The organism is Rhodobacter aestuarii, assembly GCF_900156655.1.
Lineage (GTDB): Bacteria > Pseudomonadota > Alphaproteobacteria > Rhodobacterales > Rhodobacteraceae > Rhodobacter > Rhodobacter aestuarii.
Genome location: NZ_FTOG01000006.1, coordinates 57,107 through 277,398 on the forward strand (window position 1 = coordinate 57,107; position 220,292 = coordinate 277,398).

The following is a 220,292-nucleotide window of genomic DNA, read 5'->3' on the forward strand; positions in this document are numbered from 1 at the left end:
TTACCGCGTTCCCCACCCCCGAAATTCGGCTTGAGGCGCTGCGCAGCGGCGCGGATGACTTCATCACCAAACCCTTCGAAGAACTGACCCTGCTCGCCCGGTTGCGCTCGCTGATGCGGATGCGCGAAACCGATGAAGAACTGCGGATGCGCGAAAACACCTGCCACGAGTTGGGCTTTGCCGAAGCCCCACCGGCAGAGTTCGAGCAGCCCGCGCGGATCGGCCTTGTCGCCCGCGACCGCGAAACCTGCGTGGCTTGGAAAAACGCGATGCTGCGGTATCTGCCGAATGATCTGTTGCGGGTGCTTGATTATCAAACCGCGCTCTCCGCCGCCGCCGAAAGCCCGCCGCCCGATGCCTATGTGATTGCCGCCGATCTGGCCCGCCCCGGCGAGGGATTGCGGCTGATGTCGGAACTGCGCTCGCGTGCGGGCTCGCGCCATTCGGTGATTTGCGTGGCGGTGCGCGATGCGGCGCGCGAAACCTCTGCCGTGGCGCTGGACCTTGGCGCTTCTGACCTGACGCCTGCCGGGCTGGCCGAGCCGGCCTTCGCTGAAGAGGCGGCCCTACGGCTTACCGCCCATATCGCGCGCAAACGCCGCCATGACCGGCAGCGCGAGCGCGTGGCCGATGGGCTGCGGCTTGCGCTCGTGGACCCGCTCACCGGGCTTTACAACCGCCGCTATGCAATGCCGCATGTGACCCGGCTTGCGGAACGCTCGCGGCTTTCGGGGCGCAATTTCGCAGTGATGGTGCTCGATCTGGACCGCTTCAAATCGGTCAATGACACCTATGGCCATGCTGCGGGTGATGCGGTGCTGATCGAGGTCGCGCGCAGGCTCAGTGCGAACCTGCGGCAGGTTGATCTTGTTGCCCGTGTAGGCGGCGAAGAATTCTTGGTCGCCATGCCTGAATGCACCCTCGAAGGGGCGCGGATCGTGGCAGAGCGGCTGTGCCGTGTGATGGAAGAGCGGCCATTTGATCTGCCGGGCGGCGTTACGCTTGATCTCACCGTCTCGATCGGCCTCGCCCTTGGCGGCGGTGGATCGGAAAACACCAGCATCGACCAGGTGATCCATGAGGCCGATTACGCGCTGATGGGATCCAAGGCCGAAGGGCGCAATCAAGTGACTATCTTTCAACGCGGCGCGGCCTGAACACAGCCCAAAACCGAATGGCAAAACCCGGCACAAGGCCGGGTTTTCTTTTGCATGAAGCGATGTGCTTAATCCGCCGGGCGGCGGCGCTCGCGCCAATCCTCGCGGCGTTCGTCCAAACGGCGCTGGAACCGCTCAACACCGCGCTGCATGCGATCTGCAAAAGCGGCGCGCTCCTCATCGCTCATCGCCGCAATGCGTGACAGCATCACTTGTTCGCCCATTTCGATCCGTTCGAGCGTGCGGGCGCGCATCTCCGTCAGCACCCCATGCAACGCCGCTTCGTCATAGGGCTGGGCGCGCAGGGCGGCATCCAACCGCTCAAAATCTGACCGCATCTGCCCCTGCATCGCCCCAAAATCGCGGCCTTGGCCCTCTGCTGCCCGGCGCATCTCGATCCGGTCTTCGCGGGTGAAGGCGCCGCCCAACGGGCCAAAGCTCAGCTGATCGGGGCCATCGCGATCCAGCACGCGCGGCGGCGGTTCGCCCCGCATATGGCCAATCACCCCGCCCGCGACGACGCCAATGACCAAAAAGTTCAGCACCAGCGACAGGATGAAAACCACCTTCGTGCCGCCGCGCAGCCGCCCTTGCGTCCCTGCGGGCGTCGGGGTTTGTTCTGTTTCGTTTGTCATACCAACCCCTTAGTCCATCAGCGCCAAAGCCAGAATATCGGCGTCATTGAGATAGTTTTCTTCGGCGCTGGCCGAAGCGACCACCGTGCTTTGCAGCCCCATCGACTGCATCAGGCTGGGTGCTTGGGCCAAGCCGATCCAAAGCCCGGCCACGGTGGCCGTGGCCATGCCCCCTGCCATACCGCCAAGCGCCCCCCAGCCGCCGAACGCAGCGGCAAGCGTCGCGACAAGGCCGCGCTTTTGCGATGTCTGACGCCGGGCAACAAGGGCAGCCAATGCGGCAGCCTCGGCCTCTCGCCGTTCTGTGGCGATCACTTCGGCTTGCAGCGCCATTTGTGTCAAAAACGCGGGCTCGGGCTCGGGCGCCGCGTCACGCGCAGCGGTGAAAAAGGCCTCAAGCCCCTCAAAATCCCGGTCATTGTCGTCGTGCATTTTAGTCATGCCCATAACCCAATTCCTCCCGCCGTTCCGCCAAAAGTGCGGCAAGCGCCCGCTTGCCGCGCGCGGTCAGGCTTTCCACCGCCTCCACCCCGATCTCCATCGCCTCGGCGATTTCGGGGTTCGACAGCCCTTCTAAGTGGCGCAACACCACTGCCTGCCGCTGCCGGGCAGGCAATTGCGCGAGCGCCATTTCAAGCGCCGCCGCGCGGTCATGCGCAATCAGCCCCTCAAGGGCCGAAGCCGCGCCATCGGCGACCTCGGGCGCTTCATCGAGCCCCACACCACGCCGCCGCCGTAAACGGTCGGTCGCAAGGTTGGTGGTGACCCGATAGATCCAAGTGGACACTTTGGCCTCGCCGGTGCGCCATTCAGGGGCGATTTTCCACAGCCGCAGCATCGCTTCTTGCGCCAAATCCTCGGCCTCGGTGCGATCACCGAGCATCCGAAACGCGACCCGAAACGCCACCGGGCCAAGCCGCGCCACCAGCGCACGCGCGGCGGCCCCATCGCCGTTGCCGTAAAGCACCAGCAGGGCCTCGTCGCTCAATTCGCTTTGCGCATCGAATGCCATATCCATCGTTCCATTGGCCTAGCGCGGATCGTGCTTTGCCGCAATGCGTGGGCGCGGCCCCAAACGCGGGGCCGCGCCCAATGAGGCGTTACTGCCCAAAATTGAACCAACGACGGTCATCACGGTCGCGGTCCCCGCGCCAGTCGTGCCGATCCCGACGGTCATCCCCGCCCCGGTCAAAACGGTCTTTCATCCGGGCTTCGGCCATCCGTAACTCTTCGGTGCTAACCGCGCCATCATTGTCCCGGTCCAGCCGGTCAAAGATGCGCGTGGGCAGCGGCGGGCTGGCCAACTCGGCAGCGGAAAGTTTGCCATCGCCATCGCTGTCTTGCGCGGCGATGCGGTCTTTCACCCGCGCCGCAACCCGGTCTTCGATCTGCACCATCTCGGCGGCAACCAATTCCTCGGCGCTCAACAGCCCGTCGCCATCGGTGTCCATTGCTTTCGCTGTGGCGGCACGCTTCGCTTCAATCTCGGCCAAGGTCACTTTACCATCCCCGTCGGCATCGAAGCTTTTCAGATCAAAGCGCGGGAACGGGCCCGAGACCATATCCATCGGGCCGGGCCCCGGCGCCGGCGGCGCGGGCGGCGCAGCTTGCACCATGCCAGCCTCGGGCGCAGGCGGCGGCGCGTCTTGCGCAAACACCGGCAAAGCCCCCAAGGCCACGCTTGTCGCGAGGGCGGCAATCATCGTCTTGGTCAAAGCAGATTTCATCTTCATTCTCCTGTTCGCGCACGGCTTTTGGCCGTTTGATGCAAGAGAAACGGGCGAGCCTTGCGCTTCCGTCGCCCCTTCACGCGCCCGTGACGTGACACAGGCTCTTTTTTCGCGCGCCGCACCCGGCTAGGCTATCCCATCCAAGGGAGTAAGGCTTGATGAGCATAGATAAATCTGCCCTGCGCGACGCCGCCACTTTGGTGGTTTTGCGCCGCGATCTGCCCGATGGCCCCGCCGTTTTGATGGGGATGCGCGGCGCAGGCGCGGCCTTCATGCCGTCGAAATACGTCTTTCCGGGCGGGGCGCGCGATGCGGGAGACAGTAATATTGCGCTTGCCGCCCCCTTGCCCGAGACCTGCGCCAAACGGCTGGCACAAGAGACCGAGGCCGATCTTGGCCCCGCACTTGCCGTCACCGCAATCCGTGAGTTGTGGGAGGAAACCGGGCTCATCTTGGGTACGCCCGGTACGTGGCAGGGCGATATCCCCACAGATTGGGCGGGTTTTGCCGCCACCGGCCATCGCCCTTCGGCAGCGGGGCTGCGGTTTTTCTTTCGCGCCATTACTCCGCCGGGTCGCCCGCGCCGCTTTGATGCGCGGTTCTTTTTGGTCGAGGCGTCCGAACTCGCCTCCGACCCCGATGATTTCAGCCGCGCTTGTGATGAGCTGAGCCATTTGCATTGGGTGTCGCTACCGCAAGCGCGCGCGCTCAACCTGCCCTTCATCACCGAGGTGGTGCTCGCCGAGGTTGAGGCGCAATTGACGAGCGGCCCGCCTGCAACGATCCCGTTTTTTGACAATCGTGGGCCAAGAGCCACCTTCGCGCGGCTGGGGTAGTGTGAGGCTGGGGTAGGATCAGCGCCCGATACGGCTCAGATCATAGCCGTTGAAATCCAGCACCTCGCGCGCGGCGGCAATCAGATCGCCCCGCGCCATGCCGGGGCGGGTGAGCACCATCCCCCAATTGCCCGCAGGCGTCCCAAGCGCAGCCACGCGATAATCTTGATCGACCCAGAGCACAAAAATCGGCTCTTTCGCGAAGCCCTGCGTTGGGCTGAGCCGTGCGCCCGGCCCGGTCAGCACCGCGCGCCCTTCGAGCACCGCAGGCACGGGGCCGGTGCAATCAATCCCCGAAAGCGCGTAGGCGCCCGCGCCATGCAATTTCCAGCTTTGCTGCGCACCGGCACAGCCCCGCGTGGCGGATTGCGCCACGACCCAATCGCCCGCGAACCGCGCCGGGTCAAAAAGCGCCGCCGAAGAAATCATCTTGTCCGGATCGCGCAGGCTTGGCTGGGGGGCGGCCATGCAGCCACCCAAGAGGGCGATGATGCTTAGGCCCACCGCTATTCGATGCATTCGGTCCCCCGCAGGCCCGTGCTGGACAGCACTTCATTGCACCCCAAAAGCGGTTTGGCGGGCGCACAGGTCATGGAGCGCGCCAGACAAGCGCCTTCACAATCCGTGCTTGCCCGACAAGACCGCCCGGCATCCTTGGTACGGGTCACGCAATATTGCGCACCGCCAAGGCTTGCCCATTGGCCGCCACCCGCTTCGCATAGCCCCTTGTCACGCGCGACGGCGGCGGCCCCCACTGGTGGCAAGGGGGGCGGGTCGTCCGCCCCCGGTTTGCAGGCAGCCAAAAGAACCGCTAGCCCCAAAAGGGCGATTTTAGAACGGCATCGGATGGGCATGATGCACCCGGTCAATCTCTGCCAGCAGCGCTTTATCGAGCGCCATCCCCGCCGCATCGAGCGACTTTTCAAGCTGCGCAATCGAGGTGGCGCCGATGATCGGCACAATCGGGAAGGGGCGGCCCAGCGTCCAAGCAATCGCCATCGTCACAGGGTCCAGCCCAGCGTCACGCGCAAGCGCCACGTAAAGATCGGCCACTTCAAAGGCGCGCGGGTTCGACCGCCCACCGAGTTCGCGCACGATCGCGCGGCGCGAGCCCTCGGGCACGGCTCCGCCGGAATACTTCCCGCTCAACATGCCCGTCGCGAGCGGCGAATAGGCCAATAGCGTCACGCCTTCATGCACGCCCAGTTCGGCCAGATCGGTATCGTAGAGCCGATACATCAACGAATATTCGTTCTGAATGGCAGAGACGCGCGGCCCATGCCCGGCTTCGGCTAACCGAATGAACTCCATCGTGCCCCAAGCGCTGTCATTCGACAGACCGAAATGGCCAATCTTGCCCTCGCCGCGCAGGCTGGCGAGCGCCTCAAGGCAGGCGGTCATATTGTCTTCGATTTCGGCTTTGCCGGGCTGCTTGGAGGGATCAAACTTCCAGTTTTGCCGGAAGTGATACCCGCCCCGGTTCGGCCAGTGGAATTGGTAAAGGTCGATATGGTCCGTTTGCAGCCGCTTGAGCGAGCCTTCCACCGCCACCCGGATCGATGCAGGCGTGATCGGGCCGCCATCGCGCACCGCTTTCATGCCATCGCCCGCAATTTTCGTGGCCAGTACCACATCTTTGCGCCGCCCGGTTTTGGCAAACCACGTGCCAATGATCTCTTCGGTGCGGCCCACGGTTTCTGCGCTGATCGGGTTGACCGGATAAACCTCGGCGGTGTCGATGAAATTCACCCCCCGGTCAAGCGCGCAATCAATCTGCGCATGGCCCTCGGCTTCGGTGTTTTGCGTGCCCCAAGTCATTGAGCCAAGGCAGATTTCGCTCACCATCACGCCGGTCCGGCCCAGTTCCACTTTCCGCATGTCTTCCCTTTCCGTTAGCGCGCACAAAGTGCCACAGCCGGGCGCGCTTTAAAACCTCAGATCACCACCGCAGGCACCAAACCGCGCAGCGCATTGCCTAGATAAACGCGCCCATCCATGATGTCGGACCAGCCAAGCCGCGCCTCGCGCGCGCGCCCGGTGCGGATCAACTCGGCCCGCAACACCCCCGGCAATGCCCCCGCACTCACCGGCGGCGTCAACAGCGCATTATCGCGCCACAGGAAGATATTGGTGATCGTGCCTTCGACCAGATCATCGTGCTCATTTAAGAACACCAGCTCATCAAGCCCCTCGGGTAAAGCGGCGCGCGCGCGATCATAGATCCCCCGCTCGGTCGATTTTATGCGCCGGAAATCATCGCCGGAATCGACACGCTCTTTCGCCAGCCCCACACGCCACATTGCCTTCGGCGCGGGCAGCGGCGCTTTCATCAATTCGGGTGTGCCATCAAGCGCCACGGTCAAACGCAACCGCAGCGGTTCATCGCCCTTCACCGCGTCAATCATCTGCTCAACGCGCCACATATCGCAGGGAATATCGAGCGCTTCGCAACCCTCGCCCAAGCGCGCCATGTGCCCCAAAAGCAATTCAACGCCAAACCGCGGCGCCCAGCGCATTGTTTCGATCAGGTGCAATCCGGAAGGGGCGCGCGCACGAAGGCTGCCTTGCTCAGTGCTTCCGCCCATTCAGATGCCCCTTCACTGTCATGCACCAGACCGCCGCCCACATTGAGCGTGGCCACCCCGTCGCGCAGCTCGATCGTGCGGATCGCGACGTTGAATTCCATCGCCCCGTCGGGCGCGATCCAGCCGATGGCGCCACAATAGGCACCTCTCGGCGCGGTTTCCAGTTCATGGATGATCTGCATCGCGCGGATCTTTGGGGCTCCGGTGACAGAGCCACAGGGGAAAAGGGCGGCGCAAATCTGCTGAAAATCAACACCCTCAAGCAGTTGCGCGGTGACGGTGGAGGTCATCTGATGCACCGTCGTATAGCTTTCAATATCATAAAGCGCGGGCACCCTGACCGAACCGACCTTGGAAATCCGGCTCAGATCGTTGCGCAACAGATCAACGATCATCAGATTCTCGGCCCGGTTCTTTTCCGACCCCTGTAGCCAAGCGGCGGCAGCTTGGTCCGCCTGCGGGTTTGCACCGCGCGCGACCGTGCCTTTCATCGGGCGCACCGTGGCTTGCCTTGCCGCGTCAATGGCAAAAAACAATTCGGGCGAGCGGGACAAAAGCGCAAAGTCCCCCGCCTCAACCAGCACCCCATGCCCCACCGGCTGCACCGCCTTCAGCCGCGCATAAAGCGCGCGCGGATCGCCCGCATAGGGCGCGGTTTGCGGGAAGGTGAGGTTGATCTGATAGGTATCGCCCGCCGCAATATAGGCCTGCACGCGGTCAAAGGCTTGCTGGTAGGCATGTTGGGAGATCACCGGGGTAAACTGCGGTGCCTCGGCGCTCGGTTCTGTCTCGGGCACGGCCAATTCGGGGGCGTCATAAACACCAAACAGCATCAACGGCAGGGTGCGGTTTGGCGGCAAAAGCGGTTCGAGCTTGGGCGAGAACAAATAACCCAGCTCATAGCTCAGCATCCCCGCAAGCCATTTGCCCGCCGCCCGCGCAGCCGCGATTTCGGCAAAAGCCTGCGCCATCTCCTGCGGATGATCCGCCCGAATAACCGAAACAGGCCGCGTCAGGTGCAGCCCGGTGCCCTCCGGCCCCCGGTCAAACTCGAATCTCGGCGTCTGTTGCACTGGTCCCCCGCGCGTCTTGCGCCCAGATATTCGGCGCGGGGTCGCAATGGCAACGCCTCAACCGACCGAAAAATGCCATTCCCCGTCACCCAGCGCGGGGCTCGCCTTCTCAAGCGCCAAATCAGAGCGGGAAAAGGCAATCGGCGTGCGCAGCCCGGCAATACCCTCGGGGGAAATGCGCATCCCGCGCGCCACTACTTGCGGCTCGGCCAAGGCTTCGGCCACATCATTGATCGGGCCACCAGGCACGCCGGCGGCCTCGAGCGCGGCGATCAGATCGGCTTTCGGACGTTTCGCCGTGGTCTTGGCGATTTGTGCGCAAAGCGCTTCGCGCTGCGCCACACGGCCCGCATTGGAGGCATAATCGGGGTTGAGGGCAAGTTCGGGAAGCGAGAGCAGATCGCAAAGCGCCAAAAACTGCCGATCATTGCCGCAAGCGATGATCAAATGCCCATCTGACGCCGGAAACACCTGATAAGGCACAATATTAGGGTGCGCATTGCCCAAGCGATGCGGCACCTGCCCGCCCAAGAGATGGTTCATCGCTTGGTTCGCGAGCACCCCCACCCCACAATCCAGCAAGCTCATATCCACCTGTTGCCCAAGGCCAGAGCGTGCACGCTCGGCCAAGGCCGCTTGCACGCCAATCACCCCATAAAGCCCGGTGAACACATCAATCCAAGCGACACCCACCTTTTGCGGCTCACCACCCTTCTGGCCGGTCAAATCCATGATCCCGCACATGCCTTGGATCAGAAAATCATAACCCGGCTGCGCTGCGCGCGGGCCGGTTTGGCCAAATCCGGTAACGGAAACATAGATCAAACCGGGGTTGGTGGCCGAAAGGCTTTCATAGTCGAGACCATACTTTTTCAACCCACCGAGTTTAAAATTCTCAATCACCACATCGGCCTCGGCAATCAGCCGTTTAAGCCGGTTCAGATCATTATTGTTGGAAAAGTCACAGGTTACCGAAGTTTTTCCCCTGTTTGCGGCATGAAAATAAGCGGCCACAGTTTCAAAACTGCCATCGGGTCGGATGCGTTCAATGAAAGGCGGGCCCCAGCGGCGGGTATCATCGCCCTCGGGCGACTCCACTTTTACAACCTCTGCCCCCAAATCGGCCAAGGTCTGGCCGATCCATGGCCCGGCCAAAATCCGGGCCAGTTCAACCACTTTTAGCCCCGTTAGAGGTGCTTCAGACATTCGACCGCTCCCTTGGCGCGCTTTTGCGCCATGGCCTTGGTAGCGCGTGGGGCCGCGCAAATCGACCGTCGATTGTGCGGCCCCTCATGCGTTTTAGGCATGGATCAACTGCCCAAAAGCGCCGCATTGCCGCCAGCAGCGGTGGTATCAACGCATAGATGGCGTTCATGCATCACATGCGCGCGGTCGGGGAGGCTGGTGATCAGCGGCACCAAAGGCCCCTCACGCAACGCGATCGCCTGCGCATAGGCCCGCCCTTTCGCCGCATCGCCCCACCACAAAACCGCCGAAATATCTTTGATTTCCATGATTTTCTCTGGCGTAGGCACCTGATCCAAGCGCTTCGCCACCCCGCCCAGCGCCCGAACCGCCCCCATCTGGGCGACAATTTCTGCTTCACTCGGACCAAGGCACAAAACGGGCGCGCGCGGATGCAGACTCAACCGGTTCAACTCCCCCGTCGGGCCGGGCAAGAGTTGCTCTGCCGGGAACGGCGCGGACGGAATAGCTTCCTCGCGCGGCGCGGGCGCGAAAAACCGCCCCAAATAAAGCGGCCCGCCCGCTTTTGGCCCAGTGCCCGAAAGCCCCTCTCCGCCAAAAGGCTGGCTGCCCACCACCGCGCCGATTTGGTTGCGGTTGACGTAGATATTGCCTGCCTGCACCTGCCCCGCCACCTCGGCCACGCGGGTATCAATCCGCGTATGCAGCCCAAAGGTCAGGCCAAAGCCGCGCGCGTTGATATCATCAATCACCTGCGGCAGGTCTTCGGCGGCGAAAGTTGCAAGATGCAACACCGGACCAAAGATCTCACGTTCGATTTGGGCAATTCCACCCACCTTGATCAGCGTCGGGCCAACGAAATGCCCCGTTTCAGGCGCGCGGACCTGATGCAGGATTTGACCTTGATGGGCCGCGATCCAGTTCATGATCCCGTCCTTAGCATTCGCATCAATCACCGGACCGATGTCGGTCGAAATCCCCCAAGGGTTACCGATAGATAGCGCCTCCATCGCGCCTTTGAGCATCTCAATCAGCCGCGGCGCGATATCTTCTTGCACATAAAGACAGCGCAGCGCAGAGCATCGCTGCCCCGCCGAGCGGAAAGCTGAATTTACGATGTCGCGCACCGCTTGCTCGGGCAGCGCGGTGCTATCCACCACCATCGCATTCAGCCCGCCGGTTTCGGCAATCAGCGGTGTGCCAGGGGCCATATGAGTAGCCATCGAGCGCGCAATAACGCGCGCCGTTTCGGTTGAGCCAGTGAAGACCACCCCCGCCACGCGCGGGTCGCGCGTGAGCGCCGCGCCGACCGTTGCCCCCTCGCCCGGCAGCAGTTGTAGCGCAGCGCGCGGCACCCCCGCCTGATGCAACAACCGCACCGCCATCGCGGCCATCAGCGGAGTTTGCTCTGCGGGTTTGGCGAGCACGGCATTGCCCGCCATCAGCGCCGCCGCGATTTGCCCAGTAAAGATCGCGAGCGGGAAGTTCCACGGGCTGATCGCCACGATCCGGCCACGCGGCGCGCGCGAATCTGCGGCCCCTTGCGCCGCATAGTAGCGCAGGAAATCAACGGCTTCGCGCAGTTCCGCCACCGCATCTGGCAAGGTCTTGCCCGCCTCGCGCGCCAGTGCGGCGAAAATCGCGCCGTGGTGTTCTTCGTAGAGGTCGGCAGCGCGGCGCAACACCTCTGCGCGCGCATGGGCGGGCGCGTCCCAAACCTGCGCCCCGTCTAAAGCGGTAGCGACGGTAGCAGCATCGGCCTCCGTCACCTGCGCGACGATGGCCCCGGTGGCGGGGTTACACACCGGGCGCGTGGGTCCGCTGGCCGCCCCCACAATGATTGGCGTGGCATCGGGCGTTTCGCCAACCCGCACCGCGTCAAGGCTGGCCAGAACGGCAGGATCGCTAAGATCAAAGCCACGCGAATTGATGCGATCAGCAAAAAGCGCCTCAGGCGCGACAAGCCCGCCCGGCGGCGTGGCAGAGGGCAACCGCTCAAACGGGCAAGCCGCGATCACGGACGGGGGCACCGTGGCATCGGTGATCTGATGCACGAAAGAGGCGTTCGCCCCATTTTCCAACAGCCGCCGCACCAGATAGGCGAGCAGGTCACGATGCGCGCCCACAGGTGCATAAATCCGGCATCGCCCCCCCGTTTCGGCCAGCACGCTGTCATGGAGTTGCGCCCCCATGCCATGCAGACGCTGAAATTCAAAAGGTCGGCCTTGTGCAAGTTCGAGCACCGCCGCGACGGTGTGGGCGTTATGCGTTGCAAATTGCGGATAGAGCCTGTCTGACAGCGCAAAAAGCTTGGTCGCAAGGCAAATATAGGCCACATCGGTCGCCACTTTGCTGGTGAAAAGCGGAAAGCCCGGATGCCCCTCCACTTGGGCGCGCTTCATCTCGCTGTCCCAGTAGGCACCTTTGACAAGCCGGATATTCAGCCGCCGATCATGGCGCCGGGCCGCGTCGTAAAGCGTCTCAATCGCCGCGCCTGCGCGTTTGCCATAGGCTTGCACCACCGCGCCAAAGCCCTCCCACCCGGCGGTGGCGGGGTCGGCCATCACCGCCTCCATCACCTTGAGCGAGAGCGCAAGCCGGTCTTGTTCTTCGGCATCGACATGAAGTGCAATACCCGCCGCAGCCGCTTGGCGGGCAAGGGCCTGCACCACCGGCACAAGTTCGGCCATCACGCGGGCCTCTTGCGCCACCTCATAGCGAGGGTGGAGCGCCGAAAGCTTGATCGAAATACCGGGGTTGTCGTGTACCGAACCACCCTTGGCCACTTTGCCAATCGCGGTGATCGCTTGCGCATAGGCATCGCGGTAGCGGGCGGCATCGGCGGCGGTAAGCGCAGCTTCGCCCAGCATATCATAGCTGAGCGTATAGCCTTGCGCCTCGCGCGATTGCGCGCGTTTGAGCGCCTTTTCAATGGTTTCGCCCAAAACGAACTGCCGCCCCATCTCGCGCATGGCTTGGCCCACGGCAGCGCGGATCACCGGCTCTCCCAGCCGCCGCACCATCGCACGCAGCGTGCCCGCAACACCCTCGCCATCTTCGAGCACTTTGCCCGTGAGCATCAGCGCCCAAGTGGAGGCGTTGACCAAGGGCGAGGCCGCCGTGCCTAAATGGCGCGACCAATCCGAAGGCGCGATCTTGTCTTCGATCAGCGCATCAATCGTGGCGGCATCGGGCACACGCAACAGCGCTTCGGCCAAACACATCAGCGCCACGCCCTCTGCGCTCGACAGCGCATATTGCGCCATCACCTGTTCCATCAGCCCCAGACGCCCAGCACTGCGCAGCCGCGTCACAAGCTCGGTCGCGCGCGCCACGGCACGAGCAAGCTGACCCTCAGACGGCCCCCAATCGGCGATTAAGCGGGCGAGAACCTGATCTTCAGGGGCGAATTTGGCCTCGGGGCCAAGGGGGGAGAGAACGGGGTGGATCATCGGCGCGCACTCCTTGGGCGTTTTCCAAAGTATACGCCGCACCCCGTGGACGTTTTGCCCAATCATTGGCAAAATGATAGACGATCAGAACATTCCTGAGGCACAAAACAGCCATGTCTGACTTACTTGATTCGACCGACCGCAAGATTCTGAACGCGCTGGTGGAAAACGCACGCATTGCGATCACCGAATTGGGGCGCAAGGTGGGGCTTTCGAAAACCCCGGTTGCGGCACGGATCAAGGCGATGGAAGAGATGGGGGTGATCACCGGCTACCGGGCGGTGCTGTCGCCGCGCAAACTGGGGCTGACCCACGTCACCTTTGTGGAAGTGCGCATGACCGACACGCGCGAAAAGGCATTGGCCCAGTTCAACGCTGCAGTGCGCGCGATTCCCGAGGTGGAGGAATGCTATATGATCGCGGGCGGGTTTGATTATTTGCTGAAAGTCCGCGCCCATGACATGACCGAATATCGCCGGATCATGGGCGAAGCGATCTCGACCCTGCCGCATGTGGCTGCGACATCGAGTTACGTTGCGATGGAGGCGGTGGTCGAACAGAACGCGCCTATTCTGTGAACCAACGCCCTGAAGATAGGGATTTGCTTCTGACCTAACCAACTGGTCAGAGAATCGGCAAAAATTAACACGAAGTTCACGTTAGCGACCAACTTAGCATTTGACGCCCCTCTCCCAATCGTGAAGTCTCCCCCCGTTCCCATACTAAATGGGCCGAGGCGACTCTGGGAGGAGAACTCATGAAGTTGAAACTGTTTGGTGCCGTTTCTGCTGCGGCGCTGGTCATCGCGGGCGCGGCTTTCGCCGAATATCCGGAAAAAGAAATCCAAGGCATCATCCAATGGGGTGCTGGTGGGTCGACCGACGCCGTGATGCGCGCCGTAACGCCCCATGCCGAAGAGGTTCTGGGTGGCAAGGTCGTGATGCAAAACATGACCGGCGGCGTGGGCGCGATTGCGGCCAAATTCACCATGACGCAGAAAGCCGATGGCTACACGCTGCTGATGGGTGCCGAAAACCCGATGCTTTACAAGGTCATGGGCCTTGGCAATTTCGACTATAACAGCGATTTTGAGCCGGTTGCGCTGCTTGCGCGTGGTGTGCCGATTCTGGTGGCCCGCCCCGATGCGCCCTACAACACCTTCAAGGAACTGGTCGACTATATGGCCGCCAATCCCGAAGAGGTGAAATTCGGCTCGACCGGTCCGGGCGGCCTTCCCTCGGTGGTCACCGCGATGCTGGATGCCGAAGTTGATATCTCGGCGACCTTCGTGCCCTACGATGGTGACGGCCCGGCGCTGACGGCGCTGCAAGGGGGCGCCATTGACGTGATGCCCGCCGTTCTGGGCGCCGCGCTTGAGGCGATCAAAGCGGAGCGGATCAAGGTCATCGCGCTGGTGGACAGCACGCCGAACGAGGCCCTGCCGGGCATCCCGCCGATCACCGAAGACTTCCCGGGCTACGGCAAATACCTGCCGTGGGGTCCGTTCTTCGGCGTCTTCGTGAAAGCGGGCACGCCGGATGACGTGGTGGCCAAGCTTTCGGCAGCCTATCTGGAAGGCGCGCAAGCGACCGACTTTGTTGAACTGCTGCACAACCGCGCCTATCTGCCGATCAACCTGAGCGGCGCAGAGGCCAAAGACTATATGGCGAAATGGCAGTCTGTGACTTCGTGGCTGGTCTATGATGCGGGCATCGCCAAGAAATCCCCGGAAGATTTCGACATTCCGCGCCCCTGATAGTGCGATAAACCAAATGCACCGCCCTCCGAAAAGGGGGCGGTGTTCTCTTGCGAGGAGGCCCCGATGCACGACCCCAATCGCAGACTGCCCGGCGAGCGGATCTTTTCCGTTCTGATGGTGGCGGTCAGCCTGTTCCTATTCTACACCGCAACGCAAATCTCGGGCCTTTCGGGGCTGGCAGAACCGGGCAGCTTCCCGATGTTCGCCACCGGCATGATGGTGATCACCTCGACGATCATCACGTTCAAAACGCTGCGGTTGCCCCATAGTGATGTGCATGGTTGGAAGTCGGTGTTTCCGGGGCTGGTGATTTTGACCATCATCTTGATGGGCTTTTATGCGCTGGCATTGCAGCCGGTGGGCTTCCTGCCGACCTCTTTCGTGTTCTTGACGATTGCCAATTGGGTGATGGCGCGCGGCAACCCTTTGCGTGCAGCGCTGACCTCTGCGCTTTCGCTCGTGCTCGTTTATGTCGTGTTCCGCCTCGTCTTCTCGGTGCTGATGCCCGAGGGCATCGTGCCAGAGCGTGAAATCCTCGCCTATATCGGCTCCATTCTTAACGGGGGGGTGAAGTGATGGATTTCACCCATTTCTTTATGACATGGATCGACCTGCGCCTTTTGGCGCTGGTGGGGGCTGGCACCTTTGCGGGCATCTATATTGGCGCGATCCCCGGCCTTTCGGTTACGATGGCGGTGTCGATCCTGATCTCTTTCACCTTCGGCTGGGAGATGTATGACGCGCTCGCGCTGATGATCGGCATCTACATGGGCGGCGTTTATGGCGGCTCGCGCACGGCGATCTTGCTCAACATTCCCGGTGCGCCCTCGGCGATTGCCACCGCGCTCGATGGCTACCCCTTGGCGAAGAAAGGCCTTGCGGGCGAGGCGATCGGCCTTTCCACCACCATGTCGGCCTTGGGCGGGCTGATCGGTATCGCGGTTTTGGGCTTTGCCGCCCCGGCGGTATCGGAATTTGCGATCCGCTTCCAGCCGCGCGACTACATGCTGCTTGCGATCCTTGGCATTTTGCTGGTGGGGTCGCTTTCTGGCGAAAGCCTGATCAAGGGCGTTTTCGCGGGTGCTTTGGGGCTGACCATTGGCTGCGTGGGGCTTGACCCGCTCACCGCACAAGAACGCTTCACCTTCGGCTATATCGAGCTTTGGGGGGGTATTTCCTTTGTGGCGGTGATGATCGGCCTTTTCGGTGTCTCTGAGGCGCTGATGCAGCTCAAACACATCAACACACCTGCGTTGAAACAAAAGATCACCCGCGTGATCCCCTCATGGAAATCGGTTCTGAAGTTCCTGCCACTTTCGGTGCAGACCTCGCTTATCGGGGTGATCATCGGTGCGCTGCCGGGCACGGGGGGCGATATTGCGGCGCTGATGTCTTATGACCACGCCAAGCGCGTCACCAAAAACCCCGAAGTGCCCTTTGGCCAAGGCGCGCGCGCGGGGCTTGTGGCACCCGAAACCGCGAACAACGCAGCGGTCGGCGGTGCCTTCATCCCCATGCTGACGCTCGGCATTCCGGGGGACTCGGTCACTGCGATCATCATTGGCGCCATGTTCATTCATGGCCTGAACCCCGGCCCGATGCTGATGATCGAACGGCCCGAGATGTTCTGGTTCATTCTAGGCGCGCTTGTGCTCGCCACGGTGTTCATGCTGATCTTCGGCCTCACCGGGATCCGGATCTTCGTGAAGGTGGTTGAACTTCCACGCGCGATGCTGTTCCCGCTGATCCTTCTGCTCTCGATCATCGGCGCTTTTGCCGTGAACAACGCGCTGACCGATGTCTATTGGATGCTTGGCTTTGGCGTGCTGGGCTATTTCATGAAGCTTTACGGCTATCAGCTTGGCCCGGTAATCTTGGGCGTGATCCTGTCGCGGCTGATTGACGACAACTGGCGCCGCGCGATCATTTCAGAGCGCGAAGACCTCGGGCGGCTGTTCCACGGCATCTTCACCTCGCCGCTGTCGCTGGTGCTGTTCATGGCGGTGGTGGCGATCTTCTTCACCTCGACGCCGCTCTGGCCGATGTTAAAGAACAAGCTGCGCAAAGCTGCCGCGAAGAAAGACGCCTAAGCGACACGCGCCATTCTAGGAAAAGCCACACGGGCCCACCGCATGGTTGGGCCCGTTTTCTTTTGCGTCGTCCCCTCGCCGCCAACACAGGCAACGAAAAAGGCCGCCCAGACGGGCGGCCTTTCGATTGGAGGGCGAAGAACAGGATCAGTTCTTCGCGTAGAATTCGACCACCAGGTTCGGTTCCATTTGCACCGGGTAGGGCACATCGCTGAGGCCCGGGGTGCGCACGAAGGTGGCGGTCATTTTGTTGTGGTCGACTTCGAGGTAATCCGGCACGTCGCGCTCGGCCGATTGCACGGCTTCCAGCACGAGGGCGAGTTGCTTCGAACGGTCACGAACGGCGATCACGTCGCCTTCTTTGACGCGGTACGACGCGATGTTGACGCGTTTGCCGTTCACGGTCACGTGGCCGTGGTTCACGAATTGACGGGCGGCGAAGACGGTCGGCACGAATTTGGCGCGGTACACGATCGCGTCGAGACGGCGCTCGAGCAGACCGATCAGGTTTTCACCGGTGTCGCCCTTCACACGCTCGGCTTCGGCGTAGATGCGGCGGAATTGTTTTTCGGTCAGATCGCCGTAGTAACCTTTGAGCTTTTGCTTGGCGCGGAGCTGGGTACCGAAGTCGGACAGTTTGCCCTTACGGCGTTGGCCGTGTTGACCCGGGCCGTATTCGCGTTTGTTGAGCGGCGACTTGGCGCGGCCCCAGATGTTTTCGCCCATGCGGCGGTCGATTTTGTACTTGGCAGCGGTGCGTTTGGTCATCGCTGATCTCCTTCTTATGTTACGAAGGGCGTTGTCCTTTCCCGCAGCCTTATCCGCAAAGCTTTGGGCGACAGGCTTCCCCTTGCGGGGTCCACCAACACCAATGAAAGGCCCGGCAGCTTTCGCCACCGGGATGGGCGGCTTATACAGGGCGCTGGCAGGGAGTCAACGGCTGGGGCGGGGAAACTTACCCGCCTAGGGCAGAATCTCCGCCAAATGGGTCTGACGGCTCAGTTCCGCACCATCGCGGGTCAAGATCACCTCGGCTTTGTATACCCCCGGCGTGAACCCGCCCGCCGGGGCGCGCTTGCCGCCATAGCGCATGAAGAGCGCCTTCGGTTTCTCGAACACCGTCTGATGGTCAAAGGCAAAGCCCGCGGGCCCAGTGATCCGCAAGGTCAGGCTGTCCCCCTCGCGGCTGTCAAAGCCATAAGCCCAAACCACCAGCGCGGGTGCGTCGTGGGGGAAAGTCGCGGGGCTTTCGCCACCATCTTTCACCGCCTCATAATCGGGCGGCGCAGAGGTCAGCCCCGCACGCAAAAGCCCTCCGCCCACATAAGGAACGGGGCTTTGCCATAGGCTATCGCTAGGGGCTGTGGTGCAACTGTCCGCGACAGAAGGGAGGAACGGGTCCAGTTCTTCCCCGTCATGGCGCACCGAGAGATGCAGATGTGGGAACTCCGCCAAGCCCGACAGGCCGACCAACCCCAACGGCGCGCCCGCCGCAACCTCTTGACCCACGGCGACCGAGACCGAGCCTTGCCGCAGGTGGCAATATTGCGTCTGCCAGCCATCGGCATGGTCGATCACCACCCCATTGCCGCATTCTTTATTGGCGACGCTTTGCCCCGAAAGATACGCGCCATCCGCTTCGCCATCGCGCAAGCCCCGCACCCGGCCCGGCGCAGCCGCCAGCACCGCAACGCCTACCCGCATCGCCGCACGCGAGGGTAGCGCGAAATCGGTGCCATCGTGGCCATCATAGCTTGCAGTACCGCAACCAAAGTCGCGCACACCCGGCCCCGGATCGCGGTCGACATAATGCTGGATGTAGCAGGTCTCGCCCAAGGTGCAGTCCACGGGCAATTGCAGGCCAAAAGCCCGTGCCCCACCGGGCAAAAGTGCCAACCCCAAGACAGCAAAAAGCCCCCGGCCCGGCATACCGGAACGGGGGCGCATTGGGGGGCAAAGGCCCCCGAGAACCGGGAGCCCAAGCATCCTTTAGTCAGCCGGCAGAAGCCGCGGCTTGGAGCCAGAAATGCGCGGCTTGCCGGGTTCTTCGACGTTGAGAACGATGGCATCGTCCTTCACGCCCACCTTGACCACGCCGCCTTTCATCAAGCGACCAAACAGCAGTTCTTCGGCGAGCGGCTTTTTGATGTGCTCTTGGATCACGCGGCCCAGCGGACGCGCGCCCATCTTGTCATCATAGCCCTTCTCGGCCAGCCAATGCGCGGCTTCCGGCGTCAGCTCGATATGCACATTGCGGTCAATCAGCTGCGCTTCGAGTTGCAGCACGAATTTATCGACCACTTGCAAGATCGTGTCACGCGGCAGCGGCGCGAAGCTGACCACCGCATCGAGACGGTTGCGGAACTCCGGCGTGAAGGTGCGCTCGATCGCGGCGGTATCCTCGCCCTCGCGGCGCTCGCGGCCAAACCCGATCGCGGCTTTCGCCATATCGGAGGCCCCGGCGTTCGAGGTCATGATCAAGATCACATTGCGGAAATCCACCTGACGGCCGTTGTGATCGGTCAGCTTGCCGTGGTCCATCACCTGCAGCAGGATATTGAACACATCGGGGTGGGCTTTCTCGATCTCGTCCAGCAGCAGCACGCAATGCGGATGCTGATCGACGCCATCGGTCAAAAGCCCGCCTTGGTCAAAGCCGACATAGCCCGGAGGCGCGCCGATCAAACGGGAAACCGCGTGTTTCTCCATGTATTCCGACATGTCGAAGCGCAGCAGTTCCACGCCAAGCGTATTGGCGAGCTGATTGGCCACCTCGGTTTTGCCGACGCCGGTGGGGCCCGCAAAGAGGTAGTTGCCAATCGGCTTTTCAGGCTCGCGCAGACCAGCGCGGGAAAGCTTGATCGCCGAGGCCAGCGCATCGATCGCCTTGTCTTGACCAAAGACCACGCGTTTGAGCGTTTTCTCCAGATCGCGCAGCACTTGGGCATCGTCTTTCGAGACGTTTTTCGGCGGGATGCGGGCGATCTTGGCAACCACGGCCTCAATCTCTTTCGCACCAAGCGTTTTGCGCCGTTTGCTGTCGGGCAGCAGGTGCTGCGCCGCGCCCGCCTCGTCGATCACGTCGATCGCTTTATCGGGCAGCTTGCGGTCGTGGATGTAGCGCGCCGAAAGCTCCACCGCCGCCTTGATGGCGTCATTGGTGTAGCGCACCTCGTGGTGCTCCTCGAAATAGGGTTTGAGCCCCATGAGGATTTTGATGCTATCGGGCACCGAGGGTTCATTCACGTCGATCTTTTGGAACCGGCGCGACAGCGCGCGGTCTTTTTCAAAGTGCTGACGGAACTCTTTGTAAGTGGTGGACCCCATCGTGCGCAGCTTGCCGCCTTGCAGGGCAGGCTTGAGCAGGTTGGAGGCATCCATCGCCCCGCCCGAGGTCGCACCCGCACCGATCACGGTATGGATCTCGTCGATGAACAAGATCGCATCGGGGTGATCTTCAAGCTCTTTCACCACGGCTTTGAGACGTTCCTCAAAGTCACCACGGTAGCGGGTGCCCGCAAGCAGCGCGCCCATATCAAGCGAGTAGATCGTGGCATGCGACAAGATCTCGGGCGTTTCGCCACGGGTAATCTTGAGCGCCAAACCTTCGGCGATGGCGGTTTTGCCCACGCCCGGATCACCGACCAGAAGCGGGTTGTTTTTGCGGCGGCGGCACAGCACCTGAATGCAGCGCTCTACCTCTTCGGCGCGACCGATCAGCGGGTCGATATCGCCTTTTTGCGATTTCTGGTTGAGGTTCACGCAGTATTTGCCAAGCGCGGATTCCTTCGCCTCACCCGGTTGGGCGGCTTCGGATTTCACCTCTTCCTCAGCGCCAATCACCGGGCGCGGCTCGCCGAATTCCGGGTCTTTGGCGACACCATGGGCGATGAAATTCACCGCATCATAGCGCGTCATATCCTGCTCTTGCAGGAAGAAGGCGGCATTCGATTCCCGCTCGGCGAAGATCGCGACAAGGACATTGGCCCCCGTCACTTCGGTGCGGCCAGAGCTTTGCACATGGATCGCGGCGCGCTGGATCACCCGCTGGAACGCGGCGGTCGGAACGGCTTCAGAGCCTTCGACCTCGGTGATCAGCGTCGAGAGATCATCATCGATGAATTCCGTCAAAGTCTGACGCAGCTCATCCAAATCGACACCGCAAGCGCGCATTACACGGCTGGCATCGGGTTCATCAAGCAGCGCCAGAAGCAAGTGTTCGAGCGTCGCCAGTTCGTGTTTGCGGGTGTTGGCAAGGGCCAAAGCCGCGTGAATTGCTTGTTCGAGCGTGGTCGAGAACGAGGGCATCCGGCGCTCCTTTCGTGGGGTATACCGATCCTGGCGTTACAAGGTTAAGTTTCGGTGGATTTTGTCGCGCTTCAAGCCCTGAACGCTCTTTTTTCTTCTCCGGTCACAAAGCTGTTGCAATTGTGAACAAACGCACCACATTCCGCCCGCCTTTGTGGCGGCGCTGTGTATCAGGCGTTTTTTTCCTGCGTGCTTTGGGCAAAACCCGGTGCCCGACTGGTCAATGCGGCCACAAGATCAGCGCGCCCCACCATGCCAACGAGTCGCCCGCCATCCAGCACCGGAACAGGCGGCGCGCCGGGCCGCGCAAAACGCGCGAGCAGGGCCGCGAGCGGCAAATCAGCAGAAACGGGATTGGGCTGCGGGTCCATAAGCTCGACCGCTTGCGGCTCCATCGCCCGCAAACTGCGCGCCGGCATACCAAAACCGGCCTCCAGCGCATCAATCAAGCGAGACTGATCGACAAGGCCAAGCAGGCTGCCCTCACTATCCGCCACGGCCAGCACCCGCAGATGCGCCGCACGCATCCGGGCGATCACCTCGCGCAGCGGCATTTCAGGCCCCACAGTGACAGCCGGATGCATGATCGCCCGCGCAGGGGTCGTGGCCAAAAGCGCTTGCGCCGAACGCGCGGCCACCGCCTCTGTCAACCGTTCCAGATCGGCGGGCGCGATATTGGCCGATTGGCGAAATTCCAACAGCACGGCTTCTAGGTCATCTTCATCCAAACCGGTCACCGGGTTTGGTGCATCCGGAACGCGCGGCAACCGGTTTGGATAGCTTTGCTTGAAGAGCCGGTGCCAGACGAGCGCGATCAGAATCAGCGCCGCCATCAAAGCGCCCACGGGAAACACCGGAAAGAGCGGATGCACCGGATGCCCGGCCTCCGCCTCCAACACCACAAAAAGCGCAACGCCCGCAGCGGGGGGATGCAACGCGCGCAGCGCCATCATGCCAAGCACCGCTCCGGCAAGCGCTGCTCCTGCCGCGAAGGGATAGGGCAAGAAGGTGGTGGCCGCCACCGCAGCCTCTGCCGAGATCACCATCCCCATAAACGCCGACCACGGCTGCGCGAGCGGCGAATTCGGAATCGCAAAGATCAACACCGAAGAGGAGGCAATGCCCGAAACCAGAAAAATCCCGTTCGCGCGGTCTCCATTCAGCGCGGTGATGGCAATATCGGCAAGCGCCATCGCCAAACCAACACCAATGGCGGGGCGCAGAATCTCAACCAGAGGTCGGCGCCCCATCGCCGGGCCAAAAGCACCAAGCGCGCGCAATAAGCGCCGGAGGGGGAAGGATTTGCTCACCCCTCAGAACCGGTCTTTGCGGGAACGCGCCTCAGTAAAGACGGCCAGCGGGTCCGCGCTCTCGGGCAAGCCAAGCGCCGCACGCAACGCCGGGTCGGCCCCGCGCAGGAATGGGTTGGTCAGCAGTTCTTCGGACAAAAGCACCGGAAGCGTGGGCAGGTCATCTTTGCGCAGCGCCTCGCACCGCGCCATACGCTCCAATAGCGCCGGATGATCGGGCTCAAGGCTCAGTGCGAAACGGCCATTTGAAAGCGTGTATTCATGGCCAGAACAAATCTGCGTTTCGGGCGGCAGCGCCGCCATGCGGGTCAGCGTATCGTGCATCTGCGCGGGGCTACCTTCAAACAGCCGCCCACAGCCCCAACTCATCAGACCGTCGCCCGAGAACAAAAGACCCGCGCCCGGCAGGTAATAAGCGATATGGCCAAGCGTATGGCCATCGGCCCCGATCACCTGCACATCTTCCACCCCAAGGGGCAACACCTCGCCCGGGCGCACAGCGTGATCAAGCGGCGGCAAACGATGCGCATCGGCGGCAGCGCCGATGATCTTCGCCCCCGTCGCCTGCGCCAAAGCTTCGGCCCCGGCGATGTGATCGTCGTGGTGATGGGTGAGCAAGATGTGATGCAATTGCCAATCTCGCTCCGTCAGTACCCGCATCAGCGGCACGGCATCGGGCACATCAACCGCGACCACAGTATCGGTCGCGGTATCGTGCCAAAGATAGGCATAATTGTCGGTCAGGCAGGGAATGGTCAGAAGTTCGAGGGTCATGGCGTTTTGCGTCTGTTGCGCTATGGTTCCCAAGCTACGCCCAAGAAAGGCAAAACTGCAATGCATCTCGACGTGCTCGACCTGCGGGATTTTTATTATCGCACCCAGTTGGGCCGTGCCGCCCAAAAATCGGTGCGCGATAAAGTGGTGGAGCTATGGCCCGCGACCCATAGCGGGATGGCCGGGCAGACGGTGGCAGGCTTTGGCTTTGCTGTGCCGCTTTTGCGCCCCTACCTACCCAGTGCCCGCCGGGTGATTGGACTGATGCCCGCTCCGCAGGGGGTGATGCCTTGGCCGCCAGGCGAGCCCAATGTCTCTGTCTTGTGCGACGAGACCCGCTGGCCACTGGAAACCGGCATGGTGGATCGGCTGGTCGTTTTGCATGGGCTGGAAGTGTCTGACCACCCCGATGCCCTTTTAGAGGAATGCTGGCGGGTGCTTGGTCCCGGCGGGCGGGCGCTTTTTATTGTGCCCAACCGCGCCGGGCTTTGGGCGCCGCAAGAAACCACGCCATTTGGCTTTGGCCGCCCTTATACGCCGGGGCAATTGGATGCGCAGGCGCGCCGCGCGGGATTTGTGCCCGAACGGCAAACGGCGGCACTTTATATCCCGCCGTCGCAACGGCGGTTCTGGCTGCGCTCATCAGAAATGTGGGAAAAGGTCGGCGGGCGCGCGGCGGGCTTTCTGGCGGCAGGCGTGCTGATCCTAGAGGTCTCCAAACAGGTGCATGCGCCCCGCCGTTCTGGCCTTGGCGCAGCCGTGCGCAAGCCGCTCTCGATCCTTGAAGGCAGCCCCAAGCCCGTCGCCGGGCGGGTCTAAGCTCCCCTCAAGGGAAGTAAGAGAGAATCGCCTTTTTCAACTTTTGCCCGAAATTCATGCGCAGAGACCACAACTTGCACATGAGCCGAGGGGTCGCACGGCGCCCCGTCGCAACGCATCGCCCAAGGCATGGCGCTAACAGTTACGACCTTGGCCTGAAATGTGCCCGGTACATTCACATTCTGTATGCCAAGATGGTTGCGAGGGTCACATTGCTCTGCTAATGCCAAGCCCGAATGCGGCGCGCGCATGGGAGACTTGCGCGTTCCAGGGGGGCCTCTGCCCCGGTGGCACCACTGCCAACCGGGGTGCGGAGGCAAAGCATCGGAAGGGTGGACGTGTCCGAACCAGCTTCGATTTCTGCATCCATTGCCGGGCGCTATGCCACGGCCATTTTTGATCTTGCGCAGGAGGCGGGTGGGCTTGACGCTTTGTCGAGCGACGTTGACGCGCTGCGTGACGCACTGAACGGCTCCGCCGATCTGCGCGACCTGATTAGCTCGCCGGTCTATACCCGGTCGCAACAGGAAGCCGCGATTGCCGCGCTGGGTGCCAAGATGGCCCTGTCGGCGCCGCTGGCCAACGGCCTGAAGCTGATGGCGCAGAAACGTCGCCTGTTCGCGCTGCCGCAGCTCCTTAAAGGGCTGGCCGACGCGATTGCCGAAGCCAAAGGCGAAATGACGGCCGATGTCACCTCGGCCAGTGAATTGAGCGCCGCGCAAGCTGACAAGCTGGCCGCAACGCTCGCCAAACAAACGGGTAAAACCGTCAAACTGAACGTCGCCGTCGATGAAAGCCTCATCGGTGGCATGATCGTCAAGCTGGGTTCGCGCATGATCGATAGCTCGGTCAAAGCCAAACTCGCTTCCCTCCAGAACGCCATGAAAGAGGTCGGATAAATGGGCATCCAGGCAGCTGAAATCTCTGCAATCCTCAAGGAGCAGATCAAGAACTTCGGGCAGGATGCCCAAGTCGCTGAAGTGGGCCGCGTGCTCTCCGTTGGTGACGGTATCGCGCGTGTGCACGGTCTCGACAACGTGCAAGCGGGTGAGATGGTCGAATTCCCCGGTGGTATCCGCGGGATGGCTCTGAACCTTGAAGTTGATAACGTCGGTATCGTTATCTTCGGTTCGGACCGCGACATTAAAGAAGGCGACACCGTCAAGCGCACCAACGCGATCGTGGACGTGCCCGCCGGTGAAGGCCTGCTGGGCCGCGTCGTTGACGCGCTTGGCAACCCGATCGACGGCAAAGGCCCGATCGAAGGCAAAGAGCGTCGCATCGCCGACGTGAAAGCCCCGGGCATCATTCCGCGTAAATCGGTGCACGAACCGATGGCGACCGGCCTCAAGTCGGTGGACGCGATGATCCCGATCGGCCGTGGCCAGCGCGAGCTGATCATTGGTGACCGTCAAACCGGTAAAACCGCGATCGCGCTCGACACGATCCTGAACCAAAAGTCGTACAACGACGCCAACCCCGGCAACAAGCTGCACTGCTTCTACGTTGCCGTCGGCCAAAAGCGTTCGACCGTTGCGCAGCTGGTGAAGAAACTCGAAGAAGCCGGCGCGATGGAATACACCACCGTTGTGGCCGCGACCGCTTCGGACCCGGCGCCGATGCAGTTCCTCGCCCCCTACTCGGCGACCGCGATGGCGGAATACTTCCGCGACAACGGCATGCACGCGCTGATCATCTATGATGACCTGTCGAAACAAGCCGTTGCTTACCGTCAGATGTCGCTGCTTCTGCGCCGTCCGCCGGGGCGTGAAGCCTATCCGGGCGACGTGTTCTACCTCCATAGCCGCCTGCTCGAGCGCTCGGCGAAACTGAACGAAGACTTCGGTTCGGGCTCGCTCACCGCGCTTCCGGTTATCGAAACCCAAGGCGGCGACGTTTCGGCGTTTATTCCGACCAACGTGATCTCGATCACCGACGGTCAGATCTTCCTCGAAACCGAACTCTTCTACCAAGGCATCCGCCCGGCTGTGAACACCGGTCTGTCGGTGTCTCGTGTGGGTTCGTCGGCGCAAACCAACTCGATGAAATCGGTGGCTGGCCCGGTGAAACTGGAACTGGCGCAATACCGCGAAATGGCGGCCTTCGCGCAGTTCGGGTCTGACCTCGACGCCGCGACGCAAAAACTGCTCAACCGCGGTGCGCGTCTGACCGAGCTGATGAAGCAAGCGCAATATTCGCCGCTCACCAACGCCGAAATCGTGGCGGTGATCTTTGCGGGCACCAACGGCTTCCTCGATGCCGTGCCGGTGAAAGAAGTCGGCCGCTTCGAGCAAGGCCTGCTGGCCTATCTGCGGTCGTCGCGCAAAGACATCCTCGACTGGCTCACCAACGAGGATCCGAAGATCAAGGGCGATGCCGAAACCAAGCTGAAGTCCGCGATCGAAGAATTCGCCAAGACGTTCGCTTGATTGGCCTGAAAGGACAGGGACATGCCCAGCCTTAAGGACCTAAAAAACCGGATCACGAGTGTGAAGAACACTCGCAAGATCACGAAAGCCATGCAGATGGTCGCGGCGGCGAAACTTCGCCGCGCCCAGGAAAACGCTGAAGCGGCTCGGCCCTATGCCGAGAAGATGTCGGCCGTTCTGACGAGCCTTGCCACTGCGGTGGGCTCGTCCGAAGGGGCGCCGCGCCTGTTGGCCGGCACCGGCTCCGACAAGGTCCAGCTCCTGGTCGTCATGACCGGCGAGCGCGGCCTGTGCGGCGGTTTCAACGCCAATATCGCGAAGCTCGCTCGCACGCGGGCCAATGAACTTCTGGCCGAAGGCAAGACGGTGAAAATTCTCACCGTCGGCAAAAAAGGCCGCGATGCGCTGCGTCGTGACCTTGGTCAGTATTTCGTCGGCCACGTCGATCTGAGCGAAGTGAAAAAGCTCAGCTACGCCAACGCGCAGGATATCGCTGACGACATTCTCGGCCGCTTCGATGCGGGCGAATTCGATGTCGCCACGATCTTCTACTCGATCTTTGAAAGCGTGATCTCGCAAAAGCCGACGGCTCAGCAGATCGTGCCCGCCCAGATCGAGACGGATGCCTCCGCGGCCTCGACGGTCTATGACTACGAGCCCGGCGATCAGGAAATCCTCGCGGCGCTTCTGCCGCGTGGGGTGGCCACGGCGATTTTCGCTGCCCTTCTGGAAAACAACGCCTCGTTCAACGGGGCCCAGATGTCGGCAATGGATAACGCCACCCGTAACGCTGGCGACATGATCGACAAGCTGACGGTTGAGTATAACCGCTCGCGTCAGGCTGCGATCACCAAAGAGCTTATTGAAATCATCTCGGGCGCCGAGGCGCTCTGACGGAACCGGAGATAGAAACAAATGGCAAGCAAAGGCAAAGTGACTCAGGTCATCGGCGCCGTCGTGGACGTGCAGTTCGAAGACGGCCTCCCGGCGATTCTGAACGCCCTTGAAACCACCAACAACGGCAAGCGCCTCGTTCTCGAAGTGGCGCAGCACCTCGGTGAAAACACCGTCCGCACCATCGCCATGGACGCCTCGGAAGGCCTCGTGCGCGGTGCGGTCGTGACCGACACCGGCAGCCCGATCACCGTTCCGGTGGGCAACGCGACGCTCGGCCGTATCCTCAACGTCATCGGCGAGCCGGTGGACGAAAAAGGCGACGTGGCGAAAACCGAAGCCCGTGCGATCCACCAACCCGCCCCGGACTTTGCGGCGCAGTCGACCGAAAGCCAGATCCTCGTGACCGGCATCAAGGTTATCGACCTGCTCGCCCCCTACTCCAAAGGCGGTAAAATTGGTCTCTTCGGCGGCGCCGGCGTGGGCAAAACCGTTCTGATCATGGAACTGATCAACAACATCGCCAAAGTGCACTCGGGCTTCTCGGTGTTCGCGGGCGTTGGTGAACGGACCCGTGAAGGCAACGACCTCTACCACGAGATGATCGAATCGGGCGTTATCAACCTCGATAACCTCGAAGAGTCGAAAGTGGCGCTGGTCTACGGTCAGATGAACGAGCCTCCGGGGGCCCGTGCCCGCGTCGCGCTCACTGGTCTGACCCTCGCGGAACAGTTCCGTGACCAGTCGGGTACCGACGTGCTGTTCTTCGTCGACAACATCTTCCGCTTCACCCAAGCGGGATCGGAAGTGTCGGCGCTTCTTGGCCGTATTCCTTCGGCCGTGGGCTATCAGCCGACGCTGGCGACCGACATGGGCGCGCTGCAAGAACGCATCACCTCGACCAAAGCCGGTTCGATCACCTCGGTGCAGGCCATCTACGTGCCGGCCGATGACCTTACCGACCCGGCTCCGGCCACCTCGTTTGCCCACCTTGACGCCACGACCGTGTTGTCGCGTGCGATCTCGGAACTCGGCATCTACCCGGCTGTGGACCCGCTTGACTCGACCTCGCGTATCCTCGACCCGCAAATCGTGGGTGAAGAGCACTACCAAGTGGCGCGTGACGTCCAAGGGATGCTGCAACGCTACAAATCGCTGCAAGACATCATCGCCATTCTCGGCATGGACGAACTGAGCGAAGAAGACAAACTGACGGTGGCCCGCGCCCGGAAGATCCAACGCTTCCTGTCGCAGCCCTTCGACGTTGCGAAAGTGTTCACCGGCTCGGACGGTGTGCAGGTTCCGCTCGAAGACACCATCAAGTCGTTCAAAGCTGTTGTGGCTGGTGAATACGACCACCTGCCGGAAGCGGCCTTCTACATGGTCGGCGGCATTGATGAAGTGATCGCGAAAGCCCAGCGCCTCGCCGCTGCGGCGTAAGGGGGGCGATAATGGCCGATACGATGCAGTTTGATCTCGTCTCGCCGGAGCGGAAGCTTGCTTCCGTTCAGGCCCGCGAGGTCCGTCTTCCCGGCGTGGAAGGCGATCTGACGGCGATGCCGGGCCACGCGCCCGTCATCCTCTCGCTGCGGCCGGGCATCCTGACCGTGGTCAGCGCCGAGGGCTCTTCGGAATTCGCCGTCACCGGCGGTTTTGCCGAAGTCTCGGGCGAGACGGTGACCGTTCTGGCCGAACGCGGTGTGACCAAAGCGGAACTGACCGCTGCGATCCACGCCGACATGGTGGCCGAAGCGAAGAAAGTGCTGGATGCGGCGCATCCGTCGGTGGCCGATGCCGCCGCCAAGATGCTCGCCGACATGGAAGCGCTTGGCACGCATATCAACCTCTAAGGCGCAAGCCAGAGGATGAGATCAAAAGCCCCGGCCTTGCGTCGGGGCTTTTTCATTTAGTCTTTTTTCTTTCTTCGTAACCTATTAGCGTGACGAGACACGCAAGCGGACGAGTGCCCTGATCATGCAAAAACTTTCCTCTACGCGGGTTGGCATCACCCAAGGCTCGATTGTGCTATTCTCCGACTATCAAGATGGGGGCGCAATGTGGACGGGCGAAGGCCCGCGCGAATTGCGCCGTGCCGTAGTGTTTAGCGAAGCCTTTCGAGAAGTTCCCGCAGTGCAAGTATCGCTGTCGATGTGGGACATTGACCAAAAGCACAATCCGCGCGTGGATATTTCCGCCGACATGATCACCACCGAAGGGTTTGTGATTGTGTTCCGTACTTGGGGCGATACGCGGGTTGCGCGTGTCCGGGCCGATTGGCTCGCGATTGGCGGCTGTGCGCATGAAGACGATTGGGAGATTTCCTAGGTATTTGCCGCAAGGCGCATGAAAAAGCCTCCCCAAATGGGGAGGCTTTTCAGTTTCAGACGCAACTTAGCGACGTCGCCTGACCGCACCGCCTTAGGCGGCGACCGGCGTCCCCGCTTTTTTCGCGGCTTTGGCTTGTTCTTTCGCCTTGGCACGCGCACGCGCACGCGACCGGTTCAGCGCCACAAACACATTCATCACCAGCGCGGCGCTCACCGCCTCGGCCAGCGTCGCCGGCACGATCAGGGTGAGGAAATCTTGCGTCATCAGGTTGATGTTGCCCAGCGCCACGAACATGAGACCGAACACCATGAACCAAGAGATGAGGCCCGCAAACAGACCGCCAAAGCGCACCAGCAGCATCCGCAAGCACAGGGCATAAAGAAGCGCCCAACCGGCCCAAACCAGAAGCTGCATCGGTTCACCGGGATAATCGACGCCCAGCGCGCCAAAGTAATCTTCCCACTCGCCCTGCAGCCAGTAGGAGTTGATGCCAAATTCGCAGGCGGAGATCCACACCCAACCGGCGACGATCGGCGTCAGACTCGATTTCAGACTCATGCCTTCCCCCTCAAATTAAAAAAATCCCGCGAACGATAGCACCGCAATGCCCTGCGACAAACAGTGTGCTTTGACGCAGAGCAAAGAAAGATTTACCGGCGTCTCGTCGCTCCCTAGTCCGCGTATATGACCATGACGCCATCTTGAAAGATTTGTCGCCGCGTGGAACGGTGCGCCACTTTCTACATTCGGTCCCCAATATGCCCGCAACCATCATTTCTTTGACCACGATCCCGCCACGCTTTTCGCAGATCGGTGCGACCCTGCGCGACTTGCTCCGCCAAGACGTAAAAATCGACGAAATCCGCCTGAATATCGCGCGTAGCTATCGCCGCTTCCCCGGTATCGTGCCAAGCCTGCCGACCTTGCCCGAGGGCATTACCGTTCATATCAGTGAACAAGATTATGGGCCCGGCACCAAGCTACTTCCCACGCTGCGAGATCATCTCGGCAAAGATACCGAGATTCTCTTTTGCGATGACGATCAGGAGTATGCCCCCGATTGGGCCCGCCATTTTCTAGAGACTCGGCGCGAAAAGCCCAACTGTTGCATCGTCGGCAAAGGATATGATTTCGACAGTCGGCCGAAAGGCAGCCGCTATTTTATCGAAGACACATTATTTCCGCGCGCCTATCGGCAACAAAAGGGCCTCGGCTACCGTCTGCAGCGCCTGGTGCATTTGGCACAGCGCCGCCCGAAACCCTTTTTAGCAACTTTGCCGGGCTATGTGCATGTGCTGGAGGCGTATCGCGGCGCGCTGGTGCGCCCGGAGTTTTTCCCGGAGGAGGTTTTTGACATTCCCGACCTGCTTTGGACCGTCGATGACCCTTGGTTTTCGGGCCATATGGCTCGCAAGAACGTTCCGATCTGGATGATGCTAAGGGATCGACCGCACCGCGATGGCTATGAAGCCCATCATACCGAGCGGCTCTTGGAGTTTGAATATCAAGGTGTTGGACGGCTTGACGCCGATACGGCCTGCATTGATTATTTCCGCGAGCATTACGGTATTTGGCCCGGCCGTAAAGAAGTGCCCAAAGAGGTTGCGGCATAGAAAACGCCGGGCGAGCTGCCCGGCGTCCCATGGCGTCTTCGGTGCGTGTTAGGCACGCATCCGGGCGATCAGATTATCTTTGAGCCAGAACTGGTGATAAAGCGCCGCGCCGATATGGGCGAAGGTCAGGAAGAAGGCGAGCGACATCATCGGTCCATGCAATTCTCCCAAACTGCGCATTCCAAAGAACCAAGAGGCCGCCCCCGCCATGGGCCCAAGGATCAACAGCGCATAAAACGCCCAATGCAGCGCTTCAGCGAGTTTGGCAAAGCGCGGGTCGCCCCCTTGTGCTGGCGCGGGCACGCCATCGCGCAGCCGCAAGAACAAACGCAAGATCATCAGACCCAAAAGCGCCAACCCCACCGGAATATGCCATTCCGCCACCGAGCCCGTCACCGGCTGGCCGCTGTTATGCTGGTAATTGGCGCGCCCCATGCCCTCAGACACGAAGTAATTAAAGTAGAACAGCAGCACGATCACCCAATGCAATGCGATCTGGGTTGGGGCGTATTTTGTTTTCGATGACATCTCGGCCTCCTTGTTAGGGGTTCACAAACCCAACCCAGGAGCCATCAAAAAGTTCGCGCCCGCAGCAAGCTGCGGGCGGCACATTTTCGTGAGACTTTGAAATCAGGCGGACCGTTTAGTGAACGCTAAAGGCCAAGGCCTCGTTTTCGCGCGCAAGATGGAAGGCCATCCAGCGGTCTTTCACCAGTGCAAGGCGCTCGCCATTCGCATCGTGCAGGGCATAAAGCTGGGTCAACCCGCCAGCCTGCTTTTGAATATCAGCCGGAAGGTCGGACACCGCGACCGGACGCACATAAACAATACGCTCATCACCGGAACCGCCCATTGCGGGGCCAAAATCGAATTTATGATCCATAACTTCCCCTTACCTTCTGTTGATCGGAATCGTCTGCACCACTGGCTCGGGCTGTGCCCTTGTCAGATCGATGTGCAAAAGACCGTTTTCCAGCCCTGCTCCCGCGACCTCAACGCCGTCTGCTAATACAAAGCTACGTTGAAACGCGCGCGCGGCAATCCCACGGTGCAAAAAAATCCGCTCGGCCCCGTCTTCAGCCTGACGGCCCCGAATCACTAAGGCGCGGTCTTCCATGGTGATGGCGAGATCGGCCTCGGCAAAGCCCGCAACGGCAAGCGTGATGCGAAACTCATCCGCGCCGTGTTGTTCGATATTGTAAGGTGGATAGGCGTCGGAGCCCGACTTGGCGGTGCGTTCGACGAGGCGCTCGAGTTGATCGAACCCTAAAAGATAAGGATGTGCGCCGAAGCTCAGTTTTGACATCTGGCAAGCCCTTTGGAAAGCGACGTTGCAAAAGAAGGCCCCGCGATCCGGCAGCCCTCGCCTTCAAGATATGGGGTGTGCCGCGCCGGGCGCAAGAGGGGCAAAGCTCTCGTCAACCGTGAAAAAACTGCGCAAATGTCAGAAATCGCTTATAATCGTCAAATGGTCGGCGACTCGCCCGGCCCCTGTCAGTGCTCTTTTGCCGGAACCCCGCCATGAACGCCCATAGCGATACGCCCTTGGAAATGAATTCAGACGAGGTTTTGCGCGTGAAGCTTGAGGTGCTACGCCGCGAACACCGCGACCTCGATGAAGCGATCACCGCGCTCATTGACGCTGTGCACCCAGACCAGTTGCGCCTTGTGCGGTTGAAAAAGCAAAAGCTCGCGCTGAAAGACCAAATCGCCCGGATCGAAGATCGGCTGACCCCCGATATCATTGCCTAAACGCATCAGGCCTTGCCCTCCGGGGCCTTGCTCCCACAGATCACCTGCCTATAGTGCCGTTTCCATAATTTGGGGGGCCGGATGGGCGTGAAAGTTGGAATCATCATGGGCAGCCAGTCGGATTGGGCGACCATGCGCGAGGCGGCGACGATCCTTGATGAGCTGGGCATCGCCTATGAGAAGAAGATCGTCTCGGCACATCGCACCCCGGACCGGCTTTGGAGCTATGGCAAAACGGCGGCAGAGCGCGGCCTGCAAGTCATTATTGCAGGCGCTGGTGGCGCGGCGCATTTGCCCGGTATGATGGCCTCCAAAACCCGTGTGCCCGTGGTGGGCGTGCCGGTGCAGACCCGCGCGCTTTCGGGGGTGGATAGCCTTTATTCGATCGTGCAAATGCCCAAGGGCTTTCCCGTCGCGACAATGGCGATCGGCGCTGCAGGCGCAGCCAATGCCGGGCTGATGGCCGCCGGCATTTTGGCGCTGCAAGACCCCGACCTCGCCACCCGCCTTGATGCGTGGCGTGAGGCACTTTCCGCCTCGATCCCCGATGAACCGCAGGATGACTAAGATGCTAAAACCGGGCGCCACGATTGGCATTTTGGGCGGTGGCCAATTGGGCCGGATGCTTTCGGTTGCGGCCTCACGGATGGGGCTGAAATGCCATATCTATGAGCCGGGTGCCGGGGCGCCTGCGGGCCATGTGGCCGAGCGGGTCTTTACCGCGCCTTATGAGGATGAAGCCTGCCTGCGCGCCTTTGCGGCGGGGGTGGATGTCATCACCTATGAGTTTGAGAACATCCCGACCTCGGCGCTGGATCTTTTGGAAAGCCTGCGCCCGATCCGTCCTGGGCGGCGCGCGCTTGCGATCAGCCAAGACCGGATCTTGGAAAAGAGCTTCCTCAATGAAATCGGCCTGACCACCGCGCCTTGGGCGCAGGTGGATGACGCCGCCACGCTTGAAGCCGCGCTGGCCCAAATCGGCGCGCCCTCGATCCTGAAAACCACGCGCCTTGGCTATGATGGCAAAGGCCAAGCCCGGATCATGTCGGAGGCCGATGCTCCCGAAGCTTTGGCTGCGATGGGCGGTGCCGCGGCCGTGCTTGAAGGGTTCGTGAACTTCTCGGCCGAGATTTCGGTGATTGCCGCACGCGGCCTTGATGGCGCGGTTGCCTGCTATGACCCCGGCGAGAACGTGCATAAGTCTGGCATCTTGCATACCACGACAGTGCCCGCCCGTATTTCGCCCAATCTGCGCTCGGATGCGGTACTGATTGCGGCGCGCATTCTCAACGCGCTTGATTATGTGGGCGTGTTGGGGGTGGAGTTGTTCGTGACGCCCGAGGGGCTGATCGTCAATGAAATCGCGCCGCGCGTGCACAATTCGGGTCACTGGACGCAAGCGGGCTGCGCGGTTGACCAGTTTGAGCAACATATCCGCGCCATTGCGGGCTGGCCCTTGGGCGACGGCGGGCGCTATGCCGATGTCGAAATGCTCAACCTGATTGGCGATGATGTGGACCGCGTGCCCGAGTTTGCCAAAGCGAAGAACACGCAAATCCACCTTTACGGCAAAGCCGACGCCAAGCCGGGCCGCAAAATGGGACATGTGAACCGCGTGCTCTAACGGCGGAGCGGGGCTTTGCCCCGCCCCTAGCTGCGCTCTAGGTTCATCGCCAACAGGTCGGAGACCTGCGGCGCATGGGTGACCGGCAGCATATGCCCGCCGCCCGGAATGCAAGCGGTGCCCACATCCGCCAAACGCTCGGCAATGGCGGTGCAGACTTTGGCAACAATCGGCGGGCTTTGATCGCCGTGGATCAGCATCACCGGCGCGTCGATCCCCTCAATCCCATCGGCGCGCCAAATCTGCCCCGGATCTTCAAAGTTTGCGCTTGAGATGTTGCGCACCATCGGCATTTGCGCGCAAAAGCGCGCGCGCTGATGCTCCGGTAACGCCTCCCACGGCACACCCGCCCCCCAATCGCGCATGAAGCCCTTGGCGGCGGTTTCATAATCGCCCCCATCAATCATCGCTTCAAAATTGTCCTGACTGGCACGCAGGTCGCGCCACTCGGCGCTGCCCTCAACCGATTTAAAGAGAACCGGCTCAATCAGCGTCAGCGAGCGCACCGCCTCGGGCGCGCCCACCGCAATGCGCAAAGCGACCGAAGCGCCGAAACTATGGCCGATCAGATCGACGGGCCGGGTGATGAACCCCGCCGCCAGTTGCGTCACCAGCCGTTGATAGGCTCCGGGTTCCGCCCCCGCCGCCTCCCAAGGACCGGAGTGCCCGTGGCCGGGTTGGTCAAACACCGTCGTCGTCAGCACATCGGCCAGCGGATCAAGTACCGGCCCCCAAAGGCTCGCCGCCCCCAAAGTGCAGTGGATGGCAAGCGCCGGACGCTCCCCCTGCCCGATTTCTTGCCAACTGATCTCGTGGCCAAGCCGCGTTGCGCGCGCCATCAAAGCGTGCCCAGATGCGCGTCAAGAAAATCGAGCCGATCTTGCCCCCAAAAGCGCTGATCGGTTTCGGCCACAATGTAGAAGGGCGAGCCAAAGACCCCGCGCTCCACCGCCTCTTCCAGATTGCGCTCATAGGCCATTGCGCCCGTAAAAAGCCCGGTGGTGACAAGGTTCGGGTCAAACCCGGCCTCTTCCAGCTTTTCGCGCAACACATCATCTTCGCCGATGTTGCGATCTTCGACCCAGACCGCGCGGGCAATACCCCGCACCAAAGCGCCCAAATCGCCACCGCCCGCGGCTTGGGCGGCAATCACCGCATAAGAGCCCGGCGCCCCGTTGGGCGGATAGCCCACCGGCTTGAAGTTCATTTCCATATTCAGATGCTTTGACCAGCGTTCAAGTTCCTGCATCCGATAGTCCATCCGGCTTGGGTGGCGCGCCGCTGGCCGCACGCCGCCCGTGCGATCAAAGAGGGTGAGCAGATCAAGCGGTTTATAGGTGATCGTCGCCCCGTGTTTGGCGGCGATCTGCTCCAAACGGTCCCCGGCAAGGTAGGTCCAAGGGCTGAACACCGAGAAAAAGTAATCAATCTGCGCCATAGTATCGCTCCTCGGTCGTGCAAGGTTTGCGGGCAGGCTAGCCCGGTGATAAGGCAGGCGCAATCCGGCGAATCCGTGCCCTCCTCTCCGCCGGCGCCCCAGAAAGGACTATAGATGCCCGCGATGACCGAACCGAAGCTCATTTCCGGCAATGCCAACCGCCCGCTCGCCCAAGCCATTGCCCGGCGGATGTCCATGCATCGCGGCATGTCTGTCGGCTTGGTCGATGCCCGCGTCGAACGGTTCAATGACCAAGAAATCTTCGTTGAGGTCTATGAGAACGTCCGCGGCGAAGACATGTATATCATTCAGCCGACCTCGAACCCGGCGAACGACAACCTGATGGAACTGCTGATCATGACCGATGCGCTCAAGCGTTCCTCGGCCGATCGCATCACCGCCGTCATTCCCTATTTCGGCTATGCCCGCCAAGACCGCCGCGCCAAGGCCCGCACGCCGATTTCGGCGAAGCTGGTGGCAAACCTGCTGACCGAAGCGGGCGTGGACCGGGTGCTGACGCTTGATCTGCACGCGACGCAGATCCAAGGCTTCTTCGATATTCCGGTGGATAACCTTTATGCCGCCCCGGTCTTTGCGCTCGACATCTTGCACCATTTCAAAGGCCAGCTGGACGATGTGATGGTGATCTCCCCCGACGTGGGCGGCGTGGCGCGGGCGCGCGAACTGGCCAAGCGCATCGGCGCGCCGCTCGCCATCGTCGACAAACGCCGCGAAAAGGCGGGCGAAGTCGCCGGCATGACGGTGATCGGCGAAGTAACCGGCAAGAAATGTATCATCGTTGATGACCTTTGTGACACTGCAGGCACCTTGTGCAAAGCCGCCGAAGTGCTGATTGAAGCGGGCGCGACCGAGGTGCATTCCTACATCACCCACGGCGTGATGTCGGGCCCGGCGGTTGAGCGCGTCACCAACTCGGTGATGAAATCGCTGGTGATCACCGATTCCATCGAGCCCACCGAGGCGGTGAAAAACGCTCCCAATATTCGCATCGTGCCGACCGCGCCGATGTTTGCCCAAGCGATCTTGAACACGTGGTCGGGCACCTCGGTCAGTTCGCTCTTCGAGACGGACACTTTGGTGCCGATCTACGAGGGGCTCTACTCCACCGTCTAAGGCTGGACAGGCAGCGCCAAATCGCTCAAGGCTCGGGTCATGATGATCCGAGCCTTTTTCATGGTGCCAAGCCGAGGTTCGGCGGCCAAGCGGCTCGCCCTGCCCTAAGCCCTATTTCAGATGCGATAGAAAGGTGGCGATCTCTTCTTCCGTCGTGGCCCAGCTTGTCACCATGCGCGCCGAAAGCGGCTCGGACGCCTCGCCTTCCAAAGACTGATCAAAGGGCCACAGGTAATAGGCTGCCCCCGCCGCATGAAGTTGGCGGTGCGCCGAGCGCGGGAAGGCCGCAAAAACCTCATTCGCTTGCGTCGGGTGCAACAGATGCGCGCCGGGAACTGCGGAGATACCAGCCGAGAGCTTTGCCGCCATCGCATTGGCGTGGCGCGCCAGATCCAGCCACAGATCGCCCTCCAGATAGCCCGCCATTTGCGCGGCCAAGAAGCGATGCTTGGAAAACAGATGCCCGCCCCGTTTGCGACGCAGTTCAAACTCCCACGCGCGCTTGGGGTCGAACAAGATCACCGCTTCCACGCCCATGCAGCCGTTTTTGGTGCCCCCAAAACTCAGCGCCTCGATGCCCGCTTTCCACGTCATCTCGGCGGGCGTGCAGCCCGCACTGACCAAAGCATTGGCAAAACGCGCGCCATCCATGTGCACGGGCAGCTTGAACTCTTGCGCGACCGCGCAAAGCGCGGCGACCTCTTCAGGCGTGTAAATCGCGCCCGCCTCGGTCGCATTGGTGATCGAGACCATGCCGCGCTGAACATTGTGAATGCCCCCGCGCCCGGTGTGGGCGATGGTGCGGCGCAGCGCTTGCGGGTCCATTTTCGCATCGGCCCCATCGACCAACACGAGCTTGGAGCCGCCGGTGTAAAACTCGGGCGCGCCGCATTCGTCTTCTTCGATATGGGCGTTGCGATGGCAAAAAATCGCGCCCCACGGCTGGGTGAGCGCCGCACAAGAAAGCGCATTCGCCGCCGTGCCGGTGGGCACCAGATACACCGCCGCCTCTGGCGCTTCAAAAATCTCGCGTAGGCGCGTGACCACCGCTTTGCTTTGTGCATCCGCCCCGTAAGAGGCCACATGGCCCGCATTGGCCGCCGAAAGCGCAGCCATGATCGCAGGCGCAACGCCTGCGGTATTGTCGGAAGCGAAATGCATCACAGATCCTCGATCACGTAGTCTTGCCAGTCATCCTCGGGCACTTCGGCCTCGGACACCGTCCAGCCGCGCACCGAATGCCCCGTTTCATGCACCGTCTCGGTCGAACCAGAGATCAGATAGTGCCACTCCGGCAGGGGCTTGCCCTCCCACCGCAGCCGATAGGCACAGGTGACGGGCATCCAATAGACGCTTTTCTTGAGCGATTTTGGCGTCAGCCGCACACATTCGGGCACGTAATCGTGGCGGTTGGGGTAGCTCATGCAACGGCAGGTGTCGCCATCGAGCAGCTTACACGCCACACGGGTGAACTCCAATTCGCCCGTGTCTTCATATTCGAGCTTGTTGAGACAGCATTTGCCACAGCCATCACAAAGCGCTTCCCATTCAGCGGGGCGCAAGGCGGTGAGCGGCAAGGTCCAGAATTTGGGGCGCAGAGTGGTCATTGCGCGCAACCTGACAAAACCGAAGCAGATTGGAAAGGGGGCTCAGACGTTGGCGAGGATTTTCCGCGCCTGATCGCAATCTTGTGCCATCTGTTTCATCAAGCCCTCGAGCCCGTCGAACTTCATTTCCGGGCGCAAATAGGCCACCAGCGCCACAGAAAGGTGCTGATCGTAAAGATCGCCATCGAAATCGAAGATGAAAGTCTCCAGATTCGGGGTGTTTTCGCCAAACATCGGGCGCACCCCAAGGCTCGCGGCCCCGTGGTAACTGCCCGCCTGCGGGCCGGTCAGCACATCCACTTTGACGGCATAGACCCCAAGCTTGGGCAGATGCAGGCCAGAGACAGACATATTGGCGGTGGGGAAGCCCAGCCCCTTGCCACGTTTGTCGCCATGCAGCACCGCGCCCTCGATCCGGTGCAGGTGGCCCAGCATTTTCGCGGCATCTTCGGGGCGGCCTTCGCTGAGCGCACGGCGGATATTGGTGGAAGACACTTCCACCCCATCGATGTGCAAAAGCGGCGCGACCGTCACCTCATATCCGTAGCGGTGGCCCAGTTCGATCAGTTCCGCCGTGCCCGCCGCACGGCGCTTGCCAAAGCGGAAATCGCCCCCCACGGTCACATGGGACACGCCCAAACCCTCGGCCAGCACTTCGCGGGCAAAGGCTTCGGGCTCCATCCCCGCCAGTTCTTTGTTGAACGGCAGTTCAAACAGCCGCTCGACGCCCAGCTTTTCCAACCGGTGGCTGCGGGCCTCGGCGTTCATAAGGCGAAAGGCAGGTGCATCGGGGGCAAAGACCTCGCGCGGATGCGGCTCAAAGGTGATGATCCCCAAAGGGGCCTCGGTGCGCGCCAGATCGATCACCGACTGGTGGCCCAGATGCACCCCGTCGAAATTGCCCATCGCCACCGAGGCGCCGCGCGCCTCGGCCCCTAGGCCCGTCCAGTGGGTATAACTCTGCATCCGTCCCCGCCTCCGGCGAGGCCGCCGGCCGTGTCGTTAGCTCTTGGCAGCGGGCGCCAGAACCTGCGCCTCACCATCGATGACCACCGTATCGCCCACGCGGCAGCGGGTTTCAAGGGTCACGCGGCGCTTGACCGGGTCAATCGCGGCCACTGTGACTTCGGCAGTCACCACATCGCCCGGGCGCACCGGAGCGCGGAACTTCAGCGATTGGCCCATATAGATCGTGCCATGGCCGGGCAGTTGCTCGCCAATCACCGCCGAGATGAGACCTGCCGACAGCATGCCATGCGCGATACGGCCTTTGAACATGGTGCCCTTGGCGAAGTCTTCGTCCAAATGCACCGGGTTATGATCGGTCGAAACCTCGGCAAACAGTTCGATGTCGCGGTCGGTGATTTCTTTGGTCAGCGAACGGCTCATGCCGACTTCAAGTTGGTCGATGCTGATCGTGCCACGTTGGATCGTGTCGGTCATGGGGCGCTCCGGGCCTGAGTTCATGTTGCACTGCGGCATAACACGGCGGCGGCCACCATGCAAGCGCAGCGCAATTTAAGAACGCAAGAAAAAGCCTTGACGCAATATAGTTTCCCGAAGGATCTCAGCGCAGCTTGCCGACCGTATATTGCGGGTCTTGCTGACGCGCCCCAAGCCACCCCGCCAACAGATCCGGATCGGGGTTTTCCTGATCGGGACCAAACTGCTCTGCCGCTAGCCCGCCGGTGATGAAGAGAACGTCGATCCCCTCCCCCATCGCGCCAGCCACATCGGTGTTGATACCATCGCCAATCGCCAAAATGCGGCTGTCATCCACCTCGCGCAGTTCCGTCAGGCGGCGGCGCGCCAGATCATAGATCGGCGGATGCGGTTTGCCGAAGTAAAGCGTCTTGCCGCCCATCTCCTCATAAAGCGCGGCCAAGGCCCCGGCGCAGTAAATCCGTTTATCGCCCATATCGACGACAACATCGGGGTTGGCACAGAGCATCGGCAGACCGCGCGTTTTCGCCGCCAAGAACCGGGCGCGATAATCTTCGGGCACCTCGTTCACTTCATCGAAGGGACCGGTGCAAACGATCCCTTCGGCCTCGTCAAAATCGACTCGCTCGATCATGGCGCGGCCCGCCCAAGCGGCAGGAACTTCTTCAAAGAAACCATCATCCTTCGACGGCCCCAGGTGCCAGACCTTTTGGCCAATCGCGCCCGCAAACATCGCATCTTGCGCGGCGTCGCCCGAAGATACGATCCCATCATATACAGCGCGCGGCACGCCCATCCGATCCAGCTGCTCCCCCACAAATTTCGCCGGACGCGGTGCGTTGGTCAGCAGCATCACCGCACCACCACGCGCGCGGAACGTGGTCAGCGCCTCAACCGCCGCCGGAAACGGGCGCACGCCGTTGTGAAGACAGCCCCACAAATCGCAAAAAACGGCGTCATAACGATCAGAAATTTCGTCGAGCGAGCGGATAATACGGGTCATGGGTGGCCTTTCGGAAGTATGGCGCAGCGCTTAAGCCCCAGCGCGCAGGCAGCTTATGGCATTGATACGACAGAATGGCAAAGGTTGTGCCGGGGCCTGCACCACCACCTGTGCTTGCCCCGCCCCCCCAAGCTGCGGTATCTGTTTTGTTCACCACCACCAAAGAAAGCGAGCAGCATGGCCGGCGATCTTCTCTCTTCGTCCCCGACCGAAACCTATGACGCCTCCTCGATTGAGGTGCTCGAAGGGCTCGAACCGGTGCGCAAACGCCCCGGCATGTATATCGGCGGCACCGATGAACGCGCGCTGCATCACATGGTGGCGGAAATCCTCGATAACGCGATGGATGAGGCCGTGGCGGGCCATGCCAACCGCATCGAGCTAGAGATGAACGAAGATGGCTCGGTGACGGTGCGCGACAATGGCCGGGGGATTCCGGTCGACCCGCACCCCAAATTCCCCGGCAAATCCGCGCTTGAGGTGATTTTGTGTACGCTGCACGCGGGCGGCAAATTCTCCAACAAAGCCTATTCGACCTCGGGCGGGTTGAACGGGGTGGGCTCATCGGTGGTGAACGCGCTCTCTGACATTATGGTGGTGCAGGTCGCGCGCAACCGCGAGCTTTTTGAACAGCGCTTCTCACGTGGTGTGCCGCAAGGCCCGGTGGAAAAGCTGGGCGCGGCCCCGAACCGGCGCGGCACCACCGTGACCTTCCACCCCGATGAGCAGATTTTCGGCTCGCTGACACTGAAGCCCGCACGGCTTTTCAAGATGGCGCGCTCCAAGGCCTATCTGTTTTCGGGCGTTGAAATCCGTTGGAAAACCGCAATCCCCGATGGCGACACTCCGCTGGAGGCGACCTTCCACTTCCCCAATGGCTTGGCAGACTTTTTGGGCGAAACGCTCACCGGGGCCTCCACCTATTCTGACAAACCTTTTGCGGGGCGGGTGAGCTTTGAGGAAAAGTTTGGCGTGCCCGGCTCCGTCGAATGGGCGATCAACTGGACCCCGGTGCGCGACGGGTTCATCCATTCCTATTGTAACACCGTGCCGACGCCCGAGGGCGGCACCCATGAATCGGGCTTCTGGGCCGCGATTTTGAAAGGCATCCGCGCTTACGGCGAGCTTTCCAACAACAAAAAAGCCGCGCAAATCACCCGCGAAGATATGCTGACGGGCGGCTGCGCGCTGATCTCAATCTTCATCCGTGAACCCTCGTTCGTCGGGCAAACCAAAGATCGGCTTTCGACCGAAGAGGCCGCGAAATGGGTCGAAAGCGCGGTGCGCGACCACTTTGACAACTGGCTGGCGGCGGACCCGAAATCGGCTGGCGCGATCTTGGATTTTCTGGTGCTGCGCGCCGAGGAACGGCTGCGGCGGCGCGCGGAAAAGGAAACCTCGCGCAAATCCGCCACCAAAAAGCTGCGCCTGCCCGGCAAGCTGGTGGATTGCTCGGCCACGAACCGTTCGGGCACCGAGCTTTTCATCGTCGAAGGCGACTCGGCCGGCGGCTCGGCCAAAATGGCGCGCGACCGGACCAATCAGGCGCTCTTGCCGCTGCGGGGTAAAATCCTCAACGTGCTCGGCGCGGCGAGTTCAAAACTCGGCCAAAACCAAGAGATCAACGATCTTGCGCAAGCGCTTGGCGTGGGGCTCGGCACAAAATTCCGCGTCGATGATCTGCGCTATGACAAGGTCATCATCATGACCGATGCGGACGTGGATGGCGCGCACATCGCCAGCCTGTTGATGACCTTTTTCTTCACCCAGATGCGCCCGCTGATCGACAAAGGGCACCTCTACCTCGCCTGCCCGCCGCTCTATCGCCTGACCCAAGGCGCGAAGCGGATTTATGTGGCCGACGAGGCCGAAAAAGAGAAATGGCTCAAGAAAGGCCTTGGCGGCAAAGGCAAAATCGACGTGCAACGCTTCAAAGGTCTGGGCGAAATGGACGCCAAAGACCTGAAAGACACGACGATGAACCCTGCCACCCGCAAGCTGATCCGCGTAACGATTGACGACGAATTCGCGGGCGAAACCGATGATCTGGTGGAACGGCTGATGGGCAAAAAACCGGAACTGCGGTTCCAGTATATTACCGAAAACGCCCGGTTCGTTGAAGAGTTGGATGTGTGAGGGGGCAACCCAACACAGCCAACTTACAGCCGATGGCATAGTCTTGCCCCCGTACCCCCAACTCTCTTGGAACTGACGTTTGCGCCTTGGGATCATTTCGGGCGCTTGTGGCGTTGTGAGCGCCTCTTAAACGTAAAGCCTCACCCTCAAGCGCTTCAAATACCTCAAAAATACAAAGCATTTACCCTTTTGACTTCACCAAGTTTTGGAGATTTTGAGCGATCCTGAAACGTACGGGGCATGCACTTCACAGGGGTCTTGGGTGACGACCTATACGTTCACGGGCTATAATTTCACCGATTACGTGCCGGTGAGTGGCGCGCCCAATGTGGGCGCGACGTTCCGCATTAGCCCGGATTTTGATGCCGCAACCGATGCGATCACCTTCACCGTCACCGATGATGACACAACGCTTTCGGGTGGCAGCGGGTCGATCCAAGATGCGACGCAGCAAACCGCCACCGTTACCGATGCGCTGGGCAGCACGCTCTACTCCGGCACGATCCGGATCGGCTGGGAAGCCACCTTCACCCTGCCCGATGGCTCCACCGTCCATGTCTGGGATGTCTGGACGGGGGATAGCGGTGGCTCGCGGATTGGGCTGATTGCCGATGCCGAACTGCCCCCCGGCGTCACCTTCCAGATCACAGATTATGTGGAAGGCACCAGTTCCTCCGTTTGGCCCAGCTATTCGGCGATTTCCGACCCCACAACCGACCCAGACAGCAGCCAGACGATCCTTGGCGGGAACTTGGCGGATTCGCTTTACGGCGGCGATGGCGATGACAGCATCGACGGGGGCGCAGGCAACGACACGATTGATGGTGGCGCGGGCAATGACACCATTGATGGCGGCACAGAGAATGATGCGATCTATGGCGGCACGGGGGACGACAGCCTCACCGGCGGCAGTGGCGATGATCAGATCTGGGGCGATGACGGTGCTGATACGCTTTCAGGCGGCGCGGGCAGCGACAACCTAACGGGCGGGGCGGGCGACGACCTGTTCCTGATCAGCGATGCCGACGATTTCGACAATATCGATGGCGGCACCGAGACTGACACGATTGAGTTCAGTTCCAGCACGCAAGGGGTCACCGTCACTTGGTCGGGCGTCACCTCGGGGAGCTATGATTTTGACGCCACGACCGGTTCGGGCAGTTTCAACAATGTCGAATCGATCACCGGCACCGATTACGATGATACCTTTAATGCCTCTGGCGCCGGATCGGGCGTGTCGGTCGATGGTGGTGCGGGCGATGATGTTTTCACCGGATCGAATTTTGCCGATAGCCTGACTGGCGGGCTGGGCAATGATACAATCACCACCGGGACCGGCGCTGATACGATCTCGATGACCTCGGGCGACGGGGTCGATACCGTCACCGATTTTGACCTTACGGGCCTTGGCAGCGGGCCAACCACCGACCAATTGGATACCTCTGCGCTCACCGGCGGCACCGGCACGGGCGGTACGGTCCGCGCCTTTGACGTGGTTGTGACCGATGATGGCTCGGGCAATGCGCTCCTGACCTTCCCCTCGGGCGAGCAATTGCTACTGACGGGTGTCGCACCTGCCTCTATCAGCTCCGCCTCCAGCCTGCATGCGATGGGCATTCCCTGCTTTGTCGCGGGAACGCAGATCGCCACGCCCTCCGGGCCGCGCAAGGTGGAAAGCTTGAGGCCGGGGGATTTGGTGCTGACCCGCGACCATGGCGCGCAACCCGTTCTATGGGCCGCAGGGCGAACAATCGCCCCCCAGACACTTGCAAACCGCATTGCGCTGCGCCCGGTGGAGATTTTCGCGTCGGCGCTTGGCAACACCCAGCGCCTACGGGTTTCGGCGCAACATGCGGTTTTGGCCGAGATTGGCGGCATTCCGCAACTGCTGCGCGCCAAACATCTGGCGGAATTTGCGCCCCATCTGGCGCGTGTGCTCAAGCCGCGCAGCGCCATATCTTATCACCATCTGCTTTTGCCCACCCATGCGCTGATCTGTGCGGAAGGGGTGTGGAGCGAAAGCCTCTGGCCCGGCCCGATGGCCTTTGCCGCGCTTTCGCCTGCCGACAAAGCGGGGCTTTTACGCCTGCGCACTGATCTTGCGGCGGGGCTTTTGGGGCTGGCACCGATCGAACCGGCCTACGGGCCGCCCGCGCAACCGATCTTACGGCGGCGCGCGCTGCGCCACCTTTTGGGCGTGCGTCTCACAGCCTGATCCGCTCCCGACCTAGTGCAAATGTCCCGAGCATCCGCGGATGCCGCGAGCCAAACCACTTTGCGCTTGCGCCGCGCTCGGTTCCCTCTATCTTCCGATCCCACCTCGGGGTGCCCAGTTGGGCTGAGATGCGCTTGCGCGAACCCGTCGAACCTGAACCGGTTAAGACCGGCGGAGGGAAGGTGCCGGGCTCTCCCGGCCTGACCCCGCCCGTCAGGCCATTGGAGAGAGAAATGACCAAACCTCTGATGCTTGCGGGATGTCTTTTGGCGGCACTGCCTGCCTTTGCAGAAGATATGCCCACGCTCACCGTTTATGCGCCCGAATATTTTACCTCGGAATGGGGCCCGGGCCCAAAGATCGAGGAAGGCTTTGAAGCCATTTGCAAATGCGATCTGAAATTTGTCGCGGGCGATGTTCTGCCGCGCATCTTACTTGAGGGGGAAAACACCCAAGCCGATGTGGTGATTGGGCTCAACACCGATGTTTCGGCACGTGCGCGGGCGACCGGGCTATTCGCCCCGCATGGCCAAGACCTAGCAAGCCTGACGATGCCGGTCGCTTGGGAGGATGCGGTTTTCTTGCCCTTTGATTGGTCGGAGACAGCCTTCATCTATGATCGCACCAAGCTCGCCAATCCGCCCGCCTCTTTTGCCGACCTGCTCGCGGCCCCTGCCGATGCTTACAAGATCGCCATTCAAGACCCGCGTGCCTCAACCTCGGGCCTCGCGCTGCTGCTTTGGGTGAAGCACATCTATGGCGACAAAGCGGGCGAGGCTTGGGCGAAGCTTTCCCCAAAGGTGCTGACCGTCACGCAAGATTGGTCCGAAAGCTATGGGCTTTTCACCGAAGGCGAGGCGGATATGGTGCTGAGCTTCACCACTTCGCCCGCCTATCACCGCATCGCCGAGGGCGATGACACAAAGGTCGCCGCGATCTTCCCCGAAGGGCATTATTTCTATGCGGAACTCGCCGCGCAGCTGAAAGGCGCGAAGCACCCCGAACTTGCGCAGGCGTTCATGGATTATATCCTGTCGGACGCTTTCCAAGGCATGATTGCCACCGCAAACTGGTCCTATCCGGTGATCGAAAAGCCGGGCTTCCTGCCCGAAGGTTTTGCCACCCTACCGCGCCCCGAAACCACCTTCTTCTATTCGGAAGAAGAGGCCGAGGCGTTGCGCGGCCCGGCGGTTGAGGAATGGCGCGCGAATTTCGGCAAATGATCCCGGCGGCACTGGCGGCGACTTTGGTGGCCGCACTGGTGCTGGCGCCCCTTGGTGCGGTGATTGTCCGCGCCGGGGGGCTTTCGGCTTTGGCCCCCTCGGATCTGGAGGCACTGCGGTTTACGCTTTGGCAAGCGACGCTTTCGGCGGCGATCAGTTGCGCCTTGGCGGTACCGGTGGCGCGCGCGCTGCATAGGCGCCGCTTTCCCGGGCGCGGGCTTTTTATCGCACTGATGGGGGCACCATTTTTGCTGCCCACCATCGTCGCGGTGATGGGGCTTTTGGCGATTTTGGGGCGCCGTGGCGTGGTCAATAGTGGGCTGACGGCACTGGGCTTGCCAGAGCTTTCGCTTTACGGGCCGCAAGGCGTGGTGGTGGCGCATGTGTTTTTGAACCTGCCGCTCGCCACGCGGATGCTGCTGCATGGCTGGCAAGCGATCCCGTCCGAACGGGTGCGGCTAGCGTTGTCACTTGGCCTTCCGCCTGCGCAAATCCACCGCCAGTTGGAGCGCCCGATGCTGCGCGCCATCCTGCCCGGCGCGTTCTTGGCGATTTTCCTTGTCTGCCTGACCTCTTTTGCCGTGGCGCTGACCCTGGGTGGTGGGCCGCGCGCCTCCACGCTGGAGGTCGCGATCTATCAAGCCTTTCGGTTTGAGGCCGATCTGGGCCGCGCCGCGGCGCTTTCGGCACTGCAAATTGTCCTGGCGCTGGTGGCGCTTGGTATCGCATCGCGGCTCACCTTGCCTAGCGCTTTTGGCGCGGGGCTCGACCGCGCTTGGCCGGCGAATTTAGCCCCCGGCCGCCTGCACCGCGTGATCGACACCACTGCCCTTTTAGCCGCAGCGGCGTTCTTGCTGGCGCCACTGCTTGCCATTGCGTTGCGGGGCATTGGGGAAATCCCAACGCTTCCCGCTTCGATCTGGCACGCGGCCCTCACCTCGATCTTGCTCGCAATCGGCGCAACGGCGCTCACCCTCGCGCTGGCCCTGCCGCTTGCCCTTGCCGCGCCGCGCGCGCTCTGGTCCGAAGCGGTGGCGATGCTGCCGCTTACGGCGTCTGCTTTGGTGCTAGGGACGGGGCTGTTTTTGATCGTCCGGCCCTTAGTTGCACCCAACACACTTGCGTTGCCAGTGACGCTGATCGTCAACGCCACGCTCTCTCTGCCCTTTGCTGTGCGGCTGCTGCTCCCCGAAATCCGCACCCTTCAGGCGGACTATGACCGGCTCGCCGCGAGCCTGAACCTTACCGGCTTTGCCCGGCTAAGGCTGCTCACGCTTCCCCGGCTTGCCCGCCCCTTGGGCTTTTCTGCGGGGATCGCCGCCGCCTTTTCGATGGGCGATCTTGGCGTGATCACGCTTTTTTCGGATGGTCAGATTAAAACCTTGCCGCTCGCCCTTTACAGTCTGATGGGCAGCTACAGAATGGATCAGGCCGCCGGAGCCGCTTGCTTGCTGATGGCCCTCACCTTCGGCCTTTACGCCCTCTTCGACCGGATCGGAGCCCATGCTGACCCTCGATAAGCTCCTGATCGAGCAAGACGATTTCCGGCTCTGCGCCGATCTCACCCTCAAGCAAGGCTCCTGCACGGCGATCCTCGGCCCTTCGGGTGCGGGAAAGTCCACGCTGCTGACCACGCTGGCTGGGTTCCTAAACCCAACCTCGGGCCGCCTGCTGTGGGACGGTGAAGACATCATGGCGATGGCCCCCGGCCTGCGCCCGCTGTCGATTTTGTTTCAGGATCAAAACTTGTTCCCGCATTTGAGCGTGGCGCAAAACCTTGGGCTCGGCATCTCGCCGCGCCCAAGGCTCAGCGCTACCGATCATGCGCGTATTGCCAAGGCGCTTGACCGCGTTGGGCTTTCGGGGATGGGGGCGCGCAAGCCGGGGTCGCTTTCGGGCGGGCAGCAGGGGCGGGTGGCGCTGGCCCGATGCCTGTTGCGCGCCAAACCGCTCTTGTTGCTGGATGAGCCCTTTGCAGCGCTTGGGCCCGCGCTGAAAGCCGATATGCTGGCTTTGGTGGCCGAGATTGCCGACGAACAGGGCACTACGGTGATCATGGTCAGTCATGACCCAAATGACGCCAAAGCACTTTGCTCAGAAACCGTGCTTTTGGCCGATGGTGTCGCGCAGCCTCCCCGCCCCACCGATGATCTGTTGGCCGACCCGCCGCCCGCACTCGCGGCCTATCTTGGCCGATAAAGCACAGCAGCGCCCCCTCACCGAGCCGTGCCTTTGCAAGCCCTTGGTGCATCGGTATAACGGGTTCAACAGCTAGCCACCCCAACGGATGGACCGATGATGATTTCGAAATTCGCCCTTTTGCTGCCGATGGCCGCCGCTTTGTCGCTTTCTGCTTGCACCAATCCCGAACCCGCCCCGGTGACCGATCCCGTGCCCACGCCGCATATGACGGCGCCGGTTTCACAACTGGGAGCTTTGGAAGAGCGCGAACCCGATACCTGCCACGCCGCAGAGTACACTTCGGCGCTGGGGCAACCTTCGGCCATCATCCCGACGCTGGGGATCACCCGCCCGATCAATGTGGTCGAATGGCGTGGGATCGAGCCGCAGGAATATAATCCGCAACGGATCGTGTTCCGGCTCGATGTGAACGGCAATATCTTCAACATTGATTGCGGCTGAGCCAAAGCTCAACCGCACACGGCCCAGAAGGTCTGGTTACATCTTGAACCGGCCGTGGCAATCCTTGCAGGCGGCCTGAACCGGGTTGAGTGTATCGGCGATATCTTTGGCCGAGCCGCCTTTTAGCTCATTTGCGGCCTTCAAAAGCCGGTTCACCTTCAGGCGAAACTCAGAGCGTTCCTGCCAAATGATCGGCAGCGCTTCGGAAACAGGGTCATCTGCGGGCGCTTTGAAGGCAGGGCCAACTTGGTCCGCATCGCGGCGCAATGCCTCGATCACCGCTTCGATCTTTTCGGCATCATAAGCGATTTTACCGCTGGCCGTTTCAGACAACAGCTTGCTGTGCGCCTTGAGATCCTGCATCAGCGCGATCCGCGCCTTCACATCGGGGTCTTTTGCCTCTTCCCCCGCGATGGCGGCGGTTCCAAGGGCAAGGCTCAGGGCCATCATCGGGATCAGTCTTGCGTGCATCAGGGCCTCCTCGTTCTTGGCGGCAAGATGCGGGCAATGCTGCGGCAAGGCAACCAAAAGCCGATCACGAAAACGAAAACCCCGCCCTTGCGGACGGGGTCTATCGTGCGAAAGCCGCCCCGGTGAGCGAACTGGGTGGGGGCTGTTGACCGCCCACCGGGGCTTCAGCGTTTTCCGCTGCGTTCCCTTTTCGCTGCAAAAGCAGGCGCAACTTCGCTGGCTAAAAGACATTTTTCAGACCATTTTCGGGCCATACCAAGGCAAGGTAAATATCCGCAGACTGCGTTTTTCGCGGGGCATTGATTTGCTGCTTCGGCGGTGTCACCATTTGGTCATGACGCTGCAACCACCAAGCCCGTTTCCACCGCCTTCTTCTGCGCCCGCGCAGGTGGCTTTTGACAGGATGGAGCTTGGCGCGATCCTTGGCCTCTATGGGCGCATGGTGGCGATGACCGAGGCGCGCGACTATGCGATGAGCTTTTTGCGCGATCACGCGGTCTTTGCGATCTTTCGGCGGACCGCAGAAACCCCGCTTTACCGGATCGAAAAGCGCCCAAGCCTGCGCAACAAACAAGGCCAATATGCGCTGATCGGGGCGGAGGGGCAGGTGCTCAAACGCGGCCACGAACTGGCGCAAGTACTGCGCGTGATTGAACGCAAGCTGATCCGCGCGGTGGATTGACGTTAGACTGGGCGTTTACGGCCAAACCAACGCGCCTCGCCGCTTGCCGCAATGCGTGCCAAGCACGCGTCGATCGGTTCGTAGACCACCGCCATCGCATGGCCATTGGCATGGAGCAGCAGATCGGGGCTGACGGCTATGGCGATATGCCCCGCCCAAAAGAACAGATCCCCGCGTTGGGTGGAGGTATCCTCGGGCAGGAAATCGCCAAAAGCTGCGCGTTGCAGATCGCTGTCGCCCGGACAGGCGCGGTGGCAAAGCGCATAGGCCAGTTGCACCAAGCCCGAACAATCAATGCCAAAGCTCGCATTGCCACCCCAAAGATACGGCGTGCCCAAAAGCCGCTCGGCCACCGAGACGGGGTCAGTCTCAGGCAGATCAATCGGGCGCAAATGTCTGGCGGGCACCCAGCCCTCGGGCGTGCGGGCCAGATCGCCCGCTTGATCGAGCACCGTGAGCCGCGCGCCAAGCGAAAGCGCGCCATGCTCGCCACGCTTGATTGAAGCTTCACGGTAAAGATGCGTACCGCGCGTTACCACCACATGGGTGGCAGGGCTTGGCGGGGCCAAGGCCAACGCTGTGATCCAGCCGCAATAGCCATCGGCTTGCGCCTGCACAAAGGCGCTTTCGCCGCGCCGCTCAATCACCACAACTTCAGCCCCGTAAAGCAGCTGTCGGTCCCGCCCGCCCTCGGGCTTGGTGGACAGGTCAACAACAGGCGAGCCGATGCGCGCGGGTTCACCCGGCACAAAAGCTTCGGCTTCCACCTGCCCATGCAGGGTTTCGAGCGCGAAGCGGCCCGAAAACGGGCTCAGGCGCGCGTCACTCATAGCGCGAACAGCGTCGAGAGCGCGCCGCAAATCGCCCGCCCGCCTTGACCAAAGCCGCCCTTTGCGCGGCCCGGTGCCGCGGTCGGTTGCCACGCATAAATGTCAAAATGGGCGAAACGCTCGGTCTCGGTCACGAAGCGGCGCAGGAAAAGCGCGGCCGTGATGGACCCGGCCATACCGCCCGAAGGCGCGTTATCCAGATCAGCCACGCCCGGCTCAATCATCCCCTCGTAAGGCACCCAGAACGGCATCCGCCAGAGCGGATCGGCATTCGCTTGGCTTGCCACAGCGAGCGCCTCGGCCAAGTCTTCATCATCGGTGTAGAACGGCGGCAGGTCCGGCCCCAAGGCCACCCGCGCCGCGCCCGTGAGCGTGGCCATGCAACAAATCAGATCAGGGGCTTCTTCATCCGCTGCGGCCAAAGCATCGGCCAAAACCAGCCGCCCCTCGGCATCGGTATTGTTGATCTCAACACTCAGCCCCTTGCGCGAGGTGAAAATGTCACTGGGGCGGAAGGCGTTGCCCGCAACCGCATTTTCCACCGCCGGGAGCAAAACACGCAAGCGCACCGGCAGCCCCAGCGCCATGATCATATGCGCGGTGGCGAGCGTATTGGCCGCGCCGCCCATGTCTTTTTTCATCAGCCCCATGCTGGAGCCAGGCTTGAGGTTAAGCCCGCCCGTGTCAAAGCACACCCCTTTGCCCACCAGCGCGACCTCCGGCCCCGCATCGCCCCAGCGCAAATCAATCAAGCGCGGCGCGCGGGGGCTGGCCTGCCCCACGGCATGAATGAGCGGATAACCCTGAGCTAAAAGCTCTTCCCCCACCACGGCGGTGACAGTGGCCCCATGCAAAGTGCCAAGCGCGCGGGCAGCCTCTTCAAGCTCGGCTGGCCCCAGATCATTGGCGGGAATGTTCACAAGGTCACGCGCTAAAGCCTCGGCCTCGGCCATCACCTCAAGGCGATGGGCGTCCAAGCCCTCCGGTGCCACAAGCCGCGCGCCGGGGGCTTTCGCCTCGGCGTAACGATCAAACCGATAGCCTTCAAACAGCCAGCCCAGTGCTTCGGTTGAAAGATCAAACTCCTCCAACTCCCCCGCAAGCTGCCACGCGCCTGCAGGAAGCTTAGCGGCAAAGCCTGCAAGCGTGAACCGGCTCCGGGCGCGTTTTTTGGCGCCGCCAATCCCCCCCAAAGCGCCCGCAAGTGCGCCGGTTTCATCCGCCAACAAACACAGGCTGCCCGCCGCGCCGGTAAAGCCCTGCGCGGTGGCAAATGCTTGCTGCGCAGCGCTCAGCCCCCCAGGGAGGGGAGCGCCTTGCGTCACGAGATACAAAGGAAGCGCTTCTGCCCCGCTGTCGGCAAAGCGCATTTCGGGGCGGAAACGGAACAGGTCGGTCATTGAGGCAACTCCGGGCAATTTACCCCAAGCCTAGCGCGCCCAACACCGCCTGCAAGCCCCGAAGGATTGGATCAGATACGCATATCCTGCAAATCCCACACAGCGGTGAGCGAGCGCTCCGCGATCCGCACCAAACGCGCCAAAACCGCCGCTTGCGAGATTTTGTCTTTACGCTCAACGCACAAAAGCAGATCTTCCGCCACGCGGGTCAGCATCACCATGCCCACTTGCCCGGCAAGCTTCGCCATTTCGCGCGCGGCCCGCTCAAGCAGTTCCGCCCGGCCTTCTTGCGCGGCCAATTGCGCCGCCACCAGATGCACGGCCAAGTCTTCCATCGCGGCGGCAATCAAGCGCTCGGCGCCCAATTCCCCCAATTCCGCATAAATCACCACAAGGCGGTCCGGATCGAGCCGCACCGGCTCGTCCATCCGCAGCTTTTCAATTGCGCTCACCCCAGCCTCCGCTTTCGCACCTTGACCCCCACGGTCGCGGCCAGATTGACCTGCAAGCCTCAAGAAAAGGTTGAGAGGCGGCGAAAAAACCCTCGCATTTGTTAGGCTTGCACCCTATCTCAGCGAAAAGCAGCGATGGGGATGATGATGAAAGACCATGTGCGGCCCTTGCCCACCTATCTGATGAACCGCTATCAGGGCTGGCGCGCCACCACCTATGAGCAAAACCGCCCGTGGTATCGCCGCCTTGCAGATCAGGGCCAGCATCCCCGCGCGATGGTGATTTCGTGCTGTGACTCGCGGGTGCATGTCACCTCGATCTTTGGCGCGGATGAGGGCGAGTTCTTCATCCACCGCAATATCGCCAACCTCGTGCCGCCCTATAACCCCGATGGCGATCACCACGGCACCTCTGCGGCGATCGAATATGCGGTGACCACGCTCAAGGTCGCGCATGTGATTGTGCTGGGCCATTCGGGCTGCGGCGGGGTCGCCGGTTGCCATGCCCTTTGCACCGGCCAAGCGCCGCATCTGGAAGACAAGACATCGTTCGTGGGCACTTGGTTGAACCTGCTGCGTCCGGGCTATGAGCGGGTGCAGCATGTCGCGGAAACCGAGCGCGTGACCGCGCTTGAACGTGAGGCCGTGGTGATCAGCCTTGAAAACCTGATCACGTTCCCCTTCGTGCGCGACGCCGTCGCGGCAGGTGACATGAGCCTGCACGGGCTTTGGAACGATATCGGCGAGGGGACGCTTTGGCAGTTCAACCCCGAAACCGAAATCTTCGAGATGCTGTGAAAAAGGCTTAACGCGCTTTACCGCTTTTTAAGCTTAATGGGCGAATCTCGGTTCATGACCCAGAACCGACTCGTAACCCTCCGCTTGCCCACTGCCTTGATCGCCAAGATCGAGGCGGCTGCTCGGCTGCAAGAAGAAACGCCCGCCGAACTGATCCGCCGCGCGCTTTCCGACGCGCTGACGGAGGCCCCTTCGGTGGTCCCCAAAAGCGATATGGCGGTGATCTCCTCCGCCTTCGAAACCGCCGTTGGCTGGCTCGACCTTCAAGCGAAGCTGCGTAAGGCAGGCTTTGTGCTGCGGCTCGATGATGACCGGCTTGGCCTGCACGAATGGCCCTCGGATCATTTCGTGCTTTGGATCGAGGAAATCGGCCATTCGCTGGCCGAGCTCATGCTGCAATTCCGCGCCCCCTTCCCCGGCGCACTCACCCGCAAAGCGGGGCTTGCGACAAACGGGATCAGCCGAACTGGCTCGGGGCGACGACCGGGGCGGGCTGCCTGAAGGCTTTCCGCCACACCGCCAGAATGGCGGCGTCATGCGGCCCCTTGAACCTAGGGGCCAGGACCTGATCGCGCGCAGAACGCCCTCGATCAGGTGCCTTATTCAAGATGGCAGAGAGACTCTGCCATCTGACTTTTCGGTCCCGTAGACACAGGGACTTAGAGGCGCAGCACTCCTTTGGCGGCACGCTGCGCCGTGTTTTATCTTACAGAAATGGGCGGAAATATCCGTTTCCTGCGGCCGTCTTCTGTGTGAAATGAACGGCCGTAGACTACAGGCGCAGTTCCGCCTTCAGGCTTGTTCCATCGCCTGCGTCAGCACGGCCAGCATTTGTTGCGGCGTCATCGCGCCATAGGTGCCCGACAGCGCTTGGTCATAAACCAGAACAGTGCCAAGCCCATATTTCGTCAGATCGACGTGAATCTGGCACCGCATCGAAAGCTTGCGATGCGCCTGATCGAGCGACCAGTCCGTGATCTCAACGCGAATATCGGGGCCTTGATGCACGATTTTGTTCTGGTTGCCCGTCACTTGAAACGGACCACTGGCCTGATGGCCACTGACGAGGCCACTCCATTTTGCATTGAACGCAAGGCCGAACGTGTTCGGTGACATTTCAATGAGCGTGAGCGTGATTTCGCTCTTCTCGACCCCGAACAACCCATACGTGCGTTTGTCGGTTTGTGTATCGATTACGTGGTTCATAGGCTGAGCCTCCCTAGCCCCGCTAAAGGACCTACCCGCCGGGGCGATACGAGCCTTTTCAGCCGAAGGCGGATCCGACCCGATCCGCCTTCGGCCTAAGGCAAACGTAGCGCGTTCCACCGATTCGCTCAACTTAGAGTTGTTTTACTTCAACTCAGCGCAGCATTTGATCTGCGGGCCAGCGCATCGTTGTTTGCAGCGTGATGTTTTGCACCGCGCCGGGCGCCAGATCGAAGTCCCACGCCAAAAGACCCCGCTTATCGTCCCAATTCGCCGTGGTTTCAGGCGGTGTGGCGGTATGGGTAATCTGAAGATCTTCCTGTTCTGAATAGGGCACACGGTCGATCAGGCGCACGGCCCAAGCCTTGTCGGTCAGGTTTTCGGCGGCAATTTCAACCCGCTCGCTGCGCTCATTCGTTTTCGAAATCAGCCCGCGGTCGCCCTCATTCGCGCTTGGGATCACCCGCTTGAGCTTGAGCCCGTCAATCGCGCCAAAGCCAAGCCGCAGCTTATCGCCCGCTGCGGTGAAGGGCATTTCGGCGGTGCCCACAACCGCGCCATCAAGCCAAAGCACCGCCTCGCCGGGCAAGATGGGTTCGGCCCCGTTCACACCTTCGGCCACACGAAAGGCGGTATCGTCGCGTAGCGGCACCGCCTCGGCCAGCACCTCAACCGGGCGTTCCAACTGGTCAAGCTTGAGCCGCAAATCCTCCACCCCGTCGCGGATATCGACCGCGCCAGCATAGCTATAGGTGACCGTTTCGCCCTGCATTTCCATTTGCATCGTATCAGCAACGGGCGCAGGCGCAGCTTCGATCATCGGCATTTCTTCATAGTCAGCCAGTTTCCCCATCGCTTGGCGCGACATCGCGGGCGGCTCAGACGGGCCAATGCGGCGCCGATCCGGCCAAAGCTCCGAAGGTTGAGATTGCTCCGAGGGGCGCGCGGTCGAAAGCGTCAGGGTCACCCCGGTCCAATCCTCGCCCGAGGCTTGATGCACCGAGACATAGCGATCAAAGACCAATTTGCCTGCCGCGCTCTCAAGCCGGATGTCATAGCTTGGCATCCAACCCGCCGCATCGACATAGGTCGTGATCGTCACCTGCCCTGCCCCGGCAACGCTCATCAGCAGCGCATCACTTTGCGTGGCTGGGTTTTGCAGCGCGTTGAGCGCTTGTTTCGCCTTTTGCACCGCTTCGCGCGCGGGCTTCAGCCCCGCTTCAGCCCGGCGCACCTCTGCCTCGGCAGCCACGCGGGCCTCTTCTGCGGCTTGCACCCCGGTAGCCACCGCTTGGGCAAGTTCGACCACCTGCGCGGGCGGCGTATTGGCGGTATCGAGACCCTTGAGGAAAGCGGCCTGCGCCTCTGCAGCAGCGACCTTGGCTTTCATAGCGGCAATCGCATCTTCTTGCGTGGCCAGTGCCTCGCGCGCAGCATCGAATGCTTCGCGCGCCGCTTCCAATTCGGGAGACGTGACATCTTCGGCAACGGGCTGGCGTTCATCGATCAATGTCACCGCGCCCACAGTCACCCCGGTGCCAGCCACGCGCAGCGCCTCGGGCAACGTGTGATCGGGCAAATTGGGCACCAGAACCTCACGCGCGCCTTCGGGCACGGTGAGCGTCCGCGTCACTTGGGCTCCCCATGGGAACAGGGTCACCGCCTCCAGCGTCGCGGGAATTTCGGTCGGCGCTGCAAAAAGCGCGCTTGGCGCGGCGGCCAGCATCAATGCAGAAATCAAAGATAGTTTGGGCATGGTCTCCTCCCTATGCTCACGCGCATAGGGTCTGCCCAGCCCGGTCTAAAAGCAAGAGGGCGCCCCAATGGACGCCCTCACGTTTTTCTTAGCCAGCCGTGATCAACGACGGCTTAGCCTTTTTTCAGGCAGCGCTGGCCCAGCACTTCGGCGATTTGCACCGCGTTCAGCGCCGCGCCTTTGCGCAGGTTGTCCGACACGCACCACAGGTTCAGACCATTTTCAATGGTGCTGTCTTGGCGGATGCGCGAGATATAGGTCGCATATTCACCGACACATTCGATCGGCGTGATATAGCCACCCGCTTCGCGCTTATCGACCACCATGACACCCGGCGCCTCACGCAGGATCTCGGTCGCTTCTTCCCAGTCAAGGAATTCTTCGAACTCGATATTGACCGCTTCGGAGTGGCCCACAAACACCGGCACGCGCACGCAGGTCGCGGTGACTTTGATCGACGGATCGACGATCTTTTTCGTCTCGGCGACCATCTTCCACTCTTCCTTGGTTTCACCGGAATCGAGGAACACGTCGATATGCGGGATCACGTTGAACGCGATCTGTTTCGGGTAGACCTTCGGCGCAACTTCTTGGCCGGGGACATAAAGGCCCTTGGTCTGATCCCAAAGCTCGTCAATCGCGTCTTTGCCGGTGCCCGAAACCGATTGATAGGTCGAGACGACAACGCGTTTGATTTTCGCGCGGTCATGCAGCGGTTTGAGCGCCACAACCATTTGCGCGGTCGAGCAGTTCGGGTTCGCGATGATATTTTTGTTGGTGTAGCGCACGATATCATCGGCGTTCACTTCCGGCACGATCAGCGGAATATCCGGGTCGTAGCGGTAAAGCGACGAGTTATCGATCACCACGCAGCCTTGCGAGGCGGCTTTCGGCGCATAGACTTTCGTCGCGTCCGAGCCAATCGCAAAGAGCGCGATGTCCCAGCCGGTGAAGTCGAATTGCTCGAGGTCTTGGGTCTTCAAAGTTCGGTCGCCGAAGCTGACTTCCGTGCCCAGCGACTTGCGCGACGCCAGCGCCGCGATTTCATCAACCGGAAACTCGCGCTCGGCGAGAATGTTCAGCATTTCCTTGCCAACGTTGCCCGTGGCACCGACGACGACGACCTTATAGCCCATCTAGGCCTCCTTCTCGAAAGAACGGTGCCACGTAGCTGAAACCGCCCGCTTTGGAAAGGGATTCGCGGCAATTTCGCGCGAGTGATGCCCAAAACGCGCGGTCTTGGGCGCTTAATCAGGATGCGGACGGGAAAACAGATAAACCGCGAGCCCCAGGACCACCGGCAGCAGGAAAAAGCCGAACAACGCCCTATAGGCGGTGACCGGATCGCCCCCCTCAGAGGCCAGCGCAAAGACCGGACGCGAGAGAAAGAGCCCGATCCCGGCGCCAGAGATGGACACAAGGTTGAGCGCGGTCACGCCACGCCCCACCAGATGCGGCGGCAAAAAGGCCCGGCCATGCGCCATCAGCACCGGGAAAGAGGCGCCGAAAAAGCCCACCGCAGCAAGCAAGAGCGTCGCCTGCGTCAACCCCGCGTCCGGCGCGAAGGCGAGCCAGCCAAGCGCCAAAGCCAACAGCCCGTTGCCCAAGATGGCGACCCTTTTATGCGTCCCCAAAAGCTTATCCGCCGGACCATAGGCGAAGTTGCCAAGCACCATCGCCACGCCCATCGCCAAGGTGACCGAGCCAATCAGCGCCGCATCGGCCCCATGCAGATCAGACAGCCACGGCCCCGCCCAAAGGCCGCGAATGGCGGCAGCGGCGGAATAATTGGCAAAGATCAGCGGCAAAATCAGCCAAAAGCCGGGCAAGCGGAAAATATCAATCACCGAGCCTTTGCGCCCCGGTTGCGCCTCGATCCGTTCCGGGTCGCGGGTGAAGGTGAAGATCGCGGCGGCGACCAAAAGCGTGATGAGGGTCAGCGCCCAAAGCGTGGCCCGCCAGCCAAAAGCGTCCAAAGCCGCCGCTAAGGGGGCCGCGCCCGCAAGGTTTCCAAGCGAGCCCACGCCGATCACGCCAGCCGCCAAAGTGCCAAAGAGCGCGGGTGAGAAAGAGCGAGCGAAGATGTAGTAAGAGCCCATCAAAACCGGCGCGCAGCCAATGCCAATCAGCACCATTGCGAAGTGAATGCCCATCGGCCCATTGGCCAGCGCAAAGGCCGCAGCGCCCCCGCCGCCGCCCAAGGCGAGCAAAACCCCCACCGTGCGGCGCGGGCCAATCCTATCGAGTGCCTCGCCCACCGGGATTTGCATGACCGCAAAGGCCAGATACCAAAGCCCCAAAGAGATCGCGAGATCTTCGGCGGTTGCGCCCAATTCCTCTTTCAAGACCGGCGTCAGCACCGCCAGACAAGCGCGGTAAAACTGGCTTAGCACATAGCCCGCCACCAAGAATGCAATCGACAGGCGCATGATCCCCCCAAGCCCTTCACAATCGCGCCAAGCTGCCGTGAGGCGCGCGCGCTGACAAGAGGGCAAGTGTATGGGGCACAAACGAAAGGGGCGGCCCGAAGGCCGCCCCAGTCGCGGAGGTTGCTCCCGTTACGCGTCAAGCGTTTCGGGGGCCTGAAGGGTGTCTACGGTTTTGGTGCGGATCGCGGCGGGGCCCGCAATTTCAATCCGGCGCGGTTTCAGCGCTTCGGGCACTTCGCGCACCAGGTCGATGTTGAGCATGCCATCGGTATGGCTTGCGCCGGTCACCTTCATGTGATCGGCGAGCGCAAAGCGGCGCTCAAACGCACGGGTGGCAATGCCGCGATGCAGGTAGGTCCGGCCATCCTCATCCTCGGCTTTGCGACCGGTGACGATCAGTGCGCCTTCGCGCAGTTCAACGCTCAGCTCATCCGAGCCGAAGCCCGCCACAGCGATCGAGATGCGGTAGGCATTGTCGTCCGTTTTTTCAATGTTGTAAGGGGGATAGCTCGGCTGCGCCATATCGGCGGCCAAAACCCGGTCCATCATATCGGCAACGCGGTCGAAGCCGATGGTGGCGCGATAAAGGGGCGAAAAGTCGAAAGCACGCATGTTGGTCATCCTCTCTTGAGCGATGTCTGTTTAGCTTTGATGTGCCCGCCCCAAACGGGGCCGGGCGGGTTTGCCGGGGCCCGTCATGGCACCCCGATGCACTAGATTTGGGAGAGGGAAATCCGGGTTTCAAGACCCCGAAATGCGTCAAGGGCGCACGAATTTTGCCCCACCCACGCGGCGGGTTTCATGCGTTGCGGGGGCGCGCAAGCCAAGCTCGGCACGCAGATCAGTCAAATGTTCGGTCATCGCCCCAAGCGAGACCTCATCCCCGCGCAAATGCGCCTTGGCCGACACGATCGAGACGATTTTGGGCACCCCCCCGCGCATCGCAAAAATCGGCGCGCCAGAGGCGCCATAGTCGGCTGCGCAATTCATCAACACAATCCCGCCCTCGCGCTTGAGCACATTGCACATGCTTTGCAGCGCGGGCGCCTCGGCCCGATCATGGGCATAGGAGACGACGCCGACAGTATCTCCCTCCCCCGGCGCGGTGTCTGTTGCGAAGGGCTGCACCTGTGGCAGGCGGATCGGTTGATCCAGTTCCACCAAGGCAAGATCAAAGGCGACGCGGTCGAATTTCTTGGGCCCTTCGTAAATGTAATCGGGGTGCGCCACCGCGCGGCGCGCATGGCGATAGGCCACCGCCCGACCATTGCGCCAGCCCGCGCGGAATTCGAGCGCCCCTGCGGCAATCATCTGCCCGCTGGCGGGGTCATACAGGCAATGCGCAGCCGTTAGCACCAAATCGGGCGCGATCAGCGTGCCGGTGCAAAAGCTGCCATGGCCAAGGTCGAGCCGTCCGACCGCCTCCCATCCTCGGCTATCGGTGCCGGTGGACAATAGCTTCAACCCGCTTTCAAAAGCGGCGCTCGGCACGGCACAAAGGGCCGCGAAGATGGCTGCAAGGGCGAGACGGCGCATCAAGATTACTCGGTTCCTCCGGGTCTTTGCTCCACCTAGCCTGCGGGTTCGGCAAGATTATGGCAAGGCCGCAAGCGCACGCGGTTTTGGCCCGCCCAAGGCCCAGTCGAGCAGTTCAACCGTATGCACCACTGGCACCTGCGTGCCCGAGCCAATTTGCACAAGGCAGCCAATGTTGCCCGCCGCGATCACTTGCGGCGCGGTGGCCTCCAGCGTGTCAACCTTCCGGCGCTTGAGTTCGGCGGAAATCTCGGGCTGAAGCAAGTTGTAAGTCCCCGCCGAGCCGCAACATAGATGCGGGTCAAGCGGCTCAACCACGTCAAACCCGGCCTGTTGCAACAATTCTTTCGGCGCGGTTTTGATTTGCTGGCCGTGCTGCAGCGAACAAGCGGAATGATAAGCTACCCGCAGCCCCTTCGGCGCGGCGTCCGGCAGGCCGATGGCTTGCAAAAACTCGGTGATATCTTTCGCGAGCCCGGCCACTTTTTCGGCCTGCGGCTGCAACGCATCACCTTCGAAGATCACGCCATAATCTTTCACCGTCGTGCCGCAGCCCGAGGTGTTGATGATGATCGCATCCAGATCACCCGCCGCCAGGTAGGCGCGAATATTCGCGGCGGCTTGCGCGTGCGATTCCGCCTCGCGCCCCATATGGTGTGAAAGCGCGCCGCAGCAGCCCAATTTCTTGGGGATCACCACCTCACATCCCAGCCGCCGCAGAAGCCGGATCGTGGCATCGTTGATATCGGTATCGAGCGCCTTTTGCGCGCAGCCGGTTTGCAGCGCGACACGGTAGCGACGCGGCCCGATGGGCGCAAAGGTCTGGGCGCGGTCATTTTTCGAGGCTTTGGGCAAATGCGCGGGGGCCATCGCAAGCATCGCTTGAAGCCGCGCGTCAGGGAAGGCCCAAGCGAAGGGCTTGGCGAGCCGCGCGCCACGCATCGCAAGCCGGAACCGGCGCGGATAGGGCACGGTTTTCGCCAGCACGAAGCGCAAGAACCGCTCGAACACGGGGCGCTTATAGGTGCGCTCCACATGCGCGCGGGCATGGTCAATCAGATGCATATAATCCACGCCCGACGGGCAGGTGGTCATGCACGCCAAACATCCCAAGCAGCGGTCAATATGCTTGGCGGTGCGCGCATCGGCGGGCCGCCCTGTTTCGAGCATTTCCTTGATCAGATAGATGCGCCCGCGCGGGCTATCAAGCTCATCGCCCAGCACTTGGTAGCTGGGGCAAGTGGCGGTGCAAAAGCCGCAATGCACACAGGCGCGCAAAATCTTGTTCGCGCGCGCAATCTCGGGGTCGGCCAATTGTTCGTTGGTGAAGGAGGTCTGCATCAGCCCATCTTTCCGGGGTTGAAAAGGCCCTTGGGGTCGAAGCGCGCGCGCAGGCCGCGACTAAGCGCGGCCACGGGTGCTGGTTCGGGCTCAAAGGCCGCAAAGGCCCCGCTCAGGCAGGTGGCGTGGCCGGTATAGGGCGCGGCAAGGGCGCGGGCATCGGTTCCCTCGGCCACACGCGCCCACACGAGCCCTCCCCCCCAATCGAGCACGACTTTACCGCCAAGCCGCGCGGCAATTTCGGGCCCTTCGGAGGGTTTGACCGAGAACCGCCACAGATCACCGCGCGCGCCTTGCAAGGGTTTCACCTCGGCCAAGTCACGCCAAAGCGCAGCGCCCTCATCGCGCAAGATTTTGGGCGCATAAGCGGCCAGAACCTCCGCCAGCTTGCCCGCGCGATAGGCGACCGAATCCGCCAAACCTTCAAGCCGCACAATTACCCCCACGCCCGGCAACCAGCCCGCGCCAGAGGTATCAAATTGCGACCCAAGCGCTTGAGAAAGCACCTTTGCCGCCTGCGCCAGCGGCACATCCATCACCAGCGTTGCCTGCGCGGGGGCGGCGGGCAGCAGTTTGAACGCCACCTCGCTCAGCACGCCCAAAGTTCCCCAAGAGCCCGCCATCAGCTTGACCAAGTCATAGCCGGTGACATTCTTCATCACCCGGCCCCCGTTTTTGACCACGGCCCCGGTGCCATCAACAAAACGCACGCCAATCAGACTGTCGCGGCAGGCCCCGGCTTGAATGCGGCGGGGCCCGGACACATTGGCCGCCACCACGCCGCCAATCGTGCTTTCACCTGTGGTGCCCAAAAGCGCATTCCATGCGGCAGGCTCAAATGGCAGGCGTTGCCCCTCGGCGGCTACGGCGTCTTCAATCACCCGCAAAGGCGTGCCTGCGCCCGCAATCAGCGTCAGCGCGCCCGGCTCGTAAAGCGAAATGCCGGAAATGGCGACTTGCAGCGCCGTGCCGCCCCCCTGCCCCACAGGCCGGGTGCCACCGCCGATGCTTTGCAACGGCCCAGTGGCCTCGCGCACCACATCGGCCAATTCGCTTTCGCGCGTCACTCTCATGCCATTTTGCCTTCGACTTTGCTTAAATATCCCGGGGGTCTGGGGGCAGCGCCCCCAGCCTTAGCCACGCCGCGCGGCGCTGACGTGGAGCGGAAACACCTTGGCGGCGTTCAAAAGCCACGCGGGGTCAAACACATCTTTCACCCGCATCTGCGCTTCCAGATCCTCCGGGGCGAATTGCACTTCCATCAGGTCGCGCTTTTCCAGCCCCACGCCATGCTCGCCCGTCAGGCAGCCGCCCGCCTCAACACAGAGTTTGAGGATTTCGGCCCCCATGCGCTCGCAAAGCTCCTGCTGACCGGGTTCGTTGGCGTTATAGATAATGAGCGGGTGCATATTGCCATCACCCGCGTGGAAGACATTGCCGACCTCTAGCCCAAACTCTTGCGAAATCTCGCCAATCCGGCGCAGCACTTGCGGCAAGCTCGATACCGGGATCGTGCCATCAAGGCACATGTAATCGCCCTTTTGCCCCATTGCCCCAAAGGCGGATTTGCGGCCCAGCCAAATGCGTTTGGCTTCATCGGCCGATTGTGCCTCACGAAACTCAACTGGGTTATGGCGCGCAGCGATTTGGCGAATGAGGCCCAGTTGCTCGGCAATCTCGGCCGCGCTCCCCTCGCATTCGACAATCAAGAGCGCCTCGCAATCGGGGTAACCCGCATGGCAAAAGGCCTCGGTCGCCTCGATACAGGGGCGGTCCATGAATTCAATCGCCACCGGCAAGATGCCCGCGCGAATGATATCGGCCACACAGGCCCCTGCGACTTCGTTCGAGGCATAGCCGATCAGCACGGGGCGCGCGCCTTCGGGCTGGCGCAAAATGCGCAACGTGGCCTCGGTCACCACGCCCAACTGGCCCTCAGAGCCGCAAATCACCCCCAAAAGGTCGAGCCCGCCCGCATCGCAATAAGGACCGCCGATTTCGACCACCTCGCCTTGCATAGTGACGAGCGTCACCCCCATCAGGTTGTTCGTCGTCACCCCGTATTTCAGGCAATGCGCCCCGCCCGAATTCATACCGATATTGCCCGCAATCGCGCAGGCAAGCTGGCTAGAGGGGTCGGGCGCGTAAAACCAACCCTGCGCCTCAATCGCGCCGGTGACGGAAAGGTTTGTGCGCCCGGCTTCCACCCGAATGAAGCGATTGTCGAAATCGACCTCAAGCACCCGGTTCATCCGCGCAAGGCCAAGCACCACCGCATCCGCCGAGGGCATCGAGCCGCCCGCAAGCGAGGTGCCTGCCCCGCGCGGCACCACCGGCACGCCTATCTCGTGGCATAGTTTTAACGCGGCAGCGACTTCGGCTGTGGTGCGCGGCAGCACCACGGCCAAAGGCGCACAACGATAAGCCGAGAGCGCATCACATTCATAGGCGCGCGTCTCGGCGGGATCATCAATCACCGCATCGCGCGGCAGCACCTTGCGCAACGCTTTGACGATACGCGTCTTTTGCGCCAGCACCGTGGTGCTGGGAACTGGCATATCCATGATTTCTCCTCCGCTCCGGTCAAACTTTATGACCAATTGAGGAGATTCGCGCAATGAAAAGCTCGGCGCGACGCCTTAGCGCAGGATTGGCGGCTTGTCCGGGTCCATGCCGGGCGGCGTGCGGCCAAGCTCTTGCACCTCTTCCTCCACCCGCTCGGGAAGATGCAACACCAAGGCCTTTTCCATCAGCACTTCAGTGGCCGCGTCATCCTCTTTCAAGAAGGTGACATCAATCTCGCCCGCCTCGAGCCCCGAAAACGCCAGCGCTTCGGCCATCGCTTTCGCAATACCGGGTTGCGCGGGTTCGGGCGCACCGACAAAGGCGAGCACGTGGCCACGCCCTCCGCCCTCATAAGTCACCCCGCCCAACAGCGCATGGGTGGCAAGCCCGGCAAGCTGGTCAAACTTCGCCTCAAACGCCGGAAGCAGCAGGCCGAGCACCGCGGGCGGCAGGTTTGGCGCGTCAAACGCCACCGGGGTGGCCGAGGTCGCCTGCGGCGCATGGGTCAAGGTATGAGTCAGCCATTCAAGCGCCTCGGGCGGCAAAAGCATCGCGGAATTGGCGACGCCTAAATTGATGCCAAGCCCAACCCCCTCACCCGAAAGGTTTTGCGCGATCACCCGACCGGGCAGCGCCGCATAGGGGGCAGGCGCGCCGACAAAGGCCGAAAGCCGCTCTTCGAGATCAAAGGCCAAGATGAAATCGCCGTCTTCTGTGGCAAAGACTTGCGGGGTGATGTCTTCATCCACGGGCTCTTCTTCCAAGAGCACGAACAGTTCGGCATCGGCAAGCCGGTCGTAAACCGCCAGCCGCAAAGCCTCGTTTTCCGGGGTGGCTTCCATCGCCGCATGGGCACGATCATATGGGGTCATTGAGCACCTCCTTCACGCGGGCGCGCAGCGCGGGCACAACCTCGCCCGCGAACCACGGATTGCGTTTGAGCCAAGCCGTATTGCGCCAAGACGGATGCGGCAAGGGAAAGACGCGCGGCGCCTGCGATTTCCACCCCATCACCGCCTGCGTGAGCCGCTTTTCCCCAAGGTGCCAGCGGATTGCCGCGCCGCCGACCAAAAGCGTGCATTCCACCTGCCCCAAAGCGTCTAGCACCCGCGCGCGCCAGGTTTGCGCACAAAGTGGCGGCGGCGGCAGATCGGCCCCCTTGGTATCATAGCCCGGAAAGCAAAAGGCCATCGGCACAATGGCAATACGGTCGCGGTCATAAAAAGTGGGCTCGTCTACCCCCATCCAATCGCGCAGCCGATCCCCCGACGGATCGGTGAAGGGGCGGCCCGAAGCATGCACGCGCGCACCGGGCGCTTGACCCACGATCAAAAGCCGTGCGCCGGGGCGAAACCACACCACCGGGCGCGGTTGATGCACGGTGGCCGTGGCGGCAAACCGCCCCGCGCACAGCCTGCAAGCGGTGATGCTTTCGATCAGCCTCTCGGCACTTTCAGCGGGCGGCATCTGGCCTTCTTCGTTTCGCACCCGGCAACAAAATCGCGCGGATTGTAGAAAGATCGCGCATTCGGACATAATATCGCCCAAAAGCGAACGTAGGCGGTATCTTAACCAGTTCAGGTCACGATCGCCATGGTGGGCAGATAACAGGCAACAATCACGGGCCGGACAGGAGCCATGCTCGAATTCGACAATGTCAGCAAGTCCTTCTGGACGGGCAAGCGCCGCAAGGTGATCTTGGATCAGGCGTCGTTCCGTGTCGAATTGGGCAATTCTTTGGGCATTCTTGCCCCCAACGGCACAGGCAAGACCACCATCGTCAACATGATGGCGGGTCTGGAAAAGCCCGACGAGGGCGAAATCCGCAAAAGCTGCCGGGTGTCTTTTCCGCTTGGTTTCATGGGTGGCGTCGTCAACAAGCATTCGGGCCGCGAAAACGTGCGCTATATTGCGCGGCTCTATGGGCTCGACCCGGATTATGTGGAAGCCTTCTGCCGCTGGCTCTGCGGGATCGAGGAATATTTCGACATGCCGGTGGGCACCTACAGCCAAGGCATGCGGTCGCGTCTGACCTTTGCACTGCTGTTGGCGCTTGAATTTGACATTTACCTGATCGACGAGGGCATGCCCTCGACCACCGATGTCGAGTTCAACCGCAAGGCAGGGTCGATCCTGCGCGACCGGCTGAAAGATGCCACGGTTGTCGTGGTCTCGCACCAGCCGAGCACACTTGAGAAATTCTGCCGCTCTGCGGCGGTGCTGCGCGATGGGCAGCTTTACATGTTCGACACTCTGGAAGAAGCGAAACGGATGTATGACTACCATGCCTAAGGCCGCCAGATACCGCATCCGCCGCGCCGGTGCTGCCCCGCAGCCCGCCCCCCAGCCCAAAGCCGGGACCAATCTGCATTCGGTCGAGGAACTGCTGCGCCGCCGCGCCAAGCGTGGCGAGGTGCTGAACGCGACCCAACACGCCGCGCAAACTGCTGAGGAAAATCAAGCGCCACCGGCAGATCCTCAAAGCGAACAACAGGCGGCGCCTGCCGCCGCGCCGCGTGCAAACGCCAATCCGCAACAGCCCGCGCCCCAGCCCCCGGCCGCAAAGCGCCCCGAACCGCCGGAGGCCCTTTTTGAGCCTGAGGACGATGGCTTCGGCGATGAACGCTTTCCCACCGCCGCACCGGTGGGACCGGGCAGCGAAGTCTTGGGGCCGAACGAGCGCACCGCAGAAGAAGACATTGAAGCGATCCGCGCCGAAGGGCTGACCGGGCGACAATTGCGCCTTGCCCGCCGAACCGCGCAAAAATACGGAGTCGAAGCGACATCTGATTTTGAAGCGGTGCTGATGCTACGTCGGCGCGGGATTGACCCGTTTGATCGCGGCGCACTTCTGGCGCTTGAAAAATCCAATCAAGAAGCCGTGGCGCAAGCCACCGCAGCGGCCACCCCGGCGGTGGTCGGCGGGCGCGGGTCGGCCACAACCAAAGCCCTCGCACGCCTTGATGGCGCCGGTGCCGACACCCGCGTGCAACTGCCGCAAACCATGGCGCCCGGCCAACTTCCCGCCCCGCAAGGCGCCCCGCCGCTCGACGAAGGCGCACGGGCCCGCGAGATCATCCGCATCCAACGCGACATCGCCAAACGCCGCCGCCGCAAATTGTTGCTGCTCGCCGCGCGCCTGACGTTTTTTGTCTTCCTGCCCACGCTTCTGGCCGGGTGGTATTACTTCGTCATCGCCACGCCGATGTATGCCACCAAAACCGAATTCGTGATCCAAAAGGCCGATAGCATGGGCGGGGCGACGGGCCTTGGCTCGCTCTTTTCCGGCACGCAACTCGCCACCAACCAAGATTCGGTCACGGTGCAAAGCTTCTTGCAATCACGCGATGCGATGATGCGGCTCGAGGCCGACAAAGGTTTCAAGGAGCATTTCGCGCAAGAGGGCATCGACCCGCTGCAACGACTTGACCCCGACGCCACGAACGAGGCCGCCTACAAGGTCTATAAGCGCAATGTGAAGATTGGCTATGACCCGTCCGAAGGCATCGTGCGGATGGAAGTTGTCGCCGCCGACCCGCAGGTGTCTAAGGCCTTTTCCGAGGCGTTGATTTCTTACGCCGAAGAACAAGTGGACCGGCTCACCTCGCGACTACGCGAAGACCAGATGCGCGGTGCCCGTGAAAGCTATGAAGATGCCGAGGCCAAAGTCTTTGCGGCCCAAGCCAAGGTGCTGGAGCTGCAAGAAAAGGTTGGCATTCTGGACCCGATGGCGGAAAGCAGCGCGGTTATGGGGCAAGTCACAGCCTTTGAAACCGAACTGCAGAAAAAGCGGCTCGAGCTCGGGCAATTGCTCGACAACCCGCGCCCGAACCAAGCCCGCGTTGCCGGGGTTCAAGGCGACATTTCGCGGCTGGAAAGCCTGATTTCCGACCTGCGCGGCCAATTGACCGAGCGCACAGGGTCAACCGAATCCCTCGCTTCCGTCACCGGGCAATTGCGGATCGCCGAGGCGGAATTGCAGACCCGTCAGGGCCTTCTGTCTGCCGCCGCGCAGCAAATGGAAGTGGCGCGGATCGAGGCCAACAAACAGGTGCGCTACCTTGAAATGGGCGTGCGCCCCGTGGCCCCCGATGAGCCCACCTATCCGCGTGCCTTTGAAGATACCCTTCTGGCCTTCCTGATCTTTTCCGGTATTTACTTGATGCTGTCGCTGACAGCCTCGATCCTGCGCGAACAGGTGTCGAGCTAAGCCCGGAGAAAGTATGAAAACCATCGAGATCGGCCCGCTGAAGATCGGCAATGACCTTCCGTTGACGGTGATTGCCGGCCCCTGCCAGTTGGAAAGCACCGATCACGCGCTAATGATCGCCGACACGATGGCCAAGGCCTGTGCCGCCGCTGGCGCGCAATTCATCTTCAAGGGCAGCTATGACAAGGCCAACCGCACCAGCCTGAGCGGTAAGCGCGGGCTTGGGATTGAGGCCGGTCTTTCGGTGCTCGACACGGTGCGTGCCCAGATCGGCTGCCCCGTGCTGACCGACATCCATGATGCCGAGCAGGCCCGCACCGCCGCACAGGTGGTGGACGTGATCCAGATCCCCGCGTTCCTATGCCGTCAGACCGATCTGCTTTTGGCGGCGGGCGAAACCGGCAAGGTGGTGAACATCAAGAAGGGCCAATTCCTTGCGCCGTGGGATATGGACAATGTCGCCGGTAAGGTCGCGGCAACGGGCAATGAGAAAATCTTGCTGACCGAGCGTGGCACCTCTTTTGGCTATAACACGCTGGTGGCGGATATGCGCGGCCTGCCGCGGATGGCGCAAACGGGCTACCCGGTGATTATGGATGCTACCCATTCGGTGCAGCAGCCGGGCGGGCTTGGCGGCGCCTCGGGTGGTCAGCGCGAAATGGCGCCGGTGATGGCCCGCGCGGCGGTGAGCCTTGGCATTGCTGGGGTCTTTATTGAAACCCATGAAACGCCCGATACCGCGCCCTCAGATGGGCCAAATATGATCCCGCTCGATCAGATGCCAAAGCTCATTGAAACGCTGATGGCCTTTGACCGGCTGGCAAAAGCCGATCCGATCCGGCTATAAGGCAGAGGGGGCATAGAGCCCCCTTTTTGTTTAAATGACCTGCGCCGCGGCCCAAGCCGACGACCACGCCCATTGGAAGTTATAGCCCCCAAGCCAGCCCGTTACATCGACCACCTCGCCGATGAAATGCAGCCCCGGCACGCGCTTGGCTTCAAGCGTTTTCGCGTCCAATTCATCGGTCGCGACACCGCCCACCGTGACCTCGGCGGTGCGATATCCCTCAGAACCCACGGGCCGCACCTGCCAAGCCTGCGCCTGTGCTGCCAATTGCGCCAAGGCTTTATTACCGTGATCGGCGAGCCGCCCCGAGAGCCCCGCCTCTGCGACAATCAGATGCGCGAGCTTCTCAGGCAGCAAGCGCGCAAGCGCGGTGTGAATGGCAATCCGCCCCGTCTCGGCCCGAATCGCGGCGAGCTCCGCGGCGATATCCCGCCCCGGTGCCAGATCAATCGTGAGGCTATCCCCTTCCCGCCAATAGCTTGAAATCTGTAAAATCGCCGGCCCAGAAAGCCCGCGATGGGTGAACAAAAGCGCCTCGTCAAAGCTGCGCTTGCCATGCGCGACCCGCGCCGGAACCGCAATCCCCGAAAGCGGGGCTGTGCGCGCCAAATCTTGTTCAGCGAAGGTCAGGGGCACAAGCCCCGGCCGCGTTTCTGTCACCCGCAGCCCAAATTGTTCTGCCAAACGATAACCAAAGGGGCTGGCCCCGATCTTCGGGATTGATTTGCCCCCGGTGGCCACCACAACGCGGGGCGCATGCAAAACGCCTTCGGAGGTCACAACCTCAAAACCCGCTTCGGTTTGCCGGACCGCCTCGACGGATGTGCCCAGCCGCAACGCGCCTCCGGCCTGCACGCCCTCCACCAACAGATCGACGAGCTGGCTCGCCTTACCATCGAAAAACAGCTGTCCAAGGTGCTTTTCGTGCCAAGCAATCCCCGCCGCGTCGACCCGTGCGATCATATCGGCAGCGGTGAACCGGCTCAGCGCCGAAAGCGCAAAACGCGGGTTTTCCGAAACAAACCGATCCGTGGCATTTTGGCGCGTCAGGTCGCGGTTGGTGAAATTGCACCGCCCCCCGCCGGAAATGCGGATCTTTTCGCCCGGACGCGCGGCATGGTCGAGCACCGCGATACGGCGCCCACGCGCCACCGCTTCGGCCCCACAGAAAAGCCCCGCAGCCCCAGCGCCAAGGATAATTGCGTCATAAGTGTCCATGCCTTCGTCCCTGCCTGTGGGCGCACAAAAACGCAATGCATTTCGCGAATTTTCCTCTTGCGCCCCCCGACGTGCTTGGCTAAACACCGCCGCACAGAGTTGGGGTGTCGCCAAGTGGTAAGGCAGCGGTTTTTGGTACCGCCATTCCCAGGTTCGAATCCTGGCACCCCAGCCAACTCTCCCGGAAATAACCTTTGGTTGCGAATCGTTGTTTTGCAAGGCCAGTAGTGTCTGGATGCAGGTTTTACAGGCGTTTCCACACGAGCTTGCCCAGCCTCGCGGGGAAACGGAGACGCTTTTCGTAGGGATGCCTGAGCTAAGAAGCGGTCTATGACCCCGTCAGCTAGCTTTGCACTCGGAACGGGCGAATTTTGCTACGCCAGATCGCCCACGTTTATCCGGAAGCATTACCCGTGTTGGTAACGACGGATCTGGGCCGGGCCTGCTTCCGCCGTCTACGAGATACGCTGCGGATTTATCTTGCGACCTTACGCAAGAACGCAGCGCATTTAGGGAGGCGGCTCCGAGACGATACAAAAAGCCGCAACTCCCTATCGTGATTGGCGGCGGCCTAGCGCTTCCCCTTCGGCTTACCGCGTTTGGCGCCTGCGGCAATCTCGCGCGCAGCCTCTGCTGCAGCCATCAGTTCCTCGGCAATTTCTTCGGCCTCTTCCGGATCAAAATCGAAGGGTGCGTCAAACCCTTCGCCGGAAAGATAGATTCGCACCATGCCCTGATCTGTCGGGCCAATTTGCAAATCGCCCATCATTTCGTTTTCGTCATTGATCCCCATCTTCGCCTCCGATGCGGTTTTCTTCCTTGGGCCTAGCCAAAGCCTGCGCGGGGGGCAAGCGCTTCGCCAATTTTACGCACCAAATCCACGCGGGTTCCCTCTTGCAATCCCCCGCGCCAGCCGCTAAACGCCCCCTCAGTGCCGCCTTAGCTCAGTTGGTTAGAGCGCTGGATTGTGGATCCAGAGGTCCCCCGTTCGAGCCGGGGAGGCGGTACCATCCTCCCATAAAATTTCCTTCTTGCTTCGTTCGCACGGAACCTAAGGTTTCGTTGCAAGAGGCCACCGTCCCTATTCTCCGATCGCAGCGCGCCAGCGGGCAAGGAAACCAGCCGTTTTCATCTGATCCATCGCGACAAGCAAGGTCGGCCCCAGTTCGATCAAGCGCCAGCGGCTGTCATCTTCTTCGCGATCCGCACCCGGCAAGGGGGCCGAGGGTGCACTGGCCAGATGAACCTTGGCCATTGAGCGCTGTCCAGATTCGGACAAGATGAAATCGAGCAAATCCCCGGCGTCGTGATTGGCTTCCGTCCCGGGCAAGATGGCTGCACGCGACAAAACCAAAGTGTAATCTGCAGGCGCAACAATTCCCAGCCGTTGATCGCTGCGCGCGGCCTGCATCGCGTATGAGCCTAACACGTTGTAAGCGATAAGATAGTCACCAGTGGCCACGCCGCCGATGATCTCTGCAGAGCAACAGGTTGCAACGGCACCAGAACGGGCGAAGGCCTCCATCAGCGCACCGAAGGTTGAGGCTTCTTGGCTGTCCATAAATGCAAAAAGAAAGCCGAGCCCAGAGGCCGCGATGTCATAGGTCGCCACCCGTCCCCCATAGCGCGAGCCTTCGGGGCGGAGCAGATCCAAAAGATCGAACCGGCTATCTGGAACATCTTCTGGGGGCACGAGGTTGCGATTGTAAACGATCACCGCTGGCTCACGCGAAATCCCCCAGACCTGATCGCGCCAGCGTAATCTATCGGGCAAGGCCTGTGTTTCCGGCGAAACCCAACTGACGGCACAGCCATCATTGACCAGTTTCACCATCTGATGCACGCCTGAGCTAATCACGATATCCGCGCCGGGCCTGCCCGTTTTGCAATCAAGCTCCGTAAGCGCATAAAGATCATTCGAGCCCCATTGCTCATAGCGCAGGGAAAGGTCGGGGCGGTTTGCCAGAAAGTCCCGCATCGTCGGGGCCAGCACGGCAATATCGGTGGTTGTGCGCAAAGTGATCGAACGGGTTGCCCCTTGTGCGCCGAAATGCGCAACCGCTTCTTGCGCATGAACCGATGCGGCGAAGACCCCGCCAAGCAGTGACAATCCGATGAGAAGCCTTTGGATCATGGTTCCGGCTCCGGCGGCAGGACAATGGCAATACAAAATCCCTCTGGCCCGCTCTCGGCCTGAAGTTCGCCGTCAAACGCCTCCGCCACGGCTTGTGCAATCGAAAGCCCCAAGCCGCTGCCGCGCACCCGACCGGCGGCCCCGGTGGCAAACCGCTCTCCCAACTGCGCCAAAAGCGCGGGCGAAGGCCCAGCCCCAACGTCTCGCACCCAAAGCCGCGCGCCCAGTAGGCTTTGATCGGCCCCGATCGTAATCGGCGCGGTGCCATGCGCGAGGGCATTGCCAAGCAAGTTCTTGGCCGCTTCGGTCAAAGACAGCCCATCGGCCAGCACCATGACCGGAGCCTCACCAATCTCAAGATGCACCTCAGCCTCGGGGGCGACATGGCGCGGATCGGCATCGTCGAAAACATCAAGCGCAATATCACGCAGATCAATGGGCTCGCGCCTCGCCGCACCACCGCGATGAATCACCAAAGCACGCGAGAGCATCTGATCAAGCAAGCGGCTCAGTCGAACCGTGCCACTATGCAGCCGGGTGACAATCGCCTTTTGGGCGCCGGCATCCTCCTCTCCCGCGGCAAGATCAGCCTGCGCCCGCAAGGCCGCCACCGGGGTGCGCAATTGATGCGCGGTGTCGCTGATCAAGTTTTTCATCGTGCGGAACTGACCATTGAGCCGCCCCATGAACCCGTTGATTGCCTGCACCATCGCATCTACCTCTGGAGGCACGGCGGCATCAATCGGGGTCAAGTCTCGCGGGTCGCGCAGCGCCAGACTTGCCGCCAGCTGGTTGAGCGGGCGCAGCGCTTGGCGCACCACAAAGACCGCAAAAGTCATGATAGCTACCCCACCAACGACCAGCCCCGCCAGCGCGTTACGCGTGATATCAAGCGCCAATTCGGTGCGCGCATGCGTGGTTTGGCCCACAATCACCTGCACGGCACCCGAAAACTGCCGCTCGGCAAAGCGCCGCGTCACCCGAATGTAGCGCGCCGGATCACCGGTGAAGGAGGCATCATAAAAGGCGACATCGCCCTGCCCTTCAGGCGGCAATGGCAGCAGATCATAACCGGTCAGAACAGTGTCTTGCGGGCCAAGCACCTGATACGCGATGCGATCTTCCTGCGCGAGCCCCAAGAGCTCAAACGCCGACAGCGGCAGATCGACAACCGGCACCCCATCGACGATCGAGATCGAGGCGGCAATGTCATTCGCGGCCCCCACCAGAAGACGATCAAAGGCATCGCGCGCCGCTGCCCGGCCATAGGCAAAAGCCGCGAGCGACAGAATCAAGCCCCCGATCAGCAACAGTGCCGAGAGCCCCACCACCAGCCGTGCCGTCAAAGACAAAGGCCTTGAAGACGCGGCCCCCGCCTCACGCATCTTTGGCGACCTCATTTGTGGCGTCCAAACGATAGCCCCGCCCGCGCAGGGTTTGAATCTCGACCCCACTTCCGCTCAGCCTTTTGCGCAACCGTGCAACATAAAGCTCGATCGCATTTTCCCCCGCTACGGTGTCATCGAACCCATAAAGGCCCTCTAACAGGCGTTTCTTGGACAAAACCTGCCCCCGATTGCGCATCAAAAGGCCCAAAAGCGCAAATTCACGCCGCGCCAGTTCCAGCGGTTGCCCCGCTAATTGCACAAGCCCGCTGGTAGGATTGTAGCTAAGCGCGCCAATGACCAATTCGGGCGAGCGATCTGCCTTTTCGCGCCGCAAGATCGCATGCAATCGCGCCTCCAACTCGCGGTGATCAAAGGGTTTGATCAGATAATCATCGGCACCAAGCGCAAAGGCCGAAAGCTTATCATCTACCGAGAATTGCGCAGTGAGCATGACCACCGGTGTCGCACTCCCGGCCCTGCGCATCTGGCGCAACAGGTCCGTGCCGCTGCCATCGGGCAGGTTGATGTCCAAGATCAGCGCATCATAGCCTTGCACATCAAGGCACGCGCGCGCCTGTTCCAATGTTGTCACCCAATCGCAAGCCATACCGGACCGCGCAAGGCGGCGTTGCGTGGCTTCGGCTAAGTCTTCGGCATCTTCAACCAGAAGTACGCGCATGAGCCCTCCTCTCTCCGAAAGCTTGTGACAGGTTTTTGACAGGTTCAAGCGCTATCAAGGGCGCACAAATCCGGTGCGGGAGGCGCTGGATGAAAAAGTGGAGGACAAAAATGGCTTTCAAACTTGTGCGCGCGGCGGCGACCGTCGCGGGGCTGACTTTTGCAACCGGTGCAATGGCATCGGAATGCATCGCCCCGGCGGGCCCCGGTGGTGGCTGGGATTTCACCTGCCGTCAGGTGGGCAAAATGCTGCAAGACCTTAAGCTGATCGATGAAACGATGCAGGTCACCAACCTTGAAGGCGGCGGCGGCGGCGTGGCTTTTGCTGAGGTGGTCAATAAGCGCGGCGATGCTAACGATCTGATTGTGGCGGCTTCTTCGGCCACGGCGACTCGGCTTGCCCAAGGCGCGTACCCGGGCAATACGATGGATCAAGTGCGCTGGCTCGCCGCCGTGGGCGCCGATTACGGCGTGATCGCGGTATCGGCGAATAGCCCGATCCAAACGCTTCCTGAACTGCTTGAGCAAATTAAAACCGACCCGACCTCGGTCTCGGTTGCCGGGGGCTCGGCTGTCGGCGGCTGGGACCACCTGAAGGTGCTGATCGCGGCCAATGCCTTTGGCATCGACGATGTGCGCACCGTGAAATACATCGCCTTTGATGGCGGTGGCGAGGCGGTGACACAGCTTCTGGCGGGCTCGGTGCAAGCGTTTACCGGCGATATTTCCGAAGCCAAAGGCTTTGTCGATTCGGGCGATATCCGCGTGATCGCGGTGCTCGCGCCGGAACGGCTTCCGGGAGCCTTTGCCGATTTTCCGACCGCGAAAGAACAAGGTGTGGATGCAATCGGCGCGAACTGGCGCGGCTTTTATGCCCCCGGCGGGATGACCGATGCGGCCTATAACACTTGGGTCGAAGACATTGGCGCGCTCTATGCCTCAGACGAATGGAAAACAGTGATGGCGGCCAATGGCCTTGCCCCGCTCGATCTGCAAGGCGCAGCGTTTGAAGAGTTCGTTGCCAGCTCGGTGGCGCAAATTCAACAGATTTCGAAAGAAATCGGCATCCTGCGCTAAGGCACCCGGCGCGGCAAACCTAGCGCTTGCCGCGCCCCAAAATCTTGTGGGAGGGACAGATGAGTGACCGCATCTTTGGAGCCTTTGGGCTCATGTTGGCGATTTTCTTCGCTTGGGGAACTTTGCAAATTCAGGAAAGCTTTTTGTCGGATACGGTCGGGCCCAAGACCTTTCCGCTGCTGATCGCCTCCCTTTTGGGCCTGTCCTCGTTCGCCATTTTGGTGCGTCCCGGGCCGGAACCAGTTTGGCCGAGCCTTGGCCGATTTGTCGAAATTCTCGCCGCGGTCGTGGTGATGGTGCTTTATGTCGAAGCGCTGGACATATTGGGCTTTGTCTTCGCCACCACCCTTGCCACCACCTATCTATCGTGGCGCCTCCAATCTCCCCTTTGGCAAGCCGGCCTTGTTGGCGTGGGCACCGCGGTCGGGATCTATGTGATCTTTCATCTCCTCCTTGGCCTGTCGCTCGCGCGCGGCCCCTTCGGTTTCTGAGGCACCCCGATGGATATTCTTGCATCTCTCGGGGATGGCTTCGTCACCGCGATGACCTTCCAAAACCTTGCGCTTGCGCTGTTGGGCACCTTCCTTGGCACGATGATGGGCGCTTTGCCCGGGCTTGGGCCATCCAATGGCGTGGCGATCTTGATCCCGCTCGCTTTCTCACTGGGGCTTGGGGCGACGCCTGCACTGATCTTGCTCACAAGCGTCTATTATGGTGCCATGTATGGCGGGCGGATCTCTTCGATCTTGCTCAACATTCCGGGCGATGAACCGGCGATGATGACCTGCCTTGATGGGTATCCGATGGCCCAGAAAGGCTTGGCGGGCGAGGCACTTTCGCTTTCGGGGATTGCCAGCTTTGTGGGCGCTTTCATCGCCACTTGGGGGCTGATCCTGTTCGCGCCGATCTTGGTGAAATTCGCGCTTCTGTTTGGCCCGGCGGAATATTTCGCGCTTTTCGCGCTCGCTTTTGCCACTTTGGGCGGCGTCTCTTCGACCAACCAAGCCAAAGCCGCTTTTGCCGCAATGCTGGGTCTTGGCCTTTCGGTGATTGGCGTCGATACCCAAACCGGCGTACCGCGGCTGACTTTTGGTGAAGTCCATCTCTATGACGGGCTCGATTTCCTTGTCGCCATCGTGGGGCTTTTCGCACTCTCGGAGGTGTTTATCTTCCTTGAGCACCATCATGGTAATTCGGCTGCAGGCGGTCGGTCAATCAAAGTGGGGCGCCTAACGCCGCCTTGGTCGATGCTAAAGTCGACCTTCGGCAGTATGCTTCGCGCCTCTGGGCTTGGCTTTATCGCCGGTGTTCTACCGGGGGCTGGCGCATCGCTGGGGTCTTTCCTCGCCTATTCGGTGGAAAAGCGCTTGGTCGACCGCGAAGGCACCTTTGGCAAAGGCGATCCGCGCGGGGTTGCCGCCCCTGAGGCGGGAAACAATGCTGCATCCGGGGGGGCTTTGGTACCGATGTTGGCGCTGGGGGTGCCTGGCTCTGGCACGACTGCCGTGTTGCTTGCGGTTCTGCTCTCACTCAACATCACGCCGGGACCGCTTTTGTTCCAAAACAATGCCGACGTGGTTTGGGGGCTGATCGCAGCGCTTTTCATTGCCAACTTCATGCTGTTGGCAATGAACATCCCCATGGTTGGCATTTTTACCCGCGTGCTTTTGATCCCACCGCGCATCTTGATGCCGGTCGTGGCGATGATCTCTTTCGTCGGCATCTATGGCATTTCAGGCTCGACCTTCGATCTGTTGGTGATGATCGGCTTTGGGGTTCTGGGCTGGGTGCTGCGCAAGCTTGATGTGCCGCTGGTGCCGATCATCCTTGGCACGCTTTTGGGCAATACGATGGAAAACAACCTGCGCCGCGCGGTGACAATTTCCAACGGCGATTACTGGACACTGGTGGGCAGCCCGCTCGCGATTGGCCTGTGGACCGTGGCGATTGTGGGATTTGTGCTGCCGCTGTTTATCGGGCGCATCGTCAAAGCCCGCATGCACGAGCGCGGCGATGAAGAAGGCGCGATCACCGATTGATCAAACAGATGTGGCGGCCCGCGCTTACAAGGCGGGCCGCCACATCGTTTTTGCCATGCAATGCAGCGCCCTGATGGGCTGGCACTTGCGCAAAACACCTCGTGATTTGAGGAGATATGTCCCCGCAGCACTCGCCCAGCCAGCAAGCTTCACGCCTGCAATTCGGCATCCCAATACAGAAAATCAATCCAGCTTTCATGCAGGTGCCCCGGCGGGAAGCGTCGCCCGATTCGGTGCATGTCTTCGGCATTCGGTTCGCGCGCGGGTTGGCGCAGCCGCAGGCCCGAGGCTTTGAGCGATTTGTTGGCCTTTTTCAGGTTACACGGCGCGCAGGCCGCCACCACGTTTTCCCAACTGGTCACGCCGCCCTTGGAACGCGGGATCACATGATCAAAGGTCAAATCCCCCTTCGCGCCACAATATTGGCAGCAAAAACCGTCCCTTAAAAAAAGATTGAAGCGCGTGAAGGCCACGCGCTTCTGGGGTTTGACGAATTCTTTGAGCACCACAACAGAGGGGATGCGTATGCTTTGCCTTTGCGACCGCACCACCTCGTCATATTCGGCCAAGATGGTGACCCGGTCGAGGCAGACCGCTTTGACCGCCTCCTGCCAAGGCCAAAGCGACAGCGGGTAGTAACTCAGCGGGCGAAAATCGGCGTTGAGCACCAGTGCCGGGTGACGGCGCAAGGCCGATGGCTCGCGCACAAAATGTGTTCGAAAGTCGCTCCTGTCGCCGTGATCGAGCATGGCCATGCCCCTTCCGCCTGTCATCTGCGGGCAGCGATGCGGAGAAGCGCTCCGCTCCTGCCGTGGTATAACTATATATGGCGTTCGCCACAGAGCAAGACCCGCAATCTGCGAGCCCCCTGCTCGGGCACAGGCTTTGCATGACTTTGCAACACGCGCGTGACGAGATGCCCGCGAAACGGGCAAAGCGGCGCTTAGCTTGGCAGATATTCCGAAAGGAAGGACAGCGCCGTCCCCAGTCCGCCGGGCGAGATCCCGTGGCCGGTGCCTTCCATCACATGGGCATAAACTTGGAAACCTGCTTCTTGCAGGGCTTCTGCGGTTTTTTGCAGATCGGAAAACGGCACGATCTGATCGGTGTTGCCATGCGCCAGCAAAACGGGCGGCTTGGTCAGCACTTCTTCGGCCAAAGCATCGGGGCGCAGCAGGCGGCCCGAAAAGCCAATGATCCCGGCAAAGGCTTCGGCCCGGCGCGGGATCACTTGCAGCGCCATCATCGTGCCTTGAGAAAAACCAAAGACCACGATTTGCGACGCGGTCAGCCCCTCGTCTTCCATCACCTTATCAAGGAAGGCGTTCAGATCTTTGGAGCTTTGCGCAAGACCCGCAGCGGCATCCTCGGGCGAGGATTCATCAAGCCACGGGATCGGGAACCACTGCCGCCCGAACGGGTTGGTGATGCATTCTTCGGGCGCGTCAGGGGCCAAAAAGAGCGTATCGGGCAGATGTTCGCCCAATGGTTCGGCAAGGCCCAGAAGGTCATCCCCATCCGCCCCATAGCCGTGCAGAAAGATCACGGCCGATTTCACGGTGCCGGATTTAGGCGCCGCCCGCCCAAGCTTCATTTCACGTGTCATGGTGCCACCCCCTCGCGTTCTTTTCTCTTTGCGTAATAGGCCCAAAGCCCCCGCGCAGCAACCGCCCGCCACGGCGACCAACATGCAGCAAGCGTGCCAAATTCCTTGCGTTTTGGCCGTTCGGGCAGGTCAAACAGCATCCGCGCCGCCTCTGCCAAAGCCAGATCATCGACCGCAAAGACATCGGCGCGCCCGAGCGCGAACATCAAATACATCTCCACCGTCCAGCGCCCAATCCCCGGAAGCGGCAAGAGCATGTTGATCACGTCCTCATTGGGCAGGCTGCGCAGGGCGGCAAAATCAATCCCGGAACGGGCGAGCGCTTGCACATAGCGCACCTTTTGCCGCGAAAGCCCGCATCCGCGCAGATCGTCTTCTTGTGCCTCGGCCAAAGCCTCCGCCGCGCCAAAGCCTGCATCAATCAGCTTTTGCCGGATCGAGCGCGCCGCCGCGGTGGACACCTGCTGGCCCAAAATCGCATCGCGCAGCGCTTCAAACCCGTCTTCGCGCCGCCGCAAGGGCCAAGGGCCAGTGAGCGCCAGCACCTCGGCAAAACGCGGCTCGGCTTGGGCCAGCCACGCCGCGCCCTCTGCCATATCTTCTTCGGTTTCGATGATACGTCCGACCATGCCCCACCCTGCCCGCTTTCGCGCCCGCTTGCCAGCCCCCTTCGGCCACGCTAGGGCTGAGCCATGACACAGACTTCCGGCTCCACGACCCCCTCGCCCGACGCCCGGCGCAACACGATCGTTTTGGTCGCCGCGCAGGCATTTTTGGGCGCTCAAATGTCGATGATTTTCACCGTGGGGGGGCTCGCAGGCGCTTCGCTCACGCCCGACCCGTGCTGGGCCACGTTGCCGCTTTCGCTCATCGTCTTGGGCTCGGTGTTGACCGCGCAGCCAATGTCGGAATTCATGGCGGCCTTTGGACGCCGCGCCGGGTTCATTCTGGCGACCTTTGCCGGGGCCATTGGTGCCGCGATTTCCGCCTATGCGCTGCAAATCGGGTCTTTCGCGCTGTTCTGCTTGGGCGGCGTTTTTGCTGGCATCTATATGTCTGCACAGGGGTTTTACCGTTTTGCCGTGACCGATGGCCTGCCGATTGAGGCGCAATCCAAGGCGATCTCTTGGGTGCTGGCCGGGGGCTTGGCAGCGGCGATCATTGGCCCGCAGCTTGTCAAACTCACCGCGCAGGCGATGGTGGTGCCATTTCTGGCCACTTATCTGGCAATCATCGGCATCAACATTCTTGGCCCGATCTTGTTTACCTTTTTGCGCATTCCTGCGCCGGGACGGCGGGCGAAGGGCGTGCATCATGTGGGCCGCACCCGCCTAGAACTGCTCAAAGACCCGCAAATTGCCGTGGCAATGATCTGCGGCATGGTCTCTTACGCGCTGATGAACCTTGTGATGACCTCGACGCCTTTGGCGGTGGTGGGCTGCGGGCATGACACGACCGATGCGGCCAATATCGTTTCCGCCCATGTGATGGCGATGTATCTGCCCTCTTTCTTCACCGGGCATCTGATCGCGCGATTTGGCCGCGAGGTGATTGTGGGTATTGGGCTTTTCATCCTCGCCGCCTCGGGTGCGGTGGCGCTGACGGGGATGGACCTTGAGAAGTTCTATCTCGCGCTGATGCTCTTGGGGCTTGGCTGGAACTTTGGCTTTATTGGCTCCACGGCAATGCTGAGCGCCGCCCATAGCCCCGAAGAACGCGGCCATGTGCAGGGCATGAATGATTTCGTGGTGTTTGGCGGGGTGTTCCTCGCCTCGCTTTCATCGGGCGGGCTGATGAATTGTTCCTCGGCAGGCGACCCAACGGCGGGCTGGCAAGCGGTGAATATGGCGATGCTGCCGTTCCTCACGCTTGCGGGCGGCGCGCTAATTTGGCTCGCCCTTCGCCCCAAGGAAACTCGTTAAACCGGAGCGAAAATCGGCGCAGTTGCCGTAAAGCGCCCGCCCGAGAGGGCGGTAGTGCACTGCCCGGGCCGCTAACGCGGCGGCCCCGGGCATCTTACGCCCCTTCCTTACCCCCGCAGGGCGCGAATACGGGCGGCGAGTTGCAGCGTGGAGCCATCCTTACCCGCCCCGTCCGACGTGCCTTCCAGCACCGGAGCCAGCGCCAAGGCGAGTTCTTTGCCCAGTTCCACCCCCCATTGGTCAAAGCTGTTGATGCCCAAGACCACACCCTCCACAAACACCCGGTGCTCATAAAGCGCGATCAGGCCCCCCAAGGTGGCGGGGGTGAGTTGGTCAAACATCAAGGTCGTCGAGGGGCGGTTGCCCGGGAACACGCGGTGGCGGGCTTGGCGGTCAAGCTCTGCCCCTTCCAGCCCTTTGGCGCGCATGATCTCGGTCGCCTCTGCAAGCGAACGGCCCCGCAAAAGCGCCTCAGATTGCGCAAGGCAGTTGGCCATCAACAAAAGATGCTGGTGATCCAGATCCGGTTCCAGCCCGTTTGCCGTGACGATAAACTCGCAGGGCACAACCCGCGTGCCTTGGTGGATCAGCTGGTAAAACGCATGCTGGCCGTTGGTGCCGGGTTCGCCCCAGACCACGGGGCCGGAATGGTAGGGCAGATCGCTCCCATCCATCGCGACGCGTTTGCCATTGCTCTCCATCTCAAGCTGCTGCAGGTAAGCGGGCAAACGTGCAAGCCGTTGTTCATAAGGCAGCACCGCGCGGGTCGCATGGCCGAGCACCTGATTGTGCCAAAGGCCAACCAACGCCAAAAGCACCGGCAGGTTGTGGGCGAAAGGCGCGGTGCGGAAATGGGCGTCCATTGCCGCCGCGCCACTCAGGAATTGGTCAAAGAGTTCGGGGCCAATGCCGATCATCAGGCTCAGCCCAATCGGCGACCAGACCGAATAGCGCCCGCCCACCCAATCTTCAAAGCCAAAGACCCGTTCTGCGGGAATGCCAAAGGTCGCGGTGCGGTCGGTGGCCGAGGAAATGGCCGCGAATTGCTTGGCGGGCTCGGTCACCACCTCTGCCATCCAACGCCGCGCGCTTTCGGCATTGGTCATCGTCTCGATCGTGGTGAAAGTTTTCGAGGCCACAACCACCAGCGTCGTTTCGGGGTCGAGACCCGCGAGCGTGTCATGGATATGCGCGCCATCAACGTTGGAAACGAAATGCAGCTTCGGCCCATCGGCAAAGGCGGCGCAGGCAAGCGAAGCCATTGCCGGGCCAAGGTCCGACCCACCGATGCCGATATTGACCACATCTGTAATGGTGCCGCCTTGGCCATTGTAGCGCCCTTCGCGCACGGCGGCGGCGAATTCTTGCATCCGGGCGCGCGTGTCGCGCAGCGCGGGCATGACATTGGCGCCATCCACCAAGATGCTGTCTTCCACGCTGCGCCATGCGGTGTGCAGCACCGCGCGACCTTCCGTTTCGTTGATCTTTTCACCCGAAAACATCGCATCGCGCCGGGCGGCAACACCGGTTTGCGCGGCCAAATCCAGCAGCAGCGCCATACCATCGGCATCGATATTGGTCTTGGAGTAATCAAACAGGAACGGCCCCGCCTCGGCCGAGAAGCTTTCGGCCCGCGACGGATCGGCGGCGAAAAGGTCCAAGATATGCCGATCCTTGACTGTGGCGGCATGGGAAAGCAGGGGGTCAAAACGGTTCATCATGGGGCCCAATGGATCGTTGCAATAGGAAGGACCGTGCGCACCGGAGCCTCGATCTCGGGCAGGTTGGCCGCACGTTCGATGGCGGCGCGTTTTTCCGCGCCAGTAATCACAATATGGCAATGCATCGCTTCACGCAAAACCCGCGCGGTGAGGGTAATGCGCGGTTCTCCCGCCGCTTCGGCCCGCAGTGCCATAACCTCGGGCGCAGTGTCAGACAGCGCCTCTTCGAGCTTATCGGCACCGGGGAAGAGCGAGGCGGTGTGCATATCCGCCCCCATACCCAGCACCAAAACCGTCAAGGGCAACGCGCTGCGGACCCCTTCAGACAGTTCCTCCAGCCGGTCTTCGGGCTGCGGCGCAGGGGCGTAAAGCGGCACAAGCCGCGCGGCGGCGGCTTTGTTGCGCAACAGGCGCGCGCGCAAAAGCGCGGTGTTCGAGCGGGGGCTCTCTTCGCCCACCCAACGCTCGTCATTGAGCAGCACATCTACCCGCGCCCAATCGAGTTCGAGCTCCGAGAGCACATCGAAGACCGGGCCGGGTGTCGTGCCGCCGGGCACGCACAGTGTGGCGCGCTCTTGCACCTCAAGCGCGCGGCGCAATTGGCTGGCGATCCGGTCGGACAGGGCGACCATCATCAATTCGCGGTCGGGGTATTCCACAAAGCTCATTCGCGAATCTCCCGCCAGCGGCGGCCATCGCGGTGCATCAGCATCAGCGCATCTTCGGGGCCCGAGGAACCCGGATCATAAGACCGGGGCCGATCGCCACGCGCTTCCCAACCCGCGATGATCGGGTCGGTCCAGGCCCAAGCGGCCTCCACCTCATCGCCACGCATAAAGAGCGTTTGGTTGCCGCGGATCACATCCATGATCAGCCGCTCGTAAGCATCAGGAATATCGGTGCCCTCTTCGCCCAGAGCCTCGGCAAAAGACATATCGAGCGGCACTTGCACAAGCCGCATACCACCGGGGCCGGGCTCTTTGATCATCACCTTGAGGTTCATCCCCTCATTCGGTTGCAACCGGATCACCAGCACGTTTTCGGGCCAGCTGGCATCCTCCTCGTCAAAGATCGAATGCGGCGGCGCTTTGAAGGTAATGGCGATTTCGCTCGCCCGCCCGCGCAGCTTTTTCCCGGTGCGCAGATAGAACGGTGTGCCCTGCCAACGCCAGTTCGCCACATGCACCTTTAGCGCGATGTAGCTTTCGGTCCGGCTGTCGGGATTTTCGCTGTCTTCCAAGTAGCCGGGCTGGGCGGCGCGCGTCTCAGAGGCTTTCACCCCCGCATATTGGCCGCGCACAATATCGGCGGGCGAAACGGGTTGCAGCGCCCGGATCACCTTCACCTTTTCATCGCGCACCGCATCGGGGTCGAAGTGATAGGGCGGCTCCATCGCGATCAGGCACAAAAGCTGCATCAAGTGGTTTTGCACCATGTCGCGCATCGCGCCTGACTTGTCATAATAAGCGCCGCGCCCGCCCACGCCGACGGTTTCCGCCACGGTAATTTGCACATGATCAACGTATTGGGCGTTCCAAAGCGGCTCAAACAGGATGTTGGCGAAGCGCACCGCCATCAGGTTTTGCACCGTTTCTTTGCCCAGATAATGGTCGATGCGGTAAATCTGGCTCTCCTCGAAATGCGCGGCGAGCGTCGCGTTCAGCGCCTTGGCCGAGGCGAGGTCGCGCCCGAAGGGCTTTTCCACCACGATCCGCGCTTCACTATCGGCAATACCATGTTCATTGAGCCGTTCAGCCAGTGGCCCAAACAGCGACGGCGCAACCGAGAAGTAGAACGCATGCACGCGCCCGTCTTGAACCTTGTCCTTCAGTTCGGCCCAGCCGCCCTCGCCCATCGCATCCACGGGCACATAGTCGATGCATTCAAGGAAGGTCTCGACATCCTTCGCGTCGATTTTGCTGCGATCGACAAACTCGGCAATCGCTTTGCGGACCTGTTCGCGAAACGCTTCTGGCTCCATCGCAGACCGGGCAGCACCGATGATGCGCGCGCCTTGCGGCATTTGGCCTGCATGAAAACGACGGTAAAGGCCGGGCAAAATCTTGCGTTGGGCAAGATCGCCAGTGGCTCCAAAGATCACAAGGTCGAAAGGATCAACCGGGATAACACGCGATACCATGGGGCTTGCTCCGATTCTTGGCACGACTGGCCCCTCCTCGCGGTTGGCGCCAGATGTTAGCGGTAACAAGGATGTTGTCTACCGCGACGCCCGACACAAGTCTAGCGCGCGCTTGCGCGATCTCAAAGCGCTTTGACGCGGCGGAAAGCAATCAATTTGCCTCGAGCGCTTTCGCCACACGGTAAAGGCGGGCGCGTTTAAGCAACCCGCGCAAGGGCTGCGGCTGGCCAGAAAGCGCCTCGGCCTGCGCCCGTACGGCCTCGACCACCCGTGCCACAGCCTCGGGCGCATCGGCAATCAGCGCCAAAAGAAAGGCATCGACATCGAGCCGATCCAACCCCTCGGCGGCTAAGGTGCCGCGCGGAAAGTCAGATCGGTTTTGTGTCACAATCGCATCTGCGCCCCCGGCGATGGCAGCCGCCAGAACGTGAATGTCGTTTTCATCGGGCAGATGCAGGCGCGATTCGAGACCGGGGCGCGGGGCGATAGAGGCCTTCGGAAAGCGCGCCTTGAGGGCCGCCACCTCGCCGCGCGCCACCGCTTCATCCCCCGCGGAGAGCCGCGCCGCCGCGCGCGCCCACTCTTCCAATATCCGGTCCGACCAGAGCGGCTGATACAGCCCCTCTGCCGCGCAACCGATTAGGATTTCGCGCATCACCGTGGGGTAAAGCACGCAAGCATCGAGCAGCGCTTTTTGCGGCGCGGCCCGCATCAATCCAGCCGGAAGAAGAGCGATTTAAGATAGGCCGATTCCGCCAATTGCGGCAGCATCGGATGGTCCGGCCCGGCAAAACCGGTGTGCAGCAGTTGCGCGCGCCGCCCACCCCTGCCAAGCCCACGCGCCGAGGCGTTGCGGAACTGCACCAGATCGGCGGCATGGGAGCACGAACACAAAACGATATAGCCGCCCGGTGCCACCAAGGGCGCGGCCAGCCGCGCGATCCGCTCATAGGCGCGCAGCCCGGCTTCAAGCGCGGGTTTGGCGGGCGCAAAAGCGGGCGGATCACAGATCACCACATCGAATTGCGCGCCTTCTGCCTGCAAGGCTTCAAGCGTGGCGAAAGCATCGCCCTTTCGGGTGGCAAAGCGATCCCCCTGCCCCATCGCCTCGGCCCCTTTGGTGGCCAATTCCAGCGCGGCGGCAGAGGCATCGACCGAAAGCGCGCTTTCCGCGCCGCCAGCCAAACAGGCAAGCGCGAAGCCCCCAACATGGGAAAACACGTCCAAAACCCGCGCGCCCCCGGCAAGCCGCGCCGCAAAGGCATGGTTCGGGCGTTGGTCATAAAAGAGCCCAGTCTTTTGCCCGCCCATCACATCGGCCATGTAGATCGCGCCATTCATCGGCACGGGCACGGGGGCGGTGATCTCGCCCGCCATCACAACCGTTTCTTCGGGCAAGCCTTCCAACCCGCGCGCGCGGCCCGAGCCGTTTTTGACGACCGTGGTCACGCCCGTGACCTCCATCAGCGCGGCGCAAAGATCGTCGATCATCGCTTCGGCCCAAGCGGCATTGGGCTGCACCACAGCCACATCACCAAACCGATCAATAATCACCCCAGGCAGGCCATCGGCCTCGGCATGAACCAACCGATAGAATGGCGCCTCAAAAAGCCGCTCGCGCAGGGCCAAAGCGCGCTCAATCCGCGCCGCGATCCAAGCGCGGTCAATCACAGCGTCGGCATCACGCTCCAGCACCCGCGCGATGATCTTGGATTTCGGGTTCACCGTCACCGTCGCCATCGGGCGCCGCTCAGCATCTTCCAGCGTGGCAATCACACCCGGTGCCAAGGCTTGCGTGCGCCGGTCTGCTACCAACTCATCGGCATAGACCCACGGAAAGCCGTGTCGGATGGCGCGGGCCTCGGCTTTGGGGCGCAGCCGCACAACGGGGCGGGATTTCGGCTCAAGATCAGACATCGGGGCCTCACAGGCGAAAGGGGGCGTTGCCGCCCCCTCTATCTGCGTTCCGGTCTCTTGCAAAGCCTCGCGAGACCTCGCGCGCTCAGTTCGCTTCCGAAATCCGGTCGCTCCCCACCGGCATTGGCAGCGGGCGCAACAGTTCTTCACGCAGATAATCGGTCAGGTAATTGATGATCGCCACCTTTTCGGTGATCCCCCGCGCTTCTTCCTCAATCGCCTTTTGCCCGCCAGAGGCTTTGAACCCCACAGACAGCGCCCGTGGCCCGTCGATCAACATACCGGTGTTGGCATCGCGCAGCGCGATATCCATTTTCACGCCATAGCTGCCCCCCACCGTGTAGCGGGCCCGTTCGGTCAACGCATGGAAACGCTTCATCGTGATTTCGACCACCACCGGCTGGCCGTTGGTCATACCCGAGATGGCGCGCGTCGCGGCCTCGGTCACGATCGCATCAACTTGGTCATAGCGGTCGCCACGCGCATCGCCACGCCAGACGATATCGGCAATCGGGAACAACAGGTTCGCCTCGGACACATGCAAGCTGCGCGGCACCTCCACCTGCACCGCCTGCACGTTCCACCGCGGCGTCACAATCGGGGCCGTCGCCGTGCCAACGGCAACGGGGCGCAAACCAAGCGTATCAGATGCCGCACGCGAGGCGGGTTCGGGGGCGCCACAGGCGCTCAGGGCAATCAAAGCACTCACAACAGCGATAGGAAACACACGCATCGGGATCCTCCGTGTCTGGTTGACGCGAAGGTGATCCCGGAATGTGGCGAAAAATTGCTTCAAATCGTGTAATTTAGCGCCTGAAAGCGCATCCTGAAAGGGATTTGCCGCAATGCCCCCAAACCGCGTCCCTGTGGCGCCCCGCCCGAAGGATTGATTTGTTAGCGCTAACCACCTAAACAGACCACATCCGGCGCGATCTCTTCTTTCGCGCCAATTTCGTCCTCGCAACGCCGGACCATGCCATGACCGAACCTGCCAATCTGCCGCCGCTCAATGCCACCCTTGCCCGCGTGACCGAGCGCATTCGCGCCCGTTCCGCCGCAAGGCGCGCTGACTATTTGGCACGGATTGATGCGGCTGCCGCGGCAGGCCCAGCCCGCGCGCATCTGACCTGCGGCAACCAAGCCCATGCCTATGCGGCGATGGGGGCGGACCAAGACGCGCTTGCCAAGGGACGCGCCCCGAATGTGGGGATCGTTACCGCCTATAACGATATGCTCTCGGCCCATGCGCCCTATGGCGACTACCCGGCGCTGATCAAGGAAGCGCTGCGTGAGATTGGCGCGACGGCCCAAGTGGCAGGCGGCGTGCCGGCCATGTGCGATGGTGTCACCCAAGGCCAGCCGGGCATGGAGTTGAGCCTTTTCTCACGTGATGTGATTGCGCTCGCGGCGGGCGTCGCGCTTTCGCACAACACCTTTGACGCGGCGCTTTACCTTGGCATTTGCGACAAGATCGTGCCGGGCCTGATTATGGCGGCGGCAACCTTTGGGCATATTCCGGCGGTATTTTTGCCCTCTGGCCCGATGCCTGCGGGGCTGCCCAATGATGAAAAGGCCAAGGTGCGCCAACAATTTGCCACCGGCGAGGTGGGCCGCGACAAGCTGATGGAGGCCGAGATGGCCTCTTATCATGCGCCCGGCACCTGCACCTTTTACGGCACCGCCAACACCAACCAAATGCTGATGGAATTCATGGGGCTGCATCTGCCGGGGTCGAGCTTCGTGAACCCCGGCACCGATCTGCGCCAATCGCTCACCGTCGCCGGGGCAAAACGTGCGGCCGAGATCACAGCACTTGGCAACAGCTTCCGCCCGGCGGGACGGGTGCTGGATGAGCGCGCCTTTGTGAACGGACTTGTGGGCCTGATGGCAACGGGCGGCTCCACCAACCTTGTGCTGCATTTGCCCGCAATGGCGCGTGCGGCAGGCATCGAGCTCGACCTAGAGGACTTTGACGACATTTCGAGCGTCGTGCCGCTGATGGCGAAGGTCTATCCGAACGGTTTGGCCGATGTGAACGCCTTCCATGCGGCGGGCGGGCTGCAATTCTTGATCCGGCATTTGCTGGGCGCGGGGCTTTTGCATGCCGATGCCACCACCGTATGGGGCGATAGCATGGCCGATTACACCAAAGAACCCAAACTGATTGATGGCGCGCTGACGTGGGTCGAAGGCCCGGAAAACAGCCTGAATGACAAAATCCTGCGCCCCGTGGTCGAAGGTTTTGCCGCGACCGGCGGGCTGAAACAGCTTGCGGGCAACCTTGGGCGGGGGGTGATCAAAGTCTCTGCCGTCGCGCCCGAGCGCCATGTGATCGAAGCGCCCGCGCGAGTGTTCCACGACCAAGAAGCGGTAAAAACCGCCTTCAAAGCTGGGGAATTCACCACCGACACCGTGGTTGTCGTGCGGTTCCAAGGCCCGCAGGCGAACGGGATGCCCGAATTGCATTCGCTCACTCCCACCCTTTCGGTGCTGCAAGAACGCGGGCTGAAGGTGGCACTGGTGACCGATGGGCGGATGTCTGGGGCGTCTGGCAAAGTGCCTGCGGCGATCCATGTCTCGCCCGAGGGCACCTGTGCAGGCCCCATTGCCAAGCTCGTGGATGGTGACATTGTGCGCCTTGATGCTGTTGCGGGCACGCTTGATTGCCTGACCGAAGGGTTTGAAACCCGCGCTCCCGCGCAACCCGACCTCAGCGCCAATACGCATGGGATGGGGCGTGAGCTTTTTGAAACCTTCCGCCGCAATGTCGGCCCCGCGACATCGGGCGCCAGCAGCGTTCTATGACTTCCCCCCGCGCGCGTTTTACGTCTTTATGACAGCAAATCTCGTGCCGTGCCCGGTCCCCTGTGTAGGGCCGAGCCATGCCTAACTCTGACAGGAGGCTTTTATGACCCCCGCCGCCCAATCTGCCGCCGCGCGCGAAATTTGTGCAATGGCTCCGATCGTTCCGGTCATCGTGGTGGCCGATGTGGCCCATGCTGCGCCGCTCGCCCAAGCGCTGGTCAAAGGCGGCCTGCCCGCCCTTGAAGTGACCCTGCGCACGCCCTGCGCGCTGGATGCGATCCGCGCGATGGTCGATGTGGAAGGGGGCATCGTGGGCGCGGGCACACTGCTCAGCCCCGCCGATGTGAAGGCCGCAAAAGCCGCGGGCGCGCGTTTTGGCGTGGCTCCGGGGCTGACCGATAGCATCGTGAAAGCCTGCGAAGATGAAGGCCTGCCGCTGCTGCCGGGTGCGGTCACCGCCACCGAGGTGATGTATGCGCTCGAACTGGGCTATAACATGCTCAAGTTCTTCCCCGCAGCCACCTCGGGCGGGGCGCCCGCGCTCAAAGCGATTGGCGCGCCGCTGCCGCAAGCGAGCTTCTGCCCGACGGGTGGGGTGAGCCTGCAAAACGCGCGCGACTATCTGAGCCTGCCCAATGTGATGTGCGCAGGTGGCTCGTGGGTGGCGCCGCAAGGCATGATGAACGCAGGCAACTGGGCCGGGATCGAAGATCTTGCCCGCGAAGCCGCTGCGCTTTCGCGCGCCAAAGCCTAAAGATTTGCGGGGGCGGCCCGGCTTGGCCGGGCTAGCCCTTCATCCGCCCGGCACGCCCACCGCGCCGTGAGGGCGCAGCTTGCTCGCGTGTCAGACCCTCGGCCAAAACCACGCTCATCGGATGCGCCGGATCGGCCCCATAGGCCGCCAAAACTGCCCGCATCGCCTCGGCCGGATCGGCATCCTTGGCAAGGCTCAGCGCCCAATCCAAAAAGATCGAGCGGCATTCGGCATCGCCGATCCCTTCGATCTTATAGCTTTCGCGGATCAGCCCTTTCGGGTCAGCCTCGGTCAAGGTCATCACGGCACGTCCCATCCTAATTGAGCGCCCTCTCAACGATTTGCGCAGCTTGCGATGTGGTGCGCTCCAGCCTTTCGACAAGGGTCTCAAGGCTGTCTTCATCGACCTCACGCAGCAAAAATGCGCGCCCGCCCTCGCCAATCGCCTCCATATCCAAGGGGCGGTCGGTCAAAAGCCGCCCTCCGGCCTGTAAGCGCCACAAGAACCGATAGGCGGCGGCCAAAACCTCGCCCTCTTCTTTGGTGATGAAGTTATGACGGGGGCCAAGCCGCAACTGTGGTTCAACACGACGCGCACTTTCACCGGCACGCAGCGCAAAACTTTGCGCCAGCAGTTCAATGTCTTGCAACCGACCGGGGCCAATTTTGGCCTCCCATGCGCCGTCGGGCGCCTTCGCCGCAAAAATCCGCGCCCGCATCTGCGCCAGATCGGGCATCACCTTTTCTGCGCTGCCTTTGGCCGCCAGAACCTCTTGCCGCACCGCCTCCACATCCGCACCTAGGCCGCTGTCGCCCACCAAGACCCGCGCCCGCGTGAGCGCCAAATGCTCCCAGGTCCAAGCCTCGTCCATTTGATACGCGCGGAAGCTTTCCAAAGACACCGCGACCGGCCCTTGCCGACCCGAGGGCCGCAGCCGCATATCCACCTCGTAAAGCCGCCCCTCGGGCGTGGGCGCGGTCAGCGCGGTGATGAAAGCCTGCGTCAGCCGCGCGAAATAGGGCCGTGTTGCCAATGACTTAGGGCCATCGGAACTTTCAGCGCCTTGCGCATCATAGATGATGATCAGATCAAGATCGGAGGCCGCATTGAGCCGTTCCGCCCCAAGCGAGCCCATGCCCAACACCACCGCGCCCCGCCCCGGCGCGGGACCATGCTTGCGGGCAAATTCCGCGCCAACTTGCGGCCAAAGCGCGGCCACCGCCGCGCCCGCAATATCGGCATAATGCTTGGCCGCCTCGGACGCATCCACCAGCCCGCGCAGATGATGCACGCCCACGCGAAAGCGCATCTCTTTTGCCCAGCGCCGCGCAGCATCAAGCTTCTTTTCGTAATCCGCCGTTGCGAACAAAAGCGCGGCAAGATCTTCTTGAAGCTTCGCCTGCCCCGGCCAAGCCTCAAAGAACGAGCCGCCCAAAACCGCATCCAACACACCCGCATTGCGGCTCAGATGCGCCGCCAAGCCGGGCGCAGTGGCGCAAATATCGACGATCAAGTCAATCAGTTGCGGGTTGGCCTCAAACAATGCGAAAAGCTGCACCCCAGCGGGCAAGCGCGCCAAAAAACCGTCAAACTGACGGAGCGCCTCTTCCGGGCACGCCGCGCGCCGCATCCGGCCCAGAATCTCGGGCTCGATACGGCGGAAAATCCCTTGCGCACGTTCCGACCGAAGTGCCGGGTAAGCGCGCCAGCCCTCAACAATCCCGGCCTCGGTCTCGCTTAGTTCAGGGCGCGCGGTCTCAGCCCCCGGTGCAAAAAAGGCACCCGTCAGCGCCTCAACCCGCTCCAAACGCCCTTTAAGCCGCGCACTCCACGCGGCCAAATCCCCTTCGCCCATCATATTCGCGATCCGGGTAAGACCCTCTTCCGCATTGGGCAAAAGCTGGGTCTGGGAATCGTTCACCATCTGGATGCGGTGCTCGATCTCCCGATGTTCGCGGTAATGATCGGTCAATTCCCGCGCCACATCGGTGGGCACCCAGCCCTTTACAGCGAGCTTGGCAAGCCCACCCACGGTGGTGCGGTCGCGCAATTCCGGGTCGCGCCCACCGGCAATCAACTGCCGCGTCTGGGTGAAAAACTCGATCTCGCGGATACCGCCCTGCCCCAGCTTCATGTTATGACCCGGGACGTCGATCCGACCGCCAAGCCCCTTATGCGCCCGAATGCGCAAGCGCATGTCATGCGCATCTTCGATCGCCGCAAAATCCAGATGCTTGCGCCACACAAAGGGGATGAGCGTTTTCAAAAACCGCTCGCCCGCCGCCAGATCGCCCCCACAGGGCCGCGCCTTGATATAGGCGGCACGCTCCCATGTGCGCCCCTCGGCCTCGTAATAAAGCTCTGCCGCGCCCATCGAAATGCACACCGGCGTTACCGACGCATCGGGACGCAGCCGCAAATCGGTGCGAAACACATAGCCTTCAGCGGTATTGTCATTGAGCATGGCCGCCATTTTACGCGTGACACGAATAAAGGCGGATCGCGCTTCCATCCGGTCATCTGGCGCGAATTGCGTCTCGTCAAACAGGCAAATCAGGTCGATATCAGAGGAATAGTTGAGCTCATAGGCCCCCATCTTCCCCATCGCCAATGCGACCATACCCGCAGCGGTTTCGGCATCATCGGCCGTTTTTCCGGGCAGCTTATTGCGGCGAATTTCATCCGCCACCAAACGCTTGAGCGACACGGTGACCGCCGTATCGGCAAGCAATGTCAGCGCCCAAGTCACCCGTTCAAGTGACCAAGCCCCCCCCAAATCGCAAAGCGCAGCCAATAGGGCGACCCGGCGTTTCGCCCGGCGCAACTCGACATCGAGCACCTCCAGCGCAACCTCGTTGAGGCGGGCGATTTCCTCCCCGAAAGCCTGCAACGGATCGCCGGACAGCGCCAGCTTCAGCCAATCTTGCTCTCGCTCCAACAGCCCCGCAAGAAAGGGCGAGCAGCCCGCTGTGCCCTTGATCAGGCTTTTCACTTCGGGCGCGAAATCACCGTAGAACGCGGCGACATCGGCGCCACGGCTGGGGTCAAAAGCAATTGGTTCTCGGGTCAGGCTGGCTGCGAAACTCATGGCGCCACAGTAGCCACCGCAATCCAACCGTCAATGACCCATGCGGGGCATAGGCCCGCGACATCCCTGCCCCCTTGCATGGCCGCGAGCAGGGTTGTATCACCCCAACCAGCGCGGGTGTTGTGTAATGGTAAGACCCTAGCCTTCCAAGCTAGAGATACGGGTTCGATTCCCGTCACCCGCTCCAATCCCCCAACATAGACCACCCGCCATCGCGAGGGGCTGTTACGCGAAACGCGCTTTGCGCAATGGGGCATGCCGCTTATGCTTGAGTGGTCACCTTGCCCGAGCGGCAAGACAGGACGTGGCGAAACATAAAAAGGCGCAACGTAATGGACCCCAAACAGCAAGCTGACGAAATCGAAGCCGTCATGTTGACAACCGAGACCTGTCCGAACCTCAACATCACACAGCGTTTTGAGATTGTGACCGCAGAATGTGCCTTTGGCATGCACATCTTCAAAGACTTGTTCGCGGCGGTGCGCGACGTGGTGGGCGGCCGGTCGGAAGCGGTGCAAAAAACCATGCGCGATGCCCGCAAGACGGCGCTTTATGAGCTTAAGCGCGAGGCTTGGCTTGTTGGTGCCAATGCCGTTGTCGCGGTTGATCTGGATTACACCGAGCTCAGCAACAGCGGGAATATGATCCTGTTGGTGGCCTCTGGCACGGCGGTGCGCATCGAGTAAGCCTGCTCGTTCTTTGCACTGACGCGCGCCAAGGCCAATGCGTCGCTTCAAGCTTTGACGCGCCCATTTTGCTCTGCCAAAATTCTGTTACGGAGGGCAATTCATGGCCGGTGGATGGGCGCGCGATGGCGCGGTGCAAGATCAGATCGACGCGTCGATCGAAGATGAACTCAAGCGAATGGCCGCGCGGCGCCAGCCCGTGGGCGAAAGCGCGCACGAGTGCGTAGAATGTGGCGAACCCATCGCCGAGGCGCGCCGCCAAGCCCTGCCCGGTGTGAAACTGTGCCGCGATTGCGCCGAAGAACGCGATGCCGCCCGCGCTCGCAACCCACGCGCCGGGATCAACCGGCGCGGCTCCAAGGACAGCCAGTTGAAATGAAAAGGGGGGCCGGATGCTCCGGCCCCCAAGTTCAGCGATGAGACGCGATCTTGTCGGGGGATTACTTCGTCAAGATCAGCTTTCCCTGCCGTGTGATACGCAAGGTATAGATTTGTCCGTCGAGCGCGATCTGCGCCAAGTTGCCGCCCCTAGTCAGATTGCGCGCATCATGCGCGGGGGGAACAGGCGTTGCACCAGCCAAAGGCGCGTCCGGGCCGAGAGATTGATAGACGGTCATACGCGCCCCTCCACCCGGTCGATCAACGCTTCAATGCCCGCCGAACTCCAATGCCCCGGCGCCGCCCCCTTACAGAGGGCAGAAATCAGGTCGCTCAGGCCAAAAGGGTCCAGTGCAGCTTGCTCGGGCGCCATATGCGGCGCGGCAGTAGAAAGATGGGCGGCAGGGGTCATGATAGGCTCCTCGGTCTCGATAGAAATAAACTGACTGATTCACTCGGATATGTAAAGGGTGATTTTTTCACTCAGGTATTGTTGCGCAACGCAAGGCGCCCGCGTCTGGCAGATAACCGCCAAGATACGGGCGCGGCGAATGAGGATCGTTCGCAGAAATGGTTAGGGTTTTTGCTCGGGTTCCTCAGTGTCCGAAGACGTGGCTTGCGCAGCGTCAGAGTCAGCGTGTGTCTGCTCCGATGCCCTTTTCGCGGCACGACGAAGGGCGGCCTCAGCCGCATTAAGTGCTTCATCAAGGCTTTCCGCAAAACGGTTAGAGCCTTCCTGCGCCGCAGCATCCGCTTTGCGGGCAAAACTGCGCGCCCCTTCACGCGCACGTGCCGCCTCGCGCGCGACAGCGCTGGAAACGGCTTCGACTGTTTCCTCTGCCGCCCCGGCAAATTCGGTCGCACGGGCACGCGCTGCGGCGCGTTTTTCCTCCAGCTCTTCCCAGTTACGCTCGCGCGCACGGGCAATCCGCTCAGCGGTCTCGTTGCTTAAATCGGCCAAACCTTCGCGGAAGGCTTCGGTCAAAGACCGCGCCATCGTGGCCGCGACCTCTGCCTTGGCTTCGGCTGTGGCGCGACCTTCTTCGTAAAGATGCAGCAGCCGTTCGCGCGCAAGATTGCGCGCGGCCTCGGCCTGCGCGGCCCAGTCCTCGTCAAGATTGGCGCCAAGCGGTTCGGCGGTCGGCTCTGCGCTGCTTTCTGCCGGGTCCGCGACACGACCGCCATCATCTTCCCAGCGCGCCATCGTTTCTGGTCGTGGGGTCTCTGGCGTTGGCGTTGTTTTGCGGCGCAAAAGCGCCACGGCCCCCAAAGCGAGACCGACTGTCATCCAAGCAAGTGGGATCAGCACGTCGCGGGCGCGGGTCTGTCTGTCGGAAGCGGCTTGGCTCATGGCAGGCTCCTTGGCTATCGGCAGGCTTTATATAGGTGGGGTGCCAGACTGATCCGGCAAGCCCCGTTCATCGGTTACACGGTGCGCGCACTCGACCGCGGACCGACAAACAACCAAATGAGGAACCCAAGAAGCGGCAAGATCAGGATCAGAAGCGTCCAGAAGACCTTTTGACCCGTCGAGGCGGTCGACCCAAGCACCGAGACCAGCGCCCACAGATCAAGCACCAAAAGCGCAAAGGCGCCGAGGCTTGTAATATTGAGAAAGTCCATCGTCGATCTCCTTTCCAAAAGCCCGTTGGGGCGTTGGAAAGAGAACGCAGCGGACGCAGAAAGGTTCCGCGCGCATGTAGCTTTGCGCGCGAAATCAAGCGATCAGGAAAGAAGCCGCGGTTATTCCGAGACTTTTTTCACGAATTGGGATTTCAGCCCCATTTGGCCGATACCGGGAACCTTGCAATCAATATCGTGATCGCCATCCACCAGCCGAATACCGCGCACCTTAGTGCCCACTTTGACAACGGTGGACGACCCTTTGACCTTCAGGTCTTTGATCACCGTCACCGTGTCGCCATCGGCCAGCACATTGCCAACCGCATCGCGCACCACCGTTTCGCCCTCGCCCGCCGCAGCGGGGGACCATTCATGCCCGCATTCGGGGCAGACCAGCAGGGAATCCGCCTCATAGGTGTAGGCGGAGTTGCATTCGGGGCACGGGGGCAAGGTATCGCTCATGCCGCCCCCTTAGCGCGCGCAGGCCTTGCGCACCAGCAAAACATCGTCGCAGGCGCGCAAGGCGTTTGCATTACCCCAATGCATAGGCGGGATAGGGCCAGATGGCGGGCATCTGCCCTTCGACAATTTCAGGCGTATGGCGGCGCACCGCAGCATCGGTCAGCGCATAGCCGAAGTTGATCAACATGCGCTGCTCGCGATCCGTAAAGTGGTTGAGCCGGGTGCGCAGTTTTGCAAGCTCTGCAGTGACCTCCGGCTTGCAGGGAAGGGTATTGCCAAGCCCATAATTGGCAATATCGGTCGAAAGCCCCCAATAGGTGCCAGTCCGCGCCGTGCCATCCTCGGCCGCGCCCGCGATGAATTGCTCTATCAGCCAACGCTTGCGTAGCCCGCGCGACTGGTCGGTTACGATGTCATAAGACCGCATCGCCTGCGCGAGCCAATCCCGGCCCGGTTTCGGGTCCGGCTGGAAATGGGCTCCCGCATCCGAGACCAAAACCGTGCGGCAACGCTTCCAGACCGTTTCTAGCCCGAGATTGTCATAGACCCCACCATCGGCCAGCCGAATCTGGCGCGTATAAGCGGGGTTGTTGTTCAAATCGGCTCCTTCAACAGCCTCAAACGGCCCCGGATCTTTGAGCGTGATCGGCGAGAAATAGGGCGGAAACGCCGAAGACGCGGCCACCGCCCGTGCCACCGGCAAAAGCGGGTCCGGCAAAAGCCCAATCCGCCAGTCGCCCATATAGCGCTTAGAAAAGCGGAAATTGCGTCCGGTTTGCATGTTCGTCGCGTTGAAGATGAACACCGGATGATCAGGCAAAGCATCAAGGCTTTTGGTGATTAGCTGTTCTGCATAGGCTTTTTCCAGCATCAGCCCGGCAGAGGAAAACGGGTTCGCCCCCGCTTTCAAAATCGCGGGAATATCAATGGACCTTTCGCAAAAGCTCCGGATCGGATCGCCCACCAATCGCTCGTAATTGGCCACGGTCGGATCGGCGGTCAATTCCTCCCAAACTTCGGCCAAGCGCCCAGTCACAATCGAGCCGCCCGAGACCGAGGAAATTCGATCCAACTTCGTCAACACACCAAGTTCAACCAAGCGGCGCAGCGCCCCAAGGTGGAATAACGCGGCCCGGAACCCGCCGCCCGATAGCGCGAGCCCGATCCCGTCTTGCAGTCCTTCACGTCCAAATGGCATGGCTTACCCCCAAAAGATCAGGTGATGCGCGCGGAAGCCCGGCGCCGATTGACTCGTCTTCAGTGGTATTGTTGGGCGAAATCGCACCCCGCATAAGTTAACGCCGCCCGAGCCCATACTGTCCAGACCATCGCCCCTGCGGCGAGAGCGCGCAGGCGACACGACGGCGAAGGCCCCGCCCAAAAGGGCGAGGCAAGGTAGTCACGGAATTGGTGGATGCTGCGCTGGCTTTTTCAGCCGATCCCGACGCCGCTGTAGTTGGCAAACCCCGCCGTTTTCGCCAGTTCCGGCGAATAGACATTGCGCAGATCAGCCATCACGGGCGTCACCATCGTTTTTGCCAAACGCGACAGATCCAGCGCGCGGAACTCGTTCCATTCGGTCAAGACGACCACGACAGAGGCCCCCTCGCAGGCGTGATAGGGGTCTTCGAACCAATCAACGGCGGGCAGCAAATGTTCCCCCTCGCGGCGGCCCTGCGGATCAACAACCCGCACAATCGCCCCGGCACCCACCAATGCCGGCACGATCGTTAGCGCGGGCGCGTCGCGCATGTCATCCGTATTGGGTTTGAACGTCACCCCAAGCACCGCAACGGTTTTGCCCGCAAGCCCGCCTTCGACCAGATCGGCGATTTTTGTCACCATCCGGCGCTTGATCGCCTCGTTGAGGTCGATCACCGTTTCGACGATCCGCATCGGCAAGGCATTGTCTTGGCCAATCCGCGCAAGGGCCAGCGTATCTTTCGGGAAACAGGAACCGCCATAGCCCGGCCCTGCATGCAGGAACTTGTTGCCAATCCGGCCATCGAGGCCAATCCCGCGGGCGACCTCTTTCACATTGCCGCCCACCCGCTCACAAAGCGCGGCGATTTCATTGATGAAGGTGATCTTGGTCGCCAAAAACGCATTGGCGGCGTATTTGATCAGCTCCGCGCTTTCCAGATCGGTGGTGATCACCGGATATTCGCGCAGATAAAGCGGGCGATAGACCGCCGCCATCACCTGTGCCGCACGATCCGTTTCAACCCCGACCACAACGCGATCAGGGCGCATGAAATCGTCAATCGCTGCCCCTTCGCGCAAGAATTCCGGGTTAGAGGCCACATCAAAATCTGCCTTGGGGTTTGCCGCCGCCATCACTTCGGCCACCCGCCGGTTGGTGCCCACAGGCACGGTGGATTTGGTGACAATCACCGTATAGCCGGTGATCGACTGCGCCACCTCTTCGGCGGCCGCGAAAACATAGGTGAGATCGGCATGGCCATCGCCCCGCCGCGATGGCGTACCCACCGCGATAAACACTGCATCAGCATCGGCCACAGCGCTTGAAAGATCGGCAGTAAAAGACAACCGCCCGGCAGAGACGTTCTTTTCGATCAGCGCATCGAGCCCCGGCTCATAGATCGGCACTTCACCGCGTTCCAGCATGGCGATCTTTTCGAGGTTCTTATCGACGCAGATCACGTCATGGCCAAAGTCGGAAAAACACACACCCGACACAAGGCCAACGTAACCGGTTCCAATCATTGCAATTTTCATGCAGTCTTGCTCCTTTACGAGGAAGGAAGGCGGGCACCGCACCCGCCTTAAAATCAATTAGCTCAAGATGAAGTCGGTGCTGGCGAGGCTGGCGACCTGTTCGAGCCGGAAGCTGAAATCAGCCCCCATGACGCCATCAAGCTCCAGCGAAACGATCAGGTCATCGCCCGCCACTGTGTAGTAAACCGCGCCAAGCGTCGAAACGGCCCCCACCCCAAAGAAGCTAAGGGCGCTCCCTGACGCGAAAGCACTCAGATCAATCAGGTCTTCGCCCGCGTCGAAATCGGTGATCACATCGAGGCCCGATCCCGTATCGGGACCAGCCGTAAAGACGAAGACATCCGCATCCCCGCTGCCGGTGAGCGTGTCGCCATCCCCCGTGGCAATCAGCCGATCTTCGCCCGACCCACCGTCCAGCACATCTTGTCCGGTGCCACCTTCAAGCGTGTCATCATCGGCACCGCCTTCCAGCGTGTCATCACCTGACCCACCCTCCAGCAGGTCATTGCCTGACCCGCCTGCAAGCGTATCGGCCCCATCGCCCCCCCCAAGCGTATCAGCCCCAGTGCCGCCGCTCATGTCATCGGCTCCATCACCGCCTTCAAGCAGGTCATTATCCGCCCCGCCCTCAAGCCGGTCATCGCCGTCGCCGCCGTCAAGCGTGTCTTCGCCGCGGCTGCCGACAAGCTTATCATCGTCGTCACCGCCGCTCAGGAAGTCATTCCCATTTCCGCCGCTCAGCGTGTCATCCGCCGCCCCGCCGTAGAAACTATCGTTCCCGTCATCGCCGATCATCTTGTCGCGCGCATTGGTGCCGATGAAATCACCGTCCCCCTCGAACACCTCAAACCGGTTTTCGAACGCGGGCGTGTCGCCATAAATCACCGTGCGCCATTGCAGATCAGCATCTTTGCCGGTGATCCACTCTGTCGTGACCTTGTAATCCAAGGTGGTCGTGGCAAGGCGAGAGATCAGTTCCCAATTGGCGCCGTAATCCTCAACCACATGGCGCCCACCGTCCTCAATCACCAGATGCGCAGAGACAAGCTGGTCTTGCGCATCATAAATCTGCACACCGGTCTTGGTGTCGGTATGGACCTGCTTTTCATAGCCCAGCAGCACCCAAGCGGCCCCGAAGGTCTCGACCAAGGTGAAACCGGACGCCAGCGTCACCCGCGTGCCGCCAGTGATATTGCCCGCGCCGTTTTCCTCAATCACCGTGGTGGTGACATTGCCCGACGTGGTCGTGGTTTCGCGATAGATCACCGACCAGTCTGGACCATATTGCGCGACCTGCGTGCGACCAGGTTCGGTGATATCAAGACGCGCCTCAATCAGATTGTCCTGCGCATCATAGATCTGGTAGCCGGTCGTCGTCTCAGTATGAATGGACTTTTCATACCCGGTGACCACCCAACCTGGGCCGAAAAACTCGATCAGCGTGAAGTCATCGGCTTCTGTCTGGCGCATGCCACCAGTGATATTCCCGGCGCCATTCTCTTCGATCACCGTCGTGGTAACATTCCCCGAGGTGGTCGTGGTTTCGCGATAAATCACGAACCAGTCTGGCCCATAGGTGGCAAACTGCATGCGCCCGGGTTCGTAGATCTCCATAGACGCCGAAATCAGATTGTCCTGAGCGTCGTAAATCTGGAGGCCCGTCGTCCCATAGGTGTGGATTGCCTTTTCATATCCGGTCACAACCCAACCCGCGCCGAAATGCTCGGTCAGCGTGAAGTCATCCGCTTCCGTCACCCGCGTGCCGCCGGTGATATTTCCCGCGCCGTTTTCCTCGATCACCGTCGTGGTGACATTGCCCGAAGTGGTCGTGGTTTCGCGGTAGATCACCGACCAACCGGGGCCATAATCGGCCACCTGCTTGCGACCGGGCTCGTTGATCTCCAGATGCGCCGAAAGCAGATTGTCTTGCCCATCGTAGACTTGGATGCCGGCCGTGGTCGCGGTGTGGATTGCTTTTTCATATCCGGTGACAACCCAACCCGCGCCGAAATGCTCGGTCAGAGTGAAGTCACCCGCTTCCGTCACCCGCGTGCCGCCGATGATATTGCCCGCGCCGTTTTCCTCGATCACCGTCGTGGTGACATTGCCCGAGGCGGTTGTGGTTTCGCGGTAGATCACCGACCAGCCGGGGCCATAATCGGCCACCTGCGTGCGACCGGGCTCGTTGCTCTCCAGATGCGCCCAGAGCAGATTGTCGTGCCCATCGTAAACTTGAATGCCGGTCGTGGTCGCGGTGTGGATTGCTTTTTCATATCCGGTGACAACCCAACCCGCGCCGAAATGCTCGGTCAGAGTGAAGTCACCCGCTTCCGTCACCCGCGTGCCGCCGGTGATATTGCCCGCGCCGTTTTCTTCGATCACCGTCGTGGTGACATTGCCCGAAGTGGTTGTGGTTTCGCGGTAGATCACCGACCAGCCGGGGCCATAATCGGCCACCTGCGTGCGACCCGGTTCCGTCACCTCCAAATGCGCCGAAACAAGGTTCCAATCCGCGTCATAAATCTGAACACCGGTCGTTTTGGCGGTGTGGATGTATTTTTCCGCCCCGGTGAAGGCGCCCGTTCCATCCCAATGCTCATGCAAAGTGTAATCGCTGCGATCAATGATCCGCTCGCGCGAAAGCAAGCTGCCCGCAGCATCGTAAACCTCAATGCGCGTGGTATCGCCGACCACCTTTTCGCTGACACTGCCCAAAAGGGTCAGATCGGCATCGTAGAAACTGTAAAGTGTTGTACTGCCCGATGTCTCGATCAGGATCTGACCAAGAAACGTGCCTGAGGCATCGGTGAATCTCAGCTGCTCCGTCGCGTCGGGCAGCGAGATGACCTCCGGGCTCGGAAGGCTCGGGTCCCCGTGATAGGGCTGCGTGATATCGAACATGGAAACTCCGGAATGCGGTTTCAGTCAGCATTTGAGCCGACAAAAAAGCATTCCTTCGCCAATTAGCCTGTCCGATTCGTGGGCAAAAATCCACTAGGCAAATGCCCTGATTTTCGCGCTCCTGATAACGCACAAACTCACGGAAAGCCAAAAATCATAATTTTAAAAATATTTTCAATTACTTAAAGGAGCGAAACCAGAGGGCCGCACTGACAAGAATACAGCCCCTTATTTCGGCAACGGCTCCGACTGCCCACTATTCATGCAAAAACGCGCCAACTGCCAATGATTGGGCAGATGGCGCGTCAATATTGTTTCTCAAGCTGCGGCCATTTGTTGCCGATACGGAAACGGCGTAACCGATTTACCTCAGGGGCGGACCTCGCCCCGCGCGGCAAGGAAGTCGAGCATCTGCGCATGATCGGGGGCGATCATCCCCAAGGTGCTCACCTGAGCGCGCACCGCCTGCCGCTCCCCTTCAACCTGCCCCCCAGCAAAGAGCAGCTTTTTCAGCCGGGTCTGGCGCAGCACATTGACCACCTGATGCGCCCCGGCCCGGCGGAGCCATTCCGCGCTGCGCCGCCCCATACGCGCGGCAAGCGCATTGCGCGGCACGGCAGCGGCATTCACCTGACGCTGCGATAGGCTGCCGGGCGGCGCGACATAATCAAGCCCCATCACCTCGCATAAAGCTGCACAAAGCCCATCGGGATCGGTGCGCAGTTGCGCATAAGAGAGATAACTGACCTGACCGGGAAACGCCTCTTCCCAAGCCTGCGCATGTTTGTGAAACAGGCTCGCCTCGACCACATCCGGGAAACGCTGGGCCATTTCCGCAAGCGGCAGCCGCGCCTCGCCAGCCTTGCGATAGTGGAAATAATGCGAAACGGCACGGTCCCAAGGATCGCGCAGCATGATCACCACCTTCGTTTTCGGCGCGGTCTGAAGTAGCGCGGCACGCGCTTCGGGCTTATGAAAAAGCGAAGGCGCCACCTCGACCCGGATGCCGTCCCGGTCGGGAAACTGCGCCCGATACCACTCGATCCCGCGCGAAAAGACCTTGTCGAAAAAGAAGGTTTCCTTCGTTTTTTCCGGCAAAACCACCTCGGGGCGGGTCCGTAGATAGGCATCAATCCAGGTGGTGCCGCATTTCGTCGGACCGACAAAAATCACATCAGGAAGCATCGTCGTCCCCCTCAGGCCAGTGTTTCATAGCGCGAAAGTGCCTCTTCATTGGCCCCGGTCATCACCGAACCCACCACTTTGCCGCGCGCCAACCCGGTGCCTTGCAACGCACGCTTCAACGCCGTCGTCTCCGTCGTGCCCCATTCCGCGCAAATCACATAGCCATCCAAGACGTCGCTGACAGCAGCGGCCTCCACGGTTTCGCCCAAGCCGGAAAAGTCGATCACCACTTGATCAAACTGACCACGCAGCATTTCGATCACTTGCGCGAGGTTGCGCGTATCGAACACCGCCGGATCAACGCCCTTGCTGTGATCCAAGACCCGGTTGGGCAAGAAATGCAGCCCCGAACGGTCATCAAGCCAAAACAGTCGCTCAGACGCGATCTTGCTGCCAGCGCGCATCAGATCGGGCACACCCAATTCCACTTGCGGCGCAATCCGATGGGTCAACCAAGCGGCATTCCAATCCAGATCGACCAACACCGTGCGCTGCCCGCCCACGGCCAGCATTTGCGCATAGTTGATCGCCGCCATTGAGCGCCCAGGGTAGGAGGTATCTGACACAAAGCCAATCGCATGCCCCCCTGCCCGTGCCGGTTGCGTGGCAAGATGATCTTCAAAGGCCACGCGAATGCGACGGATCGTTTCGGCATAGGCGGAGCGCGGCGCCATCAAGGTCACGGCCAATTCGCTGGTCACCATATCCGCCGACAGGTGGTTTGCAGACAGCACCATCACATTTGAGCCGGTTTTGTCGACGCGACGCGGCGGGTCAATCGCCAGCCCGGTGATCGAGGCGCGACGCGCCTCTGCCCCTGCGGGCAAGAGCCCTAAAACCGGCGTTCCCGTCGCTTCGATCAGCGCCGCGCGACTGCGCACCACCGGATCGCCATTTTCACGCCAAAACGCCGAACCCGCGCCAAATGCCGCCCCAAGCACGCCTGCAAGCAACATCGCCCGCATCGCCCCAGTGCCGGATGGCGCATCTGGCACCACAGCAGGCCCAATCACCATTGCATCGGCAGACGGAAACCCCTGTTGCTGCACCGTTTGCAGGTAGCTTTCCAAATAACGCTCGTGCATTTCACGGTAGATCCGCGCCTCGCTTTCAAGGCTGCTCAACTGTGCTTCTTGCAGGGAACTGGCCCCCGAAGCCCCAACGCCACGGCTTTGCGTCACCAAGGCCCGCGCCTCGGCCTCGGCGGTACGCGAGCTGCTCAGTGCCTCGGTTGCCCGGTCACGCGCAGCGACCAAAGCCGCCCGAAGTTCATCTTGTAGCGCCTCGGTTGTATCCGCATCGCCCGTCGCCAGTGCAGACCCGTATTGCGCCTTCAACGTGCTGAACTGCGCATCTTGCACCAAATCGGGAAGGCTTGCGGGCAACTGCGGAGCGGCCAAAGCCGCCTCAATTTGCGCGAGCCGGTTTTCTGCCTCGATCCGCGCGGAAATGGCATCGCGCAAATCGGCCAAGGCCGTATCGGGGTTCGGCATCGTCACGCCAGACGCCGTTACATCCTCATCATTAGGCGTGCCCAATTGCGCGATATGCGCCTGCACCGAGGCGGCAGACCGGTTCAGATCCGCGATCCGCTCATTGAGCCAATCAGAAGCCTCCGCAGCCGTATCGCGGCGCTCGCTGAAACGCCCTTCCACATAGGTTTGCGCAATGGCATTGGCGATTTCTGCAGATAGCACCGGCGCGCCCGTGGTCACGGACACGTCCAGAACCTGCGTCAGCCCATTGCGGCTGACCGACACACTTTCGCGCAACTTTGCAACCGCCGCTTCGAACCGTTTCGCCTCGCTGATCGGGGCGGCGGAGGCGGGCGCAATGCCCAGACCAGCCTTGGCCTTGGACATCAACACTTCCAATTGCATCCCAAGCGCCGAGGGCGGCGGGTCTACAAAGGCCGCGCGTTGGTCCAACCGCAATTGGCTCACCACCTGCGACAGCAGCATCTGCGAACGCAGCACCTGCAATTGGCTTTCGATCATCGGGTTATCGAATTTCGTCGCGGTAAAAATCCCATCGCGCCCAAAGGGCTGCACGTTCTGTTGCTGTAGCAACAGGCTGGCCCGCGCTTGGTATTGCGGCGCACGCAGTTTCACCACGGCGTAGCCCAGCACCATCGCCAAGACGGTGAACAGGGCGATCCCAAGGAAGCGACGGCGCAAAATCCGCATCACGCCACCAAAGTCAAACAGCGGCACCGCCGGTTCTACGTAGCGGGGCGCGCCATAGGGGTCCATCTGGTCGAGTTGCATTGGCTGTCTCCCTCGATCACTGAAGTGCTGCGCGCGGCACGGCAACCGTATCGCCCGGCATCAACGGCGTGTCATAAGCTGCGTCGAACACGGCGCCGCGGCGATAAATCAAAATGCCCGAAGCGGTAGCGCCTACGCCCGGATTGAGCAGGTAGCCCAGCTTGTCACGCAAGCGCGCCTCGGTGGTGTCGAGCCGATCTAGCGCCGTCATGAGCTCGATCCGGCGCTTCAATTGCCCTTCGGCGTTCGCCTGTTCCAATTCCCGGCGGCTCAACTGCCCTTCGACGGCATTGGCTTGCGCGGCACTCACACGATCAAGAGCCTGCAACCATGCACGTTTGCCTGCGGTGAGGGCATCGCCAGAGGCCGCACCACGGCGCGCCAAAGCCTCGATCCGCTGCACATTTGTTTCTTCGTTGAGCGCGATCTGCAAAAGCCCTTCCTTCGCGCGCAAAGCATCGACGATGCGATCTTCTGCCCCTTTGAGCAGCAGCGCATCGCCCCGATCTGCAAGGCTTTGCCGTTTCACCTCGGCGGCGAGCCGTGCTTCAGCGCGGGTGATCAGGGACTCACGCCGGTCTTGCGGGATCGGCAAGGCGGCAAGCGCGCTCGTGTCGAGTTCATCCGCACCAGAAAGCAATGCCTGCGCCACGGCTTTATCGGCCAAAGTCGCCGCAAGCTCTGCCAAAAGATCGGTTTCCGTCGTCCCGTTCAGCGTGGCCGCGCGGGTCGTGGGCACACCAATCCCCCGCGCCTTGGCCAAAGCCTCGCGCAAGGTCATGCCCACATCAAAGGCAATCTCACCGGGGTCGCGCACCGCTCCATCAATGTATACCGGGCGATACTTCGCCACTTTAAGCGCGACTTCCTCCGGGCGCACCGGGATCAACTCATCGCCACTGCCCCCACGGGAGCGGATCACCTGCCCGGCAAGCAGCACAGGCAATTCCGCCCGCACTTCGGCAATGGAGCGCCCGGCCACACGCACCGGGCCAATCAAAGGCACATCCACCTGCCCGTCTGCCTCCACCCGCATTTCGCGGCCATAGGCGGGCTGGGCCAGAAAATCGATCTGAACCACATCGCCCGGCGCAAGCGGATAACTAATCACAGTGGCGGGGGCCATTTCGGCTTGCGCACAAAGCGGAGCCGTCGCTCCCAGAGCAAGAGACAGAATGGCCGCCTCGACCGCGCGCGGGATCTTTTCAAACGGCACAAAACAACAAGACCGAAGGACCAAGGGGGGCATTATCTCAATCTCCTTTTCCAATCAGCGCGTCGGGTGAGGCTGCCGCAAAACGCGGACAGGCCGCATGGATTAGCCCGAGATAGCGGTGCACCACAGCATCAACGCCAAAATCCTGCGCACGGCTTTGGGCCTGCGCAGCCAGCGTGGTACGCAGGGCAATGTCTTCCAGCCAGCCAAGTGCCTCGGCCATCGCTCGCGAGTCATTCATCGGGCACAAGACCCCATGCGCGGCCCGCACCGCACGCCCAGACCCAATCGGCGCATCTCCTCCGAGCACCTCTGCCGGACCCGAGGGGCAATCCGTCGCCACCACGGCGCGCCCAAGTGCCATCGCCTCAATCAACGTATTGGGAAAACCCTCGGCGTTTGAGGCAGACACAAGATAATCGCTACCCGCGATCACGGGGTAAGGGTTGGCCACAAAACCGGGCAAATGCACCCGCCCGGTCAGCCCAAGCGCCGCAATCTGCTTGGTAAGCGCTGCGCGCTCCGAACCCTCCCCCAAGATCACCAAATCCGATTTTGGATTGGCCTTGGCATAGGCGGCGAGTAACATCGGGAAGTTCTTGTTCGGCACCAGCCGCCCCATCGCCAGCAGATACCGCTTCGGCAAAGCGATAGCTGGCGCTTGCAAGGCAAGGCGTTGCAGATGCGCCGCGTCGATCGGATTGCCGATCACCGTCATCCGTGCCGATTTCACGCCGAAATTGCGCTCCAGATCCAGCGCCACCCCTTGCGAAACCGGCACCACAGCCGCCGCACGCGGATAGCTCAGCCGGGTGATCAGCCGCAAAACCGCCGCCCCGCGCGCAGAGGCGAGATGCGCACTTGTTTGCACACGCTCGGAAATGATCGCCTCATGCCCGGTTGCCTGCGCAAACCACGCGTTGAGGCAATTGGCCCGCGCCAAGAAGCTGATGCATAGATCCGGCGCCCCGCCTTTGAGCCAGTAGCGTGCCAAGGCGCGCGCAGAACGCAACATCGAGCCGCCGCCATCGAGCGTGACCACCCGCACCCCCTCGGGCAGCACCTGCGCGCGCGGCAGATCATCAAGCAAAATCAGCTCCACCCGACAATCGGGCAAATGCGGTAGCAGGTGGCCAATCAGATTGGCCATGGCCCGCTCGGCCCCGCCACCTTCCATCGAGTTGATCAGAAAGGTGATTTTGCGCGGCGGCAGCGGCGGCAGATCGGGAATGCGCATCTGGTTCATGGAAACCTCATGGGGCAAGCGGCGGGAATCGCCCCGCCTTGGGCGAGCGCGGCATATGCGGCACAAGCAAAGACATGGAAGACCGAGAGAAGGGCGCAACGGGCTGTACGACATGCCCCCATGGGCAATAGCGCCGCCGCAGATGCGCGATCAGCACCACAGGCAAGACCCAATAAAGGCTGTTGTGCAAAAGCAAGAAAGACGCGGCCCAATTGCCCACCAGCGCGAACAGAGACACAGCGACGGCCAGCAAACCAAGCATCGGGTCTTTGGCCCCGAAAAAGTCACGCAAGCCCACCAGCAGCAGCCAGCCCATCAGGCCAAGCAAAAGCCCAAGCCCAACAACGCCAAGATCCGTCATCAAGTCCAAAAAGCCATTATGCGCATGGCCAACCGAGATTGCGGTGAGGGCAAAAAGCTTGTCGCCCACAATATCCCAACCCGCGCCAAAACCGCCGCCCAAAGCCAAGTTTCCGCGTAGCGCGGCGAGAACCCCGCCCCAGATCTCTGTCCGCCCCGTCAAGGTCGGATCTTTGCCCAAAAGTTCGAGCACGGTTGCAAAGAGCACCTGCCAGACCAGCGCGAAAAAGAGGGTGACGGGAACGGCAATCACCACGAGCATGGCGCGCCCGCGCGCGCTGGCCCGCCGCAGAGCAAGGCCGAACAAAAGCAGCCCGGGCATCAGCACGCTCAGGAATGCCGCCTGCCCAGAGGTGGACCCAGCCACGCCAAGAAGCGCCAAAATGGCAACAGGCCCCATCGACCAACGCCAACGCGGCCGCGCCACAAGCAAAACGCAAGACAGCATGAAGCAATAGGCCATCATCCGGCCAAAATCGTTCTTATGGAAATAGAGGCCGCGCCAATCGCCCGCATGAGCGGCCTGTTCGCCCAAAGCATCATAGGCCTGATGAATCCCGATCTGCGGACGCAGAAATACGGTAGCGAGGCTCGCAAGCACCGTTACAGCCAGTGCCGTCGCCAGAATTTGCCACAACACCCGTGCGGGAAACCGTTCTACCAACCAAAGAGCGAAAGCGGTGGTCAGCATCAAGGCCCCTGCTCGGCGCAGCGACAGGGCCGGATCGACCGTCCAAAGAAGCGAGGCGACTGCCAGCCCCGGCGCAAGCAGCGCAGGCCAATAGAGCATGACAATCCGATTCAGCGCCCCAGGGCGTGCCCAAAGCCCGATCATGCTCCAAAGCCCAAAAGCCGCGCCCAGCGCTTGCACTTTGCCCGAACTCGACGCGCCCGAAGGGGTCAGCGTCACCACAAGCGAGCCGGTCATGTAAAAGAGCCCCGCCACCGCAACGGCAAAAGCAAGCCCGTCCGACAGTCGCGCTTTTGCGCGCCCTTTTTGCGAGATCGGCGTCATGGCAGCACTTCCTGCAAAAACCGCTCGGAAATCGCTTCGATTCGGTATTGCGCCGCAATAGCCTCCAGAGTTTCGGGCGCGGGAGGCTCGGCGCGCATCGCATTGATCGCCTGCGCCATTGCAGCGTGATCGCCCACAGGCACCAACGCCTGTGGAACCGCCACGCCAAGAATTTGCTTCGGTCCGCCCCCGGCACAATCGGTCGCCACGCAAGGAACGCCAAAGGCCACCGCCTCGATCAATGCATTCGGGAACCCTTCGATCCGCGACGACAGCAAGAACAAATCTGCATGGGCCAGATAGTCGAAGCGGTTCATCTGAAAGCCCGCAAAATCTACCCGCGCCGAGAGCCCGAGTTCGGCCACAAGGGCCCGTAAGGCCGCCTCTCGCGGCCCCTCGCCCAAGATAATTAGCCGTAACTTCGGATCAGCCTGTGCCACCGCACGCAACATGGTGGGGTAGTCTTTTTGATCCACCAACCGCCCCATCGCCAGCGCGACAGGCCCAGCTTCGGCCAACCAAGGATGCGGAACAGGCGCTAAGCGCGCAGCTTCAATCTGATCGCTTTCAGGCGCCGGGTTCGACAAAAGCGGGAAACTTGCCGGATTTCGCCCCAGCCGCGCGGCCAAGTCTTCGACCACACCTTGTGCGTTACCGCTGATTTTATCTGCCAGCGGATACAGCAAACGCACCGCCGCGCGCACCAAGACACGCTTAAGCTTTGGCATTTGCCCGGTGAAGCGTGTCAGCTCGTTGCGCTCACTGATCAAAACACGCACCCGCGCGCCGCCCAGAACCCGCGCCAATTGCACCGCAGAAACAGCGACGAGATTGCTCAGCGTCAGCGCCGAGATCAGCGCCGCCGGACGCTCGCGCATCAGCGCCCATGTGAGCCGTGGCACAGCAGCCAAAGCCCGGCCCACGCCAAGCTCGACCAGTTCAACCCCCGGTGCCACCAGTGGCACCAACGGCCCTTCCGCGCGATTGACGACCAGCCGCACAACACGCCCGGTTTGGGCATAGTGATTGGCCAATCGAAGGTAGACCCGCTCTGCACCGCCACCCGAAAGGGTTGCGACATAAAGCCAGACAGCATCCGACCCACGCCCGCTCAGAGCTTTAGGCACAACCTTACTGGGGCCAGAAAAAATCTGACCTTTCAAAAGGTTGCTGCTCATATCGAACGCGTCGCCGGATTTCGGAGGCAGTCCCGAAACCATGGTGAACGCTTCTCCCCTGATTGCTTAAAGGATTGGCTGAACTGGCCGTTCCCGCAAGTTCTGCGAACAAAATATGCATCTAATCGGCAATATTTTTTGCAAAATTATGGGATTTCGCCGGTTCGCGCCCCAGAACTGCGCATCTTTGGTTCACAATTTACGCGGTGGACGGGAGACTGAGAGCCAAAGGGGAGACGAAATGACCGAATCACTCGGGCAGGCGCAAGCGCCGAGAAAAGCCCTCGGCCCGAGCGCTCTGCAGAACTTCCTCTGGATGTTTTCGGGTGGCGGCGTGCAGGCCGTACTGAAGATTTTGGTGCTGATGGTGCTCTCGCGCCTTCTGGTGCCCGAGGCTTTTGGTGTGGTCAGCGCAGCGCTGACCATTGTCGCGCTGGCCGATGTGTTTGGCAAAATCGGGATCGCGCCCTCGGTCGTGCAATCGCAAACGCTCACCGAAGCGCATATTCACTCTGCCACCGCCGCGACACTGCTTTCAGGTTTGATCGTGGCCTTGATCGTGTTCGCGCTCGCCAGGCCGCTGGAGCGGTTTTACGCCATCGACGGACTGCGTCCCTATATAGAAGTGTTCGCCGCTCTCTTCATCGTTCAGTCCACGGGGCTCGTCAGTGAAGCTTTGCTGCAACGCGAGAGCCGCTTTAAGGTTCTGGCCGGGGTTGCTGTGGGCTCCTACCTTTTTGGGTATGCAGCGGTCGCGATTACGCTCGCCAAGCTCGGCTTTGGAGGCTGGGCCTTGGTCGGCGGGCAGATCGCCCAGACCACCTTGCAGGCCCTTTTAAACATCCATTTCGCAGGCTACCGGCTCAAGCTTGGTTTTGACCTTGGCTGTTTACGGCAGATGTTTCGCTTCGGATTTGGTGTTTCACTGACCCAGATCGGCAACTACTTTGCGCTCAACCTCGATTACTTCGTCGTTGGGCGATATCTGGGTTCGGCATCGCTTGGGCATTACTCGCGTGCTTATCTGCTCTTGGCGCAGCCCGCGAACCTTGTGGGCAGCATGGCTGACAAGGTGCTTTTTCCCGCGCTCGCCCATTTGCAAGACGATACCGAGCGGTTGCGCCGCGCTTATGCGATGGCGGTCGGGCTCTGCGCGCTGACCCAGATCCCTTTGAGCGTCTATCTGCTGATCACCGGACCAGAGGTGATCTTGGTCTTGATGGGGCCACAATGGGGGCCAGCCGTTGTGCCGTTTCAGGTCATGGTCGCCACCCTGTTCTTTCGTACGGCCTATAAGTTCACGGGCACGTTGCTGCGCGCCTCCGGGCATGTCTATCTCGGCGCGCTTTGGCAATGGAGCTATGCGGCAATGGTGCTTGCAGGCGCGTTGATCGGCGCACAGTGGGGGCTGCCGGGCGTTGCAACCGGGGTCAGCCTTGCGGTGATTGGGTGCTTTGCGCTGGGGCTTGCAATCTTACGCCTGCGCTTTGGCATGCCCTTGCAAACCATTCGTGCCGCTTTGATGCGCCATGCGGGTTGGGGGCTCACATTGGCAACGATACTGGGCTTGGCGCGACTGGGCTTGCTTGCCATCGGAACCCCAGCCCTTGTCGTATTGATCTCCCTCGGGCTGATGTGCGTGCTGTTTTATCTGGGCCTGCTTCGGCTCGCCCCGCAACGCCTCGGCCCCGAACGCACCCCCCTTCTGAAATTGATCCCTTCCCTGCGCCGCTTTGCGCGGGAAAGCTGAGTTCAAGGAGTTTCTCACATGCCGATTTTCCGCCTTGCCCAAAAAAACGTGCTGTTTCTTCACATCCCCAAGGCCGGGGGCACGTCGATCGAGAGTTTTCTGTCCACCCAATCGGGGGAGTCTTTGCGGATGAAGCAAAATCATCTGCGCCTGCCCTGCGTGCCGCAACACTTCCACGGCGAACTGATTGAAACGCTGTTTTCAGCCGATTTCTTCGACTACTCCTTTTGCGTGACCCGCAACCCCTATGCGCGGTTGCTCAGCGAATACAATTACCGGATGGGGCATCGCCATTTCCCTTGGCGGCACCTGCCCGAACCGGGCTTTGCGCGCTGGGTGCGCTGGGTCTTCACGCAATACCGCCGCAACCCCTATATCTATTCCAACCATATCCGCCCTCAGAGCGCGTTCAGCATTGCCGGGACGGAGGCCTTTCGGCTTGAGGATCAGCAAGAGGAATTGATGGAACGGTTAAGCGCGCTTGCAGGCGTTGAAGCCGCCGCCCTTCCGCGCACGAACATGTCAAAGCAACGCGCCACCGCGATGGATCCGCAGACGGCAAAACTGATCTATGACTTCTACCGTGAAGATTTTGAGCGCTTTGGCTATGCGGAAGACAGCTTCGAACCACAACAAGACGCATAAAAGAATATCCGCGCGCGCACGCGCGCGAGTCTTTAGTTAAAATGGGCTCACCAATTGCACGCGCGCCGGAGCGGCACCATCGCGGCCCCTAACCCTGCCAAAGAGAACGAGGCCTCAAGCGGGCGATCCGCTAGCGAGGTCACGGAAAGCTGCACCGACCGCGCCCCCATGAGCTGCACCACGAAGGGCACGGCTTGTGAACCGATCATCAGCCCCAGCGTATCATCCGTCTCTGCCCGGCTAAACAGAACCTCGCGCGGGTCTTCGTTATCAAGGCCCACCATAACCTTCCCATAGTCAGCGACATCACTCAGCACATTGCCGGGAAACCGCAGCCGAAGGCTCGTCCGGTTCTCGGAACAGGTCACGCTGAGCCGCGCGAAATCTTGTCGGTCAAAGAGCGTGCTCACCGGCGCATCTGAATAGATCCCAACGCTCAGGGCGGCGGGCGTGTCGCCTTGCGCGGGCGTATCAATCAGCGCCCAGTTGTCCATCTCCCCGACACGACAAGGCACGTCCATGTCTTGGCAGCTTGTGCCCTCGACCGCGGCTTCGCTTGCCATCATCGCAGACGGAACACATAGGAGTGTCAAAACGAGAGCGGCCCGACCACAAGCCGAGTTAAAATCACGAAGGAACGCGCTGCGTGACGAGAGGGTCCGAGTCATCTTGATCTCCTGCTTGGGTTCAGGCGTCGTCTGAGTTCATCTTGCCGCAGCACAGCGATTGGCGCGACACTTAGTCAACCAAAAGCATAGCGATTTTTCTCGACGCCGTCTTTTTCGTCAGTCTTGGCGGATCAGGCCGAAACGGACAGGCTCTCGAAATGATCAACAAAATAAGGCACTGACAGCAAGCTGAACGATTCGTTTCAATCCGCCGTGAAAAAGAAAGTATCCTATCCAAAAGGACAGGCCCCCGTAATTTGCAGAAAGAACGCAGCGCCATGAATAGGCCTATTGTTGATGATCATTTAATCAATAACAGGAAATGTTCCGCTTTCGTTCTCGGCCCACACCCCCTTCTCAAGGAAAATATGTATTTTGGAACCGGAATTGTGTTAACGTCAGTTAACGCGAGTGAGTGGGTAAAGACTTGCGCCAGCCTCCGACGAGCCAATGGCAAATGGACTTCGGTAGGTTCTTTAAGGGGTGATCTGTTTCTCAGATCGAGCATCAATCACAATCGGCCAATGGAGCCATAGCTACGCGCACCCCCTTGGGAGAGGGGTTGGTTTCATGTTGCTGTGAGCATGCGGGAGACGCTTGAATTATGCGGGACTTTCAAAATGTCTCGGCGAAAGCCGAGGCAGTAGAGACTTATATTTCATCGGACCGAAATCGTCCGGCGACGCCAGAAATACATCATAACGATCACCCTGTCATTGAACCGCGCAAGCATAAGCGCAGTTCAAGACGGTCGACCTTCATGGCGGCGACCCTCGTGGGCTTCGATATCGCTCCGCGCAATCCGGCGCGCGCATCGATTGCTCAGCCTGCGTGGGTCCATCAGGCGCCACCGCGCCCGGGGCGGCGCCGTCAAAGTCGCCGTAACGCGGCCTATCATCGTGCCAAACGCAGCTTTGATATCGTCTCGGCCTCGGCAGGGCTTCTCATGCTTGCGCCGTTGCTTCTTGGCTGCGCGGCGGCGATCAAACTGACCAGCCCAGGCCCGGTTTTCTTTCGGCAAAATCGGTATGGACGGAAGGGCACGCCGTTCCAAATCTACAAGTTTCGCACCATGCGCACCGAACTGAGCGACAGTTCCGGGGTGCAGCAAACGGTGAAGGGCGATCCTCGGATCACCCCCGTCGGCGCTTTTTTGCGGCGCACCTCAATCGACGAATTGCCCCAACTCCTCAATGTGTTGGAAGGTACGATGTCGATTGTCGGGCCGCGCCCGCATGTGCCCAACATGATCGCCGCAGGCGTGCGCTACGAAGATTTTGATCACCGTTACATGCGACGGCACGCCGTTTTGCCGGGGATCACCGGTCTCGCCCAGGTGCGCGGCTATCGCGGAGAAACAGACACCTACGAAGCGGCGCGCGGGCGCCTTGATCATGACCTCGAATATCTGCGCACAGCGAGCTTTTGGGGGGATCTCAAGATCGTTTTCGGCACTTTGTCGAAAGAGTTTGGGCGCGGCTCGGGATACTAAGCCGCCCCTCGTCGGGTTACGAATTTTGCCCAGCCACCACCTGACCCAAAAAGGAGATAGGCCACCAGAAACAAATTAACTGACCCTCAGAAAAGCATATCCTTCAAGACGACTACAGGATGGGCCGTGCCTTTTTGGCAGGGATGGCTTCGTCATGGCGTTCGGTAACTTGCATGAACATGAGCGTCATGCGGTCCGGTTCTTTATGCCTTTCGTGTCGCGCGAAAGGTGCGCGCCCATCCGACGACCAAGACCAGAATGAACCGGCTTCCTAGCACGGAAGCTCTGAATCAAATATCGACCGAATAAACCTAGCTTGGCGCATTCTCCGTTTTAACACAACGGTTTCTTTTGTGCTCGGCCGCGGACTTTTCGGTTGGAAAGGACCGATAATGCTGAAGTCCAAACTGGCGAGTTTTCTTTCGCGCTCCACGTCGCAGAGCGTTCAGGCGATGACCGAGCCCGATGTGCTGACACTCTCGCGCAACCAATCGCAAGAGTGCCAAAGTGATCCGTTGCGCCGCAAACCTGCGCGTCCGACCGAGCCGCGGAATGAAAAGTCCGAGATCAAACGTGAGCCCGTGCGCGCAACGGGGCGCCCGAAGATCACCTGCGTTGTCGGGCTTCGCGGAATTCCCGACGTTCCCGGTGGCATCGAAACGCACTGCGAGCAACTCTACCCCCGCTTGGCTGACTTGCGTCCCGAGCAGCAATTCGTGGTGGTTGGCCGTCGCCCAACAATCGGCCGTGCGAAACGTGTCTGCGCGCAAAACCTCTATGTGATGCCCTTGGCCGCCGCGCAAAACCGCTACTTTGAAACCATCTCGAACACATTTCTTGGGGTTCTTGCAGCGCGGTTTCGCTTTGGTGCCGGCATGATTCATCTGCATGGAATTGGCCCCGGGCTCTTTGCGCCGCTCGCTCGCCTCATCGGTTTGCGTGTTGTGCTGACCCATCACGGGGATGATTTCCTGCGCGCGAAATGGAACCGGTTTGCGAAATTCGTGCTGAAATCCGGAGAGCGGCTTGGCGTGTCCTCGAGCCATGCGGTGATTGCGGTTTCGGCCTCTTTGGCTGAGCGCCTGCGCGAAGACTATCCAAGCAAGGCGGAGGCGATCAATTACATCCCGAATGGCGCGGATCACATCTTGACCACGTCAAACTCGGCCACCCGCACCCCCGAGGAATGGCGCGCACAGTTCGGCCTCCGTGGGCAAGATTACATCCTGTCGGTCGGGCGTCTGGTGCCCGAAAAGGGCTTCGCGGATCTGATCGAAGCCTATGGCCGCACCGATCTCCCCGCGAAACTGGTGATTGCAGGTGGCAACGGCGGCTCAGACCACGACAAAGAACTGGCCGCGCTTATCGCGGCGCGGGGCTTGCAAGATCGCGTTGTGATGACCGGCTCTGTGCCGCATGAAGGTGTCGCCGCGCTGATGAAAGGGGCACGCCTGTTCGTTTTGGCCTCGCATCACGAAGGGCTGCCGATCGTGGCGCTGGAAGCCTCGGCCATCGGCACGCCGGTGCTGCTGTCAGACATTACGGCCAACCGTGACCTCGGGTTAGAGCAGGATCATTACTTCCCGAAAGGCAACATCTCTGCGCTGGCGCAAGTGTTGCGTACGCGCTGGAACGAGATGCCGCATCGCGACCTGCTGGCCGCGTTCAACTGGGGCGCCATTGCCCGCGACACCCATGCGCTTTATGCGCGTTTGGAAACCGCATGAGGGCGGCAAAGGCCGACCACACACAGCACAACACGTTGCGGCTCAGCCGTCGCAGCACGCTCAAAGGCGGTATCGCCCTGCTTTGCGTCTCAGCCGCACCCTTGCGGTTGGCTGTGGCGCAGGCGGCACCTCCAATTCCCGTCACGCTGCGCACCGATAGTTCGCGCCGCCTGTCCGAGCTTATGGAGATGAGTATTGGTTGAACGGATCGAGATCGGCAAAACACCAGATGATGGCACCGGGGAAAGCCTGCGCAGCGCTTTTGAGAAGGTGAATGCGAATTTTGCCGAACTCGCAGCCGCCTTGGCTCGGGCAAGCGCCTCGGCGGCGCGCGCAACGCTGCCAAACGGAGGTTGGCCGGGCGAGTGGGTCGCGCGCCATCTGGCCGATAGACCGCCGCAAGGAACGCCGCCTCTGCTTGGTGCGCTTTGGGTGGACGTGACCACGCAAGAGGTCTGGATCTCGACGGGCACCGCCGCATCAACAGATTGGCGCCGCCTCATGCTGGAACGGCAGGAGGGCTGAGATGGGACGCGAAATCCACATTTCCGGCGCGGGCAGCGGTGCGGGGCACAGTTGGCAAGACGCGATGCCGCTAAGCGCCCTCGAAGCCGCACTGGCTGCGATTGAGCCCGATGACGAGTTGCTGATCGGCTTTCCACGAGACCGAGAGACACCGCATTTTTGGCGCGAAACGGAGGCGGTGCTGCGCCGCTCGGGCCTTGCAAGCCGCCCGATAACAATCAGCTTCGGCTTTATCGGTGGCGATGGCACACTGGTCCCGGCAACCCCAGCAAACGGCTGGGCACAGCTTCGGCGCGGCGGCTCAGGATGGCCAAGCCGCACCGCCCCGGATCTAAAGGGGCCACCCTTCCTGCGCCTCGTCGATGTTGCATACCTCACGCTCTCTGGCCCGGTCGCGGAGGGCGCACCGCAAAACGGCCTGTTGTTGCTCGAAGGGGCGCTCGATAGCCTGACCTTGCGCGATCTTCACCTGCGCCATGCAGGGCGCGTTATCGAAACCACGCGCGACACCAACGTGACCCGTCTTTGCGTCGAGTCTTGCTCTGCCCTTGGGCTTGGGCGCGGTTTTGCGCGGTTTCACAGCCTGTCCGATGCGGTTTTTCGCGATCTCTGGCTGGACGCCGGGCTCACTGACGGCGGCGGCACCAACGTCTTACAACTCATCTCGGTCGTTGCCGGAGAGAACCTGCGCTTTGAAAACGTTACCCTACGCAATGCGGTCAGCGCGATTGACGCTCAGGCGCGCGGCTCCAGTTACGTTCAGGGCGATGGTATTGTTTTAGAAGAAGAAACCCGCGCGGCGCGGTTCTTTAACTGCCATGCGGTGAATATGGGCGATGCCGGGTTTGACCTGAAATGCGATGGCATTGAGATGACCGATTGCTCGATGCATGGCTGCAAATATGGCGTGCGCATCTGGCGCAACAACCCAAACAACAAACTGACCCGTGTGACCATGACGGCCATGCGCCCAAGGGCGCGCAATGCCGCCGCCTGCATGTGGCTTGGGGGGCAGGCAACCTTGACGGATTGCCACTTGATCGCTGGGGCAGGCAGTGCCGCAATCCGCTTTGGCAATGGCCCCGATACATCAGAGCGGCGCGCAACACTGATCGGCGGAGAGATTGATACCGCTGGTGGTGGGAGTTTTCTGGCCGGCGAACCGGGCGAGGCGGTGCTGCGCGACGTTCTGCTAGATGGCCGACCGATCACCGGTCTGGCCCGTTGGGATGGGCAAACGGTGAGCTTCTCATGACAGACGTCCCACAGCATCGCCCCACATCGCCTTTCTCTCAACGGCTATGGGCACAGCCCGACATTTGGCATTGGTGGGCACTTTACTTTGGGCTTGCCACCGCCTTGTGGAGCACGGCCCTCACCCTGCCCCGCCCGGACGGGACAGTTCTTTTCTTCCTAACATTGGGCGGGCTTGCGGCCTGGCGCTACAGTTGGTGGAGCCTGCATCAGATCCGCGCGTTGATCTTTTTGCATCGGGTCTATCCACGGTTGCGTGCCCGCGCCACAGCCGCCGCAGCTTACAAAAGCGTTCCGCATCTTTACGTGGTCGTACTGTCTTACGGCATGAGCCCGCAGATGATCGCGCGATGCTATCTGGGCCTGTGCCGCGCCGCGTTGAATGCGAATGTCCCAACCACGATCATCGCCTCCGTCACGTCAAACCGCGATGTGCGCATTCTCAACCGGCTTTATGCCGATCTCGGCGCACCGACGCAGATCCGTTTTCACGCGCAGTTCCAAGACGGCAAAGGCAAGCGCCGCGCCATTTCAGAGGCGCTGCGCGCGATTTCCCGCGATGCCCTGCCGCCCGGTGCTATTGTGACCTTGATGGATGGCGATGTGGTTTTGGCGCCCGATGCCTTTTCAAAATCGCTGCCCTTCTTTTTGGCCGATCCGGGGTTGGATGCGATCACCACCAACAACCGCGCCGAGGTCACGGGCACGCCGATCGCGCAACAGTGGTTCGCGCTGCGGCTCGCACAGCGCCACGCGCTTATGGCCTCGATGGCGTTGTCGAAACGCTTGCTTGTTTTAACCGGGCGCTTTTCCCTGTTTCGGGCAGAAATCGCCACTTCGGAGGCCTTTGTGCGGCGCGTCGAGACCGATCGGATCTCGCATTGGCGCCATGGCGAGATCACCTTTTTGACCGGAGACGACAAAAGCACTTGGTTTCAGGTGCTTTGTGAAGGCCGCCGGATGCTCTACTTGCCCGATGTCTATGCCACCGGGATCGAGGCGCTTCCTGCTCCGGGAAAATTCTTTCCGGCATCCAGCAAACTGATGACACGTTGGTTTGGAAATATGCTGCGCGCGAATGGCCGCGCTATTGGGCTCGGCCCGCGCCGCGTTGGGCCCTTTGTTTGGTGGGCGCTGATTGATCAGCGCTTGTCAATCTGGACCGCGCTGACCGGCCCCATCTCGACCCTGTTCCTGTGCTTCTACTATAGCCCGGTCTTCGCGATTTATTATCTGGCGCTGGCCTTTGTGACCCGCGGCGTCATGTCGGCGATGGCTGGGGCCCATTACAAACGCTTCCACCCAAGCTGGCCGTTCTTGATGTATTACAACCAAGTCTGGGGCGGGATGCTGAAATCGATCCTGACCTACCACCTAGACCGCCAAAGCTGGACCCGCCAAGCGATCAAAACCCGCCATGCGGATCGGCTTTCCCGCACGACCGGTTGGGCCTTGCATGCCGCAACACTCGCCTGTTTCACACTCGCGGTTGGCACGATGATCGGCGTGATCACCGATGTGAGCCCCGGCACAACCACGGAAATTGCGCGCCTTCTACGACTTTGATCCCTCCCCTTTGTTCCGGTGGCCCACGGCTTCGGGGCCACCCGCAACCAGATGCGAGACACCAAAGGATGAATACACAGAACAATTCTCAGCCAGAGGCGCTGCCACGCGTTGAAATGCTCGGCCGCTCGCCTCTGCGCAGCCGACCCGTTCATCTCAATTTTTTTGTCGTTTTCGACAACACCGTGCATGAAGGCGTGTCGTTCACTCTGGATGAAATGACCGTCTATGCCGCGCCGGCGGCACAAGAAGGCGGCGACATACCGCCCTTACCCAAACCCGGCGAAAGCCTGCAAGCGCTGCTGCGGATCAACCTGCATGGCTTCACTTTTGAGGTCAAAACCCGTGCAATCTTGCGCCAGCACGGGATGGAAGCGTCGGACCCAACGCTGACCTTTGCCTTTGAAAACCTCGCCCCAACGCATCGTGAGGCGCTGCGCCGGATCATTCGCAGCTATCACGCGGGGCTTGTTGCTTCGCCCAGCGATTTATTGGACCGCTCCGACGATCCGACCTTTGCCGAAACGACCGACGGCGCCGAGCAAAACACCACGCGTGGACGCAATCTGCTGACGCTGGGTCTGTCATTTGCGGTGATCCTTGGGGCGCTTGGCTTCATTGCCACCGCGCTTTACGACCATGCCGTTTTTGTGCCTGCGCGCTTTGCCACCGTCACGGCGGCACGGCTTGATCTGCGTGCGCCGGAAATGGGGCAAGTCTCAAGCCGGATCACTGCGGTGGGCACGCGCGTGGCGCGCGATGCACCGCTCTATTCAATCTCTGTCGATGCGCTCGACACCGAAAGGTTCGAGACAACGGCGAAGCTGGAAGCGTTGTCGATTGCTTCAGCTTCGGGAGGCGGCGTGGCCACAGCACCGCACCAGGACACGCCGCCGACCGCCGCGCCGGGCTACCTGCAACCCGCGTTTTCCCTCGCCTCACTGGATACTCTGGAATTCGCCTCCGATGATGGCGATCTGGCCTTTGCCGCGGATGCAGAAGCCAGACCAGCTTCCGTCAACGCAGCAGCGGGAGAGCCCGCCGTCGGCCAAGCGGAAACCCGCGCCCTGCTCATGGCCCGCCAACGCGCGCTTGAAATGCGCAAAACCGCGCTTGATGCCTATGCGCCCTGTGACTGCATCGTGCAGTGGTATCAAGAAGATGGGGCATGGGTTTTGGCCGGTGATCTGGTGATGACCCTGACGCGCGCCGACCCTGAGGCCTTGCGGATCGAGACCTTGGTGCCTGTGGCCGATGCGCGCAATCTGGCCGTGGGCCAAGGCGGAGCCGTCGTTACCCCGATTTCGGGGGCGCCGTTTCACGCAACAATCGAGCGGATCACCCTCACACCAGATGCACAACCCCGCTTTGGCTTTCCAGACAGGCTGCGGCGCGAAGACACGCTGGCCTCGGTTCTGCTCAAGGCGGACCAGCCACTTGATGCCGCGCAAATCGGGCAACCGCTGGAAGTCGTACTGCGCCGCAATTCTCTGGTTGCACGGCTGTTTGGGTCGGGCGCATGAGGGGGCACGTTCAGGCCGCGCTTTTGGCCATGCTGCTTCTTCCCTCCCCGCTCGAAAGCCAAACCACCGCCCCGCGGCCAACCGGGGCCTCTGTCTTTCCGGTGCGCGAAGCGGTGGATGTCTCTCGTTTCAAGGTCACCAACCGGGCGGCGAGCTTTTTGGATTTGCCCGCGCGCCGCGCGGCTCTGAAAACGGCGAACACCCCGCTCCTACTGGACGAGATTGCCAGCGCAAAATTCGGAATGAGTTGCCGCGATGCGATGGCCCTGCCAATCCCCGAGCCCGGTTTTACCGTGCCCGGATTCTATGTTGATCGCGCCGGCTGGCGGGATGCGGTGCAGGTGTTCATCGGCTTTGAAAAAACGGTGAGCAACTTGGCAAATGCGCAGCTGGTGGCGGAGGATGACTACCACGCCCAGTGTCTTGTCGATCTGCTGAGCAAATGGGCGCAAGCAAAAGCGCTTGAGAATTTTGGCTATAGCCCGGATGAACCGCAGGCTTGGTACACAGTGGAAAGTGCGCTTTTCGCGGCGGCCTTCGCGCTTTCGATGGTGCGAGATCAACTACCAGATCGGCAAGGCGATCTGGCAGAAATCGACGCGTGGATGGTCCGCCTTGCGCGCGGACATTCCGCGATCAGCGGCCTGCCGAGCACGGCTTGCTGCAACAACCACTTCTACCGTCGCGGGCTCTACGCAGCGATCATCGGCATCATGGCCGAGGACGATGCGCTGTTTCAATATGGTGCGCGCGCCTATCTGACCGCGCTGGATTTGGCCTCGGCCGATGGTTGGCTCAAGCTGGAAATGATGCGCGGGCGTCGGGCCGCGCATTACCAAAACTTCGCCACGCTTTACCTTGTTTTTCTGGCCGAACTGCTCGAGTCACAAGGCTATGACGCCTATGCAATGCGCGGCACACACGGAGCGCGGATGGGTGACATTGCGGGGCGCGCGATTGATGCGATCATCACGCCCGAGGTTGTGCTTGCCCATGGCGGCTCGGGGGAGCAGATCACCCCAATGGAACGGGACCCCCAATTTTTGGTTTGGCTGGAACCCTATGCGCATCGGGTGGATGACCCGCGGATCGATGACCTACTGAAAGAACGTCGCCCGCTTTACAATCGTGGCCTGGGCGGATCTTTGACGCTGCTTTTCATGCCCAATTAGGTCCGGCCTTCTCAATCCAAAACGCAAAAGCCGCGCGAATTGCGCGGCTTCTTTTGCACTTGGGGGCAGATCACTCAGCTGCAGTCCGAGCGACGCGCAATGCCTCGCGCTCAATGATCATTTCATGCAGAAATTCGTTGAATTCCTCCCGCAGATCATCGCGCGCCAAGCCAAAGGCGACCGTCGCCTGCAAGAACCCCGCTTTGGAGCCGCAATCATAGCGCTGACCACGAAAGCGGAAACCATAGACCGGATTGCCAACGGCAATCTCTTCGGCGATCGCATCGGTCAGTTGGATTTCACCGCCCGCGCCCTCTTTTTTCTTGTTGAGGTTCTGCATCACCTTGGGCGTCAGAATATAACGCCCGATCACCGCAAGGTTCGAAGGCGCCTCCTCGGGTTTGGGTTTTTCAACCATCCCTTTCACGCGCACGAGCGAGGACATATCTTCGGCAATATCCAAAACGCCGTAGGAGGCGGTTTGCTCGGGCGGAACTTCCATCGCGGCAACGACATTTCCGCCGGTTTCCGCATGCGCTTCGATCATTTGCTGCAAGCAGGGTTTGTCTGCTGCAATGACATCATCGGTCAACAAAACGGCGAACGGCTCATTGCCAATCAGACGCCGGGCGCACCAAACGGCATGGCCAAGACCAAGCGGCTGGTTTTGCCGGACATAAGCGATGGCGCCAGAATCCATATTGGAGGTTCTAAGCGTTTCAAGAAGCTTGGTTTTGCCTTTGCGGCGCAAAGACGCCTCAAGCTCGGGCGCATCATCGAAATAGTCTTCCAGCGCGGATTTCCCACGCGAGGTGACGAAAATGAATTCCTTAATCCCTGCCGCCCGCGCTTCATCAATGGCGTATTGGATCAGTGGGCGGTCCACCAGAGTCAGGATCTCTTTCGGGATCGACTTGGTGGCGGGAAGGAACCGGGTTCCCAAACCAGCGACCGGGAAGATCGCCTTTTTGACCTTACGTTGCATGCGTTGCCTTTCATTGCGGAAGGAATGCTGCGAGTCTCTTGCCTTTACGAATTATAACCCGGGGCCCTCAGTTTCGTCCCGCGCGGCAACCGAAATTAGGCTTTCCATATACCTATTTTTGAAACGCTGCCCGTTTGCCCAAAGAAATGCGCCATTTTCGATCACTTCATGAACAGTTTAGACGATGTGATACGCAAACAGGGGCTCCAGCCTATCCAACGGAAGGGTCAGCCAAAGGCAAATAAAAAGGCGAGGCTATCAAGACCATCATCATCAATGCGGATCACATCTTCCCCGGCGGCATCTCCATATTGCGCCGAGAGGTCGATATAGGTTCGCCCCCCGGACACCCGGATCAAGGCATCTCCATTATCCAAAATGCCGTTCGCATTGGTGTCGAGATCGGTGAAACTGTCGATCAACTCACCAAAGCCCGTGAGCACGATCCGGTCGCCGTCGCGGGCATCAAAATCTGTCAACCGCTCAGAACTGAACGCCAAATCTGCAGTGAACACAAAGGCATCTGCGCCGCCGCCGCCCTTGAGCGTATCGGACCCGGCGCTCGCAATCAGCGTGTCGTCCCCCGCCCCACCTTCCAGCGTGTCGGAACTCTCTCCGCCATCAAGCAGATCATCGCCATTATCGCCGCGCAAAAGATCTGAGCCGTCTCCGCCTTCAAGCGTGTCGTCATCATCGCCGCCTTCAAGGCGATCATTGCCGTCATCGCCTTGCAAGAGGTCATTGCCATCGGCACCTTTAAGCGTATCGGCCCCGCCGCCACCGGCGATCATATCCGCGCCGTTTTCGCCCTCAAGCCGGTCCCGCCCGTTGTCGCCAAGGATGGTATCATCGCCCTCCCCGCCGCGGATCGTGTCATCCCCGCTGCCGCCGGAGATCAAATCATCGCCTTTTTCACCCTCAATCTTGTCATTGCCGCCAAGACCTTCGATCACATCGGCCTCATCGGTGCCGCGCAAATCATCTGAATTCCCGGTCCCCGTGATGGGCGCAACCTCCACCGGATCAGGGGCGCTTACGGGGGCCTGATCGGCGACCGTCGTGACGGCCGCTGTTGTCTCGGTCCAGTCTTCGTAGGCCTGCCCAGCCTCGGCATCGGTCCAAATCACCGCCTGCTCAGAACGATCGATCAGCCAACCCTCCGGGATCGCATTGCCGACAAAGCCAATATCGGTTGCATACCACGTCTCGTGATACAGGCTGGAATCGTCGATTTTCACCACCGCATTGGTGCCTGACATAGTATTGCCGGAAACCAAAACCCCTTGTGCCCCAATCACCCGCAGCGCCGCATTGCCACTGTCTGTGATGGTGTTTCCGTCCAAAAGCACATTGCCTGCTTCCCACTGACTGCCACTGTCAAAGAAGCCGGGGGGATAGTGTTGCTCGGCCGTGTAGCCGCCGACCTCAATCGCCGTATGGCCCGCGCCCGTGATGGTATTGCCGCGCAAAATCAGATCGGTGGAACCGCCCTTGAGCATGATCCCAATATAGGGGCTATCGGTGATCGTGTTGTTCTCAATCACAACACGGTTGGCCCCAACGCAGTCTATCCCGGCCTCGGTCGGGCCGCCACCGGTGATCACATTGCCGCTGAGCGTGACATCTTCAGCTTTTGAAAGCTTGATCCCGTCGCCCGCCCCGCGTTCGATGAGACAATCCGCAATCACCACATTGGAGGCGAAATTGGTCCCGCTGTCTGTGCCATGGACATGCACGACCTGCCGGGTCGAATCATCGCTGCCCACCAGCACGAAACCGGAAACCTCAATATAGTCGGCCCCGGCGATCTCCAGCGTATCTGCCGCCGCATCGGCGGGCCGGATCAGCGCCGCACCTTGGCCATCTGCAGACACAAGCTTGATCGGAGCCCCTTCCGCACCGCTGTTCCGAAAGGTCACGTTTTCAATATATTCGCCCGCACCAACCAAGATCGTATCGCCCGGTTGCGCCGCATCCACCGCCGCTTGGATGGTGGCAAAGGGGCGCGCCGCACTGCCGTCGCCCCCCTCGGCGGCAGCGGCGGAAACATAGATATCAGACATGGCACGACTTTCTGTTCGGGCAATTTGAGGGCGCAAGGCGATTAACGAAGTTTAACAAATATGTGGATTACATGCGCCTTTCCTGAGCTTTTGCTGGCAAAAAAGATGAGCGCCGCCCGTCAAAAAGCGCTAAGGCACTAGAATGATCGCGGAGAAGGCACCTGCAAGGAACCATAGGCAATTGCCCTTTTCTCAAGCAGGCAATCGCACAAAATTGGGGCGCAGGTCCCGAAACCCGCGCCCCCAAAGCACCAAGACACTGACCAACGTCAGATAATATCAATCTCGAACGGGGTGATGATGGTGGTGAATTCCTCTTCCGGAATCTCGATATCATCGAGTTGGAACAGAATGAACTCATCCTCATCAAAGCCCATGCCGCCCGGCAGATTGAGGTTGTTTACGATATTGGTGGCCACTTCCTGAACGATCTCGGCCGCGAAATCGAAGGGCAATTCGATCAGCGCCTCATCGAACAGCGACGTCACATCCAGCGAGCCATCCTCATTCAATTCATGCTCGCCCAGCGCGGCAAGGGCATATTCGGTCGAGAATTCTACCGTCCTGCCATCTTCGCCAACGGTAAAGGCCCCCGACAGATCGACACCAAGGAAGGTGAAGTTCGGATCGATATCCAGTTTCAGGCGATATTCATAATCTACATCGCCCGAGAAGTGATATTCGGCCGTCCCCGCAACCGTATCGCCAGCAACACCGCTCGGCGCGAGTGTGACTTCCTCGCCCAAAGCGGCTTCGGTGCTCACATCGCCCAAGGTATAGGTCACGGTCACTTCATCCGGATCAAATTTCGCGATCTGGATCAGCTCCAGCCCTGCCGAAAGCTCTGCCGTGAACAGATCAAAGCCAAGCTCCATATTCATCTCGGCGCCATGGGCCACGTCTTTCAAGAAGCCGCCGATATCCGAAAGCGCTGTATCGACAAATCTTCCGACATCGAAGCCTAACAAATCATTCACAAAACCCGTAACATCTTCGATAAACTCACGCAGCGACGACACGCCTGTTTGCAGCGAATCTATTGCCGAATCCACGCTTTTAAGCAGCGCCAGCGGACCAGCAACAGCCCATTCAAGGAACGGCCCAGCGACCGCAATATGTGGCACGCCTTCAAGAACCTTTATCAGCCCTTCGATCGTGCTGCCTGCACCTTGCAAGATCCCTTTAACAACCTCAAGAACGCTATCTATGCCCGATTCGGCTGCTTCCAGCAGGTCGGAAACAAATTCACGGACAACCTGCGCCGGAGCCGCAAGCAAAGTTTCAATCACGTCGAAGGCACCGCCCAAAGCCTGCTGCGCGGCGTCAATGATCGCGTCGATCGTATCCAGCGTCTGATCGGTCGAAAGATGCGTCAGCGGCGTGTAGATATTGCCCGGGATCACGGAATCGATGGTTTCACCAAAGGCGTTGATCCCATCAAAAAGCCCGTTCACCGTGGCGGTCACCAATTCCGCTGGCTGCACGGCAACATCCCAGCGGAAGCCATCTTCCAGTGTGGCCATGTATTCCCGTTGCATCGCCATTGAGGTGAGCAAGGACTGCGCCGGGCTCATCGTCGTTCCGGCGCCTGTTCCTGTCACGTCGGACACACCCATGATCGCCTTCACGAAGAAATCCATGATCCCTTCTTGAACGCCCTCGAGGTCAACATCGACATCAATCAACCGTGTGACCTGCCGCACTTCGATCTGTTGCAGACCATCACGGTCATCGGTGTCACGCCCATCTGCCGTGTCAGCAAAGCCCTCGATTTGCTCGGCATTTCCGATCGGCGCAGCGACGGCAACCGAAATTCCTTCAATCGGGGAAATACCGGTACCACTTAGGATCGACACCAGCGTATCGGCTTTCACGTCAAGTTCTTTGGCATCAATCACACCAAAGACAGCTTCAGCGGTGACCTCCACAGGTTCGCCATCTTCGTCGCTGAGGATAAAGACCCCGGCGCCATCGTCGCGATAGTCGTCAAACTCATTGAACATCGCGCGGCGACCAAGGTTCCAGATATCGCGCGCACTGGCCGTAGCCCCTGCGATAGCGATGTCGTCCCCGACATTTTCGCCATTTTCAGACAGTGTCGTAATCAGGTTCAAAGTCTCGTCAAAGACTTTGGCAGCATCCCCGCTGTCGATAGCGCTCAGCAAGGGGGCAAAGTCCACATCGCCAGAGAACAACCCCTCGATCATATTGCCGATATCGAGCGCCAACAGCGTGCTGGCGATTTTGTTGATATCGACCGGCAGTTCGACGCCGCTTGCTTCCATGATCGTTTCAAGGCTGTCGAGCAGGAATTCTTTCACTGTTTCGAGCGATTCCCCCAGATCGAAGGTGCGATCAAGCGACAGCGCCCCCGACACAACCCCATCAAGATCGAGATCAAGGAAATCGCTGGACGCGAGCGACAGACCGATATTGCTGATCTGCGTATTGGGCAGAGCAAAGCCCGCTTGCACCGCAAAACGGCCAAGCCCAATCCCCTCGGTCGTCGTGGTTGGCGATTGGCTGACCAGATTGCCCGAGGATAGCCGCACGGCAACACCTTCGGCCGCTTCTTCGGGCGTGCTCAGTTCAAGCGTCACCGGCTGGCTGATATTGGTCTTACCAAGCGTCGGCAGGTCGATATCCCAGCCGAACTCAAGGTCCAGCCCCAATTGCGCGTCAAAGACCGGGGTGAAGGTCAGCGGCCCCAGATCCAGTGGCAAGAACTGATCCACAAAGCTGGCAGCCTCGGCCACACCATCAATCACCGTTTGCGAGAAATCTTCGAGCGCGCCATTGGGCGGATCGACATCTTCAACATCGAAGGTCAGGTTGCCATCGGCGTCAATCGACAGCGTGAAGAGCTTGTTGATGTCGATCAGCGTAAAGTCGAGCAGACTATCCAGATCAATCCCGGCCATCGCCCCGATTTGCTCGATGAAATAGGTCGCCACATCGACCCCGCCATATTGGCGGAAGGTGCCGCTGACTTGCGTGATGACAGAGTCAACCGGATCCGTGATTTCGATGGGCGCGGTGGCCCCCGTGACGGTGACCGTCACCGTTGATGTGTCAATACCGCCATGGCCATCCGTCACACTATAGCTCAGAACGGTGTCGCGGGTTTCGCCGGGGGCGAGGTCGCCAAAGGCATTGTTCGGCGCAAAGCTGAAGCTGCCATCCGTATTGAGGGTGAAAATGCCTCCAGCGCTGCCTGCAAAAGTCCCCGCTGCGACACCGGGCAAATCGCCCATGTCCGGATCAGCGCCATTGGCCAAAAGCCCCGCTGCAGCCCCTACGCTCAATGTGCGGTGCGCGCTTGTCGCATAGCCTTCATCGCCATCTTCGGGATTATCATTCTCCCCGGTAATGACCACGCGCAAGGCCCCCTCTGCCGTTGCACCAAGCGCATCGGCCAAAGTGTAGCTCAGGCTGTCTTCGGCGCTCTCCCCTTCACCAAGCCAGGCGAAGGCCCCATTAGGATCATAGGCAAAGCTGCCGTCGGCCTGCAGCACCACGAGTGCGCCCGAGGCCAACAAGACCGGCATACCAATCGCCGCAACATTTCCATTCAACGCCTGGATGGACAGCGTATCCCCCAGATCCGGGTCGGTGTCGTTCGCCAACAGATCCCCGCTGATCGCGATGTTTTGGTCCGTCATGTCGCTGTCATCACCAGCCACCGGCGCATCATTCACACCGACAACGGTCACCCAAAGCTGCCCTTCGGCTTCGGCCCCCGCCTCATCGGCGACCACATAGGTGACCAAAACGCGTTGTTCGTCCCCTGCCCCCAAGGCGACAAAGCGATCTTCGGGATCAAGCGTCACCACGCCATCAGCCAAGCTCACCCCGATTTCGTCAGACGAAACCGAAATCACATGCAAAGCATCGCCATCGGGATCAAGGTCATTGACCAAAAGGTCCGCAATATCGAGCGTCGCATCAGCCAACACACGCGCAGCATCCGCACGTGTCACCGGCGCGTTATTGGTACCATCAATGAAGAGTGACAGATCATCAAAGACCAATCTTTCGACGTCATGCAGCCAGTCGGTGCCGCCAGGCCCATCCAAGCGCCAAGTGTTTGCATTGATCTGCGTCAGCGCCGTATCGAAAACAGAACCCGCGACCACAGCCGTATCGGTTCCGTCACCGCCATGGACCACGTCATCGGCAACGCTTAGAGCAACGGTTTCATCGCCCCAATTCAACCAAATCCCGCGGACATCGCGCAGCTCGGCCAAGGTCGACAGATCGGCACTCCCGCCCGCGTCAACAAGCAGACGCGCGCCATTCGCGGCAAGAAGTTCCACGTCCTCGAAAACCGTGCCCGTGATGTTCAGATCATTCCACCAGAAGCGGAAAGAGGCGTCGTTCTGCACAACGTCAAAGCCCGTGCCACCGATGATCGTATCACCGCGCAGGTCGGTCCCCGCCGCGAAGAAGGTATCATCTCCTCCCTGCCCATCGACATAGTCGGCGCCTTCTCCGGCTTCGATCTCATCCGCACTTTGCGTGCCAATGATCGTTTCAGCACCGCGATCACCGCGAATACGGATCACACCATCCGTTTCAAGAACGGAAGCAAGATCAAGCACACCATCGCGCGCAAGTTCAATACGCCCGCCCTGCATTTCGAGCCGCTCGATATCGGTGATCGTTGCATGATCAAAGGTAACGGAGTTCCCACGCCAATCGTTGCGCAGCACGTCCCAACCGGCGCCACCGTCAAGCACGTCATTTGCGGCAGCGCGATTGAAGCCGATCAACGTATCATCGCCCTCGCCGCCGATCACGGTGTCATCGTCCCAACCGCCATCCAGCCAATCGTTTCCAGAGCCGCCAAGCAACTGGTCGGAACCGCGTTCGCCCGCTAGCAGATCATCGCCCGCCATCCCGGCCAAAACATCATCGCCAAAACCGCCGTAGATCGCATCATCTTGCTGCGACCCGGTGATGCTCTCATCACCGCGATCCCCAAGGATCGCTGCAACCCCCTGCACAAGGCCAATGCTCGAAAGGTCCAAGAACCCATCACGGTTGACCTGAATTCTGCCGCCCCGCAGGTCAAGCTCCTCGATCGAGGCAAATTCCGCCTCACCCAGTAGCAAATCCCCCCGACGGCGCGCGCTTTGGATCAGGTCATAGCCTTCGACGCCCTCAAACAGGGTCAAGAAGCCATCGCTATAGTTCAGCGAGAAGACATCATCGCCCGCTGTACCTTGCACGGTGTCTTCAGGTTCTGGGTCAACGGTAATTTGCACCACCGCCTGCGCCGTACCACCATGCCCATCCGACACCTCGTAGGAGAAGCTGTCTTCGCCATGGTAATTGGCATCGGGCCGATAAATCAGCGTGCCGCCCGGCCCCGCGCTGACGGTGCCATGCGCGGCAGCGGCCACAACGGTTGCCGTAAGCGCATCCCCATCAACATCCGTATCATTGGCAAGCACATCAATGGTCACAGAGCCGTCTTCGGCGACCAGCACCTGATCGTCAGAGGCCACGGGAGCATCGTTTTCACCGACAACAGTGATCGTGAGCCGCGAGGTCACAACACCATCCACCCCGTCAGACACCTGTACATCGGCGGTCACATCGACCGTTTCCCCCGCCGCGAGGTATTCAAAGCCACCATCCGGATCAAAGGCCAGTTCGGTCGACGAAATCTGCGTAAGTTGCCCCGCACTAGGCTGCGTGAACCCGGTGATCGTGACCGTTTCGCCGTCCACCTCAATGTCATTCAACGTGACATCAAGGCTGGCGGTGCCGTTTTCGGACACGGTCAACACATCATCGGCGGCGCGCACTATATCGCCTATCGGCGTCACGGTGACCGTCGCTGTTCCCTCGGCGGTCGCCCCTTGCGGATCGGCCACGGTGTAAGTGATGACGGTCGTCCCATTGAAATCGGCAGCGGGCCGGAACGTCACCAGCCCCTCTGCGCTGACCTCGACAGCGCCGTCGGGGCAAGTTGCAGCCACCACGATCAGATGCCCGGCATCGGCGGTATCAACATCGCTGTCATTCGCGGCCGGATCAAAGGAGAGCGTACCATCCTCGGCCATTGTTGCGGCATCCGCAATCGCGACCGGCGCGTCATTCACGCCGACAATGGTCAGTTCTGCCTCGCGCACCTCGGGCGTACCATCGGCCTCTGTCACCGTGAAGCGGAAGGTTTGGGTCGTTTCTTCCCCTTCATTTAGCGCCTCAAAATCCCCCTCTGCATCAAAGATAACGGTGCCGTTGGCACCAACGGCCATCGCACCACCGCCGTCAAGCGGCATCAGCCGCCCGATATTCGCAGCGCTGCCCTCAACCTTCGCAAGCGCTTCGGTCAGGGCATCAATCAGCGCAGTACCAGAGACTTGCAGCCCCGGCGCGGCCGAGAAGCGCAGTGCGGTGCTATCAATCGCACCGCCGATCTCCACTTGGAAGTTGCTGACCACCTGCGTGAAACGATCCGCGCCGATCTCAACATCCTCAAGCGTGAAGAGCCGGATTTCGTTGTAATCAAGGTCGGTCGTCTGCCCGGCGAGTTCGCCAAAGCTTTCGCGGATTTCATCGACGACCACATTCGCCACATCTTCAAACAGGCCGAAGGGCAGTTCAAGCAGAGCATCGTCAAAGGCTTCGCCAAAGTTCAGCGAGCCCAAATCTTCAAGCGTGAAATCGTCGGTGAGCTTGATCGCGGCATAGTCGAAATCCAGATCGTAATTGGCAGATCCGTCGCCAACACCAAGCGAACCGGCAATATCAAAGCCGTACAATTCAAGTGTCGGAGCAATATCAAGCCGCAGGATATAATCGTAATCTACCGCGCCTGAGAAACTATAGGCCACCTCGCCATTGAGCACATCGCCCGGAGCCCCGGCGGCCAAGAATTGCGCCGCTTCATCATAGCTGCCCGTCACCTCGACGCCGTCAATCATATAGGTGACCTGCACCTCATCGGGGTCGAACCGCGCCACCTGTACAAGGTCGATACCTGCCTCAATCACGAAATCGATCAGATCGAAATCGGTGCTCAGTTGCAGGTCAATCCCGCGCGCCAAATCTTTGACGAAATCGGCAAAGGTATTGATCCCGAGTTCGATATCGTCGCCAACTTGGGCAAAGTAATCACGCGCACCTTTGACGATGTCGCGGATGAAAACTTCAATATTTGAAATGGCCTCTGGGCCAGCCTCGGCGATATCCAAGAGATTGTCGAAGATGCTGAGGACGGGGCTAAGCCCCACATCGATATGGAACACATCAGCGGCTGTATTCACCAGCCAGCGCAAGGTATTGATGATCCCCGTCATCCCGGCGGCCGCGATGTCCCCAATACCACCAAGCGTCTCAATGATCGCCTGCGAGGTCGGATCGTTCGCAATGAAGTCGAACACCTCCGAAGCAGCCCCAGTGATTCCCTTCAACAAGGTCACTAGGTCCTGCGCAAAACCATCAATGATCGTATCGAGCGAGGTCTCAAGTTGCTCCGCCGTGATTTCCGCGATCATCGGGATCGCATTGCTGCCAGACAATCCGAGCGAGCCATTGATCGCACCGGCGACGCTGTTCAAAAGACCGCCAACCCCATTGGTGAGTTCGGCAACCAATTCGGTCTGCTTGATTTCCGCGCTTAAAGTGAACCCTTCTTCGGCGGTTTTCTGCGCCTCTTCGGACATGATCAGAGCCGCATTGGCCGCGATATTCGCGCCAATAATGATCGGGATCAGTTCGGGCTGCGCCTTCGCGGCTTCAAGCCCCGCCTCGGTCGCTTTATCAAGCGCAATCCGCACCACCGCAGGAGCGAATTTTTCATAATCGAAGCTGACACCCGCCAAGCGGGTGATCTGCGTCACCTCGATCTCGCTGGTGCCTGCACGAGCGGTTGTATCGACGGTGCCTTCGCCGTCATTCACGAAACCCTCAATGTCGTCAACGTTGCCAATCGGCAGATCGGCGGTCAGCGTCAGACCTTCGATGGGTGTGAAGCCATCCACCGTCAACAGCTGGCGCAAAGTACCAACGGCCCCATCAATCCCCGTGGTCTCGATCACCACATTGACCAGATCCGCCGTGACATGAATCGTCTCGCCCTCGGGCGTTTCAAGCGTGAAGAGCCCACGCCCATCCGCATCCCAAATGTCGAAATCATTGAAACGCGCACGGTCACTCAGGGCTTGCAACTCAGAGGGTTTCAACTCTGCGCCGCCCACGTTGTAAGTCGTGGCGGCATTGCTCGCGACGATCCCAACGGCCTTTTGAATGTATCGGCCAAGTGCCGTGATCGTGGCGCTGGACGGATCATTGACGAAATCCGAAACGAGCTTGAAGAACTCGGGAATCCCTGCCTCAATCAGCCCGTCGAGCACATCTTCGAAAGATAGCGAAATCTCCGACACCATACCGGCGCCATCTTCGTCAACGCCCAAGGCCGCAAGCAGATTGAACTCGTGGTTCAGGCCAACAAAGCCTTCTGCCAGCCCATCAATATCCAATCCAAGGAAATCTTGCGTCCCGAACGAAAGCCCCACGTTGGAGACGGTCAAATCGGTCAGCCCATAGCCCGCATCAATGGTGATGTCGCCAATGCCGACGGTTTGCAGCACCGTGGTGGGCGAAAGCGAGACCAGATTGTCAGACCAAAGCACAAAATTCTGCCATGCCTGCACCGGGCTATCGGGCACCAAAAGATCAATCTCAATCGGTTGGAAGATCGCCGTGCGCCCAAGCGAGGGCAGATCAATATCCCACCCGAGCTTCGCCATGATCGTCGCATCAATCTCAAACGTCGGACCGAAATAGACCGGCGTAATTGGCGCGGTTAGGATCGGATTGGCAAAGCCTGTAAGATAATCCGCAGCGGCATCCAACTCCGCGCCAAAGCCAGAAAGCATTGCCGTGCTATCGGGGTTGTTGTCGGTGATATCGACGTTCAACCCCGTATCTGGGCCATAACTGACTTGGATCCGGGTATCAATGTCGATCAGGTCCATATCCAGCAAGCTCGCCAGATCAAAATCGACACTGTCATCAAGCCGGGCGAACAGCTCACCCAGCACATCGACGCCACCCATCTGTTCGAACGTGCCCGAGATCGCAATCCGGGTCATTTCGCTTTCATCGGGCAGATCGGCCGGATCAACGTTTTCACTCCCGTAGCTCGAAGGCGTCACAAGGACGCTGAGCACGGCAGTGTCCGTGCCCCCATGGCCATCGGAAACCGTATATTCCATCGAGGTGAGGCGGCTTTCCCCCAAGGCCAGATCATCGAAATCTTGCCCGGCCTCAAACCGCCATGCGCCATCGGCCATGAGCGCGAAAGTGCCCCCCGCGCTGCCCGTGGTGGTGAACCCCTGCCTCGCCACAAGCACGCCAGCTTCTAGAATGAAGAAGGTTTCTTCCACGCCACCGGACACACCAGAGACGACAAGTTGATCGCCTGCATCAATATCTGTGTCATTGGACAGAACCCCATCCGCGGCCACTTCGATGCTGCCGCGCGCGGTGGTGGTGAAACCATCGTCATCGGCGGCGTCCGGGGCATCGTTCAATCCGGCAATATGCAGGCTCAGCGTGGCAGTGCTGGTTGCGCCATGTGCATCGGCCACCGTGTAAGTGACGGTTTCCACAGCTTCTTGCCCCACACCAAGGCTTTGATAGCCCGGTCCGGCGGTGAAGGTAAAAGTGCCATCGGCAGCTAGGTCCAAAACGGCACCCGAGGCAAAGCCGCGCGTGAACCCTTCGGCCGTGGTCGTCCCCCCCTCGAGCCCCGCAATCTGCAGGGCATCACCGGTGTCGATGTCGGTGTCATTGGTGAGCAAATTGCCTGAGGCCAAAGTGCCTTCGGCCAGATCCGCCCGATCATCCACTGCCACCGGTGCATCATTGGCGCCCAGTACAGTGACCGTCACCGCAACCGACACAGTCTGCCCCGCAGCATCCGAAAGCTGATAGGTCATCGTATCTTCTGCGCTTTGCCCCGCGCCCAGTGTCTCAAAGGCCCCGTTGGGGTTAAGCGTGATCGCGCTGCCATCAAACGCGGCGGTGACCCATGTCCCGCCCGAGACACAGGTAATCGCAATCGGCCCACCGCCAATGTCAAAATCATTGGCAAGGAACTGATCAACGGCAAAGCTCTGCGCGGCATCTTCGCCAATCGTCACGGCATCTGGCGCACCGAAAGGCAGATTGTCCCGCCCATCAAGGAACAAGGTGTAGTCATCAAAGCGCAGTTCCTCGACGCCATAAAGCTGGTCGCGCCCCCCTTCGAGGCTTTCGACGATCGCCCGCCCCCGACCGATATTCGAGATCGAAGCATCCGTCACCGAACCAGAGATTAAAACCACATCCCAGCCATGCCCGGCATCAATGAGATCATCCCCACGCGATCCGCCAATGACTTCATTGCGATGGGTACCGAGAATCCCACGCACATCACGCAGCGTCTCAACGCTACGCAAATCAAGCGCGCCATTGCTGACACGGATCCAACCACCACGGGCGTCGATCTCTTCCACGCCTTCAAAGCTTGCGCCCGTCAGGTCGAGGTAGCCGCCGCGCTTGGCATTGCGCACGATGTCATAACCTGCACCGCCAGAAACCGTGTCGTCCCGCCCGTCACACCCAGCCACAAGGAACTGATCGTCCCCCGCGCCGCCATCAAGAGCATCGGCCCCTTCGCCGCCAACAAGCGTGTCGGCGCCTTCGCCGCCGCTCAGCGTATCGGCACCTTTCTCCCCATAGAGATGGTCATCACCGCCCGCACCGAACACCTGATCGTCGCCGCGATCCGCCCAGATCGCATCGTCTTGCTGCGACCCGGTGATCGTTTCGTTGCCGCGGTCCGCTTCGATCCTTCGGGCATTCACCAACTGGCCAAGGGTAGAGAGGTCCATCGCCCCATCGCGATCGACAACAATCACACCATTTTGGGCATCGAGCGTTTCAATGTTGTCAAAAACCGTCCCGGTCAGGTTCAGTTTGTCCCAGATGCGCCCTGCGTTGACGACCGTATCGGTGCCACCTCCCCCGTAAAAACCCGCCATGCGCCCATCAGTGCCGCGGATTTCGAACGTGTCATCCCCCTCCGTGCCCTCATAAATGATTTCCGGGCGCGACAGGATATTGATCTGAACGCTATTGGTATCCGTGCCACCCTGTCCGTCAGAAATTGTGTAGCTGATCACTTCGGGGCCGAAATAGTCCGCCTCCGGCGTGTAGCGCACTTGGCCATCCGCGGTGATTTCTGCCACACCATGCAGCGCCTCCACCGCGATGATCGTCAGCGCGTCGCCATCGACATCGGTGTCATTGCCCGCAAAATCAAAGACCGCGGTGCTATCTTCCTGCATCTCCTGATCTGGGTCAGCCACGGCAACGGGGGCATCATTGACCGGGGTGACATGGATCGTCAGCGTAGCTGTATCTGAAAGCGCCCCATCACGCGCGGTTAGGGTCAGCACTTCGGTGCCGTTCGCGTTTGCATCCGGCGTATAAGTGAAGCTGCCATCCTCAGACAGATTGAGCGTCCCAAAGGCAGGTTCCGACCCAGCGGCCAGCTCCCAAGTTACCACATCCCCATCCGCATCTTGCGCTGTAAGCTGGCCGTTGATGACAGTATCTTCCGGCCCACCAAGGGTTAGATCATCAGCCACAGGGGTATCATCTTGCGGCGCAATGGTGAGTGAGACCGTCCCCGGGATGGTACTTGTCCCGTCGCTGACCTCATAGCTGAAGCTATCCATACCATTGGCGTTTGCGTCCGGGGTATAGATGAAGCTGCCGTCGGGATTGAGTTCAAGGCTGCCCAAACTAGGCAGGGTGGTCACGCTGTAAACCAGCACATCCCCATCGGCATCCGTCGCGCTCAGCTGCCCAGCAAGGCTGCCATCTTCAATCAGCGAGAAACTCTCAGCCGGAACCACCGGCGCATCTTCCACCGGGCGTACGGTGATCGTCGCCGTCCCATAGCTCGGCAAGCCAGCCGCCCCGGTTACAACAAAAGTGAATCCGTCTTCGCCATCAAAGTCCGCGTCCGGCGTGTAACGATAGTGACCATCTGCCGACACCTCGACCGTGCCATGTGTCGGCGCGCCCCCTGCTGCCAATGCAAATGCCAGCGTCCCACCATTCGGATCAAACGCATCAAGCCGCCCTGAAAGCGCCGCATCTTCATCTGTTGTACCGGTTTCATTGATCACCGTCGGGGGCGTGGCGGTCGCCGAAATGGTCACCACCGCCGTTGCCGTGACGACCGAGAACCCATCGCTCACGGTATAAGTAAAGCTATCGGTTCCGGAAAAACCCGCATAGGGCACATAGTCAAAGCTACCATCTGCCTGCAGGGTCAGCGTGCCACGCGAGGGCCCGGTTTCCTTGGCGAAGTTGAGCGTATCGTGATCGACATCAGATGCCAAAAGCTGGCCATTCAGCGTACCATTGCGGCTCACGGCAAAGCTGGTATCTGGCGCGACCGGCGCCGTGTTAAACGCAACCTGCAAACCACCAAGATCGACACTAAGCGCCCCGCCTGAGCCGCTTGCACCATCATCGCTGTAGCTGGCCGAAATCGTTCCCGCAGTGCCACTTGTGTCAGTATAGATCACCGCATCAGCTCGCGACAGGAAACTGTTCAAGGCGGCAAGCGTCCCTGTAAGGATCAGCGCCTCAGAACCATCGCCGGTCACCGTCAGAGCTGAGGCATCACCGCCAATGCTCAACGTTCCCGCGCCGGGTGTTGCGTTCAGCGTCAGCGTCCCAACCGAGGCGCTCGTCGCATCCACATCGGCCAGTTCAATCCCCGACAGATCAAGGCCAACCGAGCCGCCACGCAACATCGCCGCATCGCCAAGCAAATCGGTGCCCACATTCGTCGGGGCATCATTGATACCGGTAACCTCGACCGTCACCTCTGCCGAGGTTACGCCGCCCTCGCTATCGGACACAGTGTAGGTGAACCGGTCTGTCCCGACAAAATTTTCATTCGGAGTGTAGGTGTAGTTCCCACCTGCTAAAATGCTCGCCGTGCCGCTGCTGGGGGCTCGATCAAGGGCAAAACTGAAAGCGTTCCCTTCAACATCCGTGGCGGTCAACAGGCCAGAGATTGCAACCTCTTCAGCCGTCGTGCGCGCGACAGACGACGTTTCCGGCGCGTCATTCACCGAGGCAACATTCAGGTAGATCGTGTAGCGCGCAGCTTCGTCGCTACCGTCCAGAACCCGATACGTAAATGTATCTTCACCGTAGTAATCTGCACTCGGAGTATACGTGTACTTACCGCCTTCGATCTTTAGAACACCATGCGATGTGGTGCTGAGAAGCTCAAAAACCGGGGCCGCGACATCGCTCGGCTTTAGCAACGCAGACGTGACCTCGAGGTCCTCATAGAGGTCGGCTTCAAAACGAAGGGTGGCGGCATTAAATTCAATTTCACCATTGGACATGGCTTGGCGCTCCACAGAATGGCTGTTCTAAAACACTTCAGTGGGCGCGCATTTATGCCTAAACTTTAGTCAAATTTGCTCATTTTCGCAATATTTTTTCAAAAAGCTTACCCCAAGGAACTTTATCGAACCCAATGGCGCAAATTTCGCTTTGGCGCGCAGGGGGGAGAACTGCATGGACGCGCAGAAATTCTCCCGTCAGTCATGGCGCATAAGTGATCCTAACCGGGCCTTACGCACACGGTTTACGAAACTGTCGAAAGGGTGCCTTCAGCAGGCTGCGAGCCCGCGTGCGCGAAAAATCTCGCGCGCCGCGTCCGCCGCATCGGGCGTTGGCGTTGGGGTGTTTTCCAGATGGTAGGTCATCCCCAACTGCGCCCATTTCGATTGGCCCAATTGGTGGAACGGCAGAACCTCGACCATCTCGACCGAGGAGCCGAGCCCGGCAACGTAATCCGCCATCCGAGCGATCTCGTCAGCGGCATCGGTCCAGCCGGGCACCAGCACATAGCGGATACGCATCTGCTTGCCGAGCCGCACCATCCGCTCGGCACAATCAAGCGTCGGTTGGAGCGCCTGCGCGGTTAGCGCCTGATGGCGCGCGGGGTCGATATGCTTGATATCAAGCATGACAAGGTCGATCGGGTCGAACCAATCATCTGCCACACGGTCATGCAGATGGCCTTGCGTATCTAGCGCGATATGCAGGCCATATTTTTCCTTGATCGCGCGTGCGGTCGCGTTGACGAATTCGGCCTGCATCATCGGCTCGCCGCCCGAAAAGGTGACCCCGCCCGCGAATTTCAAGAACCGCGCCAGATGCCCCACTTCGCCCAGAAGATCATCGACCGAGACCCGGCGCCCGTTGTGCAGCTTCCACGTATCGGGGTTGTGGCAGTAAAGGCACCGGAACTGACAGCCCGACAAAAAGAACACAAAGCGCATGCCGGGGCCATCCACCGCCGCCCCCGATTCGAGCGAGTGCAAGAAGCCATGACACGCGGCATCATGCGGGTCGCAAAGCGGCGGCTCGAATTGGGTCTGCGGCAGGGGGGCAGTCATCGTCTCTCTTACATGCTGGCGTGGAAGGTGCGGCTGATCACGTCAAGCTGCTGGGCACGGTTCAGCTTGACGAAGTTCACCGCATAGCCCGACACGCGAACGGTGAGCTGCGGATAGGCTTCGGGGTGCTCCATCGCGTCTTCCAGCGTTTCGCGCGTCAACATGTTGACGTTGACGTGGAAGCCTTCAGCCGCACAGAAACCATCCAAGCAATTGGCAAGGTTCGCCACCTGCTCGGCCTCGGTATGGCCCATCGCGCCGGGGGTGGCGCTGGCGGTCCAAGAAATCCCATCAAGCGCGGCGGCATAGGGCAGTTTCGAGACCGAAGCACCCGCAGCCACAAAACCTTTCTTGTCACGCCCGTTCATCGGGTTGGCGCCCGGCGCGAAAGGCTCGCCTGCGCGGCGGCCATCGGGGGTGTTGCCGGTTTTCTTGCCATAGACCACGTTCGAGGTGATCGTCAGGATCGACTGCGTCGGCACCGAGTTGCGGTAGAAATAGGGCTGGCCCGAGACCTTTTTCATGAAGGTTTCGGCAACCCAGACCGCGATGTCATCCACCCGGTCATCATCATTGCCAAAGGCCGGGTAATCCCCCTCAATCGCGAAATCGACGGCCAAGCCTTCCTCGTTGCGGATCACTTTGACCTTGGCGTTTTTGATCGCCGAAAGCGAATCCGCAACGATCGACAGCCCGGCAATCCCGGTCGCCATCGTGCGCAGAATATCGCGGTCATGCAGCGCCATTTCGATCCGCTCATAGGCGTATTTGTCGTGCATGTAGTGGATTGCGTTCAGCGCTTTGACATAGGTCCGCGCCAGCCAATCCATCGCCAGATCAAACTTTGCAACGACTTCGTCATAGTCCAGCACATCGGCGCTGATCGGGGTCAGGCCCTTGGCAACCTGAACTCCCGATTTCTCGTCCACCCCGCCGTTGATCGCGTAAAGAAGCGCCTTGGCAAGGTTGGCACGCGCGCCGAAGAACTGCATCTGCTTGCCGATCCGCATCGCCGACACACAGCAGGCAATGCCGTAATCATCGCTCCATTTCGGGCGCATGATATCGTCGTTTTCATATTGGATCGCCGAAGTGTCTTTCGACACTTTCGCGCAGAAATCTTTGAAGCCGCGCGGCAGGTTGACCGACCAAAGCACGGTCAGGTTCGGTTCCGGCGCCGGGCCGAGGTTGTAGAGCGTTTGCAGCACGCGGAACGAGGTTTTGGAAACCAGCGTCCGGCCATCTTCGCCCATGCCGCCAATCGCTTCGGTGACCCAAGTGGGGTCGCCCGAGAAAAGTTGGTCATAATCGGGCGTGCGCAGGAAGCGGATGATGCGCAGCTTGATCACCAGATCGTCGATCAACTCTTGCGCGCCCACTTCATCCAGACGGCCCGCCGCAAAATCGCGTTCGATGTAGATATCAAGGAACGTGGAGATCCGGCCAATCGACATGGCCGCACCGTTTTGTTCCTTCACCGCTGCCAGATAGCCAAAATAAGTGGCCTGCACCGCTTCGCGCGCCGTGGTGGCCGGGCCAGAAAGATCAACGCCATATTTCTTCGCCATCTCGCGCAACTCTTCCAGCGCGCGGAATTGCTCAGACAGTTCTTCGCGCAGGCGCAGCGTGTCTTCATCAAAGACCGCATCATCAAGTTCGCGGAACTCGGCCAGTTTCGCGGCTTTCAGCGTGTCGATGCCGTAAAGCGCCACGCGGCGATAGTCGCCAATGATCCGGCCCCGGCCATAGGCATCGGGCAACCCAGTGATGATGCCCGATTTCCGCGCAGCGAGGATGTCGGGAGAATAGGTGTCAAAGACGCCTTGGTTGTGGCTCTTGCGGTATTTCGTCCAAATCTCGGACACGGTCGCATCGGGTTCAAACCCATAGGCCTTAAGGCCCGTTTCCACCATCCGCAGCCCGCCATTGGGCATGATCGCGCGTTTGAGCGGTGCATCGGTTTGCAAGCCAACGATCAGTTCATTCTCGCGGTCGATATAGCCCGCATCATGCGCGGTAATGCTCGAGGGGCGGTCGGCCGACACATCCAGCACGCCCTTTTCGCGCTCCAGCTTCAAAAGCGCCGCAATGTCGTCCCAGAGTTTTTTGGTCCGCGCCGTCGGCCCCGCCAAGAACCCGGCATCACCTTCAAACGGGGTGTAGTTTTCTTGGATGAAGCCGCGCACATCAATGCTCGTGCGCCAGTTCCCTGCCGAGAAGCCCTCCCAAGGATCGATCATGGAGGGGCTGATCGAAGTATCGGTGAAGGCATTCATTTGGCAGTCCTTTCCAGCCGGGCGGCATGCGCCCGTTACGGCCTGAGCGGTCGGTGAGAGGGGAAGGTCGTGCCGAAGAGCCAATCGTGGCAGTGACTGCTCTGAGGAACTCGAGGGAAAGACCTTCAGATACCATTTTGGTAACTTAAACAGACCAGTGAAGCAAGAATTCTTGACCCAGGGTCATTCAATATAATTGCGAAAATTCAAAAGGTTAGACCTGAACGCGGGGCGGGGTTGCGGTTACGGAATGACAAGAATGTTACCAATCCCCGCCTGAAGACGTAAGAATGTAATCTGCCAGAATAATCTTTTGCGCAGGACCCCACCTGCGACAGATCGTTGCGAGACCAATCGCCCCGCTATCCCTTTGTCGGCGCACAAAAAAACGGCGATTTTAGAGGGATTCTCAGACCTTTGACACATGCCGGGGCGCAGTTTGCGCCGCGCCCCGCCCGTCTGGTCCTTGGCCCTAAGGACCGTCTGGTCTCGTGAGTGGTTTGCAGGATTTACGCGGTTGCCGCGACACCGTCCCGCAGCGGTTTTTTCAGCACGATCAACATGCCCGTGGTGACAAGCGTGCCGGCCAGAACCGAAGCCGCATAGGCACCCAGATGGGTCACAGCATTCGGGATGGCGAGCACGAAGATACCGCCATGCGGGGCCATGAGTTGGCAGCCAAGCACCATCGAGAGCGCACCCGCCACAGCCGAGCCCACGATGATCGAGGGGATCACGCGCGCCGGGTCTTTCGCGGCAAAGGGGATCGCACCTTCGGTGATGAAGGACAGACCCAGCACCGCAGCAGCGCCACCGGCTTCACGTTCTTCCGGCGCAAAGCGGTTCTTCGCAACCAAGGTGGCAAGCGCAAGGCCAAGCGGCGGGGTCATGCCAGCGGCCATCACGGCGGCCATCGGTGCATAGGTGTCAGAGGTCAAAAGGCCCACGGCAAAGGTGTAAGCGGCTTTGTTGATCGGCCCGCCCATATCAACGGCCATCATGCCGCCAAGGATCAGCCCCAGCACCACGGCATTGGTCGTGCCCAGCCCTTGCAGGAACGAGGTCATCGCGGCCAAGATCGCGGCGACAGGTTCGCCCACCACATAGACCATGATCAGACCCGTGATCAGCGTCGAGAGCAGCGGCAAAATCAAAACGGGTTTGAGCCCTTCGAGCGTGCGCGGCAGCTTGATCGCGTCGCGCAGCCAGCGCGCCACATAGCCCGCCAAGAAGCCCGCAACGATCCCGCCCAAGAAACCGGCGTTGAGGTTCACGGCGAGCATCCCGCCAATCAGGCCGGGCGTCAGGCCGGGACGGTCGGCGATTGAATAGGCGATATAACCCGCAAGGATCGGCACCATCAGCTTGAAGGCGGCCCCGCCGCCAATCGACATCAGCGCCGCCGCCAACGTGCCTTCTTCTTCAAAGGCTTTGATACCGAACACGAACGAAAGCGCGATCAGCAGACCACCCGCCACAACGAGCGGCAGCATGTAAGACACGCCGGTCAGCAGGTGCTGATAGGGGCCGGTGCGGGCCGCAGCACGTTTCGCTTTGAGCGCATCAACCGTATCAGCTAGGTTTTGGCCCAGCACTTCGCCTTCGGCCACAGCCGCATCAAGCACTTTGGCTGCGCCTTTCACAGCCGCACCAACCGAGGTTTTGTAGACCTTCTTACCACCAAAGCGGGCGTCATCGACATGGGTATCGGCCGCGATCACCACGAGGTCCGCGCCCGCAACTTGTTCATCGGTCAGCGTGTTTTGCGAGCCAACCGAGCCTTGCGTTTCAACCGCAATTTCCCAACCGCGCGCGGTGGCGGCTTTCTTCAGGGCGTCCGCCGCCATGAAAGTGTGGGCAATACCGGTCGGGCAAGAGGTGATCGCCACCACCTTCAACGTACCGGGGGTTGCTGGATTTGCCATTTGCGAGCTCTCCTCTCCTGCAAGGGCTAGGGCCGCGTCGATCTGCGCCGCCGTCTGGGTGATGGCGCGGCTCGGCGTGGTCCGGTAAACGGGTTTGTCGGTGAAGCGGGCCTCATCGACATGAATATCGGCGGCAATCACCACAACATCGGCGGCCGCGATCTCGGCGGGCTGCAACGCGTCTTGCACGCCTTGCGAACTTTGCCGCTCGACGCGGATGTCATGGCCTTTTTGCGCAGCGGTGGCGCTCAGCGCTTCGGCTGCCATATGGGTATGCGCGATGCCTGTGGGGCAGGCCGTCACGGCAACGATCTTCGACATGGGATCCTCCCGAATGACGCGCAGGCTCAGCCCAGCGCGGTAATTTCAACATCCCGCGCCAGCGCGTCGATGCGCGCAATCGCGGGCAGGCGCGGGCCAATTTCACCGAGCGCGCCCAAGGAAAAGGCGGTGGCAATCCGCGCCATCTCGGCCAAATCAAGGCCGAGCGTGGCGGCATGAATGAGGCCTGCGACCATCGCATCGCCCGCGCCCACGGTAGAGGCTACGGTGATGCGCGGCGGACGGGCGTGCACCGCCTCATCGCCGCGCACCAGCACGGCCCCAGCCGCCCCCATAGAAACAGACACAAGCCCAACGCCTTGCGCGACCAGATCGCGCGCCGCGCTTTGCACATCCGCAAGCGTGGTCAATTCGCGCCCAAGATAAGCGCCCAACTCTTCGGCATTGGGTTTGACGATATCGGGGCAAGCCGCCAAAGCGGGCCCAAGCGGCGCGCCCGATGTATCGAGCGCCACCTTCACGCCACCCGCGCGAGCTTGCAGCGCCAAGCGCGCATAGCTGTCTGCGCCAAGCCCTGCGGGCAAGCTGCCGCAAAGCCCCACCCAAGTGAGCCCCCGCGCCATCAACCCCGCCAAGGTGCCAGAAACAGAAGCCAGTTCCTCAGGCCCCGCCTGCACACCGGGCAGGTTCACATCGGTCACCTGATCCAAAACCGGGTCGACGATTTTCACATTGGTCCGCGTCGCGCCGTCGCAGCGTGTGCAGGCATCGCGGATGCCCGCTTGTTCAAAATGGCGCGCAAAGATCGCGTCATTCTCGCGCCCCAAAAGCCCCGCCACCGCCGTGGCATGGCCAAAATGCGCAAGGAAGGAGGCCACATTGACCCCTTTGCCCCCCGCATCAACCTGCACCGCTTCGACGCGGTTCACGGCATCCACCGTAAAGCGCGGCACGGTCACGGTCTGGTCGATCGCGGAATTAAGCGAAACAGTGGCAATGGTCGGCTGCATCTTCGCCTCCTTACGCCAGCGCCCGCACGGTCGCGGCATCGGCCGCCGCCAAGGCGCGTTCCGCCAAGGCGCGGTTTTCCGCCATCGGCGCGCGGCGCAGCACGGCTTTCACACCCGCCACAGAGGGGATCGAGACGCTCAACTCCTGCACGCCAAGGCCCGAAAGGATGCGCGCGCCCAGCGGGTCGCCCGCGATGCCGCCACAAGCGCCCACCCAAATGCCCGCCGCATCGGCGGCACGCACGGTTTGGTCGATGAGCCGCAACACGGCCGGGTGCAAACCATCGGCTTGCTTGGCCAAAACCGGGTGCATCCGGTCCATCGCCAGCGCGTATTGGGTGAGGTCATTGGTGCCGATTGAGAAGAAATCGACCTTCTCGGCCAGTTCGCGCGCCATCATCACCGCCGAGGGGATCTCGATCATGATGCCCATTTCGACGGGCGCGGCACGCACCTCTGCCCGCACCTCTTCGGCAATGCGCAGGGCCGCCTCAAGCTCAGAGACCATCGCAATCATCGGGAACATGATCCGCACCGGCCCATGCGCCGATGCCCGGAAGATCGCGCGCAGTTGCGTGCGGAAAATGTCTTCATGCGAGAGGCAAAAACGAATGCCGCGCTCGCCTAGGAACGGGTTTTCCTCGACCGGCATGCGCAGATAGGGGATTTCCTTATCGCCGCCCACATCGAGCGTGCGGATGATGATCGGCAGGCCGTTCATCGCGCCCAGCATGGCGGAATAAATCTCCACTTGCTCGTCTTCGCTCGGCGGGGCTTCGCGGTTCACAAACAGAAACTCGGTGCGCAACAGGCCCACGCCTTCGGCCCCAGCTTCCACCGCCGCATGGGCCTCGGCCACGTCAGAGATATTGGCGACCACTTCCACGCGCGCGCCATCGGGGCTGAGCGCGGGCTTATAGCGCTCGCGCGCTTCCACATCACGCTCAGCAGCTAAAGCTTCCATCGCCGCCTTGGCACGGGCGATGTCTGCCTCAGAAGGCGCGGCAACCAAAACGCCCGCCGCCCCATCCAAAAGCGCAGGCGTGCCGGTGGGCAGATCAAGCACTGCGGCCCCTGCCCCCACCACGGCGGGGATATCTAGCGAACGCGCAATGATAGATGTGTGCGAGGTCGGCCCGCCCGCCGCAGTGCAAAGCCCTCGCACCAGTTCCGGGTCAAGCCGCGCAGTATCAGACGGCGTCAGATCATCCGCCACAAGGATGCACGGCGCGGTGGGCAAATGCGCCTCGGCGCTTTTCACTTCGCCCAGTTCTTGCAACACGCGCAGCCCGGCATCGCGCAGATCAATCGCGCGGCCCGCAAGCACCGTGTCTTTCATCGCGGCGAGCATATCGGCGCGTTCGGTGTAAACAGCATGCCACGCAAAAGCCGCGCTGCGACCTTGGTCGATCAGCGCCTCAGCGGCGGCGCGCATTTCCGGGTCTTCCAAGAACTCCTGATGCGCGCGGAAGATCGCGGCCCGCGCGGGGCCAGATTTCTTCCACACCTCGTCATGCAGCTCTTCTAACTGATGCCAAGCGGTTTTCAGCGCGGCTTCCAGCGCGGCCCGCTCGATGCCTGCATCCGCGCCATTCTCGGCAAACGTCACTTCATCACGGGCAAATTTAAAGACGGGAGCGATGGCAAAACCGGGCGAGGAGGAAACGCCGGGGAGGAGACGGCCCTCATACGCGCTTTGGGTGGCCATCGCCCCCGTCAGACCGGGCGCAGTGGCTTCGGGGGCCGCCGCACCGGTGTCTTCTTCCTTTTCCAAACCTTCCGCGAAAGCCGCTTGCAGTGCAGCCAGCGCCGCCTCTGCCTGTGGGCCTTCGGCGCTGATGCGCAAAGCCGCGCCCTGCGCCGCGCCAAGGTTCAGAAGGGAAATCAAGCTTTTTGCATTGCCGGTCTTGGCGCCATGACGCACTCGGATCTCGGCATCAAAGCCTTTGGCAATTTCAACAATCGTGGTGGCGGGGCGGGCGTGCAGCCCATGCGCGCCATCGACCACGGCATCAAAGCCTTGGGCGAAATCTTCCACCGCAGGCTGGGGCGCTGCGGCGGGCATTTCCGCCCCCGTGAGCCGCGCGACAATCACCGCCGGATCGGTGGTGGTCGCCAAACGCTCGGCTTCTGCCTCATCCCCCAACACATCGGTGAGGTTGCTCAGCACTTGTAGGTGTTCATCAGATTTCGCGGCAATCGCCACAACCAGCCGCGCGCGGTCGCCCGGCCCCCATTCCACACCGCCGGGCAATTGCACCACGGCAATGGCGGTATCCAAGATCAGGTCGCGGTCTTTGGGCAGGCCATGCGGAATCGCGATTCCATTGCCCAAGAACGTATTGGCGACGGCCTCGCGGCCCATCATGCTGGCACCATAACGCGGGTCGATCTTGCCCGCTGCCGTCAACAAATCCACCGCCTGCGCAATCGCATCGGCCTTGTCGGTCGCGGTCTTGCCAATCGCCACGAGTTCGCTTGTCAGGGGTATCATGGTTCCTCCTTGGCACGCTCTGTGCGATGCTCTTGACGGAAGAAGACCGGGGCCAGATGAACACAGTATGTCCAAGATCGCGATGCGCTTTGTAACAATTGTAATACTGGCGCTGCTGGCCCTGCCGGTGGCGGCAGCCCCCCTAGAGGTGCTGACCCGTGATGGCGGGCCTATTGCCGGCCCGGCGCGTGCACATGGGCAAAGCTTCTCGCAAGAGACCGGGCAAGCGGTCACCGTCCGCACTCGGCCTTTTGATGCGCTTTATGGCGAGATCATGATGGGCTTTGTGACGGGCCAAGTGCCCGCCGATCTGCTGATTTTTCCCGCCGATTGGCTGCCCGATTTCGCGCCCTATCTGCAACCGGTGCCCGAGGCTTTGGTGCAAGGGCCTTTGGTCCAAGGCATCCACCCCGCTTATCGCGATGGGCTGATGCGCTGGCGCGGGCAATGGATGGCGGTCACACTCGATGGCGATCTGCATATGGGGGCCTATCGCCGGGATCTGTTTGAAGACCCAGCCACACGCGCGGACTATTTGGCCACCACAGGCACGCCCCTCGCGCCGCCGCAAACGTGGCAAGATTACACCCGGATCGCCACTTTCTTTGCGGGACGCAGCGGGCCAGAGGGCCAACCGCTTGCGGGCGCGCTTGAGGCATCGGCCAGCAATGGCCAGCGGCTTTGGTCTCTTTTCAGCCATGCCGCCGCCTATACGGCCCACCCCGATCATCCGGGCCATTTCTTCTTTGACCCGGAAACCATGACGCCAGAAATCGACAACCCCGCTTGGCAGCGCGCGCTGCGCGATTACCTCGCCGCCGTGGCGACAGGGGTGGATGAGAGCGGGCCATTGGCGAGCCATGGCGTGCGCACCGCTTTTGCGGCCGGGCAAGGCGCGATGGCGCTGGATTGGTCTGACATTGGCGTTCTGGCCACCGACCCCAAGGCTTCAACCGTGGCAGACAAGGTGGGCTTCTTTCCTCTGCCCGGCGCGGATGAGGTATGGAACCCGCAAACACAAAGCTGGGACAGGCTTGCCGCCCCGCAATCAGTGCCCTTCTTGGCCTTTGGCGGCTGGATTGCCGCCGTGCCGCGTGGGGCGCAACAGCCGCAAACAGCATGGGACTTCATTGCCTATATGGCCGCGCCCGAACGTGCGGCGCGTGACGTGATGTCGGGCGCCTCGGGCTTCAACCCCTATCGGCTCTCGCAACTCGACGACGCCACAGGCTGGGCCGCGCTGATGGGGCCACGCGCCGCGCAAAATTACCTGCGCGTGCTGCGCGAAAGCCTGAATGCCCCCCATGCAGCGCAAGACCTGCGCCTTCCCGGCTACCCGGCCTATATGGAGGCGCTCGATGCCCGTATTGGCAAGGTGTTGGCGAAAGAGATGACACCAGAGGAAGCACTCCACGAAGCCTCCGCAGAATGGGACCGCATCACCGACCGGCTGGGCCGCACGAGCCAGCGCCGCCACTACCGCGAAGCAATGGGGCTTGAGGAGGCGCAGCCATGAGATGGCGAGGCATCCAAGGGCGGCTTTTGCTGATCGTCGCGCTCTCGACCCTCGCGATGGGGCTGGCCGGTATTGCCGCGATCCGCGCCCTTGATGAGATTGGCACCGCCGCTGAAACGGTAACCGGGCGCGATGTGCCCGCGATGGAAGCCGCGCTGCGGCTTGCGCGGATTGGCGAGCGGCTGCAACAGCGCGGCGCAAGCCTTGCCGCCGCCGGAACAGAAACCGCCTTAACCGAAGCGCAGCAGGCAGTAGAGGCGGATTTGGCCGCTTTCACCGCGCAAGCCGCCGCTTTGCGTGCCGACCCCAGTGAGACGGGCTGGGATAGCGCCGAAATTCTGGCCCTATCCGGCGCCCTTTCGGAACGGTTGACCGACCTGCGCCGCGCGCTTGAAACACTGCGCGGGGTCGCCGCCGAACGCGAGGCCGAACGCGCGCGGATGCTCGCGCTTGAGGATTCGATGCGCCAGATCATTGGTCCCTCGATTTTGGCCGTCGCCGCAATCACTACGGGCGAAACGCTGCCGGAACCCGAGATTTACCGCACCGCCGTGCGCAGCCAAGCGCCGCTGTTGGCCGCCGAACGGCTGACCGGGCGGGCCACCTCGGAACTGCTGCTGGCCACCACAGCGCGCAAAGCGTTAGATCTCGCGCAAAACCGCGCCGCTTACTTACGCACTTTGGGCGAGTTGGAAAGCACGGGCGCGGCCCTTCCCGCCGGGCTGCAACAAGATTTTCAGGCCGCCGTCGCGCGCTACCGCGCACAGATCGGGCCTGACGGTCTTTTCGCGCTCCAAAGTGCCGAGATTGCTGCGCGCGAACGGGCCGAGGCGGCTCTCGCCGCAGCGGGGGCCCGGGCAGCCGAATTGAAAGCCTTGGTCGACCAGCGGGTGCTCGCCACCAGCCGCACCACGGCAACGGTCACACAAGAATTGCGCGACACGATCTTGGCCCGCACCACGCAATTTGCGGCCATTGCCCTGGGCGTAATCTTGGTCGCCGGCGGCGTATCTTACGTGCTGGTCATCCGACCACTCAGCACCAATTTGGCAGGCGTTACCCGCGCGATGACGCGGCTCGCAGCGGGGGAGCGCGATACGCAGGTGCCCGGCGCGAACCGGCGTGACGAAATTGGCGACCTTGCCCGGGCCTTCGCCGTATTCCGAGAAAACTCCGCCCAAGTCGAAAAGCTCGACCGCGAATTGGCGGAGCGTTCCGATCTTCTGCTTGCCACGCTGGAAACGATGAAAGACGGTTTCTCGGTCTTTGACCGTGAGCGCCGCCTTGTTGCCTTCAACCCGCAATATCTGCGGCTGCATGATTTCACCGAGGCTGAACTATCGGGCGAGCCGTCGATTGAAATGCTGAACCAAAAGCTCGAGGCGCGCGGGGTGCAGGCCTTCACCCCCGATGGCACTCCGCTTGATCTGGATACACTTTCCCACGAACGGCTGACACTGTCAGAACGGCATGAATTGCGCTTCCCCTCGGGCCGGGTTTTGGAACTGCGCTCCAACCCAATCCCACAGGGCGGCTTTGCGACGATCCATATGGATGTGACCGAAAGCCGGGCCACGCAAAGCCAATTGCTGCACGCCCAAAAGCTGGAAACGGTGGGGCAGCTAACTGGCGGCATTGCGCATGATTTCAACAACATCCTTGCGGTGATCATTGGCAACTTCAACATCTTGATGCGCGAATTGGCCGAGGTGCCGCCGCTGCAAGCGCGCGCTGAACGGGGGCTATCGGCGGCCAATCGCGGCGCAGCGCTGATCAACCGGCTTTTGACCTTTTCACGCCGCCAACGCCTTGCGCCCGAGGACGTGGCGCTTGAGACATTGGTGCGCGGCATGGAAGATTTGCTGCAATCAAGCCTTGGCTCTGGCGTGACGCTGATCACCGATTTGGCCGAAGACCTGCCCGCCGTGCGGGTGGACCCCGGCCAATTAGAAAACGCTTTGATGAATTTGGCCGTGAACGCGCGCGACGCGATGGAGGGCGCGGGCCAGATCACCATCACCACCCGCGCCGCAGAGCCGGGCTTTGTGGATTTGACCGTGGCCGATACGGGCAGCGGCATCCCGCCCGAAATTGCCCCGCAGGTGTTGGAGCCCTTCTTCACCACCAAACCCGTAGGCAAGGGCAGCGGGCTCGGGCTCAGCATGGTCTATGGGTTCGTGCAGCAATCGGGTGGCACGCTCACGCTTGATAGCAGCCCCGGCAAGGGTACGCGGGTCACGTTACGCCTGCCCGTCAGCCCGGAACGCGCGCCGGTGGTGATGGCCCCGGCAGAGGCGGGCGAGGCCTGCATTCTGGCCGTGGATGACGATGCGGACCTTTTGGAAATCACCGCCGATCAGCTGCGCGGCATGGGCCATGTCGTGGTCACCGCGCCCGATGGCGCCACCGCGCTGGAACTGCTGCAAGAAATCCCCGAGATTGACCTGCTTTATACCGATCTCGCCATGCCCGGCCTTGATGGCCAAACGCTCGCCGCGCGCGCGCATGACCTGCGCCCCGATCTGCCGGTGCTGTTTACCTCTGGTGCGCCGGGCAAGGCAGGGGCAGACCTGCCAAACCTACTGCGCAAACCAGTGCCGGAAGAGGTTCTGGCCGCAGCCGTCCAAGTCAGCCTAGAGGATTACAAACGCCGCACATCGGCATCGAGCACATAGCCCGCGCCGCGTTCGGTGCGGATCAGTTGCGGCGCGCGCGGATTGGGCTCGATCTTGCGCCGCAGCCGCAAGATCAACACATCAATGGTGCGGTCGAACACCTCGCCCCCATCGGATCGGGTACGTTCCAAAAGCTGATCGCGGCTGAGCACGCATTTAGGCGCGCGCACGAAGGCTTCCAGCAGCAAAAACTCCCCATTCGTCAGCGCCACGGGCTGGCCCGCAGGCGTTTCCAAACTCCGCGCCGAAAGGTCAATCACCCATCCCGCGAAGCTGCGACGGTCGTGGTCGGCCAAATCTGCGGGCACCGCAGCGCCCCCCGCCCGGCGCAACACCGCCTTGATCCGCGCCACCAATTCGCGCGGATTGAAGGGTTTGACGACATAATCATCGGCCCCCATCTCAAGCCCCACGATCCGATCCACATCGCCGCCAAGACCCGTAAGCATAATGATCGGAATGCTTGAGGTCGCCCGCAAACGGCTGGCGAGGGCAAGGCCGTCCTGATCGGGTAGCCGCAGATCGAGCAAAATCAAATCCGGCGGCACCGGGCTGAGTTGTGGGGCGACGTCAGCCGCGCATGCGGCCTCCACCACCTCAAACTCGCGCGCCTCTAGCTCATAGCGGACAAGGTCGCGCACATCTGGATCGTCATCGACAATCAGGATCTTGGTCATCTGCGGACGGTCCTCCCACGCGCCTCCCGCGCGCCCGTTCAGGCGGCATCATAATGGGCCAAGCGGCGCCCCGCCACTGCCTTTCAAAGCACCATACCGCCCCGAAGGGTTGCACCACACGCCACATGGCCTAAGCTTGAGACACCCCTATTTGAAACCGCCTTTGTCAACGCGCGCTGGTCCAAGGGCCATCCGCGCAGAACCGCAACGGACCGCCTATGCCCAATGTCTTCATCGCCGGGGCGACTGGCTATCTTGGTCGGCACCTGTGCGCCGAATACAAACGCCGGGGCTTTCATGTCACCGCCTTGGTGCGCAACGCGAAAACCGCAGGCAATCTGGACGCGGATCGCCTTGTCGCAGCACAGGCCACCCGCCCCGAAACCTTGACCGGGCTGATGACGGGGATGGATCTGGTTGTGTCTGCCCTTGGGATCACCCGGCAAAAGGATGGGCTGAATTATCGCGATGTGGACTATCGGGCCAACTTGAACCTTTTGCGCGAGGCGGAACGCGCAGGCGTGGCGCGCTTTGCCTATGTGCATGTGCTCAACGCCGATAAGATGCGCGATGTCCCGGGGGTTGCGGCGAAAATCGCTTTTGTGGACGCGCTGCAAGCCTCCCCCATCGCCTCCACCGTGATCGCGCCAAGCGGCTTTTTCTCGGATATGTCTGATTTTCTGACCATGGCCAAAGGTGGGCGGGTTTGGCTTTTTGGCACGGGCGATCACAAGATCAACCCAATTCACGGCGCGGATCTTGCCTCCGCTACGGCTGACGCCACAACCGCAGGCACGGCTTGGTTGGATGTCGGAGGGCCGGAGGTCTTCACCCATGAGGCACTGGCGCATTTGGCCTTTGACGCGCTGCACCGCCCCGCGCGGATCACGCATCTGCCCGATGTACTGCGTCTCTTGGCTGTGCGGGTTGTGCCTGCGCTGACGCCAAAGCATATCGGCGAGCCCGTGCGCTTTTTCCTGACTGCGATGGGGATGGACATGGTTGGCGCCTTTCATGGCACCCACAAGCTTGCCGATCATTTCGCCGCGCAGGCGCGGGTAAAATGAAGCCACCGTTGTGATGACGCGCATTTGTCCCTGTTACAGGCGCAAGCCTTTCCCGAATCACAAAAATCCGAAATCAAGGGAAGACCCGAGCAGGAGAGCACGATCCATGCCATGCGCCTATCGTTCCCGTTTCGCCGCCCTTGGCGTTGCGCTTTGGTTGGCAGCGGCGCCGCCCGTTCTGGCCGAGGCGCCTTTGGCCGTGCAGATCGTCACTGCCCATACCGGACCGGTGTTCTTCCATGTGGAGCTTTCCGGCACGATCACCGCAGCCGAAGCCGTGCCCGTGGGCTTTCGCGCAGAAGGGCGGATTTTGACCCTGACGGCAGAGGTCGGCATGCGCATTGCCGAAGGGCAGATTTTAGCGCAACTCGACCCGACACAAGCCGCCGCGGCGCTCCGTGCTGCGCAAGCGCAAGATGCCGCCGCCGAAGCGATGCTGGTGCAAGCCGAGCAAGCGCGCGCCCGCGCCGCAGAACTGGCTGAACGCGGCGCGGCCACGCAAGCGGCCTTGGATGCCGCGACAGAGGCCGCTTTGTCCGCCCGTTCATCTCGCGATCAGGCCCGCGCAGCCCTTGCCAAGGCGCAGCAGGCTTTGGAAGATTGCACACTGCGCGCCCCCGCCGATGGCATTGTCACTGAGCGCGATGCCGAACCCGGCCAGATCGTCGGTGCCGCGCAAACCGTTCTAACCATTGCGCGCGACGGTGCCCGCGAGGCGGTTTTTTATGTGCCAGACTTCAGCGCGCTAGATCGGTTTCAAGGCCGGACTGTTACTCTGCGCCCGGTCGAGGGCACCGGCCCAGAACGCGAGGCGATAGTGACAGAGATTGCGCCCCTCGTGGCGGGCGAAAGTGGCACGGTGCGGGTAAAAGCGCAGCTGATAGGGGCTCCGGGTGAAAAGCCGCCGGGCTTGGGCACGGCGGTGGTGAGCGTGGTCGATCTGCCCTACGGCTCTGCGATGGCGCTGCCTTGGTCGGCGCTCGTGCGCCAAGGGGCCAAGCCCGCTGTTTGGACGGTCGACCCGAAAACCCGCCGCGCGCAACTCACCCCCATACGGGTGCTGCGCTACACCGACAATCAGATTGAGGTGGCCGAAGGGCTGTCCGAGGGGGCGTTGGTGGTGACCGAAGGGGCGCATCTTCTTTATCCCGGCCGTGTCGTGATGCAGGAGGGCGCCCAATGATCCGGGCTTTGCTGATGCTGCTCGCGCTGCCACTGGCCGCGCAGGCGCAAGAAATCGCCCCACCCCGCCCAGTGGTGAGCGAGATTGTCACCGATGCCGCAATGACCGCGCGCCAATTCCCCGGCGTGATCGCCGCCGAGGTAGAAACCACGCTTGGCTTTCAGACCTCGGGCCGGATCGGGGCACGGCCTGTGAACCTTGGCGATACCGTCAAAAAGGGGCAAGTTTTGGCCACGCTTGACCAGATCACCTTGGCCGAAGATGTCGCCGCCGCCGAGGCCGCACTGCGAGCCGCAAAAGCGCAGGCCGAATTCGCGGCGCAAAGTCTCACCCGCGCGACCGAATTGTATCGGCGCGGCGTCGCGCCCGAAGCAACACTGGAAGCGGCGCAAGCCAATGATACTGCCGCCAAAGCCAGCGTGCAGGCCGCGCAGGCCGACCTTACCCGCGCCCGCGATGCCGAAGCCTTTGGCACGCTGACCGCACCGGAGGATGGCGTTGTCAGCCTTATTCTGGCCGAACCTGGCACGGTGGTTTCTCCCGGCACCCCGGTTTTGCGGCTTGCCACCGCCGCAGGCCGCGAAGCGGTGATCGACGTGCCTGATGAGGTATTGGCGGTGCTGCCCGACGCTGCCCGCTTTACCGTTTGCACGCGTTATGAAGATGCACTCGAAACCGAGGGGCGGCTGCGGTTGATTGAGCCTGTCGCCGATGCCTCGACCCGTTCACATCGTCTGCGCATCGCGCTGGATAATGCCGGGCGCGGGTTCCGGCTGGGGGCGCTTGTCTCTGCCCGGCTCGAAATGCCCGAAGCCGGGCTTCTCACCCTGCCCCGCGCCGCGCTTTGGGAAGAGGGCGATCAAACCAAGGTCTGGCGTATTGGCCCCGCACGGCGCGCCGAAGCGGTGCGCGTGACACTGGGGCGCCAAATCGGCCCACGCGTGGTGATCACCGAAGGCCTCGCGCAAGGCGATGAGGTCTTGATCCGTGGCATTCATTCCGTTTCCGAAGGCCAAGAGCTTGGCGCGAGGGTCAGCCCATGAGTTTCAACCTGTCCGACTGGGCTTTGCGCCACCGCTCGATGGTCTGGTACATGATCATCGTCTCGATCGTTGCGGGGGTGCTGTCTTACGTCAACCTTGGACGCGAGGAAGACCCCTCCTTCACCATCAAGGTGATGTTCATCACCGCAGTGCTGCCCGGCGCCACGGCAGAAGAAACCCGCGAACAAGTCACCGACCGGATCGAAAAGAAGATGCAGGAGCTGGAGAACCTCAAGTTCACCCGCTCTGAAACCTTTCCGGGCCGCGCCGTGGTTTATGTGGAGCTGACGCCGGAAACGCGCGGGGCTGCCGTCACCCAAACATGGCTGAAGATCCGCAATATGATGTCGGATCTGACCCCGCAATTCCCTGCAGAATTTGCGGGCTATGCGATCAGCGATGATTTCGGCGATGTTTATGGCTCAATTTACGCCTTCACCGCCGATGGGTTTAGCCCGCAAGAGGTCAAAGACCGGGTGGAAGAGGTGCGCTCCGCCGTACTGACTTTGCCTGCAGCGGGGAAGGTCGAGCTTATTGGCACCCAAGACCCGGTGGTGCATGTCGAGTTTTCCGCCCGCAAACTGGCCGCTTTGGGGCTGGATCAAAGCACGGTTTTGGCAACGCTTGCGGCGCAAAACGCGATTGTCCCTTCGGGCATCATCCGCACGGCGGATGAGTTGATCGCGGTGCGCATGTCGGGGCGGTTTGCGGGGGCCGAGGATTTGGCCGCCGCGCCCTTGCGGGTGGATGACACCTTCTTCACCCTTGCCGATGTGGCCGAAGTCCGCGCGGGCTTTGCTGACCCGCCGTCTTCATTATTCCGCTACAATGGCCAGCCCGCGGTGGGGCTGATCATCGGCATGAAGCAAGGCGCCAATATCCTCGACTTCGGCGCGGAACTGACCGAGTTGATGGACCGGATCGCCACCGAATTGCCCGTTGGGATCGAACTGCATAAAGTCGCCGACCAACCCAAAGTGGTTGAGGATTCAGTGAACCACTTCCTGCGCGCTTTGGCCGAAGCGGTGGCGATTGTTTTGCTCGTCTCTTTCATTTCGCTGGGCTGGCGCGCGGGGCTGGTGGTCACAATGTCGATCCCGTTGGTGCTGGCGCTGACCTTTGTGATTTTGGATGCGATGGGGGTCACCCTGCAACGCATCTCGCTTGGGGCGCTGATCATCGCGCTTGGGCTTTTGGTCGATGATGCAATGATCGCGATTGAAACGATGATCGCGCGGCTGGAGGCGGGGGATAAAATCGCCAAAGCGGCATCCTATGCGTGGACCTCAATCGCCTTTCCGATGCTGTCTGGCACTTTGGTGACTGTGGCGGGGTTCATCCCGATTGGGCTGAACTCCTCCCAAGCGGGGGAATATACGCTCTCGCTGTTCTATGTGATCGCAATTTCGCTGATGCTGAGTTGGGTGGTGGCGGTGCTTTTTGCGCCGCTGATCGGGGCCACTGTGCTGCCCAAACACCTGCCGCATCACGACCCGCGCCCCGGCCCGCTACGCCGAGCCTTCCGCACGCTGCTCTGCGCCGCGATGCGGGCGAAATGGATCACCATCCTTGCCACGGTTCTACTGTTTGGAAGTGCGCTTTACGGCATGCGCCATATTGAGCAGCAGTTCTTCCCGGCCTCGGATCGGCCCGAATTGCTGGTCGATGTCACGATGCGGCAAAACTCTGCCATTGCGGCAACCGACACGGCGATGGCCGAACTGGATGCATGGCTCGCCACCCGGCCCGAGGCGCAATATTGGACAACCTATGTGGGCCGCTCCGCGCCGCGGTTCCTTCTTTCCCTCGACACGCCCACACCTGCTCCCTTCATGGGGCAAATGGTGGTGATGACCGCCGGGCTTGAAGACCGCAACGCGCTGCGCGCGGCGCTAGAGGAAAAAAGCCGCGATATGGCCGGCGTGGATGTCTTCACCAAGCTCATTGAGTTGGGCCCACCCGTCGGAAAGCCGGTGCAGTACCGGATCATGGGGCCAGACCGCGCCCGGCTTTTGGCTGAGGCGCGCAGTTTGGCCAAAGTGCTGGCCGATGATCCGCGCCTTTCGAACATCACCATTGACGAGGGGGAGCCCGTGCGCGTGGCGCGTGTGGTGCTGGATCAAGAACGCCTGCGCCAATTGGGGCTAACGCAAAAAGATGTCGCCCAAGCGCTGCAAACCTTGTTTGAGGGCGTCACCATCACCGAATTGCGCGATGGTCAGACCTTGGTGGATGTGGTCGCGCGCGGCGCTGAAGCCGACCGCACCTCGCTGGCCTCGCTTTCCTCGCTGCAACTGCCCTCGCCCTCGGGCGTGCCGGTGCCGCTTTTGAGTTTTGCGCATCTCGATTGGCAGATGGAGCCGCCGGTTTTGCATGCCCGCAACCGGGTGCCCACGATCAGCGTGAAAGCGGCGGTCACGGGCCGCAACCAGCCCGCCACGATCACCGCCGATCTGGCTGCCAAGATTGCCGCGCAACTCGAAACCCTTCCCGCTGGCTACAAAATCGAACCGGGCGGCGTGGCCGAAAGCAGCGGCGAAAGCCAAGCCCCGATTGTTGCTGTGGTGCCCTTGATGGTGCTGGTGATCCTGACCTTGGTGATGGTGCAGGTGCAAAGCTTCCGGCTGATGTTCATCGTGCTCGCCGTCGCGCCTTTGGGGCTGATTGGCGTTGTGGCGGCGATGTTGCCCTCCGCCCAGCCGCTTGGCTTTGTAGCGATTTTGGGGGTGCTGGCACTGGTTGGCATTTTGATCCGCAATTCACTGATCTTGATGGCCGAAGTGCAAGACTTGCTCGAGAAAGGCCACAGCCATTGGCGCGCGGTCTTTGAAGCCTCCGACAGCCGCGCCCGGCCCATTTTGCTGACTGCCGCCGCCGCCTCGCTCGCGCTCATTCCAATCTCGCGGGAGGTGTTTTGGGCGCCAATGGCTTTTGCGATGATGGGCGGGATCATCGCGGGCACGCTGATCACGCTGGTTTTTGCGCCTGCGCTTTATTGCGTTGTTTTTGGTGTTAAGCCGCCGCCGAAGGGCGAGGAAGCACCGCCAGAGCCTGTGTCAGAAGGGGCTTAACCCTCTGTTCACCCTTTTCTGCAACCCTTGGACATTCGCTTTGTCCGAGGCTTGCCATGCTAACGCCCGTGCCAACGACCACCGTGCCGACCGCCCCCGGCACCACGCCCCTGCCCTTGCCGCATGGGGCTGAGGCGGCACAGACGCGCGCGCAGCACGCCCTTCCGCAGACGCTCACCGCACAACAGCCAAGCCGCCCGGCCTCGGGCGCGCCGCCGCCCAGCACGCCACCGCCTGCAGCGGAAAACCCGGCTCAAGCTGCGCAAACCCGCGCGGGCAGCGCCACGCTGCCCCTCCCCGAAACCACCCTTGCCAGTGGCGCCACCGCCGCCCAACCGGGCGCCAGCACCGCCACCCCGGGCTCGCTTGTGGCAGCGCAAATGTTGGGGATGGAAACCGCCCCCCTGCAGGCGCTTTTGGCCCAGCAAGCCGCAACCCGCGCCCTGCCCCATCCGGTGCGCCGATCTGAGCCGCGCCCTGATGCGCCCGCTGCCGCCACCGATCACACCCCCGACGATACGTTCGACCCCAAGGCCCCGCATCTGCCGCAAACGCTTCATGGCCATCATAGCGCCAACAGCTCGGCAAATATGGATGAAGACAGCCTAGAGGTGGACGAAGCACCGGAAGATGCCGCCCCCGAACGGGCGGAAACACGGCGCGACGTGGCATTGCACCCACCGCCGCCGGACGCCCTGCCCGGCACGGCGATCACCCCATGGGTGCTCGCTGGCGCGGTCTTTGTGGGCACCTTTTCCCTGACCTTGCTTTTGCTGGCCTAAGCGCAAAGCAAAAGGCCGCCCCGAAGGACGGCCTTGAACCCGAGAAGGGGCTGATCTTACTTGATCTTGCCTTCTTTGTATTCGACATGCTTGCGCACGACCGGATCATATTTGTTCACGGTCATTTTTTCCGTCATGGTGCGGGCATTCTTCTTGGTCACATAGAAGTGCCCGGTGCCCGCCGTCGAGTTCAGACGGATCTTGATCGTCGTCGGCTTCGCCATTTTCAGTCTCCCAGCGTCGGGCACCCATGTACCCGCAAATCCTTGAAGCCCGCCTTTTAGCCAGCCGCGCTCCGGAGTCAACCGCAAAGGCGGGGCTGGCGGTGTTTTTTCGCATCTCGCCGCGCCCGGATCGCCATTGGCCCTGTCGCGCGGCTTAGACGAGCGGCTTGCCGAGGCTGCGATGCACCTGCATCACGGTTTCCGCATTCACCCCCAAAGCCGCCGCCAGATTGGCCAGATAGCGTTTTTCAGCCTCTGTATCGACCGAAATCGCCATCACAGCCGCGGTATAGACCTGCACCTTGGCCGCTTCGCCGACCTCGGCCACCAGCCCGTCAATATCAATCGGCGCATCAAGCTCGGCCTGCACAAACGCGATCTCTTCCTCGGTCGCATCGCCGAGTTGTGCGAGAATCGCGGCCTTTTCCTCTTCATCAATCACGCCATCGGCTTTGGCCGCCTGAATCATCCCGCGGATCATCAGCTTGGCTTGCGATTCGGCAGAGGCTTCCACCATCGGGTCCGCCATCGCTGCGCCAAGCATATCCGACAGGCTCTTGGCCCCGGTCGTTGCCGCGCCCGTCATGGTGCCCATCATCTTGCCAAAATTTGCCTCGGCGGCCTCGGTCATCGCGGCGGCTTGGGGCGCCCATTTGGCGAACATATCCTGCACGGCCTCTTTGCCGCCGGGCACGCCCATGCGCTGCGCAAAAGCGCCCATCTGCTCGGCCATACCGCCGGGCTGATCCGCTTTGCGCAGGGCGTCTTTCATCCCGTCCATGCCGCCCATTTGCTGAAATTTCTGCACGCCTTTCGCGGCGGCAAAGCCCACCGCCAGCGTGGCCAGTGTTTTGACGAAACTCATCTCTCCCCCCAATGTGAAATGAAACGCAGGTGAATACTGCGCGCATTCTGGCCAAAGGCCAACGGTTTCTGTGCGCGTTAGAGGTTGGCGATCAGGTCGACATAAATCTCGCGCACCTCAGCGGCGATGGCGCGCGCGCCCTCTGCCTCGACCTCAGCGAAAGAGGCAACCGGATCGACGGCAGAGACCTCCACACCCCCTTCAACCGCGCGCACAATCACATTGCACGGCAGCATCGCGCCAATCCGCGGATCTGCCTGAAGCGCTGCAAAGGCGCGCGGCGGGTTGCAGGCACCCAGAATTTTATAAGGCGTCATCTCGCGGTCCAGCTTCGCCTTCATCGTTGCGGCAACATCAATTTCGGTGATCACCCCAAAGCCGCGCTCAGCCAGCGCCGAACGGGTCCGCGCCTCGGCCTCATCAAACGGGGTGTTTTCCAATAGGCGGTTGAGTGTGTAGCTCATGGCAGGCCTCCCTTGTTCCAGCCAGAGGTGGCGCAGAAGGCGCGCCCTTCAAGGGTGGGAACCGTCAAGCCCGATCACGAAGCAGATATGCGCGGAGAACCTGTAAGCCGGATTTTGTCCGGGGTTGCCCCCTGGATGACCATTCCTCTGGGGCTGCGGTCGCCCACAGCCTCTAGCCGCCAACCCGGACCACTCGGGGCGAAGCTCCCCTGCCAAGCTTGCGCTGGCGCGTGGTCCCTATTCGGCGTTGCTCCCGGTGGGGCTTGCCGTGCCGTTCCTGTTACCAGGCCCGCGGTGGGCTCTTACCCCACCGTTTCACCCTTACCCCCGCAAGCGAGGGCGGTCTGTTCTCTGTGGCGCTTTCCCTAGGGTTGCCCCCGCCGGGCGTTACCCGGCACCGTTGCTTCATGGAGTCCGGACTTTCCTCGACCGCCCAGCTATCCGCGAAACGGAGCTATGGGCCGCCGCGGTCATCCAGTCCTCCGCGCGCGCCTGCCTTACGCCGCGAAGGGCGCAAAGGTCAATGGGCGTAAAAGTGCCTAGCTAGAGCGCCAAGAGCCGCCATCAGCCCCAAAGCGTAAGCCCAGATCGGTGATCAGTGCCATATCGGTGGCATCGAGCGGGCCAGTGTGGCGAGGCCGGAACCGCAGCCGAAATGCGGCGAGCAGCACCTCGAAGGGGGCTTCCGGGTAGCCAAAGGTTTCCGCCATCGCCATGAAGCCCGCCTCGGCCACGGGCGGGGCCATGCCACCGGCCTCTGGCATAACGGCCAGCCCTTGGCGCGCAAGCCTTGCCCAATCAAAGCGCGGGCCGGGGTCAATCTTGCGGCCCGGCGCCATATCGGAATGGGCAATCACTGCCTCGGGCACAATCGCCCAGCGCGCCATGATCCCTTCGATCAAACGCTCCAAGGCCGCCATCTGCGGCTCGGGAAAGGGCGCATCGCCAGTATTGGCCAGTTCAATGCCGATCGAACGGGAGTTCACATCCTCCCGCCCCGCCCAAGCACCCGCACCCGCGTGCCAAGCGCGCATCGCTTCGGGCACCAAAGCCTCAACCGTGCCATCTTCGGCAATCAGCCAATGGGCGGAAACTTCTGCCGCAGGGTCGCACAGCCGCGCACGCGCCGCCGCCGCGCTTCCCATGCCGGTATAGTGCAAAACGATCAGTTCAGGCTGCGCGCCCCCGCGCCGCTCGGAATAGTTGGGCGAAGCGGGGGATGTTGTCACTGACGCGCCGCCTGAAACGGACGCGGGTCCCAACCGCAGGCAAACCCATCACCGTCAGGGTCCAGGTTGCCCGGGTCTTTTTGCGGGCCGCCACGCTCCAGAAACGCCATCTGCGCCAGATCGGGCGAGACATATTTCGCGCAGGCGCGCTCGGTCTTGATCAGCTTGAAGCCGCCCCGCTTGTAAACAGGCTGCCCCGGCGCGTTCGTTGCCGAAAGCGCATAGGCGGCAAGGTTCGGTCCTGTCGCCCCGCGCGTCACCACCGGATTGGCCGCAGGGGCCATGGCATCAAGCGGTGCCCCGGCGTCTTGCGCCGCGGGCGCGGCCGGAGCCTCGGTGGCGGAGGTGGCCCGCAGCGCGGCCAAAGTATCGGCCCCAATCGTGCCATCCGAGGCCGTCGTCGCCATTGGGGCCGAAGCCTCCGCCTGCCCCGCCGCAGAGGTGACAGGCGTTGCCCCATAGCCTGTGGTGCCATAGGCCCCACCCGGTGCCACAGCTTGCGCCGGGGCCGGGGCGGCCGCTGCAGGCTGGCCCCGCAATTCCGCCTCGCGTTGGTGCAAATAGGTCTGATAGTCACCAAAGCCTACACCCGCCGCCGAATTTGGCACCGGAGGATCGCAGGCGGCCAAAGCCAAAACCGGAACAGAAAACACCAATAGCTTGCGCATTGCGCGGCTCCTTACCACCACTTCTCGGGCTTCGCGGTGAAACCTGCTGCTTTCTCAAGCACCAAGGCTTGATTGAGCAGATCGCCTTCCCCCCACGGGCGGCCAATGAGTTGAAGCCCCATCGGCAGGCCCTTGGCATCCAGCCCCACCGGCACCGAAATGCCCGGCAGACCCGCCAAGTTCACCGTCACGGTGAAGACGTCGTTGAGATACATCTCGACAGGATCGGCGTCTTTCATCTCACCAAGACCAAAGGCCGATGAGGGCGTTGCGGGCGTCAAGATCGCGTCGATGCCCGCCTCAAAGGCGAGATCAAAGTCGCGCTTAATCAGCGCCCGCACGCGCCGCGCGCGGTTGTAATAGGCATCATAGAAGCCCGCCGACAGCACATAGGTGCCAATCATCACCCGGCGCTGCACCTCAGGGCCAAAGCCCTCGGCGCGGGTTTTTTCATACATATCGACGATGCCCTCGCCCGCCCCCAGATGGGCGCGGTGCCCGTAGCGCACGCCATCATAGCGCGCGAGGTTGGACGAGGCTTCCGCCGGCGCAATCACGTAATAAGCCGGCAGCGCGTATTTGGTGTGCGGCAACGAGATATCGACGATCTCGGCCCCGGCATCGCGCAGCATCGCCGCGCCATCGTTCCAGAGTTTCTCGATCTCGGCGGGCATCCCGTCCATGCGGTATTCTTTCGGAATACCGATTTTCTTGCCGCGAATATCGCCCGTCAGCGCCGCTTCGAAATCCGGCACCGGGAAATCGACACAGGTCGAGTCCTTGGCGTCATTCGAGGCCATCGTGCCAAGCATGATCGCCGCATCGCGCACCGATTTGGTCATCGGGCCAGCTTGGTCGAGCGAAGAAGCAAAGGCCACCACGCCCCAACGGCTCACGCGGCCATAGGTCGGCTTGATGCCCACAATGCCGGTGAAGGCCGCGGGCTGGCGGATCGAGCCACCCGTATCGGTGCCGGTTGCGCCAAGGCAAAGGTCAGCGGCCACAGCCGCCGCAGAACCGCCAGACGAGCCGCCGGGCGTCAGTTGACGGTCATCGACCTTCCACGGGTTCACAACCGGGCCGTAGCAGGCGGTCTCGTTGCTGGAGCCCATGGCGAATTCGTCCATGGAGAGCTTGCCCAGCATCACCGCGCCCGCATCCCAGAGGTTTTGAGTCACGGTGGATTCGTATTCCGGCTTGAAGCCCTCAAGAATGCGCGAGGCCGCCTGAGATGCCACACCTTTGGTGCAGAACAGGTCTTTGATGCCGAGCGGAATGCCGCACATCGCAGGCGCATCACCGCCCGCAATCCGCGCATCGGCGGCTTTCGCCTGTTCCAGCGCGATCTCGGGCGTTTTGGCGCAATAGGCGTTGAGCGCATCCGCGCCCTCAATCGCCGAAAGGCAGCTTTCGGTCAGCTCGACCGAGGTGAACTCGCCCGCTTTCAGCCCGTCACGGGCGGCGGCAATGGTTAGTTTGTTCAGGCTCATTCCACCACCTTCGGCACGGCAAAGAAGCCCTCGCGGGCATCGGGGGCATTGGCGAGAATTTTCTCAGGATAGCTGCCGTCGGTCACTTCATCGACGCGGCGCTTGAGCCGCATCGGCGTGACGGAGGTCATCGGCTCGATGCCCTCCACATCCACCTCATTCAATTGTTCCATGAAGGTCAGGATGCCCGAGAGTTGCTCGGCCAGTTTCGGCAGGTCGTCTTCGGCCACGCGGATGCGCGCCAGATGCGCCACCTTGCGGGCGGTATCAATGTCGATGGACATGGGTGGGTGTCTCCGCTTGTCTGGATGCGGGTTTAGCGTCCGGGGCGGAGGCTTTCAAGCACAGCGTCCTTAACTGGCCCCTGTGACGCCTGTGCGCCTTCCCTTGTCACATATCCACGCTAGCTTTCCGGGCAGTAGATTCGTTGAAGCAACAGAAAGAGGATGACATGAACCTGATTTGGCTAGGCCATTCCGGCTTTCGTCTTGAAATTGAAAACGCCGTAATCCTGATTGACCCTTGGCTGACGGGCAACCCGGTGTTCCCAGCCGAAAAACGCGCCGAAGCGCTGGCCGGGGCCACGCATATTCTGCTCACCCACGGCCATGGCGACCATTCCGCCGATACGCTGGCCTTGGCGAAAGAACTCAATGTGCCGATCGTCGGCATTTACGACATCGTGAGCCATTGGGAAGCGCATGACGGCATTGACGGCATTGGCTTCAACAAAGGCGGCACCGTTGATTTGGGCGGCGCGAAGGTGACGATGGTGCCTGCGATGCACTCTTCGTCAATCAGCGGGCCGACCGGGCCGATTTATGCGGGCGCTGAGTCGGGCTATATGATCGCGGGCGAAGGCCAAACGATCTACCTTTCGGGCGACACCTGCATCAGCTCAGAAATGCAGTGGATGGGCGAGTATTTCCAACCCGATATCGGCATTCTTGCTGCCGGTGGCCATTTCACCATGGATATGCGCGCCGCTGCTTGGGCAGCGAAGAAATACTTCAATTTCAAGACCGTGATCCCGTGCCATTACCGCACCTTCCCGCTGCTGGAACAATCAGCGGCGGCACTGGTGGAAGGGCTACCGGATGTGCAGGTGATTGAGCCGCAGGTGATGGAAGCGATCAGCCTGTGATCCAAGGGTTGCAAGGGAGCGGCGTGACGACTATATGACGCCGCGAGAGGTTGGCGCGGGCGAGCGCCTCGCCAACCCGGTCAGGTCCGGAAGGAAGCAGCCGCAACGAGCCCCGCTTGGGTCGCTGTCCAGCCTCTCACCCTCCCATCGCATTTCGACTTCGGCTTGAAAGCCTTGGCGTTGGCCATAGCGCATCAGAAAACGCGACGCTTGTCTCGTGCCATTCCCGCCGATAGATATTCTTTAGACGCTTTCAGACCGTCTCACGGAAATGGCATTTGCTTGGGGCGGTTCGATGGGCGCTGCGCAACGAAACATCAGCGCGGAGAAACTCGCCTATCTGAAGCGCATGAAGGCTTTTCAGCGCGAATTGGAGGCGCTTCAACCGCTCTTCGAGGTCGAGACTGCCATCTATGCAGAACAGCCCTGCGTAACCGGGCCGCTCCCCCTCGCTGTTGACCTTTACCGCCCGGAAACAGGCCGCGATTGGCCCGTGGTGATCTGGCTGCATGCGGGCGGCTTCATCGCAGGATCGCGCGAAAAAAAGCTCCATAGTGTCATTGCCGGGCATTTCGTGCGCCACGGCTACGCCGTCGCCATCCCCGATTATCGGCTACACCGTCAGCGCCCCCTTCTCAAAAAGCCAATGCGGCGGCTCATGCGTGACCTCGTGGCCGAGGCCGCTGCGACAGAAGACCCGATGCAACGAATCTTCCAGCGTGATCGCGCCTTGGCCGTGGTCGAAGATTGCGGAGCATTACTCCGCTGGCTTGAAAAAGAGGGGCCTTCCCGAGGCTTGGGCAAGGAAATCATTTGGGCCGGGTCATCGGCCGGAGCGATTTCCGCGCTTAATGCCCTCTATCTGCTGCCACAATTGCGGATTGAGCCCTTCAACGTGCGCTCTGCGATGATCAGTTCAGGCGGCTTTGCCTATGGCCGCTTTGCAAAACCGGGAACCGCGCCGGTGCTGGCATTGCATGGCCCTGAGGACAGCCGCGTGCCAATCGGCTCGATCCGCGCGCTCAAAGCGCGTTTAGGCAACGAAATCACGCTGATTGAAAGCGACACTTTGCTACACGGGGAAATCGGGTTCACGCCCGATGAGGCGCTTGGCGTTGCGGTCGACAGGCTTGTGACGTTTGACCAAGCCGCAGCCAAGCAATTCTCCTTCACGCGCGTTCCGGAAGCTGGCGTTACAAAGAACACGCGCCAAGATTGATGCGGCGCCGAGCAAGACCCGAAGCACCTTCCAAACCGCGACAATCTGCCTAAGTTGCACCTTCGCGCGGGCAGGCGTTTGGTACCCGCATCTGCACCGCGTATGCCCCGCACTGTGCAGACTTTCTTATCTGCACTCAAGGAGGCACTCAATGAAGACGATCTCTCTCACCGCTGCGGCGGTCCTTTTGGCGTTGCTTGGCGCACAAAGCGCCGTTGCGAAAGATTGCCGCGCTTACGGCGTATGCGAACAAGAGTGTTTGGGCGGATCTTCCGCGACGGCGAGCAGCGCAGCAAAGCAAAGCTGCAAAGCGCGCTGCATGGCCGCCAGAAAAGGCTGCGCTACGATTGACCAGTAAGACAAGCTGGCTCGGACCAATTTTCCCGAGCCTTACTTCCGCCTAAACACGCGCCGCGCGCATAGCGCGGCGCCCCACGGCATCGGTTTGACTTGGCCCACCGCCTCGCTAGACTGCGCGAGCAATTCAGGAGCGCCCATGACCGACGCCGAAAGCCCCGCGCAAAACCCCTCGGGCTATCAGGTTCTTGCCCGCAAGTACCGCCCCGCCACCTTTGCCGATTTGATCGGGCAGGAGGCGATGGTGCGCACGCTGAAAAACGCCTTTGCGGCAAGCCGGATCGCTCAAGCCTTCATCATGACGGGGATTCGCGGCACCGGCAAAACCACCACCGCGCGGATCATCGCCAAGGGCCTTAACTGCATCGGCCCCGATGGGAACGGCGGACCAACGACCGAGCCCTGCCTTGAATGCGAACACTGCAAGGCCATTGCCGAAGGTCGGCACGTGGATGTGCTGGAAATGGACGCCGCCTCGCGCACCGGGGTGGGCGACATTCGCGAGATCATTGAAAGCGTGAACTACCGGGCCGCCTCCGCGCGCTACAAAGTCTATATCATCGACGAAGTGCATATGCTTTCGACCTCGGCCTTCAACGCGCTTTTGAAAACGCTCGAAGAACCGCCGGCGCATGTGAAGTTTATTTTCGCCACCACCGAGATTCGCAAAGTGCCGGTGACGGTGCTCAGCCGCTGCCAGCGCTTCGATTTGCGCCGCATCGAGCCTGAGGTGATGATTGCGCATTTGCAAAAGGTGGCCGGGCTGGAAAATGCGCAGATCGCCGAAGATGCTCTGGCGCTGATTACCCGCGCGGCTGAAGGCTCGGTTCGCGATGCGATGTCTTTGCTCGATCAGGCGATTTCCCACGGCGCGGGCGAAACCACCGCCGATCAGGTGCGTGCGATGCTGGGGCTGGCCGATCGCGCCCGTGTGCTGGACCTGTTCGACCACATCCTGAAGGGCGATGCCGCCGCCGCGCTGACCGAACTTGGCGCGCAATATAGTGACGGCGCGGACCCGATGGCGGTTCTGCGCGATCTCGCGGAAATCACCCATTGGGTTTCGGTGATCAAAATCACCCCCGAAGCGGCAGACGACCCGACCGTGCCGCCCGAGGAACGCACGCGCGGGCAAGCGATTGCCGCGGCGATCCCGATGCGGGTGCTCAGCCGGTTTTGGCAGATGCTATTGAAAGCGATTGAAGAGGTGGCGGGCGCACCAAACGCGATGATGGCCGCGGAAATGGCGCTCATTCGGCTCACCCATGTGGCCGACCTGCCCGACCCGGAAACGCTGATGCGCAAGGTGATGGGTGGCCCCGGTGCTGCGGGCGGCGCGGGCCCTGCACAAGGCGGTGGCGGGGGCGGTGGTGGCCCGCGCGCCGAAGCCACAACCCGGCATATGCTGGGCGGGCGGCCTTTGCATATGTCTGGCTCGGCGGCGCTGGCCGTGCAGCCTGCAGCCTCGGCCTTGGCGCGATATGCCAAGTTTGAAGATGTGGTCGAACTGATCGCCAAAATGCGCGACGGGCTTTTACGGCACCAAGTGGAGCGCGGCGTGCGGCTGGTAAGCTACGCCCCCGGCCGGATTGAGTTTGAGCTTGCCCCCGATGCGCCGCGCGACTTGGCGCAGACACTTGCGCAACGGCTGCAAGGCTGGACCGGCGCGCGTTGGGGCGTTTCGGTTGTGTCCGAAGGGGGCCAGCCAACGCTCTTTGAGCGTGAAAATGCCGCGAAACTGGCTGCGGAAGCCGAGGCGCGGGCCGAAAACGCGGTTGTGCAGGCGATCTTTGCCGCCTTCCCGCAAGCCGCGTTTGAACAGATCACCCTCGCCGCAGAGCTAGAGGCTGAACAAGCCGCCGAAGCGCTGCCAGAGGTGGAAGACGAATGGGATCCTTTCGAGGACAACTAACATTGAGGAGAAAGTAATGCTGAAGGGTTTGGGCCAGTTGGGTGACATGGCCAAAATGATGAAAGCCGCCAAGGAAATGCAGGAGCGGATGCTGCAACTGCAAGACGAGCTTGGCCGGATGATCGTGGAAGGCGAGGCCGGTGGCGGTTTGGTCAAGGCGCGCGTCACCGCCAAGGGCGAGTTGACCGGGCTTGAAATTGATCCGTCGATCTTTGTGCCTTCGGAAAAGGAAGTGGTCGAAGATCTGATCATCGCCGCCGTGAAAGACGCGCAAGCCCGCGCGCAAGACAAAGCCGGTGAAGAACAGCGCAAGCTGATGGGCGATCTGGGCCTGCCCGCTGATATGAACTTCCCGGGCTAAGATGAGCCTGGGGGCTGGCGGGGGCCGCGACGAGATCGAGGCGCTGATCGCGCTGATGGCGCGGCTGCCGGGGCTTGGCCCCCGCTCTGCGCGGCGTGCCGTCTTGCATTTGCTGCGCCGCCGGGAGGGACAGATGGCCCCTTTGGCGGCGGCGCTGGCCCGCGTCGCCGAAACCGCGCGCGATTGCCCGGTTTGCGGCAATATCGCCGTGGGCGGCACTTGCGAGATTTGCGAAAACCCCGCCCGCGCCACTGGCGAGATTTGCGTTGTGGAAGATGTGGCCGACCTTTGGGCCATGGAGCGCGGTGGCGCGTTCAAAGGCCGCTATCATGTTTTGGGCGGCACGCTTTCCGCGCTGGATGCCGTGGGGCCGGAAGAACTGGGCATTCCACGATTGGTCGAGCGGGTGCAAGCGGAGCATGTGACCGAGGTGATCTTGGCGCTCAATGCCACGGTCGAAGGCCAAACCACCGCGCATTATATTGCCGAAGCGCTGGAGCGCACCGGGGCCAGTGTGACCTCGCTGGCGCAAGGCGTGCCGATTGGCGGCGAGCTGGACTATCTTGATGATGGCACAATTTCTGCGGCGCTGCGCGCCCGACGGGCTTTGTGATGGCCACAAGCGCTGAAACCATCTCTTTCTTTCTGGAGCAGCTTGAGGGGCGTGGCGTGACCGCGCGCAAGATGTTTGGCGAATATGGGGTCTATGCGGGCGGCAAGATGGTCGCGCTCATTTGCGATGACACGCTCTTTGTGAAGCAATTGCCCGAGGCGGCCGCCTATTTGGGCGCGCCCGAAGAAGCCCCGCCCTACAAAGGGGCGAAGCCACATTTCCGGATCAGCGCCGATCAATGGGAAGATGGCGATTGGCTTTGGGGGCTGATTTCATTGATGGAAACCCATCTCCCCATGCCCAAGCCAAAGGCGCGCAAACCCAAAAGGGAGGGTTAACCCCTTCTCAAGAAGCATTGATCCACCTCGCCCCCCTCGGTATCAGGGGGAAAAGCTGTTTTGGATGTTGCAGATGAACCGCCTTTATCACGTTGCCCTTTCGCCCTTTTGCCGCAAGGTCCGCCTGACTTTGGCGGAAAAGAAGATCGAAGTGGAACTGGTCGAAGAGCGTTACTGGGAGAAAAGCACCGAATTCACGCGCCGCAACCCCGCAGGCAAGGTGCCCGTGCTGCGCTATGACAATCGGCTGTTCTCCGAAAGTCAGGCGATCTGCGAATACATTGACGAGATCGTACCCGACCCGCAGTTGATGCCGCGCGACCCCGAGGCGCGCTATGAGGTGCGCCGCCTCTGCGCGTGGTTTGATGACAAGTTCAACAGCGAAGTCACCACCAAGGTGATGGGCGAGCGCGTTTGGAAGAAGGTGCAGAAAAAAGGCTACCCCGACAGCAAGACGATCAAGGAAGGCTTGGCGGCGATCAAGTTCCACATTGATTACATGGGCTGGCTTTTAGATCAGCGCCGTTGGCTGGCGGGGGATGTGATGACCTTGGCCGATTTTTCCGCTGCCGCGCATATGAGTTGCCTCGATTACATCTCGGATGTGGATTGGCATCGCTCGGAAGTGGTCAAGCAATGGTATGCGAAAATCAAATCGCGCCCGGCCTTCCGCTCGCTTTTGGCAGACCAATTGCCGGGCATGCCCCCCTCGCCGCAATATGCGGAACTGGATTTTTAAGCGCATCAGCGGCACGGCACAGCGGAGGCGCACCTGCAAGATCTGAAGACACGGCTGGTAGAGCGCGCCCTTTTTGAGGGTTTTGCCAAGGCGCGCATCACCCGGCCCGATGCGGTGCCGCATTTGCCAGAGGCGCTTACCGGGTTCGTCGAGGCCGGGCACCACGGGCAAATGCGCTGGATGGAAGAGCGGATGCATTGGCGCGCCGATCCGGCCGCTCTTTGGCCCGAAGCGCGCTCTGTCATTATGCTGGCGGAAAGCTATAGCCCCGAGACAGACCCGCGCGCCGCGACCAAGGTAAAAGACGGCGGCGCGATTTCCGTCTATGCGCAGGGCAAGGATTACCATGACCTTGTGAAACGCCGCCTAAAACGGTTGGGGCGTTGGCTGATTGAGCAAGAGCCTTGCGAGATCAAGGTTTTCGTCGACACCGCCCCGGTGATGGAAAAACCGCTGGCGCAGGCGGCGGGTTTGGGCTGGCAGGGCAAACATACCAACCTTTTGGCGCGCGATCTGGGCAATTGGGTGTTTTTAGGCGCGCTCTTCACCACGCTTGAGTTGCCACCCGACGCGCCCGAGGTCAGCCATTGCGGATCTTGCACCGCCTGTTTGGACGCCTGCCCCACCGGGGCCTTTCCCGCGCCCTATCAGATCGACGCGCGGCGCTGCATTTCTTATCTGACCATCGAACATCATGGACCGGTTGCCCCGGACCTACGCCCGCTGATGGGCAACCGCATTTATGGCTGTGATGATTGCCTCGCCGCCTGTCCATGGAACAAATTCGCCGTTGCCGCGCAGGATATCGGCTATGCGCATCGCCACGGCACGCCGCCGCTGGCGGAGCTTCTCGCCCTTGACGACGCCGCCTTCCGCGCACGCTTTGCGGGCAGCCCGATCAAGCGGATCGGTCGCAACCGAATGGTCCGCAATGCGCTTTATGCGGCGGGCAATTCTGGCTTGGCAGCGCTTCTACCCCCGGTGCAGGCCCTTCTGGACGACCCGGACCCAACCGTGGCAGAGGCCGCGCGCTGGGCGCATGGCTGCCTTGCGGGCAAAACGCCGCAATAGCCCTTTCCCCCGGCGCGCGGATCGCTAGGTTTGCGCCATGCGCCCAACCGCCCCTTCCAGCCCGGCCCCGATGCCGAGCCCCGTCACCGGTATTGCCCTCAAGGTTCTGTCGGTTCTCTTTTTTATTGCGATGGCGAGCCTTGTGAAAGCGGTCGCCCCGCATGTGCCGCCCGGCGAAACGGTCTTCTTCCGCTCGCTTTTCGCGCTGCCAGTGATTTTGGCGTGGCTGATCTGGCGGCGTGAATTGCGCGTGGGGTTCAAGGTCAAAAGCCCGATGGGCCATGTTTGGCGCGGCGTCGCGGGCACCACGGCGATGGGGCTCAACTTTGCCGCCATTGCACTGCTACCGCTGCCCGAGGTCACCGCGCTTGGCTACACCGCGCCCCTTTTGGTGGTGATCTTTGCGGCGATGTTTTTGGGCGAGAACGTGCGCGCCTATCGGCTTTCGGCGGTCAGCCTTGGGTTGGTAGGTGTGCTGATCGTGCTCTGGCCTCGTTTGGGCGGTGTGAGCGGCGATAACCCGGTAGAGGCTTTGGGCGCAGTGCTTGCCGTAATGGGGGCGACCTTTGCCGCGCTGGCGCAAGTGTTCATCCGCAAAATGGTCGCCACCGAGCGCACCTCGGCAATTGTGTTTTGGTTCACCATCACCTCGGCGGGGCTGTCGTTGATTAGCTTGCCCTTTGGCTGGGTGATGCCCGGCCCACGCGAAGCGATTTTGCTGATTTCTTGCGGGCTTTTGGGGGGCTTGGGGCAGATCTTCCTGACCTCGTCTTACCGCTTCGCCGATGCCTCGATCGTCGCGCCATTTGACTATGTCTCGATGCTGTTTGCGCTGGGGATCGGCTATTGGTTCTTTGACGAAGTGCCCACGCTTTGGATGCTGGGCGGCGCGGGCCTGATCATTTTCGCGGGCGTAATGATCATCTGGCGCGAACATCGGCTGGGGCTGGAGCGCAAGCGGGCGCGTAAAGCGGTCACGCCGCAGGGCTGAGTCGTCTCGCAACGATTTGTCGGCCCAATATGACCCAGAGCAATGACGTAGGTCCGATTCGGTGCTAATCTGTCAAAGATGAAGCTGAAGGAGGCAGACATGACCCGTCACATCATCGACCATGCCGAGCCAAAGGCTGAAGGCACCCGCACCGCCCAATATGTGGATATGGACCGCAAAGCAGGCGTGCATCCCGCCGTGGAAGAACTGAGCCAACGCCCGGAAGATCGTTCCGGCGCGAAAGTGCGGGAATTTGTGCGCATCGCGCGCGAAGAAGCCAAGGCGGAAGACTGATCCGACCCAAATCGGACCTCGCAGGAAGATCGGCCCGCACTGCCAAGGGTGGGCCGAAATGGGAGAAGGGCACGCCTCTGGCGTGCCCCCGTAGCAAATTTCGCCTTTGCGACCCCGAAAGGGGCTGATCAGCGGCCAGCCGCTTAGGCGCGCACGAGTTTCTCGTAGCTTTCCGCGATATCGCGGGTAAGTGCGCCCACCTCAAAGTGGAAGTCCCCGATTTGACCCACCGGGGTGACTTCGGCGGCCGTGCCGGTGAGCCAGCATTGCTCGAAACCCGCCAGTTCCACGGGCTCGATATGGCGTTCGTGGACGGTGATCCCTTTTTCCTTCAGCATGGCGATCACCGTTTGGCGGGTGATGCCGTTGAGGAAGCAATCCGGAAGCGGCGTGTGCACTTCGCCGTTCTTGACGAAGAAGACGTTCGCCCCGGTCGCCTCGGCGACATAGCCGCGATAGTCCATCATCAGCGCGTCCGAGCACCCTTTCGCCTCGGCGGCGTGTTTTGACATGGTGCAGATCATGTAAAGACCCGCCGCCTTGGCCGCCGACGGAATGGTGTGCGGATCAGGGCGACGCCATTTGGAGATGTCGAGCTTGGCGCCCTTCATCTTCGCATCGCCATAATAGTTGCCCCATTCCCAACCCGCGATCGCCATGCGCACCGGGTTTTTGCGCGCCGAAACGCCCATATCTTCGCCCGCGCCACGCCATGCCACGGCGCGCACATAGGCGTCTTTCCAGCCATTGGCTTCCAGCATCGCGTATTTCGCGGCTTCGATCTCTTCGACCGAGTAGGGGACTTCCATATCCAGCAGTTGCGCCGATTTGCGCAGCCGTTCGGAATGCTCCACCCCTTTGAAGATCTTGCCATTGTAGCAGCGTTCGCCCTCGAACACCGACGAGGCGTAATGCAGCGCATGGGTCAGGATATGGACCTTGGCATCGCGCCATTCGACCATTTCCCCATCCATCCAGATCTTACCATCACGATCATCATATGCGCCGTCCATGCTGCCCTCCTTGAGCCCAAATTGTCATAAGTTGCGCCAAACGGGCCAGAACAGGTCAGAAAGTTGCGCAACTTCCCGGTCTCGGTAACAATTGATTCTTGGAAAGTCAACAAGACTGCCCTAAAAGGATCAAAAGCGAGGATCACATGGCCGAGACCGGGGCATCTGGGGGCGAAACGCTCCTGTTTCTGACCGACGAACAATTGCGCAAAGGCATCGAGGCGATGTTCTTTGCTTATCGTGGCTTTACCGCCGATCCGGACCGGATTCTGGAGAAGCACAATTATGGGCGCGCACATCACCGCGCGATCCACTTCATCAATCGCGAACCCGGTCTGACGGTGACAACGCTCATTTCCGTTCTGGGCGTCACCAAGCAAAGCTTGAACCGGGTGCTGCGAACCTTGATTGAGGATGGGCTGGTAGAGAGCCGGGTGGGCAACCGCGACAAGCGCGAGCGCAACCTTTACCTGACCGAGGCTGGCGCGGAGTTGGAGCATGAGCTTTCAAAAGCGCAGCGCGGGCGGATGCGGGCGGCCTATCGTGCCGCAGGGCCACAAGCGGTGGCCGGGTTCCGGCAGGTGCTTGAGGCGATGATGGACCCTGATCTGCACCGTCACTACCAGATGCTGAAGGATGAAGCATGAGCGCCAATGCGCCACATTTGCTGATCGTCGATGATGACGAACGAATCCGGGGGCTCTTGCACAAGTTCTTGGCGCGCAATGGCTTTTTGGTGACTGCCGCACGCGATGCGGCGCATGCGCGCAAGCTGCTCGCCGGGCTCGAATTCAACCTGATCGTGCTGGACGTGATGATGCCGGGCGAAGACGGGCTGAGCCTGACGCGCGATCTGCGCGCGAAAATGTCGACCCCGATCCTGCTTTTGACCGCGCGCGGCGAGACCCGCGACCGGATCGAGGGGCTCGAGGCAGGCGCGGACGACTATCTGCCCAAACCCTTTGAGCCCAAAGAATTATTGTTGCGAATCAATGCGATCTTGCGTCGCGTGCCGGAAACCACCGCCTCTGGCCCGAAGTTTTTGGGGCTGGGTCCGCTGCGCTATGAGATTGAGCGGGGCGAGTTGTGGCAAGGGGATGCCGCAGTGCGGCTCACCGCGACCGAGGCCGCGCTGATGCGGATTTTTGCGGCGCATTCGGGCGAAGTGATCAGCCGCGCCGATCTGATTGACGAATTGGGCCGGGATCGCTCCGCCAGTTCGGAAGAAGGGGCGGGCGACCGCGCGGTGGACGTTCAGATTACCCGCTTGCGGCGCAAGATCGAGCCCGATCCGCGCGAACCGCGCTACCTGCAGACAGTGCGTGGTGCCGGGTATATGCTCGCACCGGACTGACCACTAAAACGGCAACACGCGCCAAGCCAACCCCATGAGGCAGCGACAAAAAAGCGCGAATCGGGGGAAGTTGCGGCTTTTCGCCTCACCCCATTGTGATTGTCTGCTGGACTGACAAGGGCGTCGGCGTTAAACGGAACGCATGGCAGGCCGCCCCCAGAAGCGGCCTGCAACGGCGCATCGGCTTGAAATCCAGGCTCGGGAAGGGAGAAGACTCGTGTCCCACGCAGAAGACTACGAAGGCACTCGGAGGGATTTCCTCTATCATGCTACCGCCGCGACGGGTGTCGTGGTGGCGGGCGCGGCCGTTTGGCCGCTGATCAACCAAATGAACGCTTCAGCAGACGTTAAAGCGCTCGCGTCGATTTTCGTTGACGTGTCGAGCGTTGAAGTGGGCACCCAGCTGACCGTGAAATGGCGCGGCAAGCCGGTGTTCATTCGTCGCCGCGATCAAAAAGACATCGACCTTGCGCGTTCGGTCCCGGTTTCGTCGCTGCGCGACAAATCGGCTGAAAACGCCAACAAACCCGGCGCGGAAGCGACCGACCAAAACCGCACGCTGGACGAAGCCGGCGAATGGCTGGTGATGATCGGCGTTTGCACCCACCTCGGCTGCGTGCCGATGGGCGGCGCTTCGGGTGATTTCGGTGGCTGGTTCTGCCCCTGCCACGGCTCGCACTACGACTCTGCTGGCCGTATCCGCAAGGGCCCGGCGCCGCGGAACCTTGATATCCCGCTGGCGGCCTTCGTCGACGACACCACCATCAAGCTGGGCTGAGGGGAAGACACATGTCCGGAATTCCGCACGACCATTACGAGCCCAGAACGGGCATCGAAAAGTGGCTGCATGATCGTATGCCGATTGTCAGCCTGATTTACGACACCATTATGATCCCCACGCCGAAGAACCTGAACTGGTGGTGGATCTGGGGGATCGTCCTTGCCTTCACGCTGGTGCTGCAAATCGTCACCGGCATCGTGCTGGCGATGCACTACACCCCGCATGTTGATCTGGCTTTCGCCTCGGTCGAGCACATCATGCGCGACGTGAACGGCGGCTGGGCGCTGCGTTACATCCACGCCAACGGCGCTTCGCTGTTCTTCTTGGCGGTCTATATCCACATTTTTCGTGGTCTCTACTACGGCTCCTACAAGGCGCCGCGCGAAATCACCTGGGTCATCGGTATGGTTATCTACCTGCTGATGATGGGCACCGCGTTCATGGGCTACGTGCTTCCGTGGGGGCAAATGTCCTTCTGGGGCGCCACCGTTATCACCGGCCTCTTCGGTGCGTTCCCGGGCTTTGGCCCTGGCGTGCAAGAATGGCTGCTCGGTGGGCCGGCGGTCGACAACGCTACGCTTAACCGCTTCTTCTCGCTGCACTATCTGCTGCCCTTCGTGATCGTGGCTATGGTCGCGCTGCACATCTGGGCGTTCCACACCACGGGCAACAACAACCCGACCGGTGTTGAAGTGCGTCGCGGTTCGAAAGAAGAAGTCGAAAAAGACACCCTGCCCTTCTGGCCCTACTTCGTGATCAAAGATCTGTTCGCGCTGGCGCTGGTGATGGTCGTGTTCTTCGCGGTCGTGGCTTACATGCCGAACTACCTTGGCCACCCGGATAACTACATCCAAGCGAACCCGCTTTCGACGCCTGCACACATCGTGCCGGAATGGTACTTCCTGCCGTTCTACGCGATCTTGCGCGCCTTCACCGCCGACGTTTGGGCTGTGGCTCTGGTTGACGGGATCACCTTCGGCGTCGTTGACGCCAAACTGTTCGGTGTTATCGCGATGTTCGGCGCGATCATCGCGATGGCGCTGGCCCCGTGGCTCGACACCTCAAAAGTCCGCTCGGGCTCCTATCGTCCGAAGTTCAAACTGTGGTTCTGGCTGCTGGTTGGCGACTTCATCCTGCTTACTTGGGTGGGGGCGATGCCGACCGAGTTCCCGTATGACTGGATCTCGCTGATCGGGGCGACCTACTGGTTCGCGTATTTCCTTGTGATCCTGCCGCTGCTTGGCGCGATCGAAAAACCGACGCCGATGCCGGCGACGATTGAGGAAGATTACAACAGCCATTACGGCAATCCGGCCGAGTGAGAGAAGAGGACTGAAATCATGAAAAAGCTTCTGATCTCTGCTGCTTCCGCGCTGATGCTTAGCGCTGGTGGTGCGATGGCCGTCGACCACAACGTGCCTGACGTTGCTTTCAGCTTCGAAGGTCCGTTCGGCACCTATGATGTGGACCAACTGCGTCGTGGCTTCCAAGTCTACTCGGAAGTCTGCTCGGCCTGCCACGGCATGAAATTCGTGCCGATCCGCACACTCGCCGATGATGGCGGCCCGCAACTCGACCCGGCCTTCGTGCGTGAATACGCCGCTGGCTTGGACGGTGTGCTGGACCCGGAAACCGACGAGGAACGTGACCGTAAAGAATCCGACATGTTCCCCGAACGTGTTGGTGACGGCATGGGCCCGGACCTCTCGGTGATGGCGAAAGCGCGTGCGGGCTTTATGGGCCCGAACGGCCTCGGCCTGAACCAGCTCTTCAAAGGCATGGGCGGTCCGGAATACCTCTACAACTACATCATCGGCTTCGAAGAAAACCCGGAATGTGCTCCGGATGGGATCGACGGCTACTACTACAACCACACCTTCCAAGTTGGCGGCGTGCCGGACAGCTGTAAGGACGCCAATGGCGTGAAGATCACCCATGGTAGCTGGGCGCAAATGCCCCCGCCGCTCGTGGAGGATCAAGTGGAGTACGAAGACGGCACCCCGGCCACCATCGAACAGATGGCCTATGACGTCTCGGCCTTCCTGATGTGGGCTGCCGAACCGAAGATGATGGCGCGCAAACAAATGGGCTTCGTGGCGGTTCTGCTGCTCGGCCTGATGACCGTGCTGCTCTATCTGACCAACAAACGGCTCTGGGCGCCCTACAAAGGCAAACGCCACTAAGCCGTTCCCGAGCCTGAGATAAGAAAACGCGCCCTTCGGGGCGCGTTTTTGTTTGTAGGCTGCGGCGTCTCACATGCGCCCCCAACATAGAAAAGGCCCCGGCAAGCGCCGAGGCCATAAACGCTCAAGCCAATCAGAGGTTTCAGCCGCGCACGCCGTAACGCGCCAAGAACATTTCGACCGCGCCCTCAATGATCCGGTGGCGGCTTTCGTCCGTCACCTCATGGATCACACCGCAGACAAGGCAATTGTGGATTTCAACCTTGCACAGTTCGGAAAATTGATCCGCCGCCAAGGCATAGTCTTCAATCACCAACTCGCCCCGCGCCACGGCGGTTTTGAGATATTCCACCAGACGCGCGCGGACCAATTGCGGCCCCGAGGCATAGAACTGTTGCCCCAATTCCGGGAACCGGTCGCTTTCCGCCACGCAAAGCCGATAGGTCTGTCGCCCCAGATCGGAGCGCAGATAATCAATGATTGCGCCAGCCGCATAGCGCAGCACCTGCGCCACCGGCTTTTCATCAGCGTAGATAAACTCCACCGCCTCATCGGCTTGGCGTTCGCATTCCCCCGTGGCGATGGCCATAAACAAAAGACGTTTATCCGGGAAATAGCTGTAGAGCGTTGCCTTCGACACGCCCGCCTCGCGCGCGATGTCGTCGACCGAGGCGCCCTCGAATCCGTCGCGCAAGAAAACCTTACGCGCCCCTTCGATCACCTGATCGAACTTACGGCCTTTGCGGATCGTGCTCGTTTCCTTTGTCATGCAACATCCCTTCGCCGCCACAATAGCCCGGCAGCGCCATAAGCGACAAGGCATCCAATGGTCGGTATCGCAAGGTTCTGATCGGAGCTGGCCTTGTCCCGGCCTTTGCAGACGCTAAACTGAGGCCATGCTCAAATTCCTCTCCAGCCTTCTGGCCGACCCGCAACCGCATCATGATCCGCTCACGGCGGAAGATGCCGAACTGGCGCTGGCGGCGCTTTTGGTGCGGCTGGCCCGCTCTGACAACCATTATGGCGCCGATGAACGCCAACATATCGAGCAGGTCCTGGCGACGCGGCGCGGGCTAGGCCATGGCGAAGCGACGGCTTTGCGCGAACGCGCCGAGGCCGCAGAGGCAGAGGCCCCCGACACGGTGCGCTTCACACGCGCGCTCAAGGAAAAGATCGCCTATGAGGACCGAATCGGCGTGATTGAGGCGCTTTGGGACGTCGCCTTGGCCGATAATGAACGCGCCCCCGAAGAAGATGCGCTGATCCGGCTCGCCGCCAATCTGCTTGGCGTCAATGATCGCGATTCGGGCTTGGCGCGCCAACGGGTGGTGGCGGCGCGCGGCTGAACCATCGTTCAGCGCCTAAAGTTGCGGCGCTTGCCTGTCCTTTTGGCGCTTACCCTTGGGGAAAGACCAACTCGCCGTTGCATTCGGCTCAAAAATCGCGCCAAGTTGACCGACCGGACAAACAGAAGCCGAGCCGTGACAGACCCCGTGACCCAAACTGCCCCCGTCATTGAAATCCGCAACCTGCACAAAAGCTATGGGCCCCTAGAGGTGCTCAAGGGCGTGTCGATCCGGGCCGAAAAGGGCCATGTGGTCTCGCTCATTGGCTCTTCGGGTTCGGGCAAATCCACCCTTTTGCGCTGCTGCAACCTGCTGGAAGACAGCCAGCAAGGCGAGGTCATCTTTGCGGGCGAACCCGTGCGCTGGCAAGGCGCGGGGCTGGCCCGCCGCCCCGCTGACCGCGCGCAGGTCACTCGGTTTCGCACCAATCTTTCGATGGTGTTTCAGCAGTTCAACCTGTGGAGCCACATGACGATCTTGCAAAACGTCATGGAGGCGCCTGTCACAGTGCTGGGCCGCAAACCCGCCGAGGTGGAGCCGCTCGCGCGCAGCCTATTGGCAAAGGTCGGCATTGGCGACAAAGCCGATAACTGGCCCGCGCAGCTTTCGGGGGGCCAGCAGCAACGCGCCGCGATTGCGCGCGCGCTGTGCATGCAGCCCGAAGCGCTATTGTTTGATGAGCCAACCTCCGCGCTTGACCCCGAATTACAGCAAGAAGTGGTGAAGGTGATCAAAGACCTTGCCGCCGAACATCGCACGATGATCCTTGTGACCCATGACATGCGCTTGGCCGCAGAAGTGTCTGACCATGTCGTGTTTCTGCATCAGGGCCTGATCGAAGAGGAAGGCCCGCCCGAAACCCTTTTTGGCGCGCCCAAATCGGAGCGCCTGCAACAATTCCTGTCGGCCACCGCGCCGGCCTGAGTGAAGACCCCAACTTTGGAGAGAGCCATGAAGAAGCTGATCCTGACCGCTGCCGCGCTTGCGCTGACCGCGGGCACCGCCTTTGCCAACGACGTTGTCCGTATGGGCACCGAGGGTGCCTACCCTCCCTACAACTTCATCAACGACAAGAATGAAGTGGACGGTTTCGAGCGCGAACTGGGCGATGCGCTGTGCGAAAAAGCCGGTCTGACCTGCGAATGGGTCACCAATGACTGGGACAGCATCATCCCGAACCTGCTTTCGGGCAACTATGACACGATCATCGCGGGCATGAGCATCACCGATGAACGCCAAGAAGTGATCGACTTCACGCAAAACTACTATCCGCCGGCAGCTTCGGCTTATGCAGCCGCCTCGGCCGATGCTGACCTGATGGGTGGCGTGGTTGCCGCGCAAGTGGGCACGATCCAAGCCGATTACGTTGCCAAATCGGGCGCGACCCTTTTGGAATTCGACACGCTTGATGACACCGTCGCGGCCGTGAAAAACGGCGAAGCGGATGCGGTCTTCGCCGATAAAGACGCGCTCGCGCCCTTCGTCACCGAAGGCGGCGATCTGGTTTGGAGCGGCGATGATGTACCGCTCGGCGGCGGCATCGGCATCGGCCTGCGCAAATCCGACACCGAGTTGAAAGAGAAATTCAACGCCGTGATCTCGGAAATGAAAGCCGACGGCTCGCTCAACGAGATGATCGTCAAATGGTTCGGCGACGAAGCCGCCACCTTCTGATTTGAGAGGGCGCGAGGGAAACCTCGCGCCCCCCTTTAGGCACGATGTTCGATACCTGCGCTGATCCCAAAACCCTCGAAGGCCTGTCTTGGCTGCTGTGCTACCTGACCACAGGCAAGCACCTTGCGTTTTATAGCTCATTCTTTGTGGTGCTGGCCCTGATGGCCATCGTCGCCCCTGTGGCGCTTGCCTTTGGCTTTGGCGGGGCGATTGCCGCGCGCTCGCCCGTCTTGCCGCTGCGCTGGTTTGGCAAAGCCTATACCGCGATGGTGCGCGGGATCCCCGATATCGTGTTCTTCCTCTTCGTGCCGGTGGTGATGGACCAAGGGCTCGAATATCTGCGCTATCTCTATAAATGCCCGCATGATGGCACGCCCGTTTGGGCCAATAACGAATTCAGCGTTTGCGCCGCCGCGAAACTGCCGCTCTCCACCTCGCCCCAAATCTGGCACGAGGTTTATGGCTTTACGCTGGCCGTGATCGCCTTTTCGATCGTCTTTGGCGCCTTTGCCGCGAACGTGCTTTACGGTGCGATGAATGCGGTGCCGCGCGCGCAGCTGGAAACCGCCGAAGCCTATGGCATGTCGCCCGCGCAGGTGCGCCGCCGCGTGCTTATTCCGCAAATGTGGACCTATGCGCTGCCGGGGCTTTCCAACCTTTGGATGATCCTGATCAAGGCCACGCCGCTTTTGTTCCTGCTCGGCGTTGAAGACATCGTCTATTGGGCGCGCGAATTGGGGGCGACGAAATCGCAGCTTTATGACTACCCGCACCCAGATTGGCGCGTGTGGTATGTGCTGGCGCTTTTGGTCTTCTATCTTGGCATGACGAAACTCTCGGAACGGGTGCTGGATCGGCTTTCGGCGCGGCTCTCCAAAGGGCAGGCCACGATGGCAGGCGAAGCACAACGGAAGGCCGCGGTATGAGCGATAGCTGCACCCAGATTATTGCGGATTACGCGTTTCGCTCGCTTGGCTATGGCGAACGCCTGCTGCCGCGCACCGATTTTACGCTGTGCCATGAGTTCACGCTGATCGGCTCTGGTCTGATCTGGAACATCTACTTTGGCACGCTGGCGCTTCTGTTTGGCTTCTTCTTCGCCACCGGGCTCGCGCTGGCCAAAGCAGCCCCCAGCGCTGTGCTGCGCCGCCCGGCGGAACTGTTCATCTTTGTGTTCCGTGGCTCGCCGCTCTTCATCCAGTTTTTCTTGGCGTATGAATTGCTGGTGATGCTGCCCAAAGCGGGCATTGATGTCTTTGGCATCACCATTGAAACCGCATGGACGACCAAGGCTTGGGCCGGCGCACTCTTTGTGCTGTTCCTCAACACCTCGGCCTATTCGGCTGAAATCTTCTATGGCGCGCTGCAAAGCGTCCCGAAAGGCGATATCGAGGCAGCCGATGCCTATGGCCTCACCGGCTGGAGCAAGTTCCGCCGCGTGCTTTGGCCAACGATGCTGCGGCTCGCCTGGCCCTCTTATACCAACGAAGCGATCTTTCTCTTTCACGCCACGACGCTGGTTTACTTCTCGGGCTTTCCCGCCTTCCAGCAACGCGGCGATGCGCTCTATTACGCGAAGTTCTTTGCGGATAAGACCTTCAACCCCTTCATCCCCTACCCGATCACCGCCTTCTACTTCATCTTGGTGACACTGACGCTGATCGGGCTGTTTGGGATCATCAACCGCCGTCTGAACCGCCACCTTCCGGGCCAACACCGCCCCAAGCTGAGGATCAGGCCGCAAATCATCAGGTGAGACATGGACTGGCTCAAGGAACACCCCGAGGTACGCACCATTCGTGTGGCTGCGGCAGATTTAAACGGGGTGGCGCGGGGCAAACGGGTCCCGGCGCGGTTTGCAAGCAAGGTCTTCAGTGAGGGGACACGCTTTCCCTTCTCGGTGATGAACCTCGACATCTGGGGCGAGGATATCGAAGAAAGCCCGCTCGTTTTTGAAACGGGCGATTGCGACGGTCTTTTGCTGCCGACAGAACGCGGCTTCCTGCCGATGCCGTGGCTTGAGGCACCCACTGCCCTTTTGCCGATCTGGATGCACCATATGGATGGGCGGCCCTATGCGGGTGACCCGCGCCAAGCGCTAGCCCGCGTGGTGGATCGCTATGCCGCACAGGGGCTGCGCCCGGTGGTGGCGACCGAGCTTGAGTTTTTCTTGATCGACGATTCCGGCAAAACTCTGCGCGTGCCGCCCTCGCCCCGCTCGGGCAAACGCCGCTCGGGTGGGGAAACGCTTAGCCTGCGCGCGCTGGATGCGTTCGATGTGTTCTTCACCAAGCTTTATGAAGCTTGCGAGGCGATGGACATCCCAGCCGATACGGCGATTTCCGAGGCGGGGCCGGGGCAGTTTGAGATCAACCTCATGCATCAGGCGGACCCGCTTAAGGCGGCCGATGATACATGGCTTTTCAAAATGCTGGTGAAAGGGCTCGCCCGTCAGCATGGCTTTGCCGCAAGCTTCATGGCGAAGCCCTATGACATGTGGGCCGGCAACGGCATGCACACCCATTTCTCGATCTTGGATGAAACGGGCGAGAACATCTTCAACGATGGCTCAGACAAAGGTTCGGATGCGCTGCGCCAAGCGGTGGCGGGCTGCCTTGAGGCGCTGCCGGGCTCAACGCTCGTCTTTGCCCCGCACCAAAACAGCTTCACCCGGCTGGTGCCCAATGCCCATGCGCCCACCGGGATCGGATGGGCCTATGAAAACCGCACCGCCGCTTTGCGCATTCCGGCCTCTGGCCCCGCCGCACGGCGGATTGAGCATCGCGTGGCAGGGGGCGATGTGAACCCCTATCTGATGATTGCGGCGATCTTGGGGGCGGCGCTGGTGGGCATTGAAGATGAAATGACCCCGGAAGACCCGATCATCGGCAATGCCTATTCGCTTGGCCTGCCGCAGCTCCCCGCGACATGGAATATGGCGATTAACAGCTTTGCCAATTGCCCGATCATCCGCCGTGTGTTCGAGGAAGAGTTGATCGAGAACTTCCTGATGACCAAGCGCCAAGAGCTGCACTACATGGCCGAACTCTCTGAGGAAGAGCAAACCGAGCTTTACCTCGACACCGTCTAAGCCCATCAAGAACCGGACCAACCGGCCTGCCCCTTGCTCCGCGCCTGTCGCGGGGCTACCTTTCCCCTATCCAATCACGAGACCCCCATGCGCATCGGTATCCTGCAAACAGGCCAATCTCCCGAACCACTGCGGGAGGCAGCGGGTGACTACCCCGATATGTTCGTGGCGCTTTTGGCGCCCTATGGGTTTAATCTGGTCACCTATAATGTTGAGCAGATGCAGTTCCCCAACGATCTGCAAGAATGCGATGGCTGGCTGATCACCGGCTCGCGCCATGGGGCCTATGAAGACCATGCCTTCATCCCCCCGCTGGAAGATTTCATCCGCAAGGTAATGGCCGCGCATATCCCCTTGGTCGGGATTTGCTTTGGCCATCAGATCATTGCGCAAGCGATGGGCGGCAAGGTCGAACGCTATGAAGGGGGCTGGGCCGTAGGGCCGCAAAGCTATGATTTCGGTGGCGAAGCCATCACGCTGAACGCGTGGCACCGCGATCAGGTGACCAAGCTTCCCGATGGGGCAAAGGTGATTGCCTGCAACGACTTTTGCGCCAATGCCGCGCTGGTCTACGGCGATACCGCCTTTAGCGTGCAAGCCCACCCTGAATTCAAAGATGATTTCGTGGACGGGCTGATGACCACCCGCGGCCCCGGCGTTGTACCCGATTCACTTATGGCCGAGGCGCGCGAAAAACTGGGCCAAGGCAATGACTCGCAAGCCATCGCCGCCCGGATCGCGGCCTTCTTTCAAAGGCAGGGCTAGCATGTATCGCCTACCCGCCTTTGCCGAAACCGATGCGGGGGCGCTGAGCGCGCTGATTGCCGCGTATCCTTTAGGGCTTTTGATCAGTTCCGGTCCGGGCGGGATCATGGCGGGGCCCGTGCCCTTTCAATTGGTGGAAACCGAGACCGGGCAGGTGTTGCGCGCGCATCTGGCCAAGGCGAACCCGCAACTGGCCGAACTGGCCGCCGCACCGCAGGTGCTCGTGGTTTTTCAACCCGGCGAGGCTTACGTCTCCCCCAGTTGGTATCCGACCAAGGCAGAGCATCACCGGGTCGTACCCACATGGAATTACGCCATGGTGCAGGTGCGCGGCACGGCGCGGCTGATCACCAATGAAGCGTTCTTGCGCGACCAAATCGCCGCGCTGACCACAACCCAAGAAGCCGAACGTACCGAACCTTGGGCAGTCTCTGATGCGCCGCCCGAGTTTATCACCGCGCAACTGCGCGGCATCACCGGGCTTGAAATCGCGATCACCGCGATGGAGGGCAAGCTGAAGCTGTCGCAAAACCGCACGACCGCTGACCGCGCAGGCGTGCGCGCGGGGCTGATGGCAGAAGGCGACCCGCTCGCCCGGCTGATGCCCGACCCTACAGACTGACTGTCCGCCCCCCTCCTCATTTCCGGAAAGCGAAAGACATGTCTCAGATTTCTACCCATTGGACCGATCTCATCCCGCAAGCCGCGCAAGATTACATTGAAGGCCGCCGCTTGGATGAGGTGGAGTGTATCGTCGCCGATATTGCGGGCGTGGCTCGTGGCAAGGCGATGCCCGCCTCAAAATTCGCCTTTCAAGATCGGTTCTACCTGCCGAACTCGATCTATCTACAAACGATCACCGGCGAATGGGCCGACAACCCGATGGGCGCCTTCACCGAACCGGATATGGTGCTGACCCCGGATTGGTCCACCACCTCGGCCGCGCCTTGGACCAACGACATCACCCTGCAAGTGATCCATGATGTAAACGACCAACAGGGCAACCCCGTGCCCGTGGCCCCGCGCAACGTGCTCAAGCGGATCGTAAGCCTTTATGAGGCCGAAGGGCTCAAGCCGATTGTTGCGCCGGAGATGGAGTTCTTTCTAGTTGCGCGCAACCTCGACCCGAACCAGCCGATCATCCCGCCGATGGGCCGCTCAGGGCGGCGCGCCGCCGGCAAACAGGCCTATTCGATGTCGGCGGTCGATGAATATGGCAAGGTTATCGACGACATCTACGACTTTGCCGAAGCGCAAGGCTTTGAGATTGATGGTATCTTGCAAGAAGGCGGCGCGGGTCAGGTCGAGATCAACTTGGCGCATGGCGACCCGGTCGCACTCGCCGATCAGATCTTTTATTTCAAACGGCTGATCCGCGAGGCCGCGCTGCGCCACGATTGCTTTGCCACCTTCATGGCCAAGCCGATCGAGGGTGAGCCGGGCTCGGCCATGCATATCCACCAATCGGTGATCGACATGGAAACCGGGCAGAACATTTTCTCCAACCCCGATGGTGGCGAAAGCGAGGCCTTCTTGCATTTCATCGCCGGGATGCAAACGCACCTGCCCGCCGTAGTCGCGCTGCTGGCCCCCTATGTGAACAGCTATCGGCGCTACATCCCGGACTTTGCCGCGCCGATCAACCTTGAATGGGGCCGCGACAACCGCACCACCGGGCTGCGCGTGCCGATTTCCAGCCCCGAGGCGCGGCGGCTGGAAAACCGGCTCGCCGGGATGGATTGCAACCCTTACCTTGGCCTCGCCGCCTCGCTCGCCTGCGGTTACATCGGGCTGAAAGAGAAGAAAATGCCCAGCCCCGAATGTTTGGGCGATGCCTATATGGGCGACAGCGACCTGCCCTATAACCTTGGCGATGCGCTTGATATTTTTGCCGATAGCGCGCCGGTGCGCGAGGTACTCGGGGTGGAATTCTGCACCGTCTACGAGGCGGTGAAGCGCAATGAATACAAGGAGTTCTTGCAGGTCATCAGCCCGTGGGAGCGTGAGCATCTTCTGCTCAATGTGTGATCCATGAACCTGCTCTTCGCCAATGACCGCGCCGGGCAGTATCCGGCAAGTTTCTATGCCGAAACCCGTGATCCGGCCCCTGAACGCTCCAGCTTGAAGGGCGAAACCCGCGCCGATGTTTGCGTGGTGGGAGCAGGCTACACCGGGCTTTCCGCCGCTTTGCATTTGGCGCGGGCGGGTCGGCGTGTCGTGGTGCTTGAGGCGCATCGCGCGGGCTTTGGCGCATCGGGCCGCAATGGCGGGCAAATCGGCTCGGGTCAGCGGCTTGATATGGCGACGCTCGAGAAAATGGCGGGGCAAGAGGTCGCTCGGCGGCTTTGGGGCATGGCGGAAGAGGCGAAAGCGCTGACCTATGCCTTGGCCGACGAAGCAGGCGTACCGACCCATCGCGGCATCGCCCATACCGGGCGCAAAGCCTCAGAGGTACGTTGGCTGCATGAAGAGGCCGAGCATCTGGCCAAACACTATGGCTATGACCAGATCGAACCGCTGGACAGGGCCGCGACGCAAGCGCTTATCCCCTCCCCCGTCTATATCGGCGGCGATTTGGATCAGGGCGCGGGCCATGTGCATCCGCTCAACCTTTGCCTCGGGGTCGCACGCTTGGCCGAGGCGGCAGGGGCGGTGATTTATGAAAATGCGCCCGTCACAAACATCATCCACAGCGCAACGGCCAACACCCCAAGCCGCGTGGAGACCGCACAGGGCCATGTGATCGCCGATCAGGTGATCTTGGCCGCGAATGGCTACCTTGACCGGTTGGAACCTAAAACCGCCGCGCGGGTGATGCCGATCAACAATTACATCGTCGCCACTGAACCCTTGGGGGCGCGCGCAAAAGAGGTCTTTACCCGCGATATCGCCGCGCATGATCTCAAATTCGTGGTCAATTACTGGCGGCTCCATGACGACCGGTTGATCTTTGGCGGCGGCGAAACGGTCAGCTATCGCTTCCCGCGCGATATTGCCGCCAAGGTCCGCAAACCGCTGGAAGAGATTTACCCGCAACTGAAGGGCGTCAAAATCACCCATGCTTGGGGCGGCACGCTGGCGATCACCGTCAACCGGATGCCCTGCTTTCATCGCCCTGCGCCCAATTGCCTTTCCGCCTCGGGCTATTCGGGGCATGGCGTGGCGCTGGCGCTCCATGCGGGCAAGCTGATGGCCGAAGCAATCACCGCAACCGGTGACGGGTTTGACGTGATGGCCCGCCTGCCCCAGCCCGCTTTCCCCGGCGGCGGCGCTTTGCGTTGGCCGCTTTTGGTCGCAGGAATGAGCTGGTTTTCGTTGCGCGACAAGATCGGGCTTTAAGCGGCTTCTGGCCGCGTCGTCAAACTTTCACTTGGCCCGAAGCGGCGCAGCTTTTAAAGCTTTCCCGAATGTCACATTCAGGAAAGCTGAACATGCCGCGTGATGGATTGACCGCCCCGAACTGCTACGACGCCGAACCGATCCCCGAAGCCGCCCGTGCCGAGATCGAACGGTTGCTCGCAAGCGGAGACCTGTTCCGCTACACCTCTGACAATGCGCCGGTGGCGAAGCTTGAGGCCGAATTCGCCGAATTGATGGGGGTGCGCTACGCGGTTTGCGTCGCCTCCTGCTCCGCCGCGCTGTTCCTGTCGCTCAAGGCGCTGGATCTGCCGCGCGGCGCGCGGGTGCTCGTGCCGGCCTTCACCTTTGCCGCTGTGCCCTCGGCCATTGTGCACGCTGATTGTTTGCCCGTGCTGGTCGAAGTGGGCGAAAACTTCCGCATTGATCTGGAGGATTTCCGCGCCAAGTTTGACGACACGATCGACGCGGTGATGATCTCTCACATGCGCGGCCATACCTCGGATATGGATGCGATCATGGAACTGGCCAATGCCAAGGGCGTGCCGGTGATCGAAGATGCCGCGCATAGCCTTGGCACGCTTTGGCATGGCGAGAAAATCGGCACGATTGGCAAAATCGGCTGCTTCAGCTTCCAAAGCTATAAGCTGGTGAACGCGGGCGAAGGCGGCGTTTTGGTGACGGATGACCCGGAACTGGCGGCGCGCGCGATTATCATGTCGGGCGCTTATGAACATAACTGGAAGAAACATCCGGGGCTGCAAAACAGCTTTGTGCATTGGCAAAACAAGCTGCCGCTTTACAACACCCGGATGCAAAACCTCTCCGCCGCCGTGATCCGCCCGCAATTGGGTGAAGTGGCGCGGCGCGTACGCGATGGGTTGGCGAACCACGATTATGTCGCCGCGAAACTCAATGAGAGCCCGTGGCTTGATGTGCCGCCGCCGCTTGGTCCCGAAACCCGCGCGCCCGATAGCCTGCAATTCAACCTTGTGGGCGAGTGGACCGATGCCGAGGCGCGCCAGTTGCAAGACGAAACCAAAACCCGCGGCGTGGGCGTTTCGGTCTTTGGGCTCTCGCAAGACAATGCGCGCGCCTATTGGAACTGGCAATTTTTGGGCGATCTGCCCGATCTGCCGAAAACCCGTGCGATGCTGATGCGCGCTTGCGACACGCGCCTGCCCGCACGGCTCACCCGCCCCGAGCTTGATTTTATCGCCGATGCGATTGTCGAGGCGGCGGCGGTCGTCAAAGGCTGATCCGGTGAGGGGGGCAACGCCCCCCTACGTCACGTTAGAGCCCAAGACGCGGCATCTCAATTTTGGGGCAACGGTCCATCACCACGCGCTTGCCAGCCGCGCGCGCGGCCTCTGCCGCAGCGTCATGCACAACGCCCAACTGCATCCAAATGGTCTTCACCTCGGCCCGCGCGGTCAAAACCTGCTCGACAATCCCCGGCACAGCCTCGGGCGCGCGAAAAATATCGACCATATCCACCGCAATCTCGTGTGGAATCGCGGTGAGATCGGCGTAGACCAATTCCCCAAGCTGCATTTGCCCAGCGAGCCCCGGATTGACGGGAATCACCCGGTAGCCCCGGCTTTGCAGCCAAGCGGCCACCTCATGCGAGGGGCGATTGGGGTTGGCCGAAAAGCCAATGACGGCGATCACCTTGGTTTCTTGAAAGATTTCGCGCAGATCGGCGTCATTCATGGTCGTTTTCCTTGGCCAAAGAAAAAACGCCCGAACCACTATGGGTCCGGGCGCGAAAGTGCGGAACGAGGGACAGTGACGTCAGCGCGGCGGTTCCTAGCCGCGCCTCACCATCCAGACATAGGTATGTAAAAGGCGTGTTAAAGGGTCGCAGGGCAAGAAAAGGCTCCAATCGCCCTTTCGTGATCACGCCCCTTGCGCCGCCGCATAAAGCGAAATCGCCGCTGCGTTTGACACGTTGAGCGAGCCGAAGTCGGTGGCAAACGGGATGCGCACCAGCATATCGCAGGTTTCGCGGGTCTTTTCGCGTAGCCCCGGGCCCTCGGCGCCCAGCACCAAGCCAATCGGCCGCGTGCCTGCCTGTGCCAGCCCCTCGGCCAAGCTCATCTCAGCCTCGCCAGCCAGCCCCAAAAGCACATAGCCCATATCTTGCAGCTCGCGCATCGCATCGGCCAAATTCACCACCCGCAAATAGGGCTGGCGTTCCAGCGCGCCCGAGGCGGTTTTGGCCAAAGCTCCGGTTTCGGGGGCGGAATGGCGATGCGGTGCCACAACCGCGCGCGCGCCAAACACCTCGGCCGAGCGCAAAATCGCGCCCACGTTATGCGGGTCGGTGACACGATCAAGCAACACAACGAGCGGCGCACCAGCCCCTTGCAGCGCGACATCGCCCAATTTGCCCCAATCAAGCGGTTTGACCTCCAGCGCTGCGCCTTGGTGCACCTGATCAGGCCCGAGCGGTACATGCGTATCAAACTTGCGCGGATCAACGATTTCGGGCTCAAGCCCCCCCGCAGCAATCGCTTCGCCGAGCTTGTCAGAGGCGTTCTTGGTCAAGACAAGTCGCAGTTTTTCACGGGCCGGGTTCATCAGCGCATCACGCACCGCATGCAAACCAAACAGCCACAGCGTTTCCGCGGCCGCCGCGCGCTTGGCACGTTCTTTATCGATCACCCAAGACGGTTTCTTCATCGCATGCTCCCGTTTCGCCCCTCTGTGCGCTGCCTGCGCCCTTTTGGCAAGGGGGGCGCGAAAAACCCGCTTGACGCCCCCCGGCCCCTTCGCTACACCCCGCCCTCGTCGGGTGACGAGCTGCAAGGTGCGGCAGCGGACTGTAACTCCGCCGGGGAGACCCACGCCTGGTTCGATTCCAGGGTCACCCACCACTTCCCCTTGGGAAGGGTGCGAAAACGGAGCCGCAAGGCTCCGTTTTGCGTTTGGGCCTAGCGCATCAAAACCTGCGGGCGGGCAAAGATCGCCTCTTCTTCCGTGCCATCATCATATAGGAGCCGCAGCCGGATGTTTTGCACCGAGCCAAGCGGCTGGGTGATGTAGATCGCATCGGTCTCAATCGCATTGGGCGCGGGCGTGCCCTCATAGCACATTTCCATGAAAAACGGCGTCGTGGGCGGAGCGTCATTCAGCCCATAAAAGATCTGGCTCAAGCCGCAGCGCCAACTGAGCAACTGCGTGAAATAGACAAAATCCTGCCCGTCATATTCGCGTACCGCGACCCATTGCGCCTTGGTCGCCGCCAAAATCGGGCGCACCTCGGCGGCTGTTGTGAATTGCTGGGCATGAGCCGCCCCCGCGACAGTCAAACTGCCCATCAGCGCCGTCAAAAGGATCTTTCGCATCGCTTCCCCCATCGCATGGCTTTCACGCTGCGCCAAAACCTCTTATGTCTTGAAGAAAATATGAGGCGCAGCCGGAACATCATGGCAAGGAAATCGGGCACCGGTCCATCCCCCAATGTCTTCTTCGTCGTGCAGGCGGGGCGGCTTGAATATGAGGCGGTGATTTTCACCGCGAGCTTTCGCGCCGCAAATCCGGACTTCAAGGGCCGGTTGCTGGCGATGGAGCCCACCGGCGCGCGCTGGTCCCGCCCGGTGAAAATCTCTGATCCGGTGCGCGCGTTTCTGACAGAAAACGGCGTGGAAATCCTGCCGTTTGAAAACCGCCATTTCGGTGAAAGCTACCCGCACGGCAACAAGATCGAAGCGATGACCGCGCTGCCCGAAGGGCCCTTCGCCTTCTTTGACACCGACACGGTTTTCCTAGGCCCGCTTTCTTCGGTGGGGTTTGATTTCAACCGCCCCGCCGCCTCGATGCGCCGAGAAGGCACTTGGCCCGAGCCGCCACTTTACAAGGTCGGCTATAGGGAGATTTGGAAGAGTCTTTACGACAAGTTCGACCTCGACTTTGAAAGCTCGCTCGACCTCAGCCAGCCCGATGAATATTGGCGGCGCTATCTTTACTTCAATGCAGGCTGGTTCTTTGGCGCCGATGCGCCAAGCTTTGGTAAGCGGTTCTTGCATTACGCCCATGCGATCCGCTGGGACACGCCCGAAGAACTGGCCAGCCAATCGCTCGACCCGTGGCTCGATCAGGTGGCTTTGCCCTTGGTGATCCATTCCTTTGGCGGCGGGCGTCCGGGGCCGGAACTTGACGGGCTCGATGGGGCGGTGAGTTGCCATTACCGCGCCTTACCGCTGCTTTATGCGCGTGAAAGCGATGCTGCCGTGGCCGCGTTGGAAACGGCGGTGATGCCGCAGAAGGTGAAAAAGATCCTGCGACTGCACGAGCCCGCCAAGAAGCTGATCTACCAAGGCAAGGGTATGAAGCTGCGGGCGAAGTTTGACCGCGATGACCTGCCAAAACGCGAGCAGGTGATCCGCAACACGATCAAACGCGCGGGGCTTTGGCTGCGCTAAGCCCCGCGCGGTATCTGCTTAGAACTGATAGGTCAGGCCCAAACGAATTTCGGGCCGCGGATCAGCAGCATATTCCCAAGCGATAGGCGCCCCCGGCGGCACGAAGCTGAACGTGTCATAATCGGTGCTGCGCAACTCGCCGCGCAAGCGCAGATGTTGGTCAAAGGCATGCTCCACCCCAAGACCAAGATAGCTCGCTTTAAACGTATGCGCGACTTGCGTGGTGTTGACTTGCCACGCGCCCTTGGACCATTGCCGACCCACGGTGACGTAATAAAGATTGCGCGCCTTTGCATAGCCCATCCGCAGACCGAGTTCCGCCGCTTGGTTCATGTCCGTCGCATCTAGAGCTAAGGCAATGCCATTGTCATTACCGCGCATGTCGCGGGTGAAAAGCCCGGCCTCAACCCCATAGACGAAGGCACCACGCTGCCAGTTATACCCACCGATCATCCCCAAAGAGGTGCCACTCACGTCCCATTCGCTGGTCACCTCGCCTGTGTGGAAAACCCGATCAAACGCGGCCCGATCATGCGAGATTTCCGCGCCAAGATAGGCGCCCTGCCAAGAAACCTGCGCTGCCTCTTGCGCCTGCACTTGCGTGCCCACCACCAGTGCTGCCAGCACTGCCATAACTTTTTTCATCATCGCCTCTAAATCTGTTTTCTGTAACCGCACGCCGCCAAACACGCCGCGAAATCGTTCTAAAAACCGCGGCGGTCTTAACGAATGAAGGCGCAAAAGGCCAGAGCTGCACCAGGACTTGAGCGGGCTCAATCCCGAATACCGTTGCCGCCCGAAACGGTCGCCGATAGGTTGCGCAAAGTCACTTACGGAGACCCTGATGACCGATCATCGTTTCGACACGCTGCAAATCCACGCCGGGGCCGCGCCTGACCCAGCCACTGGCGCGTTGCAGACGCCGATCTACCAAACCACGGCCTATGCTTTCAAAGACGCCGACCACGCGGCGCGTTTGTTCAACCTTGAAGAGGTGGGCTATATCTATTCGCGCCTGACGAACCCCACCGTTTCAGCACTCGCTTCGCGCGTGGCCGCGCTGGAAGGCGGCGCGGGGGCGGTGTGCTGTTCCTCTGGCCATGCGGCGCAGATCATGGCGCTTTTCCCGCTGATGGGGCCGGGGCTGAACATCATCGCCTCGACGCGCCTTTACGGCGGTACGATCACCCAATTTAGCCAAACCATCAAACGCTTTGGCTGGTCGTGCACCTTTGTCGACTTTGATGATCTCGCAGCGCTTGAAGCGGCGGTGGATGAAAACACCCGCGCGATCTTCTGCGAATCGATCTCCAACCCCGGCGGCTATGTGACCGACCTGCCGGCGGTTGCGGCGGTGGCAGATAAAGTGGGCCTGCCGCTCATCGTTGATAACACGCTGGCCTCCCCCTACCTGTGCCGCCCGATTGAACATGGCGCGACGCTCGTGGTGCATTCGGCCACGAAATACATGACCGGCAATGGCACCGTGACCGGCGGTGTGGTGATTGATTCGGGCAAGTTTGATTGGTCGACGAGCGACAAATTCCCGAGCCTCTCGGCCCCGGAACCGGCCTATCACGGGCTCAAATTCCACGAAGCGCTGGGGCCGATGGCCTTCACCTTCCATTCCATCGCCGTGGGTCTGCGCGATCTGGGCATGACGATGAACCCGCAAGGCGCGCATTACACGCTGATGGGGCTCGAAACGCTCAGCCTGCGGATGGAAAAGCACGTCGCCAATGCCAAAGCGGTGGCCGAGTGGCTCGAAAACGATCCGCGGATCGAATTTGTCACCTATGCGGGCCTTGAAAGCTCCCCTTGGCATGAGCGCGCCACCCGGCTTTGCCCGCTCGGCGCGGGTGCACTGTTCACCGTTGCGGTGAAAGGTGGCTATGAAGCTTGCGTGAAATTGGTCAACAATCTCAATCTCTTCAGCCATGTGGCCAACCTTGGCGATGCGCGTTCGCTGATCATCCATTCGGCCTCGACCACGCACCGCCAATTGACCGAAGAGCAGCAAATCAAAGCAGGCGCCGCCCCCAATGTGGTGCGTCTGTCGATCGGCATTGAAAACGCCGCTGATCTGATTGCCGATCTGGACCAAGCGCTGAGCGCCGCAACGGCCTAAACAAAATCGCCCGAAACCGTTTACGCGCGGTTTCGGGCGCGATTTGGCGCCGGTGCGCTGATCACGAACCGGTGGGCGGCTTTTCATATGCGGTTTTCTGCTTTACCAAAGGGGACCGAGCTATAGCCGATTTCGACGCCTCTTTGTGATGTGGTAAGCCCCGCGGATGAAACCGAACTTCGCCCTAAATCTTTCGCATGATGGCATTGGCCTATTGTTCCGGGCACGGTCCGGTTGGGAACTGCTCGGCGAAGTGGCGCTGGACGCCGAAGATTTCAATGACCAACTCAGCGCGCTGCGTCGTGAATCCAAGGCGCGGGCGGGCAGCAAGGCGGTGACGACGAAGCTTGTCATTCCTGCTTCGCAAATCCTCTACACAGAGATCACCGCCCCCGGCCCCCATGCCGCAACCCGACGCAAAGAGATTGCCGCCGCGCTAGAGGGGCTGACCCCCTATGCTGTTGAAGATCTGGTCTTTGACTGGTCGGGCCATGGCGACGTGGTGCAAGTCGCTGTGGTTGCGCGCGAAACTTTGGCCGAGGCAGAGGCGTTTGCGGAAGATCGCGGTTTTGCCCCGGTAAGCTTTGTGGCCATTCCAGAAGCTGGGCAATTCGCGGGGGAACCATGGTTCGGCCCGACATCGGTCGCGCCTGCGCATCTGTCTGCGGGCGCCCGGATTGAACGGGATCAAGACCCGCTGCCGTTTGCTGCGCTTCTCGCTGCGGCCCGCGCCAATGCGGCAACCGAAGCGGTCGCGGTGCCCTCCGTCGAAGAAAGCCCAAGCGACGCGGTTGAACCTGAGGAAGACACGATCACCGCAAGCGCAGAAGTGTTTGACGAAGGGCCCTCCCCCGAGCCGCAAGAAGCGCCGGAGGCAGAGGCTGACACGCCCGAGCCAGAGGCGGATGTTGCTCCGGTCGACGACGCCGATCCCGAACCGGAATCGGAGCCCGAAGAACCGCAGGACGCCCCCGCAGAGGAAGCCGAAGCCGAGAGCGCGGAGACACTTCCCGCTGACGTGCCAGAAGACATCGCGGAAACGGATGAGGGTTCCGAACTGCAGGACCTCGCTCCGGCAGAGCCTTTTGCAGAAACCGAGGGCGAAACAGCGCCGATCAAAGAGGCTGCGCCCGACACAGACTCAGACTCAGACGCGCCAGAGCTTGCCGCAGAACCGGCGCAAGCCCCTGAACCGGAAGGGGCCCTGCCCGACGAGCAGACCGTTGTCGAAGAGTCCGCTCCCGAGACCACAGAGCCGGAACAGGCAGAAGAACCGTCGGACCCCCGGCCGGAACCGGCCCCGGAAACGGACACGGAAACGGTTGATCTTTCGCAACTTGATCTCTCGACACTCGATTGGTCGAAAGTGGTCCCGCAAACGGATATCGCCCCGGGCGCGCCTTTGGATGCGGCGGCAACCGATAGCGCAGCCGAAGATGGCTTGAGGGCGGAAACCGCCGAGGAAGCGTCCGCCCCGGAAGCCGTGGAAGACACGGTTGCGCCCGACGCACCGAGAGCTTCCGCCCCGATTGAAGACGCCGAACCACAAGAGGCAGGCAAGGCAACAGACACGCCGCCGCTTGCGCCGGTGCTTGACGCTTTGGAGACGCAAGGGCCCACCCTCAAACCCATGCGGGCGCAACCGCGTCCGCAGCCGCGCGACACACTCGATTCGATCGTTGCGGATATCGGCCCTGCGCCGCAGCCGCCGGGGCCGAAAGCGCCTGCCGCTGCGCCGACTGCGCCACGCCCCACAGCCACCAAATCGGCCCCCGCGAAGCCGCCGATTTCGCGGGCGCTCAGCGGTGCGACCGGACGCGAGGATGGCGCAAGACCTCCGGTTTTGGGGCCGCTCACTCCGCGCGCGCCGCAAGACAAAGCGACGGGCAAGGCTGGGGTCACCGCGCCGGGCTTGTCTTTGCCTTGGGAAGAAGATCGCGCCGCTGGCCCCGGCACCGGGGAAAAGCTGCGCAAAGTGGCCGGCAAGGTCGCCGATGCGGGCCTGCGCACTGCCGCGCTTGGTGGGGCCGCGCTTAGCAGTGGCGCGGGAAAGGCTTTGGCGCGCGGCAAAGCGCTGGCCGAAGCGCGCAGCAATCGCCCGCGCGTCGAGATCAAACCAAGCCAGAACCCCGAGGGCATAGACCCAGAAAAAACCGTTTTTGGTGGCCCGAAACCGCCGCAAGTCGGTGGCAAACCGAAATATCTGGGCGTGACCCTGATGGCCGGGCTGATTGGCGTGATGGCGCTGGCAGCGCTCTGGTCAAGCTATCTTGGCAGCGATGCGCCCGAGACACCGCCCGAACCCGAGGTGGCCGTTGCAACGCCTGCCCCCACCGAACCCGCGCCGGACGCGGCGCCGATGACGGTCGAAGAAGCGCGCACGCAAATTGCCGAAATCGAAGCGCAGGCAGAGGCGGCGCCCGCACCGGTTGAAGAGCCGCCAGCCGTGGAAGAGACGCCCGAGGCCGAGCCCGAGCAAGTGGCGAGCGTCGAACCAGAGATCGTCGCGCCCCCCGCAGAAACAGCCCCGCCGGAAGAACCGGCCGCAGCCGTCGTCGCGGAGGAGCCTGCCCCCGAAGTGGCGGCCCCCGCCGAACCGATTGAAAGTGCGCTTTCCTCCTCTGGCACGGTTGTGCCCGGGCTGGAACCGCTCGCTCCGCTGGGCTCGCAAGCTGCTCCGCTGCACAGCGCCTTGGCGACCGCGCTGCCGCCGATTGAACCAGAACCGACAGAACCCACGCCCGTTGCGCCCGAAGCCCCTGCGATGGCCGAGGCGAGCTCCGAGCTTGTGCCAACGCCGGAAGGCACTCCCGCGCCGGGCGGCTTCACGCTTTACTCCGGCAAGCCGCCACGGGTGTCGCGCCCGCGCCCGGCCTCGGTGACCGCGGCGGTGGAGGCTGCGCGCGCCGCCGAACAGCGCCGCCTGCAAGCGATGGAACGTATCCGCCCGAAAGCGCGCCCTGAGGCCGTGGTCCGCGCCGCGCAAGCCGCGCAACCAGAACCCGCAGCAGCCCCCGCGCCCACGACCGAGGCACCGGAACCTGTTCCCGAGCCTGAACCAAGCCCCGCACCTCAGCCCGAAGCCAACCCCGGCCAACAGGGCACGCTGATTGGGCCAAGCCCACGGCTCAGCACGGCACAAGCCGCCATTGTGATGAAAGCGCAACCCAAGCCGCGCCCAGACTCGGTTGTGCAGCTTGCCGCAGCAGCGCGTGCCCCTGCGGAACCGGAAGAGATCGCGGCAGCGGAACCCTTCCCCAATGCCTCGGAAACCGCCTTGGCCGTATCGCGCCGCCCGCAGGCGCGTCCGCGCAACTTCAGCGCTGCGGTGGAGCGGGCCTTGGCCGCGGCAATTGCCGCCGAGCCCCCGCAACAGACCGCAGCCGCCGCACCGCCCCGCACCTCTCCCTCTCCGCCGCCCGCGCCGACGCGCATCCCCGGCCCCGAGGAAGTTGACGAACCGGAGCCCACCCGCGCCGCGCCACGCGTGCCGACCTCTGCCTCGGTTGCCAAGCAGGCGACGCAGCGCAATGCGCTCAATCTCGGCGAGGTCAGCCTGATCGGCCTTTACGGCACGCAACGCAACCGCAGCGCGCTGGTCCGGATGCCAAACGGGCGTTTTTACAAGGTCAAAGTCGGCGATCGGCTTGATGGCGGCAAGGTGGTCGCAATTGGGGATAGCCAGCTCAGCTACCAAAAGGGCAACCGGACTTTGGTGCTCAAACTGCTGCGGGGCGGCTAAGCGGCCCCCTCACACCATCGGGCCGTCTCAATGCGTTGTGATCTAACGCATTATCTGAAGCCTTTGTCCTTGTTCCGTCACCGCTTTGCGCTACGCTAGGGGTATTCTCGCGTTTCCGCCCTGCCGCAGCTGCCCGGAATAAGCCGTTGGCGGGCCTCAAAGACAAGTCCCGATGGAAAACTTCCTTTTACAGGCCACACTTTACCTGACAGCCATGGTGGTGGCCGTTCCCCTTGCCACGCGGCTCGGCCTTGGCTCGGTGCTGGGCTATTTGCTGGCCGGGATCATCATCGGACCCATCTTTGGCTTTGTCGCAGACGAGGCCCATGACCTGCAGCATTTCGCCGAGTTTGGTGTGGTGATGATGCTGTTCCTGATCGGGCTTGAGATGAACCCGCGCGCGCTTTGGTCGATGCGTGACAAGCTGATCGGGCTGGGCGGCTTACAGCTTTTAATCACGATTGCAGCGGTTGCGGCGGTCGCGCTGGCCGTTGGCCAACCGCCGCGCGCGGCCATCGCCCTTGGCGGGATCTTGGCCCTGTCTTCGACCGCCATCGTTATGCAAACGCTCAACGAAAAACGATTGATGCAAACGGCGGGCGGACGGTCTGGCTTTGCGGTGCTGCTGATGCAAGACATTGCCGTAATCCCAATGCTGGCGCTGCTGCCGCTTTTGGCGCTGCCCGGCGCGCGGGAATTGGCGCGGGGCGATATGGCGGGACACAGCTTCGCCGCGCAATGGCTTGATGCCTTGCCCGCGTGGGGCATGACCCTGATCACTTTTGGCGCCGTCGGGCTGATTGTGATGGCCGGGCATTTCCTGATCCAACCGCTGTTTCGCTTTGTTCAAGCCTCCCGCCTGCCGGAGGTGCATACCGCTGTCGCCCTAATGATTGTGGTTGGCATTGCCTCGCTAATGAACCTTGTCGGGCTTTCTCCCGCTTTGGGCACCTTCCTCGCGGGTCTTGTTCTGGCGGACAGTGAGTTCAAGCATGAGCTTGAAGCCAACGTCGAACCCTTCAAGGGCCTGTTGATGGGGCTGTTCTTCATCGCGGTCGGCGCGGGCATCGACCTGAAGGTGTTCTTTGCAGGCCCCTTGAAGATCATTGCCTTGGTGGTCGCCCTTGTGGCGCTGAAATCCGCCATTCTTTATGTCTTGGGGCGGCTTTTTGGCCTGCGCGGTTCGGATCGTTGGCTCTTTGCCTTCGGCCTTGCGCAAGCGGGGGAATTCTCGCTCGTCTTGGTCTCTTTCGCCACGGCACAGCGCATTTTGCCCCCAGCGGTTGCGGAAAAGGTGCTACTGGTGATCGCGCTTAGTATGCTGATCTCTCCGGTGCTGTTCTTGCTGCATGAGCGGCTTTCGAAACGCGTCGATCCGGGCGTGGGGCCTGACCCGGATACGGTCGACGAGCATCACCCGATCATCATCGCAGGGGCGGGCCGATTTGGGCAGGTGGTGAACCGGATGGTGACGATGTCGGGCTTTGCCACCACGGTGATCGATTCCGATTTGCCCACAGTGCAGCGCCTACGCACCTTTGGTTTCAAAGCCTATTATGGGGACCCGACCCGCCCGCAACTGCTTGCCGCTGCAGGGCTCTCAAAAGCGCGGGTGCTTGTGGTTGCGCTTGATGACAAGAAGGCCACTACAGAACTTGTGGCCTATGCCCGCTCAACACGGCCTGATCTGCATATCATCACCCGCGCGCGCGATCGCTACCACGTTTACGACCTTTATGCCGCGGGCGCGAATGACATCGTGCGTGAAATGTTCGACGGCTCTTGCCGCGCGGGCCGCTATGTTTTGGAAAACGTCGGGCTTAGCGCTTATGAGGCGCATGAGCTAGAGCGGATGTTTTGGAAGCTGGATCGGTCTTCGGTGCGCGATCTGGCGGAGGTCTGGCAACCGGGCGTGCCAGTGGAGCGGAACCGCGCCTATGTGGACCGGTTGAAAGAACTCAATGCCGGGTTCGAAAGCCAGATGACCTCCCATATCGCAGAGCGGCGGCGCGGCGACGGAAAAGCCTCGCAAGATGCCGATGTGATCGAAGAAGGTTAACGCCTAAACCCTCGGCACTGCGTCATAAAGTGTCTGTCACTTGACGTTGGGCTTTGGTTGAGACGGCCTTGTTTCGGTTATACTCTAAGTTGGTAATGGCCCGCGATTCTGCCGGCGCCACACCCGCCCCGACAAGGCGAAACAAGCACACGGGACCGATGGACGGTTTCGGAGGGTTTAGAGATGCGCGAGGAAACGTCGGACCGTTGGAGCCGCACGATGCCGCCCGAGCCAATCGGTGGCCCGCTTCCCGATGCGCTGATCGGTGAAATTTATCACACTGCGCTCAACCCCGACCAATATGAGCGGCTTGTCGATATCGGGCTGCAATCGCTTGCGCGGATTGATCATCTGGGGGGGCCACAAGACCCGCAAGGCGCCAGCCGCCACGTTGCGCAGGCGGGCAGCATTTTGGATTCCTCTGGCCCCTACCCGGAAATTGCGCGGCTTTTCACTCTTTACCGACACCTTCCCGCCCTGCTTCTTTCCTCCACGGGGAAAGTGCTCCATGCGAACCCACGCGCAACAACCTTGCTTGGGGGCGCCAACGAATGGCCGCGCGCGCAGGCGGCAAATGCGATGCTGTCGAATGTGGTGATGCGGCGCATTCCGGTGCGGTTTGAAGAGGCGGAAGATTGCAGCTTCACGGTGCTTTTTGATCGTGCAAGCCAAGCCCGGCTCACCGAAGAACTGGCCGAAAGTTTCGATTTGACCGAGGCCGAGGGGGATGTGCTGCGCCTTTCCTTGCAAGGGTTAAGCCGGAAAGAGATCGCACAGCAGCGCCATGTTTCCCCGGAAACGGTGAAAAAGCAAATCGAGCGGATTTTGACGAAAACCGGGGCCGCCTCGCAGCAAGAACTCTCGTTGATGAGTGCCGCGCTTTGGCGCGATATTTCGCTGCCGCCGCAACATCTGCCGAAAGCCGCCCCCCCGCAAGCGGCCTATCTGCCCTATTTCTGCGATGAGGTGCAGCTAGAGACCGAAGGCCGCCGGATCACCTATCGTTGCTTTGGCGATCCTCAGGGGGTGCCCGTGCTGTTCTTCCATGGGACTTTCGGCTTTTGCCGCTGGCCTATGGCCGCAGAGCAAGAGGCGAAGCGGCGCGGGCTGAAAGTCATCGTCCCGATCCGCCCGGGCTATGGCAACACCAATCCCGCGGATGACGCCGAAGTGCCCAATCGCATCTTTGAGGATATTCGCGCGATCTTGATCCAAGAGGGCGCGCGTCAGGTGCCGATTATCACACTGGAAAACGACAGTTTTCTCGGTTTCCTATTCGCCCGCGCCTACCCCGAACGTGTAAGCGGCTTGATCGCCTTTAGCGGGGTGCTGCCCGTCACCCGCAAAGCGCAATACAGCCGCATGGACAAATGGCACCGCTTTGTCGTCGGCACCGCCTACTATACGCCTTCGCTGATCCCCCTTGTTGCGCAGGGCGGATTTCACTTCGCGTCGCGGGTGGGGCGAACGGAATTTGTGCGTCAAGTCTATGCGGGATCACCGCCTGATTTGGCGCTGATGCAAGATCCGGCCGCCCGGGAAGCCATTTTGGATGGCACACGTGTCGCGCTCTCGCCCCGTCACCTTGCCCATAAGGCCTATGCGCAAGAAATGCGTATCTTCGCGCGCGGCGATTGGCGCCCAGCGGTCGAGGCGGCGCGTGACCGGTTCCCGGTGATCTTCATCAACGGCACGACGGACCCAATCGCCCCGCCCGAAACGATTGCCGAGTTCCGCGAAGACTACCCGTGGATCGACTTCGAGCTTTATGAAAACGCTGGCCAATTCGTGTTCTTTAGCCATTGGTCGCGGCTTTTTGCGCGCTTGTCAGAACTTACCGCACGCAACTAAGCGCTGCAGTGCTGTCAATCCCCCAACGGGGGAATGGCACCCGCTGCGCGAGCTGGCTTAGCTTTTGCACACAAGCCTCCTCCCCGGCGGCTTACGCAAACCCATTCAGGAGCTACGCCATGTCTTCCTTTGCGTCGAAATCCGTTTTCAGTGCTTTGTTCGCTTTTTTTTTGACCGCTCCGCTGCACGCGGAAATGTCCCTCACCTCCGCCGACATCGCGCCCGATACCACGATCGGTGATGCTTTCGTCTTCAATGGTTTCGGCTGCACCGGCCCGAACACCTCGCCCGCGCTCGCTTGGGAAGGTGCGCCGGAGGGCACCAACAGCTATATCGTGAACGTTTATGACCCGGACGCGCCGACCGGGTCGGGCTTTTGGCACTGGGCCGTTTTTGACCTGCCCGCTTCGGTGACCGAATTGCCGCAAGGCGCTGCAAGCGCGCTGCCCGAAGGCGCGATGCAAGCCCGCAATGACTATTCCGCCAATGATTGGGGCGGCCCCTGCCCGCCGGAAGGCGACACCCCGCACCGCTACGTGTTTACCGTTTATGCCATGCCGCAAGAAAAGCTCGGCATCGATGAAACGGCCTCTGGCGCTGTGGTGGGCTTCTTTGCCCATACCTCTTCGCTCGACAGCGCCTCCTTTACGGCGACCTACGGGCGCTGATAGCCCCGCGCTCTGATCGCCTAGGCCCCGCAGAAACCGACCCTTCTGCGGGGCCGTTGTTTCGGAGCTATGCTTGACCCCGCCGCCAAAATTCGGGCAGACCGAGGCAAACAAGCAAAAGGCCCCAAAGGATGATCTATGTCGATGCCGATGCCTGCCCGGTGAAAGCCGAAGTAGAGCGCGTGGGAACACGGCTTTCGGTGCCGATGGCGGTCGTGTCAAACGGCGGCATTCGCCCCTCACAAAATCCGCTGGTGCAAACGGTGATCGTGCCACAGGGCCCTGATGAGGCCGACAAATGGATCGCCGAACGTGCAGGCCCCGGCGATGTGGTGATTACCGCCGACATTCCCTTGGCCGCCAAATGCGTGGAAGCAGGCGCGCAAGTGCTTAAGCCCGATGGGGAAGTGCTCGGTCCCGACAATATCGGCAATATTCTCGCGATGCGCGATCTGATGGCCGATCTGCGCTCTGCCAACCCGTTCCTGCAAGGCGGCGGGCGAGGGTTCACCAAAGCCGACAGGTCGCGTTTTCTTGATGCGCTGGACCGCGCGCTGCGCCGCGCGAAGCGCTGATCCACCGATCCCCATCGCCGCCCCTTGCAGCCCGCCGCCGCAGGCCCTAAATTGGGCTTGTTCGGGGTAACTCGGACTATGGGCATAAACGCGCACGAAATAAGCGGATCGGACCCGGGGGCGGTACCCGGCGGCTCCACCAAAATCCCTCGTTGGGGGCACATGGGGCCGAAATAGGATCGACGAACGTGTAAAGGTGATGGCTTTGTCCCGGTGAGCGACCACCGTTATCGGTGCAAATTGTACAGTTGCCAACGACAACCGTGCTCCGGTGGCTCTGGCTGCGTAAGCAGCTCGGGTAACCGAAACTTAAGTCCTTACGCTTAGCCGCTTAAGGCGGGGCTCGCAGGTGCCTGGCAACAGAAACCTGCACTTTTATCAGGCAGTTACCGCATATTTTCGGACGGCTCGCGTGTCGTAACCGCTTTGCGCTTGCGCCTGTATCGGCCCGGTTTCAGTCTCTCGCAGACCCACCGGAGATTACGATGCGATACGTTTTTGCCTTTTCTCTCGCCCTGCTCGCGCTTCCAGCCCTCGCCGAGGAAACACCGCTTCCCAAACTTGGCCCCAATGCCGTGCCGATCACCCTTGATCATGCCTATCTGACCGAGGCGCCTGCGCCCGATTTCTGGGCCTTCTTTCCATTCGTGAAACCCCAGTTCACCTCTTCGGCCTGCGGCGTCGCCTCGATCACCGCTGCGGTGACCGGGCTTGCGGGCCTGCCCCCCAATGCCGAAGACACGGTGATCCGCCAGCCCGAATTGCTTGAAAAGGTGGGCGATGCGCATTGGAGCGAAATCTCAGCCGAAGAGGGCGACGGGATCAAATTTGACGAACTGAGCCTTTATGCAGGCAAAGCGGCCGAAGCACTCGGGCTTAAAATAACGATCGACAGCTTCCACCCCGGCGCCCCCGGTGCGATGCCCGAGCCAGAGGCGCTCGCCGAACTCCGCGCGCGCCTTGCCGCCAATGAAGCCTCCGCCGATGATGTGACGATGGTTTATTTCAACCAAGGCGTTGTCACTGGCGATTGGGACGGGCCGCATGTCTCGCTTGTGGGCGCTTATGACGCGTCCCGCGACCGCGTGCTGATTCTTGAGGTCGATCAGGAATGGTATGTCCCGTATTGGACACCGGTTCCGGTCCTGCTCACCGCCATAACGCGCCCCGCCCCCGAAGATCAGGGGGTGCTTGCCGGCCAAACCGGTGGGCTGGTGCGCCTGTCACGTTGAGAGGCTGCGCAGATCAAAAACAAGTCGCGGCTCCGAGCCATATCGGGGCCGCCCTGATCCAAAGCGCGCGCCGCTGCGGCCCGCCCCCCCCCGATCTGACGCGTGAATCGCCATCAAAAACAGCATCGCGTGGCGCTTGGTGGGAAAGGAATTGCCTTTCGCACAAAAGGGAGCCCAGAGCGCGACTTTCCGCCCCGCTTCCCCCCTTTCCTTGCCCGGCAAATTCCCTATGCTGTGCGCAAAGGAAAGGTCTGACATGACGCGTTCGATTGACTATGGCACTCTTATGCATCGCGCGATGCGCGGCCTCATCCAGACTGTCTTGGGCGAGGTGGCCGAGCATGGCCTACCCGGCGCGCATCACTTCTTCATCACCTTCGACACCCGTGCCGATAAGGTGGATATCGCGGATTGGCTGCGCCAACGTTACCCCGAAGAAATGACCATCGTGATCCAGCATTGGTTTGAAAACCTGCATGTGACCGATGAAGGCTTTGGGATCACACTCAATTTCGGCAACCAGCCCGAACCGCTGTGGATCCCGTTTGATGCGGTCCACACCTTCGTCGACCCCTCAGTTGAATTTGGCCTGCGCTTTGAATCGCAAGACTCCGATGATGACGAGGAAGAGGGCGAAGACGAAGAATTCGAAATCAGCGAAACCGCCGAGGACAAACCCCGGACCGAGGCGGAAGTGGTGAGCCTAGACAAGTTCCGCAAATAGTTTTTTCAAATCAACACCTCAGCAAACAACGGCCTCCCAGATGTTTAGCTTCCTTAAGCCGCAAAAGACCGTCACGGTCACCGCCAACTTGCCCACTTGCCTGACAGATGCCCAACGCGCCGCCCGTTATGACGGCCCGGTGCAAGAGGCGCTTGCCTCTTGGGGCGTGGGCTCGGTCACAGGTGGCACGTCGGTTGGCGAAGCGGCGGGGCGCGTAACGGGCTGCACCGTGACGATGCAGATCAAGGGGCTGGATAAAAAGCTGCTGGATCGGCTGGTGCCGCATTTTGAATCGCTTGGCGCGCCGCGTGGGTCCGTTTTCACCGATGAAGACGGCAAGGAACTGCGCAGCTTTGGATCGACCCAAGTGCTGGTGCTTGAACTCGACATGGCGGGCCTGCCCGATGCAGTGAAGGCCGAGCATAAAACCGATGAGCTGCTGGAGCGGATCAACCACAAGATCAGCTCGGGCGGGCGCTTCATGGGCCAACGCGACTTTGACAAAACGACCGAGCTTTACTTCCACTGCCGCGCAATCCGCAATGTGGAGGCCGCATTGGCCGAGCTTTTGGCCGACCATCCGCTTTGCGCAGGCGCTCGCGCCTTCCCGCTCGCGGCTTAAGCTGGCCCGTATACCCTCGTATACCAATTGCAAAAATACTCCCGCCGTCCTAGAACGCGCGGGAGTTTTTCGCATCATGGAGGCCCAGGATGACTGCGACCAGAACCGAGACCGATAGTTTCGGCCCGCTTGAAGTTCCCGCCGACAAATATTGGGGCGCGCAAACGCAGCGCTCGATCATGAATTTCCCGATCGGCTGGGAGCGTCAGCCGGTGCCGATCATCCGCGCGCTTGGCGTGATCAAAAAAGCCGCCGCGCTCGTGAACAAAGCGCAAGGCGATATGGCGCCCGAGATTGCCGATGCCATCGCCGCCGCTGCGACCGAGGTGATTGAGGGCAAGTTTGACGACAACTTCCCGCTGGTTGTCTGGCAAACCGGCTCGGGCACGCAGTCGAATATGAACGCCAACGAGGTGATCTCGAACCGTGCGATCGAAATGCTCGGCGGCGAGAAGGGCTCGAAAAAGCCCGTCCACCCGAACGACCATTGCAACATGGGGCAATCGTCGAACGACACTTTCCCGACCGCGATGCATGTGGCGATTGCCATGCAAGCGCGCGATGTGCTGCTGCCGGGGCTCGAAAAACTCCATGCCGCGCTGGTCGCGAAATCGGAAGAGTTCAAAGACATCATCAAGATTGGCCGCACGCATACCCAAGATGCGACGCCGCTGACCTTGGGCCAAGAATTCTCGGGCTATGCGAAACAGGTCGAGCGCGGCATTGAGCGCGTGAAACTGGCGCTGCCGCATATCTACGAACTCGCGCAGGGCGGCACCGCCGTGGGCACTGGGCTCAACACCAAAGTCGGTTGGGATACCCGCATTGCCGCGCAAATCGCCGAGATCACGGATCTGCCCTTTGTCACCGCGCCGAACAAATTCGAAGCGCTCGCCGCGCATGATGCGATGGTGTTCTTCTCGGGTGCGCTGAAAACCGTGGCGGCGTCGCTCTTTAAAATCGCCAACGACCTGCGGCTTCTGGGCTCCGGCCCGCGCTCGGGGCTTGGCGAATTGATCTTGCCGGAAAACGAGCCGGGCTCGTCGATCATGCCGGGCAAGGTGAACCCGACCCAAGCCGAAGCGCTGACGATGGTTTGCGCCCATGTGATGGGCAATGATGCGGCGATTGGGTTCGCCGGCAGCCAAGGGCATTTTGAGCTCAACGTCTACAACCCGATGATGAGCTATAACGTGCTGCAATCCATGCAATTGCTTGGCGACTCGGCCTCGGCCTTCACCGACAATATGGTGGTTGGCACCCAAGCCAACACTGCGCGCATCGACAAGCTGATGAAAGAAAGCCTGATGCTGGTGACCGCACTTGCGCCGACCATCGGCTATGACGCGGCCACCAAAGTGGCGAAGACCGCGCATAAAAACGGCAACACTTTGCGCGAAGAAGCGATCGCGCTTGGCTATGTCGATGGCGAGACCTTCGACAAGATCGTGCGCCCCGAAGATATGATCGGCCCGAAAGGCTGATCTTCGCAAAACACGGATCCTTGGGCGGCCTTCGGGCCGCCCTTTTCATATCCAAAAGGGGGCTCTGCCCCCGCTGCGCTCCCCCGGGATATTCCCCCCAAGTCGAAGCGGCCTTTCATATTGCCCCCCAATATCCTCGGAGGGTGAATGGCCGCAGGCCAGAGGGGGCAGACAGCCCCTAAAGCTCCAGCCGTTAGGGCGCGACGGAATAGAGAATGAAGCCCGAGGCCGGGGCATAGCTGTCATAAAGCTTGCGCGCGGCTTCATTGTTTTCTGCGGTCAGCCAGCGCACCGAACTGTAGCCCCGGTCGCGCGCAAAAGCCCGCACATGGTCTATCAGCGCGCGGCCCACGCCTTTGCCACGCGCTTGCGGCACGGTGAAAAGGTCTGACAAATAAACCACCATGCCGCCCGACAAAGACCGATGCATCAGCGAATATTGCACCAAGCCCAGCGCCTCACCGGTTTCATCGCGCGCGATATCGGCCCAATAGGGTTCCGTTTTCGACTGAATCCACTCCCAAACCTGCGGCTCTGCCGCGCGGGCCTCTGTTTTGTAAAAATCCGCATAGGCGCGAAACAGCGCCTCCCAATCGGCACGGTCGGCATCTTTCACGGGGGCAATGGTCAGGCTCATGGCGCACTCCTTTTCGTTATGAAAGAGCAGCCGCGCGGCGGGCACAAGCACGCAAAAAGCGCAGTGACTGCCCGGATTGCGCAGCCCCGCGGCCCGTGCGATGCTGCGCGCATGGCCGAGATCATCAACCTCAACCGTTTTCGCAAAGCCGCTGCGCGCCAAGAGGCGCGCACGAAGGCCGATGCCAATGCCGCCAAGTTCGGCCGCACCAAGGCGCAGAAGCAACTTGAGGAAGCGCAGGCGCAAAAGGCGCGTGATCTGCTTGATGGCGCAAAACGCGACGACGACGAGACATGAGCCGCCCGCGCAAACACTCGCTGACCTTGGGCGGGCACCGCACCTCGGTCTCGCTTGAAGATGAGTTCTGGGCGGGCTTCAAGGCGCTGGCCGCACACCGTGGCCTTGGCATCAACGAACTTGCGCGCGAAATAGACGCTGCCCGTGGTCAAGAAACCGGCCTTGCCACCGCAATCCGGCTTGAGGTGCTACGCTTTTACCGCGACAGGGCTTGATCCACGCCTGCGCGCACAGCCACCTCACAGGCCGCCGCAAGTTCTTTGCGCGAGGGGTAATCGGCCACATTCAGTGGATCGTGAAACACCACCTCAATTTCGCCTTGGCGCGGCGCGGCCAGAACTTTGGCCAAATGGGTGGCAAAGGCCATATCCCTCCACCAGCCGTAATAGCGCGGATCTTCGCCCTTGGGCGCATGGTAGATCACGCTGACGGGCTGGATTTGCATCACCCGATCAAGCCCATGCGTATAAAACGCCTGAAACAGCGTGGTTTTAAACGGCAGCACTTGCAGCCCATCGGTCGAGGTGCCCTCGGGGAAGAACAGCAGGTGATGCCCGGCGCGGATACGCGCTTCGAACACCGCTTGCTGCGCCTTGGCTTGGCGGGGGTCACGGCGAATGAAAACGGTGCCGGTGGCCTGTGCCAGCCAACCCACAAAGGGCCAGCGCGCCACCTCCTCTTTGGAGACGAAATAGACCCTTTGGCAGGCATTCAGCGCGAAGATATCAAGCCAAGAGGAATGATTGGCCACCACCGCGCCAATGTGGTGCATTGGCGTGCCGCGCACTTTGTAGCGGATACCGATGATGGCGATCGTCAGGCGGCAGACCACCCGGGTGAGGCTCGGCGTCCAAGGCCGCGCCGCGCCGTGGATTGGCCGCTCGATCAGCCGCAAGAGCAACAACACAACCAGACCACCGCTCAGCAGCAGGCCAATCGCAAGGCCGCGCAGCCCCAGACGCAGCTTATCCGCCGCGCTTTTGGGCGGGTCTACCGGGGGCTCGCCGCCCATCCACAATGGGGTTTGCGGCGCGCGTTTGGGCTGGGTCATCCCCGCCCCTCCGCACGTCGGGTATAAAACTCGCGGTGTTTTTCTGACATCGCCTTGGTATCCATCAACAAAAGCACATCGGTCGTATTAAACGGGTAGTCCACATAGGCACCCTCCCCCACAAAGCCGCCAAGTCGCAAATAGGCTTTGATGAGGTTGGGCATTTGCTCCATTGCCGCGCGGCGATCCAACTCGGCCATAGGCACCAAATCCATGCGCTGGAAATGCGCGGCTTGCGCACGGGGGCGCAATGCCTCGGGCGCAAGATGATGGTGGTGCAGCCAAGAAAGCGGCGCGCGCAAGGCCTCAATATCGGTGCCATGGAAGGAGGCGACACCAAAGAGAATATCAATCTCATGCGCCAAGACATAATCGGCCAGCGCATTCCACAGCATCAGCATCGCTGCCCCGCCACGATGGTCAGGATGCACGCAAGAGCGACCCAGTTCCAAGAGCCGCCGACCAGAGGCCCGCAACGGCGCCAGATCATATTCGGCATCGCAATAAAACCGCCCCACCTCTGCCGCCCGGTCAGAGCGCAACAGTCGGTAGGCCCCCACAACCCGGTCCAGATCATCGGGGTCTTTGGTCGGGTCGATCAGCATCAGGTGATCGTAAAGGGGATCAAGCTCATCGGCTTCAAGGCGGTTTTCATGGTCGATGAGCGGCCCATCGCCGCCCAATTCCTCCACGAACACCCGATAGCGCAGCCGTTGCGAGGCACGGATGTCGCGTGCATCGCTCGCAAGCCGTGTTTCATAGGCCAGTGCTGCCACTGTCATGGTTCCACCCTGTTTTCTGTTTCCCCCGATGTAGGGGGCCCTTTGGGGCCGATCAATGCCTCATCCCACTGCTGTGACGGTACGGAACGCCTGCAATAAGCGCTCCGCCGCCGAGGCTGTTAACCAAGCAGGAAAGTGTTAACCTTTTGTCAACCTTGCCCCTCGATAACGAGAGAAAGCTGAACCCGCCGCCCATCAATCACCTGCTTGCCAGCATGTTGGAAGTTGACCGTCACCTTATCGCCAATGCGCGATTGCACCTGCCCCAGCCCCCAATCGGGTGCCTGCGGGTTTGTCACGAGCATCCCCGGTTCCAAAAATTCGTTCATCCTGCCCCCATCTGGGAAAACTGAAATGCCGCACGATACGACCATGATCCCTGCTCCGAACGCCGATGATGGCATGATCGATGCCGATCTCGTGGCCCTTGTGGGCTCGCGTCTCTGCCATGACCTTATCAGCCCTTTGGGCGCAATCGGCAACGGGGTCGAATTGCTTGCCATGTCGGGTTTGGGCTCCAGCCCCGAAGTGCAGTTGATCTCCGAAAGCGTGAGCGCGGCAAATGCGCGCATCAAGTTCTTCCGCATCGCTTTTGGGCAGGCCAGTGCCGAGCAGCGGCTGGGCACGCCCGAGATTTTGGCAGTGCTGGAGGAAATTTCGCGCGGCGGGCGGCTGCAATATCACTGGCTCGCCTCGGGCGATCATCCGCGCCGCTTGGTCAAGCTGATCTTCTTGGGGCTGTTGTGCCTCGAACCCGCGCTGCCTTGGGGCGGCGAGGTGGTGATCCGCGAAGAAGGCGGCGAATGGAAACTCACTGCGCAAACCAAGCGCACCAAAGCCGACCCGGACCTTTGGTCGCGGCTCTCGGGCAGCCTTGTGACAGTGAGCCCCGCACAGGTGCAATTTGCGCTTTTGCCGCGTGAAGCGGGCCATCAAGGCCGCCGCGTGAATTGGGACGTGACCGAGACCACCGCCGAGATCACATTCTAAAGGAGATGGGGGCGCTACCCCCTCTTGCCCTCACGGGCAATTCACCCCCGGGATATTTTCACAAAGTCGAAGGAATGAAAGAGGGCGCAAGAACGCCCTCCTTTGCGTTTAGCCGCGCACCGTGCCGTCGCCGCGCACGATATATTTGAACGAGGTGAGCTGTTCTGCCCCCACCGGGCCGCGCGCATGCAGCTTGCCGGTGGCGATGCCGATCTCGGCCCCCATGCCAAACTCCCCGCCATCGGCGAATTGGGTCGAGGCATTGCGCATCAAGATCGCGCTATCAAGCCGCTCAAAGAACCGCGCCGCAGCGGCATCATCTTCGGTCAAAATCGCGTCGGTGTGGTTCGAGCCATATTCGCGGATATGCGCAATCGCCCCATCCACCCCATCAACAAGCTTCGCCGCGCAAATCATATCGAGGAATTCACGCCCGAAATCATCCGCCGCAGCCGGAACAGTGCCCGCCACGCCCGCCAGGTCTTCGCTCACGCGCACCTCAACACCCACTTTGAGCAGGTCTTCCACCAGCACCGCGCCATGTTGTGCATAGAACTTGCGGTCCATCAGAAGGCATTCCATCGCGCCACAAATGCCGGTGCGCCGGGTCTTGGCGTTCAGCACCACTTTGCGCGCTTTTTCCAGATCTGCCGCGCCATCGGCGTAGACGTGGCAAATGCCTTCAAGGTGCGCAAAAACCGGCACCCGCGCTTCGGATTGCACAAGGCCCACCAGCCCCTTGCCACCACGCGGCACGATCACGTCAATATAAGCGACAGCCCGCAGCATCTCGGCCACGGCGGCGCGGTCGCGCGTCGGCACCAGTTGGATCGCCGCTTCGGGCAGGTTCGCTGCTTTCAGCCCCGCCACCATGCAAGCGTGAATGGCGCGCGAGGAATGGAAGCTTTCCGAGCCACCGCGCAAGATCACCGCATTGCCCGCCTTGAGGCAAAGCGCCCCGGCATCAGCGGTGACATTGGGGCGCGATTCGTAAATCACCCCAATCACGCCAAGCGGCGTGCGCACACGCTTGATATGCAGCCCCGAGGGTTGATCCCATTCGGCAATCACCTCGCCGACCGGGTCGCGCTGCTCGGCCACCGCGCGCAGGCTATCCACGATACCACGAATACGGTCTTCATCGAGCTTGAGCCGGTCCATCATCGCCGGGCTCAGCCCCTTTTCTTGCCCATAGGCAAGGTCTTCGGCATTGGCGGCCATGATTTTTTCGCGGTTTTCCCAAACCTCATAAGCCGCGCCAATCAAGGCCGCGTGCTTGCGCTCGGCACTGGCAAAAGCGAGTTCCGCCGCCGCCGCGCGCGCCGCAGCGCCCAGTTGCTCGATCAGGTTTTTCGCATCCAGCTCATCGCGCATCGTCAATCCCTCCGGTTGCGGCGGTGATACGCGAGCAAACCGGGAGCGTCCAGCGAAGATGAGGGGAAGAAGTGGCGCGGTTGACGGGGCTCGAACCCGCGACCCCCGGCGTGACAGGCCGGTACTCTAACCAACTGAGCTACAACCGCGCGATGGGCGGGGAATAGCCGCTGGCAAAGGGGGCGTCAAGCGGGAAACACAGATTGCTTTTCGGCAAAGCCAAAAACCAAAAGCCCCCGCCGAGGCAGGGGCTTTGGAAAGTGGCGCGGTTGACGGGGCTCGAACCCGCGACCCCCGGCGTGACAGGCCGGTACTCTAACCAACTGAGCTACAACCGCGCATTTCTCCCAAGCCTTGGCTCGGGCGTGAGGGGGCTTCTACGCATCCCGCGCGCCCCCGTCAAGCACCAGAAAGCGAAAAGATGCAGGTTTTTCTGCCCGCTGCGATTGTGACCCGAATGCTAAAGCAAAAGGGCGTAGGTGGAATGCTCTGTCGGGTCCAAAAGCGCCACCGCCGTGCGGGTGTCGGTGACCAGTTCCTGTACCAGCCCGCCGCGCAAAGCGGCGCGGATTGGCGCGACTTTCTCGGGGCCCCCTGCCAGCCCGACAATGCGGCGGCCCGCAAAATCTTGCGGCAGCGGCGAAAGCGTCCGATGCGCGAGCGAGGTGGTCAACTCCTGCCCTTGCCCATCAAAGAAGCGGCCCAAAATCTCGCATTCCGCGCCTTGTTGATCAATTTCGTGCAAGCATCCGGGCAAGATCATCCCGGTGCCCAAAAGCTGGTTGGCATCGCTCGGGCGGCCAATGCCCACGATCCAGACCTCGGCCATGCGTGCCATATCGGTGACTTTGGCAACCACCGGCATCCGCATCAATTCGGCGCGCTCTTCGGGGGTGGTGACGTAAAGCGTTGCCGGATAGGGGAAGGCCTGCGCACCAAAACGCTGCGCGAGATAGTTCATCACCACATGCGGATAAGCAGTGTGGGACAGCGTGAGTTCCCCCAAAAGCGAGACAAAGCGCAGTTCTGGCGCACGCATCTCGGGCAACTCGCGCACCATTGCCGCCAAGGACCGCCCATGTGACAGCCCCACCACCTTGGGCGCATCAGAGGATTTCACAAGCCGGGTGAGCCAGCGCGCGGCGACACTGGCAATCGCCGGAATCGGGTCGGTTTCACCGGGGGCAAACGGCGCCAAATGCACGCCAGACAGCCCGTAAACCGTCCGCAATCGCCTGCTAAGGTGGCGCAACAAACGCGCACCCGCCATTCCCCCGGGGATCAAGACCGCCTCAGACTCCCCTTTTTCGAGCAGATATTTGACCTTTTCGGCGGGCAGACCCAAGCGCCAGCCAATTTCCTCAACCGTGAGCCCACCGACCTCATGGAGCCAGCGTGCGCGCGATTCGGGGGTGTCGGGGCGGCTTAACCGATGCGGCGGGGAGGTCATGCAAAATCTCTCCCGGCGCGAAGGCCCCGCAGTTGTTCCCTCACCCGCGCGCGCTGCTGCGGCAGATACATCGCCTCGAAACTGCGCAAATCCACCGGGCGCCCGAGCAAGAAGCCCTGCATCAGCGTGCATCCTTCGGCCCGCAGCATGTCAAATTGGCGTTCGGTTTCCACCCCTTCGGCGATGGCGTGCAAACCAAGCGATTCGGCCATCGCAAGGATCGCGCGCACAATTGCCAGGGCGCGGGCAGGCTCTTCCCCATCCAACGCTTGCACGAAGGAACGGTCAATTTTCAACTCGGCAACCGGCAGATGCTGCAAAGCCCCCAAAGCCGATTGGCCGGTGCCAAAATCATCGACCGAGATGCGGTAGCCCGCCTCTTCCAGCCGCCGCAAGTTGCGCTTGCGCTGCGCAATGGGCGCGGCGAGCCCGGTTTCGGTCAGTTCAATCATCACCTGTGTCGGGCTTAGCCCCGCGCGCATCAACCTCTCGGGCAGATCGGCGCGGCCGGGTTCATCTAGCGTGGCAGCATTGAGGTTGATCGCAATCGGCAGATCAATGCCGCGCGCGGCCCAGCCCGTCAGCATCGCCCCCGCAAGCCGCATCACATCCAGATCAATCGCCGCCACCAGCCCATCCACCTCGGCCACCGGAATGAACTCACCGGGCGAGATCGGGCCCAATTCTGCATCGGTCAGCCGCAACAGCGCTTCGGCCCCCACCAGTTCGATGCCATGCGTCACATCAAACTGCGGCTGCAAGAACAATTCAAAGCGTCCCGCCTCAAGCCCGCGATGCAGGGCCTGTGCGACCGCGCTGCGCCGCTCAAATTGCCCGCCGATCTCGCGGCTGAACATTGTTACGGTGTTGCGGCCCCGCGCCTGCGAGCGGTGCATCGCCATATCTGCCGCCCGCATCAGCGCCTCGGCGGATTGACCGTCATCGGGGTAACGGCTTGCGCCGATCGAGGCGGTCAGGAAGAAATGCCGCTGTGGCAGGTGAAGCGGTCGGGCGAAGGCACGCACAATCTCCCAGCCACGCGATTCAGCGGCCAAAGCATCGGCGCCCGGCAGCAAAACGACAAACTCGCCCTCATTGACCCGCGCCAGAACCGCCCCATCGGGCAGCCCGACCTCCAACCGCTTCGCCGCCGACTTGATCAGCTGATCCGCGGTTTCATGGCCCAGCGTGTCATTGATCAGGCGGAAATTGTCGAATTCGATACACAGAACCGCAAGCTGATTGGCCTCCGGTTCCTCATGCGCGCTTTCCAGCCGCCGGATATGCTCATCCACCACGCGCATCGCCAAGTAGCGATCTGGCAGCCCTGTCATCAGATCATGGGTCGCAATGAACCGCGCATTCTCGATGGATTGTTCCAACTGGCGCTGAAGATCGAAAAGCTGCGTGATGTCATTGAGGGAAACGAGAACCCGCTCATGGTCATTCGGGTCTGGCATGGGCGCAAGGTCCACTTGCAGCACTTGACGCCGACCAGCGCGTTTGCGGTGCAATCGCAAACTGCCGAGCGTTTCCGGATCTTTCAGCGCATCTTCGAAATCTTCGCGCCCCTCTTCAAGCTGCAGAAGCGCCGCAAAATTGTGGCCCATCAATTTCGACGGGCCGATGTCGAGCAGGGCAGAGGCCTCCGGGTTGGAAAACACCACCTGCCCCTCGGCATCCAGCACCACCTTCCCGGACGGGAGCGCCTCTAACACATGGGCGAGTCGCTCGCGTTCTTGCAGTAGCGCGTTTTCCATCACCGAAAAGGCGGTCATGTCCAAATCGCAGCCCATCACCTGCGTGACATTGCCTTGCGCGTCCCAGCGCACGGCGCGCCCGAAAGAAAGAAAGCTGATCCAAGCCCCATTGCGATGCCGCATCCGCGACAAAAGCTGAAACGGCTCGCCCGCGCGCAACCGCATCTGCACCGCCTCACTTTCAAAGGCGGCAACATCTTCGGGGTGGCTGATCGCAGCCCAACCCTCAAGGCTGAAATCGGGCAGATCTTCGGCAGCATAGCCAAGACGCGCCTTCCAACTCTCTGCCACTTCAAAGCCGCGATCGGGATAGGTGATCGACCACGCCATCGCCGGGGAGACCCCAATCCGGTCAAGATTGGCGCGCGTCGCATCGAACGAAGTATCGAGCCGCAGCAGCATTCCCTGCCCCGGCAATTCGCGCCCAGAAATTTCAATGCTCGTCAGCACCGCTTCATCGCCCGCGCCGTTCCAGCGCATCCGCCCCATCAGGCGTTCTGGCGCGCGCTGAACCACAGGCGCATCCATCTGCGCAAGCTCACGCTCAAGAAAGGCCAAGACCTGCGCCCGATCATCCGGCACGAACCATTTTGCGAAATCTGAAAACTGCATGGGCTGCGCACCAGCGCCAGTCACCAGCACCGCGCCGCCTTCAGCGGTGCGCCGTAAAGACCATGCGACAGCATCCGCACAAACCATGGTGCAAGCGCGCGGATACAAATCTTGATGGCGGTTGTGCGAAGCCACTGTGTCACGATCTCCACTCAAGACGTCCGAGCTTAGCAACGAATCGCGCATAGGGCGAGAATAAATAAGTTAAATCTACTTTTGCGCGCGGCGGTGATTTTTCTCCGCATCACTAGCCCATTGCTCCGCCTCAAAGCAGGGCGAAACGCTGCGCCGAAATGCAAAAGCCCGGCCCGCACTGCGGACCGGGCGAAATGCTTGAAATCTCTTATGCCTCAGGCGTTTTTCAGATCGAGGAAGAGTTGATAGGCTTCCTTGGCGGTGAAGTTTTCATGCACCACTTTGTTGACCGCTTGGATCATCGCAATCGGCGCGTCCGATTGGAAAATGTTGCGCCCCATATCGACGCCCGCCGCGCCTTGGTCGATGGCTTTATACGCCATATCAAGCGCTTCGAGTTCGGGCAGCTTCTTGCCGCCCGCGATGACGAGCGGCACCGGGCAGCCAGCCGCCACTTTCTCAAAGCCCTCTTCGACGAAGTAGGTCTTCACATAATGCGCACCCAATTCCGCCGCGATCCGGGTGGCGAGGCCAAAGTAGCGGGCATCGCGCGCCATATCTTTGCCCACGCCCGTCACCGCCAGCGTCGGGATGCCGTAGCGGGTGCCGGTATCGATCAGCTTGAGCACATTGGTGATCGATTTATGCTCGTATTCCGAGCCGATATAGACCTGTGCGGCCATCGCGCAGGCACCAAGGCGGATCGCATCTTCGATTTCCACCGCAACGGTTTCATTCGACAATTCGGTCAGGATCGAGTTGCCGCCCGAGCAGCGTAGCGCCACCGGTTTGGT

At 61.2% G+C, this 220,292-nt stretch carries 198 protein-coding genes, 6 tRNA genes, 3 other RNA genes and 1 riboswitch (1 of these 208 cut by a window edge); of the genes, 101 read left to right on the plus strand and 106 right to left on the minus strand.

The genetic code is table 11. From position 1 onward, the window contains the following. Nucleotides 1-1,157 carry the 3' portion of a diguanylate cyclase gene (locus tag BW967_RS09575; RefSeq protein ID WP_076484854.1) on the plus strand. The gene continues 244 nt to the left of window position 1, outside the view, so only the last 1,157 of its 1,401 coding nucleotides appear in the window; its start codon lies beyond the left edge, outside the window; its stop codon occupies nucleotides 1,155-1,157. Between the two features lie 68 nt (nucleotides 1,158-1,225). On the opposite strand, the gene BW967_RS09580 is transcribed toward BW967_RS09575, so the two are convergent. The 4 genes from BW967_RS09580 to BW967_RS09595 all read right to left on the minus strand — a co-directional run bounded on the left by BW967_RS09580 (nucleotide 1,226) and on the right by BW967_RS09595 (nucleotide 3,519). Next, on the minus strand, nucleotides 1,226-1,792 hold the full coding sequence (locus tag BW967_RS09580) for a periplasmic heavy metal sensor (RefSeq protein WP_076484855.1): 567 nt from the start codon (nucleotides 1,790-1,792) through the stop codon (nucleotides 1,226-1,228). Between the two features lie 9 nt (nucleotides 1,793-1,801). Then, complete coding sequence (locus BW967_RS09585) at nucleotides 1,802-2,233, minus strand: hypothetical protein (protein WP_139327822.1); 432 nt, start codon at nucleotides 2,231-2,233, stop codon at nucleotides 1,802-1,804. After that, on the minus strand, nucleotides 2,226-2,810 hold the full coding sequence (locus tag BW967_RS09590) for an RNA polymerase sigma factor (RefSeq protein ID WP_076484857.1): 585 nt from the start codon (nucleotides 2,808-2,810) through the stop codon (nucleotides 2,226-2,228). Before BW967_RS09590 ends, BW967_RS09585 begins: the two co-directional genes overlap by 8 nt. Nucleotides 2,811-2,892: 82 nt before the next feature. Further along, a complete protein-coding gene (locus BW967_RS09595) occupies nucleotides 2,893-3,519 on the minus strand; it encodes an EF-hand domain-containing protein (RefSeq protein ID WP_175610439.1) in 627 nt (208 codons plus the stop codon). Nucleotides 3,520-3,680: 161 nt separating this feature from the next. Between BW967_RS09595 and BW967_RS09600 the strand changes: the two genes are divergently transcribed. Beyond that, nucleotides 3,681-4,358, plus strand: coding sequence for an NUDIX hydrolase (locus tag BW967_RS09600; RefSeq protein WP_076484859.1), 678 nt, complete (start codon nucleotides 3,681-3,683; stop codon nucleotides 4,356-4,358). An 18-nt stretch (nucleotides 4,359-4,376) separates the two neighbouring features. Here the strand turns inward: BW967_RS09600 and BW967_RS09605 are convergent, their stop codons facing one another. The 7 genes from BW967_RS09605 to putA all read right to left on the minus strand — a co-directional run bounded on the left by BW967_RS09605 (nucleotide 4,377) and on the right by putA (nucleotide 12,674). Next, the gene (locus tag BW967_RS09605; protein ID WP_076484860.1) at nucleotides 4,377-4,877 is read right to left on the minus strand and encodes a lipocalin/fatty acid-binding family protein; all 501 of its coding nucleotides are present in this window, start codon (nucleotides 4,875-4,877) and stop codon (nucleotides 4,377-4,379) included. Next, on the minus strand, nucleotides 4,865-5,212 hold the full coding sequence (locus BW967_RS09610) for a hypothetical protein (RefSeq protein ID WP_083952102.1): 348 nt from the start codon (nucleotides 5,210-5,212) through the stop codon (nucleotides 4,865-4,867). The genes BW967_RS09605 and BW967_RS09610 overlap by 13 nt, the downstream gene beginning before the upstream one ends. Further along, nucleotides 5,190-6,236, minus strand: coding sequence for an aldo/keto reductase (locus tag BW967_RS09615; RefSeq protein WP_076484862.1), 1,047 nt, complete (start codon nucleotides 6,234-6,236; stop codon nucleotides 5,190-5,192). The genes BW967_RS09610 and BW967_RS09615 overlap by 23 nt, the downstream gene beginning before the upstream one ends. 56 nt (nucleotides 6,237-6,292) lie before the next feature. Then, entirely contained in the window at nucleotides 6,293-6,874 is a 582-nt protein-coding gene (locus tag BW967_RS09620; RefSeq protein ID WP_175610440.1) for an aminotransferase class IV, read from the minus strand. Nucleotides 6,875-6,882: 8 nt separating this feature from the next. After that, nucleotides 6,883-8,016: an aminodeoxychorismate synthase component I gene (locus BW967_RS09625; protein WP_076484864.1), complete on the minus strand. Its 1,134-nt coding sequence runs from the start codon at nucleotides 8,014-8,016 to the stop codon at nucleotides 6,883-6,885. Nucleotides 8,017-8,073: 57 nt separating this feature from the next. Continuing rightward, the gene (locus BW967_RS09630; protein ID WP_076484865.1) at nucleotides 8,074-9,222 is read right to left on the minus strand and encodes a CaiB/BaiF CoA transferase family protein; all 1,149 of its coding nucleotides are present in this window, start codon (nucleotides 9,220-9,222) and stop codon (nucleotides 8,074-8,076) included. A gap of 104 nt (nucleotides 9,223-9,326) precedes the next feature. Continuing rightward, complete coding sequence (gene putA, locus BW967_RS09635; RefSeq protein WP_076484866.1) at nucleotides 9,327-12,674, minus strand: bifunctional proline dehydrogenase/L-glutamate gamma-semialdehyde dehydrogenase PutA; 3,348 nt, start codon at nucleotides 12,672-12,674, stop codon at nucleotides 9,327-9,329. A 113-nt stretch (nucleotides 12,675-12,787) separates the two neighbouring features. Here putA and BW967_RS09640 point away from each other — a divergent pair, with 113 nt between their 5' ends. The 4 genes from BW967_RS09640 (at nucleotide 12,788) to BW967_RS09655 (ending at nucleotide 16,523) form a co-directional block, all read left to right on the plus strand. Next, complete coding sequence (locus BW967_RS09640) at nucleotides 12,788-13,252, plus strand: Lrp/AsnC family transcriptional regulator (RefSeq protein WP_076484867.1); 465 nt, start codon at nucleotides 12,788-12,790, stop codon at nucleotides 13,250-13,252. 179 nt (nucleotides 13,253-13,431) lie between these two features. After that, nucleotides 13,432-14,430: a tripartite tricarboxylate transporter substrate binding protein gene (locus BW967_RS09645; protein WP_076484868.1), complete on the plus strand. Its 999-nt coding sequence runs from the start codon at nucleotides 13,432-13,434 to the stop codon at nucleotides 14,428-14,430. 66 nt (nucleotides 14,431-14,496) lie between these two features. After that, on the plus strand, nucleotides 14,497-15,009 hold the full coding sequence (locus BW967_RS09650; protein ID WP_076484869.1) for a tripartite tricarboxylate transporter TctB family protein: 513 nt from the start codon (nucleotides 14,497-14,499) through the stop codon (nucleotides 15,007-15,009). After that, on the plus strand, nucleotides 15,009-16,523 hold the full coding sequence (locus tag BW967_RS09655) for a tripartite tricarboxylate transporter permease (protein WP_076484870.1): 1,515 nt from the start codon (nucleotides 15,009-15,011) through the stop codon (nucleotides 16,521-16,523). The genes BW967_RS09650 and BW967_RS09655 overlap by 1 nt, the downstream gene beginning before the upstream one ends. 147 nt (nucleotides 16,524-16,670) lie before the next feature. On the opposite strand, the gene rpsD is transcribed toward BW967_RS09655, so the two are convergent. From rpsD to gloB, 5 genes are all read right to left on the minus strand, one after another. Continuing rightward, a complete protein-coding gene (gene rpsD, locus BW967_RS09660) occupies nucleotides 16,671-17,291 on the minus strand; it encodes a 30S ribosomal protein S4 (RefSeq protein ID WP_076484871.1) in 621 nt (206 codons plus the stop codon). Nucleotides 17,292-17,486: 195 nt separating this feature from the next. Then, the gene (locus BW967_RS09665) at nucleotides 17,487-18,470 is read right to left on the minus strand and encodes a M23 family metallopeptidase (RefSeq protein ID WP_175610441.1); all 984 of its coding nucleotides are present in this window, start codon (nucleotides 18,468-18,470) and stop codon (nucleotides 17,487-17,489) included. Nucleotides 18,471-18,512: 42 nt separating this feature from the next. Beyond that, nucleotides 18,513-20,831 (minus strand): ATP-dependent Clp protease ATP-binding subunit ClpA, encoded by a 2,319-nt coding sequence (clpA, locus tag BW967_RS09670; RefSeq protein ID WP_076484873.1) that lies wholly within the window; start codon nucleotides 20,829-20,831, stop codon nucleotides 18,513-18,515. A gap of 170 nt (nucleotides 20,832-21,001) precedes the next feature. Further along, nucleotides 21,002-22,081 (minus strand): HPP family protein, encoded by a 1,080-nt coding sequence (locus BW967_RS09675; RefSeq protein WP_139327823.1) that lies wholly within the window; start codon nucleotides 22,079-22,081, stop codon nucleotides 21,002-21,004. Nucleotides 22,082-22,144: 63 nt separating this feature from the next. Beyond that, entirely contained in the window at nucleotides 22,145-22,915 is a 771-nt protein-coding gene (gene gloB, locus BW967_RS09680) for a hydroxyacylglutathione hydrolase (protein WP_076484875.1), read from the minus strand. A gap of 60 nt (nucleotides 22,916-22,975) precedes the next feature. On the opposite strand from gloB, the gene BW967_RS09685 reads away from it, so the two are divergent. The 7 genes from BW967_RS09685 to BW967_RS09715 all read left to right on the plus strand — a co-directional run bounded on the left by BW967_RS09685 (nucleotide 22,976) and on the right by BW967_RS09715 (nucleotide 29,382). Beyond that, nucleotides 22,976-23,734 carry a class I SAM-dependent methyltransferase gene (locus BW967_RS09685; RefSeq protein WP_076484876.1) on the plus strand — a complete coding sequence of 253 codons (759 nt, stop codon included), beginning with the start codon at nucleotides 22,976-22,978 and terminating at the stop codon, nucleotides 23,732-23,734. A gap of 338 nt (nucleotides 23,735-24,072) precedes the next feature. Continuing rightward, a complete protein-coding gene (locus tag BW967_RS09690; RefSeq protein WP_170952521.1) occupies nucleotides 24,073-24,633 on the plus strand; it encodes a F0F1 ATP synthase subunit delta in 561 nt (186 codons plus the stop codon). Then, nucleotides 24,634-26,163 carry a F0F1 ATP synthase subunit alpha gene (gene atpA / locus BW967_RS09695; protein WP_076484878.1) on the plus strand — a complete coding sequence of 510 codons (1,530 nt, stop codon included), beginning with the start codon at nucleotides 24,634-24,636 and terminating at the stop codon, nucleotides 26,161-26,163. Between the two features lie 21 nt (nucleotides 26,164-26,184). After that, nucleotides 26,185-27,057 carry a F0F1 ATP synthase subunit gamma gene (locus BW967_RS09700; protein ID WP_076484879.1) on the plus strand — a complete coding sequence of 291 codons (873 nt, stop codon included), beginning with the start codon at nucleotides 26,185-26,187 and terminating at the stop codon, nucleotides 27,055-27,057. Nucleotides 27,058-27,078: 21 nt separating this feature from the next. Then, nucleotides 27,079-28,497 carry a F0F1 ATP synthase subunit beta gene (atpD, locus tag BW967_RS09705; protein WP_076484880.1) on the plus strand — a complete coding sequence of 473 codons (1,419 nt, stop codon included), beginning with the start codon at nucleotides 27,079-27,081 and terminating at the stop codon, nucleotides 28,495-28,497. An 11-nt stretch (nucleotides 28,498-28,508) separates the two neighbouring features. After that, a complete protein-coding gene (locus BW967_RS09710; protein ID WP_076484881.1) occupies nucleotides 28,509-28,907 on the plus strand; it encodes a F0F1 ATP synthase subunit epsilon in 399 nt (132 codons plus the stop codon). A 124-nt stretch (nucleotides 28,908-29,031) separates the two neighbouring features. Further along, nucleotides 29,032-29,382, plus strand: a complete 351-nt coding sequence (locus tag BW967_RS09715; RefSeq protein WP_076484882.1) for an H-type lectin domain-containing protein — start codon at nucleotides 29,032-29,034, stop codon at nucleotides 29,380-29,382. Between the two features lie 93 nt (nucleotides 29,383-29,475). On the opposite strand, the gene BW967_RS09720 is transcribed toward BW967_RS09715, so the two are convergent. Next, nucleotides 29,476-29,943, minus strand: coding sequence for a hypothetical protein (locus tag BW967_RS09720; protein ID WP_076484883.1), 468 nt, complete (start codon nucleotides 29,941-29,943; stop codon nucleotides 29,476-29,478). 200 nt (nucleotides 29,944-30,143) lie between these two features. Between BW967_RS09720 and BW967_RS09725 the strand changes: the two genes are divergently transcribed. Continuing rightward, the gene (locus BW967_RS09725) at nucleotides 30,144-30,998 is read left to right on the plus strand and encodes a glycosyltransferase family A protein (protein ID WP_076484884.1); all 855 of its coding nucleotides are present in this window, start codon (nucleotides 30,144-30,146) and stop codon (nucleotides 30,996-30,998) included. A gap of 48 nt (nucleotides 30,999-31,046) precedes the next feature. Here BW967_RS09725 and BW967_RS09730 read toward each other — a convergent pair whose 3' ends face one another. The 3 genes from BW967_RS09730 to BW967_RS09740 all read right to left on the minus strand — a co-directional run bounded on the left by BW967_RS09730 (nucleotide 31,047) and on the right by BW967_RS09740 (nucleotide 32,304). Next, a complete protein-coding gene (locus BW967_RS09730) occupies nucleotides 31,047-31,526 on the minus strand; it encodes a cytochrome b (protein ID WP_076484885.1) in 480 nt (159 codons plus the stop codon). A gap of 115 nt (nucleotides 31,527-31,641) precedes the next feature. Then, nucleotides 31,642-31,881, minus strand: coding sequence for a DUF1150 family protein (locus tag BW967_RS09735; protein WP_076484886.1), 240 nt, complete (start codon nucleotides 31,879-31,881; stop codon nucleotides 31,642-31,644). Between the two features lie 9 nt (nucleotides 31,882-31,890). Beyond that, the gene (locus tag BW967_RS09740) at nucleotides 31,891-32,304 is read right to left on the minus strand and encodes an Hsp20 family protein (protein ID WP_076484887.1); all 414 of its coding nucleotides are present in this window, start codon (nucleotides 32,302-32,304) and stop codon (nucleotides 31,891-31,893) included. 215 nt (nucleotides 32,305-32,519) lie between these two features. On the opposite strand from BW967_RS09740, the gene BW967_RS09745 reads away from it, so the two are divergent. The 3 genes from BW967_RS09745 to BW967_RS09755 all read left to right on the plus strand — a co-directional run bounded on the left by BW967_RS09745 (nucleotide 32,520) and on the right by BW967_RS09755 (nucleotide 34,374). Continuing rightward, nucleotides 32,520-32,750 carry a YdcH family protein gene (locus BW967_RS09745; protein WP_076484888.1) on the plus strand — a complete coding sequence of 77 codons (231 nt, stop codon included), beginning with the start codon at nucleotides 32,520-32,522 and terminating at the stop codon, nucleotides 32,748-32,750. A gap of 81 nt (nucleotides 32,751-32,831) precedes the next feature. After that, a complete protein-coding gene (gene purE, locus BW967_RS09750) occupies nucleotides 32,832-33,317 on the plus strand; it encodes a 5-(carboxyamino)imidazole ribonucleotide mutase (RefSeq protein ID WP_245826509.1) in 486 nt (161 codons plus the stop codon). Next, nucleotides 33,310-34,374, plus strand: coding sequence for a 5-(carboxyamino)imidazole ribonucleotide synthase (locus BW967_RS09755; RefSeq protein ID WP_076484889.1), 1,065 nt, complete (start codon nucleotides 33,310-33,312; stop codon nucleotides 34,372-34,374). Before purE ends, BW967_RS09755 begins: the two co-directional genes overlap by 8 nt. A gap of 26 nt (nucleotides 34,375-34,400) precedes the next feature. Here BW967_RS09755 and BW967_RS09760 read toward each other — a convergent pair whose 3' ends face one another. Then, nucleotides 34,401-35,213 (minus strand): alpha/beta fold hydrolase, encoded by an 813-nt coding sequence (locus tag BW967_RS09760; RefSeq protein ID WP_076484890.1) that lies wholly within the window; start codon nucleotides 35,211-35,213, stop codon nucleotides 34,401-34,403. Beyond that, a complete protein-coding gene (locus BW967_RS09765; RefSeq protein WP_076484891.1) occupies nucleotides 35,213-35,812 on the minus strand; it encodes a 2-hydroxychromene-2-carboxylate isomerase in 600 nt (199 codons plus the stop codon). Before BW967_RS09765 ends, BW967_RS09760 begins: the two co-directional genes overlap by 1 nt. 114 nt (nucleotides 35,813-35,926) lie before the next feature. Between BW967_RS09765 and BW967_RS09770 the strand changes: the two genes are divergently transcribed. Then, nucleotides 35,927-36,946 carry a ribose-phosphate pyrophosphokinase gene (locus BW967_RS09770; RefSeq protein ID WP_076484892.1) on the plus strand — a complete coding sequence of 340 codons (1,020 nt, stop codon included), beginning with the start codon at nucleotides 35,927-35,929 and terminating at the stop codon, nucleotides 36,944-36,946. A 111-nt stretch (nucleotides 36,947-37,057) separates the two neighbouring features. Here BW967_RS09770 and BW967_RS09775 read toward each other — a convergent pair whose 3' ends face one another. The 5 genes from BW967_RS09775 to BW967_RS09795 form a co-directional block, all read right to left on the minus strand. After that, a complete protein-coding gene (locus tag BW967_RS09775) occupies nucleotides 37,058-38,107 on the minus strand; it encodes a threonine aldolase family protein (RefSeq protein WP_076484893.1) in 1,050 nt (349 codons plus the stop codon). Then, nucleotides 38,107-38,553: a YcgN family cysteine cluster protein gene (locus BW967_RS09780; RefSeq protein WP_076484894.1), complete on the minus strand. Its 447-nt coding sequence runs from the start codon at nucleotides 38,551-38,553 to the stop codon at nucleotides 38,107-38,109. The genes BW967_RS09775 and BW967_RS09780 overlap by 1 nt, the downstream gene beginning before the upstream one ends. Nucleotides 38,554-38,595: 42 nt before the next feature. Beyond that, nucleotides 38,596-39,519 (minus strand): bifunctional riboflavin kinase/FAD synthetase, encoded by a 924-nt coding sequence (locus BW967_RS09785; RefSeq protein ID WP_076484895.1) that lies wholly within the window; start codon nucleotides 39,517-39,519, stop codon nucleotides 38,596-38,598. 36 nt (nucleotides 39,520-39,555) lie between these two features. Further along, on the minus strand, nucleotides 39,556-39,996 hold the full coding sequence (locus BW967_RS09790) for a MaoC family dehydratase (RefSeq protein ID WP_076484896.1): 441 nt from the start codon (nucleotides 39,994-39,996) through the stop codon (nucleotides 39,556-39,558). Between the two features lie 124 nt (nucleotides 39,997-40,120). Further along, nucleotides 40,121-40,999, minus strand: coding sequence for a TIGR01459 family HAD-type hydrolase (locus BW967_RS09795; RefSeq protein WP_076484897.1), 879 nt, complete (start codon nucleotides 40,997-40,999; stop codon nucleotides 40,121-40,123). 177 nt (nucleotides 41,000-41,176) lie between these two features. On the opposite strand from BW967_RS09795, the gene parE reads away from it, so the two are divergent. The 6 genes from parE to BW967_RS09825 all read left to right on the plus strand — a co-directional run bounded on the left by parE (nucleotide 41,177) and on the right by BW967_RS09825 (nucleotide 49,216). Further along, nucleotides 41,177-43,135: a DNA topoisomerase IV subunit B gene (gene parE / locus BW967_RS09800; RefSeq protein ID WP_076484898.1), complete on the plus strand. Its 1,959-nt coding sequence runs from the start codon at nucleotides 41,177-41,179 to the stop codon at nucleotides 43,133-43,135. Nucleotides 43,136-43,397: 262 nt separating this feature from the next. Next, the gene (locus BW967_RS09805; RefSeq protein WP_076484899.1) at nucleotides 43,398-45,350 is read left to right on the plus strand and encodes a Hint domain-containing protein; all 1,953 of its coding nucleotides are present in this window, start codon (nucleotides 43,398-43,400) and stop codon (nucleotides 45,348-45,350) included. A gap of 96 nt (nucleotides 45,351-45,446) precedes the next feature. After that, a riboswitch (TPP riboswitch) is annotated at nucleotides 45,447-45,547 on the plus strand. Nucleotides 45,548-45,583: 36 nt separating this feature from the next. After that, nucleotides 45,584-46,573, plus strand: coding sequence for a thiamine ABC transporter substrate-binding protein (locus tag BW967_RS09810; RefSeq protein ID WP_076484900.1), 990 nt, complete (start codon nucleotides 45,584-45,586; stop codon nucleotides 46,571-46,573). Then, a complete protein-coding gene (locus BW967_RS09815) occupies nucleotides 46,549-48,093 on the plus strand; it encodes an ABC transporter permease subunit (RefSeq protein ID WP_076484901.1) in 1,545 nt (514 codons plus the stop codon). Before BW967_RS09810 ends, BW967_RS09815 begins: the two co-directional genes overlap by 25 nt. Beyond that, nucleotides 48,077-48,772 carry a thiamine ABC transporter ATP-binding protein gene (locus BW967_RS09820; protein ID WP_076484902.1) on the plus strand — a complete coding sequence of 232 codons (696 nt, stop codon included), beginning with the start codon at nucleotides 48,077-48,079 and terminating at the stop codon, nucleotides 48,770-48,772. The genes BW967_RS09815 and BW967_RS09820 overlap by 17 nt, the downstream gene beginning before the upstream one ends. A gap of 96 nt (nucleotides 48,773-48,868) precedes the next feature. After that, nucleotides 48,869-49,216, plus strand: a complete 348-nt coding sequence (locus BW967_RS09825; RefSeq protein ID WP_245826510.1) for a hypothetical protein — start codon at nucleotides 48,869-48,871, stop codon at nucleotides 49,214-49,216. Between the two features lie 36 nt (nucleotides 49,217-49,252). On the opposite strand, the gene BW967_RS09830 is transcribed toward BW967_RS09825, so the two are convergent. Next, complete coding sequence (locus tag BW967_RS09830) at nucleotides 49,253-49,687, minus strand: c-type cytochrome (RefSeq protein ID WP_175610442.1); 435 nt, start codon at nucleotides 49,685-49,687, stop codon at nucleotides 49,253-49,255. Nucleotides 49,688-50,021: 334 nt separating this feature from the next. Here BW967_RS09830 and BW967_RS09835 point away from each other — a divergent pair, with 334 nt between their 5' ends. Beyond that, nucleotides 50,022-50,369, plus strand: a complete 348-nt coding sequence (locus BW967_RS09835; RefSeq protein ID WP_076485043.1) for a DUF2794 domain-containing protein — start codon at nucleotides 50,022-50,024, stop codon at nucleotides 50,367-50,369. A 2-nt stretch (nucleotides 50,370-50,371) separates the two neighbouring features. On the opposite strand, the gene BW967_RS09840 is transcribed toward BW967_RS09835, so the two are convergent. From BW967_RS09840 to BW967_RS09850, 3 genes are all read right to left on the minus strand, one after another. Continuing rightward, nucleotides 50,372-51,199 (minus strand): C40 family peptidase, encoded by an 828-nt coding sequence (locus BW967_RS09840; RefSeq protein WP_076484904.1) that lies wholly within the window; start codon nucleotides 51,197-51,199, stop codon nucleotides 50,372-50,374. Further along, nucleotides 51,196-52,599: a leucyl aminopeptidase family protein gene (locus BW967_RS09845; protein WP_083952110.1), complete on the minus strand. Its 1,404-nt coding sequence runs from the start codon at nucleotides 52,597-52,599 to the stop codon at nucleotides 51,196-51,198. The genes BW967_RS09840 and BW967_RS09845 overlap by 4 nt, the downstream gene beginning before the upstream one ends. Nucleotides 52,600-52,670: 71 nt before the next feature. Further along, nucleotides 52,671-53,051: a hypothetical protein gene (locus BW967_RS09850; protein ID WP_139327824.1), complete on the minus strand. Its 381-nt coding sequence runs from the start codon at nucleotides 53,049-53,051 to the stop codon at nucleotides 52,671-52,673. A 147-nt stretch (nucleotides 53,052-53,198) separates the two neighbouring features. Here BW967_RS09850 and BW967_RS09855 point away from each other — a divergent pair, with 147 nt between their 5' ends. Then, nucleotides 53,199-53,849, plus strand: a complete 651-nt coding sequence (locus BW967_RS09855; protein WP_076485044.1) for a carbonic anhydrase — start codon at nucleotides 53,199-53,201, stop codon at nucleotides 53,847-53,849. Between the two features lie 54 nt (nucleotides 53,850-53,903). Further along, complete coding sequence (locus BW967_RS09860) at nucleotides 53,904-54,350, plus strand: hypothetical protein (RefSeq protein WP_139327825.1); 447 nt, start codon at nucleotides 53,904-53,906, stop codon at nucleotides 54,348-54,350. 291 nt (nucleotides 54,351-54,641) lie between these two features. On the opposite strand, the gene BW967_RS09865 is transcribed toward BW967_RS09860, so the two are convergent. From BW967_RS09865 to BW967_RS09915, 11 genes are all read right to left on the minus strand, one after another. Further along, entirely contained in the window at nucleotides 54,642-55,055 is a 414-nt protein-coding gene (locus BW967_RS09865) for a hypothetical protein (RefSeq protein ID WP_076484907.1), read from the minus strand. A 154-nt stretch (nucleotides 55,056-55,209) separates the two neighbouring features. Continuing rightward, nucleotides 55,210-56,811, minus strand: a complete 1,602-nt coding sequence (locus BW967_RS09870) for a DUF4139 domain-containing protein (RefSeq protein WP_076484908.1) — start codon at nucleotides 56,809-56,811, stop codon at nucleotides 55,210-55,212. Nucleotides 56,812-56,924: 113 nt separating this feature from the next. Next, nucleotides 56,925-57,947 carry an aspartate-semialdehyde dehydrogenase gene (locus BW967_RS09875; protein ID WP_076484909.1) on the minus strand — a complete coding sequence of 341 codons (1,023 nt, stop codon included), beginning with the start codon at nucleotides 57,945-57,947 and terminating at the stop codon, nucleotides 56,925-56,927. 111 nt (nucleotides 57,948-58,058) lie between these two features. Next, complete coding sequence (locus tag BW967_RS09880) at nucleotides 58,059-59,240, minus strand: MFS transporter (protein WP_076484910.1); 1,182 nt, start codon at nucleotides 59,238-59,240, stop codon at nucleotides 58,059-58,061. A 129-nt stretch (nucleotides 59,241-59,369) separates the two neighbouring features. Next, nucleotides 59,370-59,852 (minus strand): Hsp20 family protein, encoded by a 483-nt coding sequence (locus tag BW967_RS09885; RefSeq protein WP_076485045.1) that lies wholly within the window; start codon nucleotides 59,850-59,852, stop codon nucleotides 59,370-59,372. Between the two features lie 147 nt (nucleotides 59,853-59,999). After that, entirely contained in the window at nucleotides 60,000-60,776 is a 777-nt protein-coding gene (locus BW967_RS09890; RefSeq protein ID WP_076484911.1) for a trypsin-like serine peptidase, read from the minus strand. A 57-nt stretch (nucleotides 60,777-60,833) separates the two neighbouring features. Beyond that, complete coding sequence (glcF, locus tag BW967_RS09895) at nucleotides 60,834-62,117, minus strand: glycolate oxidase subunit GlcF (protein WP_076484912.1); 1,284 nt, start codon at nucleotides 62,115-62,117, stop codon at nucleotides 60,834-60,836. After that, nucleotides 62,117-63,190: an FAD-binding protein gene (locus BW967_RS09900; RefSeq protein ID WP_076484913.1), complete on the minus strand. Its 1,074-nt coding sequence runs from the start codon at nucleotides 63,188-63,190 to the stop codon at nucleotides 62,117-62,119. The genes glcF and BW967_RS09900 overlap by 1 nt, the downstream gene beginning before the upstream one ends. Before the next feature lie 60 nt (nucleotides 63,191-63,250). Next, on the minus strand, nucleotides 63,251-64,681 hold the full coding sequence (locus BW967_RS09905; RefSeq protein WP_076484914.1) for an FAD-binding oxidoreductase: 1,431 nt from the start codon (nucleotides 64,679-64,681) through the stop codon (nucleotides 63,251-63,253). Between the two features lie 75 nt (nucleotides 64,682-64,756). Further along, a complete protein-coding gene (locus tag BW967_RS09910) occupies nucleotides 64,757-65,554 on the minus strand; it encodes an SseB family protein (RefSeq protein WP_076484915.1) in 798 nt (265 codons plus the stop codon). Next, entirely contained in the window at nucleotides 65,541-66,149 is a 609-nt protein-coding gene (locus BW967_RS09915) for a uracil-DNA glycosylase family protein (protein ID WP_076484916.1), read from the minus strand. The genes BW967_RS09910 and BW967_RS09915 overlap by 14 nt, the downstream gene beginning before the upstream one ends. A gap of 171 nt (nucleotides 66,150-66,320) precedes the next feature. Between BW967_RS09915 and BW967_RS09920 the strand changes: the two genes are divergently transcribed. Genes BW967_RS09920 through kdsA form a run of 3 tightly spaced genes read left to right on the plus strand, consistent with a single transcriptional unit; the run spans nucleotide 66,321 to nucleotide 69,739 of the window. After that, nucleotides 66,321-66,974 carry an ABC transporter ATP-binding protein gene (locus BW967_RS09920; RefSeq protein WP_076484917.1) on the plus strand — a complete coding sequence of 218 codons (654 nt, stop codon included), beginning with the start codon at nucleotides 66,321-66,323 and terminating at the stop codon, nucleotides 66,972-66,974. After that, complete coding sequence (locus BW967_RS09925; protein WP_076484918.1) at nucleotides 66,958-68,892, plus strand: KpsE/RkpR family capsule polysaccharide export protein; 1,935 nt, start codon at nucleotides 66,958-66,960, stop codon at nucleotides 68,890-68,892. Before BW967_RS09920 ends, BW967_RS09925 begins: the two co-directional genes overlap by 17 nt. Before the next feature lie 13 nt (nucleotides 68,893-68,905). Further along, nucleotides 68,906-69,739 carry a 3-deoxy-8-phosphooctulonate synthase gene (gene kdsA, locus BW967_RS09930; RefSeq protein WP_076484919.1) on the plus strand — a complete coding sequence of 278 codons (834 nt, stop codon included), beginning with the start codon at nucleotides 68,906-68,908 and terminating at the stop codon, nucleotides 69,737-69,739. A gap of 30 nt (nucleotides 69,740-69,769) precedes the next feature. Here the strand turns inward: kdsA and BW967_RS09935 are convergent, their stop codons facing one another. Further along, nucleotides 69,770-70,957, minus strand: a complete 1,188-nt coding sequence (locus tag BW967_RS09935; protein ID WP_076484920.1) for a BaiN/RdsA family NAD(P)/FAD-dependent oxidoreductase — start codon at nucleotides 70,955-70,957, stop codon at nucleotides 69,770-69,772. A gap of 100 nt (nucleotides 70,958-71,057) precedes the next feature. Here BW967_RS09935 and BW967_RS09940 point away from each other — a divergent pair. Further along, nucleotides 71,058-71,132, plus strand: a tRNA-Gln gene (locus BW967_RS09940). A 396-nt stretch (nucleotides 71,133-71,528) separates the two neighbouring features. Here BW967_RS09940 and BW967_RS09945 read toward each other — a convergent pair. Next, the gene (locus tag BW967_RS09945) at nucleotides 71,529-71,750 is read right to left on the minus strand and encodes a DUF6324 family protein (protein WP_076484921.1); all 222 of its coding nucleotides are present in this window, start codon (nucleotides 71,748-71,750) and stop codon (nucleotides 71,529-71,531) included. Between the two features lie 140 nt (nucleotides 71,751-71,890). Between BW967_RS09945 and BW967_RS09950 the strand changes: the two genes are divergently transcribed. Beyond that, a tRNA-His gene (locus BW967_RS09950) sits at nucleotides 71,891-71,967 on the plus strand. 71 nt (nucleotides 71,968-72,038) lie between these two features. On the opposite strand, the gene BW967_RS09955 is transcribed toward BW967_RS09950, so the two are convergent. From BW967_RS09955 to BW967_RS09965, 3 genes are read right to left on the minus strand one after another with little or no spacing between them, the layout of a single operon-like run. After that, nucleotides 72,039-73,091 carry an ABC transporter substrate-binding protein gene (locus BW967_RS09955; protein WP_076484922.1) on the minus strand — a complete coding sequence of 351 codons (1,053 nt, stop codon included), beginning with the start codon at nucleotides 73,089-73,091 and terminating at the stop codon, nucleotides 72,039-72,041. Continuing rightward, a complete protein-coding gene (locus tag BW967_RS09960; protein WP_245826512.1) occupies nucleotides 73,088-74,437 on the minus strand; it encodes a sensor histidine kinase in 1,350 nt (449 codons plus the stop codon). Before BW967_RS09960 ends, BW967_RS09955 begins: the two co-directional genes overlap by 4 nt. Nucleotides 74,438-74,468: 31 nt before the next feature. Further along, complete coding sequence (locus tag BW967_RS09965; RefSeq protein ID WP_076484924.1) at nucleotides 74,469-75,158, minus strand: response regulator transcription factor; 690 nt, start codon at nucleotides 75,156-75,158, stop codon at nucleotides 74,469-74,471. 110 nt (nucleotides 75,159-75,268) lie between these two features. On the opposite strand from BW967_RS09965, the gene BW967_RS09970 reads away from it, so the two are divergent. The 3 genes from BW967_RS09970 to BW967_RS09980 are packed head-to-tail and all read left to right on the plus strand — an operon-like array spanning nucleotide 75,269 to nucleotide 78,273. Then, entirely contained in the window at nucleotides 75,269-76,234 is a 966-nt protein-coding gene (locus BW967_RS09970; RefSeq protein ID WP_076484925.1) for a Bug family tripartite tricarboxylate transporter substrate binding protein, read from the plus strand. A gap of 59 nt (nucleotides 76,235-76,293) precedes the next feature. Further along, nucleotides 76,294-76,725, plus strand: a complete 432-nt coding sequence (locus BW967_RS09975; RefSeq protein ID WP_076484926.1) for a tripartite tricarboxylate transporter TctB family protein — start codon at nucleotides 76,294-76,296, stop codon at nucleotides 76,723-76,725. Between the two features lie 9 nt (nucleotides 76,726-76,734). After that, nucleotides 76,735-78,273, plus strand: a complete 1,539-nt coding sequence (locus BW967_RS09980; protein WP_076484927.1) for a tripartite tricarboxylate transporter permease — start codon at nucleotides 76,735-76,737, stop codon at nucleotides 78,271-78,273. A 149-nt stretch (nucleotides 78,274-78,422) separates the two neighbouring features. On the opposite strand, the gene BW967_RS09985 is transcribed toward BW967_RS09980, so the two are convergent. The 3 genes from BW967_RS09985 to BW967_RS09995 all read right to left on the minus strand — a co-directional run bounded on the left by BW967_RS09985 (nucleotide 78,423) and on the right by BW967_RS09995 (nucleotide 80,508). Further along, nucleotides 78,423-79,022: an HNH endonuclease gene (locus tag BW967_RS09985; protein ID WP_076485046.1), complete on the minus strand. Its 600-nt coding sequence runs from the start codon at nucleotides 79,020-79,022 to the stop codon at nucleotides 78,423-78,425. A gap of 194 nt (nucleotides 79,023-79,216) precedes the next feature. Then, complete coding sequence (locus BW967_RS09990; RefSeq protein ID WP_076484928.1) at nucleotides 79,217-79,879, minus strand: alpha/beta hydrolase; 663 nt, start codon at nucleotides 79,877-79,879, stop codon at nucleotides 79,217-79,219. Beyond that, the gene (locus tag BW967_RS09995; protein WP_076484929.1) at nucleotides 79,876-80,508 is read right to left on the minus strand and encodes a DNA-3-methyladenine glycosylase family protein; all 633 of its coding nucleotides are present in this window, start codon (nucleotides 80,506-80,508) and stop codon (nucleotides 79,876-79,878) included. The genes BW967_RS09990 and BW967_RS09995 overlap by 4 nt, the downstream gene beginning before the upstream one ends. A 63-nt stretch (nucleotides 80,509-80,571) precedes the next feature. Between BW967_RS09995 and BW967_RS10000 the strand changes: the two genes are divergently transcribed. Next, complete coding sequence (locus BW967_RS10000) at nucleotides 80,572-81,801, plus strand: MFS transporter (protein ID WP_076484930.1); 1,230 nt, start codon at nucleotides 80,572-80,574, stop codon at nucleotides 81,799-81,801. A 107-nt stretch (nucleotides 81,802-81,908) separates the two neighbouring features. Here the strand turns inward: BW967_RS10000 and pgi are convergent, their stop codons facing one another. From pgi to BW967_RS10030, 6 genes are all read right to left on the minus strand, one after another. Beyond that, nucleotides 81,909-83,519, minus strand: coding sequence for a glucose-6-phosphate isomerase (gene pgi, locus BW967_RS10005; RefSeq protein ID WP_108188600.1), 1,611 nt, complete (start codon nucleotides 83,517-83,519; stop codon nucleotides 81,909-81,911). Beyond that, nucleotides 83,519-84,190 (minus strand): 6-phosphogluconolactonase, encoded by a 672-nt coding sequence (pgl, locus tag BW967_RS10010; protein ID WP_076484932.1) that lies wholly within the window; start codon nucleotides 84,188-84,190, stop codon nucleotides 83,519-83,521. Before pgl ends, pgi begins: the two co-directional genes overlap by 1 nt. Next, a complete protein-coding gene (gene zwf / locus BW967_RS10015; RefSeq protein WP_076484933.1) occupies nucleotides 84,187-85,662 on the minus strand; it encodes a glucose-6-phosphate dehydrogenase in 1,476 nt (491 codons plus the stop codon). Before zwf ends, pgl begins: the two co-directional genes overlap by 4 nt. Before the next feature lie 151 nt (nucleotides 85,663-85,813). Beyond that, nucleotides 85,814-86,374: an RSP_2648 family PIN domain-containing protein gene (locus tag BW967_RS10020; protein ID WP_076484934.1), complete on the minus strand. Its 561-nt coding sequence runs from the start codon at nucleotides 86,372-86,374 to the stop codon at nucleotides 85,814-85,816. After that, the gene (locus BW967_RS10025; RefSeq protein WP_076484935.1) at nucleotides 86,374-87,579 is read right to left on the minus strand and encodes an RSP_2647 family RNA methyltransferase; all 1,206 of its coding nucleotides are present in this window, start codon (nucleotides 87,577-87,579) and stop codon (nucleotides 86,374-86,376) included. The genes BW967_RS10020 and BW967_RS10025 overlap by 1 nt, the downstream gene beginning before the upstream one ends. Nucleotides 87,580-87,664: 85 nt before the next feature. Continuing rightward, a complete protein-coding gene (locus tag BW967_RS10030) occupies nucleotides 87,665-88,312 on the minus strand; it encodes a DUF6778 family protein (RefSeq protein WP_076484936.1) in 648 nt (215 codons plus the stop codon). Between the two features lie 245 nt (nucleotides 88,313-88,557). Here BW967_RS10030 and edd point away from each other — a divergent pair, with 245 nt between their 5' ends. Continuing rightward, nucleotides 88,558-90,384 (plus strand): phosphogluconate dehydratase, encoded by a 1,827-nt coding sequence (gene edd, locus BW967_RS10035; RefSeq protein WP_076484937.1) that lies wholly within the window; start codon nucleotides 88,558-88,560, stop codon nucleotides 90,382-90,384. A 103-nt stretch (nucleotides 90,385-90,487) separates the two neighbouring features. After that, the gene (eda, locus tag BW967_RS10040; RefSeq protein WP_076484938.1) at nucleotides 90,488-91,138 is read left to right on the plus strand and encodes a bifunctional 4-hydroxy-2-oxoglutarate aldolase/2-dehydro-3-deoxy-phosphogluconate aldolase; all 651 of its coding nucleotides are present in this window, start codon (nucleotides 90,488-90,490) and stop codon (nucleotides 91,136-91,138) included. 31 nt (nucleotides 91,139-91,169) lie between these two features. On the opposite strand, the gene BW967_RS10045 is transcribed toward eda, so the two are convergent. Beyond that, nucleotides 91,170-91,439 carry a hypothetical protein gene (locus BW967_RS10045; protein ID WP_076485048.1) on the minus strand — a complete coding sequence of 90 codons (270 nt, stop codon included), beginning with the start codon at nucleotides 91,437-91,439 and terminating at the stop codon, nucleotides 91,170-91,172. A 16-nt stretch (nucleotides 91,440-91,455) separates the two neighbouring features. Then, complete coding sequence (locus tag BW967_RS10050) at nucleotides 91,456-94,227, minus strand: [protein-PII] uridylyltransferase family protein (protein ID WP_076485047.1); 2,772 nt, start codon at nucleotides 94,225-94,227, stop codon at nucleotides 91,456-91,458. Nucleotides 94,228-94,340: 113 nt separating this feature from the next. Here BW967_RS10050 and BW967_RS10055 point away from each other — a divergent pair. From BW967_RS10055 to BW967_RS10065, 3 genes are all read left to right on the plus strand, one after another. Beyond that, nucleotides 94,341-94,414, plus strand: a tRNA-Gly gene (locus BW967_RS10055). A 145-nt stretch (nucleotides 94,415-94,559) separates the two neighbouring features. Continuing rightward, on the plus strand, nucleotides 94,560-94,913 hold the full coding sequence (locus BW967_RS10060) for a YbjQ family protein (protein ID WP_076484939.1): 354 nt from the start codon (nucleotides 94,560-94,562) through the stop codon (nucleotides 94,911-94,913). Nucleotides 94,914-95,016: 103 nt separating this feature from the next. Further along, nucleotides 95,017-95,292, plus strand: a complete 276-nt coding sequence (locus tag BW967_RS10065; RefSeq protein WP_076484940.1) for a DksA/TraR family C4-type zinc finger protein — start codon at nucleotides 95,017-95,019, stop codon at nucleotides 95,290-95,292. A 61-nt stretch (nucleotides 95,293-95,353) separates the two neighbouring features. On the opposite strand, the gene hemP is transcribed toward BW967_RS10065, so the two are convergent. The 14 genes from hemP to BW967_RS10130 form a co-directional block, all read right to left on the minus strand. After that, complete coding sequence (gene hemP, locus BW967_RS10070; RefSeq protein WP_076484941.1) at nucleotides 95,354-95,530, minus strand: hemin uptake protein HemP; 177 nt, start codon at nucleotides 95,528-95,530, stop codon at nucleotides 95,354-95,356. Next, nucleotides 95,527-95,703 (minus strand): hypothetical protein, encoded by a 177-nt coding sequence (locus BW967_RS18715; protein ID WP_175610443.1) that lies wholly within the window; start codon nucleotides 95,701-95,703, stop codon nucleotides 95,527-95,529. Before BW967_RS18715 ends, hemP begins: the two co-directional genes overlap by 4 nt. Before the next feature lie 162 nt (nucleotides 95,704-95,865). Then, complete coding sequence (locus BW967_RS10075; RefSeq protein ID WP_076484942.1) at nucleotides 95,866-96,642, minus strand: hypothetical protein; 777 nt, start codon at nucleotides 96,640-96,642, stop codon at nucleotides 95,866-95,868. 74 nt (nucleotides 96,643-96,716) lie between these two features. Next, the gene (locus BW967_RS10080; protein ID WP_076484943.1) at nucleotides 96,717-96,914 is read right to left on the minus strand and encodes a PLDc N-terminal domain-containing protein; all 198 of its coding nucleotides are present in this window, start codon (nucleotides 96,912-96,914) and stop codon (nucleotides 96,717-96,719) included. A gap of 120 nt (nucleotides 96,915-97,034) precedes the next feature. Further along, complete coding sequence (locus BW967_RS10085) at nucleotides 97,035-97,376, minus strand: zinc ribbon domain-containing protein YjdM (RefSeq protein WP_076484944.1); 342 nt, start codon at nucleotides 97,374-97,376, stop codon at nucleotides 97,035-97,037. Between the two features lie 70 nt (nucleotides 97,377-97,446). Beyond that, a complete protein-coding gene (locus BW967_RS10090; protein ID WP_076484945.1) occupies nucleotides 97,447-98,574 on the minus strand; it encodes a patatin-like phospholipase family protein in 1,128 nt (375 codons plus the stop codon). A gap of 233 nt (nucleotides 98,575-98,807) precedes the next feature. Then, nucleotides 98,808-100,115 carry a UDP-glucose dehydrogenase family protein gene (locus tag BW967_RS10095; RefSeq protein ID WP_076484946.1) on the minus strand — a complete coding sequence of 436 codons (1,308 nt, stop codon included), beginning with the start codon at nucleotides 100,113-100,115 and terminating at the stop codon, nucleotides 98,808-98,810. Nucleotides 100,116-100,172: 57 nt separating this feature from the next. Next, nucleotides 100,173-103,016 carry a calcium-binding protein gene (locus BW967_RS10100; RefSeq protein ID WP_076484947.1) on the minus strand — a complete coding sequence of 948 codons (2,844 nt, stop codon included), beginning with the start codon at nucleotides 103,014-103,016 and terminating at the stop codon, nucleotides 100,173-100,175. 369 nt (nucleotides 103,017-103,385) lie between these two features. After that, nucleotides 103,386-104,201 (minus strand): sulfotransferase domain-containing protein, encoded by an 816-nt coding sequence (locus BW967_RS10105; protein ID WP_076484948.1) that lies wholly within the window; start codon nucleotides 104,199-104,201, stop codon nucleotides 103,386-103,388. Between the two features lie 11 nt (nucleotides 104,202-104,212). Beyond that, nucleotides 104,213-106,468, minus strand: a complete 2,256-nt coding sequence (locus BW967_RS10110; RefSeq protein WP_076484949.1) for a GumC family protein — start codon at nucleotides 106,466-106,468, stop codon at nucleotides 104,213-104,215. Between the two features lie 16 nt (nucleotides 106,469-106,484). After that, complete coding sequence (locus tag BW967_RS10115) at nucleotides 106,485-107,717, minus strand: polysaccharide biosynthesis/export family protein (protein WP_076484950.1); 1,233 nt, start codon at nucleotides 107,715-107,717, stop codon at nucleotides 106,485-106,487. Nucleotides 107,718-107,721: 4 nt separating this feature from the next. Beyond that, complete coding sequence (locus tag BW967_RS10120) at nucleotides 107,722-108,930, minus strand: glycosyltransferase (protein ID WP_175610444.1); 1,209 nt, start codon at nucleotides 108,928-108,930, stop codon at nucleotides 107,722-107,724. A gap of 7 nt (nucleotides 108,931-108,937) precedes the next feature. Beyond that, nucleotides 108,938-110,305, minus strand: coding sequence for an O-antigen ligase family protein (locus BW967_RS10125; protein ID WP_076484951.1), 1,368 nt, complete (start codon nucleotides 110,303-110,305; stop codon nucleotides 108,938-108,940). Then, nucleotides 110,302-111,483 (minus strand): glycosyltransferase, encoded by a 1,182-nt coding sequence (locus BW967_RS10130; RefSeq protein ID WP_175610445.1) that lies wholly within the window; start codon nucleotides 111,481-111,483, stop codon nucleotides 110,302-110,304. Before BW967_RS10130 ends, BW967_RS10125 begins: the two co-directional genes overlap by 4 nt. A 241-nt stretch (nucleotides 111,484-111,724) precedes the next feature. Between BW967_RS10130 and BW967_RS10135 the strand changes: the two genes are divergently transcribed. Then, a complete protein-coding gene (locus BW967_RS10135; RefSeq protein ID WP_076484952.1) occupies nucleotides 111,725-113,233 on the plus strand; it encodes a lipopolysaccharide biosynthesis protein in 1,509 nt (502 codons plus the stop codon). Between the two features lie 18 nt (nucleotides 113,234-113,251). Next, on the plus strand, nucleotides 113,252-113,878 hold the full coding sequence (locus BW967_RS10140; protein WP_076484953.1) for a sulfotransferase family 2 domain-containing protein: 627 nt from the start codon (nucleotides 113,252-113,254) through the stop codon (nucleotides 113,876-113,878). Between the two features lie 47 nt (nucleotides 113,879-113,925). Here the strand turns inward: BW967_RS10140 and BW967_RS10145 are convergent, their stop codons facing one another. Then, the gene (locus BW967_RS10145; RefSeq protein WP_083952118.1) at nucleotides 113,926-114,546 is read right to left on the minus strand and encodes a type VI secretion system-associated protein TagO; all 621 of its coding nucleotides are present in this window, start codon (nucleotides 114,544-114,546) and stop codon (nucleotides 113,926-113,928) included. 760 nt (nucleotides 114,547-115,306) lie between these two features. On the opposite strand from BW967_RS10145, the gene BW967_RS10150 reads away from it, so the two are divergent. From BW967_RS10150 to BW967_RS10185, 8 genes are all read left to right on the plus strand, one after another. Further along, entirely contained in the window at nucleotides 115,307-116,038 is a 732-nt protein-coding gene (locus BW967_RS10150; protein WP_083952120.1) for a sugar transferase, read from the plus strand. A gap of 392 nt (nucleotides 116,039-116,430) precedes the next feature. Next, a complete protein-coding gene (locus BW967_RS10155) occupies nucleotides 116,431-117,765 on the plus strand; it encodes a glycosyltransferase family 4 protein (RefSeq protein WP_083952122.1) in 1,335 nt (444 codons plus the stop codon). After that, nucleotides 117,762-117,968, plus strand: coding sequence for a hypothetical protein (locus BW967_RS10160; RefSeq protein WP_076484955.1), 207 nt, complete (start codon nucleotides 117,762-117,764; stop codon nucleotides 117,966-117,968). The genes BW967_RS10155 and BW967_RS10160 overlap by 4 nt, the downstream gene beginning before the upstream one ends. After that, on the plus strand, nucleotides 117,961-118,290 hold the full coding sequence (locus tag BW967_RS10165; RefSeq protein WP_076484956.1) for a hypothetical protein: 330 nt from the start codon (nucleotides 117,961-117,963) through the stop codon (nucleotides 118,288-118,290). Before BW967_RS10160 ends, BW967_RS10165 begins: the two co-directional genes overlap by 8 nt. 1 nt (nucleotide 118,291) lies before the next feature. After that, nucleotides 118,292-119,545, plus strand: a complete 1,254-nt coding sequence (locus tag BW967_RS10170; protein ID WP_076484957.1) for a right-handed parallel beta-helix repeat-containing protein — start codon at nucleotides 118,292-118,294, stop codon at nucleotides 119,543-119,545. Beyond that, the gene (locus tag BW967_RS10175; protein WP_083952124.1) at nucleotides 119,542-121,110 is read left to right on the plus strand and encodes a glycosyltransferase; all 1,569 of its coding nucleotides are present in this window, start codon (nucleotides 119,542-119,544) and stop codon (nucleotides 121,108-121,110) included. The genes BW967_RS10170 and BW967_RS10175 overlap by 4 nt, the downstream gene beginning before the upstream one ends. Nucleotides 121,111-121,178: 68 nt before the next feature. After that, a complete protein-coding gene (locus BW967_RS10180) occupies nucleotides 121,179-122,633 on the plus strand; it encodes an HlyD family secretion protein (protein WP_108188591.1) in 1,455 nt (484 codons plus the stop codon). Further along, nucleotides 122,630-123,805, plus strand: a complete 1,176-nt coding sequence (locus BW967_RS10185; RefSeq protein ID WP_083952126.1) for an alginate lyase family protein — start codon at nucleotides 122,630-122,632, stop codon at nucleotides 123,803-123,805. The genes BW967_RS10180 and BW967_RS10185 overlap by 4 nt, the downstream gene beginning before the upstream one ends. 70 nt (nucleotides 123,806-123,875) lie before the next feature. On the opposite strand, the gene galU is transcribed toward BW967_RS10185, so the two are convergent. The 8 genes from galU to ptsP form a co-directional block, all read right to left on the minus strand. Then, nucleotides 123,876-124,790: a UTP--glucose-1-phosphate uridylyltransferase GalU gene (galU, locus tag BW967_RS10190; RefSeq protein ID WP_076484961.1), complete on the minus strand. Its 915-nt coding sequence runs from the start codon at nucleotides 124,788-124,790 to the stop codon at nucleotides 123,876-123,878. Nucleotides 124,791-125,017: 227 nt separating this feature from the next. Then, entirely contained in the window at nucleotides 125,018-126,853 is a 1,836-nt protein-coding gene (locus BW967_RS10195) for a right-handed parallel beta-helix repeat-containing protein (RefSeq protein WP_076484962.1), read from the minus strand. A gap of 269 nt (nucleotides 126,854-127,122) precedes the next feature. After that, a complete protein-coding gene (locus BW967_RS10200; RefSeq protein WP_076484963.1) occupies nucleotides 127,123-140,292 on the minus strand; it encodes an Ig-like domain-containing protein in 13,170 nt (4,389 codons plus the stop codon). A gap of 270 nt (nucleotides 140,293-140,562) precedes the next feature. Next, complete coding sequence (gene pflA, locus BW967_RS10205; protein ID WP_076484964.1) at nucleotides 140,563-141,354, minus strand: pyruvate formate-lyase-activating protein; 792 nt, start codon at nucleotides 141,352-141,354, stop codon at nucleotides 140,563-140,565. A gap of 8 nt (nucleotides 141,355-141,362) precedes the next feature. After that, entirely contained in the window at nucleotides 141,363-143,630 is a 2,268-nt protein-coding gene (pflB, locus tag BW967_RS10210) for a formate C-acetyltransferase (protein ID WP_083952128.1), read from the minus strand. Between the two features lie 509 nt (nucleotides 143,631-144,139). After that, nucleotides 144,140-145,876: a PTS fructose-like transporter subunit IIB gene (locus BW967_RS10215; protein ID WP_076484965.1), complete on the minus strand. Its 1,737-nt coding sequence runs from the start codon at nucleotides 145,874-145,876 to the stop codon at nucleotides 144,140-144,142. A gap of 26 nt (nucleotides 145,877-145,902) precedes the next feature. Beyond that, nucleotides 145,903-146,847, minus strand: coding sequence for a 1-phosphofructokinase (gene pfkB / locus BW967_RS10220; protein WP_076484966.1), 945 nt, complete (start codon nucleotides 146,845-146,847; stop codon nucleotides 145,903-145,905). A 10-nt stretch (nucleotides 146,848-146,857) separates the two neighbouring features. Further along, nucleotides 146,858-149,341, minus strand: a complete 2,484-nt coding sequence (gene ptsP, locus BW967_RS10225; protein WP_076484967.1) for a phosphoenolpyruvate--protein phosphotransferase — start codon at nucleotides 149,339-149,341, stop codon at nucleotides 146,858-146,860. A gap of 67 nt (nucleotides 149,342-149,408) precedes the next feature. Between ptsP and BW967_RS10230 the strand changes: the two genes are divergently transcribed. Then, on the plus strand, nucleotides 149,409-150,857 hold the full coding sequence (locus BW967_RS10230; RefSeq protein ID WP_076484968.1) for an extracellular solute-binding protein: 1,449 nt from the start codon (nucleotides 149,409-149,411) through the stop codon (nucleotides 150,855-150,857). Continuing rightward, nucleotides 150,854-153,532 (plus strand): ATP-binding protein, encoded by a 2,679-nt coding sequence (locus BW967_RS10235; protein WP_076484969.1) that lies wholly within the window; start codon nucleotides 150,854-150,856, stop codon nucleotides 153,530-153,532. The genes BW967_RS10230 and BW967_RS10235 overlap by 4 nt, the downstream gene beginning before the upstream one ends. On the opposite strand, the gene BW967_RS10240 is transcribed toward BW967_RS10235, so the two are convergent. Next, nucleotides 153,499-154,209, minus strand: a complete 711-nt coding sequence (locus BW967_RS10240; RefSeq protein WP_076484970.1) for a response regulator — start codon at nucleotides 154,207-154,209, stop codon at nucleotides 153,499-153,501. The genes BW967_RS10235 and BW967_RS10240 overlap by 34 nt on opposite strands. Nucleotides 154,210-154,427: 218 nt before the next feature. Here BW967_RS10240 and BW967_RS10245 point away from each other — a divergent pair, with 218 nt between their 5' ends. The 5 genes from BW967_RS10245 (at nucleotide 154,428) to BW967_RS10265 (ending at nucleotide 161,355) form a co-directional block, all read left to right on the plus strand. Beyond that, the gene (locus BW967_RS10245; RefSeq protein ID WP_076484971.1) at nucleotides 154,428-155,276 is read left to right on the plus strand and encodes an NAD(P)H-binding protein; all 849 of its coding nucleotides are present in this window, start codon (nucleotides 154,428-154,430) and stop codon (nucleotides 155,274-155,276) included. 106 nt (nucleotides 155,277-155,382) lie between these two features. Beyond that, entirely contained in the window at nucleotides 155,383-156,459 is a 1,077-nt protein-coding gene (locus tag BW967_RS10250; RefSeq protein WP_076484972.1) for an efflux RND transporter periplasmic adaptor subunit, read from the plus strand. Further along, nucleotides 156,456-157,502: an efflux RND transporter periplasmic adaptor subunit gene (locus tag BW967_RS10255; protein ID WP_076484973.1), complete on the plus strand. Its 1,047-nt coding sequence runs from the start codon at nucleotides 156,456-156,458 to the stop codon at nucleotides 157,500-157,502. The genes BW967_RS10250 and BW967_RS10255 overlap by 4 nt, the downstream gene beginning before the upstream one ends. Then, nucleotides 157,499-160,573, plus strand: coding sequence for an efflux RND transporter permease subunit (locus BW967_RS10260; RefSeq protein WP_076484974.1), 3,075 nt, complete (start codon nucleotides 157,499-157,501; stop codon nucleotides 160,571-160,573). The genes BW967_RS10255 and BW967_RS10260 overlap by 4 nt, the downstream gene beginning before the upstream one ends. Before the next feature lie 56 nt (nucleotides 160,574-160,629). Continuing rightward, the gene (locus BW967_RS10265) at nucleotides 160,630-161,355 is read left to right on the plus strand and encodes a hypothetical protein (protein WP_076484975.1); all 726 of its coding nucleotides are present in this window, start codon (nucleotides 160,630-160,632) and stop codon (nucleotides 161,353-161,355) included. A gap of 56 nt (nucleotides 161,356-161,411) precedes the next feature. Here BW967_RS10265 and rpmG read toward each other — a convergent pair whose 3' ends face one another. The 8 genes from rpmG to gatC all read right to left on the minus strand — a co-directional run bounded on the left by rpmG (nucleotide 161,412) and on the right by gatC (nucleotide 166,579). Beyond that, complete coding sequence (gene rpmG / locus BW967_RS10270) at nucleotides 161,412-161,579, minus strand: 50S ribosomal protein L33 (RefSeq protein WP_011750518.1); 168 nt, start codon at nucleotides 161,577-161,579, stop codon at nucleotides 161,412-161,414. 154 nt (nucleotides 161,580-161,733) lie between these two features. Then, a complete protein-coding gene (locus tag BW967_RS10275) occupies nucleotides 161,734-162,444 on the minus strand; it encodes a DUF533 domain-containing protein (protein WP_076484976.1) in 711 nt (236 codons plus the stop codon). A 77-nt stretch (nucleotides 162,445-162,521) separates the two neighbouring features. Then, nucleotides 162,522-162,908, minus strand: a complete 387-nt coding sequence (locus tag BW967_RS10280) for a DUF302 domain-containing protein (protein WP_076484977.1) — start codon at nucleotides 162,906-162,908, stop codon at nucleotides 162,522-162,524. A gap of 87 nt (nucleotides 162,909-162,995) precedes the next feature. After that, nucleotides 162,996-163,394, minus strand: an RNA gene (gene rnpB / locus BW967_RS10285) — RNase P RNA component class A. Nucleotides 163,395-163,447: 53 nt separating this feature from the next. Next, the gene (locus BW967_RS10290; RefSeq protein ID WP_076484978.1) at nucleotides 163,448-164,137 is read right to left on the minus strand and encodes an N-acetylmuramoyl-L-alanine amidase; all 690 of its coding nucleotides are present in this window, start codon (nucleotides 164,135-164,137) and stop codon (nucleotides 163,448-163,450) included. Then, the gene (locus BW967_RS10295) at nucleotides 164,134-164,805 is read right to left on the minus strand and encodes a hypothetical protein (RefSeq protein ID WP_076484979.1); all 672 of its coding nucleotides are present in this window, start codon (nucleotides 164,803-164,805) and stop codon (nucleotides 164,134-164,136) included. Before BW967_RS10295 ends, BW967_RS10290 begins: the two co-directional genes overlap by 4 nt. An 11-nt stretch (nucleotides 164,806-164,816) precedes the next feature. Next, nucleotides 164,817-166,295 (minus strand): Asp-tRNA(Asn)/Glu-tRNA(Gln) amidotransferase subunit GatA, encoded by a 1,479-nt coding sequence (gene gatA / locus BW967_RS10300; protein WP_076484980.1) that lies wholly within the window; start codon nucleotides 166,293-166,295, stop codon nucleotides 164,817-164,819. Further along, nucleotides 166,292-166,579 carry an Asp-tRNA(Asn)/Glu-tRNA(Gln) amidotransferase subunit GatC gene (gatC, locus tag BW967_RS10305; RefSeq protein ID WP_076484981.1) on the minus strand — a complete coding sequence of 96 codons (288 nt, stop codon included), beginning with the start codon at nucleotides 166,577-166,579 and terminating at the stop codon, nucleotides 166,292-166,294. The genes gatA and gatC overlap by 4 nt, the downstream gene beginning before the upstream one ends. A gap of 167 nt (nucleotides 166,580-166,746) precedes the next feature. Between gatC and BW967_RS10310 the strand changes: the two genes are divergently transcribed. The 11 genes from BW967_RS10310 to BW967_RS10365 all read left to right on the plus strand — a co-directional run bounded on the left by BW967_RS10310 (nucleotide 166,747) and on the right by BW967_RS10365 (nucleotide 175,334). Then, on the plus strand, nucleotides 166,747-167,439 hold the full coding sequence (locus tag BW967_RS10310; protein WP_076484982.1) for a metal-dependent hydrolase: 693 nt from the start codon (nucleotides 166,747-166,749) through the stop codon (nucleotides 167,437-167,439). 44 nt (nucleotides 167,440-167,483) lie between these two features. Continuing rightward, an RNA gene (gene ffs / locus BW967_RS10315) (signal recognition particle sRNA small type) lies at nucleotides 167,484-167,580 on the plus strand. Between the two features lie 130 nt (nucleotides 167,581-167,710). Beyond that, complete coding sequence (locus BW967_RS10320; RefSeq protein WP_076484983.1) at nucleotides 167,711-168,658, plus strand: alpha/beta hydrolase; 948 nt, start codon at nucleotides 167,711-167,713, stop codon at nucleotides 168,656-168,658. A 496-nt stretch (nucleotides 168,659-169,154) separates the two neighbouring features. Further along, nucleotides 169,155-170,927 (plus strand): DNA polymerase III subunit gamma/tau, encoded by a 1,773-nt coding sequence (locus BW967_RS10330; RefSeq protein WP_076484985.1) that lies wholly within the window; start codon nucleotides 169,155-169,157, stop codon nucleotides 170,925-170,927. A 16-nt stretch (nucleotides 170,928-170,943) separates the two neighbouring features. Continuing rightward, entirely contained in the window at nucleotides 170,944-171,288 is a 345-nt protein-coding gene (locus BW967_RS10335) for a YbaB/EbfC family nucleoid-associated protein (RefSeq protein WP_076484986.1), read from the plus strand. 1 nt (nucleotide 171,289) lies between these two features. Further along, nucleotides 171,290-171,901 carry a recombination mediator RecR gene (gene recR, locus BW967_RS10340; RefSeq protein ID WP_076484987.1) on the plus strand — a complete coding sequence of 204 codons (612 nt, stop codon included), beginning with the start codon at nucleotides 171,290-171,292 and terminating at the stop codon, nucleotides 171,899-171,901. Then, nucleotides 171,901-172,239: a TfoX/Sxy family protein gene (locus BW967_RS10345; protein ID WP_076484988.1), complete on the plus strand. Its 339-nt coding sequence runs from the start codon at nucleotides 171,901-171,903 to the stop codon at nucleotides 172,237-172,239. Before recR ends, BW967_RS10345 begins: the two co-directional genes overlap by 1 nt. A gap of 73 nt (nucleotides 172,240-172,312) precedes the next feature. Further along, nucleotides 172,313-172,978 carry an FtsZ-binding protein FzlA gene (gene fzlA, locus BW967_RS10350; protein ID WP_076485054.1) on the plus strand — a complete coding sequence of 222 codons (666 nt, stop codon included), beginning with the start codon at nucleotides 172,313-172,315 and terminating at the stop codon, nucleotides 172,976-172,978. 33 nt (nucleotides 172,979-173,011) lie between these two features. Then, nucleotides 173,012-174,049, plus strand: coding sequence for a tRNA epoxyqueuosine(34) reductase QueG (gene queG / locus BW967_RS10355; RefSeq protein WP_076484989.1), 1,038 nt, complete (start codon nucleotides 173,012-173,014; stop codon nucleotides 174,047-174,049). Nucleotides 174,050-174,086: 37 nt separating this feature from the next. Continuing rightward, complete coding sequence (locus BW967_RS10360) at nucleotides 174,087-175,040, plus strand: DMT family transporter (protein WP_076484990.1); 954 nt, start codon at nucleotides 174,087-174,089, stop codon at nucleotides 175,038-175,040. A gap of 99 nt (nucleotides 175,041-175,139) precedes the next feature. Next, nucleotides 175,140-175,334: a hypothetical protein gene (locus BW967_RS10365; protein ID WP_076484991.1), complete on the plus strand. Its 195-nt coding sequence runs from the start codon at nucleotides 175,140-175,142 to the stop codon at nucleotides 175,332-175,334. Between the two features lie 143 nt (nucleotides 175,335-175,477). Here BW967_RS10365 and BW967_RS10370 read toward each other — a convergent pair whose 3' ends face one another. Beyond that, nucleotides 175,478-176,347 (minus strand): branched-chain amino acid aminotransferase, encoded by an 870-nt coding sequence (locus BW967_RS10370; protein ID WP_076484992.1) that lies wholly within the window; start codon nucleotides 176,345-176,347, stop codon nucleotides 175,478-175,480. 146 nt (nucleotides 176,348-176,493) lie between these two features. Here BW967_RS10370 and BW967_RS10375 point away from each other — a divergent pair, with 146 nt between their 5' ends. The 5 genes from BW967_RS10375 (at nucleotide 176,494) to BW967_RS10395 (ending at nucleotide 180,665) form a co-directional block, all read left to right on the plus strand. Beyond that, a complete protein-coding gene (locus BW967_RS10375; RefSeq protein WP_076484993.1) occupies nucleotides 176,494-176,994 on the plus strand; it encodes a MarR family winged helix-turn-helix transcriptional regulator in 501 nt (166 codons plus the stop codon). After that, the gene (locus BW967_RS10380) at nucleotides 176,991-177,701 is read left to right on the plus strand and encodes a response regulator (protein WP_076484994.1); all 711 of its coding nucleotides are present in this window, start codon (nucleotides 176,991-176,993) and stop codon (nucleotides 177,699-177,701) included. Before BW967_RS10375 ends, BW967_RS10380 begins: the two co-directional genes overlap by 4 nt. A 217-nt stretch (nucleotides 177,702-177,918) precedes the next feature. After that, nucleotides 177,919-178,479 (plus strand): ubiquinol-cytochrome c reductase iron-sulfur subunit, encoded by a 561-nt coding sequence (gene petA, locus BW967_RS10385; protein WP_076484995.1) that lies wholly within the window; start codon nucleotides 177,919-177,921, stop codon nucleotides 178,477-178,479. An 11-nt stretch (nucleotides 178,480-178,490) separates the two neighbouring features. Then, the gene (gene petB / locus BW967_RS10390) at nucleotides 178,491-179,804 is read left to right on the plus strand and encodes a cytochrome b (protein ID WP_076484996.1); all 1,314 of its coding nucleotides are present in this window, start codon (nucleotides 178,491-178,493) and stop codon (nucleotides 179,802-179,804) included. A gap of 18 nt (nucleotides 179,805-179,822) precedes the next feature. After that, on the plus strand, nucleotides 179,823-180,665 hold the full coding sequence (locus BW967_RS10395; RefSeq protein ID WP_076484997.1) for a cytochrome c1: 843 nt from the start codon (nucleotides 179,823-179,825) through the stop codon (nucleotides 180,663-180,665). A 142-nt stretch (nucleotides 180,666-180,807) separates the two neighbouring features. Here the strand turns inward: BW967_RS10395 and BW967_RS10400 are convergent, their stop codons facing one another. Next, nucleotides 180,808-181,434 carry a TetR/AcrR family transcriptional regulator gene (locus BW967_RS10400; RefSeq protein ID WP_076484998.1) on the minus strand — a complete coding sequence of 209 codons (627 nt, stop codon included), beginning with the start codon at nucleotides 181,432-181,434 and terminating at the stop codon, nucleotides 180,808-180,810. Nucleotides 181,435-181,561: 127 nt separating this feature from the next. Between BW967_RS10400 and BW967_RS10405 the strand changes: the two genes are divergently transcribed. From BW967_RS10405 to BW967_RS10455, 11 genes are all read left to right on the plus strand, one after another. Then, on the plus strand, nucleotides 181,562-182,011 hold the full coding sequence (locus BW967_RS10405) for a tellurite resistance TerB family protein (RefSeq protein ID WP_076484999.1): 450 nt from the start codon (nucleotides 181,562-181,564) through the stop codon (nucleotides 182,009-182,011). A gap of 135 nt (nucleotides 182,012-182,146) precedes the next feature. Continuing rightward, complete coding sequence (locus BW967_RS10410; protein ID WP_076485000.1) at nucleotides 182,147-182,935, plus strand: ABC transporter ATP-binding protein; 789 nt, start codon at nucleotides 182,147-182,149, stop codon at nucleotides 182,933-182,935. Between the two features lie 27 nt (nucleotides 182,936-182,962). Beyond that, nucleotides 182,963-183,685 carry a transporter substrate-binding domain-containing protein gene (locus BW967_RS10415; protein WP_076485001.1) on the plus strand — a complete coding sequence of 241 codons (723 nt, stop codon included), beginning with the start codon at nucleotides 182,963-182,965 and terminating at the stop codon, nucleotides 183,683-183,685. A gap of 44 nt (nucleotides 183,686-183,729) precedes the next feature. Then, on the plus strand, nucleotides 183,730-184,611 hold the full coding sequence (locus BW967_RS10420; protein ID WP_076485002.1) for an ABC transporter permease: 882 nt from the start codon (nucleotides 183,730-183,732) through the stop codon (nucleotides 184,609-184,611). Beyond that, nucleotides 184,608-185,441: an ABC transporter permease gene (locus BW967_RS10425; RefSeq protein WP_076485003.1), complete on the plus strand. Its 834-nt coding sequence runs from the start codon at nucleotides 184,608-184,610 to the stop codon at nucleotides 185,439-185,441. Before BW967_RS10420 ends, BW967_RS10425 begins: the two co-directional genes overlap by 4 nt. Nucleotides 185,442-185,444: 3 nt before the next feature. After that, entirely contained in the window at nucleotides 185,445-186,776 is a 1,332-nt protein-coding gene (locus BW967_RS10430) for a glutamine synthetase family protein (protein WP_076485004.1), read from the plus strand. Nucleotides 186,777-186,863: 87 nt separating this feature from the next. Beyond that, nucleotides 186,864-187,541, plus strand: coding sequence for a type 1 glutamine amidotransferase (locus BW967_RS10435; protein ID WP_076485005.1), 678 nt, complete (start codon nucleotides 186,864-186,866; stop codon nucleotides 187,539-187,541). Between the two features lies 1 nt (nucleotide 187,542). Further along, on the plus strand, nucleotides 187,543-188,163 hold the full coding sequence (locus BW967_RS10440; RefSeq protein WP_076485006.1) for an FMN-binding negative transcriptional regulator: 621 nt from the start codon (nucleotides 187,543-187,545) through the stop codon (nucleotides 188,161-188,163). Between the two features lie 38 nt (nucleotides 188,164-188,201). After that, on the plus strand, nucleotides 188,202-189,569 hold the full coding sequence (locus BW967_RS10445) for a glutamine synthetase family protein (protein WP_076485007.1): 1,368 nt from the start codon (nucleotides 188,202-188,204) through the stop codon (nucleotides 189,567-189,569). 3 nt (nucleotides 189,570-189,572) lie between these two features. After that, on the plus strand, nucleotides 189,573-190,880 hold the full coding sequence (locus tag BW967_RS10450) for an NAD(P)/FAD-dependent oxidoreductase (protein WP_076485008.1): 1,308 nt from the start codon (nucleotides 189,573-189,575) through the stop codon (nucleotides 190,878-190,880). 92 nt (nucleotides 190,881-190,972) lie between these two features. Next, on the plus strand, nucleotides 190,973-192,157 hold the full coding sequence (locus tag BW967_RS10455; protein WP_076485009.1) for a DegT/DnrJ/EryC1/StrS family aminotransferase: 1,185 nt from the start codon (nucleotides 190,973-190,975) through the stop codon (nucleotides 192,155-192,157). A 34-nt stretch (nucleotides 192,158-192,191) separates the two neighbouring features. On the opposite strand, the gene BW967_RS10460 is transcribed toward BW967_RS10455, so the two are convergent. Together BW967_RS10460 and rlmB are read right to left on the minus strand one after the other, a co-directional pair. Beyond that, on the minus strand, nucleotides 192,192-192,611 hold the full coding sequence (locus BW967_RS10460) for a CoA-binding protein (RefSeq protein ID WP_076485010.1): 420 nt from the start codon (nucleotides 192,609-192,611) through the stop codon (nucleotides 192,192-192,194). Nucleotides 192,612-192,797: 186 nt separating this feature from the next. Continuing rightward, complete coding sequence (gene rlmB / locus BW967_RS10465; protein WP_076485011.1) at nucleotides 192,798-193,583, minus strand: 23S rRNA (guanosine(2251)-2'-O)-methyltransferase RlmB; 786 nt, start codon at nucleotides 193,581-193,583, stop codon at nucleotides 192,798-192,800. Nucleotides 193,584-193,693: 110 nt separating this feature from the next. Here rlmB and BW967_RS18720 point away from each other — a divergent pair. Continuing rightward, nucleotides 193,694-193,777: transfer RNA gene (locus BW967_RS18720), tRNA-Tyr, on the plus strand. Between the two features lie 57 nt (nucleotides 193,778-193,834). On the opposite strand, the gene BW967_RS10470 is transcribed toward BW967_RS18720, so the two are convergent. After that, nucleotides 193,835-194,248 (minus strand): hypothetical protein, encoded by a 414-nt coding sequence (locus BW967_RS10470; RefSeq protein WP_076485055.1) that lies wholly within the window; start codon nucleotides 194,246-194,248, stop codon nucleotides 193,835-193,837. 81 nt (nucleotides 194,249-194,329) lie between these two features. Between BW967_RS10470 and BW967_RS10475 the strand changes: the two genes are divergently transcribed. Beyond that, entirely contained in the window at nucleotides 194,330-195,325 is a 996-nt protein-coding gene (locus BW967_RS10475; protein ID WP_076485056.1) for a hypothetical protein, read from the plus strand. An 18-nt stretch (nucleotides 195,326-195,343) separates the two neighbouring features. Here the strand turns inward: BW967_RS10475 and BW967_RS10480 are convergent, their stop codons facing one another. Continuing rightward, nucleotides 195,344-195,970, minus strand: a complete 627-nt coding sequence (locus tag BW967_RS10480; RefSeq protein ID WP_175610446.1) for an outer membrane protein — start codon at nucleotides 195,968-195,970, stop codon at nucleotides 195,344-195,346. 199 nt (nucleotides 195,971-196,169) lie between these two features. Between BW967_RS10480 and BW967_RS10485 the strand changes: the two genes are divergently transcribed. The 11 genes from BW967_RS10485 to fumC all read left to right on the plus strand — a co-directional run bounded on the left by BW967_RS10485 (nucleotide 196,170) and on the right by fumC (nucleotide 210,410). Next, nucleotides 196,170-197,453, plus strand: coding sequence for an O-acetylhomoserine aminocarboxypropyltransferase/cysteine synthase family protein (locus BW967_RS10485; protein ID WP_076485013.1), 1,284 nt, complete (start codon nucleotides 196,170-196,172; stop codon nucleotides 197,451-197,453). Between the two features lie 166 nt (nucleotides 197,454-197,619). After that, nucleotides 197,620-201,195, plus strand: a complete 3,576-nt coding sequence (locus tag BW967_RS10490) for a hypothetical protein (protein WP_076485014.1) — start codon at nucleotides 197,620-197,622, stop codon at nucleotides 201,193-201,195. A 172-nt stretch (nucleotides 201,196-201,367) separates the two neighbouring features. Further along, the gene (locus BW967_RS10495) at nucleotides 201,368-203,254 is read left to right on the plus strand and encodes a cation:proton antiporter domain-containing protein (RefSeq protein ID WP_076485015.1); all 1,887 of its coding nucleotides are present in this window, start codon (nucleotides 201,368-201,370) and stop codon (nucleotides 203,252-203,254) included. 183 nt (nucleotides 203,255-203,437) lie between these two features. After that, nucleotides 203,438-205,105, plus strand: a complete 1,668-nt coding sequence (locus tag BW967_RS10500) for a bifunctional helix-turn-helix transcriptional regulator/alpha/beta hydrolase (RefSeq protein WP_076485016.1) — start codon at nucleotides 203,438-203,440, stop codon at nucleotides 205,103-205,105. Nucleotides 205,106-205,299: 194 nt separating this feature from the next. Beyond that, nucleotides 205,300-205,773, plus strand: a complete 474-nt coding sequence (locus tag BW967_RS10505) for a YbhB/YbcL family Raf kinase inhibitor-like protein (RefSeq protein WP_076485057.1) — start codon at nucleotides 205,300-205,302, stop codon at nucleotides 205,771-205,773. Nucleotides 205,774-205,904: 131 nt separating this feature from the next. Further along, entirely contained in the window at nucleotides 205,905-206,348 is a 444-nt protein-coding gene (locus tag BW967_RS10510) for a YaiI/YqxD family protein (RefSeq protein WP_076485017.1), read from the plus strand. 20 nt (nucleotides 206,349-206,368) lie between these two features. Continuing rightward, nucleotides 206,369-206,722: a transfer-messenger RNA gene (gene ssrA, locus BW967_RS10515) on the plus strand. A gap of 111 nt (nucleotides 206,723-206,833) precedes the next feature. Beyond that, entirely contained in the window at nucleotides 206,834-207,580 is a 747-nt protein-coding gene (locus tag BW967_RS10520) for a phytochelatin synthase family protein (protein ID WP_076485018.1), read from the plus strand. A gap of 256 nt (nucleotides 207,581-207,836) precedes the next feature. Next, entirely contained in the window at nucleotides 207,837-208,304 is a 468-nt protein-coding gene (locus BW967_RS10525) for an SspB family protein (protein WP_076485019.1), read from the plus strand. Nucleotides 208,305-208,344: 40 nt separating this feature from the next. Next, entirely contained in the window at nucleotides 208,345-208,926 is a 582-nt protein-coding gene (locus BW967_RS10530) for a hypothetical protein (protein ID WP_076485020.1), read from the plus strand. An 89-nt stretch (nucleotides 208,927-209,015) separates the two neighbouring features. Next, a complete protein-coding gene (fumC, locus tag BW967_RS10535; RefSeq protein WP_076485021.1) occupies nucleotides 209,016-210,410 on the plus strand; it encodes a class II fumarate hydratase in 1,395 nt (464 codons plus the stop codon). Between the two features lie 193 nt (nucleotides 210,411-210,603). Here fumC and BW967_RS10540 read toward each other — a convergent pair whose 3' ends face one another. Further along, complete coding sequence (locus BW967_RS10540) at nucleotides 210,604-211,047, minus strand: GNAT family N-acetyltransferase (protein ID WP_076485022.1); 444 nt, start codon at nucleotides 211,045-211,047, stop codon at nucleotides 210,604-210,606. A gap of 111 nt (nucleotides 211,048-211,158) precedes the next feature. Here BW967_RS10540 and BW967_RS10545 point away from each other — a divergent pair, with 111 nt between their 5' ends. Together BW967_RS10545 and BW967_RS10550 are read left to right on the plus strand one after the other, a co-directional pair. Continuing rightward, nucleotides 211,159-211,344: a DUF4169 family protein gene (locus BW967_RS10545; protein ID WP_076485058.1), complete on the plus strand. Its 186-nt coding sequence runs from the start codon at nucleotides 211,159-211,161 to the stop codon at nucleotides 211,342-211,344. Then, nucleotides 211,341-211,559, plus strand: coding sequence for a ribbon-helix-helix domain-containing protein (locus BW967_RS10550; protein ID WP_076485023.1), 219 nt, complete (start codon nucleotides 211,341-211,343; stop codon nucleotides 211,557-211,559). Before BW967_RS10545 ends, BW967_RS10550 begins: the two co-directional genes overlap by 4 nt. Here the strand turns inward: BW967_RS10550 and BW967_RS10555 are convergent. The 3 genes from BW967_RS10555 to BW967_RS10565 all read right to left on the minus strand — a co-directional run bounded on the left by BW967_RS10555 (nucleotide 211,541) and on the right by BW967_RS10565 (nucleotide 213,506). Then, nucleotides 211,541-212,395 (minus strand): lyso-ornithine lipid O-acyltransferase, encoded by an 855-nt coding sequence (locus BW967_RS10555; protein WP_076485024.1) that lies wholly within the window; start codon nucleotides 212,393-212,395, stop codon nucleotides 211,541-211,543. The genes BW967_RS10550 and BW967_RS10555 overlap by 19 nt on opposite strands. Continuing rightward, nucleotides 212,392-213,177: an L-ornithine N(alpha)-acyltransferase gene (locus BW967_RS10560; protein ID WP_076485025.1), complete on the minus strand. Its 786-nt coding sequence runs from the start codon at nucleotides 213,175-213,177 to the stop codon at nucleotides 212,392-212,394. The genes BW967_RS10555 and BW967_RS10560 overlap by 4 nt, the downstream gene beginning before the upstream one ends. A 149-nt stretch (nucleotides 213,178-213,326) precedes the next feature. Next, the gene (locus BW967_RS10565; protein ID WP_076485026.1) at nucleotides 213,327-213,506 is read right to left on the minus strand and encodes a DUF3553 domain-containing protein; all 180 of its coding nucleotides are present in this window, start codon (nucleotides 213,504-213,506) and stop codon (nucleotides 213,327-213,329) included. A 25-nt stretch (nucleotides 213,507-213,531) separates the two neighbouring features. Here BW967_RS10565 and BW967_RS10570 point away from each other — a divergent pair, with 25 nt between their 5' ends. Beyond that, on the plus strand, nucleotides 213,532-214,167 hold the full coding sequence (locus BW967_RS10570) for a histidine phosphotransferase family protein (RefSeq protein ID WP_245826515.1): 636 nt from the start codon (nucleotides 213,532-213,534) through the stop codon (nucleotides 214,165-214,167). 108 nt (nucleotides 214,168-214,275) lie between these two features. Here BW967_RS10570 and BW967_RS10575 read toward each other — a convergent pair whose 3' ends face one another. The 6 genes from BW967_RS10575 to lsrF form a co-directional block, all read right to left on the minus strand. Then, nucleotides 214,276-215,541 (minus strand): glutamate-5-semialdehyde dehydrogenase, encoded by a 1,266-nt coding sequence (locus BW967_RS10575; protein WP_076485027.1) that lies wholly within the window; start codon nucleotides 215,539-215,541, stop codon nucleotides 214,276-214,278. Nucleotides 215,542-215,613: 72 nt separating this feature from the next. After that, nucleotides 215,614-215,690, minus strand: a tRNA-Asp gene (locus tag BW967_RS10580). 112 nt (nucleotides 215,691-215,802) lie between these two features. Further along, a tRNA-Asp gene (locus BW967_RS10585) sits at nucleotides 215,803-215,879 on the minus strand. Nucleotides 215,880-216,001: 122 nt separating this feature from the next. Further along, nucleotides 216,002-216,991, minus strand: a complete 990-nt coding sequence (locus tag BW967_RS10590; RefSeq protein ID WP_076485028.1) for a sugar-binding transcriptional regulator — start codon at nucleotides 216,989-216,991, stop codon at nucleotides 216,002-216,004. Continuing rightward, nucleotides 216,988-219,498, minus strand: a complete 2,511-nt coding sequence (locus tag BW967_RS10595; protein WP_175610447.1) for a putative bifunctional diguanylate cyclase/phosphodiesterase — start codon at nucleotides 219,496-219,498, stop codon at nucleotides 216,988-216,990. The genes BW967_RS10590 and BW967_RS10595 overlap by 4 nt, the downstream gene beginning before the upstream one ends. 215 nt (nucleotides 219,499-219,713) lie before the next feature. Further along, nucleotides 219,714-220,292: 3-hydroxy-5-phosphonooxypentane-2,4-dione thiolase (gene lsrF / locus BW967_RS10600; protein WP_076482996.1), on the minus strand; the 579-nt coding region annotated here is incomplete at its 5' end.

Bases quoted from the DNA above. Each gene is read 5' to 3' on its own strand.
- BW967_RS09645 (WP_076484868.1), top strand. From the start codon at position 13,432: ATGAAGTTGAAACTGTTTGGTGCCGTTTCTGCTGCGGCGCTGGTCATC.
- BW967_RS09945 (WP_076484921.1), bottom strand. From the start codon at position 71,750: ATGGGGATCAATGACGAAAACGAAATGATGGGCGATTTGCAAATTGGC.
- BW967_RS09955 (WP_076484922.1), bottom strand. From the start codon at position 73,091: ATGATCCAAAGGCTTCTCATCGGATTGTCACTGCTTGGCGGGGTCTTC.
- BW967_RS09840 (WP_076484904.1), bottom strand. From the start codon at position 51,199: ATGAGTGACGCGCGCCTGAGCCCGTTTTCGGGCCGCTTCGCGCTCGAA.
- BW967_RS10415 (WP_076485001.1), top strand. From the start codon at position 182,963: ATGAAGAAGCTGATCCTGACCGCTGCCGCGCTTGCGCTGACCGCGGGC.
- BW967_RS10330 (WP_076484985.1), top strand. From the start codon at position 169,155: ATGACCGACGCCGAAAGCCCCGCGCAAAACCCCTCGGGCTATCAGGTT.
- BW967_RS10455 (WP_076485009.1), top strand. From the start codon at position 190,973: ATGCCGCGTGATGGATTGACCGCCCCGAACTGCTACGACGCCGAACCG.
- BW967_RS09765 (WP_076484891.1), bottom strand. From the start codon at position 35,812: ATGGCGCAGATTGATTACTTTTTCTCGGTGTTCAGCCCTTGGACCTAC.
- BW967_RS10135 (WP_076484952.1), top strand. From the start codon at position 111,725: ATGACCGAATCACTCGGGCAGGCGCAAGCGCCGAGAAAAGCCCTCGGC.
- BW967_RS09985 (WP_076485046.1), bottom strand. From the start codon at position 79,022: ATGCTCGATCACGGCGACAGGAGCGACTTTCGAACACATTTTGTGCGC.
- BW967_RS09965 (WP_076484924.1), bottom strand. From the start codon at position 75,158: ATGCGCGTACTTCTGGTTGAAGATGCCGAAGACTTAGCCGAAGCCACG.
- BW967_RS09600 (WP_076484859.1), top strand. From the start codon at position 3,681: ATGAGCATAGATAAATCTGCCCTGCGCGACGCCGCCACTTTGGTGGTT.
- atpD (WP_076484880.1), top strand. From the start codon at position 27,079: ATGGCAAGCAAAGGCAAAGTGACTCAGGTCATCGGCGCCGTCGTGGAC.
- BW967_RS10065 (WP_076484940.1), top strand. From the start codon at position 95,017: ATGGCCGGTGGATGGGCGCGCGATGGCGCGGTGCAAGATCAGATCGAC.
- BW967_RS10105 (WP_076484948.1), bottom strand. From the start codon at position 104,201: ATGCTTCCTGATGTGATTTTTGTCGGTCCGACGAAATGCGGCACCACC.
- BW967_RS10230 (WP_076484968.1), top strand. From the start codon at position 149,409: ATGTCCAAGATCGCGATGCGCTTTGTAACAATTGTAATACTGGCGCTG.
- BW967_RS10375 (WP_076484993.1), top strand. From the start codon at position 176,494: ATGGCCGAGACCGGGGCATCTGGGGGCGAAACGCTCCTGTTTCTGACC.
- BW967_RS09870 (WP_076484908.1), bottom strand. From the start codon at position 56,811: ATGCCCAAACTATCTTTGATTTCTGCATTGATGCTGGCCGCCGCGCCA.
- BW967_RS10250 (WP_076484972.1), top strand. From the start codon at position 155,383: ATGCCATGCGCCTATCGTTCCCGTTTCGCCGCCCTTGGCGTTGCGCTT.
- BW967_RS09620 (WP_175610440.1), bottom strand. From the start codon at position 6,874: ATGCGCTGGGCGCCGCGGTTTGGCGTTGAATTGCTTTTGGGGCACATG.
- BW967_RS10050 (WP_076485047.1), bottom strand. From the start codon at position 94,227: ATGAGTTTCGCAGCCAGCCTGACCCGAGAACCAATTGCTTTTGACCCC.
- BW967_RS10510 (WP_076485017.1), top strand. From the start codon at position 205,905: ATGATCTATGTCGATGCCGATGCCTGCCCGGTGAAAGCCGAAGTAGAG.
- BW967_RS10475 (WP_076485056.1), top strand. From the start codon at position 194,330: ATGGCAAGGAAATCGGGCACCGGTCCATCCCCCAATGTCTTCTTCGTC.
- BW967_RS09790 (WP_076484896.1), bottom strand. From the start codon at position 39,996: ATGACCGACACGATCCAACGTGGCACGATCAGCATCGACCAACTTGAA.
- BW967_RS09815 (WP_076484901.1), top strand. From the start codon at position 46,549: ATGGCGCGCGAATTTCGGCAAATGATCCCGGCGGCACTGGCGGCGACT.
- BW967_RS10110 (WP_076484949.1), bottom strand. From the start codon at position 106,468: ATGCAACTCGACCAGATGGACCCCTATGGCGCGCCCCGCTACGTAGAA.
- BW967_RS10150 (WP_083952120.1), top strand. From the start codon at position 115,307: ATGGCGGCGACCCTCGTGGGCTTCGATATCGCTCCGCGCAATCCGGCG.
- pfkB (WP_076484966.1), bottom strand. From the start codon at position 146,847: ATGCAGCCGACCATTGCCACTGTTTCGCTTAATTCCGCGATCGACCAG.
- parE (WP_076484898.1), top strand. From the start codon at position 41,177: ATGGCCGGCGATCTTCTCTCTTCGTCCCCGACCGAAACCTATGACGCC.
- BW967_RS09740 (WP_076484887.1), bottom strand. From the start codon at position 32,304: ATGTCAAAACTGAGCTTCGGCGCACATCCTTATCTTTTAGGGTTCGAT.
- BW967_RS10365 (WP_076484991.1), top strand. From the start codon at position 175,140: ATGACCCGTCACATCATCGACCATGCCGAGCCAAAGGCTGAAGGCACC.
- BW967_RS10495 (WP_076485015.1), top strand. From the start codon at position 201,368: ATGGAAAACTTCCTTTTACAGGCCACACTTTACCTGACAGCCATGGTG.
- edd (WP_076484937.1), top strand. From the start codon at position 88,558: ATGACCGAACCTGCCAATCTGCCGCCGCTCAATGCCACCCTTGCCCGC.
- BW967_RS10470 (WP_076485055.1), bottom strand. From the start codon at position 194,248: ATGCGAAAGATCCTTTTGACGGCGCTGATGGGCAGTTTGACTGTCGCG.
- BW967_RS09685 (WP_076484876.1), top strand. From the start codon at position 22,976: ATGCATCTCGACGTGCTCGACCTGCGGGATTTTTATTATCGCACCCAG.
- BW967_RS09910 (WP_076484915.1), bottom strand. From the start codon at position 65,554: ATGACCCCATATGATCGTGCCCATGCGGCGATGGAAGCCACCCCGGAA.
- BW967_RS10545 (WP_076485058.1), top strand. From the start codon at position 211,159: ATGGCCGAGATCATCAACCTCAACCGTTTTCGCAAAGCCGCTGCGCGC.
- BW967_RS10550 (WP_076485023.1), top strand. From the start codon at position 211,341: ATGAGCCGCCCGCGCAAACACTCGCTGACCTTGGGCGGGCACCGCACC.
- BW967_RS09820 (WP_076484902.1), top strand. From the start codon at position 48,077: ATGCTGACCCTCGATAAGCTCCTGATCGAGCAAGACGATTTCCGGCTC.
- BW967_RS10485 (WP_076485013.1), top strand. From the start codon at position 196,170: ATGACCGATCATCGTTTCGACACGCTGCAAATCCACGCCGGGGCCGCG.
- BW967_RS10025 (WP_076484935.1), bottom strand. From the start codon at position 87,579: ATGTCTGATCTTGAGCCGAAATCCCGCCCCGTTGTGCGGCTGCGCCCC.
- BW967_RS10000 (WP_076484930.1), top strand. From the start codon at position 80,572: ATGACACAGACTTCCGGCTCCACGACCCCCTCGCCCGACGCCCGGCGC.
- gatA (WP_076484980.1), bottom strand. From the start codon at position 166,295: ATGAGCCTGAACAAACTAACCATTGCCGCCGCCCGTGACGGGCTGAAA.
- BW967_RS09855 (WP_076485044.1), top strand. From the start codon at position 53,199: ATGAAAGACCATGTGCGGCCCTTGCCCACCTATCTGATGAACCGCTAT.
- BW967_RS10175 (WP_083952124.1), top strand. From the start codon at position 119,542: ATGACAGACGTCCCACAGCATCGCCCCACATCGCCTTTCTCTCAACGG.
- BW967_RS10525 (WP_076485019.1), top strand. From the start codon at position 207,837: ATGACGCGTTCGATTGACTATGGCACTCTTATGCATCGCGCGATGCGC.
- BW967_RS10490 (WP_076485014.1), top strand. From the start codon at position 197,620: ATGAAACCGAACTTCGCCCTAAATCTTTCGCATGATGGCATTGGCCTA.
- BW967_RS09780 (WP_076484894.1), bottom strand. From the start codon at position 38,553: ATGACCACTCTGCGCCCCAAATTCTGGACCTTGCCGCTCACCGCCTTG.
- BW967_RS09905 (WP_076484914.1), bottom strand. From the start codon at position 64,681: ATGGATATGCCAGTTCCCAGCACCACGGTGCTGGCGCAAAAGACGCGT.
- BW967_RS10295 (WP_076484979.1), bottom strand. From the start codon at position 164,805: ATGCGCAAGCTATTGGTGTTTTCTGTTCCGGTTTTGGCTTTGGCCGCC.
- BW967_RS10435 (WP_076485005.1), top strand. From the start codon at position 186,864: ATGCGCATCGGTATCCTGCAAACAGGCCAATCTCCCGAACCACTGCGG.
- BW967_RS09975 (WP_076484926.1), top strand. From the start codon at position 76,294: ATGAGTGACCGCATCTTTGGAGCCTTTGGGCTCATGTTGGCGATTTTC.
- BW967_RS09890 (WP_076484911.1), bottom strand. From the start codon at position 60,776: ATGCGCCGTCTCGCCCTTGCAGCCATCTTCGCGGCCCTTTGTGCCGTG.
- BW967_RS09730 (WP_076484885.1), bottom strand. From the start codon at position 31,526: ATGTCATCGAAAACAAAATACGCCCCAACCCAGATCGCATTGCATTGG.
- BW967_RS10245 (WP_076484971.1), top strand. From the start codon at position 154,428: ATGCCCAATGTCTTCATCGCCGGGGCGACTGGCTATCTTGGTCGGCAC.
- recR (WP_076484987.1), top strand. From the start codon at position 171,290: ATGAGCCTGGGGGCTGGCGGGGGCCGCGACGAGATCGAGGCGCTGATC.
- BW967_RS09615 (WP_076484862.1), bottom strand. From the start codon at position 6,236: ATGCGGAAAGTGGAACTGGGCCGGACCGGCGTGATGGTGAGCGAAATC.
- pflB (WP_083952128.1), bottom strand. From the start codon at position 143,630: ATGAATGCCTTCACCGATACTTCGATCAGCCCCTCCATGATCGATCCT.
- BW967_RS09605 (WP_076484860.1), bottom strand. From the start codon at position 4,877: ATGCATCGAATAGCGGTGGGCCTAAGCATCATCGCCCTCTTGGGTGGC.
- BW967_RS10345 (WP_076484988.1), top strand. From the start codon at position 171,901: ATGGCCACAAGCGCTGAAACCATCTCTTTCTTTCTGGAGCAGCTTGAG.
- BW967_RS10060 (WP_076484939.1), top strand. From the start codon at position 94,560: ATGGACCCCAAACAGCAAGCTGACGAAATCGAAGCCGTCATGTTGACA.
- BW967_RS09725 (WP_076484884.1), top strand. From the start codon at position 30,144: ATGCCCGCAACCATCATTTCTTTGACCACGATCCCGCCACGCTTTTCG.
- BW967_RS10020 (WP_076484934.1), bottom strand. From the start codon at position 86,374: ATGCGGGCCGCGCCGCAAAAAGCGCTGCTCGATGCTTGCGTGCTTTAC.
- BW967_RS10090 (WP_076484945.1), bottom strand. From the start codon at position 98,574: ATGCCATTTGGACGTGAAGGACTGCAAGACGGGATCGGGCTCGCGCTA.
- BW967_RS10275 (WP_076484976.1), bottom strand. From the start codon at position 162,444: ATGAGTTTCGTCAAAACACTGGCCACGCTGGCGGTGGGCTTTGCCGCC.
- BW967_RS09885 (WP_076485045.1), bottom strand. From the start codon at position 59,852: ATGCGTGCTTTCGACTTTTCGCCCCTTTATCGCGCCACCATCGGCTTC.
- BW967_RS09640 (WP_076484867.1), top strand. From the start codon at position 12,788: ATGTCTGACTTACTTGATTCGACCGACCGCAAGATTCTGAACGCGCTG.
- BW967_RS09580 (WP_076484855.1), bottom strand. From the start codon at position 1,792: ATGACAAACGAAACAGAACAAACCCCGACGCCCGCAGGGACGCAAGGG.
- BW967_RS10565 (WP_076485026.1), bottom strand. From the start codon at position 213,506: ATGAACGAATTTTTGGAACCGGGGATGCTCGTGACAAACCCGCAGGCA.
- BW967_RS10240 (WP_076484970.1), bottom strand. From the start codon at position 154,209: ATGACCAAGATCCTGATTGTCGATGACGATCCAGATGTGCGCGACCTT.
- BW967_RS09610 (WP_083952102.1), bottom strand. From the start codon at position 5,212: ATGCCCATCCGATGCCGTTCTAAAATCGCCCTTTTGGGGCTAGCGGTT.
- BW967_RS09980 (WP_076484927.1), top strand. From the start codon at position 76,735: ATGGATATTCTTGCATCTCTCGGGGATGGCTTCGTCACCGCGATGACC.
- BW967_RS10140 (WP_076484953.1), top strand. From the start codon at position 113,252: ATGCCGATTTTCCGCCTTGCCCAAAAAAACGTGCTGTTTCTTCACATC.
- BW967_RS09760 (WP_076484890.1), bottom strand. From the start codon at position 35,213: ATGGCGCGCGCAACGCGGCTTGGCCACGAGATCAGTTGGCAAGAAATC.
- BW967_RS10265 (WP_076484975.1), top strand. From the start codon at position 160,630: ATGCTAACGCCCGTGCCAACGACCACCGTGCCGACCGCCCCCGGCACC.
- BW967_RS09590 (WP_076484857.1), bottom strand. From the start codon at position 2,810: ATGGATATGGCATTCGATGCGCAAAGCGAATTGAGCGACGAGGCCCTG.
- BW967_RS09935 (WP_076484920.1), bottom strand. From the start codon at position 70,957: ATGGACACTTATGACGCAATTATCCTTGGCGCTGGGGCTGCGGGGCTT.
- BW967_RS09990 (WP_076484928.1), bottom strand. From the start codon at position 79,879: ATGACACGTGAAATGAAGCTTGGGCGGGCGGCGCCTAAATCCGGCACC.
- BW967_RS09925 (WP_076484918.1), top strand. From the start codon at position 66,958: ATGACTACCATGCCTAAGGCCGCCAGATACCGCATCCGCCGCGCCGGT.
- BW967_RS10310 (WP_076484982.1), top strand. From the start codon at position 166,747: ATGAACCTGATTTGGCTAGGCCATTCCGGCTTTCGTCTTGAAATTGAA.
- ptsP (WP_076484967.1), bottom strand. From the start codon at position 149,341: ATGATACCCCTGACAAGCGAACTCGTGGCGATTGGCAAGACCGCGACC.
- atpA (WP_076484878.1), top strand. From the start codon at position 24,634: ATGGGCATCCAGGCAGCTGAAATCTCTGCAATCCTCAAGGAGCAGATC.
- BW967_RS10030 (WP_076484936.1), bottom strand. From the start codon at position 88,312: ATGCGTGTGTTTCCTATCGCTGTTGTGAGTGCTTTGATTGCCCTGAGC.
- fumC (WP_076485021.1), top strand. From the start codon at position 209,016: ATGACTGCGACCAGAACCGAGACCGATAGTTTCGGCCCGCTTGAAGTT.
- purE (WP_245826509.1), top strand. From the start codon at position 32,832: ATGGGCGTGAAAGTTGGAATCATCATGGGCAGCCAGTCGGATTGGGCG.
- BW967_RS10195 (WP_076484962.1), bottom strand. From the start codon at position 126,853: ATGTCTGATATCTATGTTTCCGCCGCTGCCGCCGAGGGGGGCGACGGC.
- BW967_RS10280 (WP_076484977.1), bottom strand. From the start codon at position 162,908: ATGAGCTACACACTCAACCGCCTATTGGAAAACACCCCGTTTGATGAG.
- BW967_RS10115 (WP_076484950.1), bottom strand. From the start codon at position 107,717: ATGCCCCCCTTGGTCCTTCGGTCTTGTTGTTTTGTGCCGTTTGAAAAG.
- BW967_RS10360 (WP_076484990.1), top strand. From the start codon at position 174,087: ATGCGCCCAACCGCCCCTTCCAGCCCGGCCCCGATGCCGAGCCCCGTC.
- rpmG (WP_011750518.1), bottom strand. From the start codon at position 161,579: ATGGCGAAGCCGACGACGATCAAGATCCGTCTGAACTCGACGGCGGGC.
- BW967_RS18715 (WP_175610443.1), bottom strand. From the start codon at position 95,703: ATGACCCCTGCCGCCCATCTTTCTACTGCCGCGCCGCATATGGCGCCC.
- BW967_RS09710 (WP_076484881.1), top strand. From the start codon at position 28,509: ATGGCCGATACGATGCAGTTTGATCTCGTCTCGCCGGAGCGGAAGCTT.
- BW967_RS09650 (WP_076484869.1), top strand. From the start codon at position 14,497: ATGCACGACCCCAATCGCAGACTGCCCGGCGAGCGGATCTTTTCCGTT.
- BW967_RS09875 (WP_076484909.1), bottom strand. From the start codon at position 57,947: ATGGGCTATAAGGTCGTCGTCGTCGGTGCCACGGGCAACGTTGGCAAG.
- BW967_RS10570 (WP_245826515.1), top strand. From the start codon at position 213,532: ATGCCGCACGATACGACCATGATCCCTGCTCCGAACGCCGATGATGGC.
- BW967_RS10155 (WP_083952122.1), top strand. From the start codon at position 116,431: ATGCTGAAGTCCAAACTGGCGAGTTTTCTTTCGCGCTCCACGTCGCAG.
- BW967_RS09920 (WP_076484917.1), top strand. From the start codon at position 66,321: ATGCTCGAATTCGACAATGTCAGCAAGTCCTTCTGGACGGGCAAGCGC.
- BW967_RS10125 (WP_076484951.1), bottom strand. From the start codon at position 110,305: ATGACGCCGATCTCGCAAAAAGGGCGCGCAAAAGCGCGACTGTCGGAC.
- BW967_RS10460 (WP_076485010.1), bottom strand. From the start codon at position 192,611: ATGAATGACGCCGATCTGCGCGAAATCTTTCAAGAAACCAAGGTGATC.
- BW967_RS09775 (WP_076484893.1), bottom strand. From the start codon at position 38,107: ATGCATTTCGCTTCCGACAATACCGCAGGCGTTGCGCCTGCGATCATG.
- BW967_RS09810 (WP_076484900.1), top strand. From the start codon at position 45,584: ATGACCAAACCTCTGATGCTTGCGGGATGTCTTTTGGCGGCACTGCCT.
- BW967_RS09795 (WP_076484897.1), bottom strand. From the start codon at position 40,999: ATGACCCGTATTATCCGCTCGCTCGACGAAATTTCTGATCGTTATGAC.
- BW967_RS10450 (WP_076485008.1), top strand. From the start codon at position 189,573: ATGAACCTGCTCTTCGCCAATGACCGCGCCGGGCAGTATCCGGCAAGT.
- BW967_RS10590 (WP_076485028.1), bottom strand. From the start codon at position 216,991: ATGACCTCCCCGCCGCATCGGTTAAGCCGCCCCGACACCCCCGAATCG.
- BW967_RS09785 (WP_076484895.1), bottom strand. From the start codon at position 39,519: ATGCAGAGTTATACCCACTGGACGGGCCTAGGGGCCGAGGCGCGCGGC.
- BW967_RS10160 (WP_076484955.1), top strand. From the start codon at position 117,762: ATGAGGGCGGCAAAGGCCGACCACACACAGCACAACACGTTGCGGCTC.
- gloB (WP_076484875.1), bottom strand. From the start codon at position 22,915: ATGACCCTCGAACTTCTGACCATTCCCTGCCTGACCGACAATTATGCC.
- BW967_RS09745 (WP_076484888.1), top strand. From the start codon at position 32,520: ATGAACGCCCATAGCGATACGCCCTTGGAAATGAATTCAGACGAGGTT.
- BW967_RS09630 (WP_076484865.1), bottom strand. From the start codon at position 9,222: ATGTCTGAAGCACCTCTAACGGGGCTAAAAGTGGTTGAACTGGCCCGG.
- BW967_RS10130 (WP_175610445.1), bottom strand. From the start codon at position 111,483: ATGAGCAGCAACCTTTTGAAAGGTCAGATTTTTTCTGGCCCCAGTAAG.
- BW967_RS10480 (WP_175610446.1), bottom strand. From the start codon at position 195,970: ATGAAAAAAGTTATGGCAGTGCTGGCAGCACTGGTGGTGGGCACGCAA.
- BW967_RS10540 (WP_076485022.1), bottom strand. From the start codon at position 211,047: ATGAGCCTGACCATTGCCCCCGTGAAAGATGCCGACCGTGCCGATTGG.
- BW967_RS10530 (WP_076485020.1), top strand. From the start codon at position 208,345: ATGTTTAGCTTCCTTAAGCCGCAAAAGACCGTCACGGTCACCGCCAAC.
- BW967_RS09665 (WP_175610441.1), bottom strand. From the start codon at position 18,470: ATGCGCCCCCGTTCCGGTATGCCGGGCCGGGGGCTTTTTGCTGTCTTG.
- BW967_RS10555 (WP_076485024.1), bottom strand. From the start codon at position 212,395: ATGACCCAGCCCAAACGCGCGCCGCAAACCCCATTGTGGATGGGCGGC.
- BW967_RS10320 (WP_076484983.1), top strand. From the start codon at position 167,711: ATGGCATTTGCTTGGGGCGGTTCGATGGGCGCTGCGCAACGAAACATC.
- BW967_RS10180 (WP_108188591.1), top strand. From the start codon at position 121,179: ATGAATACACAGAACAATTCTCAGCCAGAGGCGCTGCCACGCGTTGAA.
- BW967_RS10080 (WP_076484943.1), bottom strand. From the start codon at position 96,914: ATGGACTTTCTCAATATTACAAGCCTCGGCGCCTTTGCGCTTTTGGTG.
- BW967_RS09675 (WP_139327823.1), bottom strand. From the start codon at position 22,081: ATGGGGCGCCGACCTCTGGTTGAGATTCTGCGCCCCGCCATTGGTGTT.
- BW967_RS09655 (WP_076484870.1), top strand. From the start codon at position 15,009: ATGGATTTCACCCATTTCTTTATGACATGGATCGACCTGCGCCTTTTG.
- BW967_RS09995 (WP_076484929.1), bottom strand. From the start codon at position 80,508: ATGGTCGGACGTATCATCGAAACCGAAGAAGATATGGCAGAGGGCGCG.
- BW967_RS10380 (WP_076484994.1), top strand. From the start codon at position 176,991: ATGAGCGCCAATGCGCCACATTTGCTGATCGTCGATGATGACGAACGA.
- BW967_RS09585 (WP_139327822.1), bottom strand. From the start codon at position 2,233: ATGACTAAAATGCACGACGACAATGACCGGGATTTTGAGGGGCTTGAG.
- BW967_RS10120 (WP_175610444.1), bottom strand. From the start codon at position 108,930: ATGAACCAGATGCGCATTCCCGATCTGCCGCCGCTGCCGCCGCGCAAA.
- BW967_RS10425 (WP_076485003.1), top strand. From the start codon at position 184,608: ATGAGCGATAGCTGCACCCAGATTATTGCGGATTACGCGTTTCGCTCG.
- hemP (WP_076484941.1), bottom strand. From the start codon at position 95,530: ATGACCGTCTATCAATCTCTCGGCCCGGACGCGCCTTTGGCTGGTGCA.
- BW967_RS10200 (WP_076484963.1), bottom strand. From the start codon at position 140,292: ATGTCCAATGGTGAAATTGAATTTAATGCCGCCACCCTTCGTTTTGAA.
- BW967_RS09595 (WP_175610439.1), bottom strand. From the start codon at position 3,519: ATGAAATCTGCTTTGACCAAGACGATGATTGCCGCCCTCGCGACAAGC.
- BW967_RS10085 (WP_076484944.1), bottom strand. From the start codon at position 97,376: ATGAGCGATACCTTGCCCCCGTGCCCCGAATGCAACTCCGCCTACACC.
- BW967_RS09860 (WP_139327825.1), top strand. From the start codon at position 53,904: ATGACCCAGAACCGACTCGTAACCCTCCGCTTGCCCACTGCCTTGATC.
- BW967_RS10370 (WP_076484992.1), bottom strand. From the start codon at position 176,347: ATGGACGGCGCATATGATGATCGTGATGGTAAGATCTGGATGGATGGG.
- eda (WP_076484938.1), top strand. From the start codon at position 90,488: ATGACCCCCGCCGCCCAATCTGCCGCCGCGCGCGAAATTTGTGCAATG.
- kdsA (WP_076484919.1), top strand. From the start codon at position 68,906: ATGAAAACCATCGAGATCGGCCCGCTGAAGATCGGCAATGACCTTCCG.
- petB (WP_076484996.1), top strand. From the start codon at position 178,491: ATGTCCGGAATTCCGCACGACCATTACGAGCCCAGAACGGGCATCGAA.
- BW967_RS10575 (WP_076485027.1), bottom strand. From the start codon at position 215,541: ATGCGCGATGAGCTGGATGCGAAAAACCTGATCGAGCAACTGGGCGCT.
- pgi (WP_108188600.1), bottom strand. From the start codon at position 83,519: ATGAACCGTTTTGACCCCCTGCTTTCCCATGCCGCCACAGTCAAGGAT.
- BW967_RS10255 (WP_076484973.1), top strand. From the start codon at position 156,456: ATGATCCGGGCTTTGCTGATGCTGCTCGCGCTGCCACTGGCCGCGCAG.
- gatC (WP_076484981.1), bottom strand. From the start codon at position 166,579: ATGTCCATCGACATTGATACCGCCCGCAAGGTGGCGCATCTGGCGCGC.
- BW967_RS09830 (WP_175610442.1), bottom strand. From the start codon at position 49,687: ATGCACGCAAGACTGATCCCGATGATGGCCCTGAGCCTTGCCCTTGGA.
- BW967_RS10445 (WP_076485007.1), top strand. From the start codon at position 188,202: ATGTCTCAGATTTCTACCCATTGGACCGATCTCATCCCGCAAGCCGCG.
- BW967_RS10400 (WP_076484998.1), bottom strand. From the start codon at position 181,434: ATGACAAAGGAAACGAGCACGATCCGCAAAGGCCGTAAGTTCGATCAG.
- BW967_RS10430 (WP_076485004.1), top strand. From the start codon at position 185,445: ATGGACTGGCTCAAGGAACACCCCGAGGTACGCACCATTCGTGTGGCT.
- rpsD (WP_076484871.1), bottom strand. From the start codon at position 17,291: ATGACCAAACGCACCGCTGCCAAGTACAAAATCGACCGCCGCATGGGC.
- BW967_RS09755 (WP_076484889.1), top strand. From the start codon at position 33,310: ATGACTAAGATGCTAAAACCGGGCGCCACGATTGGCATTTTGGGCGGT.
- pgl (WP_076484932.1), bottom strand. From the start codon at position 84,190: ATGAGCTTTGTGGAATACCCCGACCGCGAATTGATGATGGTCGCCCTG.
- BW967_RS10420 (WP_076485002.1), top strand. From the start codon at position 183,730: ATGTTCGATACCTGCGCTGATCCCAAAACCCTCGAAGGCCTGTCTTGG.
- BW967_RS09915 (WP_076484916.1), bottom strand. From the start codon at position 66,149: ATGCCGCCCGCTGAAAGTGCCGAGAGGCTGATCGAAAGCATCACCGCT.
- BW967_RS10260 (WP_076484974.1), top strand. From the start codon at position 157,499: ATGAGTTTCAACCTGTCCGACTGGGCTTTGCGCCACCGCTCGATGGTC.
- BW967_RS10405 (WP_076484999.1), top strand. From the start codon at position 181,562: ATGCTCAAATTCCTCTCCAGCCTTCTGGCCGACCCGCAACCGCATCAT.
- BW967_RS09700 (WP_076484879.1), top strand. From the start codon at position 26,185: ATGCCCAGCCTTAAGGACCTAAAAAACCGGATCACGAGTGTGAAGAAC.
- fzlA (WP_076485054.1), top strand. From the start codon at position 172,313: ATGAACCGCCTTTATCACGTTGCCCTTTCGCCCTTTTGCCGCAAGGTC.
- BW967_RS10100 (WP_076484947.1), bottom strand. From the start codon at position 103,016: ATGTTCGATATCACGCAGCCCTATCACGGGGACCCGAGCCTTCCGAGC.
- BW967_RS10170 (WP_076484957.1), top strand. From the start codon at position 118,292: ATGGGACGCGAAATCCACATTTCCGGCGCGGGCAGCGGTGCGGGGCAC.
- glcF (WP_076484912.1), bottom strand. From the start codon at position 62,117: ATGCAGACCTCCTTCACCAACGAACAATTGGCCGACCCCGAGATTGCG.
- BW967_RS09770 (WP_076484892.1), top strand. From the start codon at position 35,927: ATGCCCGCGATGACCGAACCGAAGCTCATTTCCGGCAATGCCAACCGC.
- BW967_RS09825 (WP_245826510.1), top strand. From the start codon at position 48,869: ATGATGATTTCGAAATTCGCCCTTTTGCTGCCGATGGCCGCCGCTTTG.
- BW967_RS10215 (WP_076484965.1), bottom strand. From the start codon at position 145,876: ATGTCGAAGATCGTTGCCGTGACGGCCTGCCCCACAGGCATCGCGCAT.
- BW967_RS09970 (WP_076484925.1), top strand. From the start codon at position 75,269: ATGGCTTTCAAACTTGTGCGCGCGGCGGCGACCGTCGCGGGGCTGACT.
- BW967_RS10440 (WP_076485006.1), top strand. From the start codon at position 187,543: ATGTATCGCCTACCCGCCTTTGCCGAAACCGATGCGGGGGCGCTGAGC.
- BW967_RS10045 (WP_076485048.1), bottom strand. From the start codon at position 91,439: ATGACCTTGACCGAGGCTGACCCGAAAGGGCTGATCCGCGAAAGCTAT.
- pflA (WP_076484964.1), bottom strand. From the start codon at position 141,354: ATGACTGCCCCCCTGCCGCAGACCCAATTCGAGCCGCCGCTTTGCGAC.
- BW967_RS10560 (WP_076485025.1), bottom strand. From the start codon at position 213,177: ATGACAGTGGCAGCACTGGCCTATGAAACACGGCTTGCGAGCGATGCA.
- BW967_RS09880 (WP_076484910.1), bottom strand. From the start codon at position 59,240: ATGCGCCTGTCGATTGCATTCTTGGTGGCGGGCTATGTGCTAAGCCAG.
- BW967_RS10500 (WP_076485016.1), top strand. From the start codon at position 203,438: ATGCGCGAGGAAACGTCGGACCGTTGGAGCCGCACGATGCCGCCCGAG.
- BW967_RS09835 (WP_076485043.1), top strand. From the start codon at position 50,022: ATGACGCTGCAACCACCAAGCCCGTTTCCACCGCCTTCTTCTGCGCCC.
- BW967_RS09735 (WP_076484886.1), bottom strand. From the start codon at position 31,881: ATGGATCATAAATTCGATTTTGGCCCCGCAATGGGCGGTTCCGGTGAT.
- zwf (WP_076484933.1), bottom strand. From the start codon at position 85,662: ATGGTATCGCGTGTTATCCCGGTTGATCCTTTCGACCTTGTGATCTTT.
- BW967_RS10145 (WP_083952118.1), bottom strand. From the start codon at position 114,546: ATGACTCGGACCCTCTCGTCACGCAGCGCGTTCCTTCGTGATTTTAAC.
- BW967_RS09900 (WP_076484913.1), bottom strand. From the start codon at position 63,190: ATGAGAGTGACGCGCGAAAGCGAATTGGCCGATGTGGTGCGCGAGGCC.
- BW967_RS09865 (WP_076484907.1), bottom strand. From the start codon at position 55,055: ATGAACCACGTAATCGATACACAAACCGACAAACGCACGTATGGGTTG.
- galU (WP_076484961.1), bottom strand. From the start codon at position 124,790: ATGCAACGTAAGGTCAAAAAGGCGATCTTCCCGGTCGCTGGTTTGGGA.
- BW967_RS10235 (WP_076484969.1), top strand. From the start codon at position 150,854: ATGAGATGGCGAGGCATCCAAGGGCGGCTTTTGCTGATCGTCGCGCTC.
- putA (WP_076484866.1), bottom strand. From the start codon at position 12,674: ATGATCCACCCCGTTCTCTCCCCCCTTGGCCCCGAGGCCAAATTCGCC.
- rlmB (WP_076485011.1), bottom strand. From the start codon at position 193,583: ATGAAGAAACCGTCTTGGGTGATCGATAAAGAACGTGCCAAGCGCGCG.
- BW967_RS10520 (WP_076485018.1), top strand. From the start codon at position 206,834: ATGCGATACGTTTTTGCCTTTTCTCTCGCCCTGCTCGCGCTTCCAGCC.
- BW967_RS09720 (WP_076484883.1), bottom strand. From the start codon at position 29,943: ATGAGTCTGAAATCGAGTCTGACGCCGATCGTCGCCGGTTGGGTGTGG.
- BW967_RS10075 (WP_076484942.1), bottom strand. From the start codon at position 96,642: ATGAGCCAAGCCGCTTCCGACAGACAGACCCGCGCCCGCGACGTGCTG.
- BW967_RS10395 (WP_076484997.1), top strand. From the start codon at position 179,823: ATGAAAAAGCTTCTGATCTCTGCTGCTTCCGCGCTGATGCTTAGCGCT.
- BW967_RS09845 (WP_083952110.1), bottom strand. From the start codon at position 52,599: ATGACCGACCTGTTCCGTTTCCGCCCCGAAATGCGCTTTGCCGACAGC.
- BW967_RS10185 (WP_083952126.1), top strand. From the start codon at position 122,630: ATGAGGGGGCACGTTCAGGCCGCGCTTTTGGCCATGCTGCTTCTTCCC.
- BW967_RS10505 (WP_076485057.1), top strand. From the start codon at position 205,300: ATGTCCCTCACCTCCGCCGACATCGCGCCCGATACCACGATCGGTGAT.
- BW967_RS10335 (WP_076484986.1), top strand. From the start codon at position 170,944: ATGCTGAAGGGTTTGGGCCAGTTGGGTGACATGGCCAAAATGATGAAA.
- clpA (WP_076484873.1), bottom strand. From the start codon at position 20,831: ATGCCCTCGTTCTCGACCACGCTCGAACAAGCAATTCACGCGGCTTTG.
- BW967_RS09715 (WP_076484882.1), top strand. From the start codon at position 29,032: ATGCAAAAACTTTCCTCTACGCGGGTTGGCATCACCCAAGGCTCGATT.
- BW967_RS10095 (WP_076484946.1), bottom strand. From the start codon at position 100,115: ATGAAAATTGCAATGATTGGAACCGGTTACGTTGGCCTTGTGTCGGGT.